Consider the following 230,686-nt stretch of genomic DNA (forward strand, 5'->3'; position numbering starts at 1 on the left):
GATCAGACCGAACGGGGCGGGCATGCGCTCGAAGATGTCGATGGACACGCCGGGATCGGCGGCCACCTCGGACTTGAGCAGGGCATCGGCGGCGTAGATTCCGGCCGGACCGGAGCCGACGATGGCTACCCGCAGCGGGCGGGGCATGATCAGGTTCCCTTCGAGCGGTGACGGAGCGACTCCACGGGAAGCTTAAGCTGAGGCAACCCTAAGTCGGCAGGGGGGTCCATCCTATGGACTCACAACAAGGTCGTATGCCGGGGCCCCGCGCGCGTGACCCCGAGGCGCGCCCTGCTCGGCCCGGGCGTCGTCCGGTGCCGTCGGGCCGGGCGGGCGCGGCTCACGGGATCGGCTGCTCGGCCCAGATGACCTTGCCCTCCGGGGTGTAGCGCGTGCCCCACCGCTCGGCGAGCTGCGCCACCAGGAACAGGCCGCGTCCGCCCTCGTCCGTCATGGCCGCGTAGCGCAGGTGTGGCGAGGTGTTGGTGCTGTCGAACACCTCGCAGATCAGACTCCGATCCCGCAGCACGCGCACGTTGATGGGCTCGGCGCCGTACCGGATCGCGTTGGTCACCAGTTCGCTCAGGATCAGCTCCGTGGTGAAGGCCAGTTCCTCCAGACCCCACTCCGCCAGGCGACGGGCCACCCGAGCACGGATCTCGCCGACGGCCACCGGATCGTTAGGAACCGGCCACTCGGCCAGATGGTCGGGGTCGAGGGCCCTGGTCCGGGCGACCAGCAGCGCCACGTCGTCACTCGGTCGCGTGGGCAGCCGGGCGTCCAGCACCGTACGACACGTCTCCTCGGGCGAAGGGCCGCTCGCCAGCAGCGCCCCGCGCAGGTCCTCCAGTCCGGTGTCGATGTCCAGATGGCGGTGTTCGACCAGACCGTCGGTGTAGAGCACGAGCCGGGTGCCCTCCGGCAGCTCCAGTACCGCCGTCTCGAAGGGCAGACCGCCGAGCCCGAGGGGTGGACCGGCCGGCACGTCGGGGAGGTCGACGGTTCCGTCGGGCAGCACGATCGCCGCCGGCGGATGACCGGCGCGGGACATCGCGCAAGTGCGGGAAACCGGGTCGTAGATCGCGTAGAGGCAGGTGGCGCCGGTGACGGGCGCCGTGCCGCCCGCCAGTGCCTCGTCCTGGTCGATGCGGCCGACCAGTTCGTCCAGCAACGTGAGGAGTTCGTCCGGGGGCAGGTCGAGCGAGGAGAAGTTGTGCACGGCGGTCCGCAGCCGGCCCATGGTCGCCGCCGCGTGCAGCCCGTGGCCGACGACGTCGCCGACCACCAGCCCGACCCGCGCGCCGGACAACGGCAGCACGTCGAACCAGTCCCCGCCCACCCCGGCCTGGGCCGGCAGGTAGCGGTAGGCGATGTCGAGGGCGTTCTGCTCCGGCAGCGACCGGGGCAACAGACTGCGCTGCAGGGTGACCGCCATGCTGTGTTCCCGGGTGTACCGGCGAGCGTTGTCGATGGATACCGCCGCTCGCGCCACCAGTTCCTCGGCGAGGGCCAGCTCGTCCGCGTCGAAGGCAGTGGGTTTGTCCGAGCGCCAGAAGCTCACCACACCCAGGACCAGGCTCCCCGCCCGCAGCGGCACCGTGATCAGCGAGTGGATTCCGTACTCCACGACCTGCGCCGTGCGCTCCATGTCCTGGGCCTGCCATCCGTGGGCCCGGGTCAGGTCGGGCTCCAGCACGGGCCGGCCGGTGCGCAGACTGTGCCCCTGCGGGGAACTGGCGACGAACCGCAGGTGATGGCCGACCGGATAGAGGGGAGCGTCCTGGCGCACCCCGCCGAGCGCGCAGCGGCGCAGTGTGCTGCCCGGTTCCGGCTGGGCCCCGGCGAGCACGGCGTCGTACAGGTCCACGCCGACGAAGTCGGCGAAGCGCGGCACGGCCAGTTCGGCCAGTTCCTCGGCGGTCCGGGAGACATCCAGGCTGGTGCCGATGCCCACTCCCGCGTCGTACAGCATGTCCAGGCGCTCCCGCGCGGTCTCCGCCCGGCCCGAGAGCGACCGCAGTTCGGTGGAGTCGCGCAGCGTCGCCACACTGCCGGCCGGGCCCCCGCGCAGATGGGTCGGGCGCTGGTTGATCACCAGCAGCCGGTCCCTGACCAGGTGCACCTCGTCCGTGGCGACCCGCCCGGAGACCAGCAGGGCGGCGGTGTCGGCGGTCAGCCCGAGGTCGTCGACGTGCCGACCCGTGCTGTCGGCGGGGAGGTCCAGGAGACGTTGTGCCTCGTCGTTGGCGAGCAGCAGACGGCCGTGGTCACCGACGATGAGGACCCCCTCCCGCACGGCGTGCAGGACGGCGTCGTGGTGTTCGTACATCCGGGTCATCTCGTGCGGGCCCAGGCCGTGGGTCTGGTGCAGCAGCCTCCGGCTGACCAGGGCGGTGCCGCCGGTGGCCAGCACGAGTCCGACCCCCGCCGCGATGAGCACGAGCGGCAGGTGGCGGTCGGCGGACACTCCCACGCTCTCGGCCGTGATACCGGCCGACACCAGTCCCACCACCTCCCCTGAGGACATCACGGGCACGACCGCCTGTACCAGCCTGCCGATGGTGCCGTCGATCTCCTCGGTGACGACGCCGCCCTCCAGGGCGGGCTCGATGGTCCCGATGAACATCCTGCCGATGCGGTCGGGCTCGGGGTGGGTGTAACGGATGCCGTCGGTGTTCATCACGACGATGAAGTCGACGTGAGCCGCCTCGCTCGCGGCCTCCGCGTGCGGTTGCAACACCGCCGTCGGGTCGGAGCTGCGCAGTGCCGCGACGATCCCGGGGGAGTTGGCGAACGTCTCGGCGACGGCGACGGACCGGTTGCGGGCCTCCATACCGCTGTCGTGCCGCGCCTGGAGCACCAGCGCGATCACCGCCGCGGCCACCAGCAGCAGCGTGACGACGACCTGGAGGACGAACACCTGCGCGGCGACGCTGCGCCCGGTCAGGGCCGACCGGACCCGCGAGGCCCACTCGCGGCTCGGGCGCGGCTCCGCCCGCTGTCGTCCCGCGGCGGGGCCGCCGGGACGACGGGCTGACCGCGCTCCCGATCGACCCACTATCCGGACCATGTTCTCTTGTCTACACCGCCGGCACGGGTGCGGCGAGGGACATCCGGAAGCCCCGAGGCCCCGATGCCTCGCCCGACCCCGGCACCGCACGGCCGCAGGGAGCCCGGCCCGGGGGGCGCGGCGAGCGGGATCGCCTCCGGGCCCGGGCCGTCCGCCGGTCGCACCCGATCGGGTGCGCCGAGACCGGACAGGGGCGGCGCCGACAGGTCCGTCCGGGTGGCGCGAGGCCCCGGGACGCGGTGGCGGCCGGGGCGCGCCGCCACGCCTTTCCGCGCGCCGCCGCGCTGTCGTACTCCGGCGTCGAGCCCCCGCCGAGACGGGAACGCCGGCGGGGCTCGCGCGGCGCGCGCGCGGGCACCGTGCCGAGTACGGTGCTGTCGTGGTCCACTCCTTCGAGGAACTCGTCCAAAAGCGCCGCGCGGCCGAGCAGGCGCGGAGCCGGGTGCGGGAACTCCGCGACCGGTACGGTCCGCCCGCCCGCGGCGGATGGACCTCCGTCCAGTCGGACACCTACGAGACCGCGGTGCGCGCCTGGCGGGATCTGGACCGTGACGCGAGCGGCGCGATGGCGGACTACGCGCGCGGGGGAGGCGGCTCGCTGCGCGAGGTCGAGGACAGCGTGCGCCGGGCAGCGGGGGACGCCGAATCCGACCTCTGACCCCGTTCCCGGGCGCGGGCCCCACCCACGTGGGGCCGCGCCCGGAGGACGCCGACGCGCGGCCTCACCGCTCCCGGTCGAGGCCCGCGGCGAGGACGGAGCGGGCGGCCTCCAGCGCGTCGGCCCGGTCGGCGGAGACCAGCCCGATCCTGCTGCGCCGATCGAGCAGGTCGTCCGTGTCCAGGGCGCCCTCGTGCAGGACACCCCAGAGCAGTTCGGCCCCGGTCACGGGATGCCCCGGGATCACCGGGTCCGCCAGCGCGGGGTCCCGCGAGGCCAGGTCCCGCACCGCCGGCGCCTCGGTTCCGTAGCGGCGCACCAGTCCGCGCGGGGCCCGCGTCGCCGCCAGTCGCCCCTGGTCGGCGGCGCCGACCAGGGGGAGGGAGCGGGTGGGCGAGGCGCCGGCCGGCAGGCCGCCGGCGGCCACGGCGGCGTCGACGGCGTCCTCCGCCATCCGCCGATAGGTGGTGATCTTCCCGCCCACCACCGTGACGACGCCCTCGGGCGAGGTGAGCACGGCGTGACGACGCGAGAGGTCGGCCGTACGCCGGGCGTCGGGCGGCCCCCCTCCCTCGGCGGTCTCCAGCAGCGGTCGCAGCCCGGCGAAGGCGCCCACGACGTCGGCGCGCCGCACGGGCGTGTCCAGGACCGACCCGAGGACGTCGAGGAGGAACCCGATGTCGCTCTCGGGCGCCTCGGGGACGTCTGGCACCCGACCGTCGACCGGTTCGTCGGTGAGGCCCACGTAGACCCGTCCGTCTCCCTGTGGCAGGACCAACGCGAAGCGGTCGGACTCGCCGGGGACCGGGATGTGCAGACCGGCGGGGAGTGGGCCGAGCCGGGCGGAACGCAGGACGAGGTGCGTGCCCCGGGAGGGCCGGAGACGGAGGCCCTCCACCAACTCGCCCGCCCACACTCCGGCGGCGTTGATCACCGTGCGGGCACGGATCTCCCCCTCCTCGCCGGTCCGTTCGTCGCGGATCAGCGCGGCGCGGTCGGACAATTCCAGGACTCGGGTCCGGGTGAGCACCCTGGCCCCGCGCGCGGCGGCGGTCCGCGCCAGGGCGACGACCAGGCGGGCGTCGTCGGTGAGCCGTCCGTCCCAGGAGAGCAGACCGCCGCGCAGCCCCGGGCGACGCAGCGCGGGCGCCAGCCGGAGGGTCCGGTCGGCGGACAGTCGGCGGGGGCTGGGCAGGGTGGTGCGTGCCGTTCCGGCGGTCAGCCGCAGGGCGTCCCCGGCCTTCAGGCCGGCTCGGGTGACCGCGGCCCGGCCTCGGGAGACGAGAGGGGTCAGCGGCAGGACGAACGGCTGTGCGCGGACCAGGTGCGGCGCGGTGCGTTCCATCAGGACGCCGCGTTCGACCGCGCTCTCGCGGGCCACGTCGAGCTGTCCGGAGGCGAGGTAGCGCAGGCCGCCGTGGATCAGCTTGGAACTCCAACGGGAGGTGCCGAACGCCAGATCGTGGGCGTCCACCGCCACCACGTCGAGTCCGCGTGCGGCGGCGTCGAGCGCCGCCCCGGCGCCTGTCGCCCCGAGCCCGACGACCAGGACGTCGACCGTCCGGCCGTCGGTCGCCTCGCGCAGCTCCCGGGTGCGCCGCGCCGCGGACAGCGAGGACCCGGTGAGAGGGGAGGGGGCCGGCGGGGTCACCGGGCCAGTGTCCTCTCCAGAAGGAGGCGCAGTTCGCCGAGGAGCGCCGGGGTGTTCAGCTCCGGATCGCCCTCGTCGGCCATGGTGCGCAGGGACAGCGCGAAGGACTGGACGACGAGCAGCAGAGCCCGTCCCTGGCGGAGGGGGTGGCCCGGGCGCACCGAGCCGTCGGCGTGGCCCTGGCGCAGCGACTCGGCGAGCAGCTCCAGGAGCGCCTCCTGGCTCGCTCCCCGCCGGTCCAGCACATAGGGCAGCAACAGCTCCGGGTCGACGTCGACGATCTTGCGGAAGAGCGGATGGGCGCGGAACGCCTGAACGCCCGCCACCAGCCCCTCGACCAGCCGGGCGCGCGCGTCGGTGCCGGGGCGGGGGGTGGGCATCGCGTCCGTCGCCACGGCGATCCATTCCCTTGTCATCAGGTCGCCGACCAGGGAACGCACGTCCGGTCGCCGTCGGTAGAGCGTCATCCGGGACACCCCGGCCCGGCGTGCCACGTCGGTCATGGTCGTGCGCCGGACACCCACGGCCAGGACGCAGTCGCGCACGGCGTCGAGGACCGCGTCGTCGTCGGTGGTGCGGGGCCCCGGATGGTTGTGACGAATAGGCGCCATGTGTCACAGTGTAACGTCCGAGTCCGGGGCGCGCGCCACGGCACACCCGTCGAACCGACCGATGAGGACGGCAGGCATGGACATGCTGTGGAACGGCTGGGGGGACCCGGCCCGAGCGACCTCGCTCCCGGACACCGTGGCCGACCTGCTGCGGCAAGGGCTCGGCGTCGAGTGCCCCGCCTCGACCCCCCTTTCCCAGGAGGAGACCCGGGTCGCCGAACCCCGCCTTCCCGAGGCCGCTCACAGCGCCCTCCTGGCCGCCGTCGGCGGCCGGACGGACGCGGTGCGCCTCGACCCCGAGTCACGGATCCGGCACACCCGCGGGAAGTCCACCACCGACCTGCTGCGGATGCGGGCCGGGGACACCTCCGAGGCGCCGGAGGCCGTGATCCTCCCGGACGACCACGCCGAGGTCCTCGCCGTGCTGCGCGCTCTCGTCGAACACGGCCTGCCGCTGGTCCCGTTCGGAGGGGGCACCTCCGTCGTCGGCGGACTCGCCCCCGGCGCGAGGGCCCCGTTCGTCTCCCTGGACCTGCGCCGACTCGACCGGCTGGTCGAACTCGATCCGCTCTCCCGCACCGCCACTCTCCAGGCGGGTCTGCGCGCCCCTCACGCGGAGGCGCTGCTGGCCGAGCACGGCTTCACCCTGGGCCACTTCCCCCAGTCCTTCGAGTGGGCGACCATCGGCGGATTCGCGGCGACACGGTCCAGCGGACAGGCCTCCGCCGGTCACGGTCGCTTCGACGACATGGTGCTCGGGCTCACCGTCGCCACGCCCGAGGGCACCCTCGAAACGGGCCGCGCGCCGCGCTCGGCCGCCGGGCCCGACCTGCGTCAACTCCTGCTCGGCTCCGAAGGCGCCTTCGGCGTGATCACCTCGGTGACCGTCCGCGTCCGCCCCCTCCCCCAGACCCGCCGCTACGAGGCCTGGCGCTTCGCCTCCTTCGCCGAGGGCACCACCGCGCTGCGCCGACTGGCCCAGGACGGACCGCTCCCCACCGTCCTCAGGCTCTCCGACGAGACCGAGACCCTCGTCGGACCCGCCCGTCCCGGGACCCTCGCCGCGCCGCCCGACGGCGGATGCCTGGCCGTCGTCGGATTCGAGGGCGCCGAGACCGACACCACCCGTCGCCGTGCCGAGGCCGCCGACGTCCTGGCCGCCCACGGAGGCACCTTCGCCGGGACCGAACCGGGAGAAGGCTGGGCCGCCGGCCGGTACGAAGCGCCCTACCTGCGCGACGCCCTCCTCGACGCCGGTGCCCTGGCCGAGACCCTGGAGACCGCCACGTTCTGGTCGCGCCTCCCGGGGCTGTACGCGGCCGTCCGCGACGCCCTCGTCCGGGCCCTCGACGAGGCCGGCACCCCACCACTGGTCATGTGCCACATCTCGCACGTCTACGAGAACGGTGCCTCGCTGTACTTCACGGTCGTCTGCGGTCGGGGAGAGGACCCGCCGGAGCACTGGCGGAGAGCCAAACACGCGGCCAACGACGCCATCCTGGCCGCCGGCGGGACCATCTCCCACCACCACGGCATCGGCACCGACCACCGCGACTGGTACGCCCGCGAGATCGGGCCGCTCGGCGTCGAGGCCCTGCGCGCCGTCAAACGACGCCTCGACCCGAACGGCGTGCTCGCCCCCGGGGTGCTGCTGCCCGAGGGCCCGCCCCAGCGCGCCTGGGCTCCACCGGTACCCGGCCACCGGCCCTCGCCCCCGCACGCCTAGGCTCCACCCGTACCCGGCCGCCGGCCGCCTGTCCCCCCGGGCGGGACAGCGCCCGTCCAGCCACCGGCACGGCACGACCGTCCGGTACGACCCAAGCCCGGAGGCACCGCGATGCGACAGTTCACGGCGCTCGTCAACCCGACCGCCGGCCGTTCCTCCGGAGCCGAAGTCCTCCTGCGCGTCGCCCGACCGCTGCGGGACGCGGGCGCCGGGCTGGAGACCGAGTACAGCCGAGACCTCGAACACGCCCGGGCGCTGGCCCGACGGGCCGGAGAACGCGGCCGAGTCGTCCTCGCCGTCGGGGGCGACGGCATGGCCGGAGCGGTCGGCGGCGCGCTCAGCGGCACCGCGACGCCGCTCGGCCTCGTCCCGGCGGGACGAGGAAACGACTTCGCCCGCGCTCTGGCCCTGCCCACCGACACCCACGACCTCGCACGCCTCCTGCTGGAGGGCGCTCCCCGCGCGGTGGACACCGTGGAGGTCGTCGCCGCCGGCAACGACCGCGCCGTGGTCCTCGGGAGCGTCTACGCCGGCGTCGACGCCCTGGCGAACCGCCACGCCAACCGTTCCCGTGTCCTGCGCGGCGCCACGGCCTACGCCGTCGGAGCCATGCGCGCCGTCGCCCGTCGGCGCCCGACCCGCTACCGGGTCACCGTCGACGGCCGGGAGCACACCTTCGCCGGGTACACCGTCGTCGCCGCCAACTCCGGCTACTACGGGGCGGGGCGACTCGTCGCCCCGGGCGCCGCCGTCGACGACGGCCTGCTGGACGTCGTGATGATCCACGACATGCCACGCCGGTCGTTCTTCGCCGTCCTGCGCGAACTGGAGACCGGTGCTCACACGCGCCGCCCCCAAGTGCGCGTGGTCCGCGGCACGGAGGTCCGGATCGAGTCCGACCGGCCGGTGCCCTACGGGGCGGACGGCGAGGTCGACTCCTCCCTCCCGGTCACCCTCCGGGTCCTCCCCTCCGCCTTGCGCGTCCTGTGCCCGAACAGGCGGCGTCCGTGAGCGTCGAGCCCGGTCCGACCGGCGCCGCGACGGTCGGACCGCGCCGCCGTCACACCGGCCTCCGCGCGCCTCGCCGACAGTGCAGGAACAGCTGAGGCTCCGGCTCGGCGAAGGGACCCGCCGGTGTGAACACCGTCTCCAGCCGCTCCAGGACCCGCAGCCCCACGTCCTCCGCGAGGGCGACGCACCCCCGGGCGGAGAAACCGCAGACGCGCACCGGATGCCCCATGAAGACGTGCTCGACGTCCTCGCCGTCGACCGGCACGGTGGCCCACACCAGGAGCCCCGACGGCGACAGGGAGCCCGCCAACCGCCCCATCAGGTCGATCTGTTCCCGTCGCCTCACCTGCGACAGGGAGAAGTACACGCAGACCGCGTCGTACGCCCCCTCGGCCGGCGACACGTCTCGGACGTCCGCGCACCGGAACACCGCGTCCGGCACCGCTCGTGTGGCCGGCTCCACCATCACCGGCGACACGTCGACCCCCACGACGAGGTGCCCCGCGTCGGCGAGAGCGCGTGCCGTCGGCCGCCCCGTCCCACATCCCACGTCGAGTACCCGGCTCCGCGGAGCGAGCCGGGCCGTCAGCCACTCCACGGACCGGCGGTGCGTCGGCGAACTCCCGTACGCCTCCTCGTACGCGACGCCCAGCGCGTCGAACACCTCCCTGGCCGCCCGCGGCCGTTGCCCGTCGGTCACACCTGCCTCCCCGCGTGGTCGTGGTGGCCGCATGTTCGCACCCGCCTCGCCCCGCACCAGGCGTCGGCGCGCCATCGCCGCTCGTCGTCCGTCCGCCCACCACCCCTCCCGTGTCCATCGCCGTCCAACGGAGCCTTCGGGACGCCGTGCGGGGCTCCGCGCCCGAGGCCGGTCGACGGGAAGGCGCGGCCACCGGGCCGGGACGCTGACCTTCGGTCAGCGGAGGGTCACCGAACCGGAAGCGGGCGAGGCCCGCCTCCTCCCGATGTGGACATCCGCGGCCCTCACCGTGCGGCGCGGACCCCCGCCGTCGCGCCGTCCCGGACAGGGAGGAAGTCGGGAGATCCCGGGGAGATCTCGTCGAATCGGCGCGAGTGTTGAACATCGGGGGGCCGTGCACCGTAGGAAACACGGGGCACCCCCCCACACCGCACCGCACGACGTAGGAGCACGCCTTGGGACAGAACAGGCGCAGACGCCCCACCGGCGCACGACGAGCGACCTCTGCGGCGGTCGCACTCATACTCGGCGGGGGCGGCCTGGTGGCCGTCAACGTGTACGCCTCCGCGACCGAACCCGATGCCGAGGGCGCCGTGCCATTGGGCGCTTCCGGGGTGGCCGCGACAGTCGACTGTCCGGACCTGGGAACCCGCCTCACCTCGGTTCCCGAGGAAGCGCGTCCGGAAGTCGACACCAGACTGGCCGAGTTGGACGAGCAGGTCGCCACGGCCTATCGGGAACTTCAACGCGCGGCGGCGGCTTCGGACGAGGGAGCCCTGGACGAGGAGGCCCTCCTCGGTCCCCTCCGAAAGGAACGCTCCGCGACCATCGAACGGATCACGGCGGCCATCGCGTCCTCGGGGGAGCGCCCCGAGGGCCTTGACGCCTTCGCCGAGTGCGATCTCCGGCGTACCGAGGTAGCCCCGCGAGAAGGGGCCGAGGAGACGGACGGTGAGGAGAGCGGGGCCGGCCAGGACCCATCGGAGGAGCCGACCGGCGTCGAGGAGGGCGCCGAGGGTCCGGGCAACGGAGGCCAGGCAGGCAACGGTCCCGTCGCCGCGGACTACGTCGACATCACCACGGTCGAACCCGACACGCGCGAGCCCCGGCAAGGCCCCGACGCCTCGCGCGGCACCTTCACCACCGACTGCGGTGTCAACGCGAACGGGCTGTTCAACTCGGACAACATCATCGTGGCTCCGGGGGTCGCCAACGGCGCGCACCACTTCCACGACTACATCGGCAACCAGGACAACGACGCGTTCTCCAGTGACGAGGACCTGGCCGCAGCCGAGACGAGTTGTGTCGACCCCGGTGACAAGTCGTCGTACTACTGGCCGGTGTTGCGCCTCCAGAACGGCACCCGTGAACAGGACGCGGACGCGCCGGGCGGGGGGCTGGAGGGGAACGTCGGCGAGATCGTCACCCCGAAGGAGGTGACGCTCACCTTCGTCGGCAACCCCACGGGAGAGGTCACGGCGATGCCGCGCCTGTTGCGCATCATCACTGGCGACGCCAAGGCGTTCCTCAACGGGACCGACAACGCCAACGCGTCGTGGAGCTGCACCGGCTTCGAGGAACGTCAGGTGACGGACCGGTACCCGCTCTGCCCCGAGGGCAGCGACGTCGTCCGCACCTTCGACTTCCAGAGTTGCTGGGACGGACGGAACATCGACAGCGCCAATCATCGCACGCACGTGGCCTTCACCCGGGAGGACGGATCCTGCCCGGAGGGCTTCCGGCCCATTCCGCAGCTGGTCCAGCGGGTCGTCTACGACGTTGACGCCCCGAGTCTCGAAGACGGCGGCCGAACCGCTCCGCTGTTCGCCGTTGACTCCTTCCCCGAGCAGTTGCACAAGCCGGTCACCGACCACGGGGACTTCGTCAACGTCTTCGAGACGGAGTTGATGGAGGAGATGGTCGACTGCATCAACAGTGGCCGGGACTGCGGTGTGGGCGGCGACGAGCCCGCCCGCGGCGACGACGGCGAGGGCGCCCCGAAGGACGACGCCGACATCCTGGATGCCGCCGACGACCCGAAGCAGGACCCGAAGCAGGAGCAGGGGCAGGAGCCGGGCCCAGACCCCGAGAGGGGCGGAGCCGAACCCGGCGCGGACGGCGGGGCCTCCGACGTCGACCCCGGAGCGGATCGCAACCCGCCGGCGGCACGTGACGGGGCCGATGCCGGCGCGGACTCGGAGAGCCCCGAATCCGGCGACGCGGTGGACACCGACGCCCCGGACCGACGTGACCTCCCCGAAGCCGAAGCCGAAGCCGAAGCCGAAGCCGAAGCCGAAGCCGAAGAGGCCGACGCCGGCTCCGCCCGGGACGAGTCGCCCGCCGGTGGGGAGCCCGCCGGGGCCGGGAACGAGGACGCCGCCGTGGAGGCGTCCGAAGCGGCCCCGGCACCGGCCGGTGGCGAGGAGCGGGACTCCGCGCTCGAACCACAGGGCGCCCGTGAGGCCGTCGACGAGCCCATCGGAGGGGGACTGGCCGAGACCGGCTCCGGACTCGGCCTGTGGCCCGGCGCCGTCGGCGGCGTGCTGGTGGCTGCCGGCGTCGTCCTCCTGCTGCGTACCCGGCGTAGCCACGCGTGATCGGCCGAGGTCCAAGGGTCGGCGGACGAGATGTCGTGTCTCGCCCGCCGACCCGGGCCGCGTCGCGACACCGAGGGTCGCGGACATCGATCTCGCCCGTGACGGGATGTACGGTCGGGCATCGGCCACGGCCGGGCCGGGAGCCCCGACCCCGGCCGCTGTCGGGTGGGGCGGCCGGGTTCCCGGCCGGTCCGTGGCGCGGACCTGTGCCCTCTGACCCTCAGTCCGTCAGACCGGCCGCCGAGGCCGCCCCCAGTTCCCAGCAGGCGTCAAGCTCCGCCTTGCCGGGTGTTCCGGTCACCGTCACCGCGGGCGTCCCCAGGCGCCAGTCCAGCCCGGTGGCGACCGTCTCGATCCCCCGCACGGCGCCCGTTGTGTCGCTGCCGCCGTGCACGTAGAACCCGAAGGGGCGACCGCGGGTCTCGTCCAGGCAGGGATAGTAGATCTGGTCGAAGAAGTGCTTGAGCGCGCCGGACATGTAGCCGAGGTTCGCGGGTGTGCCCAGCACGTAGCCGTCCGCCTCCAGCACGTCCGACGCGGTGGCGGCGAGCGCGGCCCGCCGGACCACCCGTACCCCCTCGATCTCGGGGGCGGTGGCTCCCGACACCACGGCTTCGAGCATGGCCTGGCAGTTGGGGGACGGCGTGTGGTGGACGATCAGGAGGGTTGCCACCCTCGCAAGCCTGCCGTCCCGCACCCGTGTACGCAACAACGGTCCGATACCGGGACCGGCTCCCGCCGACCCCGCACCGACCTGGAGGGCGCGCGGATCGGCTCCCTCGACCGGCGTCGCCTTCGGCAAGGTGCCTTTTCGTTCGACCTCCGCACCATGTGACCCCAACGGCCCTGTCGGCAGCCCACTCGCCCCCTACAAGGTGGTGGGATGCGGCAGTGGGAGCCGGCCCGCCGGCACCTTCCATCGGCCGTTGCCCCGACCAGAAAGGAACGCCGGATGCCCGTCGATCAGCCCCGGCAGCCGGCGGCGCTGCCGGACGAGGAACTCGGTGCCCTGGACGCCCACTGGCGCGCCGCGAACTACCTCGCCGTCGGCCAGATCTACCTGATGGCGAACCCGCTGCTGACGGAACCGCTGCGTCCGGAGCACGTCAAGCCCAGACTGCTCGGCCACTGGGGCACCACCCCCGGGCTGAATCTCGTCCACACCCACCTCAACAGGGTCGTCCGAGCCAGGGGACTGGACGCCCTCTGCGTCTGGGGACCGGGCCACGGCGGCCCCGCGGTCCTGGCCAACGCCTGGCTGGAGGGCTCCTACACGCGGACCTATCCCGACGTCACTCGGGACGCCAAGGGCATGGCCCGGCTGTTCCGACAGTTCTCCTTCCCGGGCGGCGTGCCGAGTCATGTGGCTCCCGAGACCCCCGGCTCCATCCACGAAGGAGGCGAGCTCGGCTACGCTCTCTCGCACGCCTACGGCGCCGCGTTCGACCACCCCGACCTGCTGGTCGCATGTGTCGTCGGGGACGGAGAGGCGGAGACCGGCCCGCTCGCCGCCTCCTGGCACTCCAACAAGTTCCTCGACCCGGTCCACGACGGCGCGGTGCTGCCGATCCTCCATCTGAACGGCTACAAGATCGCCAATCCGACGGTGCTCGCCCGTCTCTCCGAGTCCGAATTGGACGACTTCCTGCGCGGGCTGGGCCACGACCCGATCCAGGTGACCGGGGACCAGCCCGAGGACGTGCACCGGGCGCTCGCCTTGGCCATGGACACCGCGCTGGACCGGATCGCCGCGATCCGGCGGGCCGCCCGGGTCGACGGCGCCCGTGATCTCGCCCGCTGGCCCATGATCGTGCTGAGGACCCCCAAGGGTTGGACCGGACCCGCGGAGGTGGACGGTCTCCCGGTCGCCGGCACCTGGCGGGCCCACCAAGTGCCCCTCTCCGGCGTGCGGGAGAATCCGGAACACCTCCGACAGTTGGAGAGGTGGCTCCGCTCCTACCGACCCGAGGAACTGTTCGACGAGGACGGCGCGCCCCGCCCCGCCGTCCTGGCATGTGTGCCCGAGGGGTCCCGCAGACTCGGTGCCACCCCGTACGCCAACGGCGGTCTGCTGCTGCGGGAGCTGCCCCTGCCACCGTTGGAGAGGTACGCCGTGCCGGTGGAGAAGCCCGGCGCCGGGCCGCACGAACCGACCCGCGTCCTCGGAGAGCTGCTCCGGGACGTCATGGCGGCCACGGCCGAGCGGCGGGACTTCCGCCTCGTCGGCCCGGACGAGACCGCCTCCAACCGACTCCAGGCGGTCTACGACGCGAGTGGCAAGGCCTGGCAGGAGCGGACCCTGGCCGTGGACGAGAACCTCGACCGGCACGGTCGGGTCATGGAGATCCTGTCCGAGCACACCTGCCAGGGATGGCTGGAGGGCTACCTGCTGACCGGCCGACATGGCCTGTTCTCCTGCTACGAGGCGTTCGTGCACATCGTCGACTCGATGGTCAACCAGCACGTCAAGTGGTTGCGGGTGACCCGGCGACTGCCGTGGCGCGCTCCCATCGCCTCCCTCAACTACCTGCTCACCTCGCACGTCTGGCGGCAGGACCACAACGGCTTCTCCCACCAGGACCCCGGTTTCGTCGACCACATCCTCAACAAGAGCCCGGAGGCCGTCCGGGTCTACCTGCCGCCGGACGCCAACACCTTGCTCTCCGTCGCCGACCACGCCCTGCGCAGCAGGGACTACGTCAACGTGATCGTCGCCGGCAAACAGCCCTGCTTCGACTGGCTCTCGCTGGACCAGGCCCGCGCCCACTGCGCTCGCGGCGCCGGGATCTGGGAGTGGGCCGGGACGGAGCGGAGCGGCCGGGAACCCGACGTCGTCCTGGCCTGCGCCGGCGACGTCCCGACGCAGGAGGTGCTGGCCGCCGCCCAACTGCTCCGGCGACACCTGCCCGACCTGGCCGTGCGGGTGGTCAACGTGGTGGACATCGCCCGTCTGATGCCCGCCGCCGAGCACCCGCACGGGATGCCGGACTTCGAGTACGACGGCCTGTTCACGAGGGACAAGCCGGTGATCTTCGCCTACCACGGCTATCCGTGGCTGATCCACCGGCTCGCCTACCGGCGTGCGGGCCACCGGCACCTCCACGTGCGCGGCTACAAGGAGATCGGCACCACGACCACGCCGTTCGACATGGTGGTGGGCAACGACATGGACCGCTACCGGCTCGTCATGGACGTCGTCGACCGGGTTCCGGGCCTGACCGTGTCCGCCGCCGCCGTCCGCCAGCGGATGCAGGACACCCGCCAGCGCCACCAGACCCACATCAGGGAGCACGGCGTCGATCTCCCCGAGGTGGCCGACTGGTCGTGGGGAGGCTGACCGACCGCCTGCCCTCCCGCGTCCGGGGAGGGCGGCGGGCGCTCCGCCCGCCCGTGCGACTGGTGCCGCCGCTCGGTCCGGCGGCGCCGCGGCGACGGAGGGCGCCGTGCGACGTGGCGCGGCGTCCCGAAGCCCGCGGGAGAGGCCGCCCTCACCCGTCCGGGCGCGTGCGGGCGCCGCGTCTGGCCAGCACCACGACCCCACCGACGACCAGGGAGACCCCGATCACCTGGGGCAGCACCCACCATCCGCCGGTCCGCAGTTCCTCCCGATACAACAGAACACCGAGGGTCAGGCTGACCGCGGCGTCCCCCAGGGTCAGGGCGGGCTGGGAGGCGACGAGCGGACCTCCTTGCATCGCGTGCTCCAGCAGGAGCACGGCGGCCACCCCGGCCGCGGCGAAGGCGTAGGTCTGCCAGGCGGTCAGGAACCCGGTGATTCCCCCGGTGTCCAGGACGTACATCGCGTCCTTCATCAGCGCCGCGGTCAGGGCGTAGGAGACGGCCGTGGCCGCTCCCAGACAGCCGGCGCGCGCCATGCCCACCGGTCGTCGCAGTCCGGCCGCGGCCAAGGCCAGGACCGTTCCGACACAGGCGGCGAGGACGGGCATCCAGCGAGCGAGCGACACGTGGATGTCCTCGCCGCTCGGGGCCGCCGCGACGAGTGCCAGACCGAGCCCGCAGACCACCCCGGCCACCGCGGCCCAGACCGCCGGGGGCAGCCCGCGCCGGGCGATCAGGGAGGCCAGCAGGAGGGCGATCGGCAGTTCCAGGACGAACAGCGGCTGGACCAAGGCCAGGGGCCCGGTCGCGAGGGCCGCCGCTTGTCCGGCCCCGGCGACGACGACGGCCGCCATGCCGACCAGCCAGATCGGGCGCCGGAGCAGATCCCACACCAACGAGGGCCGGAACCCCCGTGACCGTGGCACCGTCAGGGCCGCCCTTCGCTGCAGCACGGTGGCGAGGGCGTTGCTGAACGCGGCGAGCAGCGCGAAGAGGACCGGCACCAGGGCAGCCATGCACCGATCGTCGCCCCGAACCCCATCGCCCGCGCGGCGGCACACCCCCGCCCCGACGGCGTGCCGAGGGCCCGTCGCCTCGGGGTCCGCCCCGTGATTCCCCTGGGAGCGCGACCTAGCGTCGGCATCCTCGGTCTCGGGTTCACCCGTTCGCCCGCACCGGCGCCTCCGGTGGCCTCGGCAACCGGATGCCGCGAGAGTCCGCTCTTCGTATATTCGCCAACATGCGAACCACTACACACAGTCGCCGAATGCGACCCAGGGTGATCCCTCGGGGTATGCTCCGCGCCGCCGCCGCGGTCTGCTGCTCCGGTCTCCTGACCGGAGCCCTGTACGGCGGACAGGCGTGGGCAGAAGCCCGCGTTCCCGTCCTCATCGGCAACCCCGTCGACGGGGGCAACGGCTTCGGGGTGGTGACCGAGGGAGACGCCACGCTCGGCAGCACCGAGTCGGAGGGCCCGGTGGCCGTGGGCGGAGACCTCACCATCGGGAACAACTACAACGTCGCCCTGATCACGCCGGGCGGATTCTTCGCCGGCGGCGACGCCCAACCCACCGCCCTCCTGGTCGGCGGCGCCTTCAATCACCCGGACAGCAGTCCCGACGGGGTCCTCCGTGTCCTGCAGAACGGATACGTCAAGATCGGCGACATGACCGGCAGTCAGGCGCTGATCCAGGACATGAACAACGCCAGCGTCAACACCAGAGTGGTGGCCGACGGGGCCCCTTACGAGTCCGCGCCACGCATCGAGCTGACAACCCAGCAGCAACCGGCCTCCGTGGCGCAGGGCGGCCTGATGGACTTCGCGGGCCTGTTCGCCGACTACCGCGACCGGGCCGACCTCATGGCCGGCTGCGCCAACACCGTGACCCTGCTCGACCCGAACGGGAACCCGATCCCCGACCCGGAGAACCTCCCGCCGGGATCCAACGTCGCCATCGAGCTCCAGGCAGGACAGACCAACGTCCTCCGCCTGACCGGTGACCAGCTGAACAACATCTCCATCCTCACGTTCCTGAACCCGCCGACCGGGGACACGCCTCTGCTCATCGCGGTGGACACCACCGGGGACGCCGGCCAGTTCGCCTGGACCACGCCCAACATGGCCGGGGTGTCGGGCGTCCAGGCCCCGTACATCCTGTGGAACTTCGCCGACGCCACCGACATCACCATCGAGAGCGGCGACACCCTTGAGGGCACCGTCTACGCCCCCCGCGCACTCCTGACCGACCTGGCGCCCTCCAACATCGAGGGTGACGTCGTCACCCGGGAGCTCGTGGCCGGCCCCATCGGCGAGGCGACCGCCGGCGAGATCCACTACCACCCCTTCGACGCCGAGCTGGAGTGCGACTCCGACACCCGGCCGACCACCGGTGAGGTGCGGGTGTTGAAGGTGGATGCGGATGGTGGGGGTCCGTTGGAGGGTGGGGAGTTCGAGTTGTGGCGGGAGACGAATGGTGTTCCGGGGTTGCAGACGGGTGGTGGGGATCCGGACTCGATGGTGGATGGGTGTGTGACGGGGGTGGATGGGGTGTGTGCCCGTGAGGTGGAGTTGGGTACGTACTACTGGTTGGAGACGGTGGCTCCGGTGGGGTATGTGTTGCCGGATCCGGCGGTGTTCGGTCCGTTGGTGTTGACGGAGGAGAACGTGGAGTCGGGGGTGTCGGTGACGGCTCGTAATGTCGCCGAGCAGGTGCTCACGGGCACGATCGAACTCCTCAAGACCGACGCGAAGACCGGCAACCCGCTCCCGAGCGCGGTGTTCGAGGCGTGGCGGGAGACGAACGGTGTCCCGGGGCTGCAGACGGACGGCGCGGACCCGGACCTCCTGGTCTCCGAGTGCGTCACCGACGGGCAGGGAGAGTGTGTGTTCGGCGACCTCGAGCCGGGCACGTACTACCTCCTGGAGACGGCCGTGCCCAAGGGGTACAGGCTGCCTTCCCAGCCGGTCACGGGCCCCTACGAGCTGGACGCCGTCAACCACCTCGTCGAGGTCGAGCTGGCCAACGAGAAGAAGGGGAAGCACGGCCACGACGGCGGCAAGGGTGATCACGGTGGCCGAGGCGACCACGGCGGCGGAAAGGGCGACCACGGAGGTCGAGGCGACCACGGTGGCGGCAAGCGCGAGCCCCGCTGGGCGCCGACCGAAGCGGCCTAGGTAGTCCCCGCCCGGCGGGCCGACCGCCGGGGGGGACGGGCGGAGCGCCCTTCGCGAGCGATGTCTCGCGGGGGCGTTCCGCCCTCGCTTGTCCCGGACCCGCCTGCGGCGCCGGTGGAGGAGAAGGAGAGGCCGCCGCACAGGCGTACCTCGGTCCCGTACCCCGTCTCGTGGGCCTTCCGTGTCCACCGGCCCGGTTGTGGGACACCTCCGGTCGTGTCTCCGTGATCCGCTCCGCCCGGGCGGCCATGATGGGCCCCGGTCAGCGAGGACGGAGGGCCCGACATGGACGCTTGGCGGCCGATCCTCGTGCTGCTCGGCGTCGTGGGCGCGGGAATCCTGCTCCTCCACGGGCTCGGTCGATGGCTCGCGGTCGACCGCGAGCCGCTGCGCACGACCCCCTTCGTGGGAGGACACGCTCCCGTCGATCACGCGTTCTGCCGCTACCACGTTCGCTGGTACCCCGTGGCCATGATGTTCCTGGCCTTCGACATGGAGATGCTCTTCATGTACCCGTGGGTGACAGTGGTCTCCGAGGTCGGCACCGCTGCCGTCGTCGAGATGTTCCTCTTCCTCGCGATCCTCTTCGCGGGAGTGACGTACGCCTGGCGGGAGGGCGCCCTCCGATGGGCGTGAGGAGCGCGCTGCTGCGGTACGCCGCACGTCGACCCACGGTCCTGGCGGTGGCGTTGCCGGGGGGCACAGCGTCCCGGCTCGCGGTCGAGGCCGAGCTGTGCCGTCGTGGCCTGCCCGCGGCCGACACCCCGGCCGACGCCGACCTGCTCGTCGTCTGCGGCGTCCCCACCCACCGGGACCTGCCCTGGCTGGACCGGTTGGGCGCGGCCGTGCCGAGTCCGGCCTCGCGGGTCGTCGTGCCCGCCGCGGGCCGCGCCGCCGACCTGCTGGACACGGCCACCAGCCTGCTCGGCACCGCTCCGCTCGCCTACCGGCCCGCCCCGTCGGACGACGGGGAGCCGGAAACGGCACGACGGGGCGACGACCGCGACGGTCTCCGCCTCGACCGCCTCCGGCTCACGCTGGGTCCGGCCCTCCCGGACTGGCCCGCGGGTCTGGTCCTGCGGCTCACCCTTCAGGGGGATCTCGTACAGACCGCCGAGACGGACACTCGGTGTGCCGTCGGCCGTGTCGTCCTCCCGGCCGGCCGGGCGCCCTTCTGGGACGAGCCGGCGCTGAACGCCGCGAGTGGCGGCTCGTTCGTCACGCGCGGGCAGGTGGCGCGCCGGTGCTGCGCGGCTCATCTGGACAGCGCGGCGCGACTGCTGGCCGTCACCGGATGCGACACCCTGGCCGCGCGGTGTCGAAGGTCGCGGGACACCGTGCTCGCCGGGGCGCCGAGCGCGCGGATCGTCGGCGAGCTGCGCGCCACCACCCGACGGGTGGCCCGTTCCCGGACGGTGCGTCGGGCCCTGGCGGGTGTCGGACCCCTGCCGCGGCGGCGGGCACGGGCCGCCGGAGTCACCGGTCCGGCGCTGGTGGCGGACGGGGACTCCCACGACCGCCTCCTCGTCTGGATGGCCGAGGTCGAGCGCTTCGGCGCCGACCTGGACGACCCGCGCGCTCCGGAAACCGGCGGCGGTGCCTCGGGCCCTCGCGGCGTGCTCGACCCCGCCCGGCCGCCGTCCGCGGCACTCCTCGGGGTGCTGCCCGGACTCCTCGCGGGCGTGGACTTCGCCGCCGCCCGGATCATCGTGGCAAGTCTCGACCCCGACCTGGACGAACTGACCTCCTCGCCGGATCGTCCCGAGACGCCCCATGGCTGAGGCCGCGCCGCTGTGGGCCGCGGTGGTCCTCCCCTTCGCGCTGGCGGCGGCGGCGTGCTGCGCGGCGTCCGTCGACGCGCTCCTGGCCGCTTCGGCGCGATGCGGTCCCGCTCGGGGGGCGCGGGACGCCGTGTCCCGGGCAGCCACCCCGCTGAGAGCGACGGTGCGCCTGTTCGCGCGGCGACCTCGACGGACGACGGCCGCGGACACCGCGCTGACCCGGCTGGGCGCCGCCGTGGTGCCCGTGGCCGCCGTGCTCGCCTGCGCGGTCCTGCCCTGGGGCTTCACCTCGGTGACCGATCCGACCGTCGGCGTCGTCTGGTTCAACGCCATGGAGGCGCTGGCCTGGGCGGGGGTCTGGCTGGTCGGCTGGGGGCCGAACTCGACGCTCTCCATGATCGGGGGGTACCGGTTCCTCGCCCAGGGACTCGCCTACGAGTTGCCGCACATGTTCGCTCTCACCACCGCAGCCCTGGGAGCGGAGTCCCTCCGGGTCGGGGACGTCGTCGCGGCCCAGTCCGGCCTGTGGTTCGTGGTGTGGATGCCCGTGGCCTTCGTCGTCTACCTGCTGAGCGCGCTCGGCATGTCCTTCTGGGGACCGTTCGGGCACCCGCTCGGTCGGGACATCGCGAGTGGTGTCGCCGTCGAACTCGGCGGGGTGGACCGACTGCTGTTGCTCGGCGGCCGGTGGATGCTGCTCGTGACGACGGCCGGGTTCAGCGTGCCGCTCTTCCTCGGTGGTGGGCACGGACCGCTGCTGCCCGCGTGGGCGTGGACCCTGTTGAAGACCGGGGCGGTGCTCGCCCTGCTGGTGACGGCGCGCCGAGTGCTGCCGACTGCGCGCATGGACCGCTACCTGGAGCCCGCCTGGATGGTCCTGATCCCCCTGACCCTGGCGCAGGCGCTGTTCGTCGCCGTCGCCGTGCTGGATCGTTGAGAGGGAGGCGTTCTCGGTGTCCGACGTTCCGGCCTTCTGGGTCGCGGCCACGCTCGCCGTCGTGGCCGCGGTCATGGTCTTCCGATTCGACTCCATGGCCCGAGCGACCTACGCGCTGTTGCTGGCGCTGCTGTGCGTGGGCGTCGACGTGCTGCTGCTCGGACTGGACTACCTGGGGGTGGTCGTCGTGCTGATGATGACCATCGAGATGGCCCTCATGGCGGCGTTCATGGTGATGTTCATGATGAACCCGGCCGGGCTCGCGCCGATGTCCATGACGCACAACCGGCGGGGTGCGGCGCTCTTGTCCGCAGTGGTCTTCGTCGCCCTCGCCGCCGGTGCGCTGCTCACCCCGTGGCCCTCCCGAAGGGGGGACGTCCCCCCGGACCCCACGAGACAACTCGGCCGTTCCCTGATGGGCGGCCAGATGCTGACCATGATGGTGCTCGGCCTCGCCCTCTTCGCCACTATCGTCGCCTCGGTGGTGTTGGCCACCCGGCGGGGCAGGTACGACCGGTTCGGCGACGACCTGAGGGGCCGTCCCGCCGAGCCCGCGGCACGCGGAGGCCTCCCCAGGTGACGCTCGAACTCGTCCTCCTGCCGGCCGCCGCGCTGTTCGCGGTGGGCCTCTACGGAGCCCTCACGCAACAGTCCGTGGTCATGCTGATGATGGGCCTGGAACTCATGCTGGGCGGGGTCGTCCTCGCCGCCGCCGCCGTCTGGCACCACGTCGCCCCCGTCGCCGAGGGCCAAGTACTGATCGTCTTCGCGGTGACCGCGATGGCCGTCGAGATGGCGGTCGGATTCGCCGTGGTCACGGCGCTCTTCCGGGCCCGCGAGATCGACACCACCGACGACGCCGCGAAGCTGCGCGGGTGAGCGCCCTGCTGTGGGCCCTGCTCGCCGTGCCCCTCGGCGGCGGGGCCGCGCTGGCTGTCGGGGGACGCCCGGCCGACCGGTACGCGCCCGCGTCCGCCCTCGCCGTCTCCGCCTGCGCCCTGGGCCTGGCCGTGGCCTGCGCGCTCACCGGCCCGGAGGTGCGGGCGCCGCTGCTGGGCGGGGTCCCCGCCGCGTTCGCCGTCGACGGCCTCTCGGGGCTGACGGCGATCACCGTCACCGCCGTCACCCTCGTCGTCCTGGTCTTCGGCACCGTCGACATCGGCCCCGGTGAGGCGCGCTCCCGGTTCTTCGGCCTCATGCTCCTGTTCAGCGGGGCCATGCTCGCGACCGTGACTGCGACGACCCTGCCCGCCCTGCTGATGGCCTGGGAGGTCATGGGCGCGACTTCCTGGGCCCTGATCGGCTACTGGTGGCGTGACACCGAGCGGGTCCGGGCGGCCACCACGGCCTTTCTGACCACCCGCGCGGCCGATCTCGGCCTGTACCTCGCGGCCGGCGCTGCCCTGGCCGGAGGTCACCACGGCGCCGGTTCGCTGCGTCTGGACGCGCTGCCCCAGGCCACGCAACCCTGGCTGACACTCGTCACCGCAGGTGTGATCACCGCGGCACTGGGCAAGTCGGCACAGCTTCCCTTCGGCTTCTGGCTCTCCGGCGCCATGCGCGGACCGAGTCCCGTCTCGGCCCTGCTGCACTCCGCGACCATGGTGGTCGCCGGCGCCTACCTGCTGCTGCGGCTGGAGCCCCTGCTGCGGGCGTCCGGCTGGGGCGGCCCGGTCGTCGCCTGGACGGGCGCGCTGTCCGCGGTCGCCTTCGGAGCGGTCGCGCTGGCGCAGCGGGACGTCAAGCAACTGCTCGCCGGCTCCAGCTGCGCCCAGATCGGCTTCATGGTCCTGGCCGCGGGGGTCGGAGCGCGTACCGGCGGCACGCTCCAACTCGTCGCCCACGCCGCCGCCAAGAGCCTGGCCTTCCTGGTGGCGGGCTTCTGGCTGACCACGCTCGGCACCAGATCGCTGCCCGCCCTTCGCGGTCGGACGCGCCGCCACCCCACGACCGTGGTCGCCTTCGCCGCGGCGGCCCTCACCCTGGCCGGTGTCCCCCCGCTCGCCCTCTGGGCGACCAAGGACGTCCTGCTCTCGGCCGCGTTGGCGGACTCCGCCGCGCTCTACGCGGTCGGCCTGGTCGGTGCCGTCCTCTCCGCCGCCTACAGCGCCAAGGCGCTCTGGTACGTCCTGGGCCCCGCGAACGAACCGTCCCGCCCCCTCCCGCCCGCGGTGCGCCTCCCGCTGGGGCTGTTGTCCCTGTCCTGCCTCGCGCTCACGGCCCTGGCCTTCCCGCCGGCGATCGACTCGTTCGCGCGGGTCGTGGACGGTTCCGCGAGCGAACCTCGGACCTGGGAGTTCGTGCTCTCCGGTGCGCTGGCCGCGGCGGTGGTCGCCGCCTTCCTGGATCGGGGGCCGCGGTCGGCGGCGATCTCGCCCGCCTGGGCCCGGCGATGGCTGGGCTTGGAAGCCGCGGCCAACCGTCTCCTGGTGCGGCCCACGACGCGCCTCGCCGACCTGCTCGGCGCGTTCGACGGTCGGGTCCTCGCCCGTGCCGCGCGGGCCGTCGCGAGCGGCGCCCTCGTGCTGGCCCGGTGGGTCGACCGGTCATGGGAGCGCCGTCTGGACAGGGCGGTGGCCCGCGTGGCGGGCACCGCCGGGCTGTTGGGGGGTTGGGCACGCCTGCCACAGACCGGTCTCCTCCACCAGTACCTGGCCCAGGCCGTCTCCGCGCTGCTCGTCGCCGCCGTCGTCCTCGTCCTGGTGAGGTGAGACCCGTTGCTCACGGCCCTCGTCGTCCTGCCCGTCGCCGTCGCCGCGCTGCTGATGTGTGTGCCGCGAACCGCGCCGCGCGCCGTCTTCCCGGCCGTGTGGATCGCCGCCGCCGCCGTCGAACTGCTGATCACCGTCATGGTGTGGGCGGGGTACCGCGCGGAGGGCGGCATGCAGTACGAGGCGCGGGCCCGGTGGATCCCCAGCGCCGGTATCGGCTACCACGTCGGGGTCGACGGGCTCTCGTTGCCGTTGGTCGCCCTCACCTGTGTGCTCTTCCTCGCCTGCGCGCTGTACGCCACGCGCCAACGGCGCCGCGTACGCGAGTTCGCGGCGCTCTTCCTCTTTCTGCAGACCACGTGCGTGGGGCTGTTCGTCGCCTTGGACCTGATCCTCTTCTTCCTGTTCTTCGACCTGTCCATCGTGGGGATGTACGCCGTCATCGCCGGCTGGGGGCAGCGAGGGGCCGCACGGTCCGCGCTCCAGTTCTTCCTGTACACCTTCGTCGGCTCCCTCGCCTTGCTCCTCGGCTTCCTCGGCCTCTATCTGGCCGCCGATCCGCACACCTTCGACGTGACGGAGCTGACCGCCGCGAACCCGCTGGCCGAAAGACCGGGGCAAGGAGCGCTCGTGCTGTCGGCGCTCGCCCTGGGGCTGGCCGTGAAGACCCCGACCGTTCCGTTCCACACCTGGTTGCCTCCCGCTCACACCGACGCTCCGGCGGCCGGGTCCGCGATCCTGGCCGGTGTGCTGCTGAAGATGGGCACCTACGGATTCCTGCGCATCGTGCTCCCCGTGCTGCCGGCCGCCTGGCGGGAGTACGCCGTCGTCTTCGTCGTCGTCGGCGTGGTCTCCGTCGTGTACGGCGCCCTCGTGGCGCTCGCCCAGAGCGACTTCAAGCGAATGATCGCCTATACCTCGGTCACCCACATGGGGTACATCGTGCTGGCGCTCGGCGCGGCGGGCGCGGTGTCGGTCGGGTCGGCCGACGCCGTGCGTCTCGCCGTCGACGGGGCGGTGTTCCAGATGGTCAGCCACGGGCTTCTCACCGGTGCGTTGTTCCTGCTCGCCGGGGTACTCCACGAGCGCGGACGGACCTACGACATGGACGCCTACTCCGGTCTCGCCGCCCGCGCGCCGGTGTTCGCCGCCCTGACCGGGGTCGCCGCGTTCGCCTCGCTCGGACTGCCGGGATTCTCCGGGTTCATCGCCGAGTTCCAGATCCTCGCCGGAAGTCTGGGGCCGCGCCCCGTCGCCACCGGGGTGGCGGTGCTCGGCCTCCTCCTGACCGCGGGGCTCTTCCTGCGGGCGCTCCAGAGCGTCCTCATGGGACCGCCTCGGCTGCCCGCCGGGGCGCCCGGCGCGACCCGCCCCTTCCGGGACATCGGGGGCCGGGAGGCGCTGGCGATCGTTCCCCTGCTCGTCCTCGGCGTCGTCCTGGGCCTGACCCCGCGGTTCGTCCTGGATGTCGTGGAACCGGCCTCGCGCGGGGTGCTGGAGCTGCTGGCACGATGACCGGCTCCCACCCCGACCCACTCGACCTGCTCCCCGAGGTGCTGCTCGCCGCCTCGGCCGTGCTCGGTCTGCTGCTCGGTGCGTGGCTGCCGCGCCACCGCCAGTGGTTGATCGGCGTGTTGGCCGCCGCCGCCTGCGCCGCCGGGATCGTGGCCGCCGCGGTGTCGGCCGCCGGGCCCGAAGGCACCGCGTTCCGCGGGGCCTTCGCACTGGACCCGGTCACCGCGACCGCCCGGATCGTCGTCCTCGGCGCGACCCTGCTGGTGCTGGTCCTGACACGGTCCGTCCTGCGCGGTCACGCCCGCGAGGCCGAGTGCTACGTGCTGCTCCAGCTCGCCGCCACCGGGGCGCTGGCCCTCGCCGGGGCCCAGGACCTGCTGCTGCTCGCGGCGGGATACCTGCTCGCCGGGGTGCCGGGCTACGCACTGGCCGGTTTTCTCAAGGACGGACCCGGTACCGAGGCGGCCCTGAAGTACTACGTCGTCGGTGCCTTCCTGGGTGTGCTGCTGCCGACCGGTGTGGTCCTGCTCCTTGCCGCCGGTGGCACCACCGCCTACGCGGAGCTCGGCACCGGACTGGCCGGCGCCCCTCCCGCCCTGGTCGCCGTCGGCGCCCTCGCCGTCCTCGCCGGGATCCTCTTCAAGGCAGGGGGAGTGCCAGGCCACTTCTGGGTGCCCGATGTCGTCCAGGGCAGCGCGGTCCCGGTGGCCGCCTTCCTCGCCACCGTTCCCAAGATCGGCGCTCTGGCCGCGGCCTACCGGCTCGCCGTCGTGGTGTCGGCGGGCACGGAGGTCCCCTGGACGGCGCTTATCGCCGTGTCGGCCGCCGCGTCGATGACCCTGGGGAACCTGGCCGCCTTCTTCCAGCGGGACGTCACGCGTCTCCTGGCGTACTCCACCGTCAGCCAGGTCGGCTATCTGCTGGTGCCGGTAGCCGCGGTCGGGGAGTCCGCCCTCGCCCGTCCGGCGCTGCTGTACTACCTCGCCGCCTACGCCGTCACCAACATCGGGGCCTTCGCCGTGGTCTGTGCCCTGCCCGGCTCGCGCGACCTGGAGGACTACCGGGGACTCGCCCGGCGCGTGCCCGTGCTCGCGGGCTCTCTGGCGGTGTGCCTCCTGGGTCTGGTGGGCACCCCGCCGACCGCCGTCTTCCTCGCCAAGCTGGAGATGCTCGGCGCCGCGCTCGACGGCGGCCTGCTCTGGGCGGCGGTGGTCGCAGCCGTCAACACCGTGCTCTCCCTCTTCTACTACCTGCGGTGGATCGTGCCCGCCTTCACCGGCCCGCCGGCCGAAGGGCCACGTCACGTGTCCGGGTCGTCGACGGCGGTCGCCGCCGGGGCGGCGGTGGCGTCGGTCCTCCTCGGCGTGCTGGGGGGACCGGTTCTGGCATGGACCTCGCCGGCCGGGTGACGCGGCGAATCCGCCCCCGCCTCACGCCCGGCGACGAGGCGGCTCGATCCGTTCCGGGGCCCGGCCCCCCGGCCCCGCCGCATGGGGGAGAGCCGGGAGACGGGCCCCACCCCGGACGACGGCCGCCCGGCCGTCGTCCGGGGTGGGGCCCGTGCGGACCCGGTGCTCCCGGCGACCTCAACCGAGGGCCAGGGCCCGCACTCTGTCGAGACCGCCGTTGAACCGGTTGTGGTCGCCGACGATGGGGCCGGACGACGTGTACTGCCACATGGTGTAGGTCGACCACCCCGACGGCAGCAGGCCGACGGTCGAGGCGTACCGGGCGGTCCACAGAGGTGTGTCGATGCCGAACCCCCGGTAGCCCCCGGTGCACTCCGTCCACCAGCTGGCCGAGGTGTAGATCACGGGCTGGCGCCCGGTGCGCGCCCGATAGGTGTCCAGGAAGTCCCTGATCCAGGCGACCATCTGACTCGGCGACTTGCCGTAGCAGGCGGCCCCGTACGGGTTCCACTCGATGTCCAGGGCCCCGGGCAGCGTCTTCCCGTCCCTGGACCAGCCTCCGCCCCGATCGACGAAGTAGTCGGCCTGGGTGGCCCCGTCGGTGGTGTCCGGGGTCGCGAAGTGATAGGCGCCCCGGATCATTCCCACGTTGTACGAACCGTTGTACTGCTGGGTGTGGTAGGGGTTCTTGTAGTAGGTCCCCTCGGTGGCCTTGACGTAGGCCCATTTCACTCCCGTCGCCCACAGCGCCGGCCAGTCCACGTTGCCCTGGTGACTGGAGACATCCACGCCCTCGGTGTGGAGTGCCCGGGTCCCGACGGGGGTGTCGAGTCGGCCCTCGTGGGCCAACACACCCTCGCCCATCTGGGCGGAACCGCGGGCGGGTCCGTCCTCGTCGGCCGGGGCCGCGGAGGCGCTGTGAAGCGGGAGAAGCACACTGGGAGCGGCGAGCAGCAGGCCCGCCACAAGCACGCGTGAGCGGCTGAACGCACCGACTATGACTGAGCACATGACCTCATCGGAGCCCTTGCGGGGCGGCGGCGCATCCCACGGGCGGCCAAACGGAGTGCCCCGGGAACCGGACGGGCGGGGACCGCTTCCACGAGTGTGGCGTGCCGCGGCCGAGCACGGCGCGCCCGGTCCCGCGCCTTGGAGACCCCGTCAGGGGCGGGCCGCGACGGCCGGACCCGTCGACCGCGGTCGGTCGGTGTGTGCCCGCCGGCAGCGAGCCCACACCGTCGCCGGCGGGCACCGCCCGCTCAGTCGCGGAGTCGCTGCGCCGGCAGCAGGACGTGGGCCGCCGATGCCAGGGTCCGTTCGTCGGAGGTGAAGTCGGCCAGGGTCGCCGCGTGTCCCGGGGCGGCCCCCTTCGGCCAAGGACGGGTGGCGAAGATGAGGTAGGCCGCGCCGCGCTTCGCCACCGCGGACAGCCAGGCGGCCGGAGGCACGAACTGGGCGTTGACGCGAGGCATCGTGAGCACCGCCGCCTCCGCCACGACGAGCAGGTCGACCGGCGGCCGGGGCCGCCGGCCGGTCGTGTCGACCAGGCCCTCGCCCGGCGGCAGACCCGCGTCCCGCAACAGCCGGGCCACTGCGGCCGACGAGCCCTCGGGGCCGTCCGCGCCGTCTCCCAGGGAGCAGGCCAGGAGGTAGGGGATGTCGCCGTCGGGGGTCTCGCGGCTCCAGGACATGATGACGAGCGTGCCGGGGTCGCCCGCGCGCACGGCGGGTGTGTCGGAAGTAGTGGAAGTCACCGCGGAACCTTAACCGTGCCTGGTGGCGGGTCCGGAGCGCGCTCACCCGGGCGGGTGACGCCCGCCCGGGTGTCCACACGAACGAGGGAAACCGGCGGACGCCCGACGCGCCACGGCCGCGGAGACCGGGGCCGGACGAGGTCCCGAGCGGGAGCGAGCCGCCGCCTACCCGGCGGACTGGATCGGGACTCGGGCCACGCCGCTCACGGGACGGCACCGGTGGGCAGGCGCGGGCACGATCGGGCCCGCCCCTCGTCCTCGGTCTCGCGTGCGGCACGGCGACACCCGGGAGACGGGCGCACAGTGGAATCGTGCATCCACGGTTCCCGGAGTGATCGATGTGGCGCAAGCGTTCGGCGGACGACGGCGACGCCCTGCTGGCCCGACTCGGCCGGCTGACCGCGCAGGCGCGTGACCTCGCCGTCCTGCGGCGGTCGCAGGTCGAGCTGGCCATCGCCCTGCAGCGGGACATGCTGCCCCGCCACATGCCCCGGGTGCCGGGCGTCAGGCTCGCGGTCCGCTACGCGCCCGCCGACTCCGGGCTGAACGTGGGGGGTGACTGGTACGACGCCTTCGAACTGCCCGGCGGGCGGATCGGACTCTCCGTCGGAGACGTGCAGGGGCACACCACCGAGGCCGCCGCGTTCATGGGGCAGGTGCGGGTCGCGCTGCGGGCGCTGGCCTCGGTCACCAGCGAGCCCGGCGAACTCCTTGCCCGCACCAACGACCTGCTGCTCAGCCTGGGCTCCGGCCTCTTCGCCACCTGCACCTTCATCCGGCTCGACCCCGCGGCCGGGAGCCTGGAGAGCGCCCGGGCCGGACACGTCCCGGCGGTGTGGGCCACGGCCGACGGTGGGTCGGGAATCTGCCTGGACGCCGGGGGACCGCCGCTCGGGGTCCAGGAACGGATGGAATATCCCGTCACCCGGTACCCGCTCCCGGCCGGAGGCGTCTTCGTGCTCCTCACCGACGGCGTCGTGGAGGGGCCGCGGCTCGATGTCGACCACGGACTCGCCCGGGTCGTGCACCTCGTCGAGGTCGGCGCCGTCGCCGGACTCGACGCCGACGCCCTCGCCGCCTCCGTGATCCGCGCCGCCGAGCACGTCGGACACGACGACGACGCGGCGGTGTTGGTCATCGCCCGCGAGCGCCCGGCGTCCCGACCGTAGGGCCGTCCGCGTGGCCCACCTCGCGGACGGGGGGCGCGCGGTGTCTCATGGCAGCCGTGGTGGGAACCCGTGCGTGGCCGCGGCCCGCCGTCCTCGCGCTGGAGACGGCGGTCGTCTCGGCGTGCTATTTCGCCGCGGGCCGGTTGGGCCTGCTGAGGCGGCTCTCCGTGGACGAGGCCGTGGTCAGCCCGCTGTGGCCGCCCTCCGGAGTCGCCCTCGCCTTCCTCTTCCTGCTCGGATGGCGAGCGGTGCCCGGCATCGCCCTGGGCGCGCTGTTCATCCTGATGAGCCTGACGACGCTCGGACCCACGGTGCTGGGGACGGTCTTCGGCAACGTGGCCGCCCCCCTCTGCGCCTACCTGCTGCTCCGCCGCGTGGGGTTCCGCACCGATCTCGGCCGACTGCGCGACGGAGTCGCCCTGGTCTTCCTGGGTGCCCTCACCAGCATGCTGATCAGCGCCTCCGTCGGCGTGGTCATGCTGGCGCTGACGACCGAGCTGCCCCGCGAGGACTTCTGGGCGGTGTGGCTCGCGTGGTGGGTGGGCGACGCGATGGGCGTCGTGATCGTGACGCCGCTGCTGTTCCTGGTGTTCCGGACTCGCCGGTTCCCCCTCCGGAACCGACAGAGGTGGGCGGAGGCGGCCGGCATGACCGCCCTCGCCGCCGTCGTCCTGCCCCTGGCCGCCTACAACGTCTTCAACCTGCTCTTCCTGGTCTATCCCGTGCTGATCTGGACCGCCCTGCGATTCCAGTTCGCCGGCAGCCTCCTCTGCGCGCTCGCCGCGTCCGTGGTGACCACGAGCGCGGCCATTCAGGGCGCCGGCTCCTTTCAGGACCTGACCGACGTCCAGATCATGGTCAAGCTCCAGGCCTTCAACGGTTCCGTGGGTTTGACGGCCCTGCTGCTGTCCGCGGTGATCAGCGCGCAGATCAACACCCGGCGCTCTGTGGAACGCGCCTGCCGGGAACTGGTCCAAGTGCTCGACAACCTGACGCTGGCCCAGCCGCGTCGGCCCCGTGGCCCCGCCGCCGACGAGGATCGCTGACCGGGGGCACGGAACCGCTCCCCCATCTCGCCCGTGCGCCTGGGGGGCGAAACAGGTCCGCCCCCCAGGGGTCAGCACGGTTGTCGCCACACCCCGAGCTCCAGCTTCTTCCTCATCGAAGACAGGCCGAGTTCGCGGGCCACCGGGCAGAACGCCCTCCGCGGCTCCGCGTACTCCACGTGGAACACGGCCTTGCCCGCGTCGATGAACGGGGTGAGCCGCTCGCACTCGTCGTATTGCGCGCACTCCTCGTTGACCGCGAAGTCGAAGTCCCCGACGAGTTGGGGGATCTGCCCCAGGTCGTTCTTGAGTCCGACCGCCATGCCGCGGTCGTGGGCGAGATCCGCGATCATCCGGTTGTAGCGGAGCTGGTCGCTCTCGTCGAGAGGGAAGCCGGTGTCGTGGGCGTAGCCGTCCATCAGGTCCGGCTCCACCGCGTCGAACCCCTTGCCCTGGCACATGTCGAGGCGACGTTCCATGATCGGCCGCAGCTCGGAGAGCCGGCGGATGTCCAGCCATCGCTCACCGGGCCAGCCGTTGACCCCTCCCAGCACACTCTCGGGGAAGTCGTCCGCGTCGGGCCGGAACTCCTCCCAGGCGCCCAGGTTGAGATAGCAGATGACCTTGCGGCCGTCGCGCTGCAGACCCGCCACGTCGGCCGCCGAGTTCTCGAAGCCGTCGATGTCGTAGACGGGCACGTCCACCGACGGGTCGACCCGGCCGTCCAACTGCCACTGCCAGGCCAGCCCCGGTTCGGGACGCCACCAGCCGTCCCCGGTCCGGTCCGGACCCGGCGACGGCGAGCCGTCGTCGGGGTCCGACCCGCCCCCGGAACAGCCGGCGACCAGGAGTGACAGCAGGACCAGCGGTACCGCGAACCGTCGCAGCAGCGTTCTCATCGCTCGGCTCCCGTCAGCGCGGGCGTCAGGTCGGACCAGGGATTGGGCGGTTCACCGCACACCGGACCGCAGACGGCCGCCCCGCGCTCTCCCGCGGTGCGCACGGCGAGGGGCACCAGCGCCTCCGGTACCCCGTACACCAGGTGGCAGAACCGCCCGGGAGGGTGGTGGCGGGTCCAATCCGGTCGGCTGAACGCCGCCACGTACGTCGACCACGGTCCCTCGAAGGTGACGAGCAGATCGGCGAATCGGGCATAGGCGCGGGCCGGGTGGACACCCGGGTTCAGGACCACCGGCGACACACCGGAGCGGCGCAGGGACCCGACGATGGCCCGGTACCGGCGCACGGCGTCCCTCGTGGCGCTCACCCGATCGAGGAAGCAGCCGTGTACCCCGTACCACTCCCGGTGCCGACGGACGTCCTCGGCGATCTCCGACGACGGACGGGAGCCGTAGGCGGTGTCGACGTAGCCCAGCAGCCGCGCCCCGGCGGTGCCGAGGGCCTCGCCTGCCGCCGTGAAGGCCGGGTCCGGCGCGGTTCCCGGGCCGTCGGCCGGGTTGACCACCACCCCGTAGGCGCGGTCGGCCGCCTCCGTGAGGCGCCGCCAGGCCTCCGGGTCCTCGGCGGGATGGACGTACAGCGGGACGAGGAAGCTCACGAGGGAAGCTCACCCGCGCCGTCGTGCGCGGGCGCCGCGGCGGCGTCCTCCCACAGCGCGGCCAGCGACTCGGCCAACGACCGGTCCGGTCGCCACCCCAGCGCCTCGCGGGCCGCCGAGACGTCGGAACACTGCCAGGAGACCTGCCCGGACCGGGCGGACCCGCCGTTCGCCCGCTCACGGACCTCGCCCCGGAACCCGGCCACCTCGACGAGGGTGCCGACCAGATGCCGGACCGGGACGGCGTGCCCTCCCGACACGTTCAGCACCCGCGGCAGGGGACCCGCCGCCGTGGCGGCGAGTTCCGCGGCGGCGGCCACGTCGCGCACGTCCACGAAGTCCCGGTAGGCGGAGAGGTCGCCGAGGCGGAGCACCGGGTCGGGGCCGGTGCCCGCCTGCCGGAGCATGCGGGCCACCCGGCCGGGCAGCCCCGAGGCGGGCGCGCCGGGGCCGACCGGGTTACCCACCCGCAGGACCACGGCGTCGAGACCCGAGGTCGTGACCCCGACCGTGCCGGCCAGCTTCGTCGCGCCGTAGGGGGCGGCCGGGCAGGTCGGCGCGGACTCCGTCACCCGGGAGCCGGTCTCGCCCGGTCCGTACTCGGCCGCCGACCCCAGGTGGACCAGCCGGGCGGCCGGGCGGGCCATCCGCAGCGCGGAGCAGAGCACGGCCGGCCCCCGGGCGTTGACCTCCGCGAGGGTTACGGGCGAGCCCCCGGTGGCCCCCGCGCAGTTGACCACGGCGTCCGGTGCCGCCGCGGCCAGGTCCTCGGCCAGCCGAGCCGGATCCGCGGTGGCCAGGTCGACGGTGAGGTCGGCGGCGGGGGACCGTCCGCCGCCGAGCACCACGGTGTCCGGACGGGCTCGCAGTCGGGTGGTGACGTGCGAGCCGATGTACCCGGCGTGGCCGAGAACGAGGATGCGCATGTGCGGTCAGGCTCCCTTGAGCAGAAGCGACTTGCGGCTGGTGAACTCGGCGTTGGCCCGGTCGTAGTCGTCGGGGCGCCCGATGTCGAGCCAGTAGCCGTCGAACTCGTATGCGTGGGGCGGGTTCCGGGAGGACAACAGGTCGAGCACCAGCTCGTCGAAGCCCAACGGCAGGCCCGCGGTGTAGGCGTCGAGGGTGGCGCGCGAGACGCCGTACACGCCCATGGACACGCGATAGTCCATGCTCGGCTTTTCCTTGAATCCGACGACGCGGCCGTCGTCCGTGGACAGGACGCCGAAGTCGATGTGCACCTTCCGGGCGTAGGTGGCCACCGTCAGCGGGGCCTCGGTCTCCCGGTGACGCCGCAGGACGTCGGCGTAGTCGAGGTCGGTGAGGACGTCGCCGTTCATCACCAGGAAGTGTTCCGGCAGTCGGTCGCGCATGGTCAACAGCGGGCCCATCGTGCCCAGCGGACTCTCCTCGGTGGAGTAGTCGACGCGCAACCCCCATTGGGAGCCGTCGCCGACGTACGCGCGGATGATCTCGCCGAGATGACCGATGGCGAGGGTGCAACTGGTGAAGCCCGCCCTGGCGAGCTGGCGCAGTACGATCTCCAGGATGGCGTGCTGGTCGCCGATCGGCACCAGCGGCTTGGGCAGCGCGGTCGTGTAGGGCCGCAGCCGGACGCCCTTGCCGCCGGCCAGGATCACTGCGTGCATGAACTGCTCCTCGTGTCCTCGGGTCCCGCTCGTCCCCGGGTGGACGTGCGGGTCGGGCTCAGATGTTGTAGATACCGGTCTTGTATCGGGCCAGATGGGCGGGGTCGCGGAAGAATTCGACAGTGCGTTCCAGGCCCCGCTCCAGGTCGTGGGCCGGGGACCATCCGGTCGCCTCGGACAGTCGTCGGGCGTCCGCGACCAACCGCATCACCTCGGACTTGGCCGGCCGGATCCGCTCCTGGTCCTCGCGAACGTCGAGGTCGGCGCCCATCACCTTGCCGATGAGGGTGACCAGGTCCCCGACGGAGATCTCCCCGCCGGTGCCCGCGTTGAAGGTCCGTCCGACCACCCGCTCGGCGGGCGCGGTGCCGGCCGCGAGAAACGCCCGCGCGGTGTCGGCGACGTAGGTGAAGTCCCGCGTGGGACGCAGATCGCCCAGGGTGATGGCGCGCTCGCCCGCGGCGACCTGCCCGATCACCGTGGGGATCACCGCTCGCATCGACTGACGGGGCCCGTAGGTGTTGAACGGGCGGAGCACCACCACCGGGGTGTCGAAGCTGGCGTGGTAGCTGTCGGCGAGCCGATCCCCCGCGGCCTTCGACGCGGCGTACGGCGACTGGGTGTTGATGGGGTGGTCCTCGGTGATCGGCACGGTCTGCGCCGTGCCGTAGGTCTCGCTGGTCGAGGTGTGCACCATCCGGGGGGTGCCCGCGGCGCGCACCGCCTCCAGCACGTTGAGCGTGCCGGTGACGTTGGTGTCCACGTAGCTGTGCGGGGCTCGGTAGGAGTACGGGATGGCGATGAGGGCGGCGAGGTGGTAGACGCAGTCGGCGGACTCGACCAGGTGCCGGACGGATCCCGGGTCCCGGACGTCCCCCAGGACGATCTCGACCTGGTCGAGGACGTCGGGGGAGAGCGTCTCCAGCCAGCCGTAGGAGGAGAAGGAGTTGTACTGTGCCATGGCCCTCACCCGGTGCCCGGAGGCGACGAGCGCCTCGGTGAGGTGCGATCCGATGAAGCCCTCGGCACCTGTCACGGCGGCGAGTGGTGCGGTGGTCACACGGGTTCCTTCCGGTAGATCGCGCGTCGATCGGCGCGGGGGTGGGTGGTGTGCGGACGGTGGTGGACTGAGTCCGCCGAGTGGTCCGCGAGAGGTGACGTCGGTGGCGTGTCGGTGCCCGAGGGGTCGGGGTGTCGAGCCCACGGCGACCGCATGTCAGGCGTGCGCGGCCGGGCGGCCGAGGAGTCGGACCGCGCAGACCACCAGGCAGACCCCAGCGACGGCGCAGGTCAGGGGGAGTACGGCGGGGTCGGCGGGCGCATCGGACAGGAGGAAGAGGCCGGCCGTTCCGGCCGCGGCGAGGCAGAGCAGCGCGGGAGGCCAGGCCACTCCGAACGCCTGGAGCAGCAAGGACGTCCACAACACGGCCGCCAGCGACAGGAGGGTCTTCGGCGCCGCGCCGGTCAGTACGGCCGCCGGCACCAGCGGTGCCAGGTACACGAGGAGACACCCGGTCAGCACGAGTGTCGATCGGAGTCGGAACCCGGCCGGTGTGCGGGTGGCCCGCAGCGCCGCGACGGACAACCCGCGGTAGCGGTACAGCAGCCACTCGGCCGGGCCCATGCTCAGGGTCAGGACGATCACCGACCAGAAGTGGCCGCGGCCGGCGAGCAGCACCAGACATCCGGCGGCCAGGCCGAACAACCCGTAGGGCAGGGAGGCCAGGTGGCGGGGACGGACGGCGTCGGCGCCGTCGTCGTCGCGCAGGGCACCGCGCAGAATCCGGCCCGCCGCGACCACGGCGCCGACGAGGGAGAGCGCGGGCAGGGCCACGCTCGGCAGAGGGCCGGGTTCCCACCAGGGCAGGGCCGCCGCCCCCGCGGCCACCGGCACCAACATGGCCAGGAGCAAACGCTCGTGCCCCAGCACGAGCAGCACCATGGCCGCCGCCAGATAGGCCGACTGTCCCGCCACGGCCCCCACCACCGGTCCCCAGCCGCTCACGACCGCCCCGGCGCCGGTGGCCAACGCCGCCCCCGACGGGGCGCCCACCAGCAGGGTGCGGGCCGCCGCCGACCGGCCGCCCGCCAGGGCCAGGTACGCCCGGTGGGCGAGGGCCTGACCCCATGCCCAGGACACGATTCCCGCCACCATCAGCGCGGGTACCCCGCCCGCCGGCAGCATCCGTCCGGCGAGCAGGTACGCCGCCCCCGGCAGCGCGAAGAGGGCACCTCGAAGAGCACAGCGCAGCACGTCGGGGCGCCACGGGTCGGGGACCGACGGCGGTTCGGGGTAGGCGCGGGGAACTCTCTCGTAGAGGGCGGTGGCCAGCGAGAACAGGTCGCGGTGCCCGTACTCCTCACGTACGGCGTCTCCGCTCAGACCCTCGGATTCCAGCAGTGCGGCCACTTCGTAGGGGTGGACGGCCGGCGCCACCCGGTCGGCGAGTTCGGCCGCCAGGCGGTCGACGGCCGCGAGCCGGTGGTCCACGGTCGAAGCAGGAGTGGGCCGCGGCCGGTCGGCGAGCCGCAGGGACAGCGTGTCCTCGCGGCCCGGCGGCTCCATCGACAGGGGACCGCTCACCCGGCCGTACCTCTCAACGGGACGGCGTCGGCATAGGCGACGTCCGCACGGTCCGTGCCGGTGACGTCGCAGACCCCGACGGCGAGTTCCAGGTAGATCGACCGGAAGGTGTCTATGGTCTGACGCAGGGTGAACTGTTCGATCACCCTCAGTCGTGCCGCCTCGCCCATCGCCCGCCTGCGCTCGGCGTCGCGGAGCAGGTCGACGGCGGCGTCGGCCATCGCCGCCGGGTCGCGCGGCGGAACGACCAGCCCCGTGTCGCCGACCGCCTCGCGGACGCCCCCCACGTCCGTGGAGACGGTGGCCCGGCCGCACGACATCGCCTCGATGAGCGTGAACGGGAAGCCCTCGCTGATGCTGGAGAGCATCACCACGTTCCCCGCGGCGTAGGCGTCCTTGATGTCGTCGACCCGTCCCTCGAAGGAGACGGCCTCGCCGTGGCCGAGTTCGGCGGCCAACGCCCGACACCGCTCACGGTAGGCCTCCCCGCCGCGTGGAGTACCGCCGAACAACCGCAGTCGAGCGGCGGGTATCCGTTCGCGGACCAGCGCGAAGGCCCTCACCAGGGTCTCCAGGTCCTTGATCGGGTCGATCCTCCCCGCCCAGCTGAGCACCGGGTCCGCCGGTTCCGGGCCGGCGGGCGGGAACGCGGCGGGGTCCACGCCGTTGTAGACGGTGCGGATGGCCTCCGGCCGGGCGCCGCCGCGCTCCTCCCAGAGCCGGTTGTAGCGGTTGCCCGGTGTGACCAGGGCGGCCTTCCGATAGGTCTCCTCCATCAGCAGCCGGAAGAACCCGAGGACGACCGCCTTCACGGGCCACCGGTACGGCGCGGTGCGGTAGCCGAGATAGCGTTCCCGCAGATACACGCCGTGCTCCGTCAGCAGCAGCGGCACCCCGTGCTGTTCGCGGCCGACCAGACCCGGCAGCACCGCGAGCCCGCCGCTCACCGCGTGCGCCACCCCGCGCTCCGGGCACGGCGCGGCCAGCGGACGCAACGAGTGCTCCAGCAGCGAGATCGCCGTCACCGCGTCGTGCACGGTCGGACGGGCCTCGCGGACGGCGAGACCGGGGCGGTTCCACACGGCGCTGAGGATCGAAACGGCCCGGTCGCCGCGCAGGAACACCCCGAGGGCGCCGTCGCCGGCGTACGCGGCCAGGCTGTACAGGGCGGGCCCGAAGCCGTCCTCGGCCTCGGGGTCCACCAGAGCGGTGAGGAACCGCTCGTAGGCGTCGGCCAGCCGCCGGCCGGCGCGCCCACCGGGCGTGGACCCGGTGGGCGGCGCCCCCCACATCGGTACGGACACGACGCGCGATACGTGGTCGGGCACGTCCCAGACGAACCGTTCGCGTCCGGTGCCCGTCACGGCGACGACCCCGAAGTCGAGGTCCGGCATGCCGGTGACCAACTGGTCGCACCAGACGCTGACGCCGCCGTGACTGTGGGGGTAGGTGCCTTCGGTGAGCAGGGTGACGTGCGCCGCGCCGGTTCGGCGCGCGCCGTACTCAAGGTGCATGGAGGTGCTCCACGGTGAGATGCGGGCGGTCCGATACGGCCTGACTCAGCGCTCTCGGCCGCTCGGGACCGCTCCGACCTCTGGGCCGACCGAGACCGGGTCGGCCGCCGGGCCGATCGGCTCCGGTTCGGCGACCGCTTCCGGGACGCGGGTGTCGGGCGAGGTTCCGGTGGCCTCCTCCGGCGCGTCCGGGTCGGCCGGAACGGTCTCCGGCTCGGCGGCGGACGGCAGGGTGAGCGTCAGGGCGTCGGAGCCGGCGTCGGTCCAGGCGGACCGCGCCCCGGCGTAGGCGTCCCCGTGCGGCGTCCCGTCCTGGAGGGTTCCCTCGGGGACGGTCGTGGTGATCGGGGTGCCCTCCGGTGCCCGCACCGTGACGGTGTCGCCGATGCGGTGGGCCTCCACGTCGCCGGCGGCGACGGCGGACTGCCACTGGTCCCGGCGCCGCAGCTCGACGCCGATGTCCTTCATCCGCAGGTTGACCACTGGGGTGTCGTCGGCGAACAACCCCGCGTAGTCCGCGAGGACGCCGTCGAGCACCGGGTAGGCGATGCGGTCCTCGGCGAGGTTGGACTGGTGGATGAAGTGCGGCCTGGGGTCGTTGCCCAGGACGTGGGAGAGCGCGATCCGCGTCTCCAACGGCACGATGTAGTCGTCGTAGCCGGTCGTGGTGTCCAGCGGGGCCGGAAGGCAGGTGGTGGTGTCCGGGTTGTCCTCGCAGATCCCGCTGCCGCCCTGGGCGCGGCTGGTGTAGATCCAGTTGTACTCGTCGACCTGCTCGACCTCGCGGCCCGCGTTGTAGAAGACGTTCATCGGATAGCGGGAGACCGTGGTGGCGGAGCCCACCTGCCGTTGCGCGGGGTCTCGCGAGTGGTCCGAGGCGAGCCACTCGATGCCGGTGTCGGCGAGCGCCGGGCCCAGGTTCGGGTTGTCCTCCGGCTGCTGGGGCAGGACCCACAGTCCGGAGTGCTCGCCGGTGACGAGTTCGTCGTTCTCCAGCGGAAGCTGGTTCGTCTCGCCCCACACGCGGTTGGTGGCGATCTCGTCGACGATGCCGTTGCGGGACATCCACTCGGTCTCGCCGTCGGCGTCGGTGGCGCACTTCCAGGGAACCACGGTGGTGTCCTGGACACAGCCGAGGAAGGCGTGTGTGTAGGTGTGGTTGATCCACCGGAACTCGTCCCGCGCGGCCACCAGGCTGTCGGTCAGCGGGTCCGCGCCGTCGTTCTCCTCGCGTGTGTCGACGCTACCGGCGGCGTTGTAGGCGAAGTCGAGGGTGAAATCGCGGTCCCGCTGCCAGGCCGTCGCGTGGTCGACGTCGTCCGGGACCATCCGGATCGGGTCGGGGGTGCCCTCGCCCTCGGGACAGTCGACGTCGCCCGGCGTGCACTTCAGCACGGTGTCCCAGCGGTCGTCGGCCGCGAGGACGTCGTCCACGTGTACCGCGAAGTAGTTGCGGGAGGCACCGAGGTGCACCCCGCCGGTCATCCACTCCACGATGCCCCGCGCGAGGAGCCGGAACTGCTGTTGGTACTGGTTGTAGACGAAGGTCACGACCAGCTCGCGGCGACCGTCGTGCTTGTACTCGCCGACGAGCGAGCCCTTGGTCGAGCCGCCGGGCGCGGTCGCCTCGACGTACGGGGTGAAGTCGGCGTCCGGCGCCGGCGTGGACAGGTACGCGTAGGACTCCCCGACGGTGGGGGAGTTGTCCTCGAACGGCACCGCCCCGTCCAGGTAGCCGAACGGTCCGGCCTTGCCGGCGGCCGTCACCTCGGCCTGGACACCGTCCACGCTGCCGGCGTAGCCGCTGCCCGCCGCGTAGTTCAGACCGACCTCGGGCCGGGCGTAGGTGTAGGCGTCGACCTGTGGGATCGCGTAGGTCCGCTCGTAGTCGACCAGCGCCGCCATCTCGTCGGACTCCGACGGGAACGGGTTGTCGTTGGGCAGGACGACGGCCTGGAACCGGGCACGCGGGCGACCGTCCACGGTGTCCGCCAGGAAGTCCGCGTCGATCGTCGGCCGATCGGCGGCCTGGAGGTCGACCTCGGTGTACGGCGTGCCTGCGGTCCGCAACTCGGCCGCGATGGCGTCGGTAGCGGGTCCGCCGTCGCTGACGACGAGTACCCGAAGGTCGATGCGGGCCTCCGTCGGGGCCGCGTGGGCGATGCCCGGCAGGCCGATCGAGGCGGTGAGCAGGCTCGCGGCGAGAGCCGTCGTGCCAATGGTGCGCTTCATGCGGTGAAATTCCCTCCCCAGGGCAGGGGTGGGCCGCTCCGTGCGCGGAAGTCCCCACCCCGTCGTACACACGCCGGCACCCCCCATGACGCCGGTCGCTGACGAATCCGTCGCGTCACATGGTGGTACCTGTGTGTAGAGATTGTGTGCCTGCTGCGAAACTTGACGGAAAAGTAGCACATATCCATAGGTCCGGACCCAATGCCCGTTTCCCCCACCCCCCGTCGGCGGCGGGTCGCCGGAGCGTCCGTACGCTGGCGCGCTCCGCCGTGTCGGGGTTCGGGGCGCGGGGTCCCGGCCCCCTTCCGGCGGGCCGGGGAGGCCCCCTCGATGTGGCCGGATCACGTCGTCGACTCGTGCCGAAGGGCGGCCGGCGCGGAGTCGCCGACCGCCCTCTGGGTCGCCTCGCGGAGGAAGGGGTCAGGAACAGAGAACCCGTGTCACGGGGGTGTGGACCGGGCCGCCGCCGGTGTTGGCGCCGTCGCTGAACTCGGCGTAGTAGTAGGAGTAGAAACCGAGGTCGCCGTTGCAGCCGGAATCGGCGGCGACCTGGAGCGTGAGGGTGACGGTGCGGCTCTCGCCGGGCGGGATCGTCGCCCCGTAGTTGCCTCCGAGGTCGGCGGGTCCCAGGCCGGCGCAGGGCGTGCTCCCCTCCGCCCCGGCCAGGCCGCACTCGGTGAAGGAGTACTTCAGGTCCGGACGCTGGGTGGTGAGCCAGGTCGGGTCGATCGTCTGGTAGACGAACAGGACGTCGAACGTCCGGTTGTTGGTGAGCGTCATCGACAGGTCCACCGTCCCGCCGGGCTGGACCGTTGCCGTGTCCGTCGAGAAGGTCAGGTCCGCCTCCGCGGCGGCAGCGGTCGGTGTCAGGCCGAACAGGGCCAGGACGAGGGCGAGGCCCGTGGCGAGACCGAGGCGTATCGTTCGTGTGCTTCGCATGGCCCGGCAGACTGGCACGCCCCGCTCGCACCGTCTGCACCGCCGGCACCGCGCGGAAGGTCGCACGGCCGGAAGTGCGCGCCGCGTGAAGATGCCGTGACGGAATCCCGCGCCCCCCGGCGCTCGCCGTTCCCGCACGCGGGACCGGCGGTGGGCCCTCCTGCCCCGCCCGGCGGAGCCCCGCCCCGTGCGAGACGCGCCCCGTGGGAAATGGCGCGTTCGACCCCGTGAGGCCGCCGCGTCGCGGTCGGACGATCTTGTGTTGGGCGAGGAATGCGGGTGGGGCGTGGACCGGGGCGGCCACGGTGAGGCCGCCGCACTCTGCGAGGTGCCCAATCCGGGCGTCGCGGCCCGCGAACACCGTCCCCGTGCGACGCGCTCGTGCCCTTGTGCGGGCCGGGACCGCCCGCCCGGCGGCGCGACGCCCACCCGCGACCCCGGAGCGGGCCCGGTCGCAGCGCGGCCGACCCGCGCCGGGCGGTGGTACTCGCGTGGCGGCTCGGCGTCCTGGGTCGGGCCCGCTCGTGGAGTCGCGGGCGCCGGGGGCGGCCACCGGGGTGGTGGAGGGGCGCGTTCGCTGCGGGACCTCCGGGAGGAGCCGCCGACTGGATCGGCTCGCCGGGAGGCGCGCCCCGGGGGTGGGCTGGCCTCCTCGTCCTCGGGCGGGCAGGATGATCCCATGGAGCGGGACGCCGGGACCGTGCGAACCGGGACGGCCGCCGGCCGGTGGGTGCTGCTGGCGACCGTTCTCGGGTCGACCATGGCGCTGCTCGACGCCACCGTCGTCAATGTGGCGTTGCCGCACATCGGCCGTGATCTCGACGCCGACCTCGCGGCGCTTCAGTGGACCGTCAACGGCTACATGCTGACCCTGGCCGCGCTGATCCTGCTCGGAGGGGCATTGGGCGACCGCTACGGACGCCGGAGGATCTTCGTCGTCGGCGTGGTCTGGTTCGCGCTCGCCTCCCTGCTCTGTGGTGTGGCGCCCGACGTGGAGGTGCTGATCGTCGCGCGTGCCCTGCAGGGCGTGGGTGGTGCGCTGCTCACTCCGGGCTCCCTGGCCCTGATCCAGGCCACCTTCCACCCCGACGACCGGGCCAGGGCGGTCGGCATCTGGTCGGGCCTGGGGGGCGTCGGCGCCGCGATCGGCCCGTTCGTGGGCGGTTGGCTGGTGGACGGGCCGGGGTGGCGCTGGGTGTTCCTGCTGAACGTCCCCTTGTCCGTGCTTTGCCTGACGGTCGCCCTGCGGCACGTCCCCGAGTCCCGGGACGTCCGGCGCGAGGGTCGGTTCGACGTCCCGGGGGCCCTCCTCGGCGCGCTCGTGCTCGCCCTGGTCACCTACGGCCTGATCGCCGTCTCGCCGTGGGCCGGGGCACTCGGCGTCGCGGCCGGGGTGGGGTTCGTGCTGTGGGAGCGACGGCGGGCCGAACCGATGCTGCCGCCCGCCATCTTCCGCTCGCGGTTGTTCACCGCGACCAACCTGGTGACGCTGTGCGTGTACGCCGCCTTCGGCGGCTTCTTCTTCCTGACCGCCGTCCAACTGCAGACCGTCGCCGGGTACTCGGCACTGGGCGCCGGCGCGGCGCTGCTCCCCACGACGCTGCTGATGCTCTCGCTCTCGGGCCGTTCGGGGGCGCTCGGGGAGCGCATCGGTCCGCGTATCCCGCTCACGGTCGGGCCCCTGCTGTGTGCCGCCGGGATGTCGCTGATGCTCCGAGTGGGTGAGGGCGCCTCCTACACGCGCGACGTGCTGCCCGCCATGGTGGTGCTGGGCCTGGGCATGGTCACGCTCGTCGCGCCGCTCACCGCGACCGTGTTGTCCTCCGTGGATGCCGGGCGGGCGGGCCTGGCCAGCGGTATCAACAACGCGGCGGCCCGTGCGGCGGGTCTCCTGGCGGTGGCGGCGCTGCCGCTGCTGACGGGCATGGGGCCGGAGGCGTACCGTTCGGCCGACCAGTTCCAGACCACCTACCGGCAGGCCATCCCGATGTGCGCGGGCGTCCTGCTCCTCGGCGCTCTGATCGCCTGGACCACGATGCGGACCACCGCCGCCGAGGAGCCGGTCGCCGAGCCCGAGTGTCGGATGCACTGTGGACTCTCGGCCCCGCCGCTGGAGCCCGTGCGGGAGTCGCCCCCCGTCACCGATCCCCCGTCCGACCCGGGCGCGGGGAGCGTCGGACGTGATTGACGGCCCGTCGGCGCTCGCGCGAGCGCCCCTCGGACCGTAGGGTGCCGGGATGATCGCGACGCCGGAGGAGTTCGCTCGGGGCACCGTCGACCGCGAGGGGGCGGCAGGAGCCGCCTGGCTTGAGGAACTGCCCGGGATCGTGGCGGAGTTGTCGGACCGCTGGCGGTGTGTGCCGGACGGCGAGGTGATGCACGGAGGTGTGGGCGTCGTCGTTCCCGTGCGAACGCGTGACGGGACGGGTGCCGTGCTGAAGGTGTCGTTCCCCCATCCCGGCAACGTCCACGAGCCGGACGCCTACGCCGCCTGGAGCGGGCGCGGCGCCGTCCGCATGCACGCGCGTGACGACGAGCGGTTCGCGATGTTGCTGGAACGGGTTCGGCCCTCGACCCTCGCGCGGGTGCGGGACCACGACGAGGTGGCGACGGTCGCCGGGAGACTCGCCCGCCGTTTGGCCGTCCCCGCGCCCCCCGGACTGCCCCCGCCGGACGAGCGGGCCGATGAATGGGAGCGGCGACTTCTTCGCGATACTTCGGAGTTGCCGCCGGCATTGCCACGTCGTGTCGTGGACGCCGCCGTGGCGACCGTACGGGAGCTCGGTCGGGCCCGGCCCGGCACCCTCGTCCATGGCGACCTCCACGCCGGAAACATCCTGCGCGCCGAGCGGGAGCCCTGGTTGGCCGTCGACCCCAAGGGCTGGGAGGGAGACCTCGCCTACGACGGCGGCACCCTGTTGAAGCCCCGCGCCCTGACACTCCTGGACGCCGACGACCCTCGCCGGGCCGTCCATCGCTTCCTGGACGCCTTCGGCGAGGCGGCGGAAGTGGACCGTGAGCGCGTACGTCGGTGGGCCCAGTTCCACGCCGTCCGGGCCGCGTTCTGGGGCCGTCGCCACGGCTTCCGGATCGCCCGCGGCGGGCCGCGACGGGATGGGATCATCGCCCTCGCGGATCAATTGGCGGGGATGCTCACCGAGTGCTCGTAAGGCCGAGCGTCCGGCGTTCGCGGTGGCCGGTGGTGTCCGCGGGCGGGGCGTCGCACGCCGTCACGGGGAGCCCGCCGCCCCGGCGAGCGGGCGTCCCGCCGGTTCGGTCTCGATCCGTCAGGCGTCGGGCACGGGCAGGCCCAGCTCGGACGCGAGCCGGCGGCGGTGCCGGTCGGGGGAGCCCAGGAGCCACCCGGAGCCGTGCGCGCGCTTGAAGTAGCGGTGGGCGTCGTGTTCCCAGGTGACACCGAGGGCGCCGTGCAACTGGATCGTCTCGCCCGCGACCGCCGCGAACGCCTCCGAGCAGACGGACTTGGCCGCGGCCACCCGCCGGCGCGATTCCGGCGAGCCCTCGTCGAGTGCCCACGCGGCGCCGAGCGCCGCCGAGCGGGCCGCCTCCACCAGGACATAAGCGTCGGCCAGTCGGTGCTTCACCGCCTGGAAGGCGGCGAGGGGGCGCCCGAACTGGACACGTCTGAGGGTGTGGTCCACCGTCATCTCCAGGCAGCGCTCGGCGGCGCCGACCTGCTCGGCGGCGAGCGCTGCGCACCCCCGGTCGAGGAGGTGTCGCAGCACGTCGTCGCCGGCCCCGTCCTCTCCGACCAGTCGGCCGGGTGCCCCGTCGAGCGAGATCCGGGCCTGTGCACGGGTGTCGTCCAGGGAGGGGGTCGCCTCCCTGCGGACCCCGGGACGTGTGGGCGTCACCCGGAACAACGACACTCCGGCCGATGTGCGCGCGGCGACCAACAGCACGTCCGCCTCGACGCCGTGCAGGACGTGTTCCTTGGTTCCGGTCAGTCGCCATTCCCCGCCCGGGCGGGGACGTGCGTCCGTCCTCACGGCGGCCGGGTCCCAGCTTCCGGCCTCGGCCCACGCCAGGGCGCCGACGGAGCGACCGGAGGCGAGGAGGGGCAGGAGCAGTGCGCGAGCGTGCCGGTCGCCGGAGGCCGTCAGTGCCTGCGTCGTCAGCACCGCCGAGCCGAGGTACGGGACGGGGCTGAGCACCCGGCCCAGTTCCTCCATCACGACGTGGACGTCGCGGGCTCCGCCCCCCACGCCTCCGTACTCCTCTGGGACGGCCAACCCGGCGGCGCCGACCTCCTCGGTCAGCGGTCGCCAGGCCGCTTCCCCCCGGTGGCGGGTCAGCAGCGCGCGGACGGCCTCGCCCAGCTCCCGCCGCTCCCGCGACGCCCTCACCGGGGCACCGCCTCGGCGACGACCCGGGCACGGCAGGCGGCCGGGGCGCCCCAGGCGTCCCGCAGGGGGCGGGCCTTGCGGATCCACAGGGACAGGTCCGGTTCGTCCGTGTAGCCGAGGGCACCGTGCAGTCGGAGCGCGGTCGACGCGGCGGCGTAGGCGGCCTCTCCCGCCGCGACCTTGGCGCCCGCCACCAGTCGTCCCGCGCCGGGTTCCGGCGCGGCCAGCGCCAACGCCCCGGCGTGTACGAGCGGGTCGGCGAACTCCAACCCCACAAGGGTGTCGGCGAGCCGGTGCTTCACCGCCTGGAAGGAGCCGACGGGCACCCCGAACTGCCGGCGCAGGCCGGTGTAGGCGACGGTCCGCTCCAGCAGGGCCCGGCCGAGCCCCAGAGCCTGCGCCGCGGTTGCCAGCGCGGCGACGTCGACGGCGTACGAGGTCGCCGCGAGCGCCCGCGTACCGTGTGCCCGCACCGTACCGCCGGACGGCCGGGCGAGTCGTCGGGCCGGGTCGGCCGACCGCTGCGGGGCTCCGTGGGAACGGGTGGAACGGACGGTCCCCGCGTCGGCGACGAACACCACGTCGGCGGCGTCGGCGTCCAGCGCGTAGGGGCCGCCCGCGGTCGGCACGCACAGCGAGACCAGGGCCCGCCCCGCGGCGATCTCCGGTAACCAGGCGGACGTCGCGGGGGAGTCGAGCCGGGCCAGGAGTGTCGCCGTCGCCATCGTCTCGACCCACGGACCCGGGACGGCGTACCGTCCGAGTTCGACGCAGGCGAGCACCAGCTCCGTGAGGTGCGTCCCCAGCCCGCCGCGGGTCTCGGGCACCGCCAGGGCGAACACCCCGGCGTCGGCGAGACGGGTCCACAGAGCACGTCCGGGGCCGTGGTCGCCGGCGGCCCAGGAGCGCACCACGCCGGGCGTGTCCGAGGCGTCGAGCAGGTCGCGCAGACCTCGGGCGAAGGCGGCCTGTTCGGTGTCGGGGAGGAACCTCATCGCCGACGCCCTCTCGGCAGGCCGAGCAGCCGCTCGGCGATGATGTCGCGCTGGATCTCGTTGGTGCCGGCGTAGATCGGCCCCGCCAGGGCGAAGGTGTGACCGTCGGCCCACCGTCCCCCGTCCGGAGCCTCCGGAGCGGAGTCGGCCAGTTCCCCGAGGGGCCCCAGCAGGTCCAGAGCGGTCTCGTGGAGGGCGAGGTCGAGTTCCGACCAGAAGACCTTGGACAGGCTCGCCTCGGCACCCGGCGACCCGCCCTCGGCGAGGCGGGAGACGGTGGCCCAGGTGTGCGTCCGGTAGGCCTCCGCTCCGATCAACGCGTCGGCGACCCGGTCGCGCAGCGCCGTGTCGGACGGATCGCCGCGTTCCCGCCACAGGCGGGCCAGTCGCGAGGCCGCCGCGCCGAACCGACCCGGGCTGCGCAGCGTGAGCCCCCGCTCGTCCCCGGCGGTGTCCATCGCCACCCGCCACCCGCGGCCGGGTTCCCCCACGACGTCGTGGTCGGGTACGAAGACGTCGTCGAGGAGCAGTTCGGCGAAGGCGGGCTTGCCGTCCAGTCGTCCGATCGGACGCACCGTCACCCCCTCGGCGTCCAGTGGGAACATGAGGTAGGTCAGCCCGTGGTGCGGTCTGTCCGGGTGCCGCTCGCTGCGGAACAGGCCGAAGGCGCGGTCGGCGAAGGCGGCCCGCGACGACCAGGACTTCCGACCGTCCAGCCGCCAACCGCCGGGCACCGGACGGGCGGTGGCGCGCAGCGAGGCGAGGTCGGAGCCGGCCTCCGGTTCGGACCAGGCCTGCGACCAGATCAGATCGCCCCGAGCCGTGGCCGGCAGCAGGCGGGCACACTGCTCGGGGGTTCCGTGCGCGAACAGTGCCGGGGCGAGCAGCGCGACGCCGTTCTGGGAGACGCGCCCGGGAGCGTCGGCAGCGTGGTACTCCTCCTCGAACAGCAGCCACTCGACCAGGGAGGCGGCGCGCCCGCCGTACTCCTCGGGCCAGGAGACCGCGGACCAGCGGTCGGCGGCCAGCGTGCGCTCCCAGCGACGATGCGCGGCGAACCCCTCGGCGGTCTCCAGGGAGGGCAGCGCGGGGCGGGGCACGTGAGCGGCCAGCCAGGCGCGTGCCTCCGCTCGGAAGCGACGCTCCGCCTCGCTGAGATCGAGGTCCATCAGCCCGACGCCTTACGCATCGCGCCGATGTTCATCCCGCCCAACGGATCTCCGCCGGTCTCGGCGTTGTGTGCGTGGGCCAGGTGGTGGAGTCCGAACACCGAGTCCAGGCCGGGGTGCAGTCCCTGGAGGTCCTCCGCCTGGTTGACGGCGCGTTTGGCCAGGGCCAGGCCCATGCGTGGCATGGTGGCGATCCGCTCCGCCAACGCGATGGTCTCCACCAGGAGTTCCGCCGTCGGCACCACCCGGTTGACCATGCCCAGTTCGTGGGCGCGCTCCGCTCCCATCCGCTCGCCCGTGTAGAGCATCTCCCGGGCGACGCGGGGTGGCAGGACCCAGGGGTGGGCGAAGTACTCGACGCCGGGGATCCCCATGCGCACCACCGGGTCGGCGAAGAAGGCGTTCTCGGCGGCGACGATGAGGTCGCAGATCCAGGCGAGCATCAGTCCGCCCGCGACGCAGGCTCCCTGCACGGCGGCGATCGCGGGTTTCGGCAGCTCCCGCCAGCGTCTGCACATGCCCAGGTAGACCTCGGACTCGCGGGCGTAGCGGCTCTCGGCGCCGGCCTTGCCCGTGTGGTCCCACCAGAGCCCGGCCCGCCGGTCGAAGGGGAGGTGCGAGTCCCGTCCGGGGCTGCCGATGTCGTGTCCCGCGCAGAAGTGGTCACCCGCTCCGGCAAGCACCACCACGGTGACGTCGTCGTCGTCCGCGGCACGGTAGAAGGCGCGGTCGAGGGCGTAGGTGAGGGCGGAGTTCTGCGCGTTGCGGTACTCGGGCCGGTTCAGTGTCACCAGGGCCACGGGGCCTTTTCGTTCGTAGCGCACGGGGTCCGGTCGGTCGTCGGCGGCACGGGGTGGCATCCGCGACCCTCCTTCCCTGACAGGTGTCCGTAGACTAACCTGACGGTTCGTCAGACGTCGAGGGTGTCGGGAGCCGCCGATGAACGCCGTCGAGGAGTTTCGCGCGGAGTTCCGCGACTGGCTCCGCTCCGCCCTCGACGGCGACTTCGCCGAACTGCGAGGGCGCGGAGGCCCGGGCCGTGAGCACGAGGCCTTCCCCGAACGACTCGCCTGGGAAAGGCACATGGCCCGAGCCGGCTGGACCTGCGTGGGATGGCCGGCGGAGCACGGGGGGCGCGACGCGACGCCGGCGCAACAGGTCGCCCTCCACGAGGAATACGCCTTGGCCGACGCCCCCGCCCGTGTCGGCCACCTCGGCGAGCAACTCCTCGGACCCACCCTGCTCGCCTTCGGCACCCCCGCGCAACGTGCCCGCTTCCTCAAGCCGATCGTGGCCGTCGAGGAACTGTGGTGCCAGGGATACAGCGAGCCGGAAGCCGGTTCGGATCTCGCCGGAGTCCGCACCCGCGCCGAGCCGGACGGCGACTCCTGGGTCGTCACCGGCCACAAGACCTGGACGTCGATGGCCCCTCAGGCCGACTGGTGCTTCCTGCTCGCGAGGACCGAGGCGACGGGGGCCCCGCGCGAGGACCTCTCCTGTCTGCTCGTCCCGCTCGACCAGCCAGGGGTGGACGTCCGCCCGATCAGGCAGCTGACCGGCACCTCGGAGTTCGCCGAGGTGTACTTCGACGGAGCCCGCTCCGACCACGTCGTAGGCGCTCCCGGCGACGGTTGGCGCGTCGCCATGACCACGCTCGGCTTGGAGCGAGGCGTGTCCACGCTGGGACGTCTGATCGGGTTCCGCCGCGAGCTGGAGAACCTGATCGACCTGGCCCGCCACAACGGCGCCGCCCGCGACCCCCTGATCCGGGATCGGCTCGCCCGCGCGTGGGCCGGCCTGGAGGCGATCCGGGGCACCGCCCTGCGGACCCTCGACGGCGTCACGGCCGGAGCGCCCGGTCCCGAGGCGTCCATCGGCAAGATCTACCAGGCGACCTGGCATCGCGACCTGGGCGAACTCGCCATGGACGTCTGCGGCGCCGCCGGCACGCTGACCGACGGCGCCCCCTACGACCTGACCGACTGGCAGCGGTTGTTCCTCTTCTCCAGGGCCGACACGCTGTACGCCGGCTCCAACGAGATCCAACGGAACGTCATCGCCGAGCGGGTGCTCGGCCTCCCCAGGGAGGGCCGGCCGTGACCGACCCCGGGCCGCCGCCCCGTCCGGCCGGCCATCGACTCCTGGCGGGCCGGACCGCCGTCGTCACCGCCGCGGCGGGCACCGGGATCGGCGGAGCGACCGCCCGGCGCCTGCTGGAGGAAGGGGCCCGTGTCCTGCTGTCGGACGCGCACGCTCGTCGGCTGCGCGACGTCGCGGGCCGCCTCGGCGAGGAGTTCGGCGCGGACAGGGTCGCCGCGCTGCCCTGCGACGTCACCGACGAGAGCCGGGTCGGTGCCCTCTTCGACGCCGCCGAACGACGCCACGGACGGCTCGACGTCGTCGTCAACAACGCCGGGCTCGGCGGCGAGGCCGAGCTGACCGACATGACCGACGCCCAATGGGCGACCGTCCTGGACGTCACCCTGACCGGCACCTTCCGGTGCACCCGCGCCGCGCTGCGGCGGATGCGCGCGGCGGGCGTCGGAGGCGTCGTCGTGAACAACGCCTCCGTCGTCGGCTGGCGAGCCCAGCGGGGGCAGGCCCACTACGCGGCCGCCAAGGCCGGGGTGATGGCCCTGACCCGCTGCGCGTCGGTGGAGGCCGCCGCCTACGGGGTACGGGTCAATGCCGTGGCCCCCAGCCTGGCCGACCATCCGCACCTGTCGAAGGTCACCCGCCCCGAGCTGCTGCGGGAGCTGACTTCCCGAGAGGCATTCGGACGCGCCGCCGAACCCTGGGAGGTGGCCAACGTGATCGTTTTCCTGGCCAGCGACTACTCGTCCTACATGACCGGAGAGGTCCTCTCGGTCAGCAGCCGACACCCATGAGGCGACAATGGTCCCGTGCCCACGAGCGACAGCGCCCACGACCCCCGAAAGCCCCCCGCCCACCCGGCCCGGCGGAGGGAGGAACTCCTGGCCGTCGCCGCCAGGGTGTTCGCCTCCCAGGGCTACGACGCCACCACCGTCCGCGGCATCGCCGACCGAGCGGGCATCCTGGCGGGCAGCCTCTACTACCACTTCGACTCCAAGGAGTCGATGCTGGACGAGATCCTCTCCACCTTCCTCGACGAGCTGTGGGACCGATACGACCGCGTCCTCGCGGCCGGACTCGACCCCCGAAGGACGTTGGAGGCACTGGTCACGGAGTCCTTCAGGGAGATCGACCGCCACCTGCACGCGGTCGCCCTCTACCAGCGGGAGGCCCGGCACCTGGCGGGACGACCCCGCTTCGGCTATCTGGCCGAGTCCCAGCGGAAGTTCGAACGGGCCTGGCTGGGCACGTTGGAGGCCGGCGTCGCCGCCGGCGTCTTCCGCGCCGACCTCGACGTGCGCCTCGCCTACCGCTTCGTGCGGGACACCGTCTGGGTCGCGGCCTCCTGGTACCGACCGGGTGGCCTGCACAGCCCCGAGGAGATCGCCCGGCAGTACCTGTCGATGGTGCTGGACGGTATCGCCCCGCGCTCCTGACCGCGAGCGCGCGTCCCTGCGGAAGGACACGCCATGGCCGAGGCCTATCTCGTCGAAGCGCTGCGCACGCCGATCGCGCGTCGTGGCGGCGGCCTGTCCCACGTCCACCCCGCCGACCTCGCCGCCCACGTGCTCCGCGCGCTGATGGACCGGTCGGGTGTCGACCCGGCCGCCGTCGACGACGTCGTCCTGGGCTGCGTCGACACCGTCGGCCCGCAGGCCGGGGACATCGCCCGGACCGCCTGGCTGGCGGCCGGGCTCCCGGAGGAGGTACCCGGCGTCACCGTCGATCGCCAGTGCGGCTCCTCGCAACAGGCGCTGCACTTCGCCGCCCAGGCGGTGCTGTCGGGGACCCAGGACCTCGTCGTCGCGGGCGGCGTGCAGAACATGTCGCAGATCCCCATCGCCTACGCCGCGCGTCGGGCCACCGAGCCCCTCGGTCTGGACCAGGGCCCCTACGCGGGGTCCCGGGGCTGGCGCGCGCGCTACGGCGACCGTCCGGTCAGCCAGTTCGACGGCGCCGAACTCATCGCACGCGAGTGGGACATCTCCCGAGAGGCGATGGAGGCGTTCGCGGCGCGCTCGCACCGACGCGCCGTCAGGGCGCTCGACGAGGGCCGCTTCGCCCGCGAGATCGTCTCGTTGGGCGACACCCGCCACGACGAAGGGCCCCGCCGCGACACCGGTCCCGAACGGATGGCGGCCCTGCCTCCCCTCCTGGAGGGCGGCCGGCTCACCGCGGCCGTCTCCGCCGGGATCTCCGACGGGGCCTCGGCGCTCCTCGTCGCCTCCGAGCGGGCGGTGCGCGAGCACGGCCTGACGCCGCGGGCCCGGGTCCACCACCTCTCCGCGCGGGGGGAGGACCCCATCCGCATGCTCACGGCTCCGATACCGGCGACCCGACACGCGCTGAGCAGGGCCGGGATGAGCCTGGGGGAGATCGACCTCTTCGAGGTCAACGAGGCGTTCGCCCCCGTCGTGCTTGCCTGGCTCCGCGACACCGGAGCCGACCCCGACAAGGTCAACGTCAACGGCGGGGCACTCGCGCTCGGTCACCCGCTCGGCGCCACCGGAACCCGGTTGACGACCACGCTCCTGCGTGAACTCGAACGCTCCGGCGGTCGCTACGGCCTGCAGACGATGTGCGAGGGAGGCGGCCAGGCCAACGTCACCATCGTCGAACGACTGTGAACGACCCACCCGACCTCGCTCAGGGGCCGGGACGCGCGGCCTCGGCGGCCCCCGGCCGCCCGGAGCCCGGCAGGCCGACCAGGGTCTCCCGGGCCTCGGCCACGATCCGCTCCATCAATTCGGCGCAGGAGGGCAGGTCGTCGATGACCCCCGCCACCTGGCCGGCCGCCATGACGCCGAGGTCCGTGCGCCCGTCCACCATCGCCGCCCTCAGCATCATCGGCGTGTTGGCGGCGGACAGTACCCGACCCCAGGTCATACCCGTGCGTCGCATCACCAGTCCGTCCCGGAACAGCTCTCGCCAGCCCGCGCCGGACTCTCGCCGGAACGCCAGGGCGTGCCGCGCCGCCCGGGCCGCCGAGCCGAACCGGCCCGAGCCTTCCCACGCGTCGACCAGGTCCGTCCGGAGCATCCGATGGGGAACACCGTCGACACGGCTGGTCACCGTCACGTCCGAGAGCCGCGCCGCCAGGTAGCGGGCCTTCACCCGCGGGGGGACCGGGCTGTCGGAGGTGAGCAGGAAGCGGGTCCCCATCGCGATCCCCGACGCCCCCCAGGCGAGCGCCGCGACCAGCCCCCGCCCGTCGCGGAAGCCTCCGGCCGCGATCACCGGAACGTCCACCGCGTCCACGACGTGCGGCAGCAGTACCGAGGTGGCGACCGACCCGGTGTGCCCGCCCCCCTCGGAGCCCTGCGCCACCACCGCGTCGGCACCCCACTCCGCCACCTTCTCGGCGTGTCGTCGCGCGCCCACCGTCGGTACGACGAGGACACCGGCGTCCTTGAGGCGGGCGATCAGCTCCCGCGAGGGTGCGCGACCGAAGGAGGCCACTCGCACTCCTTCCTCGACGAGGACCCGCACCCGCTCGCCCGCGTCGGAGGCGTCCGCCCGAAGATTGACCCCGAACGGCGCGTCCGTGCGCTCGGCGACCTCCCGGACCGCGTCGCGCAACGCCGCCACGCTCAGGGTGGCGCCCGCCAGGACGCCCAGCCCGCCCGCCTCGCCGGTGGCCGCGACCAGCCCGGGGCCGGACACCCATCCCATGCCGCTCTGGACGACGGGGTGGCGGACGCCGAACAGTTCCGTGAAGCGGGTGGAGATCTCCGGTCCCGTCATGAGGCCACCTCCCGGTCCCGAAACCCGGAGGGGTCGATCACCTCGCGAATCAGGCGCAGCTCCATCGCCGTGGGGGCACGCGTCCGCGGCACGGTGTCGGGCACCACGAGATCGAAGCCGGTGGCCTCGACGACGTGGTCCGCGGTGACCCCCGGGTGGACGGACCGAAGCCGCATTCGACCGTCCGGGGTGGCGAAGTCCAACACGCACAGATCGGTCACCACCTCCCCCAGACGGTGGTGTCGCGACGCCGAGGGGCCGGCGGCGCCCGCCCGGTCGTTCCCGACCCCGCAGACCATGTCGACCCGTTCGACGAACACCCGCCGCGCGTGTCGTGGAACCCAGTAGCAGGTCGGGTCGTTCACGGTGTTCCCCGGCGCCCCGCGCACCCCCAGCAACTGCCGCCGCGGACGGCCCCGGTCACCGACGAGGGAGATGTTCTGGTTTCCGTAGAGGTCCAGTTGGGCGGCGCCCATCATGACCCGCCGCCTCCCGGTCGCGACGAGGGCGAGATGGCGCCGATAGGGAAGCCAGCCCTCCACGCTCCGGGCCGGCGCGCCGAGCGCCGGCACCTCGTCCACCAGCAGCGCCTCGCCGTCCGTCAGCAGCAGTTCCGGAGCGAAGGTGAGCCGCGCCAGGCGGGCGCCGACCGTGGGCACGGTTCCCATCGCCGCGGCCAGGACCTCGCCGGCCCCGCGCCAGGTCTCGGCGCAGGCGACCACGCAGTACTCGGCCCGGGTGGCCGTCCGCGCGTCCGGTCCGCTCATCCCTCCGACCGCCTCGTGCCCAGGCCCGCCACGGCCGCCCGGTAGGCCGACTCGTCGCCGGCGAGGAATCGGTCGTGGAACGTCCGCCATTGCGCCCCGCCCCGCGCGGCCGTCACGTAGGCGCGCTGGAACTCCTCGTCGCGGCCGTAGTCGGGGGCGCAGGAGGTGAAGTGGGCACCCCCCGGGGCCTCCACGACGCCGGTGACGAACGATCGACTCACCAACAGAGTCTGCGGGCCCTGCTCTCGCAGCAACTCGGCAGTGGGGAGGATTCTTTCGCAGGAGACGAAGGCGGTGTCGGCGGCCTCGCAGAAAAGGTCGTCGAAGTAGGGGTCCGGCCCCAGGTACTGGGCGTTGCCGCGCGCGTCGGCGCGGTTGAGGTGGACCAGGGCCGCGTCCAGGCGCAGCGCCGGAGCCGCGACGAGTTCCTCGCCGTCCCCGTAGGGAGACCGGACGGTGCGCAGCTCCGGGTTGACGGTCATCACGTCCGAACCGAGGCCGGCCCTGACCGGCAGGAACGGCAGACGCTGCGCCCCCGCGGTGAGGCCCCAGAGGAACATCGACTCGTCGAGTTCCGTGAACGCGAACGCCCCCCGCTGCCTGGCCGCCGCGAAGTGCGGTTCCAGCGGAACGGAGTCGAGCGTGACGAACGGCGCGACCAACCTGCGTACGCGTCCGGCGGCGGCCAACAAGCCCACGTCCGGGCCGCCGCAGGAGACCACGGTCAGGTCGGTGACGGCGGTCCGTAGCAGGGCGCGGACCAAGGCCATCGGTTTGCGTCGGGAACCCCAGCCGCCGATGCCCACCGTCATCCCGCTCTCCAGGCGCCCCACCGCCGAGTCGAGCGTCGTCCGCTTGTCCTCGCTCAAGTCCTCCGCCCCCCTCGGTCGCTCGCCGCGGCCTCCACGCCCGCCCCTAGCGTCGAGTCGTCGACCGCCGACGAGGCGGTGCCCTCGGCCGGCGCCCGCGCGCCGAACCCACGGCGCAGCCGGTCGGCGACCCCGTCGAGAGCGGCCTCGAAGGTGAACCCCTGCTCGTAGCGGTAGCTGCGGCGCACGTCGACGGGATCGATGCCGTTCAGGGCGGCCTTGGCCAGTCGGATCATGGTCCCGTCCTTCGTGGCGATCTCCGCGGCCAACTCCAGCGCCGCCGCGCGCAGCGCCTCCCGGGGCACCACCCGCCAGACCGAGCCGTGCCGACGCAACTCCTTTGCGGTCACGGTCCGTGACGTGTAGAAGAGCGTCCGCGTCAGGTGCTGGGGCACGAGCCGCGCCAGGTGCGTCGCGGCGCCCAGGGCTCCCCGGTCCAGCTCCGGCAGGCCGAACACGGCGTCCTCGGAGGCGACCACCGCGTCCGCGCAGCCGACCAGGCCGACTCCACCGCCCAGGCAGAAGCCCTGCACGGCGGCCACCACCGGGACCTCGCAGTCGTAGATCGCGTCGAAGGCCTCGCGGCAGGCCCGATTGACCCCGATCAGCGCCCTGTTGTCGGCGGTCCGCCGCAGTTCGCCGATGTCCACGCCCGCGTTGAAGCCGCGCCCGTCGGCGGCGAGCACCACGCAGCGCGCCTCCGGGTCGGCCCCGGCCCCGCGCACGGCGGATGCCAGCTCGTACCAGCCCCGTATCGGAAGAGCGTTGACGGGTGGGAAGTCGATCGTGACCGAACGGACGCCCGCTGCCGGGGCGGAGGTGGAGACACCCATGAGCAGATCCGCTACCTTTCCACCTAACGTTTGTTTGGTCGAAAGGTAGCAGCGGTCGGAGTCGAGCGGGAGGTGCCCGGTGGCGGTCATCATCGATCTGTCCGGACGCGTGGCCCTGGTCACCGGCGGCACCCGCGGGATCGGCGCGGGCATCGCCCGCGCCTTCCTCCGAGCGGGCGCTCAGGTCGCGATCTGCGCCCGTCGACCCCCCGAGCGTCCGATCGAGGCGGTCGGACGCCGCGCCCGTTTCCACGCCGTCGACCTGCGCGCCCCGGACGCCGCCGAGGACCTCCTCACCCGGGTTCGCGTGGCTCACGGACGCGTCGACACTCTGGTCAACAACGCGGGTGGCACCCCGTACCGGCCGCTCACACGAGGCGGCGCGGCCCGTCACGAGAAGGTCGTGCGCCTCAACCTGCTGGCGCCACTGGCAGTCTCGCTCGCCGCCCACGAGGTGATGCGGGGTCAGGGAGGCGGCGGCTCGATTCTGATGATCGGCAGTGTCAGCGGCACGCGCCCCTCGCCCGGTTCCGCCGCCTACGGCGCCGCCAAGGCCGGCCTGGCGCACCTGGCCCGCTCCATGGCCGTGGAATGGGCTCCCTCGGTGCGGGTGAACACGTTGGTGGTCGGCATGGTCCGCACCGAGCGAGCCGCCGCGCACTACGGCGACGAGGCGGGGGTGGCCGCCGTCGGCCGCACCGTACCCCTCGGCCGGCTCGCCGAGCCGGCCGAGATCGGCGACGCCTGTGTCTTTCTCGCCTCCGATCGCGCCGCCTACATCTCCGGGGCGTCGCTCCACGTCCACGGCGGTGGGGAGCGCCCGGCCTACCTCGGCGCGCTGGGCGCCGACCCGTGAGCGGACGTCGCCGCGGCCCGCCGGCGGCCCCACCTCGGCGGACCCTCGCCGGGTGCCGGCGCCTCTCGACCGATCCCACCCAGGAAGGAAGGCCCCGATGACCGGACTGTGCTCCGGGCGCGTCGCCGTCGTCACCGGTGCGGGCCGCGGCCTCGGCCGGGCCCACGCACTGGCACTCGCCGCCGAGGGGGCCCGTGTGGTCGTCAACGACCTCGGTGTCGCCGCCGACGGTTCGGGCGGCGACACCGGACCCGCCCACGCCGTCGTCGCCCGCATCCGCGCCGCCGGTGGCGCGGCCGTCCCGCACACCGGGGACGTGGCCACGACCTCCGGCGCGGCATCGTTGGTGGAGACGGCACTGGATGCCTTCGGCCGCCTCGACACCCTGGTCAACAACGCGGGATTCCTGCGCGACCGGATGCTGGTCAACCTCGACGAGAACGACTGGGACGCGGTGGTCCGGGTCCATCTGCGCGGCCACTTCCTGCCCCTGCGGCACGCGGCGGCGCACTGGCGGTCGGAGGCCAAGGCCGGTCGCCCGCCCCGGGCCCGGGTCGTCAACACGGGCTCGGGCGCGGGGTTGGTGGGGAGTGTCGGGCAGGGCAACTACGCCGCCGCCAAGGCGGGCGTGGTCGGCCTCACTCTGGTCGCGGCGGCCGAGTTGGGCCGATACGGCGTGCGGGTCAACGCCGTGGCGCCGGCCGCCCGCACCCGGATGACGGAGCGGACCTTCGCCGAGGCCATGGCTCTCCCCGCTCCGGGCGGGTTCGACGCGATGGCCCCCGAGAACGTCTCGCCGCTGGTGGTCTGGCTGGGTTCCGCCGACAGTGACAGTGTCACGGGGCGGGTCTTCGGAGTCGAGGCCGGTCGGATCACCCTCTGGGAGGGATGGCGCCCCGGCCCGGCGGCGGACAACGGTGACCGCTGGACCGTCGCCGGCGCCGGAGAGGCGGTGCGCGGCCTGCTGGGTTCCGCCGCGCCCCCGTGGCCCGTCCACGGGGGCGCCCCCTGATCGGCCTCGCCGCCCCGGTCACGGGGAAGCGGCGGCTCTGGCCCGGTGCACCGCGAACGGACCCGGTAGGCCGATCGTCGCGGCGACCAGCAGGCGTATCCGGCGTGTCGAGACCTCTCGACGGGCCTGAGACGGTACAGGCACCGGCCTGTCCGGGGGCGCGCTCAACCGCAGCACCCCTGCCCCTCGGCGTGCGGGCAGTCCTGTTCCGCCCGGTCTCGCTCCACGGCCACCACGGCGGTCCGCAACGTGTCGAGCGCCCTCCCGAGGCGCTGGTCGGCCAACTCGTAGCGGGTGCGTCGACCATCGGGGACGGCGACGACGAGTCCGCAGTCGCGGAGGCACGCCAGGTGGTTGGAGAGCCGGCTACGGGAGACCGACAAGGTGTCCGCCAAGTCGGAGGGGTGCGCGGGTTCCTCGCGGAGGGCCAGGAGAATCCGGCATCTCAAGGGGTCGGCGAGCGCGCGCCCGAATCGGGCCAGCACCTCGATGTCGGAGGCGAGAGTGAGCACGACCAGATTGTACAACACATCCTGAATTCAGGACTGACTGAATCGTGGGATTTCGGGGGCGGAGTCGCTCACCACGACGTCTCGCGGACGCTCGCCTTGTCCTGGGGGGTCGAGCTCGCGGTCACCTCCGAGCGGTGCCCGCTGCCCGCGAAGGTCACGGTCAGTGCCTCGGGCGACTCCTGCTCGGTGTGCACGGTGAAGCCCTCGTTCGGCACCGCCGAGATCAGGCACACGTCCTCCGCGCCGAAGCGCACCGTCACCTTGCCGCCCTCGGACGGCACCGTGTGCACGCCGGATCCGCCCTGCCCGCAGACCGGTGTCCTCACGCTCGGCTCGGAGGTGGTGCGCGTGGTCTGCGGCGCGGGCGCGGGTGCGGTCGGCGACGGTGGCGGGTCGCTCGTCGGCGGGGGCGTGGCAGAGGGTTCCGGCGCGGCCGATGTGACGGCCTCCACCGGCGTCGGCGTCGGGGAGGTGACCGCGGGCGCCGGAGGGGTCGTCGGCGGGGGCGACGAGGGCTCCTCCGGTGCCGACTGGGCGACCGGTGCCGTCGGCCGGGTCGAACCCACCACGAAGTGGATGGTCGCGATGACGGCCGTGACGCTCGCCGCCGTGCAGGAGAGCCAGATGATCAGGTAGCGCAGTAGGCGGGGCACGACACCATACTGTCGGATCGTCTACCGTGCCTGCCCATGGCCTCCGTACTTGTCGTCGAGGACGACCCCGTGATCCGGTCCGCCCTGATCGACGTGCTGACCGGACACGGATACGCGGTCAGGTCCGCGCACCAGGGATTCGAGGGTCTGCGCGAGATCACGCAGAGCCCGCCGGACATCGTCGTTCTCGACCTGGGCCTACCCGACCTGGACGGCCTGGACGTCCTGCGGATGATCCGAGGGGTTTCGCGGGTCCCGGTGCTGGTGGCGACCGCGAGGGACGAGGAGCACGAGATCATCCGCCTGTTGAACGCCGGAGCCGACGACTACCTGGTCAAGCCCTTCTCCGGGGGGCAGCTCGCGGCCCGACTCGGCGCCGTGCTGCGCCGCGCGGCGCCCGCGACGGCGCCGGCGGCGCGACCTCGCGTGCTGCGCGTGGCCGATCTGAGCGTGGACCCCACGGCGCGGACGGCCCATCTGGCGGGCAGGGAACTTCCCCTCACCCGGAGGGAGTTCGATCTCCTCGCCTTTCTCGCCTCCAACGTCGACCGGGTCGTGTCCCGGCGGCGCATACTCGCCGAGGTGTGGCGCCAGCCCTACCTGGAGGACCAGACCGTCGACGTCCACCTCTCGGCGTTGCGCAGGAAGATGGGCGAGAAGGCCCGGGCCCCGCGCTACCTCCACACCGTCCGCGGCATCGGGATCAAGCTGGTCAGTGCCCCATGAGAAGCGCACTCGCCGGGATCGCCCTGGCGGTCACCTCCATGGTGGCCCTCTCGTTCCTGATACCCCTGGCGCTGCTGGTCCGCGAGCAGGCCCGCGACCAGGCCACCACCGTCGCCGAGCAACGTGCCGCCGCCCTCTCGCCCGTCCTCGCCCTTACCACCGAGGCCGCCGATGTGCAACAGGCGGTCGCCGAGTTGGGCTCGTTCGACCAACTCGCCGTCCGCCTCCCCGACGGCGCTTTGGTCGGCGCTCCACGTGCTCCCCGAGAGGCCCTGGAACGGGCCGTGCGGGAGCGCGAGACGCTCGCGCTGGACACGGCCGAAGGCTGGGTCTACCTCCAGCCCGTCGTCCTGCCCCGGGACAGAGTGGCCGTGGTCGAGGCGTACGTGCCCGGCGCCGACCTCACTCGCGGAGTGGCGGCTTCCTGGGGGGTGATGGCCCTGCTCGCCATCGGGCTGGTCGGCGGGTCCGTGCTGGTCGCCGACCGACTGGGGGCCCGGGTCGTCCGTTCCTCCCGAGGTCTTGAGCGGGCTTCCCTCGCGCTCGGCTCGGGCGACCTCGACGTGCGGGTGGAGCCCGACGGACCTCCCGAACTCCGAAGGGCCGGGGCGGCGTTCAACACCATGGCCGATCGGGTGGTGGAACTGCTGGCCGTCGAGAGGGAGATGGTGGCCGACCTCTCGCACCGACTCCGTACCCCGCTGACCGCCCTCTACCTGGAGGCCGACCGCATGGGGTCCACGCCGAGCGCCCGCAGAGTGACGGAGGCCGCCGGACAGCTGGAGAGCGAACTCGACTCGATCATCACCGCCGCCAGGACGCCACTGGCCGCCACCCGTTCGGCGACCGGTCCGGGCGCGGTCTCCCACAAGCCCTGCGACGTGGCGGAGGTCGTCGCCCTGCGGCTGGACTTCTGGTCGGTGCTGGCGGCCCAGCAGAACCGGCCCTGCCAGCGGTACCTCACCCCCCGCCCGACCCTCGTGCGATTCCCGGAGGACGAACTCGCCGCCGTCGTCGACGCGCTGCTCGGCAATGTCTTCCGGCACACGCCCCACGGGACGGCGCTGGCGGTCCGGGTGGAGCGACACGGCGGCCACGCCCTGCTCACCGTGGACGACGCCGGCCCAGGGGTGGCCGATCCGGAGGCGGCGCTGACCCGCGGTGTCAGCGACGGTGGATCCACCGGCCTGGGCCTCGACATCGTCGCCCGGGCGGCCCACGCGGCGGCCGGCGAACTGACCATCGCCCGAGCGCCGTTGGGGGGAGCGCGGGTCAGAGTCTCCTTCGCGCTGGCCGACCGGGCCGGATGAGTCGGCCGGCCGCTCCGCGAGTTCTCAGCGGCTGGTGCCGAAGTTCTGTGTCCACCAGGGGCCGCCGTCCCCGAAGTGCACGCCGACACCCAGCTCCTTGAAAGAGCAGTTGAGGATGTTGGCCCGATGCCCGGGGCTGTTCATCCAGGAGTCCATGACAGCGGCGGCGTCCGCCTGTCCCCGGGCTATGTTCTCGCCCACCGTGGACCACTGGTAGCCGGCCGCCTCGACCCGCTCGGCCATCGTGGAGCCGTCGGGGCCCGTGTGGGACATCACGCCGCTCGCGGCCATCACGTCGCTGTAGTCGTCGGCGGCCCGGGTCAGCTGGGCGTTGGCCGTGACGGGCGAGCAGCCCGCCGACGCCCGCTCCTGGTTCACCAGGGCGAGCACCTGCGCCTCGGGGCCACCGTCCGAGGTGTCCGTGGCCGGGGTGTCCACGCCGGACCCGCCGTCGTCCGCCGTCGTCGACCCGGAGCTCGAACTTCCGCCCGATCCACCGGTCGACGCTTGACCCGACCCCGAGCCGTTCCCCGCCTCGCTCCCCGATCCCGACCCCGCGCGTGACGATCCGGAGCCGTCCGGGGCGGCCTCCTTCTCGGGTGCGGGGTTCTTCGACGCCGGAACGGCCGAAGCCTCCGTCGCCTCCTCCTCCTCGGGGCTCGCCTCCGGCGACTCCTCGGGCTCGGTGGCGCTCTCCGAGGCGCTGGGGGCGGGCGAGGGCGTGTCCACCGGCGACGAGGCGTCCGTCCCGCCCCCGCCGAGGTCCGCCGATTCGTGGGCGGTGCTCGCCGCCACGTGGTCGGACGGTGTGTCCGCACCGCCGGAGGCGAGCACGAGGAAGCCGACACCCGCGGTCACGCCGACCGCCCCGAGCGCCAGCGCGGTGGTGCGTACCCGCGCTCCCCCCTTGCGGCGCGCGTGCGAGCGTGACAGGGGAGCGGCCCGGCGAGAACCCATGCGTACGACACCTCGGTTTGTCGATTGGCGGTCGACCCCCGGTGGACACGGAAGCGCCCACCGGGGGTTGTGGGGGGTGGCCGAGAGCCTAGGGGTCGGGAAACGGGCAAACCGCTCCGTCGAGGTCGTCTTCAAGAAGCCTTAAGGAAGTCGACAGGCTCCCGTGAGACGGCGCCGCTCCCGGCCCTGGTCCCGGTGGCGCCCGGCGGCCGGCACGGGCTCCGCCGCCACGCGGTTGCGGAGGGCGGTCCGACACGTGGATGATCCCTCGCAGACGGCGGACCACCGACGGCGTCCGCGGTCACACCGGTGAGAAGGGGAAACGCAATGCCCGAGCGGGACGAGCACTTCGACGTCGTGGTTCTGGGCGCCGGCCCGGGCGGCTACGTCGCCGCGATCCGCGCCGCGCAGCTCGGCCGACGGGTGGCCGTCGTCGAGGAGAAGTACTGGGGCGGAGTGTGCCTGAACGTGGGCTGCATCCCCAGCAAGGCCCTGCTGCGCAACGCCGAACTGGCCCACCTCGTCTCGCATCAGGCGGGTACCTTCGGCATCGAGATCGAGGGCAAGGTGTCCTTCGACTACGGGGCGGCGTTCCGGCGCAGCCGCAAGGTCGCCGACGGCCGCGTCAAGGGCGTCCACTACCTGATGAAGAAGAACAAGATCACGGAGATCGACGGGCGCGGCACCTTCCTCGACGCGCACACCATCGAGGTCGCCGGGTACGACGGCGAGACCCGCACCATCGGATTCGACCAGTGCGTGGTCGCCGCCGGCGCCACGCCGAAGCTCCTGCCCGGCACCCGCCGCACAGCACGGGTGGTCACCTACGAGGAGCAGATCCTCGCCGAGGACCTGCCACGCTCGATCGTGATCGCCGGGGCCGGAGCGATCGGTGTCGAGTTCGCCTACGTCCTGCGCAACTACGGCGTCGAGGTGACCATCGTCGAGTTCCTCGACCGGATGACCCCGTCCGAGGACGCCGACGTCTCGGCAGAGTTGGCCCGGCAGTACCGCAAGCTGGGCATCGACGTCCTCACCTCCACCCGGGTCGATTCGATCGACGAGTCCGGACCGCGGGTCCGGGTCACCGTCACCTCCGCCGACGGCTCGCGGCGCGTCCTGGAGGCCGACAAGGTGCTCCAGGCCCTCGGGTTCGCGCCCAACGTCGACGGCTACGGCCTGGAGCGGACCGGGGTGCGCCTCACCGAGGGCCGCGCCATCGAGGTCGACGGGCGATGCCGCACCTCCGTGCCGCACATCTACGCGATCGGGGACGTCACCGCCAAGCTGATGCTGGCGCACGCCGCGGAGGCCATGGGAGTGATCGCCGCCGAGACGCTGGCCGGCGCCGAGACGATGGAGCTGGACTACCGGATGATTCCGCGCGCCACGTACTGCCAGCCGCAGATCGCCAGCTTCGGCCACACCGAGGCGCAGGCGCGCGAACTGGGTCACGACGTCAACGTGGCGAAGTTCCCCTTCACGGCGAACGGCAAGTCCCACGGACTCGGTGACACCACCGGATTCGTGAAACTCGTCAGCGACAGCCGACACGGCGAGATCCTCGGCGCTCACCTGATCGGCCCGGACGTGACCGAGCTGCTTCCCGAGCTCACCCTGGCCCAGCAGTGGGACCTGACCGTCCACGAGGTCGCCCGCAACGTGCACGCCCACCCGACGCTGGGCGAGGCGGTGAAGGAGGCCGTCCACGGCCTCGCGGGTCACATGATCAACATGTGACCCGCGGCGGGCGCGCGCGGGCGACGGCGCGACACGACCTGACGCGGGCTCCACGCGCACCTTCGGCAGCGGTGCCGATCGCCCGGTCCGGTCCAACCCACCGGGCCCCCGCCGCCGGGTCACCCGGTCGGCGCAGCGCCGGGAGAGGGAGCCTGGCCGAAGGCGGCGCACGCCGCCCGGAGCGGTCCGACGCCGACGCCCCCGGGGGCACGACCGTCGCGCCCCCGGAGGGCGCGAGCGTCGCGTCGGAGGAAATCCCGGGCAGGGTCCCGGCCCGACGCGCCCCGGAGCCGCGAGGCTCTCCGAAGCGGCACCCTCGCGGAGCGCGAGGCGCCGTGTCCCGAGCTCTCCCCACCGTCCTCCCGGCCGTCGATTCTCGCGGGGCCACGCCCGCCGACCTCGCCTCGTACGACAGCCCGACACCGTCATCCGCCGGGCGGCGCCACAGGCCGCCCCGCACCCCGTTCGGGACGCCTGTCGTGGCGGAACCGGCGCCGAAAAGTGAGGCTGGTTCCGGACGCCCCTCGTGTGAGGTCGGCAACCCGCCGCAAGGGGCCCCAACGAACGGAGGAGGCAGGCCATGCCGGGACGCGTCGTGGTGGGAGTGGACGATTCCGAGGAGAGTGCCGCGGCGGCGGACTGGGCCGGCGACGAGGCCGCGTTCCTCGGCGGTGAGCTGCTGCTGGTCAACGCCTCGCTCTGGCACTCGCACATGCTGGTGGCCATGATCCCCACCCACGAGACCCGCGAGGACCGGGCCGTGGACTTCCTGGCGGCGGCACAGGCCCGGGTCACCGACCGGCACCCCGGGGTCCCGACATCGAGGCGGGAGGTCGAGGACGCGCCGAGCGGGGTTCTCCTCGACGCCTCTTCCGACGCGGACCTGCTGGTGCTCGGTTCGCGCCGGGTGGGCAGCGGCGACGGCTTCGCCCTGGGGTCGGTGGCTCAGGAGGTGCTCTCCGCCGCGAAGGTGCCGGTGGTGTCGGTGCGTCGACGCCAGACCGCCGGGCTCGCCGACGGCGGGCGGGTGGTCGTGGGCGTCGACGCGCGGCACCCCGCGAAGCGGGTGCTGGAGTTCGCCTTCGAGGCCGCCGCGCGACGCGAGGTGTCGTTGCACGCCCTGGCCACCTGGCACGCACCCGTCCCGCACCATGCCGAGCGGACGGCCCGCAACCACGAGGAGGCGCTGGAAGAGGCCGTTCGGCCGTTCCGGGAGCGCTTCCCCCAGGTGCGGGTCACCGCGGAGGCGGTGCCCGGCCGGGCGGTGGACCACCTGGTGTCGGCGGCCTCCGGCGCCGGCCTGTTGGTGGTCGGCAACCGCCGCGGGGCCGGTCTCGGCGAGCACATCGGGAGCGTCGGCCACGGCGTCCTGCACCACGCGCCCTGTCCTGTCGCCGTGGTGCCCCACGCCTGATCGGCGTCCTACCCGGTCGGCCGATCGGGCGCCACGCCGAGGTGGCGCGCTCCTCGAGTCCGTCGTCTAGTGGAACTGCCCGAACGCCGCGCCACCAGCCCCCGGGGGTGGTCATGCCCGCCTCGCACGGACCGCCCGCCCGCGCCGGTCGACCCGGAACAGGGACGCCGACCCGCCGCACCCGCCCGGACGCCTCACACCCCGGACCCGGCCCCTCGCCGGTGCGTCCCCTGGCCGGCGTCCCGTCCGTCGGCCAGGGAAGCGTGGCTCCTACACGCGCGGGGTCGCACGCCCCCGCGGCCCGCGACGCCGTACGGCTCGCCCCACAGGAAGGGACCGGTCATGGCCTCTGACACCCCCTCGCGACTCGGCATGGTCGGCCTGGGCCGGATGGGCGCCAACCTGGTGCGTCGGCTGATGCGCGACGGCCACCGATGCGTCGTCCACGACGTGAACCCACGTGCCGTCGAGGAACTGACCCGCGAGGGCGCCACCGGCGCGTCCTCGCTGGAGGAACTGGTCGCCGCGCTGGATCGCCCCCGCGCCGTCTGGCTCATGCTGCCCGCCGCCGTGGTCGGATCCACCCTGGAGCGACTCGCCCCCCTGCTCTCCGAGGAGGACGTCGTCGTCGACGGCGGCAACTCCTTCTACCGCGACGACATGACACGGGCCCGCCACCTGGCTCCGCTGGGCATCCACTACGTCGACTGCGGCACCTCCGGTGGGGTGTGGGGGCTCGAACGCGGCTACTGCCTGATGATCGGAGGCGAGAAGGAGGCCGTCGACCGACTGGACCCGTTCTTCCGCACCATCGCGCCCGGCTCTACCGGATCGGACCCCACACCGGGCCGGACCCGCACCGACACCACCGCCGCCGACGGGTATCTGCACTGCGGCCCCTCGGGCGCCGGTCACTTCGTGAAGATGGTCCACAACGGTGTCGAGTACGGGATGATGGCCGCCATCGCGGAGGGCCTGAGCATCATCCGGCACGCCGACGCCGGCCTGCGTCAGCGGTCGACCGACGCGGAGACCGCGCCGCTGCGCGACCCGGAGGCGTACGCCTACACCATCGACGTCGCGGAGGTCGCCGAGGTGTGGCGGCGAGGATCGGTCGTCGGCTCGTGGCTGGTGGACCTGATCGCCGACGCCCTCGCGAGATCCCCCGAACTGCGGGACTTCACGGGCCGGGTATCCGATTCCGGCGAGGGCCGCTGGACCGTCACCGCGGCCGTCGACGAGAGCGTGCCGGCCCCCGTCATCAGTGCCGCCCTCGCCGAACGCTACGCCTCGCGCGACCTCGGCGCGTTCGCCGGAAAGGTGCTGTCGGCCATGCGCGGAGAGTTCGGCGGACACGCGGAGAAGAAGACGGAGCGGCCATGACGGACACTCGTCGGGGCTCCGGGGCCACCGTCCCCCGCGACCACGTGATCGTCCTCTTCGGAGCCACGGGCGACCTGGCCCGACGCAAACTCCTGCCGGGCCTGTTCCACCTCGCCAAGGCGGGGCTCATGCCCGCCCGCTACCGTGTCGTCGGCTCGGCGCCGGCCCGTGAGGCCCTGACCGACGAGGCCTTCCGGGAACACGCCCGTCGAGCCGTCGCCGAGTTCGGCTCGGCGCCACCGAGGGGCGCGGCCTGGCACGAGTTCCGGGAGGCGCTGTCCTTCGGCGCCGCCGACCCGGCCGCCGCGGGCCCGCTCCTTGACGCCGTCCGTCGCGCCGAAGGCGAGGTCGGCGGACACCCCGAGCGCCTGTACCACCTGGCCGTGCCCCCGGCGGCCTTCACCTCCGTCGTCGGAACACTCGGCGCCACCCACCTCGCCGATCGAGGCAGAGTGATCGTGGAGAAGCCCTTCGGCACGGACCTGGCCTCGGCCCGAGTCCTGGACGCGGCGATCCATGCCGTGTTCGACGAGTCCCGTGTCTTCCGCATCGACCACTTCCTGGGCAAGGAGTCGGTCGACAACATCCTCGCCTTGCGTTTCGCCAACGGCCTGTTCGAACCGGTCTGGAACCGCGACCACATCAGCCACGTCCAGATCGACGTGCCCGAGGAGATCGGCATCGAGGGCCGCGCCCGATTCTTCGAGGGGACCGGCACCTTCCGGGACATGGTCGTCACCCATCTCTTCCAGCTTCTCGGATTCGTGGCCATGGAACCCCCGACCCGACTGGCCGCGAGGGAGCTCCGCGACGAGAAGGAGAAGGTCTTCCAGAGCCTGCTCCCCCTGGACCCCGCCCACGTGGTGCGCGGGCAGTACGAGGGGTACCGGTCGGAGCCGGGCGTCGCACCCGACTCCGACACCGAGACGTTCGTCGCCCTGCGCGTCGGCATCGACAACTGGCGCTGGGCCGGCGTCCCCTTCTACCTCCGCACCGGCAAATCCCTCGGCGCGGGAAGACACGTCGTCACCCTCGGCTTCAAGGAACCCGCGCTGCGCATGTTCCCCGACGTCGCCCGCCTTCGCCGCGGCGAACGGCACAACGAACTGGTCATCGACTTCGACGACCCGGGAAGCATCGCGGTCCGCTTCCTCGTCAAGCAGCCCGGGCCGGCGCTCCGCCTGGAGGCCACCGAGATGCTCTTCCGCTACGCCGACTCCTTCACCGTCCGGCACGCCCTGGAGGGCTACGAACGCCTGCTGCTGGACGCCATGCTCGGCGACCAGTCCCTGTTCACCCGGTCCGACGGGATCGAGCGCCTCTGGGAGGCCTCCCAACCGCTGTTGGACGACCCGCCCCCGGTCCGACCGTACGCGCCCGGCTCCTGGGGGCCCGGCGGCACCGATCGTCTGATCGCTCCGTACCGCTGGCACCTGCCCGATCGGGAGAAGACCGGGCGAGCCGAGGGGTCGCGTCACTGAGCCGAGCACCGCACCGTCGGGGTCAGCGCAGCTCGCCTCGCGTGTCGAGGCGGTAGAGCAGCACGAGCGCCGGCCCGACCAGGACCACCGACACCAGGGAGACGATCACCAGCCAGCGCATCGACTCCGCGGCACCCGCCCCCTCGACCACCGTCATCGAGGTGGGGAGGAGATAGGGCCGCTGGGCCACGCCCCAGGCGAGCACCACCGCCGCGACCGAGACGACCGCCGTCGCACGGGTGAGTTGTGCCGCGGCCTCGCGGTGGAGCAACCAGACGGCCGTGCCGGCGGCGAGCGCCCCGACACAGACGAGCGCGAGTCCCGGTCCGTGCGTCAACCCACGATGGACGTACGCCGCGTCGTCGCGGGTCAGCGGCACTCCCACCGCCGCCAGGACCGCCAGGGCGACGAGACTGAACAGCGCGCGCCGGCGAAAGTAGCCCACCAGATCCGGCCGGTCGAAGCGTCGAGCGTCGCCGGCGAGGAACACCGCCCCCAGGAAGGCCGCCGCCGCGACCGTCATAAGCCCGGTCAGCAGCGATGTCCGGTTGTACCAGACATCGGGCGAGGAGCCGTCGGCCGAGACCCGCCCCGAGGCCACACCTCCCACCGCCGCCCCCAGGAAGAACGGGGTCAGCAGGGACGCCACGGCGAACGCCGCCCCGTAGACCCTGCGTTCCGCCGTCCGCAGCGTCGGCTTGCGCAGCGCGAACCCGGCCCCGCGCAGGACCAGACCGGCCGCGGCGAGCAGGAGCGGGAGCCACAGCGCCGTGAACACCGCCTGGAACATGGCGGGAAAACCCGTCCACATCACCACCAGGACGAAGATCAACCAGACGTTGTTCACCTCCCAGACCGGTGTCACGGCCTCGTCGACGAGCGCGCGCGGGCGCCGCCCTCGCTCCGCCCCTCCCGCCAACAGGTCCCACAGACCCGCGCCGTAGTCGGCGCCGCCCCCGCACGCGTAGGCGGTCAGCGCCAGCACCAGCACCCAGGCGACGACGTACTCGGTCAACGTCGAACCTCCCGCGACCTCGTGGTCCGGGGCCCATAGGGGACGTGCGGCTCGGGCGGTTCCCCTCCGGGCGCGGCTGCGCCGCCGGCAACCGCCTCACGGGCGCCCGACCCGGCGTCCTCCGCGCGCCACCGGGTGCGCAGGCGCAGCAACACCACCACGAAGACGGTGAGGATCGCCGTGTACCCGACCACGGTGACCCCGAAGACCGCCCAGAGCGTGTCGGCCGGGATGTCGGTCACCGCCTCCGACACCCGCATCCTCTCGTACACGATCCAGGGTTGCCTGCCGACTTCGGTGGTGACCCAGCCCGCCTCGACGGCCACCAGGGCCGCCACGCCGGACACCGCCGCGGCGCGCAGGAACCAGCGCGAGCGCGGCCAGTCCCGGCGTCGCCACCAGGACCACGCGAACCACAGGGCCAGCAACAGGAGCCCACTGCCGAGCACCACCATGATGTCGAAGGCGGTGTGCACGATGGTGGCCTGCCCCGGGGTGGGCCGGTCGGCGGTGGGCACGGATGTCAGCCCCGTCACACGGGTGTTCGGACTGAACCCGGCCAGCACGGAGTCGAGCCAGGGGATCCGCAGCCCTCCCGAGACCGTCCCGTCGCCGTTCAGCCGCCCGAAGACGTACTCGGGAACGTGGGTATCGGTGCGCCACACCAGTTCCATCGCGGCGAACTTGACGGGCTGCTGGTGGTAGACGGAGCGGGCGATGAAGTCCCCGAGGAACATCTGCACCGGTGTCAGAACCGCCGCCGCCGTGAAGGGCACGAGAAACCCCAGGCGGTGGTACCGGTCGCGCCGGCCACGCAGCAGACCACACGCGTACACGCCGGCGACGACGAACGCCGCCGTCATGAACATCGCCACGACGAAGTGCCAGTACTGGGGCCCGAGCATGGGAGTGAACACGGCCCTGCGCACGTCGACGGAGGCGACGGCGCCGTCCTCGTCCAAGGTGAAGCCGCGCGGCGTGTTCATCCACGAGTTGGCGGTGAGGATGCCGAACGCCCCCAGCAGGGCCACCAGGGGAAGCGGCAACCCGATCAGGAAGTGGGTCCGGGGTCGCAACCGAGCCCACCCGTGCAGGTATACGGCGATCAGGATCGCCTCAAGGAAGAACGCCCACGCCTCCACCCCGAACCCGAGGCCGAAGACGTCGCCCCACCGCCCCATCAGGCCGGGCCACAGCAGGCCGAGTTCGAAGGAGAGGACGGTTCCCGTGACCACTCCGACGGCGAACTGCAGCGCCATCACGGCCGACCATCGGCGCGCCAGGAGTCCCGCCACCGGGTCGCCGTGCCGCAGGTGGCGGTAGTGCATCAGCAAGGTGATGAAGGGGAGGGCCACCCCCAGCGGCACCAGCATGATGTGCGTGCCCAGGCTGAACGCCATGAGTTGTCGCGCCGGCAGCAGTTGGGGCGGGGCGTCGGTCAGTGCCTGGAGGGTCGCGATCACCGCGTCCGCCGGTCCCCGAGACCCGCGGCCGGGCGGGATCCGGTCGACGTCCCGTGCCCCGCCTGCTCCCGCATCGTTCCCGCCCTCCTGGCACCACCGCACACTGGGGCGGCCCAGCCAACACGGCGCCCGTGCTCCGGCAGGACGAACCACTCCGGTGTTGCCCCGGATGCCCGCCCGACCGTCCCACGCCCGGAGTAGGCGGGGTGTCGGGGGGTGGCTCTAGAGTCCCTCCCCATGACGACGCTCGCGGATCTCGTGAACCGGTTGGAAACCGCCCCGGCGGGCAGCGCCGAAGCCGGGGCGCTTCCACCCGGCAGGCTCATCGATCACACGTATCAGGGGACTTGGCCGGAGCCCCTGGCATGGCTCGCCGACACGGTCGCGGACGGCCAGGAGGGGGCGGCCCGCGGGTGGACTGGGTCGATGGGCCTGCGGCCGGTCCTGATGGACACCGAGGGCCGCGGGGGAGGGCTGGAGGACTGGGATCTGATGTCGGGTGAGGTCTCCTACCCCGAGGACATGGACCCGGAGGAGTTCCTCGCCCACTCCTGGCGGAGAATCCGGGAGGAGGGTCCCGAGGGGTCGACCTCGGCGGTACGCCGCGCCGGGGCGGCGGGACGGGACGGACTCTTCGCCCCCTTCGGTCCGCGGTGGCCGGGCCTCGCACCGCCGGCCAGGGCGGTCGCCGATCCCGAGGCGCACGCCGCCCGGGTCGCCGGGGCCCTCGTGTGCGGGGACGCCGCACTGCGGGAACCCCGCCTCGCGCTGGTCCCCGCCGACCGCGCCGCCGACGTGCCCTTCGCCATCGGGTGGGCCGGGGCGTTGGACCACGAGGACGACGCCGGTGTCCTCTCGGCGGTCCTGCGCTCCTGGGAGGAGCGTTTCGCCGCCCGGCTGGTGGCCCTCTCCGCGAACCGGATGGTCCTCTCGGTCGCCGCTCCGCCCGACACCCGCGAGACGGCGGAGGCGGTCGCCGCCGAACACCTGGCGTTCTGCCCGGACGTGCTCACGAGGGCGGGGGACCTGCGCACCCACGCCGAGACCGGCGTGTCGGGCCGGCCGACCTGGGAGTTCCGCTGGGAATGACGCACGGGCGGGCCCTCCGTCCGCCCGACCGGCGCGGCGAAGCGCGCGCGGGGCGGCGAGGCTCCGCCAGGCGTGGTTCAGCCGCGCCGGTCGCCGGTCAGGAGCCGGAACAGCGTGAGCAGGACGAGCGAGCCGAGGATCGCCGCGATCCAGGTGGAGAGTCGGAAGAACCCGTCGATCGATTCGACGCCCAGGATCACCTTGCCGAGCCAACCGCCCAGGAGGCCGCCGCCGATGCCGATCAGCATGGTGACGAGGATGCCGCCGGGGTCCTTGCCCGGCATGATCGCCTTCGCGACGGCGCCCGCGATCAGGCCGATGATGATCCATGCGACGATTCCCATCGTGTGTCTCCGTCCCTTCGTCCGATGGTGTGACGCATGAACGTCTGCGCCGTCGGCGCCGGACCAAACCTCCGCCGCCGGGATTCGTCGAGGGGATCGGACATCCGAGCGAGTCGTGCGGGGGACGGGGCGGGTGGGAGCGGCGGTGGAAGCCGGGACCCCGGTCACCCCGCGCCGGCGTCGCTGTCGGGGACCCCCAGACGCGCGGCGTCCCGCTCCGGCCGCACGTACCGGGCCGCCAGCGCCCCGCAGGTCGCCAGCAGCGCCGCGGTGGCCAGCCAGCCCCACCGATAGCCGGCGGCGACGGTGACTCCGTTCTCGACGAACCACGCGAGCACCAACGGGGAGACGACGCCGCCGAGGGAGAAGACGGCGACCAGGACGCCGAGCGCCACGCCGCGTTGACCGGGCGGCGTGATCCGGGCGACGGCCGTCTGGGCCGCGGTGATCATCACGAGCCCCAGGGCCATCGGGCCGAAGAGCATGGGGATCCTCACCCACGTGATCTCCACCGTGGCGAACACCGTCGCCGCCCCCGCCCCCGCGATCATCGACAGTCCCGGGCCCGCGCCCGACGCCGGTGACGGCGGGCCGACCCGCAGGGCGGCCCGCCGCGCCAACAGGCCGTGCCCCAGCAGCACCATGCCGTTGGCGAGGGCCGCGAAACCGACGACGACGCTGGTGCCGCCCATGTCCCAGCCGAGCACCGTGCGCAGGTAGTCCGGCATCCAGATGAGCTTGGCGCTCATCCCCCAGTACGCGGCGAACGCCCCCGCGGACGCGGTCAGGAAGGTTCCCGAGAGGAGCACGCGACGCAGTGGCACCTCCTCGCCGCGGGGAAGGTCGCGAGGGCCGCTCGACCCGACCGGCGGGGCGAGCGGTCCCTCCCGTCCCTTGGCCGCCCACACCGCCGCCCAGAGCAGCCCCACGAACCCGGCGACCCCGAAGGCCCACCGCCAGCCGAACCGGTCGATCACGGCGCCCAACGCGGGGGCCGCCACGGCGACGCCCACGGCGGCGCCGACCATCAGGACGGCCGTGGGCAGCGCACGCTCGCGCTGCGGAAACCAGCCGTACACGTGGTGCACGGCGACGGGCGCGGCGGGGCCCTCGGCGAAGCCCAGCAGGACGCGGGTGGCGATCAGCAGGCCGAAGCCCGCCGCCCCCCAGAGCATCGGCAACTGGGCAGCCGACCACAGCAGGGCCATGACCGGCAACAGCACCGAGGTGCGCACCCTGCGGGTCAACAGGGAGACACCGACGGCGGAGAGGGAGAACAGGCTGAAGAAGGCGGCCTGCGCCCACCCGAGTTCCCGGCGGGTCAGGCCCAGGTCGCGCATGATCTCCGGCCCGGCGAGCCCGAGGACGGCCTTGTCCGCGAAGTTGACCACCATGAAGGCGAGCAGGAGCCACGTGGTCGCCCACGCCCCAGCCCGGGTGGATCGCCCGCCCGGCGGACGGGCGGCCGGTGCCGGACCGCGGGTGGCGCTCACGAGAGGTCCGACGGGCTCACCACCGACCGGGCCGGACCGTCGACGGGCTCCGGGACGACGCCGACGCTGATGGCCCCCTCCGCGCGGCGGCGCCCTTCCTCGCCCCGGGTCAGTTCGGTGGTGACGTCCGTGCCGTTCGCCACCGCGGCCGACTCCGCCGCCGCCCAGCCGAAGACGCCCCGGGCCATGGTCGAGGTCTCCCGGTCGGCTCGTCGCCCGTAGACCGTCGCGCGTGTCCGGGCCACCGCCGTGTCCCCGGGAGCGGCGAGCGCCGCCGTCTCGGCGAGGTGCGAGGCGAGGCGGAGTTCCCCGCGCTCCAGCAGTTCCCGCGCCCGGTCGGCCAGCCGCCGGGCGCCGCCGGCGGCCTCGGCCAACTCGGCGGCCAGGGCCGCCTCCGGGGCGGGCTTCAGGTGGGCGGGGTTCTGGTCGTACCAGCCACCCCACAACCGCCACAGGTTCCGCACCACGAACTCGGGTTCGTCGTAGGCGGGGTGCAGGTACGGTCGCTCCAGCAGCCGGGCGGGCGCCTTCACCGAGGCCAGTACCTCGTCCAGGCGGGCACCTCCGTTCATCAGGTCACGCGTCTGCTCGCACAGGGACTCCAGCAGCTCGGCGGTGTCGCCCAGAGCCCGCCGGACGCGCTCCGCTCCCAGGATCGGCACACCGTGGCCGGGCAGCAGCACCTCGGCGCCCAGCTCGCCCATGTCGCGCAGTGCCCGCGCCCACTCCTCGGGGTACCGCTGCGCCTTCTGCGGGTTGCCCGCGTTGGGGGTGTTCCAGATGAACAGGTCGCCCGTGCACAGGGTCCGAGTCTCGGGGATCCACACGTAGGTGTGGTCGTCCGTCTCCCCGCGCGCGTGAACGAGCTCGAAGGTCAACGGCGCCCTGCGGAGCGTCAGTCGTTCCCGGTAGGTGGTGTCCGGTTGGCGGTACTCGGTGGGCCACTCCAGCGACGGCATCCCGAACTGTCGCCGGTTGACCCAGGCGTTGTACCCGGCCGTCCGGCGGTAGCGATCGAACCGGTCGCGGACCGCCTCGTGCGCCACGACCTCCGGCCGCGCCGCGCCGCGCTCCTCCGCCTCGGCGTCGAAGGGCCCGACACCGAAGACGTGGTCCACGTGACCGTGGGTGAACACCACGGTGGACACGGGGGAGTCCGAGAAACGCCGTACGTAGGCGTGGAGCAGGGGCGCCGTCAGGAAGTCGCCGGAGTCCACCAGTACCAGGCCGTCCTCCGTGTCGAACACGGAGACGTTCGCGAAGCCCGGCAGGAACGCCGTTCGTTCCCCCACGGGGATCAGCCCGTCGGTGGCGTGCACGCCCTCGAAGTGGGCCGCCAGGGACTCCTCTCCGGTCCACACCCTGCTCGCGTAGTCGAGGTAGGCGTGGGAACGGTGATCGGGCATCGGCTCTCCTCATCCGCGACGACTGACGCGGCGGCGTCCGCGTGCCGGCCGGGGCCGGGCGGTCCCCACCGCACGAGGAGTCTGCTGGTCCGCGCGCCCCGGGAGAACCCGTCGTCGTCACAGGGACGGGCCGGTCGCGCTGTGGCGCGTCACACCATGGGAGGGTCCGGCGCGAAGACACCTCGAAGCGCGCCGGACCGCGGCCCTATCCTGTGGGTCGTCGAGCCCCGCTTCCCGCGGACGACCACCGGAGGTTCCGTGCCGGCCGAAGCCGAGTTCGAGCCGAGTCCCGCGTCGACGCCGCTGCCGGCGCCGACGCGGGGAGGGGGCGCCGACCGGCCCGTCGTCCTCTCCCCGGCGGCGCGCGCGCTGGCGGACCGCTGCCAGTCCCGAGTGAACGAACTGGCCCGCACGATGACCCGGGACACCTTCGAACGCCTCCCCGGCTACCCGGACCTTCCCGCCGAGGTCAAGGACGTCGAGATCGCCGCGACCGTCCGGGGCGGTCTGCGGACCTTCCTGCGCCGCGTCCACGACGCCTACGACGAGCCCGACGACTACCGCCTCTTCCGGGAGCGCGCCGCCCAGCGCGCGGAGGAGGGGCTGCCCCTGCACCTGCTGCTGCGCACCCACACCGTCGCCGCCCAGGCGCTGTGGCGCGTGCTTCGCGAGGAGACCGTCCCCGGCGAGGAGGGGGCGCTGCTGGAGATCGTCGACCTGCTGCTGTGGGGATTGGACTCGGTGGTGGCCACCGTGGCCGAGACCTACCTCGACGAGCTCGCCGCCCTCGCCGCGGAGAGCCACGAGCGGCGCCGCTCCCTCGTCCGCGGGCTGCTCGACGGCTCGGTCCCGCCGGGGCGCGCCTTCGACGAGCTGGGTCTCGCGGGTCGCAGCGTGGTCCTGCGTCTTCACATGCCCGCCGAGCCCACCGTGCGTGCCTCCCCCGTCGCGGTGCGCAGACGGGTCCGCAGGACGCAGATCGTCCTCGACCGCGCCCTCGGCCCGCACGCGGCCCTGCTGGCCTGCGAGACGGGCACCGTCGTCGCTTCGCGGCGCGCGGCCGACAGCGAAGCCGGGAGCGGGTGGGAGGACCTGCGCGGGCGGCTCGGGGAAGTGTGCGGTGAGGAAGTGCGCCTGGCCGTCGTGGCGGCCGATGCTCCGTCCGACGTTCCCGACGCCGCGCGCACCGCGGCCGACCTGGTGCGGCTGGCCCGTGCCGGTGGGCGGGTTCCGGGCGTGCACCGGTTGGAGGACTTCCTGTTGGAGATCCACCTCACCCGCAGGAGCGAGGCGAGCGAGCCGATCCGGGCCCTCCTGGATCCGATCGCCTCTCGCCCGGAGTTGTTGGAGACGCTCCGCGTCCACTTGGAGCACCGTTCGGACCGGCGTGCGGGCGCTCGTGTACTGGGGGTCCACCCCAACACCGTGGACAACAGGCTGGCCCGGATCGCCGAACTCACCGGCCTGGACCTCGCCACGCCCCGGGGAGGGTCCCTGGCGTTGGCCGCGCTGCTGCTCCGTGAGGGCGCGCCACGCCCGCCCAGGCAGGGCGGGGGCGGCGGACCGGCCGGGTGAAGCGGGAGCGCGGCCCCGTCGTGAGTCTGGTGTGCGCCGGCGCGCCGTCCGCGGGCGCCGGCCATTCCCGGGTCTTGGATGATACCGGCGGGTACCTCAAATTTACCTCAAGGAAGCCTTCTCGAAAGTGGCAGGCGAGGGTGTGCGAGTCGGCTTCGGGGAATGTTCCGGCAGGTGGATCGGCTTCCTGCGTCACCGCTGTCGGTTTGGGGGATTCTCCGAGGATGACGCTCCGGTGATGCATCCGAATTGCCCGTGACTTGGGTGAAGCTTGAACCTGCTATGGGGGCGGGAATGCCATGGGCGAGTGACGATGGAAAGTCACAATCAACTCGACGTGACGCATTCGATAGGTGTTGTGACGTGGAGTGACGTAATTGATGACTCGCTGTCGCCTGTCGACGTCCGGGTCGTCGGATTTGCGCTCTGGGTGACCGCTTCTCCGATCGACGAGGCAAAAGCTTCCCTACTTGAGAGTTTCCTGTGAGGATTGGGGGAGCTGCGTCCTGGCAGCGAGTTCGTTTTGCGAGGTGCTTGCGCCTTGGTGGAAAGAAAACCCGGAAACCGACTCCCGGGACTTGCGGCTGCATTATCTTGCTAAGCGGTGAGGGTGTCGGTGGGAGAGTCGGCATTCGGTGCTTCGGCCGGCGGCCGGTGCGTCGATGCGCGGCCGTTCTGCCGTGACGCGTGCGCAGGAGAGGCAAGCATGATCGGGCACAGCGATGGGATCAGGGTACGGCCGCGCCGGCCGATAGTGTCCGGCAGGCTGGGACCGCCTCTGCTCGGGCCTCTGCTGGACCGCCCGAGGCTATCGCGTCGACTCGACGCGGGGGTGCGGGGACGCTTCACCGTCGTCGTCGGTTCCCCGGGCGCGGGGAAGACGGCGCTGCTGGCCTCCTGGGCGCGCACGCGGACCCGCACCGCGTGGCTCACCCTCGACGCCGACGACCACGACGTGGCCCGGCTCCTGGCTCACCTTGAGGCCGCCCTTGAGAGGGTCGGCGTGCGGACGCCGGGGTTCGGCTCGTCGCACGGCCGCCTCCCCTCCCCGGACGTGGAGTGGGACGACCCCGCGCCCCCGGGAGAGGCGGACGTCACCCCGCCCCCCGCCGTCCTGGTGCTCGACGGCATCCACGAACTGGGCGCGGGCCCCGCGCTCAACGCGTTGCTGCAGTTCACCCGCTACGCACCCGCCCATCTGCACGTCGTGCTCGCGTCGCGCAGGGAGCCGGACCTGCCCCTGCACAAGTTGCGCGCGCTGGGGGAACTGACCGAGATCCGCGGCTCCGACCTGGCCTTCACCCGTGAGGAGGCGGCCGAGTTGTTCCGCGCCCACGGCGCGGAGGCGGGCGAGGAGCGGATGACCAAGGTCATCGAGTGCTCGGGAGGGTGGGCTCTCGCTGTGCGCTACGCGGCGGTGCACCCCGTGCGCCACACGAGCCACCAATCCTGCCTGGAGGGCTGGTCCCAGGCCGTGCGGTCCTGTTCCGACTTCCTGATAGCGGAACTCCTCGAACCGTTGCCCGCCGAACACCAGGACGTCCTGCTGCGTACCAGCGTGCTGACGGAGTTCAGCGCCTCTTTGGTGAGGGCGTTGACGGGGCGCGAGCACGCCCATCGGACGCTGCGCATCCTGGCCACCGAGTACGACCTGATGGACCGTGACGACGAGTGGACCTACCGGCTGCCCAACCCCCTGATCCGGGGCGTGCTCTCCCGTGAACTCGCCGAGCGCTGCGGCTGGGACGAGGTGATCCGGGTGTTGCGCACGGCCGCCCGGTGGCACGCGGAGGCGGGCCATCACGCCAAGGCCGAGGAGTACGGACGATCGGCGGACACCCACGCGACGCGGTCGGACTTCGAGCCCGGGATCGTGCTGCCCCCCGCCCTGGTCGAGGGGCTGCGGAGCGCGGGGGGCGCGCCGGCCGCGGATCCCGACCTCGGTGGGGCCGCCGTGTCACCCGTCGCCGTCGCCGCGGGTGTCGTTCCCTCGCCCCGGCCGCCCCTGCCGCCCAGGGGCCTGGAGCCCCTGACGCCCACTGAGCTGGAGGTCCTGCGGCTCCTGCCGGGCGACCTCACCCTGGAGGAGATCGCCGTGCGCCGTCACGTCTCGCTCAACACGGTGAAGACGCAGGTCAAAGCCGTCTACCGCAAGTTGCGCGTGGGCCGCCGCAGGGACGCCGTCCTCGCCGCCGTCGAGCGCGGGATGATCTGACCGTCGTCGCCTTCGAGGCCCGGTGTCGCGCGTCCGCGGTGCCGGGCCTCGCGCTGTGCGCGCCGCGCGCGAGCCGAGACCCCGTATCACCCGCGAGGGTGATACGGGGCTCTGGCGGGTGACGCGGATCGCCCGTCGGGTGATCGTCGGGGTCCCGCATTTCACCTTTCGGGAGTGATGCTCCGTCGGTCGGCGGCGAGTTGGCTGTACCCATCACCACAGTCGCAGCGAAGGAGACCGGCGGTGCGGGACGACGGCAGGGAAACGCGCGAACGCGAACTCGACGGACTCCGGCGGCTGGAAGCGGTCAGTGGGCCGGCCGTCCGGCCGGTACGCGGCTCCTCCCGGCTGCCCCCGCTTCCGGGGGAGCCCCCCTACCCGGTGTTCGTCTCCTCGATCGGGGACCCGACGGTTCTGTGGTCCGACACCCCCGCCCAGCCCCAGGGGCTGGACGGGGCGGGCGGCGGCGTCGACCCCGAGCGCGCCAGGCTCATCAGCATCGCCGAGGCCGTGGAACGCTACACCAACGCCTTCTACCAGCCGCACATGGTCCGCTGGGCATCGGCGGACGAGCTCGGCGACGACGCGGTCAGTCTCCAGGCGCTGCCGCGGTGCTCGCGGACCGAACTCGCCGACGAGGCCAACTGGCTCATCGACCCCGACCCAGCCCTGCCCCAACGCTGGGTGCGCGGATGGTCGTTGACCCGGGGCCGGCCGGTGTGGATACCCGCCACCCACGTCTGGCTCTTCACCGCGCACGAGGCGATCGGCGAGCGGATCGCCAACCCCATCTCCACGGGCTGCGCCGTCCACTCCGACATCCACCAGGCCCTGATCAACGGAATCTGCGAGGCGATCGAGCGGGACGCGATCTCGCTGGTGTGGCTCCAGCGGATGGAACTGCCCGAACTGGACCTCGCCGACGACCCCGCCTTCGCCGAGCAACGGGCCCTGGTACGCGACGGATTCGTCGAGTACCGCTTCTACGACGCGACCACCGACATCGGCGTCCCCACCGTCTACGCCGTCGTCCTCTCCGACCACCACGAGTCCCTGGGGCAACTGGTCATGTGCGCGTCCGGACCCGATCCGGTCGACGTCGTCCGCAAGATCTACCGCGAGGCCGCCTCCTCCAGGATCGCGCTCCAGGCACCGCACCGTGTCCCGGACGACCCCCAGGACTTCACCAGCGTGCTGCACGGAGCCATCCACATGGGGCGCCCGGAGCGCCGGGACGCCTTCGACTTCCTGCTACGGCGCCCCCGCCCCACCCGCGCCCTCGCCGAGCTGCCCCGGACGTCCGAGACGGCCCCCGCCGACCAGCTGGCCTGGCTGGTCGACCGGCTCGGCACCGTCGACGCCGAGGTGATCGCCGTGGAGCTGACCACTTCCGAGGCGCGGCATGCGGGTCTGCGGTCGGTCCGGGTCGTCGTGCCCCAGTTGATGCCGCTGTCCTTCGTCCACCGCAACCGGTACCTCGCCCACCCCCGGCTGTATCGCGCACCCGAGGCCACGGGATTCACCAGCCATCCCGAACAGGCGCTCAACCCCCACCCTCAGCCGTTCGCCTAGGAGAACGCCCGTGCCGCTCAACATCCAGCCCACTCACGTCCTGTGGACCGGCGCGTTCGGTCGTGGCGTGGCCGACCACCTGGCCGCCACGGCCGGCTGGTCCTCCTCCGAAGCCGACGTGCTCGGACGCCGCTCCGCGGAGTGGCCCCACGCTTCGCTGCGCGTCGTCGCCACCTGGCGCCACGAGACAGCTCTGCTGGCGCGGGTCGCCCGCCTCCACGCGGCCTGGGGAACGGCCTGGCTGCCCGTGGTCCACGAGTACCCGGTGATCCGGGTGGGACCGCTCGTGGTACCCGGTGAGGGGCCCTGCTACAGCTGCTACCTGCGCCGCAGGGGACAGCACGACCAGGGGCGCGACGTCTCGCGGGCGATCGAGGCGTCGTTCGAGTCGGCGCCGGACAACGGCGTCGCCGGACACACTGACGCCCAGACCATGATCGCCGCCGGCGTCACCGTGGACCTGGTCTCGCGTCACCGGGCCGGTCGCGGAGTCGAGCCCGGCCATGTCGTCTTCTACAACGTGCTCACCCGCTCCCTCTTCGGCGACACCCTGATCGGGGTCCACGGCTGCACCGACTGCGGCACGCCGCTCGCACCGGACGACGGATGGCGGGCACTCGCGGAGGACGTGGGCCGACCGCTCCTCGCGGGTCGTGGAGGTGCCCGATGAACGCGCTCGCCAACGACGCCTCCCGCCGAGGAACCCCCGCCGCCGTCCTGGCCGCCGCCGTCGACGGAGACCCCCAGTTCCGGGTGCCCGAACGCCCTCGCCTCTGCCGCGGACTGCACATCGTCGACACGGCGGACGGCGTCGTCATCGACGGCGCGGCCGAACGCCAACACCTGCGCGGGGACTCCGCGCCGGTGCTCCGCCGGACCCTGCTCCCGCTGCTCGACGGCACCCGCGACCACGCCGCGCTCGCCGAGTCCACCGGCTGGCCCCTGCGGACCGTCGGTCAGGCGATCGCCACGCTCTACTTCGGCGGTGTCCTGGAGGACGCCGCGCAGGAGGTCGCCGCACCCGAGGGCGCGGGCCCGTCGCCGACCGCGGCGATCTGGATGTCCCGGACCCTGGACTGCAGCCGCGTCCACGCCCACTCCAGCCTCATGGCCCGCGCGGCCACGGCGTCGCGGGTCCGACTCGCGGTCCGGGAGGCCTGGCGGGCCCCGCTCGCCTCGGCCCTCGCCGACCTCGGCGTCCACGACGTCGCCCCGGCCGCCCCGGACACCGAGGACACCCTGGTCGACGACACCCTGCTGGTGGTCGACCTCGCCGCCCACCCCGACACCGTCGACCGGCTCGTCGACGTCGCCGTCCGCCGCGGGCTGCGCCTGCTGCTGGCGGACGAGCGCGACGGTCGCGTCGCCGTCGGACCGTTGGTGGACCCCACCGCCACGGCATGCGCCCGCTGCGCGCGCGCCGCCGTCGGACCCGAGAGCGACTCCCGGCTGTGGGAGTCGGCGCCCACCGCCGGTTCGCTGCTCGCCGTCGGGCTGATCGCCGAGGAGATCCGAGCCCTGCTGCTCCGCAACGAGCCCGCCCAGTCCCTCGGCGGACAGGTCGTGGTGGATCTGGAGAGCGCCGGCACCGAACTGTCCAAGCTGACCCCCGAGGCCGACTGCCCGACCTGCTACCCCACCGTCACCGAGCGCACCCAGGCCCCGCCGGACGCGCCGCTGCACTACGAGCACGCCGTCGGCTTCCCCCCACGCCACCTCGTCAACCCCAAGGCGCACCAGCACCACTTCCGCCCGGAGAACGTCGGGTTGCAGTTCGAGCACCTGCGCTATCCGAGCAACCCGCGCCACCCGCTCCCGGAGGCGAACCTCCCCGAACTCACCGCCCTCGCGGACGGGACGACACCCGCGGCCTGGCCCGAGGCCCTCGCCGCGGCCCTCCGCTTCAGCGCGGGACTGCGCGCGCCCGCCGACGCGGGCGAGTACACCGATCCCGGCAGGGTCAACCGCTGGGCTCCCAGCGGCGGGAACCTCGGTTCGTGCCACGTCTACACGGTGCTCCGCGGGGTTCCCGGCTTCCCCGACGGGGTCCACTACTACGACGCCGCCGCCCACGCCCTGACGGCCATGCACCCGCACCCCGACCACGCCGACACGCTCCTGGAGGCCCTGGGTGCGCCGCCCTCCGGGTCCGCCGACGGGCCCGACGTCTACCTGATCTTCGCCTCCGACGTCGGTCGCGTCGCCCGCAAGTACGGACCGTTCTCCTACCGGGTCGGCAACCTGGACACCGGCTGCGCCCTGGCGCAACTCGCCCTGGTCTCCGCGGCCACCGGTACCGCGATCGGCCTCCTCGACCCCCACCCACTGCAGCCCCACCGCGAACTGGTGACGGGTGCCAGCGGCCCCATGCTGCTCACCGCCGCGGTCCGTCTCCACCAGGAAGGGAGCGGTACATGCCACTGATCGACATCGGCCGCCTCACCGAGGACCTCCTGAACGCGCCGCCCTCACCCGCGGGGGACACCACGTCCGCCCCTCGGGTCGCGGCCCCCCTGCCCGGCGGAGCGGTGCGGGCCCTGCGCAGGCGCGGCGCCGTGCGCGCTTGGTCGCGGGCGCCGCTGGACGGAGCGCTGCTGGCCCGCTCGCTGGAGTACGCCTGCGAGCAGGACGCCCGCCTGTGGGCCCCGTCCCACCCCGAGCTGCCCTCGCCCGTGGCCTCCGTCCTCGCCCGCGACGTCGCCGACCTGCCGCGCGGCATCCACCGCTACGACACCGGCGAGCGAGCGCTGAAGCCGGAACCTCACGAGCTTCCGCCGCTGGAGGACATGGTGCTCCAACTGGAGTTCGCGGCCGCGCCCGCCGTGATCGTGGTCCACGGCGACCTTTCCACGGCGGTGGAGCGCCACGGCGTCGGCGGTCACCGGCGACTTCTCGCCCGGGGCGCGGCCTTCGCGCACTCCGTGTGGCTGGCCGCGCTCGCGGGCGGGGCCGTCGGCTCCGTCTTCGCCGGTGTCCTCAGCGCGGCGGGGCGCACCCACCTCGGCCTGGACGGCGCCGGACGGGCCCAGTTGCTCGGCCTCGCCCTGGGCCACCCGCGGACCGCGGCGGCGAGCCAGGACGGCGACCCGCGATGAACAGCCGGACGACGGACCGGACACCCGCTCCGGGGACCTCCTGGCTGGACACCGAACGTCCCGCCGTGCGGCCCGACGTCGAGCTCACCGAGGGGCTCAACGGAGAACCCCTCGCCTTCGACCCCGTCAACGGCCACTACACCCGGCTCTCGCGCAGCGGGGCCGCCATCCTGCGGGCGCTGGACGGCAGCATGACCGGACGCGAGTTCGCCCGGCGGGCGGTCCGGCCCCGGGAAGGGGACCGCGCCGACGACTCCACCCGCGTGGTGCTCGACTTCCTGGGCGAGCTGCGCGCGGCGGGACTCCTCACGGTGCCGCCCGCCGGAGGCCGGCAGGAGGCCGGCGTCCGCTTCGCCCGCAGCAGCCACATGCCGCGTCGGGCTCTGGTCGGCTCCGGTGTGTCCGCCGCCCTCGACCCCGTCGCCGCCGTGCTGCGGCGCGCCCCACGCCTGTTCGGCGCGCTCTGGGCGCTCGCGGCCCTCGGCAGTCTCTTCCTCGCCGCCACGGTCGTCGTCTCGCCGGCGGCGGCCCAGGGGCCCAGCCTGTCCGGCCTGGGCTGGGGGTGGGCCGTCCTCGTCGGGGCCATGCTGGTCCAGACGCTGCTGCACGAGCTGAACCACGGGGTGGCGTGCCGGTTCTACGGGGTACGGGTCCGTGAGATCGGTATCGGGCTGCTCTTCTACGTCGTGCCCGCCGCCTACGTCGACCGCACCGACGCGTACCGGCTGACCACCCGCGGTCCGCGCGTCGTCATCGCCCTCGCCGGGGTGGCGCTGGACCTGTTGTGGCTGGGCGGGTGGTCCGTCGTCGCCCACAACGCCTCCGGAAGCCTCGGACACCTCGCCGTGCTGATGGTGTGGCTCCAACTCGGACTCCTGCTCGCCAACCTCAACCCGTTGCTGCCGACCGACGGCTACCACGCGTTGGAGGCCGCCTTCGGCGCCGTGAACCTGAGGTCCCGGGCCCTGACGGCGCTGCGCTGCCGGGTCCTGCGCCAGCCCGTGCCGAGCTGGCTGGCCGCCCGCAGCCGGTCCCAGCGCGCCCGGTACCAACTCTTCGGGGTCATCTGCGTCGTCTACGGGCTGGTCATCGCGGCGTTCTGCGCCCGGACACTCGTCCTGCTGGCGGGGTGGTTGACATGATCCGCGACACCCTCGTCGTCGACACCCCCACATCCGTGGAAACCCCGCACGCGGTCGGGCCCGCCCTCGCCCGCATCGCCGGGCTCCCCGCCCGCGCCGTCGCGCCCCTCGCGGCGAACGACATCGCCCACCTTCTCGACGGGGTCGCCGCCGCCCGGACGGAGCTGGCCTCGCTGGGCCCGACCGTCTCCGACCTGCTCTACGTCGCCGTGCCCCTGATGGGGACCCCGACCGAGCGCCGGTCCTGCCTGCGCTGGCGGCGCGCCGCGCACGCCGCCGACCCGGTGGCGGTCTCCGCCGAACTCTCCGCCGTCGTCGCGGAGGTCCTCCGCCGGGCCGGCGTTGACCCCGAGCCGCCGCGGCGCTGGACGCGGGTCGCGGACCGGCTGCTGTCCCTCAGGGCCGGCCTGGCCGACGCCGTGCCCACGACACGCGCCACGCAGGAACGGGCGCTGCGCACGCTCATGACGGAGCCGGTCGTCGCCCGAGGACTGTCGGTGGTCACGCCGATGTTCTTCGCCCGGACCACCAAAGACCGTCCGCTGGACCGTGGTGAACGCGTCACCGCCTACGGATACGCCGTACGCACCGCCCTGAAGACCAGCCCCCTGTCGTCGCTGACGGATGTGACGGTGCCCGGCGCGGACCACGGGCCGCGGGTACGCGTGGGTCTCCACCCGCTGACCGTCCGGACGCTGCTGCACGCGGCGGCCCCCCGGCCGGAGGTGCGCGACCGGCTGGTCTGGCGCCCCAACGACGCCCTCGGGGGCACGGGCGACACCGCGCGGCTCAGCGTGCCGCTGTGGACCGTCAACGAGGGATGGGCCTGGGCCCACGAGGAGACCGTGGAGGTCCGCGACCGCCCCGACCTGACGGCGTTGCCGGCCGGCCCCGAGACCGCCGCCCCCGGCGGGATGCCCGCCGAGCGCCTTGAACGCCACCTGGCGAGCGGGCTCCTCCTCGTCGACGACCCCTGCCCGCCCGAAGAGATCGTCCCCTGGCTGACCGCCCTGCTGGCGGACGCCCCGGACCCCGACGGCCGCGAGGCCGCCGCCCGACTCGACGAGGTGTCCCACCACCTGGCGCGTGTGGCCGACGGCACCCCACCCGAGCGCGCCGAGGCCCTGCGCGGCGTGCGAACCGCCCTGGCCGCCGCACTCGACGCGCTGGGAGCGCCCGACGCGTGGCCGCTGGAGGACGTCACCTTGGTCTACGAGGACCGGGCCGGAACCACCGACGCCGCCCCGCCGGACGGCCGGGCCCGCCGGGCCGTGCTCCGGCACGCCGAGGCCGCCTGCGCGTCACTGCGGGTGTCCGACGAGTACCAGGCGCTCACCGACGCCTTCGTCGCCCGCTTCGGCGACGGCGGGGTGTGCCGTGACGTGTTCGGCTTCTGCCGGGACATCGCCGAGTCCGCCGTTCCCGTGCCGATCTCCGAGGCGCGCCGACCCGCCCACGCGGGCCGGTCCGCTTGCCTTCCGTCCGTCTCCCTGCTGTTCCAACTCGCCGACGGCGGCCAGGACGGCCCCCTGGTCGTCGTCAACCAGATCTCCTCCGGCAGCGGCGCTCTCGCGGCGCGGTTCCACCGCCTGATCGACGGCGCCGAGCGCAACGGCTTCGCCGACCGCCTCCGGGACTGGGCGACCACGCTCCACCCGGGCGCGGAGTGCCTGGAGTTCCTGCCCGCGCGCGAGGTCAGCCCTCTCCAGGCGGACAGCGCCGGGCTGCTGCCGGCCCTGCGCTGGCCGGGCACCCCTCGCCCGCACGGACCCGGCACCGAGCCGACGGAACTCGAACTCGCGCACGACCCCGAGCGCCACGCGCTGGAGTTGCGACGCCCCGGAGGCGCCCCGGTCGCCCCGGTCTACCTGGGAACCGTCCCGCGCCACCTCGTCGGTGGCGGCGCCCGGGTGCTGCTGACCCTGGTGGACCCGTGGTGGCTTCCCCCCGGCAACGCCGACGGCGTGCGCACCGACGGGCCGGTGAGTCGAGGCCACGGACACTTCCCCCGGCGGACCCGCGGGCGCGCCGTGGTGCGTCGCGCCCACTGGCGCTGCGACGGCTCCGAGGTCCCCCGGCGCCGCGCCGACGAGGACTGGCCCGGGTTCCTGGAGCGCGTGGACGACTGGCGACGGTCCCTGGGCATGCCCGCCGAGGTCTACGTCCGCCGGGACACCGGCTTCCCCCGCCGCGACGCCCTCCGCAAACCCCTGTGGGTCGCCTTCGCCTCCCCCGTGGGACTGGAGGCCCTCCATCGGATGACCGAACGCCCGGGGGAGCCGGTGGTCTTCACCGAGTGCCTACCCGGCCGGGCCGACCCCACCGGTCGCGCCGGCGGCGGGGAACGTGTCGCGGAACACTGCCTGCACGTCGCCCTCACCGGCCCCACGAGCCCGGGAGCGGAGTGACATGAACACCTCTGAATGGTTGTACGCGCGGCTTCACCACACCGGCCACCGGGACGGCGAACTCCTGCTCACCACCATCGTCCCGCAATGGGTGGCCGCGGCGCGCCGACTCGGCGCCGCCCGGTGGTTCTTCATCCGCTACGCCGACGCGGGCGGCCCCCACCTCCGGCTGCGGTTCCAGGGCGACCCGGCGACCATGGACGCCTGCTGGGCGGCGGGCCGTGACCTGTGGCGGGGGCACGACCACCGACGCACCGCCTCGGGCGAGGTGCGACGACTGCACCCCTCGGCCGAGAACCTCCTCCCCCGGCACGGCCGTCGACACCTCTCCCTCGGCGTGTACGGCAGGGAGCACCACTACTACGGGTCGCCGGCCGCCACCGAGATCGCCGAGGGCGTCTTCGAGGAGAGCAGTCGCGTCGCGCTGGAGGCGGTGCGGACCACGGGAGACGATCGCTCGGCCCGGGCTCTGCTGGCCGTCTCCTTCCTCCAAGCCTGCACCGGCGCCCTCGGCCCCCAACAGAGGGACCGGGTGTGGCGCCTGCACTGGCAGCACTGGACGTCCGCGGAGGCCGGCGATCCCACGCTGCTGCGTCGCACGGAGGAGCAGGCGGGTCGCTGGACTCGGGCCCTGAGGTCCCGGACCCCCGATCCCGTCGCGACGGAGCCCCTCCGACGCCTGGCGGACCGGGTGGTCGACGGAGTCCACCGGGCCTTGGCGGCGGACCGCGAGGCGGTGGCGTCCCGGCTGCTGCTGATGCACATGCACATGACCCTCAACCGGCTGGGCTTCCTCCCCCTGGAGGAGGCGCTGCTCGGGCGCGCGGCGCGGGAGACCGCACCGGCACCGCCCTGACGAGGCCCCCTCCTCGGGAGCCCCCTCGTTCCCCTCCGGAGTCCGCCACCGCGGACCGGAGGCGGGGCCCCGAGACCACGAGCCCGGCGCACACCCGGTGCGCCGTCCCGGTCGCCTCGACCGGAACCCGACGATCACGAAGGGACCAAGCCCATGAACGACCTGGACCTCCGCCTGGAGCAGGAAGCACCCGAGATCGAGGTTCTGCCCGACACCCACTCGGCGGGCTCCTGCGCCGGATCCCTCAGCACCGCCGGTTCCTTCTCCTGCCCGGGAGGATCCGTCGGCAGCGTGGGCTCCGCGAGCAGCTCGGGCTGACCGTCGCGTGCTCGTCCGAGCGCGCCCCAAGGCCGGCCCGTACCGGGCCGCACCGGTCCCCTCTCGCGGGGGACGAACATCCGCAAGGTGAAGAAGAGGAGATACGCCGTGAACGAACTCGATCTGCGCCTGGAGCAGGAGCCGCTGGAACTGGAGGTGCTCCCCGAGGAGTACTCCGCTGGCAACGTGTCCTGCGCCGCCACCGTGGGGTCCGGCTCCTGCCCCGCGATGACCTGGGGCACCGCGAGCACCCTGAGCTCGAAGTAGTCGGTGCCGCCGGACGGTGGCCCCGATCCGGGTGAGGGGCCCCGTCCTCCCATCGTCCACAAGCCCGTCCCCACACCGCACAGCCGCAGTCAAGGAAAGGAGAGACCCGTGTCGGACATCCACGACCTCGAACTCGTTCTGGAGCAGGAGCGGCCGGAACTGGAGCCGCTGCCCGCCGCCCAGGCGCCCGGCAGCACCCTGGGCAGCGCCAGCAGCATCAGCTGCGCGTCCTGCCCGGCGGGATCGATCAGCAGCGCCGGTACGGCCGGCAGCCACTGAAGCCCGCGCGGCCGGTCCCCTGACCGGCCGCGACGCCCCCACCATCCGGTGGACGCCCGTCCACCGGCTCCGACCCAGGAGGATCACCATGTCCGAGATCACCTTCGACGGCACCACGCCGGAGCTCGACCTCAGCCTGGCCCAGGAACTGCCCGAGCTGGAGGTCCTGCCCTCCGCGCACGCCCCGGGCAGCACCGCGGGGACCGCCGGCACCGGTAGCTCCATCTCCACGCCGTCCGGCACCTTCAGCAGCGCCGGTACGGCCAGCAGCGCCTGATCACGACCGGGTCCGGGTCCGGCCGCCCTGCCTGTCGGGCGGTCCGACCCGGCCCGGTCGGGTCGGACGCGGGTGAACCGGGCCGTGCCGTCGTGCGCGGTCCCGGTCCGCCCGACGGTTCGGCCCGGGGCGCCGGGGGGCGACGGTCCGTACGGGACCGGTCCGTCGTCCCCGCCCCGGGCCGCGCCGACGCGCGCGCGGTGTCCACGCCCCCGTGATCGGGCGGGTCGTGGGCACCGCGCTCGTCGTGGGCCCGGGTCGCGGAGCGCGATGGTCACGGCGGGCCGCCCGGCACGACCGAAGCGGACTCACTCCGTCGTCCCGCCTGTCGCGGCCCGCGCGGCAGCACCTCCGGCGGGATTCGAGGAGGTACTTCAAGCCGAGACGCGACCCGCGCACCTTCGACGCCCCCGCCGCGACGTGTTCAGCGGGTCGCGGCCGGGCCCAGCAGGGTCAGCGCCGCGGTGGTCAGCGCCGTCGTGGCCGAGGGCAGGGCGGTGGGCAGGTGCGGCGCGAAGCGCGGCGAGTGGTTGGACGGGAGACGGGACAGCCGCTCGGCGGTGTCGGCGCCGGGGGTCGAGGCCCACTGACGCGGCCCCACCACACCGACCATCCAGTAGCCCAACGGCACCCCGGGGCAGCCGTGGAGGTCGCGCCCGGCGTCGCCGTACAGCGCGAAGTCCTCGGTGGCCATCGAGGGACCCCAGAGCGTCACGCGTTCGGCGCCGAGGACCCGTCGGTGCGCCTCGCGCACGGCGGTGGTCAGCCGGGCGTCCGGGAGCGTCGCGGGGGAGCGGGACACCTCGGTGATCTCCGGATCGCGCGGACAGCCCGAGGCCACCGCCTCGGCCCGCACCACGCGCCGTACGGCCGACACCGCCCGGTCCAGCGAGGCGGGGGAGAGGGCGCGCACGGTGACGCCCAACTCGGCCCGGTCCGGGACGACGGAGCTGTGCGAGCCGGCGTGGAACCGACCCACCGTGATCGTGGTCTGTTCGGCGGGCGCGCACTCGCGGGACACGATGCCCTGAAGACGCGTCACCACCGCCGAGGCGGCCAGGACCGGGTCCACCGTGAGGTGCGGAGCGCCGGCGTGTCCGCCCCGACCGTGCAGGGTGACGGCGAGTTCGACGCCACCGGCCAGCACCGGTTGCCCGTGGCCGTGCGCGACCATGCCGGCCAGCAGGGGAGCCGTGTGCTGGGCCAGGACCGCGTCCGGGCGCCCGAAGCGGCCGTAGAGGCCGGCCTCCAGCATCGCGCGGGCCCCCGTCAGCGTTTCCTCGGCGGGCTGCCCCACGACGACCACCGTGCCGCTCCAGTGGCCCCGGGAGCGGGCCAGCAGCGTCGCCGCGCCGACCAACGCCGCCAAGTGCAGGTCGTGTCCGCAGGCGTGAGTGTGCGGACCCTCGGCCGCGTAGGGCAGCCCGGTCCGCTCTTCGATCGGCAGGGCGTCCAACTCGGCCCGCAGGTAGATCCGGGGCCCCGACCCGTTCGCGAGCGTCCCCACGATCCCGTGGCCGCCCACGCCCGAGGTCGTGACGTATCCCTCCGCCTTCAGCGCCGCCGCGACACGGGCGGCCGTCCACTCCTCCTCTCCCGAGGGTTCGGGATGGCGATGCAGGTCCATCGCGAGGACGGTGAGAGGGCGCAGCACCGCCTCGAGATGGCCGAGGACGGTGGTGTGCCGGTCGAGGGGGACACGGGCCGTTTCGCTCACCCGGCCATGCTCGGGGGCGGCGACGGACGACCGCTGACCGTTCACTGTCACCCCGCCGGCATGGACTGGCAGTGACATGACAGTCGCAAGCGGTCCGCGGCGCCGGCGGCGGCCGGTGCAATGGAGCAACCGCCCCGGGACGAGCCCGGGTGGAGCACCCTGGAGTGATCATGGCTGACAAGTCGACCCTGGCCGCCCTCGCCGACGAGATCCTGGAGCTGGAGTCGGAGACCTTCGAGATCTCGGACTACTCGGACGCCAGCGAGGTCGTGCTCGCCGGTTCCACGAGCTGCTCGTCCACCTCGACCTGCTCCTCCACCACCAGCACCACCTCCTGCAGCGCCTGACCGGGCGTTCCCGGCGGCGTCGGCGCCCGGCTCCGGCCGGGCGCCGACGCACGTCGCCCACCTCCGGCGACGCGCCGCCTCAGGGGAAGGGGTGCGGGACCCGCCGGATCTCCCGGTCCTCCAGGTCCGTGTTTCGCAGCCCCCCGCGCCGGGCGGCACTGCGCAGACGGGGCATCTCCAACGCCCGCTGACGCGACCAGCCGAAGTCGATCGGCAGGAGACCGGGGGCCAGTACGCACACGGTGCTCAGCCCCATGCGCAGTTGCTCCGGCGTGGTCTGGTCGACGACGATCACGTCCATCCCGGCCCGCGCCACCTCCGCCACACAGAACGCCACGTCGTCCGCCAGATCCCCGGTGCGGGGGCGCGCGGTCCGCTCCCACCGCGCGTACAGCTCGGCCGGGGCACGGACCGCGAGCGGCCGACGGTAGGGCTCCACGTGCTGGGCCGTCTCGGGCAGTCCGTACAACTGGGCGTGGTCCTTCAGATGCCGCACCCGGCTGAAGTCGTCCGCCATCGCGCGGAGTTCCGCGCGCCGTTCCCGCACCTGACCGGGCAGGTGCGGGATGTACGTCAGCACCTCCGACAGAGCGTCCTCCAGCGCGGCCGACGGGTCCAGCGAGGCCCCGGCGCCGAAGGAGTGCAGGCCGTCCCCGCCGTCCCGGCGGACCGCCAGCCCGGTGACGACCGGTATCGCGAGGTCGATCCGGTTGTCGAAGGCGCGCACGTCGTAGCCCTGGAGCGCGGCCCGGTCGATCATGGCGCGGATCGTCGGATCCGGGACCGCCGACAGATCGATCTCCGGCAACCGGGTCCCTCCGTACCAGGCGAGCAGGAAGGCGTCCCGCTCGATCAACTCCAGCAACCCGCCGAGGACGGCCTCCTCCGGGCAGCCGCCGATCGCGCATCCGTTGGAGCACTCGAAGACGAAGTTGTCCGCGGCCAGACCCGCGCTGTAGTGCACCAGCCGGGCCGGCACCAGAAGCGGACGATCGTCCCGCAGCGAGTACCCCCACACCCAGGGGATCGGCCGGTCGGGATCGAACGGCTCGACCATCGGGTCCTCACGGTAGGTCCGCGCCGCGTAGAAGCCGCAGTCCGCGGGGTCGAGGGCATCCTCCCCGAGAGCGCGGTACGACGCGGTCAGCGGTCGCGTTCCCCGCCGCCTGTGCGTGCCGGCGTAGCGCTCCAGGCCCTCCAGGAAGGCCAGGTCGCGACTGGCCGCGAACCCGTTGGCCTGGCCGCTCCAGGTCACGTCGGTCAGCCCCGCGTACCCTCGCACGAAGACGCTGCCGGCGACGGGGGCGGTCGTCGGCGAGGTGACGTTCAGCCAGGTCCCGGCCCCGAGCAGGCCGGTGACCGGGTTGGCCAGGGCCCCCGGTGCCAAGGGGTACTCGCGGGCGGGTCGCAAGCGATAGGCGTCCACCGCCGGCTTGGGACGGCTGGTCGGCGACAGTCGCGCCTCCGCGCGGGAGTCCACTCCGTCCGGGCCGCAGTGAGGGCACAGCGGATCCGCGTAGAGGGGATGGGTACGCACGGCCAGAGTCGCCATGTCCACGCGGCTCACCTGTGACAAGGCGCGATCGGCGGGCGTGGGGCCGGGGGGCGTCGGCCCCGGTGCGTCGCCGGTGACCGCGAGGCAGAGCGCGTGCACGGCGTCGACCACGAAGTCGGGCAGCTCCGGCCACCCAGGCGCGGCGCTCCACGGCGCGCCGGTCTCCAACGCCTCGCGTTCGGTGCGCGAGCGCAACCGCTGCCAACGCAGGGCGAGGCAGGTACCGCAGGCGCGGGCGCCGGCGTCCCCGCCCCAGGGCCCCACCAACACCTCCCGCGCCGTCAGGTGCACCAGTGCCGAGGGACGCTCCGCGGCGTACGGATCGTCGCGGACGTCCCGTGCGCCGAGCGGGACCACCTCGGGCGCGCCCCCGGGCAGGCCGCGCGCGGCCAGCGCCGAGCGCAGTCGACGTCGCGCGTCCTCCAGCGGCTGGCCCCGACCGTCCGAGGTGCCGGTCATACGCGATCGCTCCATCGGAAGGTCCTCAGGCCGAGCGCCCCGAAGAGGAGAGTGAAGCCGACGAGGACACCGCAGGCCGGCGCGATGTCGCCGAGGTCGCCGCCACCCGTCAGCGCGGTGGCCACGGCGTCGTTGAAGTAGCGCAGCGGCAGCGCCAGCGAGACGGTCCTCAGCCAGGTCGGCATCATGTCCAGCGGCAGGAACGATCCCGACAGGAAGGCCATGGGAACCATCAGGAAGTTGGCGATCGCCGCGACCGCCTCCGGTGTGTCGGCATAGCTGCCGATGATCACGCCTATGGACAGGAACGCCGTGATGCCGAGCAGCAGGACCGGCAGCACCAGGGGCCACCCGGAGCCCAGGACGAGGCCGAACAACGGGAGCGTGGCCACCCCGATGAACACCGCGGCCTGGACGACCCCGACGCCGAGGGCGAGCACGTAGCGGGAGGCCAGGACTGTCGGCAGGCCGGTCGGCGTCATGCGGATCAGCCGCAGCAGGTCGTCGCGCCGCCACTGCATCAGGGTGAACGCGATGCCGAACACGGCCGCGTTGCCCACACCCCACGACATCACGCCGGGCGCGATGTACGAGATGTAGGGCCGCCCGGTTTCCTCCACCTCCTGCCCGGCGAAGATCAGCCCGAACACGACGAGGAAGATCAACGGGAAGGCGAAGGTGAAGAAGAGCGTCGTGGCGTCGCGAATCTGGGCCCTGAATCCCGCGGCGGTCAGTGCGCTGTAGGCGCTCACGTCGTGCCTCCCGTCTCTGTCGTGGTGTGTGCGGCCTCGGCGGTGAGCCGAAGGTAGACGTCCTCCAGGGTGGCCGTACGGGTCTGGACGCCCTCCAGGCCGCCCAGGGCGTCCAGAGCCGACAGGAGCCGGCCGGAGGCACGTGTCTCGATCACCAGTCCGCCGCCCCGCTCCTCCACGCGGTCCGCCCCGGGGATGGCTCCGGCCTCGGAGAGAGTCATCCGGCCGGGGGGGAGCAGCACGGACGTGGCGGCGCCCGCGGCGTCGACCAGGCCCCGGGGCGAGTCCAGCGCGACGACCCGACCCGCCACGAGGATCGCGACGCGATCGCAGAGCGCCTCCGCCTCGTCCAGGTGGTGCGTGGTGTACACGATGGTGCGCCCCGCCTGTCGCAGCCGGCGGAGCACGTCCCACAGGTCGCGACGGGCCTGGGGGTCGAGGGCGGCGGTGGGCTCGTCCAGGAAGAGCAGGTCGGGTTCGTGGACCAGTGCCGAGGCGACGGCCAGTCGCTGACGCTGACCACCGGAGAGGTTCTCCACCCGGGTGTCACGCTGGTCCGTCAGCGACACGCTCTCCAGGGCGCGGTCGGCCGCCGCGCGGCCCACGCGGTAGAGGGCGGCCACGGTCCTCAGATGTTCGGCCGCGGTCTGGCGCACGAAGAACGCCGAGGACTGCGTCTGCACGCCGAGACGCGGCAACAGTGCCGTGTCCCGTGGCCAGGGCGAGCGGTCCCACACGCGGACGCTTCCGGAATCGGGTCGGCGCAGCCCTTCCATGATCTCGACCAGGGTGGTCTTGCCGGCGCCGTTGGGGCCGAGCAGGCCGAGGAACTCGCCCCGCGCGACCTGGAGGGTGACGCGGTCCAGGGCCTGACGTCGGCCGTAGCGCTTGCTCACCTCCACCACGCGGACGGCGGCACCCGGGTCGGGTTCGCCGGGGGAGGCCGGCGCGGTCGGTGTGTCCTTCAAGGGAACTCCTGGGAACGGGCCCGTCAGGGGGCGAACAGGGCGTACGCGGCCGTCACGGGGGCGGCCACGAGCAGACAGACCAGGACGCAGGAACCGATGCCGTACGCCGTGTAGATCGTCCGAGCCCGGCGCGGGTAGCGCGCGGCGGCCGGGCGGTCCCGTGTCCGCAGTCTGAGGTACCGCCCGCTGTCCGCCGCGAGGTCGGCGGCGCGGAGCAGGTGGGCGAGCATGGTGTAGCCGTCGAGGGGGGGCAGGGGCACCAGGTTGACCAGGGCCTGTACGCCGCCCAGGAGCAACAGCCCCGACAGCGTCCGGCGTGTGGGGTCCGCCGGTTCGAGGACGGCCCACCAGAGCCCGAACGGGAGGAGGAAGAGCAGGTTGGCCAGTGCCCCGGCGGCGGCGATGGTCAACTGATGTCGGCGACGTGGGAGGAAGCGGTAGTCGCCGACCCGGCAGTACATGGTCGCGAACGGCAGCCTCCACCGCAGCCCGATCTCGCTCACCGCCGCCCCGTAACGCCGGGCGGCGATCCCGTGAGCCAGCTCGTGGGCCACGGTGCTCGTCCAGAGCAGGGAGAAGACCGCCATCAGGGGGACGGGGTGCCGCAGAAGCCACCAGGTGTCCCGGAGCACCGTCTCGATCCCGACGACCAGCGCCACTTGGAGGGCCAGCCCGAGCGCGAGCGACGGCAGCAGGACGACGGGGCGCAGCAGGGGGCTCAGGAGTCGTCGCAAGCGTTCGGCGGTGGCGTCCGCGTCCGCGACGAGGCGCAGGCTGCCCCGGTACAGGCCGCCCACGCGCGCGGGCGTGCTCGGCGCCGCGACGACCTCCCGCCGGGGCGAACCCACGAGCAGTCCTCGGCCGCCGAGGAGTCCCAGCAGCCGGTTCCAGTTGGCCTCGCCCAGTCGCTTGCCGAACTCCCGCGCGTACTCCCCGCCGATCTCTCCCAGACTTCTCTCCCCGTCCAGACGGGATATGAGGAAGTGTTCCTTCGGGCCGACCTCGAAGGCGGAGCCGACGACCGGGTCCCGGATCAGGTGCACGGTGGCCGGGCCGCGCAGGAGTGGCTCGCTGAGCAGGATCTCCGGGCGCAACCGGGGACGTCGCTCGAAGAGGGTGGTCGGCTCCGCGCTCACGGGCGGGCCTCCGGCACGGAATCGGTGTCGGCGCGCAGCACCCGGCCGAGGACGTGGGCGAGGTAGGCCTCGTCCCGGATGGTCACGTGCAGCCGATTGTTCGTCATGTGCATGTACGGCGAGAGCAGTAGCGGAAGGACGACGTCCGGGTCGGTGACCCGCTCGTCCCGGGTGCCGTCCCAGGACCGGAAGACCAGCTTCCCCGCACGCGCGAGGTCGACCACCCGCCCGCGCAGCAGCAGGCAGTGTTCGGCCCAGCCGTGCAGGAAGGGGGGGAGCCGATCGAGACGGTCCGCGGCGAGCGCACGGCGGATCTCGTCGAACCGCCGGCCCAGTCGCGGCGCCGTCTCCGCGTAGTGGCGGTCGTACTCCGTCGAGCCGATGAAGCCGGTGCCGGGGAAGGCGCGATGCCAGAACTCGTAGTACCGCTGGAGGTAGTCGGCGAGTTCGTCGTCGCCGGGCAGGAAGCAGCCGGCCATCACCATCATCAGCTGCGCCGAGGTCCCGAGCAGTACGGTGCGCAGGTGCAGGTTCATCCTGCCGAAGGCCTCGATCACGAGATCGCTGGAGTGGGCGAAGTGCCACTCCGCGAGTTCCACCCCGGCGGGTCCGCCGTACTTGCCGTACTCCGGCTCGTAGGGCTCGCGGGAGCGGGAGTTGTTCGGCCGCAGCCGCATCCGGCCGTCCGCGCCCAGGAAGTCGCCGCGGTCGCCCTCGGGGAACTCGATCTCGAAAAGGGTGTTGTAGAACTCGTTGAGGAAGCCGGAATCGACCTCGTAGAGGGCCGGCCGCCTGCGAAGGAAGGCGTCGACGGCCTCCTCGGCCCGTCGCCGCACCTCCTGGCCCGCCTCCTCGCTCGCCGGCCTCAACCGCAGGCGGACGTGCGGCCCTTCCAGCCAGTAGTTGATGAAGAAGTGACCGGCGAGCAGTCCGTCCTCGCGCAACTCCGCCACCAGCGGGCCGATACAGTCCACCAGCAGCGGCTGGGGGTTGGCGGCGTAGAAGACGTGCAGGGCCTGCCAGGCGCCGGGGGCGGGCTTCACATCGGACACGGTGCCGTCTCCTCGGTGTGTCGGGTGGTGGTGTACGTCTCGACGGAGAGCTCGGCGACGTGGCCGCCGCGGTCGCTCACGGCGTGCGGCGCGTCCTCGGTGGGCAGCGCCTCGCGCAGTTCGACCCGATCCTCGTCCGACTTGACCAGGGCGGCGAACGCCGCGAGCGACAGTGGGCTGTCGAAGTCGACGTACTGCGGCTTGGTGCCCGCCGCTCCGGGCGGACCGCCGGAGACGGTGGCGAAGACCCGGGCCGGGAGCCCGTGCAGACGCCGCCACCGCCGCCAGGCGAGGAACCTCGCCTCCTCCGACGCGTCGGCCGGGGACAGGGGAAGGAAGGCGCCGGTCGTGGACCACCCCCGTCGCGCCAGGACCAGGTCGCCGTGCCGGACACGGGGACGGCGGGCGACCCCCTGACGGGCCGGACCGGCGGGGACCCCGGCCCACACGTCGAGCGGGGCCATCGACGTCGGGGACAGCAGCAGCAGCGTGCGGGGCGTCTCCGGAAGCGCGAGGGGCACCAGATAGCCCAGGTACACCGGGATCACCTCGCGTCCCAGGCGCTTCGAGCGCAGCACCAGTCGGTCCTCGCGCGCGTCGTGCTCCAGGCGGAGGTCGTCCAGGTGGATGCGCCGCTCCTCGGGCACGGTGCTGGTCTCCCCCGGGCACACGATCTGATACTCGGTGAGCCGGCCGTGCAGATTGAGGTTGCTCGTCACGGGACCGCCGGTCAGCTCCGCGAGGACCGCGCCCGGGGGCGTGAGACCCGCGGCCTGCTCCCGCAGCGCGTCGCAGACACCCGGACCGCCGCCCTCGTCCCACACGTGGGTGAAGCGGCTGAAGGGGAACGACAGCCCACCGTAGGAGCGGTTGAGCACCAGCAGCGGCTCGCCCCCCTCCGACGCCACCTGAAGGTGGTGGCTCTGCGGGGTGAACGGAGCCCGCAGGCCCTCCAGTTCCGCGGCGACGGGCCTCAGGTACTCGTCGGTCAGGACGAGATCCCCGTCGCCGGCGTGCCGCGACCAGAGTTCCCGCATCCCGGCGACGAACGCCCGCCGCGCCCGGTCCAGGGCCTTGATCTCCCCCAGCCCCAGCCAGTTCTCCTCCGGAACGTACTCGCCCTCGGCGTCGAAGGGCACGCGTTTGGAGGTGAACGACAGGTACTGGTCGAAGAAGTCCTCGTGGAAGTCGTGCACCAGCCCCAGCAGGTCGTCGCAGCGCCCCCCGCGACCGTGGCGGGCGACGAAGAACCCCTTGAACGTGAGCCGCTGCGGCAGGGTGAGGTCGAAGGCGGGCAGAATCCGTTCCACCGAGCGCAGGGCTCCGCCGTCGCGCCCCGTCCACGCCCCCATCCCGCAGGACACGTTCGCCCCGGCGTCGACGTCCTCGTACAGCAGGGTCTGTGGCAGGGCCGCCGGGTCGTCGCCGAGCAGGCGTTGGGCCCGCTCCAGGCGGTCCCGCAGGTCCCGCAGGATCCGCTCCCGCCCGGCGGTGTCCGCGTCCGGGAAGTCGTCGACCAAGGAGGCGGCGGCGCCGAGTTCCTCGGCCAGCGCGTCGGCCCACGGACGCTCCAGCCCGCGCAGGGACTCCTGGAAGGAGCGCAGCGGATCCCCGGTGTGCACGTCGGTCTCCAGGCACGGGACCCGGATGAGGCCCAGCGTCAGCAACGCCGAGACGTACTGTTCGGCGGGCCCGGCCCCGGACCCGTACGTGGAGTCCAACCACTCCACCAGGTCGCCGTAGCGCGGCTCGCCCGTGCCGAGCAGCGTGATGATTCGGTCCAACGTGCCGCTGCGCCGGAGGTAGAAGAGCCGGTCCCTGACCGAGTCGAAGGTGACGGCCGCGTCGTCGTCGCCCGCGGTGACCCAGCGCCTGACGTACCGTACGCGACGCTCGTCTCCGCCCCACCCCGAGGCGAGCCGCACCGGCAGGTCGGCGCGGAGCGCGGGGGAGGCGAGGACTCGTTCGGCGACGCGGGCGAGCACCACGACGTTGATCCGCGCCCGACTCCGCCATGTGGGGTCGAGGCGGACGGAGGGGTCGTCGCCCTCGACGAAGGTTCCCAGGGCCACACCGGTGAAGGAGCTGAAGGGGCTGGTCTTGCAGACCGTCCGGTACAGGTAGGACAACAGCGAGCGTTCGACCTTCCGCGTCCGCTTGTCCGGGCGCCCGTCCGACGCGGATCGGGCGTAGGCGTCCAGACGTCGCTCCAGCGTGGGCGAGGCGAGTTGGAGACCGCGCCGCAGGCGTGGCTCGGCGACCAGGTCGCGCAGCGCCGCGCGGCACTCGGCCAGTTCCGCTCGCAGCGTCCGCCCCCCGGCCTCCCGCAAGCGGTCCAACTCCCCTCGGTTGGTCAGCCAGCTCCGCGTCCGCGCGGCCGCGACGGGGTCCAGCGCCTCCACCAGTGCCAGGGCCGAGGCGCCGGCCGCGGGCACTCGGTTGTTGAACACGTCGCGGCGCATGGCCAGCAGCGCGCGCCGGCCGGCGTCGTCGGCCTGGCTCTCGGCGGCGGGGACGAGCGCGTGCAGGACCTCGCTCAACTCCCGACCGGCGCCGGCCAGCTCCTCCTCGGCCGCCAGGACGTCCTCGGCCCACCGCACCCCGCCGGGGCAGCGCAGGCCGTGGAGCGTGTCGACCGGCAGGCCGGCCACTCTCAGCAAAAAGCGCCGGCCCGGGCGCCAGGTGGTGTCCGCGGCGGTGTTGTCCGTGGTCATGTGTCCCACCTCAGGCGATCTCGGAGCGGAAGTCCGCCGGTCGCGGTCGTTCGTTGCCCAGCGGCATGATCAGCAGGGGCGCCTCACCGTCCTTCTCCAGTCCGAGTCGCTCGATGTAGGAGACGTTGTCGAAGCCCAGGGCGACGCCCGCGCCCAGGCCCAGCGCCGAGGCCGCGGTGTAGAAGGTCTGGGCGACCGCCCCCACTGTGGCGTTGACCCACCGGTACCCCCGGTCGCCGACGCACTCCAACACGGACTGGGTCCGTATCGTCGGGACGACGACGGCCCCCGCCTGTTCGAGGTTGTAGTTGGACAGGAAGTAGTTGCTCTGCAGGAACGATCCCGGAGCGCCGGAGGCCACCAGCCGCAGCGCGTGTGCCTCGGGGTCGTAGGAGTAGGCTCCCGGTTCGACCCCCTCGACGTGGTTGACGAAGGCGTAGAGCCGCGCCAGGCGCGGTGTCCCGGCCGGCTCGGCGTCGCTGTCCAACCGCGTCTCCGCGCAGGCGGCGAGCGTGGTCGCCAATTGTCCGGCCGTCAACGGGACGGTGGCGTCGAAGCGTCCGAAGCTGCTGCGCCGGGCTCGCAGCGCCGTGCGGACGTCCACCTCCGGGAAGGCCGCCGGGGGCAACGGCACCGGCTCGCCCTCGCCGCGGTCCACCGGACCGCACCCGTCCAGCGCCCCCGGCGCGGGACGGTCGGCCGCGCGCCCCGTCGTGGCGCGGTGGACACGGCGCAGGGTCTCGAAGCCGAGCACCCGACGGGACCGCTCCAGGTCCCGCGACCGCACCGCGGCCCCCATCCCTCGCGGCGTCCGCGTCGGAGGCGGGGGCGCGTCCCAGCTCAGGGGGACCACGGCGAACAACCCTTCCTCGTCCTCGCCCAGACCCAGCAGCCGCGCCAGCCGCGCCTCGTCGAACCAGAGCGCCGGCGCCACGCTCAGCCCGCGGGCCCGACTCCAGAGGCGCCAGGTCTGCAACAGCGCCCCCACGTCCATGGAGACGGCATGGAACGCGAAGTTGTTGTATTTGAACGAGTTCTGCCAATACTTGACCCCCAGCACCAGATACTGGTCCGTGGCCGCGTCGAGGGCGCCGAGGGCGTCGTGGACCTCCCCGCTCACGTCACCCGCCAGGAGCCGCTGGATCGCGTGGCGGTGCGGGGCGTAGTAGTAGACCCCGGGCGTGAGAGGCCCCGAACGTCCGGTGACCCAGTAGACGCTCACCGGGTAGAGACCGCCCCCCGAGGCCGTGCCCCGGGACCAGTTGGCCCGCGCGTAGTGAGGAAGCGCCGCGAGGTCGGTGTTGGCCTGCACGCCGAGGCGTCGGCCCACCAGCCCGTAGGAGTCCCGCAGCATGCCGGACAGCAGGGGCAGGGAGAAGCTCCGCTCGGGCCCGGGGCGCCCTCCGGGCAGGCAACCGGCGGCGACCGTCGCCTCCGCCGGGTAGGGAGCCTCGGGCAGCGAGAAGGACCGGGCGCCCGGATAGAACTTCGCCTTCCGTGGCCGGTCCGCCCAGTCGGGCACGAAGTCGGTCGGCTCCATCGGCGTCCGACCCCGGTGCAGGATGGCCGTGGCGTATTCCCGGGCGAAGCCCATGGACGTCTCCTCTGCTGTGGCGTGGGGGCGTGCTGTGGTGCGGTCGGGTCGGTCGCGGTCAGGGGAAGGGGTGCGGCGCCGGGTTGAGATCGGCCGGCACCAGGTCCCGGTCGCGCAGCCCGGCCTCCCGCAGCGCCGTGCGCAGTCGGGGCATGCCCAGGGCACGCTGCCGTGACCAGCCGAAGTCGATGGGGAGCAGACCGGGGACGAGGACGCTGAAGGTGTGGAGACCCAGCCGCGCCTGCTCCGGGAGAGTCTGGTCGACCACCACCACGTCGAAACCGGCGTCGGCCACCGCCGTGACGCACCGTTCGACGGCGTCGCGCAGGTCGGAGGTGTCCGGCGCGCCCGACCAGGCGAGATCTCCGACCGCCGACTGCTTCCCGGCGACGCGAGGGCGCAGCAGGAAGTCGGCGTGCGCGGCCATCTCCGGCAGTCCGTACACCAAAGGGTGGTCGTGCAGCGCGGTCACCCGGGTGAAATCGGCCGCCATGGCGCGCAGCCGCGCCTCGTCGCGGCGTGTCCTGTCGGGGAGGTTGACCGCGTCGGTGGCGATCTCGCACAGCGCGGCGTCGAGCGCCGCCTCCGGATCGAGTCCGGCACCGGCCCCGAAGCACATCCGGCCGATCCCACCGTCCGACCGCTCGGCGACGGCCGTGATCACGGGGATCGGGAACGTGATCCGGGTGTCGAAGAAGCGAGCCCGGTATCCGTACATCGCCAGCCGGTCCACCAGTTGGCGGGTCGCGGGCCGGGAACTGGTGGCGGGGTCGATCTCGGGCAGTGGCTGCCTTCCGTACCAGGACAACAGGAACGCGTCCCGCTCGACGACTTCCATCAACCCGAAGTACACGGCTTCCTCGACACAGCCCCCGGAGGCACACCCGTTGGAACTCTCCTGGACGAAACGGTTCTCCAGGCCCGGTGCGTGATAGTAGGTCAGGATCTCCGGCACCAGCCGCTCGGCCCCGTCGCGCAGCGACCAACCCCACACCCAGGGGATCTCCCGATCCGGGGAGAAGGGAGCGACACGCGGGTCGGCCCGATGGAACTCGGGAGAGTAGAGCCCGACACGGCGCGGGTCGACGGCCTTCTCCCCGAACTTCCTCAGTGTCCCGATCACCCTCGTCCGCTTGGCGCGAGCCCGCATCCCCGCGTACCGCTCCAGCCCCTCCAACACGCCGACGCGGGCGCTGACGCCGAACGAGCCGGCGTGCCCGCCCCAGAACGTCTCGCGCAGATACCCGCCGGAACGCAGGGAGAAGCAGCCGATCGTCGCGGACGTCGAGGTGGAGGACACGTCGTACACCACGGAGGGCCCGAGCGCCCCGCAGATCGGGTTGGCGAAGGCCGCGACGTCGAGGTCGTGGCTCTCGATCCCCCGGCGCCGGAAGGTCCCCGGCGCGTGCATCGGGGCCGGGCCGAGCGCGACGGCCGCGTCCTCGGCCGTGTCCTCGACCGGCCGGGAACACCCGGGGCACTCCGGGTCGGGAACCAGAGGATAGCCACGCACCGACGACGACGACAGATCGAGCACGTACACGTCGGGGAAGGGCACGCGGCCCGAACGCGAACTCGCCCGCACCACGACGGAGGCCAGCGCGTCGGCGGCGAAGGGCAGGGCGTACGGCCAGGCCCCCGCGGCGTGCGTGGAGCCTCCTCGCTCCAGGGCGTCGCGCAGCGCCACCGAACGAACGGCCTGCCAGCGCCGCGCCAGACACAGGGGGCAGGGCGAGTCGGCCTCCCCGGGAACGGGACCGACGACGGCCTGCCGCCCGTAGAGGCGTACCGGCACCGCCTCGGGCGCGTCGAGGTCCCGCTCCTCCGCGAAGGCGTCGCGCAGCCCGAGCGCGCCGACCGACACCGCCAGGTCGCCCCGTCCCAGTCTGTTCAGGGCGGCGCGCAGCGGCCCGGCCATCCGGTCCTCGGGCCCGGCCGCTGGCGTCCCCGGCGCGGACCCCCCCGCGGAGCTATCGGACACGGTCGGCCCCCGAGGTCAGCAGGACGCGGACGACGCGCACGCCCCCGGCGTCCAGATCCGCCGAACCCGTGCGGACCAACAGGGCGTCGCGCCCCGCCTCGGAAAGCCGACCCGCCACCTCGGCCCACGTCGTGGCGGGTCCCTCCGCCTCCCGGGACCCGACGACCGCCAAGGCCCTCGGGTCCAGCTCCCCCAACGGCGGTCCCCCGAAGGCGGTCCCCTCCGGCAGGCCCTGCGACTCCGACTGGACCTCGCCCAGCAGATCGCGCAGGGCCGCCGAGGCCGCCGCCGTCGGCGACAGCTCCGCCGCCACGGTCCACCGCTCGGCGCAGCGGGCCAGGACCACCGACACCCCGGAGCGACCGCGCTCGCCGAGGTCGAGCAGCTCCGCGTCGACCCCCAGATTGACGGCGGACCGCGACAGGAAGACGAGCTCGGGGTCGGCGATCGCCGACAGATCCAGCCGGCGCGCGTCGGCGTCACGGAGCGTTCGGCGCACCGCGTCGTAGGCCAGGGCCGACAGCAGTCCCCGGGCGGCGGCCTCCGACGGGGTCGAGGCCGCCGCCATACCGGCGCGCGTCGGCTCGAAGAAGCCCTCCCGGTTGTCGGAGCCGAAGGGGCGGACCGCCCCGACCGGCACCAGCGCGCGCTTCTTGGTCAGCAGGGACGCCGCCGCGGTCCACTCCCGCACCTCGTCCCCCGTCCCGCCGACGCCCGACCAGGTCGCGAGGGTCGTCGGGTCCAGGCGGTCGGCGGGGTCGGCGTCGCCGTGGTGGGCACTCGGCACGACGTGCTCGGCGTAGACCTCGGCCGCGCGCCGCAGCGCGCGCAGCCGTGCCCCGGCCACGTGGTGGACGTCGGCCGCCGCGACCCGACGCGTGTGCCCGTGAGCCGTGCCGAACACCACGACACTGAGCTTGAGCGGCGTCTGGGTGATGTCCTCGTCGTCGTACCGGTGGAAGACGCCCGCGTGCGGGCGAAGAAGCACCGAGTGGCGGTTCAGCTCCTCCATGGTGGCGTCGGCGTCGCGGGCCGTGTCGACGGTGGGCAGCGCGAGCGCCCCCGGCTCGCCGTCGAGCCCGGCGACATCGGGCGCGTCAAGAACCGCGTCGCCGGTCTTCGCGCACCAGGGACACCGCGGATGGGGGAGCAGCGGTTCCGTCGTCACGTCGAGCGACTCCGCGTCCTGCAGGACCAGGGCCCCCGCCGTCTCGGCCGGCAGCGCGCCGGTGCGGGTCTTGAACACCTCGTGACCGAGGAGGTTGCCGAGCATGGCGGACAGCGGTCGGTCGGGCCGGCACGCCGTGGTCTCCTGCGCCGCCTCCGGGGCGAGCACCAGGGAACTCCAGACGTCGGCGGCGGACGAGGCGTCGCCCGCCCCCATCCGCAGGACCGCGCAGACCAGGCATCCGGCGGTGGGCGAGGACATCGCCGGGCCGACGATCGCGCGACCGCCGAACGACCAGGCGGGCAGCAGGGTGCGACCGGCCGGTATCCCCTCCCTCAGCAGACCGACGACGGTTCGCGGCGTTCGCCGACCGCCCGTCACCACGACGATGTCGTACCCCGCCAGTCCCTCCCAGGACGGTGGCGTGTCCGGCGCGCCGGCGGCGGGAAGCTCACGGACGTCGACGGGACACCCGTCGGCGGCGGCGACGGCCGCCTCCTCGTCGATCCCGTCCCGATCGATTCCCGGGAGGACACCGATGGCGGCGGTCCCGTTGCGCAGCAGACTCGTCACGCACCAACGAGCCACCTCGTCCGTGCCGAGGACGGCCACCCGGGTGTCGCGAAAACGTCGGAAGCGGCGGGCCGCGTCGTCCACGTAGTGGTCGGTGTAGGCGACCTGGGCGGCGTAGCGCCGGAGTACCTCGCCGTCGGGCTCCGGCCCGGGGAAGCCACCCTCCTCGTCCTCCCCGGGCACGCGCCGGGCGAAGCCCCGTTCGTACAGGGTGCCGACGAGTTCCCCCACCATGTGGCGCTGCCGATCGCCGAACCCCGCGCAGATCTCCGCGACGGTGTGTCGTCCGTCCAGGTGCGGCACGAGCAGGGTGGCGAAGCGATAGGCCGACTTGGCGGTCAGCCGGAAACCTCCGTCGGCGTTGTGGAACAGCACACCGTCCGGGGTCTCGGTGAAAAGGACGTCGTGTCGGATACGGGGACGCGACGCCGCGACGGCTTCGTACCGGTGGGAAGGCATGGTGGTGTCACCTCTCGTGGCGGATGTGGGGGAGGGGCGACCGGGGGCGGTCCCCGGGGAGTGGTCGGCGTCGTCGCACCCGTCAGGGAGGGATCGACCGCCGACGCGCGTGGGCCCTGAGCAGGTCGTGCACCCGGTACGGTCCGGGCGGTCCGTCCTCGACGAACCCGGCGTCCGCCAACCGCTCCAGCACCTCGTCCGACAGCCCGGGGGGCGGCGCGCCGCCTGCCGGCGCGCACGCCAGCGAACGGAACGCCTCGCGCAGATCCGGGTCGAGCCGCGCCAGGGCTGCGTCGAACACGGCGGGCACCGACATCCGGGGGTCGTCCGGCAACGAGAGCCGCGCGGGGTCGGCGGCCAGCCAGGCCGCGCAGTCGCCGAGCCCGAGACCCGGCCGGGTCAGCAGGCGGGCCGCCACGATCCGCAGGGCCAAGGGGAAGTGACCGCAGACCCGGGCGATCTCGCGCGCCGCGGCCGGCTCCGCCGCGATCCGCTCGGCGCCGACCGTGGCGACCAGCAGCCGACGCGACTCCTCCGGGGTGAGGGTGTCGAGCCGGTGCACGACGCCCCCGTGGGTCGCCACCAGCCCGGCCAGCCCGCGACGGCTCGTCACCAGCGTCACCGTGTCCGCGTCGACCCCGACCAACGGACGCACCTGTTCCGGACTGACCGCGTCGTCCAGGAGCAGCAGTCGGCGTCCCGGCCGACATCGCTCGGGGAGTCGACCCGACGACTCCCCGACATCCGTAGGACGTCCGTCGGGTCCCGTCATCGCGAGAGTGAGGCAGCCCGCCGGGAAGGCGTCGCGAGCCAGGTGGGCCGCCTGCGTCGCGAGGGCGGTCTTGCCGATCCCCGGCGCCCCGGACACCACCACCGGTCCCGGGGAAGAGGGAGCGCCCAGCTCTTCCGACAGCGCGTCCAGCTGCGCGGAGCGTCCGGCGAAGCACGGCACCGGGGTGATCGGAGACATCCCGCCCGCGGTCGGCGCCCGCCGGGAGCCCCCCGGCGACGCGGGCACCGCCTCGGACTTCGCCACCCGGTCGGCAGGCGCGTCGGCCCGCCCCGAGGACGCGCGCGGCGGCGGCAGGGCCTTCGGCGCGCGTGCCGTCCCGATCGCCGGCGGTCGCCCCACCGGCGCACCACCCAGCTCCTCGCCTCGGAGTATCACCAATTCCAGACGGCGCAGCGGCGCCCCCGGATCGATGCCCAAGTCGTCGTTCAGGCGCTCCTTGACACCCCTGATCTCGGCGAGGGCCTCGGTCTGCCGGCCGGTCCGGTACAGCGCCTCGATCAACTGCTCGGAGAACCTCTCGCGTTCCGGGTGGCTTCTCGCCGCGTCCCACACGATGTCCAGCACTTCGTGGCAACGTCCCTGTGCCAGTTCGATGTCGCCCAGGCGTTCCAAGGCGCGCAGTCGCTCCTCGACCAGACGTGGTACCGCGTCGCGATGGAGCATTCTCGACGAGACGTTCGCCAGCACCGGCCCCTTCCAGAGCGCCAACGCCTCGCGCAGAAGTGAGGTTTCGCCCCCCGCGTCCGCCGCCGAGACCGCCGCCCGGACCAGTCGCCGAAATCGGGCCAGGTCGGATGTCGTGTCGTCGGTGCGCATGCGGTATCCGCCCGGCACCGACTCTATGGTGTCGCTCGCGATGCCGTACTTGGCGAAGATCCTGCGCAGGCGCAGCACGCAGCTCTGCAACGCCGCCTTGGCCGTGACGGGCGGCTCGGAGTCCCACACCGCCCGGACCAGGTAGTCGGTGGACACGACGGTGCCGGAGTGGACGAGCAGGGCGGCCAACAGGTTCGTCGGCTTGGACGGTTGCAGGACGGCCGTGTCCTCGCCGTCGGCGATGCTGAGGAGACCCAGCAGCTGGAACCGCATTCGATGTGTCGCTCCGTTTTCCGCCGAGGTCCGCCGAGCCCGATTTCAGCGAGCGGCGGAACATGAATACGAATGCAAACGTCGAGGGGCAGGTGGCCGATTGACGACTGAACGCGTGAAGGCAATTGCCTGGTCGAGTAGGTCCGAAGGGGTCGCCCGCACACGTTAGGTGATGATTCCCGGCCACGTCGAGACCTGGTCCGAGGAAAAATCGGAGCGTCGGATATGAGTGGAATTCCGCGTTTCCTTCATTTGCTCGACCTGTCGTCCTGGTGGTGAACCAGCCCGTTCGAGAGAGCTGTTGGCGGGTCGACTTCGATGCTCGGACCGAGCATCGCGGGCGAAGATGAATTCCGCTCTGCTCTCGATGCCGCGGCGCGGACTTCAACGAAACGAGGGAGAATGCGGAAGAGATGGCGCCGCGCCCCGTACCCCGACGATCACCCGGGGCGTGTGACCCAGGGCCCCGGCGAGTGCCTGAATTGCCCCAGCTTGGGGTGTTGATCTCGGTGGTGGGCCCCGGAAGCAGGCGAACACGGCACCTGTGGATCATGGAGTTCTCTACGCTTCAAGATCCACGAAGGTGCCGTGTTCGTTCCTCCATCATCCCCTGTCGCTGCCCCCGCTTGCGCGGTGCCCCGCCTGGAAGCCCTTGGCGAGGGGGCCGCCAAGGACCAAGTCCGCCGCCTGGTGGCCGAGTTCGAGTCGGTCACCGACCCGAGAGGGACTTGCGGGGTGCGCTACCGGCTCTCCTCACTGCTGGCCCTGATGGTCTGCGCGATGACCCCGTCCGGCCACGACTCGATCACCGCGGCGGCGGAGTGGTGCCGACGTGCGACGCCGGAGGAACTGGCCGCCTTCGGCCTGCCCTACCACCCGCTCCTCGGCCGCTACCGGGTGCCGAGCGAGAAGACCCTCCGCAGCGTCCTGGGACGCCTGGATCACGGTGAGATCTGTGCGGCGGCTTACGACTACCTGCGGCCCTTGCTGTCCGCACAGCCCCGCCGGCCGGAGCCGGTCATGCCCGACGGTGGCACCGAGCGTGAACAGCGCCGGGCCCACCGGGCGCCCCCATGCCGGGCCGGTACGGATCCGGCGGCGGGCGATCGCGGTGGACGGCAAGTGCCTGCGGGGCGCCAGGCGCCCGGACGGCAGCCGGGTCTTCGTCCTGTCCGCCGTCCGCCACGGCGACGGTGTCACGCTCGCCTCCCGCGAGATCGGCGCGAAGACCAACGAAATCCCCGAGTTCCAGCCCTTGCTCGACAGAATCGACGACGCGGATCTCGCGGGGGTGGTCGTGACCGCCGATGCCCTCCACGCCCAGCGCGACCACGCCACCTACCTGCACGAACGCGGCGCTCACTACCTGCTGACCATCAAGAACAACCAGCGCGGCCAGGCCCGTCAACTCCACGCCCTGCCCTGGAAGGAGATCCCCGTCATCCACCGCGACGACGCCCGCGGCCACGGCCGTCACGAACAGCGTCTCGTCCAGGTCGTCACCGTCAACGGCCTGCTCTTCCCCCACGCGGCCCAGGTCCTGCGGATCCAGCGCCGTCGCCGTCTCTACGGGGCCAAGAAGTGGTCCAGCGAGACCGTCTACGCCATCACCGACCTGCCCGCCGAGGAAGCGAACGCAGCCGAGATCGCGTCCTGGGCTCGCGGGCACTGGACGGTGGAAAACACCGTCCACTGGTGCCGAGATGTCACCTTCAACGAGGACAAGTCCCAGGTCAGGACCCACAACACGCCCGCCGTACTCGCTGCCCTGCGCGACCTGATCCGCAGCGCGCTCAAGCTCGCCGGCTATGTCAACACCGCCGCCGGACGACGAGCCCACACCGAACGCCCCCGCGTCCTCGCCCTCTACGGCATCACATGATCAAACCGGACGATCCAGGCACTCGCCGGGGCCCTGGCGTGTGACCCGGCGCCACGTCCTTGGCACGGCTTCTCCGACACGCGCCCGGCGATCGGCTCAACCGACCGGCGGGGCCGACCCCCGTGGGATGATCGCCGGGTGTTCGGTCCGACGAGAGGGCAGGTCGATCCGCCCGCGCACGCCGCGTGGATCGTCCCCCCGCGCGCGACGTCGGTCCCCGGACCGGCCGCCGCGAAGCGTGCCGTCCACTCGTTCGTCGCGGCACGTTGTGGAACCGACGGGCACCGGGCGTCGAGTTCACGCGTCCCGCGAACGGCGCGGCTCCGCCACGAGGCCGACACCGCCGGTCTCTCCCCCGAGACGACGCGGAGTGGGCGGTGAACAGCGGCGCGGCGCTGGCGCTCTCCCTCGGTCTCCTGCTGGTCGTGCTGGGGTGCGCGGTCGCGCGCCCCCGGGGACTGCCCGAGGCCGCGACCGCCGTGCCCGCAGCCGGGGTGGTCGTCGCGGCCGGGGCCGTCCCGCTCGCGGACGTCGCCGAGGAGGCCGCCCGACTCGCCCCGGTCCTCGGATTCCTCGCGGCCGTCCTCGTCCTGGCGAAACTCTGCGACGACGAGGGGCTCTTCCGGGCCGGTGGCTCCTGGATGGCCCGCCGCGCCGCGGGTCGCCCCCGCAGGCTCCTGGCGCAGGTGTTCGCCCTGGCTTCCGTGGTCACGGCGGTGTTGAGTCTCGACGCCACGGTGGTCCTGCTCACCCCCGTGGTGTTCGCCACCGCCGCCCGCCTCGGCGCTCGTCCCAAACCCCACGTGTACGCCTGCACGCACCTGGCGAACTCGGCTTCCCTGCTGCTCCCCGTCTCCAACCTGACCAACCTGTTGGTTTTCACGGCGAGCGGACTGAGCTTCACCCGCTTCGCCGCCCTCATGGCGGGACCGTGGCTGCTGGCCATCGCGGTCGAATACGTGGTGCTGCGCCGCTTCTTCGCCGTGGACCTGGCCGCGGGCGCGCGGGCCCTCGCCGAGACCTCGTCTCCCGACCCGCCGGTGTTCGCCATGGTGACCGTCGCGGGCACGCTGCTGGGCTTCGTCCTCGCCTCGGCGCTGGGCACCGAGCCCGCGTGGGCCGCCCTGGCCGGCGCGACGGTCCTGGCCGTGCGGGGCCTGGTCCGCCGGCGGACCTCTCCCGCGGCGATCGTCCGAGCCGCCGACCCGCTGTTCCTCGCTTTCGTGCTGGCCCTGGGGATCGTGGTCCGAGCGGCGGTGGACAACGGACTCGACTCGTTGCTCACCCGGGTCGTCCCCCAGGGCACCGACCTGGTGGCCCTGCTGGGCGTCGCCCTGGTGGCCGCCGTGCTCGCCAACCTGATCAACAACCTGCCGGCGACGCTCGTCCTGCTCCCCATCGTCGCCCCCGCCGGCCCGGAAGCGCTGCTGGCGATGCTCCTCGGTGTGAACATCGGGCCGAACCTCGCCTACACCGGCTCCCTGGCCACCCTGCTGTGGCGACGGATCTTGCGAGCGCACGACACCGAGGTGGACCTGGGGGAGTTCACCCGACTGGGGTTGCTCGTGGTACCCCCCGCCTTGGGCCTCTCCGTGGTAGCCCTCTGGGGGGCACTCGGCGTCTTCGGAGGAGGATGAGGCGAGATGGCCGTGATCGTCTGGGTCGTCGAGGGGACCTGGCCCGCGTGCGTCGACGCGGTGCGCGCGCACACGCCGCGAGGCGCGGACGTCGCCCTGCTGCACGTCACCACCTCCGAGGTCCCCGGTGTCGCGCGCGGATCACTGACCGGCCTGCTGGGCCGAGGGCACCCGGCGCGCGAACCGGAGGCCCGGCTGAGAGCGTCGGCCGCCGAGGCCGCGCGGGAGACACTCGACGCTGCCGCGGCCCGGCTGGGCCGGCCCTGCTCCCGCCTGGATCGCTCGGGCGACGTCGAACGGGAGGTCCTGGCCGCGGCGAACGGCGCTGACCTGCTGGTACTGGCCCGCGACGGCGACCGGTCCCGACCCGGACCGCGCAGCCTCGGCCCCCAGAGCCGCTTCGTCGTCGATCACGCTCCCTGCCCCCTGCTCCTCGTCTGGCCCGAGTCGGCCCCCGACGAGACCGTCCTCCCCCCGCCTCCGCCGCGCCGACCGTGAGGCCCGTCCCCTCGCTCGCCCGCGCCCCGTCGCCCGAACGGGCCGGCGACGGCCGACAGCGGTAGAATCGGTAACCGGGCCCACGGGCGAGGCGGACCGACGTCGCTCGCCGCGGGTTCCCGCGTGAGGCGCCCGTGTCGTGCTTCGGAGTGCCGCACCCTTCCGTGGGGCCCGAGGGGTGGCCCGGCGCGCTCCTTAGGCGCCGAGGCGTCCGCACGTCCCGTGCCCCGCGACGGGCTCGGCAGCCACCCCCGAGCCGAACGCGAAGGGGCGATCCATGACACCCGACATCCAGTACGGACCGGCAGTGGCCTCGGTGTACGACGACTTGGTCGCCCCCTCGGTACCGCCCGCCACGGCCGTCGAACGACTGCGTCCGCACGTTACCGGCAAGCGTGTCCTGGAGGTGGGGGTGGGAACCGGTCGGGTCGCCCTGCCGCTCGCGGACATCGCCGCTGAGGTGGTGGGGATGGACAACTCGCCCGAGATGCTGCAGAAGCTCCGGGCCAAGGGCGTTCCCCCCAACATGACCGTGGTCGAGGGCGACTTTCGCGGACCCTTCCCCGTCAGCGGTCGCTTCGAGGCCGCGTACTCCCTGATGGGGTCCCTGGCCTGCGTCGAGACGGAGGAGGAACTCTCCCAGGCGCTCTCCCGGGTGCACGACGTACTCGAACCGGGCGCCACCTTCTCCATGGAGTACTACTTCGTGGACTCCTACCGACGGGCCGTGGAGATGCACGAGATGACGCTGCCGCAACCGGACGGCTCCTCCATCACCTTCACGGCGGACATCGACGACGGAAACGTGCTCACCTGGGACACTCGACTGGACCAGGGCGACGGCAAGGCCCTGGAGTTCAGCGAGCGGGTGCTCATGTTGGAACCCGACAGGATTCGGACCGTCCTCCACGACGCCGGCTTCCGGGTCGAGGAGGTGTACCCGGTACGGGAGCCCGAGCCCTACATCTGGTTCCTCACACGGTGCGTGGAGCGCGAGCAGAACACCGGGACCTGACCGGGGCGAGCCCCCGGGTTCTCCCCGCCTCACCCGATCTCGACGCCGGTCCCGAACTCGTGTCGCAGCGCCGAACGGGCGGCGAGCACACCCGCCATGCCGTGCACACCGGGCCCCGGTGGGGTGGCGGCCGAGCACAGGTACACCCCGCGCAGCGGCGTGCGGTGAGGGTTCCAACGAGGCACGGGACGGAAGAGGGTCTGCCGAAGGGTCGTCGCCCCGGCCGCGATGTCTCCCCCGACGTAGTTCGGGTTGTACGACTCCAGAGCCGCGGCGCTGGTGGAACGTCGGTCCACCACGGTGTCCGCGAACCCGGGGGCGTAGCGTTCGATACGCGCGGTGACCAGGTCGGCGGGGTCGGTCGGGTCCCCGTTCGGCACGTGGGCGTAGGCCCACACCGGTCGATGGCCGCGCTCGCCGGCCCGGCCCGGATCCACGCTCGCCGGGTCGACCACCAACACGAACGGCTCCCCGCCGGCCACGCCACGGGCGACGGCCGACTCCTGACGGAAGATGTCCTCCTGGCCGCCCCCCAGATGCACGGTGCCCGCCCGCCCCACTTCCGGGTGCGCCCAGGGCACCGGACCACTGGTCAGGAAGTCGACCTTGGCCGCCCCCGGTCCGTGGCGATAGGCGCGCAGCGCCGTCCGGTAGCCGCGCGGAAGCGAAGCACCGCCGATCCTGAGGAACTCCTTCGGGCCGATGTCGAGGAGCACGGCGCGCGCCGAGCGCGGTAGGTCCCTCAGGTCGTCGACCCTTCGCCCGGTCACGACCGTGCCGCCGAGCGCTCGCAGCTCCGCCACCAGCGCGGCGGCGACACGCCCGCTGCCGCCGCGAGGAAGGGGCCAGCCGCTTCCGTGGGCGAGGTGCCCCAGGACCAGGGCGACACCCGCCGAGGCGGGCGTCGGCATCCGGCCGACGACATGCGCGCCCACTCCGGCCAACAACGCCCCGGCCTCCTCGTCGCGGAAGGCGCTTCGAGCCAGCGGTGTCCCGTGGCGGAGCATGCCCCGGGCGAGGAGAAGCGGACCGCGCACGTCGGACGGCAGGCTCCGCTGTCCACCGAGCGCGAAGTCCACCACCGCCCGACTGTGCGCGAGGAGCGGCTCCATCAGTCGGCGCCAGGCCCGCCCGTCCCGTCCCAACCCCGCGCAGGTGGCGTCCAGGTCGTGGTGGGCGAGGGCGGCCCGACCGCCGTCCAGGGGATGGGCGTAGCTGATCTCGGGCCGGATCAGCTCGACACCCCGGGACGCCAGGTCGAAGGAGCGGAAGAATCCGGAGGCGGCGGCCATCGGATGCACCGCCGAGCAGATGTCGTGCACCACGTCGCCACGGAAGAGCGACTCCGTCCGCAGCCCGCCTCCCGGCTCCCCGGCCGCCTCGTACACGGTCACGGAGAGACCCGCGCGCGCCATGGTGACGGCGGCGGCCAGCCCGTTGGGGCCACTGCCGACGACGACGACGTCCGATGCCATACCCCTGCTCCCGTCCTCCGCCGCGGCCCGCGACGAGCCGGGACCCGTCCGCCCGAGACACCCCTCGTCGGGGTGGGTGTCGTGCCGGGACGGCCCGCTCCGGTCGTCCGGACTCGGACGCGCCGGCGGGCGACCCCTCGGCCGGTCCGGACAGGATCACCGGGTGTCGGCCCCGGCACCTTCGTGGCCGCCGACCCTACTCCGTCACGGCGCTCGTCGCAGCGCGGGAACCGCCCCGGGCCGAGGACGACGACCCGTGCCGCCCGGGCCGGCAGCTTGCTGCCGCCATCGCAGCAGCAAGCGGTCGCCACCAGGGCTTCCGGTCCCGGAGGCGCCTTGCCAAAGTGGTCCTCACCAGGGCACCCGAGGCGGCGCTCCCGCCGTCGTCGGCACCCTGGTCCGCGGACCCCACCTGCCGCCCCGCACGTCGGGAGCACGGCAAGCGAGGGCCTCGTCCGTCCCCCGGGGACCCGGGGGACGGGCCGCGAGCCGGTCGGGCCTCACGCCCCTCCGGGACCGTATCCGACGACGTACCGGGAGACACCCATGTCCACCGTCACACGATTCCTCAACGACAGCGCCGAGCTGTCCGCCGTCGACATCCACGCCGAGACCGGTCAGGTCATGCGGGGCACCCAGCCCGTGCTGGCCACCCCCGGCTTCGCGGTCACCCTGGCCGCGGCCGGACTCGGCGTGTCGTCCGCCGCGATCACCTTCATCGGCACCCGCAAGGAGGTCTGAGACCCCTCGGCACAACGGGCCGTCCCCGCGGCACCCTCGCGCGCTCCCGGGGACGGCCCCGCCACTGGCGACCGTCACACCGCACCTCGGAGAAACCCGCGTGAAACCGCTGCTGAAGAGAGCCTCCCGGGCACTGATCGGACCCATGCCCGTCTCCCGCGACCGGGCGATGGGCATGGCGGAACGGCTGTCCGCCATGACCGCGCTCACCGCGTCCGCCGAGCACCTCGCCCGCCGGCGGGCGACCCGCCCGGGCGGTCTCAACGACTGGGCCGTCAACCGCGACGCGTACGCGCGACGGCATCCGATCACCCGCCGGGTGCTGGACGCGCTCGCCGACGAGCGCGTCACGACGGCACTCCACGCCGGCCGGGTCGTCGCCGGAGCCGCCCTGCTGTTGCCGGGCTCGGGCCGGTGGCGGGGGGCCGCCGGGCTGTTCATGGGGGTCGGCGGCGCGGCGCTCTACCCACGCCATCGCTACGGTACCGATGGCTCGGACCAGGTCTCCACCCTGGTTCAGTCCGCGGTCGGTGTCGCGCGACTCTCCCGCCGGACCACCACCCAGGACGCTCTGCTGTGGTACGTGGCCGTCCAGTCCAACCTCTCGTATCTGGTCTCCGGCTGGATGAAACTCCTCGGGCGGGACTGGCGCACGGGTGCCGCCCTGCAGGGGGTGATGCGAACGCGCACCTACGGCCACCACGCGGTATGGCGACTCACCACGCGTCATCCCCGCGCGGCCCGAGCGGTCGTCCACGGAGTCCTGGCGCTCGAATGCCTCTTCCCGGTGCTGTACCTGCGCGGCGGCGCGCTCACCCGGCCCGTCGTCGCCTCGGCCGCCGCTTTCCACGTCGCCAACGCCTTCGCGATGGGACTCGGCCGATTCGCCACCGCCTTCGTCTCCATGCATCCGATCGTGGCCTACACCAGCGCCCCCGCGGCCCACCCGGCCGTCGTGGGGCGGGACGACCGGTTTCCCGCGTCCGTCGCCGTCGCCGTCGCCGGGGCCGCCGGCTACTGCGCGGTGACCGCGCTAGCCCGACGGCGACGGGCCACCGCCACCGACGGCACCACCGGCTCCGTCACCACCCGACACGGGAACGTGCTGCGTCACACCGCGCGACTGCGCGACGAGCGATCCACGCCCGTGGCGGTCTTCGTACCGGGACTGGTGGCCACTCCCCACCACTTCGGCTGGGTCACCCAGACGTTGATCGGCGACGGGGATCTCGACCTGGTGACCTACCAACGAGCCGGGTACGGACCGAGTACCCGAGGCGCCGACACGCCGTTCACCCTGCGGGAATCCGTCGACGACCTGGTGGACCTGGTGGACGAGGTCGTGCCGGCGGGGCGTCCCGTCCTGCTGGTGGGGCACTCGCTCGGCAGCGAACTCGCCCGGCGTGCCGCGCCCGCGCTCGGCGGACGCCTGCACGGAATCGTCTACCTCGACTCCTCCCATCCCGCCGAACTCCACCGCTCCGAACAGCAGGGCACCTCGGCGCACCTGCTCCGGCAGGACCTCACCCGCTTCCTGAACAGCCTCCGCGTCGGCCTCGGTTCCCTGCTCGTACGCCCCGCCTGGGTGGACGATCTTCCCGCGCCGGTACGCGAGGACGCCATGGCCCAGTACGCCGACACCAGGCTCTGGAACGCCGGACGGCGCGAGTGGCACGCGGTGGAGCGAGACTTCCGCGCCCACGACGGCACGCTGTCCCCCGTCGACGCGCACGCCCTGGTGCTCTCCGCGCAACGGACCGTGGACCAGGACCCCGAGCAGCTCCTCATGCACCGTGAACTGGCGGAGGCCCACCGCCTCCCGGGGCGGCTGGTCCGGGTGGAGGTGATCGAGGACTGCGATCACGAGTCACTGCTCACCCAGGCACGCTTCGGCACCGACGTCGGCCGCCGCATCGTCGCCTTTCTGGCGGACACGGCCACCACCACTCGCCCCCAGGAACCCGCCACAGGGGAGGCCCCCCGATGAGACGACACGCCCACACCGCCGCGCGCGCGATCCGCCACGCGACGACCGGCTCCGGAGCAGTCGGACGCCTGGCACTCGGTCTGCTGGCCGCCGGCACCCTCCTCTCCCAACACGAGAACACGGCCTTCGCCCGTCTCGCCCAGCGCGACGTCTTCCAGGGCATGTTCCCCAACTGGCGATTCTTCGCCCCCAATCCGGCTCAACACGACTTCCACCTGCACTACCGGACGCTCGGAGCGGCCGACGACACCTCCCCCTGGACAGAACTGGAGATCATCCAACCGCGCCGGCCCCGCCAGGTGGCCTGGTTCCCCGAACGACGCGCGGAGAAAGGGGTGTTCGACGTGAGCGCCGAACTGACGTCCGTCCTGCACCGAGGCTTCGCCCACGCCGCGCTCACCCCCGCCTACCGAACCCTCGCGGCGTTCCTCCGCGCGGAGGTGGGAGCGCGGTGCCCCGAGGGCACCAGGGGCCTTCAATTCACCCTGACTCGGGCGGGCGGCCACGATCCGTCGGTCCGTCCCGAGATCGTCTTCGTGTCCCCCCTCGTCCCTCTGTCCGGACCGACAGCAGACACCACACGGAAGGCCGCGACGCCGGCATGACGACCGCCCCATCGAGCCCCTCCCCGGACAACGGCTACGGACGTGAGTTCGCCGGCTTCTACGACCGGCTGTTCCCTTCCGACCACAACGCCGAGGCGACCGCCGAGACCCTCGCCTCCTGGCACCCCGGTGGCGACCTGCCCTCGCTCGAACTGGGCGTGGGCACCGGCCGCGTCGCCCTTCCCCTCGCCCGCCGGACCGGCACCGTCGTGGGAGTCGACTCCTCGCCGGAGATGCTGGAACGACTCCACGCCAAGCTCGACACGCCCGACGCCCCGCCCGTCGTCCCCGTCCTGGCGGACATCCGCGGTCACGCGGACGAACGCCGGTACGGACTGGTGTACTGCGTCTGCGCCACCCTGTCCATGCTGCTGAACCCCGCCGATCAACGCACCGCCCTCACCCGGGCGGCGGAGCGCCTCGTACCGGGAGGCACCCTCGTCGTGGAGACGCACAACCCCGGCCCCGTCCTCGACCTCCACGAGGGGCGCCGGCGCGCCTCCTTCTTCACTCCGTATCCCGATCCGCCCGGGTCGGGGCTCCTCACCTGCTCCGTCGTCGAACCGGAGAGCCGCCTCTGGCAAGCGTCGCAGATCTGGTTCGAGGGAGGCGGCTCCCTGGTGGGAACCGAACTCAGCCGCCTCACCACACCCGAGGAAGTCGACGACCACGCCGCCGCTGCGGGACTGCTCCCGGTCGGCCGCTTCTCCGACTGGCTCGGCACGCCCTACGCGCCCGACAGCCCGATGTTCGTCACCCGCTACCGGGTCTCGTGACCCGGTAGCGGGTGACGAGCCGGCCGCATGGAAGCCCCTCAGCCGCGAGGAGCGTCGACCGTCCGACAACGCGAGGAGCTTCGATGGTCATCTGTCGTGCCACCCGGCAGGAGCGAGGTCAGCCCCGCGGCCGATCGGAAGCGATCGTCGTGTCGGCGTGCGCCGGAACCCAACCCCGATCCCGCGCCGCCAACGCCGCCTGCACCCGGTTGTCGGCGCCCAGCAGCGCCACCACCTCGGCGACGTGGCGCCGGTAGGTGCGCAGGGAGACCCCCAGCCGCCGCGCCCCCACCTCGTCCTTGGGCACGGTGCACATCGTGTGCAGGACCAGCCGCTGTGACGCGGTCGGGACGGGAGCGCCCTCGCCGACGGGGAACCTGTCCGCCCCCTCCCACAGTCGCTCGAAGAGCTTGACGGCGTTGTCGACCACCGCTTGCTCCCTGGTCACGAGGACACCCCGTGAGAGATCCCTCGTGTCGGCCGGGAGAACCGCCGTCCGCCGATCGTAGACGAGGAGTAACTCGGTGAGCCGGCCGCTCATCCTCACCTCGGCGCCGAGGTGGGCGAGTTCGGACAGGTACGACGTGGCGTCGCGGTCCCCCAGCAACCCGGGGGCCACCACGCCACGCATCCGCACACCTCGCCGCAGACAGCGCAACTCGATCGGCCGTGCGTGCGTCACGTACTCGGGGCTGCGTCGGTCGTCCGGCTTGACCGACAGGACCTCCTCACGGCTGAAGAAGGCCAGTTCGTCGATCCGCTCTCGGATCCTTGACAGATCGCCCAGCCGCTCGATACCCGCCCGGTCCGAGTCGTCACCCCTCCCACGGCGAGAGCCCTCCGACTCCAACGACGAGACGATGCCACGCGTGTCGGCCAGACCGCGCATCCGACCCAGCAGCCTCTCCAACTCCGCGTCGGCCAGCCTCGGGACGACGGCGGAGGGCTCGACCGCGTGCACCTGGCCGGTGCTCCTCCTCAACAGGCCGAGTGAGAGCAGCCGTTCGAGTGCCCGGCGCCCCACGTCAGGGGCCATGCCCAACTCGGCCCCGGCACCTTCTTCGGTGTCGGCCGGGTTGCGCAGGAAGTGTCGGTACACCTCCTCCTCCACCCGGGACAGACCGAGTACCTGCATGACGTGCCCCACCCGCGTGCCCCTTCCACTCGATCGCGGGCAGGTTACCCGGGGCGGGTTCCGTCGGACGACGGAGGGGTGATCCGTCGCGACACCCCTCCGACGTCACCCGTGCCCGCGGTGCCCGTGGCACGGACGCGTCGAACCGGTGGCGGATCCCACAGGGTCGGTACGCCCCGCGGCGAGGAAGGAGCGTCCTGGACGACCTTGCCGCGGGGCGAAACGCGAAACCGTCATCCCGCCGTCTGGACGACGGTGGACACGACCCCGTACGTGGCGTAGGTGGCCGCCGCGCCCGCGCCGGCGAAGGTCACCGCGGCGAACGCGTTGGCGGCCAAGCCGGTGAAGGTGACGCCGACCGGTTCCACGGGTCCCGGATGGAGGGATCCCGCTTGCGTCTCGTCCAACTCGTCATTGCACACGACGGCGATCTTGTGGTTAACGCGGTCGTTTGCGGACATGGTCGATGCCTCCTTGGGGAAGACGAATAATTCGTATCGGTTCAGGCTGGCCGGGTGTTCGGAGTCGGGCGACCCCCGACCGTGCCGTCCGGTGGGGGGAGTCTCGTTCCGCCGCAAGACGGACAACACGTGGCGCGGACCGGCCGTGCCGAGGAAGGCTCGGCGCCTCGTGGGCGCGGATCGGTCACTCGGAGGAGGGCGAAGTCCCCTGTTCGGTGGTCCGGCTCTGGCCGCCGAGCACCGGCGACCGGCCGACGCGCGCGACCGGCCCTGTACGCCAACATCGAGATGACCTGGGCTTCGTTTCGGGGTGCTCTCACCCGCCCGCCCACGGTACGGACCATGACGGACGGCGAGGGCGGCCCCTCGGGGCGCCCGAAAGGATCGAGGACATGAGGCAGCCAGAGACGTTCGACACCCAGGCGACACTCCGTGCCGGAACGGAGCTGCGCGAAGGCGATCAGGGCATGTTCACCCCGAGGGCATCACCCGTCCTCACAGTCACACCCGCGGCCTTCGCGATCACAGCGACCGTCGTCTACTTGGCGGTGCACGCGCTCGACAACCGGTGATCTCGTGCCGTCACCGGCGGCGTCGGACTCTCGGTTAGGCTTGATCGTCGACAGGACGCGGCGCCGAACCGCGGCGTGTGGCGGATGCGACCAAGAGGGGGCCGGGGCGATGGGCGTCGCACGGCGGGAGGCGGAGATCTTCGACGTCGACGGGACGCTCGTCGACGTCTCCGGGATTCGCCACCTGATCGACGGACCCGGGGGGTTCGCGGCTTTCCATCTCGCCGGTGCCTCGTGCCCGCCACACCCACATGTGGTGGAGGCGGCCAGGGAAGCTCACGCCGAGGGTCGCGCCGTTCTCGTCGTGTCCGGTCGGGAGCGCCGGTGGGAGCGGCTGACGTCCATGTGGCTCGCCCTGCACGAGGTACCTTCCGACGGGCTGTGGATGCGCCGACTCGGCGACTACCGGCCGGATTACGTGGTCAAGCGGGAGATTCTGGCCTCCCTTCGTCGGCGGTACGACGTCGTGCGGGCCTGGGACGACAATCCGAATGTCATCCGCCTGTGGAAGGAAGAAGGCATCCCCGTCGAGGTCGTTCCGGGCTGGACGGACGAGGCGTAGCCGACCGGGCGCCGATCCGCGTCTCGTGCTGCCCTGTCGCTCGCTTCGCGGGCCGGGTCGGGTCGAGTGCGTTTCCGGCGGGCTCTTCTGCCGTTTCGGCGCGCGACCGCCCGTTCGAGGTCGTGCGCTGGAGGCGCTTCCTTCGCCGGGCCCGTCCGACCGCGCGAGACGGGTGGCCGTGCCGCACCGCTCGTGACGTGTCGCGGGGGCGCGGTTCCGTTGGCCCCTCGACGAGACGAGCGCGTCCGCGGTGGCGGAGTGCCGGCTCCGTGGACGCTGTCGGTCCCCTGCCGTGTGGGGTGGATGGGGTGTGTGTGGTGGGGTGTTGAGGGGTTTGTGCTGGTGGAGGCTGGTAGGGGGTGGTGTGGGGGCGGGGTGTGCGCTGGTGGGGTGCGCTCGCTGGATCGGGTGAGTTGGCTGGTGGTCTGTTGTGTATCTCTTCCTACTGACGTCATATTTCGGGGGTGTTCTTCGGGCGGCGGGAAGGAATCGGGATGGCGGGGACTGGTTCGGTGGTGAGTTTCGAGGACGTGCTGAATCAGGCAGTGCGAGGGGAGGGCGTGGAAGGGGATTGGAAGGCGGAGTCCGACGATGTGTGGTGCCGTGTCGGACACCGATCGGGGGTATGGCGGAAACAGGGATGGAAACTGCACGTCTCGGCGACGGCAGGGTCGGCCGCGCAGGTGCTGTCCAATTCCCTGAAAGTCCTCCTCCACGAGGAATCCGGTTTCAAGTTCGTGGCCCGCCCCGAGGAAGTCGCGGCCCTCAACACCCGGGCGACCCCACGCGGAAACGCGGCGAAGTTCATCACCGTCTACCCGGTCGACGACACCGCCGCCGTCAGGATCGCCCGCGACCTCCACGACGCCACGAAGGGACTGCCCGGCCCGAGAATCCTCTCGGACCGACCGTACGCACCCGACAGCCTCGTCCACTACCGCTACGGCGCCTTCGCCGCCCGCCGAAACCTGTCCGACAAAGGACTCCTGGTGTGGTGCTACGAAGACCCCGACGGAAACCTCGTCGAGGACAAACGCTCCGGCGAATACCACCAGCCCACCTGGGTCACATGCCCCTTCCCCTCACACGTCCCCGTCACCACACGCTCCAGGAAGGACACCGCAAAACCCGTCCTCCTCGACGACCGCTTCGCCGTACGCGAAGCCATCCGCCACACCAACAAAGGCGGCGTCTACCGCGCGACCGAAGTCGCCACCGGCACCCCCGTCGTCATCAAGGAAGCCCGCCCCCACGTCGAGAGCGACACCCACGGCAAAGACGTACGCGACTGGACACGCGCCGAGGCCACGACCCTGGAACGCCTACGACACACCGGCCTCACCCCACGCCCCCTGGGCCTGTTCGAAACAGCCGGCCACCTCTTCCTCGCACAAGAGGAAATCCCCGGAATCCCCCTGCGCAACTGGGTCGCCGACCGATTCCGCGACATCGGCCGACGCCGCTACCTCACCGAGGCCACCCACCTCATCGGCCCACTCCTCGACCTGGTCGCCACCGCCCACGCACAAGGCTGCGTCCTCAGAGACTTCACCCCGAGCAACGTCATGGTCCCCCCCGAGGGCCCACCACGACTGATCGACCTCGAACTCGCCGCCTGGCAGGACCAGGCACCACCCCCCACCCGCGTGGGCACACCGGGCTTCAGCGCCCCCGAACGCCTCCACGACGCCCCCCGTCTCACCCACCGCCGACTACTACAGCCTCGGCGCGACCATCTGCTTCCTCCTGCACGGCAAGGTCCCCAACCTCCTGCCCGAACAACCCACCCGAGACACCCCCCACCAACGTCTCGCACGCTGGCTGGAGGCCTGCACCCGCTCCCAGGGCACCACGGAACTCCCCGGGGCACCACGGAACTCATCCTGGGCCTCACCGAGGACGATCCCACCGACGCTGGGACACCACCCGAGCCCGACAAGCCCTCCACCACATGAACCTCACCACGCCCACCACACCCACCGCGTCGGCCATGCCCACCGCGTCGGCCATGTCGGCCACGCCCACCGCGTCGGCCACCACCATCACCGCCCACACCCGCACGGACGCACCCACCACCGACGGTGACACCGACCCGGGCACCCCCACCAACACCCTGGCCAGGACCGCCACCCACACCCCGACTTCCGCCAGGACCGCCACCGCCACCGCCGGGGGTTGGGTGGTGGACGAGGTGATCGCGGGAATCGTGGAGCATCTGCTGGGTTCGATGACGCCGCCGGAGTCGGCGTCGGGCGGTGAGCGCCTGTGGCCGGTGTCGACGGTGGCGGGGGAGACCGATCCTCGCTCCGTGCAGCAGGGCGCCGCGGGGGTCCTGGCGGTCTTGTGCGCCTGTTACGAGGCCACGGGCGATCCGCGTCTGCCCGATGTCCTGGCCCGTGCCGCCGGCTGGATCGTCGATCGCGGCGACACCGGGCGGATCCGCCCCGGTCTGCACTTCGGTGGCAGGGGGGGGCCTGGGCCCTGTACGAGGCCGGGCGCGTGCTGGACGATCCCGGGTTGCGCGCCCGTGCCCTGGACCTGGCCGCGGCCCCGCTGTCCTCCACTCTCAGCCACGACATCACCCACGGTGATGCCGGCAGTGGCATGGCGGCCGTCCACCTGTGGCACCGCAGCGGCGACACCCGCATGGCCGAGCTCCTCGCCCACGGCGCCGACCGTCTCCTGGCCGCCGCGCGTCGGCACCCGGGTGGGGTGAGCTGGCCCATCCCGGCCGAGGCCATGGCGGAGGAAGCCGGCAAACGCTACCTGGGCTTCGCCCACGGCAGCGCCGGCATCGGCTGCTTCCTGCTGGCCGCCTCGACGGTGACCGGCCGACCCGAACACCTCGAACTCGCCCTGGCCGCCGGGGAGGAACTGGCCACCCACGCGGTCACGGTCGATCAGGCCACGCACTGGCCGGCCCAGGCCGGCGACACCCCCACCGCGCCCTACTGGTGTCACGGCTCGGCCGGGATCGGCACCTTCCTGGTACGCCTGGCGGCGCGGTGCGAGGACGAGCGGTTCGCGGATCTGGCGCGGGGCGCGGCGCGGGCGGTGGTCGAGCGTGCCTCGCGGGCGCCGTTGGGGCAGTGTCACGGCCTGGCCGGCAACGGCGACTTCCTGATGGACATGGCCGAGGCCACCGGTGAGGGCGTCTATCGGGACGCCGCCGGGGACCTGGCCGATCTGATCGTCGGTGAACACGCCCGCCGGGGAGACCACGTGGTCTTTCCCAACGAGTACGGCGAGGTCTCCACCGGCTGGAGCGACGGATCCGCGGGAATCCTCGCTTTCCTCCTGCGTACCCGCCACCCGTACTCCCGGCACTGGATCACCCAGTAGCACGGGCCGAGCGGCAGAAAGCCTGCCGCCATTGGAAAGAGAAGGAGAACGCCATGGAGAACCAGGCCCTCGAAGTTCTGGCCGACCTGCACGCCCTTCCCGAGACCGACCCGGTCGGTGTGGACGGTGAGTCGTTCTCGGGCACCTGTGCCTGCGTCGGCCTGCTGACCCTCCTGAACACGATCTGCATCGGTATCAGCTGCGCCTGATCCCGACCCTGTCCGGTCGGCGGCGGCCCGGGGCAGCCGCCGACCGGAACACACCGCTCACGACCCCCACCGGGCCGTGACCCACAGGACCGATCACCCACCGGGAACCGGACGACCCCGTCCCACCCACCCGATGAGCGATCGGTCCTGACGGCTGCGCGCGCCCGACTCGGCGCCCGGCGACCTCACGCCGAGTGACCCCGCGGCCTTCAGAGCCGGGCCGGGGACGCCCAAGAGCGCCACAGTGCGGCGTAGGCCCCGTCGGCCGTCAGGAGTTCGTCGTGGCTACCCAATTCGACGACCTCACCCTTGTCGAGGACGGCGATGCGGTCGGCTTCGCGCACTCCGTCGAGACGGTGCACGATCGAGACGACCGTCCGTCCGTCCGTCAAGGCGGCCAGTGAACGTTCGACCTCGCGGGACGCCTTCGAGTCCAGCAGCGCTGTCGCCTCGTCGAGGACGAGTGTGTGGGGATTCGACAACAACAGGCGAGCCAGAGCGAGTTGCTGGGCGCGGGACGGGGACACCGCCGTGGTGCCCGGCCCGATCTCGCAGTCCAGGCCGCCGGGCAGGCGGCGGGCCCAGTCCCCGAGGAGCACGGCGTCCAAAGCCTCCCACAGCGCGACGTCCGCGTCCGAGGCGTCGCTCCTCGTGGTGTGACGTCCCGTGGGCCCTTCCACACCGGGGCCCCCGTCGCGGGGCACGTCACCGTCGCATGCCAGCAGCAGGTTGTCCCGGACCGTTCCGGTGAAGACGTGCTGTTCCTGGGTCACGAGGACGACCTCGCGACGCAACTGCCCCACGGGCAGGGTGGCGATGTCGGCGCCTCCGACGCTCACGGTCCCCCGGGTGGCGTGGTGGACGCCGGCGACGAGCTTGCCGAGTGTCGACTTGCCCGCGCCGGAGGCGCCGACGACGACCAGCCGCTCGCCCGGGGCTATGTCGAGGTCGATGCCGGTCAGGACCTCTCTGCCGGGACCGTACCCGAAGCCGACTCCTTCGAGGCGGATGGCGTGGCCCTCGATGGGCCCGGCCTGCCGGGGCTCCTCGCGCGGCAGCCGTTCGACGCCCAGGATGCGACGGAGCGCGGCGTTGCCGATCTGGAGTTCGTCGGTCCACGTCAGGAGGTCGTCGAGTGGTTCGCCCAGCGACTGGACGTAGATCACGACTGCGGTCAGCTCCGCCAGTCCCACGTCGCCTCGCTGGTAGGCGAGGCCGCCGATGAGGAGGGTGGCCGCCATCGGCACGATGGTGGCCAGGTCCAGGCTGGGGAACCAGACGGTCTGCAACCAGGTGGTCCGTTGCCGGGTGCGCACCACGCGGTCGACGGCCGCCGTGTGGCGTCCGGTCTGACGGGCCCCCAGCCCGAGTGCCTGAACGGTGGCGGCGCCTCGCGCGGTCTCGTGGGTCACCGCGAGGACGTCCGCTTCCCGGGCGAGAAGGAGTTCGTAGGCCTTGGTGGCGCGTGGCCGGTACCACCAGGTCGACAGGACGGCGAAAGGGACGCCGGCGAGGAGTCCGAGGGCGAGCAACGGGGAGGTGAGGGTGATCGCCGCGAAAGTGAACACCAGCGTGAGGGCGGCCAAGGCGATGCGCGGCACCGCCTGCCGGATGCTCTCGTTCAGTCGGTCGGCATCGGTCGTGGCCCGGCTGAGCAGGTCTCCCGCGCTGACGGCCTCCACCTCGGACAGCGGAAGCCGCAGTACCCGGCGGACGAAGTTCTCACGAGTGCGGGCCAGGACGCGTTCGCCGAGCAGGGCCGCCTGGGCGCGAGCGGCGCGGGCCAGAAGCGCGTGGCACACCAGGACGCCCAGGAAGGCGAGGGCGAGTACGTCGACGCGGCCGGCGGTGCCGTCCGCGACCGACTCCACCAGGTCGCCCAGCAGTTGGGGGCCGATGAGGCTCGCCACCAGAGCGGCGGAGAACAGGCCGAAGGCGAGGGCCAGCCGGGGGCCCTCGGCCTTGAGGAAGGCGGCGATCCAGACTCGGACATCGGCCCGGTCGGCCAAGGGGAGCCGGCGGGTCGCGCCGTGCGGTTCGATGGGTTCCGTGCCCCGGACGGGGGATGTGGTCATGCCGGCACCTCCTCGGTGGCCGGTTCCGCGTCGAGACGCACGACCCGGTGGGCGGCGCCCCGCCAGAGCGGACTGTCACTGAAGACGATCGTGGTGCGTCCGGCCCGCAGGTGGGCGACGCGGTCGACGACGCGGGCCTCGGTGTGCGCGTCGACGGATGCGGTGGGGTCTTCGAGGATCAGCAGGTCGGGAGAGGCGAGCAGGGCGCGGGCGAGGACCAGGCGCTGGTGTTGGCCGCCGGACAGGGCCCGGCCCCCCTCGTCCAGCCGGGCGTCCAGACCGCCCGGCAGACCTTCCACGACGTCTGTGGCGTCGGCGGCCTGCAGGGCCCGCGCGATGGCCTTATCCGACCGGGGGGACCCGGCGGCCAGTTCCGCGCGCACGGTGCCGCTGAAGAGGACGTCGGCGGGGCCCGAGCGGAGGACCCGGGCGGCCAACTCGTCTGGGTCGATCCGATCGAGGCGTACGCCACCCAGTCGGACGGTCGACGGGTCGCCGGAGGCCCCGGGTCGGCTGAGCCGGTCGGCGAGAACACCGGTCCGGTCGGCGGGTGCGCGGACCACGGTCAGGTGCCCGGCCTCGGCCACGATGCCGGAGTCCGCGTCGCTGGACGAGAGGGCTCCGGAGGGGAGTGGTTCCGGCCGGGCGGGGCGGGTGCGCTCGGGAGTCAGACGCAGCAGGGAGCAGACACGACCCGCGCCGACTCGGGCGAGGCTGAGGGTCTCCGCGGCCTCGGTGGCCGTGCTGACGGGCAGGGTGAGGAACGCCGAGGCGCCGTAGAACGCCACGAGTTCGCCGGGGGTGATGGTGCCGTTCGAGGCGAGGCGCGCGCCCAGCCACACGATGCCCGCCGTGACCAGCCCCGGCAGGAAGACGCCGGCCGCCTCCAGCCACGCTTCCATGCGCCCGGCGGACTCACCGGCCCGGCGGACCTCCTGACTGGTACGACGGAAGCGCTCCGCGAAGCCGGACTCGCCCCCGATGCCCCGGAGGACCCGCAGGCCGGCGACGATGTCTCCGGCCTGCGAGGTGGCGAGGCCCATCCGCTCGCGCTGTGCCTCGTCGCGTTCCTGGAGGGGGCGGAGCAGGGGGCCGATGCCGAGCACGGCGGCGGGCACGCCGACGAGGACGGCCAGTCCCAACACGGGGGAGGTGAGGGTGAGGGCGACCGTGACGAGCCCGGCGGCGACGACCGCCCCGAGGGTCCGGCCGAGTACCTCGAAGGCGTTGCCGACGCTCTCCACGTCGGCCGCCGCGGAGGCCGCCACGTCTCCCGGCCGGGCCTTGCCGCCCAGGGTGGCTCCCAACCGCACGACCTGCCGCATGAGCACCCGGTGCGTCACCGACAGGGCGTGCGCCTCCGCGGCGATGGCGGCCTGGATGAGGCCCGCCCCGGCCAGGGCCTGGAGCAGGCCGAGGCCGAGGACGAGCAGCGACCACGACAGGAGACCGGCCTGTCCGCCACCGCGGCCGGCCTCGTCGATGGCCCGTCCCACGACCAGGGGGATCAGGGCCAGAGGGACCATCCACAGGACGCCGAGGAGCGTGGCGAGCACCAGCGGCCACGGGCGGATGCGAGCCAACCACCACAGGTAGGCCATGGGGGTGCGGGCGTCGGCCTCGGGTACCACGGCGGGGTCGACCGAGGCGTCGAACAGGCGGTTCGTCACAGGTACCGGTCCCTGGTGCGCGCGCGGTCGATCTTGCCGGTCCGGGTGTGCACCAGCTCGGGTACGGCCACGACCCGTGCCGGCACGAGCGGCTCGGGCAGCGTGGCCCGAAGCCTCTCGCGCAGGGCGTGCGTCGCGCCCTCGGAACCCGGGACCCCCGAGGTGTCCTCGGGCGCGAAGCCCTCGGACGAGAGGACCACGAAGGCGACCAGGACGGTGTGTTCGCCCTTGGTGTGGGCGGCGGCGGCCACGGCGGTCACGCCCGGCAGTCGGCCCACGGCCGATTCGACATCCACCAAGTCCACGTTGTGGCCGCGGATTTGCACCTGGTGGTCGACGCGACCCCTGAAGAGGAGAGTCCCTTCGGCGTCCTCGGAGACGAGATCACCGGTGTGGTACCACCGGGCGGCGCCGTCACCGGCGTCGGATTCGACGAAGCGAGCGGAGGTCCGCTCCGGATCGCCGACGTACCCGATCGCCAACTGTGCACCCGAAACCAGGAGTTCGCCGCACCCGTCCGGCGCGTCGGGCCTGGGCGCCACGGCCTGCCGGACGGACGGCAGCGGGCGACCGATCGGGACCCCGTCCGGGAAGCCCTCGGGCGCTCCGGGGCCGGCCAGGACGGCGGTGTGGGTGATCAGAGCCGTCTCGGTGCAGCCGTAGGTGTTGAGCAGGACGGCCCGACCACTGTCGACGCGCGCCCACCGACTCAGCATGTCGGGCCGTACGGCCTCTCCTCCGACCACGACGGTTCGGACGGACTTCGGCACGGTGCGACCGGTGTCCAGCAGGTGGCCGGTGTAGAGATGCCAGTGATCGACCGGCAGGTTGACGAGACTGACCTCGTAGTCGGTCAGGACACGGTCGAGGTCGGCCTCGCTGTCGTCGTCGAGGACGACGAGTCCGCCCGCCAGAAGTGTCGGCAGGAGCTCTTCCAGGCTCGTGTCGCCGTCCGCCCGGTGGTAGTTGAGCGCGACGGTGTCGGAGTCGATCCCGAACTCCCGGATCAGATGGGGGAGGACCGCGTGCAGGGCGCCGTGCGGAACCGCGGCGGCCTTGGGGGCGCCGGTGGAGCCGGAGGTGAACATGACGTAGGCGGGGGCCCGCGCCGGTACGGCTTCCCCCGTCTCGCGCAGAGGCGCCGAGGAGTGACTCCAGTTGGGGCGCAGCACGCGGTCGACGTTCGGCAGCCCGTCGATGTCGGCGGTGGCGACCAGCTCGCGGCATCCGAGGACCCGCAGGGCCCGGTCGATGTGATCGGGCTGTCCGTCGGTGGCGATCGGCACGAAGCACCGTCCGGCGGCGAGGGTGCCCAGGATCGCCGCGATGTCGCGGACGCTGTGGTGTGTGTGGACGGCGACCGGCGGCGCGCTCGCCGGGTCGCGGGTGGCCACGAGGTCGGCGACCGCGCCCGCCCAGCGGGCGAGTCGGCCGTACCCGACGGTCACCCCGTCGTCGACCACCGCGGGCCGGTGCGGGTCGGAGTTGGCGATGGCGAAGAAGGGGTCCAGCACGTTGGGCAGGATCATGGCAGTCGTCTTCCTTCGGTCCAGCAGGCGTTCAGCGGGCCGTGCCCTCGGGGGCGCCGGGTCCGTCGGCGCCGGTCGGTGAGTGGAGGAGGTCCGTCAGGGCCTCCCGGTGCCGACGGGCGAGGTCCCGGACGGTGGCTTCCTCGTGCAGGGCGGTGGAGTACCACCATTCGACGTTCAAGGCCCCTTCGTCGGTGGTTGCGATCACTTCGAGGAGGTGCGGGCGCGTCCAGTGCGGGGCGGTGATGGCACCGACCGGCTCGGGGGCCACGTCCGTGAGGAGGGTGCCCAGGGGCAGCACGTCCCCTTCGTCGCCCTCGAAGTCGAACGAGACGTCACTGGCCGGGGCGGCGCGCAGTGCGGCGGCGATCCGCGGCCTGCCGTGCCTGGTGAGAGCGCCCTCTCCCACACCGCCGCCGGGGAGAGCCGCCAGATGGCCCACGGTCCGGCCGAGGCGCTCGGCGGGTGTCCCCGGCGCCATGTCCAACCGGACCGGGACGGTCGTGGTGAACCAGCCGGTCGTGCGCGCCAGGTGCGAATCCCCGACGCCCTCCTCGCGGCCGTGGCGGAGGACGTCCACGCGGACGGCCGGCTCCCCGAGCCGTTCGGCCAGGACCTCCCCGAGAGCGTGGAGGACGAGGTCGCCCAGGTGCGCCCCGTGGTCGCGGGCGGCGGTCCGCAGCCGGGAGGCGAGTTCCGGGGGCAGTTCCTCGCAGTGGGTGGCCGCGGTGGCCGCGGTGTTCGCGGCCCGGGGGTCGGCCACGGGGTGGTCGGTCGGCAGCGCGGCGGGGGTGCGGCCCACCTCGGTCCACCACGCCACCTCCTCCTCCGCCTCGGGGGAGCGGGCGTGCGTGGCGAGCGCCCGGGCCCACTCGGGGTAGGAGGTGCCCTCGCTCGGCCACACCTCGTCCCGGCCTTCCTCCAAGGCCAGGTAGGTCTCCTCCAGGTCCGCGACCAGCACGGACCACGAGAACATGTCGATCGCGAGTTGGTGGACGACGATCAGCAGTCTGCCGGGTCGTGAGGGGCCGGCGTCGAAGCGGACGAAGCGGGCCACCCGGCCGGCCACGGGGTCGAGGGAACCCTGCTCGACCGAGGCTCGCAGGGTCACCGCCGCGGACAGGTCCCCAGCGGCGAGTTCCGAGACGTCGACGGTGTCGAGAATCGAGCCGAGTGCCGCGCTCGGAGAGCCGTCGGTGGCCATGGCGCCCACCGTCTGGCGGGGCCGGCGTGCCGGGCGCTCCTCGATGGCCAGCCGGAGGGAGGCGTGTCCGACGACCAGTCGCCGGACCGCTTCGGCGAAGATCTCCGGATCGATCCCCGGTCGGGTGGTGAAGAGAACGGACTGATTCCACCGACCCCGGTCGCCGGTCTGCTGCTCCCACGCCTGTTCCTGTGGCGGGGCGAGGACGACCGGGCCGTGGCCCGCGCCGCGCGAATCGGCCTCCGCCCCGTGACACAGGGCGGCACGCTCGGCGACGAGCCCGGCGAGCCGGGCCATGGTCAGCTCCTGGGTGAGCAGTTCCCGCAACTGCACCCGTACGCCGAAGGCCGTCTCCACGCGGCGGGCGGTGCGGAGCAGGTCGAGGGAGTCCACGCCGAGTTCCCGCAGCGGGGCGCCGAGGTCCGCCTCCGGGGAGAGGACCGCCTCGGCGAGCCAGTCGACGAGGCGGGCATGGACCTCGTCGGCGGACGGGACGGGGGGCGAGGTGCTGGACGCGGCGGCCGTGCCCGGGTCCTGCCGGGTGATCGTGTCGGTCATCGGTCGTCCCCCCGGAGGGAGCCGGTCGGGCGGCGGATCAGGAAGGGACCGAGCGCCAGCGCGTCCAACGGCAGTCGGTGGAAGGTGGCGAGGGCGTCCCGGGGGCCGCACACGACGGGTTCGTCCCGCCCGTTGAAGGAGGTGTTCATGACGACGGGGGTGCCGGTGTGGCGACCGACCTCGCCGATCAGACGGTGGTAGAGCGGGTCGACGCCGGCGGAGACCGTCTGCGGCCGCGTGGTGCGGTCGCTGTGCACGACGGCGGGCATGGCCTCGACACCGGCCTCGGTGACGGGGGTGGTGACGATCATGTACGGCAGTGGCGTGTCGGTGCCGATGAGGCCTCGGGCGCTCTCCTCCTGCATGCTGGGCGCGAAGGGGCGCCAGGCCTCTCGGTCCTTGACCCGGACGTTGACCCGGTCGCGGGTGGACTCCTCGGCGGGCACGGCGACCAGGCTGCGGTGGCCCAGCGCCCGGGGTCCTCCCTCGGCGCGTCCCTGGAACCAGCCGGAGACGCCACCGGCGGCCAGTACCTCCGCGGTGGCCGCCGCGATGTCGGCCGGTTCGGTGTAGGCGACGCCGGAGGCCTCCAGTACCTGGCGGATGTCGTCGGGGGACCATTCCGGACCCCAGGAGACCGATCCGTTCATGGGACGGATCCGGTCGCCCTCCCGGGCCGCGACCCAGACGGCCGCCCCGAGCGAGACCCCCTGGTCGCCGGCGAGGGGTTGGACGAACAGGTCCCCGACCTCCGGCATTCGCATGATCTTGCCGTTGAGCGTGGCGTTGAAGCCGACCCCACCGGCGATCATGAGCGTGGTCTCGCCGGTCTCCCGGAGCAGCCCGCGCACCAACGCCATGGTGGCCCTTTCCAGCGCGGCTTGCGCGGTGGCCGCGATGTCGCGGTAGGCGAAGGGATCCCGGTCGGTGACCCTCGTGTAACGGCCGGCCCGCCGGTCGAAGCGGCGCGCGCTCCGGTTCGGTCCGGCCGGGAGGGACTTCTCCAGGTGTGCCAACCAGTGTCGGATGGTGGCGGTCTCCTCGTCCGTGCTCCCGGTGGAGCGCAGACCGGGGGGGACGACGGAGACGGCGAAGTCGTCGTCGGTGAAGTCCAGGGCACCGCCGAAGGTGAGGTCGCCGGGGGTGCCGTAGGAGGCCAGCCCCATCATCTTGCCCGCGTTGTCGGCGCCGAGGCCGGCGTACTCGCAGACGGCGGCGTAGAAGTAGCCGAGCGACCAGCCGGGTGTGTGCGCCCTGAGCGTCCTGATCTCGCCGTCGACGCCGACGGCGAGGGTGGTGCTCTCGTTCTCGCCCTGTCCGTCGAGGACCAGGATGGCGCCTCGGTCGCGGCCGGAGAGGTGGTAGGCGCTGGCCGCGTGCGCGAGGTGGTGGCCGACGAATGTCAGTCGCGGGTCGCGGGCACGCGGGAACAGTGCCTTGGGCAGCAGATGTTCCAGCGCGTCGGCCGGACTGTCGAACCAGTCCAGGCCGCGGTCGGCGAAGAGATTCGGCAGGTCCCAGCCGTGGGCGACCACGTCGATGTCGTCCAGGGTGAGTCCGCCCTCCGCGAGGCAGTAGGCGGCGGCGTGGAGGGGTGCTTCCCCGTAGGCGTGCTTGTGACGGGTGAAACGTTCCTCCTCGGCCATCGCGATCACCTCGCCGTCCACGACGAGGCAGGCCGCGCCGTCGTGACTGGCGCCGGGCCATCCATTGACTCCGAGCACACGCATGTAAGTCCCCAAGGGTCGGTCGGCGTCACCGGTTCCGCCGTGAGCCCACGAGGCGCTCGGCGGCCGGTCATGCCGACGGATCTTGTCGCCCGCCCGGGTTGTACACCAGTTGCCCGTTTGTGCGGAGATCCGCCGCGAAGATCGCCGAGGCGGCCTTCAGTACCGCGTTGGCGTGCCGGAGTCTCGCGACCTCACTGCGCAGCCGCCTCAGTTCGTCCTGTTCGTCGGCGGTCAACGCCTCGGAGGTCGGGCCGCGCCCGTCCGTCGCGGGCGGAGTGGTCGCTCGGCCCGCTCTGGCTCGACGAGGGGAGCCGGGAGGCGGTTGGGGCGTGGAGGGTGCCGGTGTCGGCGTGCCGTGAGAGGAGCCGGGGGCGGCGCGGGTCACCGACCTCCTGCCGGGGGGCGCCGGGGCGGAGCCGCCCGTGCCGGTCGGTGAGGGAGGCTCACGCCCTTCCAAGTCGCTGTCGAGTTGATGCCAGCGTCGTTTCCACGCCTCCGGGGCGCCCCCGCAGGCGACCACGTAGGCGAGCGTCACCTTCAAGGAGGGCTTGTGCAGTCCGCGGGCCGCCTCCGACAGCGTGGCCACGGAGTAGTGGGCGCGTTTCGCCATGATCCGGTACGAGGGGTTCCCGGCCTGTCTGCGGAGTTCCCGCAGGGCGTGTGCGAATTCCTCCAGCGGTCCGGCTGTGGGGTCCAACGACCTCTCTGGCCTGGGCATGCTTCTCCGATGAGGCTGGGTGGTGTCGAGCGAAGCGCATGCTCGGTCGCCCCGCACGACCTGGTCGGACGAACGCCCCCGCGGCGACCGGCAGGAGGTCGGGCGGCGGCAGGAACATGCCGCACCGGACCTCTCGGACATTTGTACATGCCGTACGCATATCCATCAAACGACAGCCATCCATCGGACTTTCCGAACACCTGTTTGCCCGATCGTGGGTGCCGTGCCGTGCCGTGCCGTGCTGTGCCGAGTCGCGGTCGTCGCGCCAAGGCCCATCGGACCCCGGGAGGTCGCGCCCCGTGTCGTCTCGTCGACCTGTCGCACCGTCACCACCACGACGGCACACGGACAAACGGTTGTACGGCACGTGTCTCCCGGTCGAGCTTCCGCCGTACAAGCCGTCCTCGCGTACAACGTCCCCGCTCTGCAAGATCGGTTGCCGTCAGCGAAAACGGCCTGAACCGACGGAAATGGGCAGCGGGTTGGTGAACACGACGACACACGGTCGAACGGAAGCGACGTCGATCGAGGGGAGCTACGAATACCGGAGCAGTCCGCTCGTCGAGCCGGACTGGCGCCGGTTCCCGGGGTGGCGCACGGTCACCGAAGACGAGTGGGCCGATCCGCAATGGCAGCGAGCCCACTGCGTGAAGGACGCGAAGGGCCTGCGCCGGGTCGTCGGGGACCTGCTCGACGAGTCCTTCTACGAGGACTGGGAAAGGGACCGGCTGCACCGCGCCACGATGTCGGTTCTGATGACGCCGCAGATGCTCAACACCATCGCCCCGGACGCGGTCGGGGAGAGCCCGGGCGACCTGACCAAGGCCTTCCACGACGATCCCGTACGCCGCTACATGCTGCCCGTGTTCTCCGACCGTCACCCCGACTGGCCCTCGCACCCCATGGCCAGCCGCGACTCCCTGCACGAGCAGGACATGTGGGTGGTGGAGGGTCTCACCCACCGCTACCCCACCAAGGTGTTGGCGGAACTGCTGTCCACCTGCCCGCAGTACTGCGGCCACTGCACCCGCATGGACCTGGTCGGCACCTCCACACCGCAGGTCACGAAGAACAGACTCCGACTCAAGCCGGTCGACCGGGCCGAGCGGATCCTGGAGCACCTGAGGACCTCACCCGGGATCCGCGACGTCGTGGTCTCCGGCGGCGACCTGGCCAACCTGCCCTGGCCGCGCCTCGAACGCTTCCTGGACGGTCTGCTGGACATCGACTCCATCCGTGACATCCGGCTCGCGAGCAAGGGGTTGATCGGACTGCCGCAGCACTGGAACTCCGCTCCCGTGCTCCAGGGCGTCGAACGCGTCGCCCGCAAGGCCCGTGTCCGCGGGGTCAGGGTGGCACTGCACACGCACGCCAACGTGGCGCGGCAGGTGACCCCTGGAGTCGCCCGGGCGTCCTGGGCCCTGCTGGAAGCGGGCCTGCACGACGTCCGCAACCAGGGCGTGTTGATGCGCGGCGTCAACGACAGCGCCCACGAGTTGCTCGACCTGTGCTTCGCGCTCGCCGACCACGCGGGCGTCACCCCGTACTACTTCTACATGTGCGACATGATCCCCAACGCCGAGCACTGGCGGGTTCCCCTGCACCGGGCCCGCACTCTCCAACACCAGATCATGGGCTACCTCCCGGGGTTCGCCACCCCGCGGATCGTGTGCGACGTGCCCATGGCCGGCAAACGGTGGGTGGACCAGGTCGAGGCCTACGACCGGGAACTCGGGGTGTCGCACTGGAGCAAGAACTACCTCACCCCGCTGGAGGAGGCGGACCCGGAGACGCACAGCGGCTCCTACCACTACTACGACCCCATCGACACCCTCCCGCCCTCGGGGCGGCGCTGGTGGCGGGAAACCCGTCAGGGGTAGGGAAGGGAAAGGTCAGTTGCACAGCATCAGCACTCTCCGACGCGAGGAACCGCCGGTACTGGAGGAGTGGTACCGCCGACACCTCGCCCCGGGCGTCCACGACATCAGCTCCAGCGGCGTCCACCCGTACACTTTCGCCGAGACACGGGAACTGTGCGGCATCCCGGTCGCCGACCTCGACGCGATCGTCATGGACGACAGCGTCTCCCAAGGAGGGGTGGGCATCCGGCGGGCGATCGCCGACCGCTACGCCGGAGGCGATGCCGACCGTGTGATGGTCACCCACGGCTCCAGCGAAGCCATCGCGCTGACCCTGAGCACTCTGCTGCGCCCGGGCGACCGGGTGGTCGTCCAGGAGGGCGTCTACCACTCGCTCGGGCACTACCCGAGGGCGGCCGGTTGCCGGATCGCCGAACTGCCCGCGGCTGCCGTGCGCGACGGCGAGATCGACCCCGGCGCACTGGACGAGATCATCACCCCCGGCACCGCCGCCGTCGTCGTCAACTTCCCGCACAACCCCACCGGGGTCACGCTGTCCCCCAGCGGACTGGCGGCGCTGACCGAGCGCACGGCCTCCACCGGAGCGACGCTCGTCTGGGACGGCGCCACCGCCGAGATCGCCCACCGCTGGGAGGCGCTCCCCGATCCCGCCGCCGACAGTGGCGGCGCGGTGTCGTACGGCACCTTCTCCAAGACCTTCGGCCTGCCCGGCCTTCGGGTCGGCTGGGTCGTCGCGCCCCGAGAACTGATCACCGCCACCTTCCCGATGAGGGATCGGACCACGCTCTTCCTCTCGCCACTCGTCGAACTCGTCGCCGAACGGGCCATGCGCCACGCCGACGATCTGATCGCTCCCCGGGCGGCCGAGGCCCGGCGCAACCTCGCACATCTGGCCTCGTGGATGGCCGAACACGAGGACCTGGTCCGCTGGACCCCGCCACAGGGAGGGGTGTGCGCGCTGCCCGTCTTCCGTGAGCTGGAGCGGGAGCGGGCGGCGCCCGAGGCCGTGGAACGACTCTGCCTGGAACTCCTCGACCGCCACCGCACCCTGCTGGTGCCGGGGACCGCCTTCGGCGCGCCCCACGGGGCCCGAATCGGATTCGGCGGGCCGGAGGAGAGTTTCCTGGCCGGCCTCGCCGGGCTGTCGCGGTTCCTGCGGGAACGGGAGGCGACCCGGTGACCGCCGCGCCCCAGACCGACATCCTCGACCTGTGGGACCTCTCCGTCGGCGACCACCCCGACAGGCCCGCCCTCGTCAGCGCCCGCCGGGCGATGTCCTACCGGGAGACGGACCGGGTCACCGACTCCTGGGCCGCCGCGCTGGCCAAGCGCGGGGCGGGGCCGGGCAGGCTGGTGGGACTGGCCTTCGGCGACCCCGTCCGCACAGTCCTGGGCATGCTCGCGACCTTGAAGGCGGGAGCGGGTTTCACCATCCTGGACGATCGACTTCCGCCCGCCGCCCGGGCGGCACTGGTGCGGCGCACCGAGGCCGCGGTGTGGTTGGGCGACGGTCGCCACGCCCCCGACGGAGCGCACGTGCCCCCGGTCCATCCCACCGGGAGCGACACGGCGTGGTCCCGTCCGCCGGCCCGCGCCTCGGACGTGGCCTACGTGCTGTTCACCTCCGGCTCCACCGGTCGACCCAAGGGCACGGTCGTCGAGCGCGACGCGCTGCGCCGATTCGCCCGCGCCGTGGCCGAGCGCCTCGAACTGAAGCCGGAAGACCGCTGGCTCCAGGTGGCCTCACTCGGGTTCGACGTCCTGATCGAGGAGGTGTTCCCCGCCCTCGTCGCCGGGGCGGCCGTGGTGTGCCGGGACGACACCCGGGCCCTGGACGCCGAGGAACTGCACCACATGGCGGCCCTCACCCGGACCACCGTGGTCGAACTCTCCACCCAGTACTGGATGGAGTACGCCCGCTGGCTGGACACCGCCGGTGCCACCACCCCGGGGGACCTGCGCACCGTGGTGGTGGGTGGCGAACGGATGGACCCACGCCCCTACCGCGAGTGGCAGGCACGGCAACCCGCGGCACTGGCCCACGTCTACGGGCTCACCGAATGCACCGTCAGTTCCACGTTCTACACCGGACGGTTGCCGGACGACGCCGACGAGGTCCCGCTCGGCACACCCCTCCGGGACGCGCGGATCGAGATCCGACGGGACGGCCGGGCCGTGCCGTGCGGTGAGCGGGGGGAGATCCACATCGGTGGCCCGCTCCTGGCCAGGGGGTTCCTCGACGACGAGGAGGCCACCGCGCGCCGTTTTCTGCCCGACCCGCACACCGCTCCGGACGCCCGCCTGTACGCCACCGGCGACCTGGGGCGGATGGACTCCGAAGGACAGGTGGTCTTCCTCGGCCGCGTCGACGACCAGATCAAGATCCGCGGACATCGGCTGGAGCCCGCCCGGGTGGAGCGTGCCCTCTGCGACCGGCCCGGGGTCGACCAGGCCGTGGTGTTCCCCGATCCCGAGACCGGAACCGCGCTCTGGGCCTTCACCGTGCCCGCCGATCCCGCGACGGCGCCGCCGCCCGGCGAGGCCCGGCGACTGACCGGTACCGAACGGGAGGCGTTGGTGGCGCCGTTGGAGGAGTACCTTCCGGACTGGGCCGTGCCCCGTGTGCTGCACCGGGTGTCCGTCCTGCCGAAGAACGCGCACGGCAAGGTCGACAAGCGGAGCCTCGCCTCCTGGGCCACTCCGGATCGATCGGCGCGGCCGGCCGAGGTGTCCGGGGCCCCCGCGCCGAAGCCCGGGTCGGCGGATGCCGCGCCCGCCCGCGGAGTGGCGGCAGCCGCCTCGGAGCCGTTGGACCGTGTGGTCGCGCTCTTTCGCGAGGTGCTGACCGCGCCGACCCTCGGCCCCGACGACGACTTCTTCGCCCAGGGAGGCCATTCCCTGCTGGCCATGCGTCTGTTGGCACGGATGCGCGAATCGCACCCCGGCGCGGTGGGTCTGCGGGCGAGCGACCTCTTCGCCTCCCCGACCCCGCGACGCCTCGCCGGGACACTCGCGGCGAGATCCGACACCGGCCCCTGATCTCCCCCGGCATCCCCGGCACGGCCACCACCGACCCCCGAGCCCGCCCCGACGCCGCGTCCACGACCACGCACCCGAGGGCCCGCGTCCGCGACACCCGAACGCGAGCAGCCACCATCCCGACCACTCAGCGAGAGTTGGCATGTCGAACCTCACCGACCCGTCCACGCCCGGCTACACCCTGACCGCCGACGAGGCGTCCGCCATCGCGGACCTCGGCCTCGAACTGGCGTCTGTCTACTCGTCCTTCGGCGACCCCGCCCTCCTCCACGACCTGCCCCGACTCGCGGCCCGACTCCCCGGCGGGGTACAGGACTTCCTACGCCGGTTCGCGCTCGCCGACCGACACGGCCACGCCGTGATCCGCGGGCACGAGTTCGACCAGGAGCGCATCGGCCCGACCCCGGCCCACTGGCGCGGGCGGGCCCGGCCCGGCCCGGAGTTCCCCGAGGAACTGCTGCTGATGCTGTACGCGGCTCTCCTCGGGGAGCCCTTCGGCTGGGCCACCCAGCAGGACGGGCATCTGGTGCACGACATCTTCCCGATCCGCCGTCACGAGAACGACCAACTGGGGATGGGCAGCAAGGAGCCTCTGACCTGGCACACCGAGGACGCCTTCCATCCCCACCGAAGCGACTACCTGATCCTCGGGGCGTTGCGCAACCCCGACCACGTGCCCACCACGCTCGGCGAACTGGACACGTCCTCGCTCTCCGAGGAGGACGTCGACATCCTCTTCGAACCACGCTTCCACATCGCCCCCGACGAGTCCCACCTCCCGAAGAACAACTCGATCACCTCCGAGGAGGCGGCGGCCCGGTTCGCCACCATCCGGCGGATGGTCGAGGAGCGACCGCTGGGTCCGCTGCTCTACGGATCCCGCCAGGACCCCTACATGCGACTCGACCCCTACTTCACCTCGGTACCCGAGGAGGACGTCGCGGCACGGCATGCCTACGAGGCGGTGTTCAAGGTCGTGGACACCGGAATGCGCGAGGTCGTCGCGGACCAGGGCGACGTGCTGTTCATCGACAACCATCGCGCCGTCCACGGACGTCCGCCCTTCCGGGCCAGGTACGACGGCACCGACCGCTGGCTGAAGCGGGTGTGCGTGACATCCGACCTCCGGCGCTCACGCGAGATGAGGGCGACCGCCGACTGCCGACTGCTCGGGTGACGGCCCGATGTCCCTCGCCTTGACCGACCTGTCCCGAGACCCCTGGCTGACGCCCCACGTGGACGCCCTGATCGGTGCCAACATGCCGGCCTTCATGACCTGGGAATCCCCCGGCAACTGGCGCTGGCACGGCATGTACGAACGGTATCCCGCCCACCAGCTCTGCCTGGTCGACGAGCACGGTCGCCTGGTGGCCGCCGCCAACGGACTGCCGGTCCGCTGGGACGGCGACGCGTCGTCGCTTCCCTCGGGCAGCGACGACGTCCTGGTGGAGGCCGTCGACCACGGTCCGCCGGAGCGGCCCGCCGCGGTGTGCATGCTCTCGGTTTCGGTGGACGCCCGACACCGGGCCGTCGGTCACGCGGAGCGGCTCCTCGCCGAGGTCCGCCGGCGAGCCGCCGCGGAGGCCCCCCGAGGAGTGATCATCCCGGTGCGACCCACCCGCAAGTCCCGCTATCCGCTGATCCCGACGAGCGACTACGTCGCATGGCGGCGCCCGGACGGGCGTTGCTTCGACCCCTGGCTCCGCACCCACCGGGAACTCGGCGCCGCCTTCCTGGGCGTCGCCGAGCGCTCCGTGGTCATCCGCCAGCCGGTGGATCGTTGGGAGGAGTTCCTCGGCCACCCGTTGCCGGGCCCCGGTCGCTATCCGCTCCCCGGTGGACTGGTGCCCCTGAGCGTCGGCGAGGACGGCCACGGCACCTACGCCGAGCCGAACGTGTGGGTCCACCACCCCGCGGGCGCTGTCACGCCGTGACCTCGACCGGGCCGGGCGCCGAGTCCCCGGCCCACACCTCCGCGCAACCCTCTACGACTGGAGAGACCATGCCCCCCCTACGTCTGGCGATCGTCGGCTGCGGTGCAGCCGCCCGCGGCTGCCACCTGCCCGCCCTGCCCCCGCTCGACGGGGACGTGCTGCTGACCGCACTCGTCGACCGCGACCCCCGTCAGGCCGAGGCGGCCCTCGCCCTCTACCGGGAACTCGGCGGCAGGGACCCCGACCGCGTGCTGCTCGCGACGGACGCGTCCGAGGCCGAGGACGCCTTCGACGCCGCCGTGGTCGTCGCCCCGCACACCCTGCACGCGCCGATCGTGCGGAAGTTGCTGGCCGCCGGCAAGCACGTCCTGTTGGAGAAGCCGATGGCCACCTCGGTCCGGGACGCCCGGGAGCTGACGGCAGCCGCCGCGGCCGACGGTGCCCCCGTCCTGGCCATGGCCCACCCGCGGCGGCTCTTCCCGGCCTACGCCTGGGTCAAGCGGCTCATCGAAGCCGGGGACCTCGGGGAGGTGACCCGAGTCGACTGGTCGGAGGGTCACCCCTACGCCCACGAGCCGGTCTCCTGGTCGATGTTCGACCGACGCCTGGCCGGCGGCGGGGTGCTCACCGACACCGCTTCCCACGTCTTCGACACCCTCATGTGGTGGCTCGGACCCGATGTGGACGTGGTCCGCTGCGAGGACGACTCCCTCGGCGGTGTGGAGACCGATGCCTTCGCCCACCTGCGATTCGGCCCCACCGACGCGTACTGCCGATTCAGCCGGCTCCGCGACCTCGGCACCCGGTGCGCCGTCACCGGCACCAAGGCCACCGTCACCATCGGCACCGACTTCCCGGCGGGGGAGTGCACCCTGGTCACCGCGGACGGCGTGGAGATCCACCGCGGCGACGTCCCGGCCGTGGCACCGGCCCGGGACGAGTGGGAGGCGCTGTTCGCAGAGCAACTCGCCAACTTCGCCTCCGCCGTGCGTGGCGTGTCCCCCGTCCACTCCACCGCCGAGGACGGCGAACGCGTGGTCGAGCTGATTCAGCGGTGCTACACCGGCCCCGCCCGCGAGCCGTCGGCCCGACCGTGGACCACGCGCGACAGCCACGACACCGCGAGTCCCGGCCCGGCACTGGCCGGTCGGACCGTCGCCGTCACCGGCGCGAGCGGCTTCATCGGGGGCAGGCTCGTCGAGCGCCTCGTCCTCGGTACCGACGCCGAGGCCCGGGCCGTGGTCCGGGGCTTCGGCAGAGTGGCGCGGCTGTCGGTCCTGCCGCAGGAGCGACTGGAGTTCCGCCAGGCCGACCTGCTGGACCCGGCCACGCTCCGGTCGGCCTTCGAGGGCTGCGACACGGTCGTCCACTGCGCCTTCGGCAGCTCCGGTCGGGAAGCCGACCGTTGGGCCGCCTCGGTCCAGGGTACGGCCAACGTGCTGGCCGCCGCCCGCGCCGCGGGCGTCCGAAGGGTGGTGCACCTGAGCACCGTCGACGTCTACGACCCGAAGATCACCGGCCGCCTGACCGAGGACGCCCCCGCCCGCCCCGTCGATGTCGCCGATCGTGAGTACGAGCAGCAGAAGTTGGTCGCGGAGCGCCTCGTCACACAGGCGCACGGCGACCGACTGGACACCGTGGTGCTTCAGCCGGGGGTGGTCTACGGCCCGTGGGGCGGGCAGTGGACCACCGCCCAACTCCGGCGGCCGGCCGGCGACCTGGCCCAGCTGCCGGCGGGCACGGCCGGCGGCGTATGCGACGCCGTGTACGTCGACGATCTGGTCGAGGCCGTGTTCCTGGCGGTGGACAGCGCCGACGCGGCCGGCGAACGGTTCCTCGTCGGCCACCCGGAGGAACTCCGTTGGGGGACCTTCTTCGACGCCGTGCGCGAGTCGCGCCACTCGGTGGGCGGCGCGACGTCGCCCACCGACCAGCCCGTGGCGGAGTGGGAGCTGGAGCTGTACCACTCCACCGCGCGCGCGGACTACGCCAAGGCACGCCGCGTGCTGGGCTTCACGGCCCGCACCCCCTTCGCCGAAGGCGCGGCGCTGACCGCTGAGTGGGCTCGTTGGGCCGGGGAAGTCCCGGAGGCCGGCGCGTGACGGGCGTGGAGGACGTCCTGGTGGTGGCCCCCCACCCCGATGACGACGTCATCGGCTGTGGTGGCTCCATCGCCAAACACGTACGGAACGGGGCCCGGGTGACGGTGGTCATCGTCATCGGCCGGGAGCGCAGCTCCCTCGACGACGAGGTCACCGACGCCGACTTCGCCGCCGAGACGGAGACGGCCGCCCGGACGCTGGGGGTGCACCGCTGTATCCGGCTCGACGAGCCTTCACGGGACTTCGTCCTCTCCCGCCGCGTCCACCTGGACCTCGTACGGATCTTGCGCGAGGTACGACCGCGAGTGGTGTATCTGCCGCACGCGGACGACGACGACGTCGAGCATCGCATGGTGCACCGACTCACCGTCGAGGCGTTGTGGATGGCGCAGTCGGAGTTCTTCCGGGAGGCGGGCGACCGACCCATGCCCGCCCCCGCTCTGGTGCTGGGCTACGAGGTGTGGGCGCCTCTGGCGCGCTTCCAGTACGCCGAGGACATCGACGCCGAGATCGAGACCAAGGTCGAGGCGATGCGCGCGTACGTCTCCCAACTGCGTCACGCCGCCTGGGACGAGGGCGTCCGGGGCCTGGCGCGCTACCGCGGCGCGATATCGGCCGGATCCGGGCACGCGGAGGTCTTCCAGGTGCTCGGCCTGGGGGCACCGCCGGCCGCGGGACGGACGGGAGACGACCGTGACTGACCGTCTTCTGGTGTGCGGAGTCGGCGCCGGTATGGACCGTTCGCTCCGTGACCTGAGCGCCCCCGACCGAGTACTGATCGTGGCGACGGGCCGGCCGACCCGGCGGGCGCGGGCCGCCGCCGACGTACTGCTGGTGTGCGATCCCCACGACGCCTTCGCGGTGCGGGCCGAGCTGTCGGCCGCCGGCGTGGACGAGATCGACGGGGTGTTCTCGCTCGGCGCGGACAACCCTCCCACCGTCAGCGCGCTTGCCGCGCACTTCGGCTGCCCGGGGCTGCCCCTGGAGACCGCCCTGGACTGCACGCTCAAGGACCGGCGGTTGTCCGTCCTGCGTCGGGCCGGGCTGGACGTCCCGCGATTCGCCGTCGCCGAGAGCGTGGCCGAGGCGGTTCGGGCCGTCGACGACATCGGCTTCCCGGCCGTCGTCAAGCCCGGCGACCGGACCGGATCACTGGGCGTGCTGAAGGTGGAGTCGACCGGGCGGGTGCGCGAGCTGGCGGCGGAGGCGCTGCGGCTCAGTCCCGGCCGGCGGATCGTGGTCGAGGAGTTCCTGGAGGGCACCGAACACACCATGGCCGCCTTCATGGTCGACGACGAACTGCTTCCCTTCGGGTTCGCCGACCGTGAGTACGGGCGCAAGGAGCAGTTCGCCCCGCACTTCTTCGAGGGCGGCGACACCATCCCGAGTCGGCTGACCGCCGAGCAGATCGACGAGGTCGCGGACACGGTGCGGCGCGGGGCGCGCGCCCTGAGGCTGGACCCGGCCGTGATCAACACCGACATTCTCCGCACCCGCGACGGCCGGGTGATCCTGTTGGAGATCACCTGTCGGCTCACCGGCGCCCGCATCGCCACCGAGGTGATGCGGTTGGCGACGGGCGTGGACCCGCTGCCGAACGTGGTGCGACTCGCCCTCGGGCGCCCGCTGGAACCGGCGGAACTCGCGCCCCGACACGCTCGCGCGGTGGTACAGCGGTTCCTGCCCGCCGACGGTGGCGTCGTCGAGTGGGCCGGAGACCCCATGGACACGGCCCGACGACCGGGCGTGCACGACGTGTTCTGGGGGTCGGACCTGACCCCGGGGACCGTGCTGCCGCCCTACCGCGGCGGCGCGGACGTCCTGGCCGGGGTGATCGCGCACTCCGCCCTGCCGGCCGAGGCCGAGGCCATCGCCGAACGCGCGCTGCGCGCGCTCCCGCTGCGGATCAGGGCCACGACACCGTGACCGGCCCGCGCCGCGGGCCCACCGCACACAACCGAACCGACGAGGAGGACCGGATGGCCACCGAAATGGTGGACGAGGCGGCCGTGGACCGGGGAATCGCCCGGACCAGCGTGATCATCGCCCTGCGCGACGACCTGCGCATCGCCGACTGCATCGCGTCGATCGACGAGGAGGTGGAGATCGTACTGGCGCTCAACGGGCCCAGCGAGGCGGTGCTGAAGCTCATCGCCGAGCATCCGCGCCCGCTGACCGTCACCGAGATCGAGGACGTAGGCAACCTGGGAGCCGCCTACAACGCGGGCGCCGCCGCCACCGATCGGCAGTACCTGCTCCTGATGGACTCCGACTGCGTCTTCGCGCCGGGGGCGGTCCGCGCCATGGTGCGGGCAGTGCTGACGGAGCCGGTGGTCAAGGGGCAGGTCGTCTACGGGGAGTCGGACGGCCTCCTCAGCCGACTCACGGCGCGCGTCAGGGAGTTCGACGAGGGGGACTACGTCAGCGCCCTGTCCCCGCCGCTCGTCTACAACCGCGACATCGTCTCCCACATCGGCGGCTACCACTTCGACGAGCTGATCCACTGGTGCGAGGACCGGGAGTTCGACTTCAGGCTCCAGCTCGCCGGCATTCCCGTGGTGTATCTGCCACAGGCGCGTATCCATCACGACGCCCAGCACGGCTTCGCCAACATGCGGAGCTACTTCCGCTACGGCGTGGGCGAGGGCATCGCCCAGGAGACCGGAGTCTTCACCACCCCGGCGATACCGGTGGTGTGGCGGTTCTTCGAGGCGTCCCGGACACTGCTCCACTGCGCTCGCGACAAGGGTGCCGGCGCCGCGGCCTACTACGCCCTGCTGAAGGCCGCCTTCCACATCGGAACCGCCCACCACCTGATCAACGACCCCTACCGGGTCCGCGACCGCTATCCCGCGGCGGCCAAGCGGGCTCGGATGGTCCGATCGGTCCCGCAGCACAGCACGAAGCTGACCGGTGCCCAACTCCGCAGGCTGCGAAGGTCGCACTGGGAGGCGGGGCGACGGATCGAGAGGCTGGACGACCTCTCGGTCTTCCATCCGGCCCCGGGCCCGACCACGCCGTCAGTCGCCGGGCAGGCGCTTCAGCAGCAGGCGTGAGGGATGAGCGGCGCCATGGTGGAGGATGTGGCGGGCGGGCACCGTCGGATGGACGTCGAAGCGCGGCGCGTTGCTCGCCGCGACCTCGAGGCGGACGCGGTGGCCTGGGCCAAAGACATGGGCGAGCGCACCGAGCGAGACGGTGACCTCGACCGGCCCCGCCTGCCCGGATCCCGCCGCTCCCGCCTCCAGCCGCCGCACCCCGTCGCACAGCAGCTCCGCCCGGCCGTCGGGGTGGACGTCGACGAGCTTGCCGTTGACGTCCGCCCCGGCGGCGTCCGGGGTGACGTACGCCGTCAAGGCGGCGTCGCCGACGACGGTCAGCGCCGCGGTCAGCCGCTCGCCGGTGAAGCACAGCACGTCGGGGCGCCGCTCCACCTCCCGTTGGTCGAGCGGACCGCAGTCGCCGCCGGTGAACTGGCCGGGCAGGGCGGTGGCCCCGCCGGTCGTGGGCACGGGATCGGCCGGGTCGTGCCGAATCCGGTCGACGCCCGGCGTCGCCGGGGCCGGACCGGACGTCAGACCGTGGCCGCCCAGGTGCAGGACGAGGTCCTCCGTGCCGGGGACCGGCCAGTCGGGGAAGGTCCGCCAGGCGTCGTCGCCCGTGACGAAGAGCCGCACGGGGTCGGGCTCCGGACCGTCCAGGCGCCGCCGAAGATGCCGGTCGAAATGCTCCAGATGAAGGCCGGTGACGTCGACGCTGTTCTCGTCCGCTGCCAGTCCGAATCGACGCTGCGGAAACACCCCGCCCGTGACGCAATGCGACCACGGCCCCACCACGAGCCGCGACGCGCGCCCGCATTCCCGAATTCCCCGGTAATTCTCCAGGGCGCCGTCGAGGAAGATGTCGTACCACCCCGTGAGGTGCAGCGTCGGGACCTCGATCGTCGGATAGGACTCGCGGGGCGCCGCGCGCCGCCAGTAGGCGTGGCCGCCGGGATGCTCGCGCCACTCCCGGTAGTACGGGGCCAGCCGATCGAGCAGCTCCGCCGCCCCGTCGGGGTCGCGGTAGAGCTGATCGACGCGATCGACGGCGTCGGCCACCTCGGCCCGGTCGGCGGGGCCGAGACCGGCTCCGTCCAAGAGCAGGTCGTACAGCACCCAGTACATCAGGAAGCCCGACTGGAAGGCGCCGCCCCGACGGGTCCAGCCCTCGTCGAAGCCCGACCCGGCCACATGCGGGACGATCGCGCCCAGACCGGGCGGGCGTTCGCCCGCCGCGAGCAGCGCCGCCATCGCCTCGTAGGAGCGCCCGAACATCCCGACGGAGCCGTCGCACCAGCCCTGTGCCGCCGCCCAGGCGACCGTGTCCGCGCCGTCCGCGGCCTCATGCCAGTACGGCTCGAAGGCCCCGTCGGAGCCGAACCGGCCGCGCACCTCCTGCACCAGGAGGGCGTACCCGGAACGCACCAGGCGCAGGCCGTCGACGGACGCGCCCCCCGGTGCGCCGGACTTGCCGTAGGGAGTCCGGCGCACCAGTACCGGTACCGGGTCCGAGGTGTCGGGGCGGTAGAGGTCCGCGTTCAATAGCGTGCCGTCGCGCATCGGCATTTTCAGGTCGGTATCCACAAGAATTCGCACTCGGTCATATTCCATCAGGACGAGGAGAATCACAATGCAGCCCAGCGGAAACCATTATCTGGAACCGTTCTTCGAGACGGCGCGTACCGACGCGACCCGCCCGGCAGTCGTCGACAACGGACTCGTCGTCGACTACGGCACCCTCGCGGCCTGGGCGCTGGACGTCGCAAGGGCCGTCGCCCCGCGCACGGACCGCCCCCAGCCGCCGGTCGGGGTCGTCGTGCACCATTCGGCACGCGACGTCGCGGCCCTGTTGGGGGTCCTGGCCGCCGGGCGCGCCTACGTGCCCTTGGAGGCGGGTCATCCGGAAGCCCGTCTGGAGTCGCTCCTGGGTCGGCTGGGGGTCCGCGAGGCCGTGGCGACGGCGGAGAGCGGCTGGCAACCGCCGGTGAGGGACGTCATCCGGCGCCGGTGGGCGCCCGGCACGACCCCGGCGGCGACCGTGGCGCTTCCCGAATCGGGGGTGCGGCCCGGTGACCCGGCCTACGTGCTGTTCACCTCCGGCTCGACCGGCGAGCCCAAGGCGGTCGCGATGCCCCATCGGGCCCTGGCTGCCGTGGTGCCGCCACTGCGCACCCTCTACGGTGTCGACCCCCGGGCCACCGTCCTGCACTTCCACGGAGCCGGGGGCGACACCAGCCTGGAGGAGATCCTGCCGACCCTGACCGGCGGAGCCACGCTCGTCGTCGACGACCACGCTCGGGAGGGGTTCGCCCGCGTGGTCGAGGACCAGGACGTCACGGTCGCCGTGTTGCCGACCGGCTTCTGGCACAGTCTGGCCGGGGACCTGCTGCACCAGGGCGTCCGCCTTCCCCCCTCCCTGCGCACGGTGGTGATCGGCGGCGAAGCGGTGCGCGCGGACATGCTGGAGCGCTGGCGGCGGCTCGGCGCCGATGACGTGCGCCTGCTCAACACCTACGGCTCCACCGAGACGGCGCTGGTCACGCACGCGATGCAGCTCTCCGGACCGGCCGCCCCGGAGACCGGGGACCGCGGTGGCGACCTGCCCATCGGAATGCCCCTGCCGCACGTGGGACAACGTGTGGACGACACGGGCGAGCTGTACGTGTCCGGACCCGGACTTGCCCTCGGCTACCAGGGCGCCCCGGAGGCGACGGCGGCCCGGTTCGTCGAGCACGGCGGCACCCGCTGGTACCGCACCGGGGACCTGGTCTCCACGACGCCCGAGGGCGCCCTGGTGTTCCGAGGCCGATCCGACCATCAGGTCAAGATCCGAGGCCATCGGGTGGACCTGGTCGAGGTGGAGGCGTTGGTCGGTGGGTGCGCCGGAGTGCGGGAAGTGGCCGCGGCCCGAGTGGACCGGGCCGAACACACCACGCTGGCGGCCTTCTTCGTGGCCCTGCCCGACCACGACCCCCGGCGGGTGGCGTCGCTGGTGCGGGATCGCCTCGCCGAGCTGGCGGCCCCGCACCTGGTGCCCAGCCTGTTGGTCCCGGTAGCGGAATTGGAACGCACCCACACCGGCAAGGTGGACCGCGACGCCACCAGGGACCGAAACCTGACCACCGCCGGATCGCGCCGATGAGCGCCACTACGGGCACGCGGGTCGGAGCGGCGCCGGTGGAGGCGGTCGTGACCCCGTCCGACCTCGCCGCCCACGCCTCCCGGCACCTCGGGGTGGCCCTCGACCCGACCACGGCACGAATCGACGAGAGCGGGTGGGACTTCCTCGTCACGCACCTGCGGGCGACCGACGGCACCTGGTGGATCCTGCGGCAGCCGCGTCGCGCGGAGGCCGGGGCCCGACTGGCGGTCGAGGGGGCCGTCCTGACGGCGGTGCGCGACCGCGTACCGGTCCCCGTGCCCGACTGGCGCCTGCACACGCCCCGGTTGGTCGCCTACCCTCGACTGGCCGGCGAACCGGCGGGCGTGGAGGACCCCCACGCCCTCGTCCACGACTGGTCGATCGACCCCCTGGCCCACCCGCGGAACTACCTGGAGCCGCTCGCCCGAACTCTGTTCGCCGTGCACACCACTCCGTCGGGGGACTGCCCCGCTCCGGAGGGTCGGGAACGGACGGACGTCGGCGCCCTGCGGGCGCGCATCGCCGACCGGCTCGCCCGGGCTCGCGTCGAACTCCCTCTCCCGGAAGCGGGAGTGCGGCGTTGGGCCCGGTGGTTGGACGAGGACCGGCTGTGGCCCGAGCGGTTGACGCTCGTACACGGCGACGTCCACCCCGGACACACCCTCGTCACGCGCTCCCCGGATCGCCCGCCCACCCTCGCCGGCCTACTGGACTGGGCCAACGCCGGGGTCGGCGATCCCGCCGTCGACTTCGTCGACATGCTGTACGCCGGAGGCCCCGACGTCCTCGACCCGCTTCTGGCCGCCTACCGCGCGGCGGGCGGCGAGGTACGGAACGGTATGCGGACGCACATCCTGGCCCGCGCCTCCTTCCTCTGGGTCCACGTCGCCCTGCGTGGCCTGGACACCGGCCGCGCCGGGTGGGTGGAGACGGCGTTGGAAAGGATGGGCTCGTGAGCGCCCCCCGGTCGCGGACCGCGGGCGCGGGCCGCGTGCGCACGTCGGGCCACACGCCGGCGGGCACACCGTACGTGCTGCACGGCCGCGGCGACTCCCCGGTGGTTCTGGTCGCGGGCGCCGGAGGAGCGGGCCGGATCTGGGAGAACCACCAGGTGCCCGCGCTGCTGGCCGCCGGACACCGCGTGGTCACCTTCGACCACGCGCCCGCCCGAGGAAGGTGCCCGACGGAGCTCGCCGCCTCCGTGGCCGAGTTGGTCAAGAGCCTCGGTCTGCCGCCCTGTCCCTTGGTCGGGCACTCCCTTGGAGCCATGGCGGTCCAGGAACTGCTCGTGAACGAACCCCATCGGGCGAGCGCCGCCGTGCTCGTCGCCACACGTCACCGAATCGACGCGGCGGGGGAGGGGCTGCGGCGTGCGGAGGCCGCCGTGGCCGAGGCGGGCATCCGCCTCCCGCCGGCGTACGAGGCCTTCGTCCGTCTGGTGCAGAACCTCTCGCCGAGAACACTGGCCGACGAACGCGCGACGGCCGAATGGCTGGACCTGTTCGAGTTCGCGGCGTCGACCGGCCAGGCGATTTCGCTACGGCAGAGCCCTCCGGTCCGGCACACGATCACCGACTACGGCGGGGTCCGGGTCCCCGTGCTCGTGGTGGGCTTCGCCGACGACGTGCTCGCGCCCGCCCCACTGGGCCGAGAGGTCGCCAGGGCCATCCCCCGGGCCCGCTACACCGAACTCGCCGACGCCGGCCACCTCGGCTTCCTGGAACGGCCGGAGACCTTCAACGCCGTACTGCTGGACTTCCTCGCGACCCTTCACCCCGGAGCGACCCGTGTGCCCTGAGAACCTCCCCCCCACCCGGCCGCGGGTCGACGTCGTGCACGTCGGCCGGGAGGCGCCGGAGTCCTGGACGGCGGCCGTCTACCTCTGCGGCCCGACCCCGACCGACCCCGCGACGTCGTCGTGGCGCCCGGACGCGGTCGCGGCCCTGCGGTCCTCGTGGACCGGTGCCGGTCGACTGGTGGTGTTCCTCCCCGAGCCGCCGGCGGACGGGGCCTATCCCGCCTACTCGGAGCAGGTCGCCTGGGAGGAGGACGCCATGCGACGAGCGGACGTCGTCCTCTTCTGGATACCGCGACACCTTCCCCGACTCCCGGGACTGGTGTCCAACGTCAAGTGGGGCTCGTGGTGCGACTCGGGGCGCGCCGTCCTGGGGACACCGCCCGAGGCCCACCGCATGGAGTACCTGCTCCACTTCGCCGAGGCCCTCGGCGTACCGGTGGCGTCGACGATCGAGGAAGCCGCCGGGGCCGCCCTTCGCTCGGTCGGCTCCGGCGGCGCGCGCTCCGGCGGGGAACGCGCGATCCCTCTGACGGTGTGGCGGACCGATTCCTTCCGCACGTGGTACCACCGACGTGTCGAGGCCGGCGACCGGATCCTCGATGCCCGGGTGGACTGGTACAGCCCTCCGTCGGCGCGGGACGGGGCGTCCTGGTTGCTGACGGCGACGATCCTGCCGGGCGCCGGCGGCGGCCCCACCGAGATCCGGGTGCTGGAGGCCCAGGGGCGGGGCGTGCTGATCTGATCTCCCGGGAGGAGGCGCCGGCCGGGAGCGGGACGAACGCCCTCCGGCTCGCGCGGGCGGACACGCCCGAGGCGGACCCACGCCGACCGTGACGGGCCGGCGTGGGAGCCCCTCCGTCAGGAAAGGGAGCGAGCCATGTACAGGGCCTGTTCACCCTGGGACTCGGTTCCCTGGTAGAGGGAGGTGTCCAGGCCGCAGAAGGAGAAGCCCCATCGCCGGTAGGCGCGGATCGCGGGGGCGTTGACATTGGTCACTTCCAACCAGAGGTGTCCGGCCTCGCGCTCACGGGCGAAGTCCACCGCCCGGCCCATCAGCCCACGGCCGATCCCCAGCCCCCGAGACTCCGGGGCGACCTCGATGTCCTCGATCGTCAGACGCCGATTCCACGCGCTGTACGAGACCATCACGAACCCCACGAGGCCGCCGGCGGGGTCGACGGCCACGAACGTCCGGTCGTCGGAGTCCTCCACCTCCGCACCCGACTCGTCGGCGTCGTCCTCGTCGTCCTCGGGGAAGACCTTGACCAGGGGAGGGTCCACGCTCGTCTCCCGAAAGGCGAAGCCGTCCTCGCTCACGTCGACGACGAGGACGGTGTCGGTGGTGAAGGAGCCGTCGAGGGCCTCGATGGCTCCTCGGTCCTCGGGTCGCTCCGGGCGTATTTCATACTCTATGCCACATTCGCTCATGATGATCCAAGACTACGACGTCATGGTTCGTCCCGGTTCCCGCGGTAGCTCGTCCCCTCGCCTCGGTGCGCGTCGAAGCGGACCGTCGGCGGGTGGTCGTTCCAGGCGGAGGCGGGCAGCTCGCGAGCGTCGCGGGTGAATCGTCACGCCCGCGGACGGCGAGCGCGCGAGGGTGTGCGCCGGTCCTCCGGGCGTCCGGCGATCGCGCGCCACGCGGATACCCGCCGACACGGCCCCGCGGCACGGGCCCCCGGGATCCGGACTCCGATGGCGTGAGGCGCGTGTGCTCGTCACGGTCGGGCCATGGCGTACCGTGCCGTCCATGGCACGAGTGCTCGTGGTCGAGGACGACCAGTTCGTACGGTCCGCGCTCATTCGGCATCTCGCCGACGCCTCCCATATCGTGCGGAGCGTCGGAACCGCCCTGGAGGCGCTGCGCGAGGTGACCCACCACTCCTTCGACCTGGTCGTCCTGGACCTGGGGCTCCCCGACCTGGACGGTGCCGAGGCGCTGAAAATGCTCCGCGGCGTCACCGACGTGCCGGTGATCATCGCCACGGCCCGCGTCGACGAGGCGGAGATCGTCCGGCTGCTCAACGACGGGGCCGACGACTATCTGACCAAGCCCTTCTCCGGTGAGCACCTCGCCGCCCGGATGTCGGCGGTGTTGCGTCGCACGGGTACCCGTGGAGGAACCCGGCCCGCCGGCGCGATCCTGTGCGTCGGCGCTCTCCGGGTCGACCCCCTGCGTCGCCGGGTCGAACTCGACGGCCGCCCCCTCGACCTGACCCGCCGGGAATTCGACCTGCTGGCCTACTTGGCGAGTCGCCCCGGCGTGGTCGTCCCGCGTCGGGAACTGCTCGCGGAAGTGTGGCAGCAGAGCTACGGGGACGACCAGACCATCGACGTGCACCTCAGCTGGCTACGTCGCAAACTGGGCGAGACCGCCGCGCGGCCACGCTACCTGCACACCCTGCGGGGTGTCGGGGTGAAGTTGGAACCCCCCGGTCGGGAGTCCCTCGGGGGCGCGGAGACCGCCGGCGACGCCCGGGACGCCGATCCCCCCGAGAGCGCCGAGGACGCCGGGGCGAGTGAGGACCACGAGGGTCGGGGCGGCGGGCCACGATGAGGGCGGGCCCTGGTCGCGGTGGCCGCGGCGACCGCGCGCCGTCCACGACCGACGGTGTTAATCGGCCCCGATGGCATCCTTAAGGGCGCCTTAACGGTTGCGGAGATCGTCCCTTTCACGCCTTTCGCCCGTTGTCGCGTGGCTAGCGTGCGGAGCGTCCGAATCCGACACTCACAGGCAGGATCCCGATGGGCAACACCACTCACCGCCGCACGGTGAGCACCCGGAACAAGGCGCTCGGCGCCGTCATGGCGACCGTGGTGATCGGCGGTGCCACCCTCGTTCTGACGGGCACCGCGCAGGCCTCCGCGGTCGGCGCCACGTACACGCGGACCAGCGCGTGGGAGGGCGGCTACGCCGGTCGGTACGTGGTCACCAACGAGACGGGCACGGCCCGGTCGGACTGGACTCTGGAGTTCGACCTGCCGGAGGGCACGCGAATCGGCTCGCTGTGGAACGGCGAGCACACGGTCGACGGTTCCCATGTCACCGTTCGACCGGCGAGCTGGAACACGACGCTGGAGCCCGGCACCTCCGTCACGGTGGGGTTCGTCACCACCGTCGACGGCACCGCCGGCGACCCACTGTCCTGTCGCGTCGACGGCGCGGCCTGCTCCGCCGACGGCGGTTCCGAGCCTGAGCCCACCGACACCCCCACTCCGACGGACAGCGCCTCGCCTTCCCCGTCGGAGTCCGTGCCCGCCGAGCCGGCGGATCCCACCCCGACCGACCCCACGAGCACCTCGCCCGCCCCTGGGGACACGGCTCGGTACGCCCCGTACGTCGACACCTCCCTCTACCCCGCCTACGACCTCCTCGACACCGCCGAGCGAACGGGTGTGAAGGACTTCAATCTGGCCTTCGTCACGGCAGGCGCGGGCTGCGCCCCGCTGTGGGGCGGGGTGACCGCCCTCGAAGACGATCATGTCGCCGCCCAGATCGACGCCCTGCGGGCGAAGGGCGGAGACGTGCGCGTCTCCTTCGGTGGAGCGGCCGGCCGGGAGCTGGCCCTCGGATGCGCGAGCGTCGACGACTTGGCGGCGGCCTACGCTCGCGTCGTGGACGCCTACGGTCTGACCAAGGTCGACTTCGACGTGGAAGGGGCCGCGTTGCCGGACACCGCCGCCAACTCCCGTCGTGCGCGGGCCGTCGCCCGCCTTCAGCAGGACCATCCCGGCCTGGACGTCTCCTTCACCCTGCCGGCCATGCCGGAGGGTCTGACCCCTCACGGCGTCGAACTCCTGGCGGACGCGAAGCGACAGGGCGTCCGCGTGGACGCGGTCAACATCATGGCCATGGACTACGGCCCCGCCTACGACGGCGACATGGGCGAGTACGCGATCCAGGCCGCCACGGCCACCCAGGCCCAGATCAAGGAAACGCTCGGGTTGTCGGACGCCAACGCCTGGAACACGGTCGCCGTGACGCCGATGATCGGTGTGAACGACGTGGCCGGCGAGGTCTTCACGGTCCAGGACGCCACGGAACTGGTGGAGTTCGCCCGCTCCCGCGACCTGGCGTGGCTCTCGATGTGGTCCGCCACGCGCGACAAGCAGTGCCCCGGTGGAGCCAAGCCCTACGCCGACGCCACGTGCAGCTCGATCGTCCAGGAGCCGCTGGCCTTCACCGAGGCCTTCGCCGCCTACCGCTGAGGCGCCCGCGCCGAGAGCGGGCCCGCGGCCCGTGTCGCGCGTCCCGGCCGGGACCTCACCCGGCCGGGACACCCCACCCGCGCCCGCTCCGCGATCAGGCCGGGGACGCCTCCAGCCGTCGCCTCACGCCCGGCCACTCGGCGCGCAGGACGCTGTAGAAGACCGCGTCCCGACGCCGACCTCCGGGCATGGGGTTGTAGGCGCGCAGGGTTCCCTCCTCGGTGGCGCCGATCTTGAGGAGCCCTTTGCGGGCCCGCTCGTTGAGCACGTCCGTCTTGAACTCCACGCGCTCCGCGTCGAGTTCCTCGAAGGCGTGCCGCAGCAGCAGATACTTGGCCCAGTGGTTGACCCCCGTGCCGCGAAAGTCGCGGCCCAGCCAGGACCAGCCGATCTCCAGCCGGGCGTCGGCCTCCGCCATGTTCCCGTAGCTCATGCTGCCGGCGATCCGGCCGCGGGCCTTGTCGACGACGACGAACACCGCCCGCCGGCCCTCGGCGGCATCGGACAGGCAGGTGTCGAAGAACGACGCGAAGTCGTCTTCGTCGGTCACCGCCGTGACGAAGTATCGCCAGATGTCGGGGTCCATCGCGACGGCTCGGACGCCCTCGCGGTCCTCCTCGGTGATCGGACGCACCTCGACGTGCTCGTTCTCCAGTGTGGTCCGTGCCTTCTCCGCCCAGGTCATGGCGTCAGTGTCCCACCGCGTCCGCGTCCGCGTGTCGGGCGAGGGCGTCGACGACGTCCCGCAGCGTGCGCATCCCGGCCAGGTCGTCCTCGGTGAAGTGGCCCAGATCGACCTTGGCCCGTTCACACAACTCCGTGAGGAACAAAACCTTGTTGAGGGAGGTCAGCGCGTACCGCCCGACCATGTCGGCGTCGAGGTCGAGCGCGGTGGGCTCCACCGGGTACGTCAGTACGGCGGAGAACTGCTCACGGGCGGTGGTCTCCAGCTCAGGGGGCATGGATTCCCTCCTCGGGGTCGTGGACGGCGGTGTGGTGGGCGGCGAGGATGTCCCGCCGCTTCGGCTTGTACTGAGAGGTGAGCAGTCCGTTGGCGATGCCGAACGGCTCGTCGGCGAGGACCACCCGGCTGATCCGCTCGTCGGGCGAGAGGGCGGCGTTGGCGAGGGCGAGCCGCGCCGCGACCGCCTCCCGGTCGGCGGGAAGCCGCGCCGGCGAGACCACGGCGACCAGTTCGGTCTGGCCGGGGCAGAACAGTACGCATTCGGCGATCGCGGGATCGGCCTTCAGCCGCTCCTCGATGGGTCGGACGACGATCTTCTTGCCGTTGTCGAGCACGATCACGTCGTCGGCCCGGCCCCGGATGAACAGATAGCCGTCCTCGTCGAGGTGGCCGAGGTCACCGGTGCGAACCGTGCCGTCCGAGGCGAAGACCTTCTCGGAGGCGCCTGGCGGTGAGAAGGCGTAGGCGACGTTGACGGGATGCTCGCTGCGGACGTGGACGACGCCTTCGTCGTCGATCAGCACCTCCTTGCCGCGCAGCACCCGGCCCACACTGCCCTCGCGGTGGGCCTTCGGGTGGTTCTTGGCCACGATGCAGGTCTCGTTGAGTCCGTAGCCCTCGAAGATCGGGAGACCGGCGTCCTCGAAGAACCTCAGTGTCGAGGGGGCGGCGGGAGCCGAACCGGTCCACAGGTAGCGGATCCGGTCGCCGAACACTCCTCGCGCGGCCTCCTCCAGGGTCGGTGCGGCCCGCCGGCCGGCCTCGATCCTGCGCCGGGCGGTCTCGTAGAAGGCGGGTACCCCCATCACCACGGTCGGTCGGGTCCTGCGCAACGCCGCGAAGGCCGCCTCGTAGGTGCTCACCGTGACGTCGTGGCCGTGCAGCAGCGCCGAGTAGATCCAGTAGCGCTGCTGGAGCAGGGAGAGGGGGAGGAAGACGAACAGGTCGTCACCCGGCCCGTGCTCGAAGATCTCCTGAACCGCCTTGAGCGAGCTGTCGATGCTGCCCGCGGTGGCACCCAGTCCCTTGGGCTCGCCGGTGCTGCCCGAGGTGAACTTGATCGTCGTCACGTCCAGTGGACCCCATTCCACCGGCGGCGGCTCCGGCACGTCGTCCAGATCGCTCCGCCCGGCCGCTTCCGCCACGTCGGTCAGCGGCACCACGCCAGGGGCGTCCGAGGGGCGGTCGGTGAACAGCAGGGTCAGCCCGTACCGGGCCAGCAGCGCGGAGTTGGGCAGGAACTTGCCCGGTTCCAGGCCGGCGGTCTCCGCCTTCAGACGTAGTGCCGCGAGGTCCAACAGCACCCACTCGGGGCCGTTGGCGGCGAGGATGCCGATCCGGTCGCCGGCCCGCACGCCCAGACTCCACAGCCAGCGCGCCACCCGCCCCGATTGCCGGTGGAGCTCGGCCAGTTCGAGGGTCCTGGTGCCCTGGAGGCCCGCGAAGGAGGCGCGTCCCGCGGTCGGGGCGGTGGAGACGATCCGGCCGAGGGTCTCCCGTGTCATCGCGTCACCCCCGCCACCGGGTCCGAACCGGATCGCCCGGTCGGGGTCGCTTGGGTTCGCTCCTTCCCCTCGGCCCCGTGCTTCCCGGCGGCGTCCGGACGCCGGGTGTCCCGGGGCGCGGGGACGGGAGTGAAGAACACCGCGTCGGCCAGGGTGATCGCGCTGCCGGGTGGGACGAGCTCCACCGTGCGCGGCCACGCGGTCGGTTCCGGTACGTCCAGGGTGGCCGCCAGGCGGCCGGCGAACCGGGGCATCAGTGGCGTCGCGACGTCGGCGAGCAGCCGTGCCGCGGCCAGTTCCAGCGCCACCGCCGTGCGCGCCTCGTCCCTTCGGTCGGGGTTCGTCGTGGTGGGTGACTCCCGCCGGGAGAAGCGCACCGCGTCCTCGACCAGCCGCTCCAACGCGGCGGCGGCGTCGCGCAGACTGAAGCCGTCCGCTCGCAGCGCGCCGGTCACCGTCTCCAGATCTGTGCCGAGTCGGGCCAGGAAGGCCCAGTGCTCCGGTTTCCAGATCCCCGCGTCCGGCGCCACTCCGCCGTGGTGATCGGCGATCCGTGTGCCGAGGTCGTTCAGCCACCGTTGCCATGTGCCGATGAGCGTGTCCTCCAGCGCCGCGGTGAACTCCGCACGACGGAAGTCGGTGCGCTCACCCTCCGGGCGTGTGCGGCCGAGGAAGTAGCGCACGGCGTCGACGGTGTCCTCGCCGAGGATCTCCTTGCCCCAGATGGCGTGCCGCCGGCTGGTGGAGAACTTCTCGCCCTCCAACAGGTAGAACTCGTTGACGTGATAGTCGATGTCGGGTGTCCAGTCCGGGTGGGCCAGGCCGTACAGGACCGGGTAGAGCACCGAGTGGTAAAAGCTGTTGTCGTAGCCGAAGAAGTGGACGATCTTCCACTCCCCGTCCGGGGCGGCGGCCTTCCACCCCCGGTGCAGCCGGGTGCCCAGGACCTCGATCCCGTGCAGGAAGCCGTACGACATCTCGGGCCAGACCCAGATCACCTGCCCGTCCAGATCGGTCTCCGCCGGGGGCACGCCCCATTCCGCGGGGTGCGTCAGGGGGATGTCCAGCGAGGCGCGGGAGAACAGCCGGTCGCTCAGCTCCCGCAGTCGGGCGGGGACCCGGCCGAGGTCGTGGTGGGCTGCCACCTCCTCGCGGAATCGGTGCAGGGGCAGTTCCCTGCGGGCCAGCGGCGCGCGGCGCGGCAGGGCTTCGGAGCGGGCGGAGCGGGGGTCGACGAGGTCCACCACCGTGTTGGGCTCGCCGCATTCCTCGCAGATGTTGCCGCTCGTCCCCGAGCCGCAGCCCGGGCAGCCGCCGCGGACGTCCACTTCGTGGAGGTATCCGCCGTCGACGCCGTCGAAGAGGGCCTCGCGTTCGGTGACCGGTGCCAGCCCGGAGGCGACCACCCGGGAGAAGAAGTCCCGCAGCCCCCGCCGGTAGCCCTCTTCCGCGCCGGTGACCGTGTACTGGTCCGGGACGATGTCCATCAGGGCCAGCGTGTCGCGGATCTCCTCGCTGTGCCGCGCGGCGGTCTCGGCCGGTTCGCGACCCTCCCGGCGGGCCGCGCCCACGACGTAGCTCTGGTAGTCGTCGCTGCCTGTCAGATGCCAGGCCTCGGTGCCGTTCAGCCGCTGGAAGCGGACGAAGGCGTCGGCTCCCAGATAGGGGCCGGACAGGTGGCCCAGGTGCAGGTCGCCGTTGGGTGTGGGAGGGGTGGAGAAGACGAAGACCGGGCGTTCGCCGAACCCCGTCCGCTCCGGTTCGCCGGCGGACCTCATGGCCCGCTCCGGATCGCGCCAGTACTGCGTAAGGAAGACCAGGTCGGTGTCGCCGGTGTTCTTCAGCACATGCGACTCGAACGGTTCGAACAGGGCCAGTGTGCCGGGCCGGGCCGGGTGGCGTCGGCCGTCCACGACGAATTCGCCCCGCCCGGCGACGACGACGAAGAACTCGGTCTCGTCGTGTTGGTGCGAGGTCGACGCGCCGCCCGGTAGGACTCGCCCCCAGCCGGCGCCTGTGCCGAGCCCCTCCACCTCGCTCATGTGGATGCCGAAGGCGGGCTCCAGGATCCGCGGATCGTATGTACTGATGATCATTTCTCGTCCTTCCGATTCGTGCCCGACGAGCGGTGCGCGTGGAGCAGGCGGACGGCCCGCCGCGCCACCGCCGGGCCGAGCCGGTACCCCGAGCCGCTCGCCGCGCCCGCGAACACGACTCGTCCGTCGTCGGTGACGGCCCGCACCATCGGGGCGCCCTCGGGCGCGTAGGCGTCGCAGAAGACCCGGCCCGACGCACAGCGATCGGCCCGGCCGGGCGCGTACCGTCGCAGCAGCGCGCGGGCCTGCGCCAGGTGCGTCGGGGTGAGCCCGGGGTCGACGGTGTCGGGGTCCACGTCCCACTCCGGGCAGGTGTAGCTGAACAACCAGTGCCCTCGCTCCCGATACGGGAGCAGGAAGGCGTCCTCCTCCTGGAAGACCACGACTGCGTCCTCCGTGGTGGGCGGGTCCTCGATGTGCAGGGCCACCACCTTCTTCACCCGTGCCCCCAGCGGCTCCACCAGATGCCGCCACGCCTCGGCGGCGATCCAGGGGCCCGGCGCCAGGACCACTCGCTCCGCGGCGAGCACCGCGCCCGTGCCCAGCGCCAATCGGACCCCGTCCGAACCGGACTCGATCTTCGTCACCGCGACGCCCTCCAGGAACTCCGCACGCGGTCGGAGCCGGGCGGCGAGCGCCCGGGTCAGGGCGGGGACGTCTGCGTAGTGGCAACCGTCGCCGGTCCACGCGGACGCGCCCGGTGGCAGGGTGATGCCGTCCGGGAGCGAACGGGCGGGCCGTAGACGGGCCTCCGGGAGGTACTCCCGTCGGAGCCTCTCCTCTCGGGCACCGGGTGCCACGACCGTCATGCCGAGCGGGTGGATCGGCAGACCGGGTCGCGTCGCGGCCAGCCGCGCCCAGTACCGTTGGCTCTCCGCGGCCAACTCCCGCACCTCGGCGGTCGCTCCACGCGGGAAGTGCAACCCGGCCGACCGACGACTCGCGCCCCCGGACACCAGGTCCCGGTCGACGATCGTCACCCGGGCTCCGGGGTCCAGGGCCAGCGACTCCCGCGCGATCAGACAGCCCAGGATGCCGGCCCCCACCACCACCGTCCCCCGCGACTCGGCGGGCGTCACGAGGTCCTCCCCGCGCGCGGTTTGCTCGACCACTCCACGAACGACGGCAGCGGCTCGTCGCTCGCCACCCTACCAAGCCGGTCCGCGATCCGTCGGCTGCGCCAGGCATTCAGGCTCAGGTTGGGATCGGCGAGGCCCCGCTGTCCCCGGCTGGCGTTCTGAACGAACACCCGCCGGTCCTCCGGACCGTCCCAGTGCACCGCGTAGTCCTCGTCGATGCGCAACTCCTCCCCCTCACGCTCCAGTCTGTGGGCGATCGGAGACAGGAAGTCCATCCGGGTCGGCCGGAAACCCGTCGCCCAGATCACCGCGTCCGCCTCGAACACCTCGGTGGACTCGGGCCGGTCGTTGTGACGGGACGCCACCTGCCAGCCCCCGTACACCCCGCCCGCGACCTCGGTCACCTCGCGGTTGGGGTAGAGCCCCACCAGGTCGACGTTCCGGTCGACGAACCGGTGCAGGTAGACCCGCTGGTAGATGTCCCTGAGCGTGCTCTCCGAGATGCCGTCGCTGGACAGGAGGTTCCGCTGGTTGAAGCCGTGCCGCGCCTCCCGGGCGAGACCGAAGAAGTAGTCCGAGTACGACGGCATGTAGTAGTCGTTGGTGAACGGCGAGTCGTCGATCGGGAAGTAGTTACCGCGCCGCGACACCCACGACACCCGCCGCGGCAGGGCATCGCCCTGGCGGGATATCAGGTCCAGGAAGACCTCCGCCCCGGACTGCCCGCCGCCGATCACCACGACCCGTCGGCCGCCCAGGTCGCGACCCGTCTCCCGATGGTCGCTCACATGGAACTGCGTCGGACCGATATCGGCGTAGTCCGGCACCCACGGGCGGCTGCCGACGCCCACCACCACGTTGTCCGCGGTCACCGTTCGCCGGTCGGTGCGGACCGTGAACACCTCGTCGAAGGAAACCTCGTGGACGGTCTCGCCGAACACGACGTTCCGGTTGGAACGACACGCCCACGCGAGATAGTTGCGGAACTCCGCCCGGGGGACGGCGTCGAACCGCGCGTTGAGGAAGTGGTACAGCCGGCCCTCGTCGTGGAGGTAGGACAGGAACGAGAAGGGGTTGCGCGGATCGGCCAGGGTCACCAGGTCCTTGAACAGCGAGACCTGGAGGGTGTTCCCGGGCAGTTGCTGCCCGTCGTGCCAGCTGAAGGACTCCTTGCGATCCAGGAACAGGCTCGTGACGTCGGGACGGTCGTGCAGCAACGACGCCAGGCTCAGGTTCGCCGGTCCCACACCGACTCCCAGGCAGCGGTAGTGCCCCGCTCCGGAACGTGTTGGCTCTTGCACCATGTCGGACTTCTCCTTAGGGGCGGCTCGCCGCGCTCGACGAGAGGGTCAAGCCGGTCGATTCGGTTCGGGGGACGTGACGCGGAGGCCGTGCCCGTCGAGGAAGTCCAGCCAGCGGGCGGCCTCGACGGCGTCCGGTGCGGCGCGGTGCAGCCCGGACGGCAGCGCGCCGTCCAGGACGCGCCGCACCCCGTACGCCAGCGGCAGCGACACACAGCGGGCCATCGCGCTCTCCGACGCGTCTCCCGTGACGTCCAAGAGCCCCGAACCCTCGCTCACCACCGCCCCACCCACGTCCCGCAGGGTCAACGCGACCGTCAGCACCACCCGGTCACGGTCGCCCTCGGTGGTCGGATGGCGGCCGGCGAGCTCGGCCGCCAGCGCTCTGATCCGCTCCTCGTCGCCGGTGCGCACCGTCGCGAAGACCTCCCGCCAGGCGGCCCTCCAGCCCTCGTTGCGCAGCGTGCCGCGGACGAAGGAGGAAACCCGCCAGCCCGCGGGAAACCCGTACTGCGCGACGAACGGGAGACTGTCCCGGTTGGGATAGACCTCGAAGCGTTCCCCGTCGAGCACCAGCGGACGCACCGCCTCCCAAGGACGCGCGGCCGTGCGGGACACGCCGTCCTCGATGTAGCGGGCCGGCGTGCCGAGCGCGGCGAGGACTCCGTAGGGCGCCCAGCTGAAGCGGTAGCGGAAGTCGTTCGGGACCGCCGGCAGCCCCCCGCAGTACGACGTGAACGTCGCGGTGAGCCCGGGCCCGTCCCCGACGGCGGCGCGCGCCTCCTCCACCAGCCGGTGGGCCATCAGGTGGTCGACTCCGGGATCCAGTCCGGCCTCCGTGAGGACCACGAGTCCCTCTTCCTTCGCGCGCGCGGCCTCCTCGACCAGCTCCGCCGAGGCGTAGCTCGTGCAGGCGAAGTGCGCGCGGCGGGCGAGCGCCAGTCGCAGCAGCGCGGGATGTTCGGTGGCCGGCAGCATGGAAACGACCACGTCCCCGGGGGCCACCGCGGACTCCGGCACCCCCTCGTCCAGCGCGCGGACCTCGGCCCGGTCCTCCAGCCCGAGGGCCGCCAGCCGCCGGCGTCCGCGTGCCACGGCGCGGTCCCACACGACCACCCGCGCGGCGCGGTCGCAGACGGCCCGGAGCCCGGTCCCGCCCGTGGAGAGGCCGGTGCCCACCCAGTGCACGGTACCGCCGGCGCTCCTCGGTTCAGCACGCATGGGTGTCCTTCCGCGGGGTCCGTCGGGGTGTCGTGGTCGATCGGGCCGCCCGGACGAAGGCCCGCAGGCAGCGGACCCAGGCGCCGTCGCCCCCACCCAGCCGCGACAGCGGCGGGGCCAGGTCCGCCGAGAACGCCCGGGATGCCTCGTCGGGCACCAGCGAGGGCAGGTTGTCCACGGCGATCAGGTCCAGGGGGCGCTCGCCCTCGCGCAGTCGGCGCACCGGTCGCGCCCAGTCGGTGACGGTGTCGTAGACGGGGAGCACGTTGCACTCCGAGCCGACGTCGCACGTCACGTCCGAGACCAGGGAGAGCCGACGGTCCGGCGCGTCCAGGTCGGCGGGGCGCAGGAGCGGGTCGACGGGTCGGGTGACGAGCACGGTGTTGACGAGGACGTCGTGGCCGAGCAGCGCGGCGCGGTCCAGGTCGCGGGTCTCCTCGACGTCCCAGCGCGTCGGGGTGATCCCCGCTGTCTCCAGCGCGTCGCAGGCCCCGCGTCCGCTGCGGCCCAGGGCCCCGACGACGAGGGCGCGTTCGCCTTCCGGCTCGGTGGCCGCGAGAGCCGCGTCCCACCGGGCGCGGTCCAGCGGCACGAGCGGGACGTCCAGTGCCCCGCGCCGGCGCAGCACGGCGAGAGCGGCGCCCAGGTATCCGGCCCAGTAGCCGAAGGCGGCGAGTCGACGACCCGACGGGTCCGTCAGGTACTCCAGATCCAGCAGGGCGCCGCCGCCCGCGACGAACCTGCCGAGCAGTGCGGCGGCACCCTCCTGCCCCTTGTAGGCGTGGCCGAAGAAGATGTGGCGGTGTCGCAGCGCGTGCGGCGACTCGGGCAGTTCCTTCAGGCCCAGGACGTAGGTGTCGGCGGGGGAGCGGGCCCAGGCGCCCGCCGGCGCGGTGGCGCAGCCGACGCGTTCGTAGGCGTCGAGGGGGAAGGCCCGTCGCGGGGATTCCTCGACGGTGACCGCCACTCCGTCGCGGACCAGGCGGGCGGCGTCCTCGGGTACCAGCGGTGCCCGACGCTCGGTGGCCCTGGTCTCGTGACGCATCCAGAGGTGGGGGCGCTCGGTCACCGGTGCACCTCCCCGGCGAGCCGTCCGGCGGCGAGTTCGGCGCGACGGAAGTCGAGGGAGTCCGCGACGGCGAGCCGGAGCACGTCGGTGGAGCCCTCGTAGACGCGCAGCGAGCGGATCTGCCGGTAGAGCCGCTCGGGGAGGTTGTCGCGCACCACACCGGCCGCCCCGAACAATTGGACGGCTGCGTCGACGGTCTCCTGGGCCGCCTCCGTGGCGTGCACTTTGGCGATGTCGGAGTACCGGGGGTAGCCGCGGTTGCCTCGGTCGCATTCCCAGGCCGCCCTGGCCGTCAGCAGTGCCGAGGCGTCGATGCGCACCGCCATGTCGGCCAGCGACGCCTTCACCAACTGGAGGTCGAAGAGGGTTCCGCCGTAGGCACGGCGGTTCCTGGTGTGCGCGAGAGCGGTGTCGGCGGCGCGCCGGGCGAAACCGAGCGCGGCGGCGGCGACCGTCATCCTGAAGCGTGCGAGCAGGTCCATGGCGACGACGTAACCCCGGCCGGGGCCTCCGAGCACCGACGCGCGTGGCAGTCGACAGCTCTCCAGCACCAGATGGCCGAACGAACGCGGGGCGATGGCCTCCAGTGGCTCCACCCGCAGGCCCGGGGTGTCGGCGGGCACCAGGAACGCCGTCAGGCCGAGGGGCCCCGGCCCCTCGCCGGTCCGGGCGACGACGACGAAGAGGTCGGCGACGGTGGCGTGGGCGATCCACGCCTTGGCGCCGTCCAGGACGTAGTCGCCGCCGTCCGGGCGAGCGCTCAGCGCGACCGCGGCCATCTCCGAACCGGCCCCCCGTTCCGATACCGCGAACGCCCCGATCAGCAAGCCCTTGGCCATGGCAGGCAGGTAGCGCCGTCGTTGCTCCGCGTCGCCGAAGCGGATCAGTGGTGTCGCCGAGAGGGACTGGATGGAGTACGCGAAGTCCGCCAGGTCCTCGGTGTAGGCGAGCGCCTCCCGGCCCAGGCAGAGGGCGCGCAGGTCGGTGGGGACGTCCGGGGCGCCGGCGTCGGGGTCGAGCCCGGCGAGCCAGCCGTCCGTGCCGAGCAGTTCCACCAGCCGCCTTCCGGCGTCGTGCGGGGGAGTGCGACGCGTGGTCTCCCAGAGGTGCCGGTACTCCTCGCACCAGGTGCCGAACCGATGGGCGAAACGTCGGTGTTCGTCGTCGTAGAGAGGAAGGGACAGCAGGTCGGGGTCGAACATCGTGGTCGTGTCCACTGCGGTGACTCCGTGCGGATTCCGGTCGGACGGGACGGGGTGGACTCCATTGCGGACGGGGCGTCAAGGTTCCATCGCCGCACGGGCGATGGCGTCGGCGTCCTCCAGGATCACCGAGCCGACGCCGGGCCGGATGCCCGCGGCGGTGGCCCAGTGCACGTACTCGGTGGGCACCCCGTAGGCGAACCGTCGCGGGTGCCCGACGCCCGCGGCGTCCACCACGCGGTAGGGACGCGCGGTGACGTCCAGGCCGCCGCTCTCATAGCCGCGTCCGCCGTCGGCGTCGGGGATCCGGTACGGCCGACACTGTCCGGTGGCGAGCAGGTGACGGAGCAGCGGGTTCGTGCTGCGGCGCAGGTCCGGCTCGGCTATGCGGGCGTCGACGAGGGTCGTCGCCGTGACGGGGGGCCCGGCGACCTCGGTGGAGTCGACGAGGAACCCGCCGCCGCCCGGAACCGGCGCGACCCGGGCGCCCGGGCCGACCACCCGCAGGATCCCGCTCTCCACGAGGGCGATCATCTCCTCCACGCGGGACAGGGGCGGGCCGATGGACAGGTAGGCGTTGAGCGGGGTGAACCAGCCCACCACCTCGTCGCGGTAGGACGTGCCGGTGATCCCGGCGTGGTCGATGGCGAGCCGGACCTCGTTGCGCAGGTCACGAAGGACGTCCAAGGCCGCCTTGACCGGATCGTCCACGTTTCCGGCGCGGGCGTGCCGCACATCCGCGCGCAGGTGGGCCAGGAGCCATCGGTGGAAGTCCTCCCGGCCGGAGAAGACTCGCTCGCCCCAGGGGCGTTCCACCGCGCTCCAGTCCCACTCGTCCGCCCGCGACAGGCCGTGCCGGCGCGCGACCTCGCGGCGTTCGGGAGCGGGTGCGGCCCGGTACTCGACCAGGAATCGGTCGGCCGAGGCGCGCCCGGCCCGCAGGGCGAGCAGGGCGTGGTGGTGGACCGCGCGCACCTCCGCGTCCAGCAGTGGCCACACGTCCCGCCGGAAGGTGGCACCCGGCGTGGCCCTGACGCGGCGGATCGCCTCCGGTGTCAGGAACAGCGGCTCGTGCCGGCCCGACGGTCCCTTCTGGTTCTCCCCTCGGGCATGGTAGGGGACGCCGCGCCGGGAACCGGCGTACATCACCGGCTCCTGGCCGGAGGGAAGGTACCGCAGGCCCTCGGGGGAGGGGACGAACTTCCCCCCTCGTCCCTCGGTGAGGAGGGAGAGGACGTCGAAGAAGGCGAGCCCCAGGCCGCGGACCGCCACGACCTCGCCGGGCCGCACCGCGTCCAGGTCCGCGTCCGCGGGGTTGCCCGGCGGCAGATAGCGCACCCCGCTCGCTCTCGCGCAGGCGGCCAACGACGTCTCCTCGTCGGTCGGTTCGTTGGCTCCGTGCCCGAGGGCCAGGACCACGGTGTCCAGTCCTTCGATGCGGGAGCCGTCGTCCAGGGTGAGGCGTTGGCGGCCGTCCGGCCCGTCGTCCAGCGCGACCGCGGTTCGCCGGTGGACGACGTGGCCCAGCCCGGCGGGGGCGTCGTCGATCAGGCGTCGGAAGACCCACTCCAGGTAGTGGCCGTACTGGGCCCGGGTGGGGTAGTCGTCCGGGCCGAGCCGCTCCGCGGCGCTCCACGGGCCGTCCGGACGACGGTGCAGCCACTCGTGCAGGCTCGGGCCCGGCCGGATCGGGCCGGAGCAGCGGACACTGTCGTCGGTGAACTGGCTGACCTGCGAGGTCACCGTGTTCATGAGCAGGTGGGGCGGCTGCTCCGTACGCCATGTGCGGCCGGGCCCCGGCGGATACGGGTCGACCACGTGGACCAGCAGCGGGCGCCCGTCCGTGTGACGGGCGCTCAACCGCTCGATGACGGCGAGCCCTCGCGGCCCCGCCCCCACCACGCACACCGCCCTGGTCGGCTGCGGCAAGGTCACGTCTCCTCCATACGGCGCGCCCGCGCGGGGGTGGGCGTCGGCCACGGTCGAGGTGGTCTGTCACTTGGCCGCGGCGCGGCGTTCGGCCTCCTTCGTGAATTCTCCGAGTGTCATGCCCGTGAGTTTTTCCATCTCCTCGTCGGAGAATTCGACGCCGAAGGTGTCCAGCTGCATGACCAGCTCGGCCAGGGAAAGGGACTCCAATTCGAGACCCCCCTCGCCGAGCGGGGTGTCTTCGCTTGCCGAATCCACCTCGAAGTTCATGTCGCGAAGGGCGCCGACGACGACATCACGCAGTTCAGCAGGCATGTCTGTACCTCCAGTCGAGTGGTTGGCAGTCAGGTGTCGCCTCCCCGGGAAATGTCGATTGTGGGGAGGTGCAAAGAGAGGAAAGGAGGGGGCGGCCGGAATTCGCCCGATGCGAGTGGCGGCCCCAAGAGTGCGCCGCTTTCATTGCATCGTACGGGGGGGGTGGATGGCAAGAGGGAAGGGTGATTTTCTTGATTTCGGTGCGGAGGGTTCTAGAATCCCCTGCCGGGCCTGAAATCCACCTCGATGTCGGTGAGAGGGTAGGCCACACAGGAGTGGGCGTGGCCGGATTCGCGGTCCGCCATGCGCACGCGTGCCTCCTCCGCGTGGAAGACCTCGCCGGAGCAGACCTTGACCCGGCAGTCCCCGCACTCGCCGGACCGGCAGGAGGCCTCCGGGGGCATACCGTTCTCCTCCAGCGCGTAGAGCAACTCCCGGCCGCGGGGCATGCGGAAGGACCCCCTCCCCCGTACGTCGACGGTGACCTCCTGCTCGGGGTCCAATCCGGCCGGCCAGCCGGGCGCCTTCGGCGGCGGAAGGGCCACGTAGTTGGCCTCCTTGCGAACGCGTCGACCGGGTAGCCCCAGGGAGCGCAACTGGGCTGTCAGATAGGGGTACTTGTAGGCGGGCCCGCACAGATAGACCATCCGCCCGTCGAGCGGACCGACCAGTTCCCCGATCAGCGCGGCGTCCAGCGGCTTGACCGCCCCCGCCCAACCCGGCTCGTTCTCGGCGAGCACGTGGTGCACCACGATGCTGGGGTGGTCACGCTCGATGGCGTCCAGTTCGTCCTTGAAGATGATGTCGTCCGACCGCCGGGACCCGTAGAGCAAGGTCATGCGCCGCGGCAGGCGCGACTCCACGATCTCCCGGATCATGCTCATCGCGGGCGCCACCCCGGAGCCGCCCGCCAGGAACAGCACGTCGTCCCCGTGGAACAGCGGGTCGTGGGTGAAGGTGCCCATCGGACCACCACTGGTGAAGCGGTCGCCGACGGCCACCCGGTCGAGGAGATGGCCGCTGACCAGCCCGCCCGGCAGTCGGCGCACCGTGAGGTCGTAGTGGTCGAGCCGGTTCGGACTGGAGGAGATGGAGAACGCCCGGTTCGTCTCCACCCCGTCGACGGCGACGTCCAGGCTGATGTACTGACCGGCCCGGAACGGAGGCAGGCTCCCGCCGTCGGACGCCCGCAGGCGCAGAGTTCTCGTCGTCGGGGTCTCCTCGACGATCTCGGACAGGGTGAGGTCGAGGCCGCGGGGGTGCAGCGGCTCCACCTCGGCACGCGCCTCCGCGGGGTGCTCCGGTTGTCGCTCCGCCTGCTCTCGGAGGCGTCTGACGACGTCGTCCACACCGTCGAGCAGACGGGCCAGGGGATTGACCGCCGGGGTGTAGGGCGGTTCTCCCATGTCCTGCTCCGCGTCGTCGAAGGTCACTGCCCCGCCTCCAGTAGTCGCCGGCACCGCCGGGCGGCGGTCACGAGGTTCGAGTTGTATCCGCCCGCCGTCGTCCAGTTGCTGGTCAGCAGCAGCCCCGGTACGTTCTGCCGCAGGTCTTCGTCGTGGAAGAGCCAGCTGTCGGTGATGTCCTGGTCGAATCCGTAGATCGCCCCGCCCGGCTGGTCGGTGTACCGCTTGAAGGTCAGCGGGGTGGCGCACTCCGCCTCCTCGATCACGTCCCGGATGCCTGGTACCAACGACTCGACCAGGTCGAGCTGCGACCGTGCGTAGGCGTCCTTGGCTCTCGCGTACTCCTCCGGTGCCAGCGACTCCCACGGCTCGGAGTACTGGATCGACGACAGCACCACCTGCGAACCGCCACGTGGCGAGAACCCGGTGGGTCGGACGTCGTAGCAGGTGACGATCATGAAGGGACAGGGCTCCTCCAACGAGTGGGCTCCCCGCAGGATCGCCCGCTCGTCCAGGCCCGCCGAGAGGAACGTGGTGGAGGCGGTGAAGCCCAGCTCTCCCGGCGAGGCGTCCAACCCGAGGAACAGGCAGGTCGCGGACGAGCCCAGCCGTCGCGACCGCAGGTCCCGCAATGTCCGCGCGGGCACCACGTCCGGGTCGTCCAGCAGCCGCGTGTAGGTCGTCGGCGAAGGCGCGTTGGAGACCACCAGCCCCGCGCCGACCGTTTCGCCGTCGCCCAGCCGCACCCCCACCGCGGCGCCGTCGCGCGTGACGATCCGGTCGACGACCGTGTTGAGCCACAGCTCCCCGCCGGCCTCCTCGAACGACTCCACCAGCGCCGAGGAGAGAGCCTGACTTCCCCCGACCACCTGGTACGGCTTGGTCTCCACATACAGCGCGAGCAGCCGGGCCATGTCCACGAAGGCGATCCGGTGCGGAAGTTGACCGTTGTAGCTCCAGTACGAGGACAGCACGATCTTCAGCCGCTCGTCGGTGAAGAACTCGTCGAGCACCTCCCGAAACGTGCGCAGGGCGTGGCGCCGCACATCCGGCAGCGTGCGCAGCCACTGCAGCTGTTCCTCCATCCGGTCCAGGCTCACCCGGGCCGTCAGCTGCCACAGCCCCGTCTCCCTGACGATCCGGAGGAACCGCTCGATCGCCCGCCGGTTGCCGGGAGCGATCCCGTCCAGGACGTCCGCCATCGCCTTCCAGTCGTGCGGCAGGACGACGTCCACCTCGCCCGGCACGACAGTCCGGCACAGGTCGCCGTCCTCCAGCCACTCCAGCCGACGGGTCACGTCAAGATCGTCCAGCACGGCCTTGAGCGGTTCGTGTCCGCCCATGCCGCCCAACTGGTGCAGCGACACCTCGAACTCGAAGCGGCCCCGAACGAACGAGGTGGCCGCCCCGCCGGGCACGCTGTGTCGCTCAACCAACAAGGTTCGCTTGCCGCCGCGTTGCAGAGTCGTGGCGGCGGCCAGCCCGCCCAACCCGCTGCCGACGACGATCACGTCGTAGTCCACGTCCAAGTCCTCCTCTCCGATGACCGGGCGGGAGACGCCGCCCCCCGCCCGGTCGGTCGGGACGTCGTCTACTCGGCCGCGGCCAACGCCCGAGCCCGCTCGCGCAGCACGCGCTTGAGCACCTTGCCGGTGATACCCACCGGAATCTCGTCCTCGCCGACGACCACCGCCCCCCGCACCGGCGGCAAGCCGTGCCGGGTCAGCGCCGCGTTCACCCACTCCGTCCGGTCCTCCGGTGCCGCGGCCCCCTCCATGAGGTTCAGCAACATGTACGTCTCCGCGACACCCTCGTTCTCCCAGCCGAACCGCACGCCCTCCTCGGCCACCCCGACCACCGTGCAGTCCCGGATCCGGGGATGCTCGCCGAGCAACAACTCCTCGGTGTAGGCGCTGTACACCATGCCCTCGGCGGTGCGGATGGCGTCGGTGGTGCGATCCAGGTGGTAGAAGTTGTTGCCGCCGTCCCGGTACACCAGGTCGCCCGTGAGGAAGTAGCCACCCAGCCACTGCCGGTGCCAACGCACGTTGTCGTTCCAGAAACCCGGCGTCAACGACCGGGAGCGCACCCCGAGCCGCCCCACCCTGCCCGGCGGCAACACCGACCCGTCCTCCGCCAGGACCGCCGCCTCCGCGAACCGCATCGGACGCCCGATACAGCGACCCATGCTCGGCGCACCCGGCCGGTGGACGTAGTCGAACAGGACGTAGCCCATCTCGGTCGAACCGAAGATGTCCAGGAAGATCGCCCCCGGCTCCGTCCTCGGCTTCAGGTCGCGGCCCGTCACAGGATGCCGCCCCTTCTCCAACAGGCGCTTGATGTGCACCACGTGGGCGGCGTCGCCTGAGGCGTAGAATCCCTCGACACAGGACAGGTCCCGGTCGTCCAGATCCTCCCCCGCCATCTCCATGAAGGTGTGTGTGAAGCCGAACACGATGGTCGGACGGAACCTCTCGATCCCGTCCAGCACGGCCTTCCCGCTGGGATCGGTGTAATGGATCACCGGTGCCCCGAGCACCAGCCCCAACAACGTGTTCGACATCGCCGACACGTGATGGCCGGGCAACGCCAACAGCCGAGCCCGGGTGCTGCAGTCGAGTCCGTCCGACAACCGGCTCAACGCCCCATGGAACAAGGTCTCGTGGGTGTGGAAGGCCGACTTCGGGATGCCCGTCGTCCCCGAGGAGTGCGAGATCAGAACGGGATCGTTCGGCGCGTGCCGGAAGGGGTACCCCTCCGGCAGGTACTCCCGGTCCCCGGGCACGATCTCGTCCTGGACCGCCACGAAGGCCGGTGGCTCGTCGTCCTCCAGGTGGGCCCGAAGGTCCTGATACCACGGCTCGCGGGTCACGATGCCCACCACCCGCTGCCGGCGGATGTACTCGCGTCGCGTCTCCTCCGGCATGTTCGCGTTCACCAACGAGGCGATGGCACCGATGCCGGTCAGCGCCATCAGATGCAACGCGAAGTCGGTGATGGAGGTGGTCACGACGGCGACAGCGTCCTTGGCCCGTACCCCCCGGCGCCGATAGTGGCCCGCGTACGTGGCCACCACCTCCCGCAACTCCCCGAGGGTGAGCACCTCGGGATGGTCGCCGGAGGGCGCCCGCCAGGTACCGTCCAACCACAGCACCCGCTCGTCGTCGGCCCGCCCGTACAGCGGCAGACGGTGCAGCACGTTGCCCGCGCCCAGGGCCCGGTCGTCGAGGATCCTCCGGCGCAGCTCCTCACTGATCATCATGTGTGGTCTCCAGTCCTTCCGAGGGGTCGAGAGGGGAGGTCGCCGAGCCCGCACGAGCTGTGGCACGGTCGACCAGGCGTCCGGCGGCGCCCAGATAGCGCTCCGGATCGAGAAGTTCGTCGAGCGAGTCGAGGCACGCGGACCGTCCGTCGACGAGTCCCGCCTCCTTGAGGGCATCCCGCAGCGCCTCCGCCGCGGGCACCCCCTTCTCCGTGGCCCGCACCGCGCGGGCCACGGCATCCTTGGCCCGCTGCCGGCCCAACTCGGGCATCAGCGCGACGGAAAGACGCTCCGACACCGGGCCGCTCCCGGTCAGCGCCAGATTGGCGCGGGCCCGCGCGGCCGACACGGTCAGGCCCTCGGCCAGCTCCGCCGCGGTGTGCCCGGCGCCGCCCGCCAACCGCAGACACTCCCGCAAGGGCTGCCACTCGGCATGCCAGGCACCCGAGGACCGCTCGTCCTCGGCCACCATCGACTGGCCCAACACCAAGGCGTACACCGGAAGCTGCCGAGCGGCCGTCACCACCAGGGTGCTCAGCACCGGGTTGCGCTTCTGCGGCATCGCCGACGACTGGCCACGACCCACCGCCGCCGGCTCGGCCACCTCGCCGATCTCGGTCCGGGCCAGCACCAGCACGTCCGCCGCGAACTTGCCGAGCGCGCCGCCCACGAAACCCAGCACGGCGGCGAGATCCACCACGGGGGTACGCACCGCGTGCCAGGGCCCCATCGGACGCGCCAGTCCCAGCTCGTCCGCGACCAGGTCCGCGAGTCGCAGCTCGGGGTGGTCACCCGGCACGCCGGCGGCGACCAGATGGTCGTGGTAGCCGGCCAGGGTCCCGGCCGCGCCGCCCATCGAGACCGGGAGCCCGGCCCTCACCAGGGCGTCCACCCGGTCGTGGGCGTCGCAGACCAGGGTCAGCCAACCGGCCGCCCGGGCGCCGAAGGTGGTCGGCACGGCATGCTGCGTCAGCGTGCGGGCGACCGCGAGGGTGGAGCGGTGCTCACCCGCCAGCCGGGCGAGGGCGAGGCGGATGCGCGCGAGGTCGTCGCGGAGCAGGACCAGCGTCCGCGTCGCGATCAGCATCGCGGCCGAGTCCAGCACGTCCTGGCTGGTGGACCCGGCGTGCACGTGGCGAGCCGCCTCCGCGTCCCGCTCGGCCACCCTCTCGGTGAGCCGCCTGACGAAGTGGACGACCGGGTTGGCGGCCTCCCTGCCGACACGGGCCAGCTCGACCGGGTCCAGGCCCGGGTCCGCCCACACCGCGCGGAGCGCCTCCGCCGTCGACCCCGGTACCGCCCCCATCCGGGCCTGGGCCGCGGCCAGGGCTGCCTCGAACTCGGTCATCGCCGCCAGCCATGCCTCATCCGAGGTGATCGCCTCCACCGGGGTCCCGGCCCATACCGGCGACAACAGACCCGAGTCGGTCCCGGCGCCGGTGCCCGACCCGCGTCGCGCGGAGGGGGGCCGGGACCGTGGCTTCGGGGCGCGTGACATCGCTGCTCCTTTCGCGGGCGGGGCGCCGGGGCCGCCGGCAGTCGAAGTGCGGGACTCTCCTGGTGGGGCGTTCACCGGTCCGTTCCTCGAACGGCGACCGGGGGCGGTGACGTCGCTCGCGGGCCCGACGCGCGTGGGCGGCACAGGTCGGGCGGTCGCTGCCAGAGCCTCAGTCGCAGAGGGGAGCGGCCCGTCGCACGGTCCGCGCCTGCGTGATCCCCGGCCGGCCGGCCCCCGCTCGGCGCGTCGCCGTCGCCGACTCGGCGGCCGGGAGAGCGAGCGAGAGCGCCCGCGTCACTACGACCCGTCACCACGGCGGCCATCACCTCGACCCCCTCCCTCGGCGCCGACACCCGGTCGGTGCCGCCGGACCAGGCGAACGCGCCGGTGTCCCGGACGCCCGCCAGGACGCAGCGCGTCGAGCCCGGCGGCCGGCCCAGCCGAACATGCCGGGCGCCGCGCGCCAGCCCCAGCCCCGTCGCCTTCACCGACGCCTCCAACAGCGTCCAGGCGGAGAAGAACGCCTCCGGATCCCCCAGGTCGCCCAGCGCGTCCACGCTCGGGTAGCAGGTGCCCAGCACCCTCGCCGGCGACCCGACCCGCCTGATCACCTCCACGTCCACCCCGATCCGCGGGACGGGCCCCACCGCCACCAGCAACACGTCGGCCGTTCGGGACCAGCTCGCCGAGTGGTCCGGATGGTCCGGCAGCGTCGGCCCACCGCCCGGGTCGACGGCGATCCGCACGTCCCGGGGCCGCCGGCCGAGCGCACTCCCCAGCACCCGACGCACCGCGGAGCGGCCCCGCACGTAGGAGACGGACGCGGGAGCGCGCGCGAAACGCGCTGCCCGCCGAGTCTCCTCGGGTGACAGGTCGGCGCGACAACGGGCGTCGTCCCAGCGGTACCCCGCCGTGTCGTCCAGTGAGATCAGCCAGCCCTCCACGTCGGCGGTCACCCTCGCACCGCCCCGCCGGTCCTCGCCGAACCGGACCGGGCGTTCCCCGTGAAGGAGAACACCCGGGCCTCCTGGTCCGGACGGGACCCGAGCAGCCGGAGTTCACCCTCGCGCGGACGCATCGCCACCACGGCGACGGTCCGCTCGCGTCGGATGTCCCCGTCGTCCGGCACGAAGACGGGGGGCGTCGTCAACACCGCCAAGTGGTCGTCGACCGGGGCGTCGTCGGGTAGTGCCCTCAGCCTGACCGAGCAGGCGTCCCACCTTCGCAGGGAGCCGTTCTTGGCGAACACGTTCAACTCGTCGTAGGGAACGAAGTCCGGGTGTAGGAAATGATTGGCGTGGACGAGAGCGGGGCCGCGCACGACCCGCTTGTCGCCGTCCATCGCCTCCACCCAGGCGGCGTGTCGCTCGTCGCACAGGGTCAGCGACCGGGAGCTCGCCAGGCGAAGTCCGTGGAGAAGCTCCAGCGCCTCCTCCACCGACGCGGCGTTGTCCAGCACATGACGTACCGCCAGATAGGGTGGCACCCCGGGCTCCCAGGCTCCTCCCAACACCAGGTTGATACCGACGGCCAGTCCGTCGCTGTTCATGCCGAGGTAGCCGAGGAGCCCGCCGAAGCTGAGTGTCATCACCCGGCGCGGCGACCCCGTGCGACGGATGGACAGTACCGCCGTCTGATCGTCGAGGTCGCCGTTGAGATCGACGGTCTGGGCCAGCGTGGCCCGGCCGCCGGGGGAGACCCGGGCGTAGGTGGTGCAGTCGCCCGACGGACGTCGGGTGCCCCGGTAGCCCAGCAGCTCGCGGCGGAGCTGGAGCAGGAGAGCCTCGTCCGCGTCGAGACCGGCGCCGTCGGCGAGCCCCCGGATCTCCTCGGCGAGTTCGGGCACCCCGGCTTCGATCTCCACGCGGAAGGCCGCCAGGGTCTCCCTCAGGGCCTTCCCGGACACCGGGGCGTCCAGGAGTCGGTCCAGTCGGGCCGTTCCGTCGTCCAGGAAGGCGCGGAGTCCCTCGGCCCGCGCGGCACCGTGTTGACGTCCCAACTCATAGGCATCACCGTGCAGTTCGATGAAGGGAGCGGGTGTGTCGGAGTTCATCGGGGCACCTCCCTCGTCGGCGGACGCGGTCGTCGCGCTCTTGCTCGCCCCCGTCGTCGCGCCTGTCACGACGCCCTCCGGAGCAGTACCCCGTGGCGTGCCCCGGGGACGCTGGACGCGAGCAGGTAGAGCCCCCCCGCCACAGCCTCCCCCGAGGCCGACAGATCGGCGAGGTTGATCACCGGATCGGCGGCGAAGCAGTGTCCTAGCCGCTCCACGTCGCCGAGCCGCACCTGATGGGCCGCGAAACCGGCCTGGCGTTCCTTCATCAGCACCAGGGGGCGGACCAGATTCGCCGGAAGAACCGCGGTGATCTTTTCTCGGGGGATCCCGGCGACCACCTCCAACTCCTCGTTGACCGCCACGGCGAGACGCGCGTCGATCCGGTCTCCGGACCGGATCGCGGCGTGGTCCTGGGCCGCCGCCGAGGCCAGCAACGCGAAGGCGTCGGCCCCGCGCTCCTCCGCCCCGACCAGGCAGCTCGCCGCCCCATCGCTGAACAGGGCGAACTTCTCCAGCCGCAAAGACTCGTCGGCGATCCGGTCCGCCGTCACCACCAGCACCCACCGGTGACCACCGCCGGCGACCAGGGAGCGCGCCAAGTGCAGAGCGGCCAGCAGGTTGTTGCACCGGTTCAACGTCATCCCGCAGGCGAACGACGTCCGGGTCAGACCCAGGCCGTCGAGGACCGCGCCCAGATAGCCGGCGTGATCGTCGACGAAGTCCGGGAAGGCGCTGGTGCAGACGATCAACGCGTCCACCTCGTCGCGGGACACCCCCGCGGCGTCGAGCGTCTCGTTGCCGCTGGCCACCGCCAACTCCGCCGGGGCCCGTCCGGTGCGGTGGAAGCTGCCCCAACCCCAGGTCGCCGGGGCCACCGGGATCGCGAAGCGCGCGGCGCGTGCCTCCAGGTCCCGTACCGCCGTGTACGGTTCCTCGGTCTCGCCCAGGACGTAGCGGGGCGCGTGGAGGAAGACCGGTGCAGTGCCCATCCTTCCCTCTCTTCCGTCTCGTCCGTCGTTCCGTGCCGGACACGTCGGTCCGTGGCCGACTGTCGGGGGGCGCACCGCCGTTCAGGCGCGGGCGCCCGCGGGCCGCGGAGGCCGGACGATCGCGCGTGCCTCGCCGAGAACCCGGGTTCCGGCGACCGTGACGGTGAGGTCGACGCGGACCAGACCGTCGTCGAGTACGGCGCCGACCGTGCCCCGCACCTCCACGGGGACGCCCGCGGGAGTGTCCGGCACGACCACCGGCCGGGTGAACCGGGTGCGGTAATCGACGACCGCGCCCGGATCGCCCGCCCAGTCGGTGAGGGTGCGCGCGGCGATGGCCATGGTGAGCATCCCGTGGGCGATCACGCCCGGGAGACCGGCCTCGCCGGCCACTCGGGGGCTCCAGTGCACGGGGTTGAAGTCCTCGGAGGCACCGGCGTACCGGACGAGATCGCCCCGGGTCACGTCGACGGTCCTCGACGGGAGTTCGGTGCCGACCGACACCCGCTCAACGTCGTGCGCCATTCAGGCCACCTCCTTCCGCGGCGGGGAGGGATACGAAGGTCATGTGCAGGGTGACGACGTGCTCGCCACCGTCGTCGGCGTCGCCGGCGGCGTCCCCGACATCCGTGACATCGGCGCGGAGCGTGAGCACGTCCTTGCCCCGCAGGTGCTTCGCGCCGGTGATGCTCAGCCGGGTGGTCAGCCTGTCGCCGGCGCGCACGGGGCGCGCGTACACGAATCGCTGGTCGCCGTGGATGAGATAGGTCGGGTCGAAGCCGATCTCCTCGTACGCGAAGACCTCGCCCATCGCCCGAGCCACCACGGCGAACGCCAGGGTCGGCGGGGCGGGCACCGAGGGGTGCCCCAGGTCACGGGCCGCGGTCGGGTCGGTGTAGACGGTGGCGGGGTCGCCCACCGCCTCGGCGAAACGTCGGATCAGGCCCGCTTCCACGGGGTAGGGCCGGGAGGGCGGGTACGACCTGCCCACGCAGCCGGGGTTCAACGCCATGTCGCTGTCGCTCCATCGGGTGACGGGGATCGGGGATTCGGGTGGCGGAAGGGCCGGCGACGCTCAGTCGTCCCAGTGCTCCAGCACCCTGCGGCGCACGTCCTCGGGGTAGGCCTGGTCGAAGGAGCTGTGCCGCAACCGGCCCTCCCCCCAGGCGGGCAGCAGGCCGTCGTGGACGACGCTGGGGCCGCGCATCGCTTGGCGTTCCTGATCGGAGAAGCAGGCCATGAACGGCAGGACCACGCCGTCCCAGGACTGCCGACGATCCCGCGGGTGAAGCCGGGTGGCCAGCGCCCACAACAGGTCCGCCTCGTCGGACGGGTCCACGTCGTCGTCCAGTACGAAGGTCACCGGCATCATGGCGCTGGGCCCGCCGCCGGCGTGGATGACCTCGCCGATCCTGCGGGTGAACTCCTCGGAGTCCACCCCGGGAAGAGCCGAGCGCCAGTCGTCGGGGACGGTGACCACCGTCCAGTGCATCGCGGCCGGGAACGGCATCCACACCGTGGTCACCGGCAGGCCGGCCCGCCGCAGCCCGTGCAGGACCTGCGCCGCCCGACCGGTGCCGGTGACCGTGTGGTACTCGTCGGCCGGCCGGCCCTCCGGGACTATCGGCCAGATCGGGTCGGAACGGTAGGTGATCGCCTCGACCGTGTAGACCGGCTGCAGGGAGGAGTGAGTGGAGGCGTATCCCGCGTACTCCCCGAAGGGGCCCTCCACACTGTCCCGGCCCATCGACAGGTGGCCCTCGACGACCACCTCGGCGTGCGCCGGCACCTCCAGATCGACGGTCTCGCAGGGGACCACGTCCACCGGCGCCCCCTGGAGCGCGCCGATGTACCCGGCCTCGTCCACACCGCGCGGCAGCGGGATGCCGCCCACGAAGGGAATGGTCGGGGCACCTCCCTGCACCAGCGCGTACGGCATCGGCTCGCCACGCTCGGCCCACGCCTGCCAGACCAGCCCGAGATGCTGGGGCGGCACGACGAGCCCCGTCATCCGCCTGCCGTCGAGCATCATGATCCGCGAGATCGACCAGTTGACCCACTCCCCGTCCGGCGTACGGGCGACGATCACCCCCCATGTGTTCAGGTAGCGTCCGCCGTCCTTCTCGTGGATCCGCGGAATCGCGAAACGGTCCAGTGTCGCCTTCTCTCCGAGCAACACGTTCTCCTTGCAGGGCGCCGACTCCCTGGGAACCCTCCGGGGCGGTACCGGGGCGGCGTTCCGGGTGCGGACCAGGTGGTCGACGATCTCGGCCGCCCCGGTCTCCGGCGGCAGGCCCACCGAGAGCGCCAGCCGCGCCAGTCGCATGTCGGGCCGGGAGCCGACACCGACAGGTGCGCCGAACATCCGCATCCCGATCTCGTCCTCGGCGATCCTGGTGAAGAACGGGGCGGCGGAGCGGATCTCGTACGAACGGCGGGTGATCGCGGCGGCCTCCAGGTCGGCGCTCACGGGCCTGGTGACCCTCCGCAGGTCACCGAGCGCCTCCAGCGCGTCGATGTAGTCACGCAGGTCGGTGAAGCGCCTCACGCGCGTCGCCCTCCTCGGTCACGGTCGTGGAACGTGTGTCGTGCCGGCCGGGGGCCGGAATCGGGGCGCGACCCGGACGCCGCCCGGGTCGCGCCCCTGGGCGAATCCGTCGCGGACGCGCGCCCCGCGGAACGCGCGTACCGCCTCTCGCCCCTTGGTCAGGACTTCAGGCACGCGCGGAAGCGACAGACGTCGTCCCCCTCGCGCATGCACCCCACCACCTCGTCGGACGCCCGGACGCCGATGCCCTCGAACCAGCCCGCGCGGAGGTCCGCACAGGGGCACCGGTATCCGTCCAGCGAGCGACTGGCCTTGAGCATCCGCAGCGCGAAGTGCTCGCTGACGACGGTCTCCCAGCCGTCGTCGTCGAAGGCGGTGGAGTCCAACCGGACCATCTCCCGGGTGAACATCAGCCGTGCCAGCGCCTCCAGAGCCCCGGCGACCTCGCGCGGGCCGGGGTCGTCGCCCACCGGGTGCCGCCGGGTGTGAACGGCCGCGATCCGCCGGGCCACGAACCGCATCACCTCGGCGTTCAGCTCGTTGGCCGCCTCCTGCCCGAAGCGGTTCTTCACCGCCTGATACCAGCGCGCGTCGTGCAGCCACCAGCCTTGACGCAGGAGGGCGATCTCCTCGTCCGCCGGGACCTCCCCCCGTTCGCGTCCGGTCACGACGGGGCTCCGGTGAGAAGCAGAGCCTCGGCCCGGTCCACCAGGTCCTCACGGGTGGCGAGCTCCACGAGGACGAGCAGGACGTCCCGGGCGTCGCCATCCTCGATCAACAGACCGGCCAGGTCCCGTCCGTCCTCCAGGGAGTCGCCGGCCGGACTGACGCAGACGACCGCTCCTCCAAGGTTCCAGCGGGCCGACACCACCCCGAGCACGGCGCTGGGGACCGACTGGTAGAAGAGCAGTGGCGATGCCTTGGTGCCCCGGTCGACGGAGTCCACCACGGCCGCCTCGGTCGCCATGTCGCCAAGTCGGGAGACCATCACCACGGCGGTCCCCTCGGCCCTGTCGTCAGGGACCGGTGGCCGCTCGTGCCATGCGGCCAGGCACCGGTCCGCGACATGCGCGATGATCGGAGCGAACGGGGACGCGGTGAAGCCCGGCAGGCTCGGCGGCCGGTCGTCGTCGGCCGCGGACCACGTGGCCCGTGCCAGTACCGTCAGCGGTTCGGACCGGTCAGGCGTCGGGTCGGCTGTCGTCCTCACGCGGCGCTCACCACCAGAGCGGTGTTCGCGCCCCCGAAGGCGGCGTTGAGACTGAGCACGTGGCGCGCCTCCACCGGTCGCGGGGTGTCGAGGACGAGGTCGAGGCGGCAGTCCGGGTCGGGGCCCAGCCAACCGGAGTTGACGGGCAGCGAACCGAGTTCCAGGGCCAGCAGACAGATCACGAACTCCACCATTCCGGCCGCCTGGAGAGCGTGCCCGTGCATCGACTTGGTGGAACTGACCGGAACGCTCTCGGCGTGCTCCCCGAGCGCGCGGTGCAGCGCGGCGGTCTCGGCGGAGTCGTTGGACGGCGTGCCGGTCCCGTGCGCGTTGACGTAGTCCAGCGCCCGCGGGGGCAGACCGGCCCGGTCCAGGGCCCGGGCGATGGCACGCGCCATTCCGATGCCCCGCGGGTGCGGCCGGCACACGTGGTGGGCGTCGCCCGCCATGCCCCAGCCCGTCAGCAGGCCCAACGGACGTCTCCCCGGTCGGAGCGCGGCGGCCTCCAACACGACCACTCCCGCGCCGTCGCCCAGCAACAGGCCTCGCCGGCCCGAGCTGAACGGCCGCAGTCGGCCGTCGTCCGCCATCGCCTTGCCCGCGTCGAAGGTGGTGAAGGACTCCGCGTCGACCAGGTGCCCGGCCGCCACCACGACCCGGTCGTGTCGGCCCGAGGCGATCGAGGACGCCGCTTCGGCGAGGGCGTTGCCGGCCGCAACGCAGGCGTTGATGTAGGTGCGTCCGGCCCCGCCAAGTCCCAGCTCGCGCGAGAGCGCCGTGGCGGTGCCGCTGATCGGTCGCGACTCCTGTTCCGCGCGTGGCAGTCGGGAGATCGCCGGATCGGCGTGCCGGGCCATGACCAGCGGCGCCTCCGCGCGTTCCGCCGCGGAGAGACCGGCCTGGGTCAGGGCCTCCTCGGCGAGCGCGAGCAGTTCGTCGTCGAGGTTCGTGGCGGGGTCGCACTGGGCGGCGACGCCGACCCGGTACCTGCCGGTGTCGAAGCGGGTGACGGGCACGAAGGCGGGTTCGCCCGACCAGACGCCTTCGCGCAGTGCCTCGACACCCCGGCCGTAGCCGGTCGTCACCGCGGCTCCTGCGACGGCGACCGCCCTGCCGGTCCGGTCCGGTTTCCACTCGTGGTTCACCTGAGGCCTCCGCTTGGCTGCGTCGAGGTCGGCCGAGGGGACGGGAAAGCCGTCCAAGACCGTGGTCGCCCGTGAATCGGCGGGTGACGATCGGGTTCTCTTTCCGCGCGATGCGCGCACTCCGCGGCCCGGGTCGCACCGGGTCGGCGAGACCGGGCGGTTCTCGTCGCCGCGGCGTAGGTTCCCGCCTTCTTCCGTTCGTCGAGAGTGCCGGGCACTCAGTGCCCCATTCCCATGCCGCCGTCGACGGGCAGGACGGCTCCGGTGACGTACGAGGCCTCCTCGGACGCCAGGAACCTGACCGCCGCGGCCACTTCCTCGGGTGTCGCCATCCGCCCCAGAGGGATCCGGTCGACGATTCCCTCGCGCCGCGCGTCGTCGAGCGCGGTGCTCATCGCGGTGTCCGTCAATCCCGGCGCGACGACGTTCACCGTCACCCCGCGCGGCGCGAACTCCCGGGCGAGCGAGCGCGCCATGCCGATGAGCCCGGCTTTGGAGGAGCCGTAGTTGACCTGCCCCGCCACCCCGCTGAGCGCGGCGGTCGAGGAGACGATCACCACTCGCCCGGACCGAGCCCTCATCAGGTGTCTCGCGGCCCGTCTCACCACCCGGTAGGTGCCGGTGAGATTGGTGTCGACGACCGAGGTGAAGTCCTGCTCGGACATCCGGATCAGCAGTTTGTCCCTGGTGATGCCCGCGTTGGCCACGAGTACCTCCACCGGCCCTTGCTCCGCCTCCACCTTGGCGAACGCCTCGTCCACTGAGGTCGCGTCCAGGACATCGCACGGCACGGCGGTCATGCCGCTCGGCGGCTCGCCCGAGCGGTAGGTGACGGCCACTCGGTCGCCGTCGGCGCCGAGACGCCGGGCGACGGCGAGACCGATTCCGCGATTCCCGCCGGTTACCAGGACAGAACGGCTCATGCGTAATCTCCAGCCTGATGTTCGTGAGAAGTTCAGGGCGCTTCTCCCGCCCGGAGTCCGGCGGGACACGTCTCTCCACCCCGGTGGCCTGATCCGATCGCACCGGGCGTCAACGGGATGCCCGCCCCGTGCACGATGAAGTATCGTCACCAGTCGCGCCGGAATTCCATGGGGCACCGCGTGCCTCGGGTGTGCCTGGGGGTAGGGCACACCCGGAGCACATCCGCGAGGCGGGTCCGGTCGGTCGGGGGGTCCGTGCGGCCGGGCGCTGCGGAGACCCGGTCGCCCGTCGTCGGATGGCGAGGCCGCCGGATGTCGGACGACCGGACGGATGGCCGTCGGCCGGTCGATGGGGGCCGACGACCCGGACGGGTCGGACGATGTCAGTCGGCCGCTGCGAGCAGGGCCTCCACCTCGGGAAGGTGCGCGTACGTCCGTAGCGCGAGGCGGACCTGGGTCGAGGCCGCCGGGCGGACGCCGCCGAGGAGTGCCGTGGCCTCGGCGACGGACGCGGCGCTGCCGGCCGCGTCACCGAGTGCCACCTGGGCCTCGGCCGCCCGGAGCAAGTACAGCGACCGCGCCGACGGCGGCAGTGTCAGCGGGGGCTCGTGATCGGAGAGCACGGGGTCGAAGCACTTGATCGCCTGATCCGGCCGCCCCGACTCCAGGAGGGACACGCCGTCCAGGAGTTGAAGCCAGCGGTCCCCGCGGAGAGGGAGGATCGTCGACGGTTCCTGGGCGGGAGCGCTGACGAAGGCGTTGCGCGCGGCGCGGATCGCGCGTCGTCGCCCGACGTCGTCACCGCGCTGGGCGTACACCCTGGCGATCTGAGCGTGTATCAGGGACGGCAGCGCGGGATCCCCGACCCGGACCCCGGAGCGACGCAGGACCGTGCGCGCGGACTGGAGCAGCTCGGTCGCCTCCCCGTGCAGCCTCAGGTCCAGGTACTGGGCGGCGTGCAAGGTCATGATCGCCGCCGCGATCTCCGCGTCGCCCGCGGCTGTCGCGCAGCGCAGTCCCGCCACGTAGTACCGCTGAGCACCGACGTGTTCGCCTTGAAGTCTGGCGATGAAGCCGCACAGCGAGAGGCTCTCGGCCGCCAGTGTGAGCAGACCTTGGCCCGCCCCCGAGGGGACACGGGCGAGGGAGGGCGGTCCGGAGGCGAAGTGGTCTGCCAGATAGCGCAGTTCGTGCTCGCTCGCCGGGACGAGCCACCCGGCGGTGAACTGTCCGGCGAAGGAGTTGAGCGTGCGCAACCGGGTGCACGCCTGGAGCACCGAACCCGGTTCGGCGTCGATGCTCCCCGGCTCTCGGTCGCTCGTGGCGTGGCGTGGCGCCGCGCCCCCGGAGGCCCAGTCCAGGGCCTCGGTCATGGCGTCCACCCAGTTCTCCGCGAGCGACATCGCGGCCCAGCCGGTCGCCATCAGGTACCCCTGCCGAGTCTGCCTTCGGGCGGCGACCGCGTCGAGAATCGCCTCCGGCACGGCGGCCGGGGTCCAGGGGAACTCCAGTTGACGGGCGTCCCCGTGGGCCAGGTGGAGCCACTCCGGCCAGGCCAGTCTGTCGACGTCCTCCTCGGGGACGCCGTGGACGTGGGCGATGGCGAGCTGGGCCGTCCGTTCCGGGACGGCTCGTCCGGACTCCCAGCGGGAGACCTTCTCGCGGCGTGCGGCCATGTGGCCGAAACCCAGTCGGTCGTGTGTCGTGGCGATCAGGCGGGCGTACTCCCCATGGGTGTAGCCGGCCTTCGCCCGGAGAGCCGCGAGTGGGTGGCGGTGGCGTGTCGTGGTTGCCGTGCTTCGAGCTTCCTGGTGCATCGGGATGCTGTGCTCCTCAGTGACACGTTCGCTTGGGGCGGTTGCGCGTGTCCGGGGGCGGAGGGGGATCCGCACCGCCGGAGGGTCGAAGAAGCGGTGTCGAAGTGGCGCATGTGCGTCAGGAGCGGACCGGTCCGCCACTCCGAACCGAGAGGGGTGGTGGGACTCGGGGAGGCGGGAGTCGGGACGGCTCGACCGCCGTCATCCGGTGCTCAACGGGGTGTGGCAAGGGGGCCGAGGCGATGTCCGGGGCCGTAGGAGCGGGAGTGTCGGGGACAGTCGGCTGACACCGCGGTTGCGCGCATGCCCTCCATCACAGACGAGCCCACGTCCTCGATCAACCACGGAAATCGCCAAGTTGTTCACCGATGGCGACATGGGAACGGTAGTGGGTGGGCATCCCTGTACCTGGACCCTACCAGCTGGTAGCCTCCGGCCCGTCAGAACCCGGCCCCGGTTGTGCCGCGTGCCTCCGCGGCAGCGCTCACAAGGAGGAGCCGTCTTGCGCGAGTTCAGCGTCCCGGCCATGTACTCCGTCCCCCCGGACGGCAACTTGGCGGACATCGTCGTCCGCAACGCGGAGAAGCACCCCGATCGGCCGGTGCTCGCACGCAAGATGTCCGGCCAGTGGCGGGACGTCACCGCCGCGGCCTTTCTGGCCGAGGTCAGGGCGGTGGCCAAGGGACTGGTCGCCTCCGGCGTTCGCCCCGGGGACCGGGTCGCCCTGATGTCCCGCACCCGCTACGAGTGGACCCTGGTGGACTTCGCGATCTGGTACGCGGGGGCGGTCTCCGTCCCGGTGTACGAGACCTCGTCGGCCGAGCAGGTCGAGTGGAACATCGGTGACTCCGGCGCCGTCGCCTGCGTCGTCGAGACCGCCGCACACCAGGTCGTCCTGGATGAGGTCGGATCCCGTCTTCCCGCGCTTCGGAACGTCTGGCAGTTCGAGGCGGGCGGCATCGACGAACTGATCGCCGCCGGGGCCGAGGTGAGGGACGACCGGCTGGAGGAGGCTCGCGCCTCGGCCGGCCCCGACTCCCTCGCCACCATCAACTACACCTCCGGCACCACCGGAAGACCCAAGGGCTGTGTGCTGACCCACCGCAACTTCCTCGCGGAGTGCGGCAACACCATCGCGCGCAACACCCCGCTGTTCCGCGAGGACTCCTCCGTCCTGCTGTTCCTTCCACTCGCGCACGTACTCGCGCGCGTGGTCGAGGTCGGTGCCATGATGGCTCCGGTCAAGCTGGGGCACGCCGGCGACCTCAAGAACCTCACCGAGGAACTCGCCCAGTTCCGACCGACTTTCCTGCTGGGCGTTCCCCGGGTCTTCGAGAAGGTGTACAACTCGGCGCGTGCCCAGGCCAGGGCAGGCGGCAAGGAGCGGATCTTCGAGATGGCGGCCGACACCGCCATCGCCTACAGCCGGGCCCTCGAAACGCCGTCCGGGCCCGGCCTCGGGCTGAAGCTTCGGCACGCGGTGGCCGACCGCCTTGTCTTCGGCAGGCTGCGCGCGGCCCTCGGTGGCCGCAGCACCCACGCCATCTCCGGTGGTGCCGCCCTCGGCGAACGTCTCGGCCACTTCTACCGAGGCCTCGGTCTCACCGTGCTTGAGGGCTACGGCCTGGCCGAGTCCTGCGCCGCCACCACCCTCAACCCCTGGGACCGGCAGAAGATCGGCACGGTCGGGTTGCCGCTGCCGTGCAGCTCGGTGAAGATCGCCGAGGACGGGGAGATCCTCCTCCGGGGCGACAACGTCTTCCAGGGGTACTGGAACAACGAGGAGGCGACCCGGACCGCCCTGGTCGACGGATGGTTCCACACCGGGGACATCGGCGCCCTCGACCAGGAGGGATATCTGCGCATCACGGGGCGCAAGAAGGAGATCCTGGTCACCGCGGGAGGCAAGAACGTGGCCCCGGCGGTGATCGAGGACCGCATCCGGGCACACGCCCTCGTCGGCGAGTGCATGGTCGTGGGCGAGGGCAGACCCTTCGTCGGTGCCCTGGTCACCCTGGACGAGGAGTTCCTGCCACGCTGGGCCGAGCAGCACGGCAAGCCGAAGGACACCCCCGTCTCGGTCCTGCGGAAGGACCCCGACCTGCTCTCCGAGATCCAACGCGCCGTCGACGACGGCAACGCGGCGGTCTCCAAGGCCGAGGCGGTCCGTGAGTTCCGCATCCTGGACAACCAGTTCACCGAGGCCTCCGGCCACTTGACGCCGTCCCTCAAACTGAAGCGAAGCGTCGTCATGCGGGACTACTCGGACGAGATCGAGGCCATCTACCGCTGATCCCCCCAGGATCGGCCCCGCCCCCACCTCGCCCGAGGAGGCGCCGGACCGCTCGGGTGTCCCGATGATGGACCTCGCGCCCGGGTCGGCGAGCCGTCCCACCGGACGGGGCCGGTGCGGGGCCGCACTCGTGTGAGGCGTCGGTGGGACGCCCGCCGCGGTCCGCCGCGGATCCGCACTTCTCGCGGAGGCTACGGCACGGTTCGAGTCGACGCCCGGGGCGAGGTAAGCCCGCCTGACCCTGGCCCGGATGGTGCCTCGCGGAGGGCGCCATTCCGGCCGGAGTTCACGGACGCTCCCGTCGGACGAGTGGAGTACCGGCGACCGAGGGCACGCCCCGGAGCGGTGGCTCGCCCTGCCGGGGCGGGACCGGGCGCCGACAGCATCGGCGGGAGGCGGAGGTGCCCGCCCGCCGCCCGGAGCGGGCGACGGGCGGGCACTTGCCCCGCCGGAATTGACATCGTTGTCAAGACGCTCTGGTCACTCCCGCCCTTCTCCGGCCGGCCGGCCGGGCTCGGCGGAAGTCCTCCCGCCGGGGCTCGCGGGCGCCCTACGGGGTGTAGACGGCCTCACTGCCGTACAGCTCTCGCGTGAAGGCCGATACGTCTGCGCTGCGATCGGTGCCGTCGAGGTTGTACGTCAGGAAGACGCCGTAGTCCTCGTCGACGGTGCGCTCGGCGAGGCGGGCGACCGTGCTCTGAGGCGTTCGACCGATCTCGACCGCCGCGGGCGACAGTCGTGACTTCGGCAGCGCGACGTTCGGGACCAGCCAGGTGCCGTAGTACGGGTTGAAGGAGTAGTCGAAGGAGGAGGAGATGTCGACGCCGCCGTAGGAGAGGCGCGACGCCGAGGGGCCGAAGTGGTAGAGGGTGATGATCTTGTCCGGCATGTTCGCCCTGAGCGCCGTCACCAGGTGCACGAACGAACTGGCGTTGGGCAGGCCGGTGCCGTTCGCACCGTACTCGGCGTACTCGTCATCGAAGTCGATGCCGTCGAGGCCGTACTCGGCGACCGTGTCCGACATTTCCTTGGCGAACGCGGAAGCCGCCTGCTGCGAGGGGAAGTTGGCGAACCCCGCCCCCTGGTGGTTGCCGAGCACGGAGAGCACGACCTTGATTCCCTGCCGTTGCAGCGGGCGTATCTCCGTCTCGGCGTTGTCCAGGACGCGCTGAACGTTCTCGTTGAAGTGCAGGTACGCCGACTGCGTCTCCGTGTCGTAGTTGATGTTCGCCGCGAAGATGATGGCGACGTCGAAGGCGTTCTCCCCGCTGTCGGCGAGCTTGTACTTGCCGACGTTGAGGATGCTGTTGTCGTTGACCTCGACGTAGGCCACCGAGATCGGCCCCTGCTTCGTGGAGGCGTCCATGGGCGCGGTCGCGGCGGACGCCCCGGTCGTGCCGAAGGCGAAGGCCGTGACAACGGCCGAGAGGGCGAGAGCCGCTGCCCTCGCCCTGTTCCGTACCAGATTGAACATCGTTGTTCGGTCTCCCGTCGTCTGGTCGGCGCCGACTTGTCGCGTGGCGCCGAGTGGGCTCTCCGAGTTTCTGCCTCTCCTGACGAGTGTCGAGATCGAGGTCGGAATCTTCACGACTTCCGCACAACGCCGACCCCCCTCGAATCGCCGGGGATTCCCCCCTCCAGCTGCGGGGAGTCGGCCAACGGCCGCGTTGCGGAGCTGATTTCGGCGTGCGGGGGCCGCCCCCACGCGCGCGCTCGGAGCCTCTGGCGTGCCAGAGGCTCCGAGCGGGGTCGACCTCCCCGGTGGGCGGGCTCAGACGGTGCCGGCGATCCAGCCGACCGTCTCCGTGGTGTGGGCCCCGTCCGAGGTGACCTCGCCGTGGGCGTGGAGCTCGTTGATGCGAATCTTGAAGCCGACGGGGGTGACGTCGGCGATGCGCAGGCCCGGGGTGTCGGGTCCGTTGAAGGTCTGGACGAACGGGATCACCACCACGGTGGACCCGTCCGGAAAGGCCGCGGGGAAGGTGACCTGGGTGAAGGAGGACGTGTCCCCACCCGCTACGGCCACGGGGCTGGAGGAGTTCAGTCGGAGTCGGCCGGTCTGGAACATGCTCACGGGCAACCACCTCTCGCCGTCCGGTGTCTGACGCGGTCTCGTTGAAGGCGCCTCACCGGTGCTTCGATCCCCTTTGTCGAAGGGGCCGTGTGGGATATGCCCGTGAAGAGAACGGTTTAGTGTCATGTTCAACTCTTCGGGTGGCCTTGCCGTGTATGGCCCGTGAGGGCGCGAACAGTCGTCGGACGCCTTCCGCTTCCGCCCTTCCACCGTCCGGCCCGAGAGGGCGCCCGGCGGCCTCTCGGGCGCCGGGCGTGGTCGGATCGTCCACAGACCCGACCGCCAGTCGATCCGAGTTCGGACAGGGGCGGTCCGACCGGGCGGCGACCGGCGTGTTCCGGGCTCTCACGTCCGCGGACGTGCCTCCGGAGGCTCCACGCCGGGTCCCCGACCGGCTGTCGCCGCGCGGCCCGGACCGGGGCCGTCCGCGTCCGCGTGTCAGCACGTCTTCCCCGGCTCGACCGCTTTGAGATCGAGGAGGTAGTCGTCCACGGCGTCGTCCACGCAGCCGCTGCCACGCCCGTACGCGGTGTGCCCGAGGGCGTCAAAGGTCAACAGCATGGCCTGGGGGAGTTGTCGGACCAGGCTCTCCGCCTCGTGGTAGGGCGTGGCCGGGTCGCCGGTGGTACCCACCACGAGGACCGGGGGCAGACCTTCCGCGACCACGCGATGCGGGCCGGGTCCACGCTGCGGCCAACCCCTGCACCCCAGTGCGGCGAGTACGCTCTCGGATCCGAAGTCGCCCTCGGCGAGGCGCGCTTCCTCCAAGGCCTTCCAATACTCCCGCGGGTCTTCGGGGTGGGGGATGTCGACGCAGTCGACCGCGGTGATGGCCACATCCGAATTGTCGGGCCGGCCTTCCTCCGTGACGTCCTGTCGACCGGCGTCCCGGCGTCGCGAGGTACCGCGGTCCGCGAACCCGTGCGCGGCCTCTGCCGAATCCTCCTCCCCGAGCGCGATCTCCAGGAGACCGGTCCCGTCGCCGGTGGCCGCCTCGCCCAAGGCGAGGGAGAGCGGCTCCCACTGGTCCTCGGGGGTGTACATCGACGTGACGAGGGCGTTGTGGAGTGTCTGCGGGTCGACTTCCCCGTACTCGCCGTCGGCCGGGAGCGGCTCTCGCGCGGTGCTCTCGTAGAGGCCTTGAACCAGTGCGCGGATGCCATCGGGTGTCTCGGCGGGACACGAGTCCCCTACCACTTCCGCGCAGTAGTCGGCGTAGTCGTCGACCGCTTGGCGGAACCCTGTGGCCTGGCTCGCCGCCCGCTCGGCCCAGCCGAGCGCCGGGTCGACGGCCCCGTCCAGCACCATGGCACGGACCTTCTCGGGGAACTGCTCGCCGAAGCTCGTGCCCAAGGCCGTCCCGTAGGACCATCCCAGATAGGTGAGTTCTTCGTCGCCCAGCGCCGCGCGGAGCACGTCCATGTCGCGGGCCGCGTCGAGAGTTCCGACGTGCGGAAGGATCGAGCCGCTGTGCTTCTCGCAGGCCCGCACCGTGCTCTCGGCCTCGGCAAGGGCGGCTTGGCGTTGTTCCTCCGTCGCGGGGTGGAGCGGACGTGGCGCGTCATCGGCCACCGTCCCGACCTCGTCCTCCGCGCCGCAGTCGACGGCGGGTTCGCTGCCCGCGACTCCCCGTGGGTCGAAACCGACGATGTCGAAGCGGGCACGTATTCGCTCGCCGAACAACTGGGCGCCACCGTCCTGGAGGAGGGCCACTCCGGACTCACCGGGGCCGCCGGGGTTGACGACCAGGGAGCCGACGCGGTCGGACCTGTCGGTCGCGGTGGTGCGGATGAGCGGGAGCGTGAAGGTGTCGCCGTCGCCCGGTGTCGAGTAGTCCATCGGGACTCGCAGTGTGGAGCACTCCTCGTCGCCGCAGGGCTCCCAGCTCAGCCTCTGGGTGTAGAAGTCGCGAAGTCCGGCGGAGGCGACCGGGTCGTCGGCCTCCGGGGCGTCGGAGGAATCTCCGGGCGTGCCGCACCCGTTGAGTGACGTGGCCGCGAGCGCTACCGCCAGGGCCAGGAGGACGGCGCCGCGAGGCCGACCGGGAGGAGTGGTCAAGGGATGCTCCGGAATCCGTGTGCGTCGCCGCGTCGTCCGGCGACCAGGACATGGTACGAAGCGCAACGCCGTCCACGGCAAGGAGAGGAGGGGTGCGCTGTGTCTGCGTACGGGGAGGACGAGTGGCGCCGGTGCGTGCCTTGGGCTCGGTAGGGTCGCGGTCCACTCCCGGGACCGCGACCGTCCGTCGGAGCCGGTGTCCTGGCGCTCCGGGCGCGATCAACGAGGAGCGGCGTGTGTTCGCTCCGGAATGCTCGGGGCGGGGCGCGTGCCACGCCTCTTCAGGACGGTCCAGCCGACGGCCAGGGCGATGCCCCAGACCGCGCCCACCACCAGGGAGATCCTGGAGTCCCGATCCCAGGCGATCATGCAGGTGACGCCGATCAGGAAGACCAAGGCCACCCAGCTGAACGTGGCTCCCCCGGGCGCGGGGAAGGCCGATGCCGGCAGGCGGCCCGCTTCGACGGCGCGGCGGTAGCGGATGTGGCTGACGAGGATCATCATCCAGGTCCAGATGCCCGCGGCGGTGGCCACGGAGACGACGTAGCCGAACGCCTTCTCCGGGACGACGTAGTTCAGGGCGACACCGACGCCCATGAGCGTGACCGAGACGGCGATGCCCACCGAGGGGGCCTTGCGCGCGTTCAGTCGTCCGAAGGACCGAGGTGCCTCGCCGTTGGAGGCCAGATCGCGGAGCATGCGCCCGGTGGAGTACATGCCCGAGTTGCAGGACGACAACGCGGCCGTCAGGACGACGAAGTTCACGACCCCCGCGGCGAAGGGTATCCCGATCTTCTCGAACGCGTGGACGAACGGGCTTTCCCCGGCCGAGAACTCGGTCCACTTCACGACCGAGAGGATCACCACGAGGGCGCCGACGTAGAAGATGATGATGCGCCAGGGCAGTGTGTTGATGGCCTTGGGGAGGGTCTTCTCGGGGTTCTCGGACTCGCCGGCGGTGACGCCCACCAGCTCGACGGCGAGGTAGGCGAACATGACCCCCTGGAGGGTCATCAGACTGGAGCCGATGCCGTTCGGGAAGATCCCGCCGTGCGACCAGAGGTTGGAGACCGTCGCCGTCTCTCCGGCTTCGGAGAATCCGAGAGTGAGCACGCCGAGACCGATCACGATCATGCCGATGATCGCGGTGATCTTGACCATGGAGAACCAGAACTCGACCTCGCCGAAGATCTTCACCGAGATCAGGTTGACGCCGAAGAGCACCACCAGGAACACCAGCGCGCTGACCCACTGGGGAATCCCGGGGAACCAGAAGTGCACGTAGATGGCGGCCGCGGTGAGTTCCGCCATGCCGGTGACGACCCACATGAGCCAGTACGTCCAGCCGGTCGCGAATCCGAAGAAGGGCCCGAGGAACTCGCGGGCGTATTCCGCGAAAGAGCCCGAGACGGGTCGGTAGAGCAGAAGTTCCCCGAGGGCGCGCATGATGAAGAAGATCACGACACCCGCGAGGGCGTACATGAGGATGATGCCGGGCCCCGCCTTGGCGATGTTCGCCCCGGCCCCCATGAAGAGGCCGACGCCGATGGCGCCGCCGATGGCGATCATCTGGACCTGACGGCTGCCGAGACCGCGCTCGTAGCCCTCCCGCGAGGTGTCGCCGGTCTCGCCGGCGTGCTTCTCGACCCGCAACGAGGTCATGGTGGACGCGCCTTTCTCCATGCCGGTCCGCACCGTGGTGACAGGGCCGTGGACCAGTCTCGATCCCCTGGATGCCAATGGAGTGCCACCGGCGCTCTGCCGGTCCGAGGGTCCCCTGGGGACATGGGTGACGCTCACGGCAGATCGTGAAGATGTATCACGGCGGGAATTCCGTTCGATACGCCTCAAGGTGACGCGCGCCACAAGATAAGGCCCGCAATATGCGCATAGGAGTATAAATCGGACACAGAGGCGATATGATCTTTGTTTGCATTTGACCGTTCACTGAATGAACCCCGACCTCGGAGGGGGCGTGTCCCATCGGGCAAGCCCACCTCCTGCATCGCCGGTTGGGGGTTCGGCGCCGGTCCGGCGCGTGTGTCCGGGCCTGGCACCGCACCCGTGCGAGGTCGCGCCCGCTGCCACGCGGGGCGTTCGGGGGCCTCGGGTGCCTTTCCGTTTCGCCGCGCGGTGCGGGCACGGGTGCCCGCCCATCCCCGCTCCGCGGGTCGTTGCCACGGGTTCGGCGGCCTTGGCGATGTCGACCGCCGCGTCGATGTGCCGGTCGGCAACAGTCCCGATGCCCCGCGGGTCCACTCGCGGACATGCGGATCGGGTCGTCCTCGACGCGCGGCGAGCACGCCTGACTGGTCGGCTCGCAATGGCCGATCCTCACGAAGGTGCGCACGTATCGGGCGGCCTCGGGCTCCGACATGGGGCATCCCGAGTCCCCGTCCGCCGCCCGAGGGGGCTGAGGTCGACAGCGCGGATTCGTGCACACGACCGAGGTCGGAACGGTTCCCAGATTCGCTTCACCACCGGGCCGAGTCCGGTTCGCCGCGAATGGAACCGGGCTGGCCAAGCCCCTGGTGCGCCGTCCGGGTTCTGGGGCGTCACCCGGATGGCCCCGATGGTCCGTTACGCCACGGGGCCCGCTCACCGGTGTCGATCGTTGCTCCTCACGGAGAGGAGTCGGGTGTCCGGAGCGTCGGTGCCCCCTCCCCAAGGGGGTGGTTGTGTGTCGCATATGTCGTGAACACAGGGAAGCACACGGTTCGCGGTCGAGTGCGCTGATGTGGATCCTGTGTCCGTGTTGTGTAACACATAAGGTTTCTGCGTCATGTGGCCCCGATCCGCCTCCACCATGGTGATCGCCCGGCCGGACGGCGGGGCAGCGCCAACCGGCAGGTGAATCCCCGCTCAGTGACGGACGGTTCGCCTGTCATGGAAGAGGAAGCTGGGGGATCGTCATGTCCCGTACCCACCGTGTCGCGTCGCTGATGACCACGGCCCTGCTCACGGGTGCCATGGTGTCGGCCGCCGCCGTACCGGCCTCCGCCGGCGAGTATCGCGGCCGCCGGGACCGCCACAGCGCGGTCGCGATCAGTGAGATCCAGTACAACGCTCCCGGTCGGGATCGTTGGAACAACCGATCGGTGAACCGAGAGTACTTCACCGTCAAGAACACCTCCCGTCGCAGCGTTCAAATGCGCAACTACACGGTGACCGACCGTCGGGGGCACACCTACCGCTTCCGCGGGCTGCGCCTGCGCGGCGGACAGGAGGTGGTCGTCCACTCCGGCTTCGGCCGTGACAACCGCCGTCACGTCTACCAGGACAGTCGCCGTCACCTCTACGACAACCGTCGTGGCGCACTCGTCCTGCGGGACAAGCGCGGCCACAGGGTCGACCGGTGCTCGTGGAACCGCTGGGACCGAGGTCACACCTACTGCTGACCTCGGCCACCGAGCCGAGCGCGTGAGCCGCTCGCCGGGTTCCTGCGGGGCCCGGCGAGCGGCTCACGCCGACGAGAGAGGCGTCGCCGACCATTCCCGACCGGTCTGATCCATGAAGAATCGGACGTCGCCATGATCACGACCCATGTCGCCGCCATGGCCCCGTCGGGGATGCCCGGCTCCGTCCCGACGACATCGTCCTGGTCACCTCGGCAGGCCCCCGTCGGGCATGCGCTCGTGCGATTCTCCGTCCGTGTCCGCGTCGCGCGGTCGGCGAACGCACGCCATCGACACAGTCCTGTTGTCGGCGACACGACCGAGGACGGGCGCGGAGTCGCCGCCGTCACGGGCTTCGCCGGTCCCGCCGACGACGCACCGGACGGTGGTGGTCAAGAGTCGGGTCGGGTGATGTGCGACCTGACTTCCGCGACGCGATCGACCAAGTCGCCGGCGGTGATGTCGATGAGCGTGAACCCGAACGCGCGGTAGCTCTGTTCGTGAATCCTCTCGAATGCCAACGCCTCTCGGAAGCCGATCCGTCGGGCGCTGGTGGGCTCGCAGAATCCAAGATTGCGGACGAAGAGCACCCGGGGCTCGTACACCTCGTCGCGAGTGATCCGTTCGATCTCGGTCGACAGCGCGCGCGACACCGGCCTTCCCCAGTAGGTCGCGAGCGCGTGTGTGCAGATCGGTGATCTGTCGAACACCTGCACGGGGCCTGTGGTGTGAGCTTCCAACTGCCTTTGCCTCTGCAGCTCGACGACCTCGTCGATGAAGGATGTTCGTGTCCACGGCTCGTCCTCGCCACGGGCCTGCGCCCGTTCGATGATCGTGGTCGCGGCTTCCTCGACGACGGGGTAGCCGTGCTCCGCCAGGCGCCTCAGGATGGACGTCTTGCCCGCGCCCGGTGTTCCGGTGAGTATGTGGCGTCGCATGCTCGGATGCCTCTCGTGTGTGGTGGTGGGGCCGGTCGGAGGTCGCCACCGGCGCTCGCCGCGGGTTCACCCGCTGGGGGCCCTTGTCTCCTGGGCCCGTCGGCGGCTCGGCTCCGTCCGTCGTGCTCGATACGATCATGGCCATGACTGCTTCGGAACCGACGATCCTGGCGACCTCCGGCGGACATCGGGTCGGCGGGCGAACCAGGGTGATGTTCGACGCCCTGGTGCACCACGCGGTCGACCTCTCCGGCGCGCACGGTCGGCGCCCACGTGTGATGTACGTCGGCACCGCCATCGGGGACGCCGAGCACTTCACGGCCCGCATGGCCGAGGCCGCGCGCACGGCGGGGTTCGACCTGACGCCCCTGCACCTGTTCCCCATGCCCAACCTGGAGGACATCGAGGGCTCGCTCCTCGATCACGACGTGGTCTGGGTCATGGGAGGCTCGGTGGTCAACCTTCTCGCGGTGTGGAGAGCTCACGGTCTGGACCGCGCAATGCGCCGGGCCTGGCGGGCCGGTGTCGTGCTCAGCGGAGTCAGCGCGGGCTCTCTCTGCTGGTTCAGGGGAGGCGCGACCGACTCGTTCGGGCCGGAGCTGTGTCCCGTGACGGACGCACTCGGCTTCCTGCCCTACGGCAACGGCGTCCATTACGACTCGGACCCCGGAAGGCGCCCGTTGATCCACCGGCTCGTGGCGGACGCGACCTTGCCTGCCGCGCACTGCACGGACGACGGAGTCGGCCTGGTGTACCGGGGGACGGAACTGGTGGAAGCGGTGACCGAGATTCCCGGCAAGGGGGCGTACATCGTCCAGAGTGACGGATCGGCGGTGGTGGAGGAGCGCGTCGAGCCCCGCAGGCTGGTGTAGGGGGATCTTGCCGTACGTCTTCGGGCGAAGCCGTCCCCCGCGCTCCGAGAACCCGCGAGTCGGCGGTCGTTGGGCGCCGCCCGTCCCGATTCCGCCGACGCCTCGGAGCGCGCGAGGGGCGCGGCGAGTCGGCAAGGGTGGCGGCCCGCTCGGTCACGTCCGTCGTCGGGGCGCCGACGGAGGGCGCGTGGACGGGGTGTCGTCGGCGTGCGCGTTCGCGAAGAAGTGGTGACTGTGTGTGGCGATGGCTGATCTCGCCGGTCTCGGGCGTGGATGTCCGTGATCGAGGAGGCACGGAGGCGGAGGTCGTCGCGCTGTCGTGTGACCTTGGCCAGTCCGGGGTGGCCCCAGGGCGACGACAGGGAGTAAAATACGTGCCTGCGGGTTTGTTTCAGTCTCCCCGGTCGGAACAGCACGGCCCGCCGAAACCGTTCGGCGGCAAGCAAGGAGGGAGTTCGCATGGCGCAGCAGGAGCGGGCGGTCAGGACGAGGCAGGCGATCCTGGAAGCGGCGGGCACGGTCTTCGCCGAGCGGGGCTACGGCTCGACGAGGATCTCGGACGTCTACCAGCGAGCGGGGATGACGAAGGGGGCCTTCTACTTTCACTTCGGCTCCAAGGAGCAGCTCGCCCAAGAGGTTCTGGACACCCAGATGGTCAGTCAGACCGGCTATCTCACCGGCTATACCCGCGAGGTGAAGCTGCAGGAGGTGGTGGACTCCGCGCTGCTCGTCGCCCACCGCCTTCACTTCGACAGTCTGCTGCAAGGCAGCATCAGGCTCTCCATCGACCAGGGCAGCGACCTGGATCGCAAGCCCCCCTACCGGGCATGGGTGGAGTTCCAGGCTCGCGCGCTGGGCGAGGCCGCGGAGCGCGGCGAGCTGCTGCCGGACATCGACACGCGCGCGTATGCAGAGCTTCTCGTCGGGGTCTTCTCCGGCATCCAGATCATGTCCGGAGTCATGACCGGCTGGGCCGATCTGGAGGAGCGGATCGCGCACCTGTACTCGGTCCTGATGCCCTTGATCGCCACGCCCGAGACCCTCGCGCGACTGGACATCAGCCCCGACCTCGGCAAGCGTCTCATGGCGGAGCACGGAGCGTGATTCGCGTCGCGGCGAGTTCTTCCATCGTCGCGACCGGTCGTGGGACGTCGATCCCAGTCCCCCGGAAGCGCCCTGACGGCCGTTCGCCTGGGGGCGCCCCGCACGGCGGTGGTCTCCGGGCGGGGCGCTCGCCGGTCGCTCCGGCCACGCCTGGCACGGACGTCTCGGGCTTGGGGTGTGCCCGCGGCGGTGCGGGGTGCGGCATCGGCCGTCGGGGCAGAGCCCTCACGAGCCGGCGCCCCCGACGACGGGCCGTCCCGGCGGCAGGCCGGCGGATGCTCGGTACCAGGGCACGCTCGTGGCGAAGTCGGCGGTGAAGTCGAGGGTCGGGCGGGCGTCCAGGAGGTTCCACAGTCGCGAGCTGTCGTACCAGTGGTCGACGGTCAGCAGGGAAAGCTTGCGTGGCCACGTCCCGTCCCCGGTGGCCCTCAGTCTTCCCGCGGCCTCTTCTCGCGTCACCTGTCCCCGAGGCGAAGGAAGGTCGAGGGCGCGCGAGGTGGCCCGAATCAGATCACGCGCCCGCACCGGTTCGGGGCGTCCGGCGTGCAACACCGCTCCTGCCGGCAGCTCGACCCGGGAGGCCAGGCTCGCGATGGCCCGGGCCAGATCCGAGACGCCGATCACCGAGACGCGTGCCAGCCCCCCGGCCACCCAGTGCGGCATCGCCCGGACGAACCTCGCGATCGCGGGAACCATCCAGACGTCGCCGCGGCCGTAGACGAGATGAGGTCGCAGGACCACTCCTCCCCAGGCCAGGACGCGTTCCTCCCCGGCCAGTCTGGTAACGCTCGTGGTGGACACGGGCCCGACCGGCAGATCGCCCTCACGTGCGCGCAGGTGCCGGCCATCCTGGTAGACGGCGGTGGTTCCCAGCTGGATCACTCTGCGGACGCCGGCCCGCTCGGCCTCGGCGAGCAGCGCTCCCGTCCCGATGTCGTTCACCTCTTCGCACCGGCGCTTGTCGCCCCCGATCCGCGAGGCCAGATGGAGCACCGTCTCCACTCCGTCGCAGACCCCACGAAGAGTGTCGGGGCTGTCGAGGCTTCCGCGGCGGACCTCGACCCCGGGGCCGCGCCCGAGGTGGGGCCGCCGGTGGGCCAGGAGGCGGATCGGTCGCGTGGCCCTTCCGGCGTTGCCCGCCGTCAGGAGGGCGACGACGTGGGATCCGACGAATCCTGTCGCGCCGGTGACGAGGATGCGCCCGCCATTCACCTTGCCGCTCCTTCGCGAAGACAGCTCCGGGTGAATTCGGGAAGTATTCCGAAAATTCTTGTGACGTGTTGTGTCGCGTCTGGTTCTGATAGCGTGCCGGCATGGAGAGAAAAGGTATTCTGGAGGGTCGGAACGCACTCATCACAGGAGCCAGCAGCGGAATAGGAGCAGCCGCCGCCAAGGTGTTTTGCCGGGAAGGCGCCACGGTCACGCTGGTCGCCCGCCGCGGAGATCGACTCGCCGCTCTCGCCGCGGAACTCCGCGGGCAGGGTTACCAGGCCGACCACGTCGTCGCCGATGTGGCGTGTGACGCGGAGGTGGCCGCGGCCGTTCGGCACGTGTCGCGGCGCTTCGGCGGACTGGATGTGGCCTTCAACAACGCGGGTGTCGGTGCGGCGAGAATTCCGATCCACAGAATGCCGGAAGAGATCTACGAAAGGATCATGGAGACGAATGTGAGAGGTGTCTGGAACTGTATGCGCCATGAGATCTCCGCAATGCTCGAAAAGGGAGGTGCCATCGTGAACACCAGCAGTACCGCCGGACTGGTCGCCACCCCGGTCGCGGCGCCGTACGTGGCCGCGAAACATGCCGTGCTGGGGTTGACGAAGGCCGCCGCCGCCGAGTACGCCACGCACGGCATTCGGGTCAACGCCATCACGCCGGGGGCGACACACAGCGAGATGATCGACGAGTGGATCGCGAGCGATCCCGATGCCGAGGACGCGTTGCTGGGGTCCGCGCTGCTGCCTCGGATCGCCGAGCCCGAGGAGATCGCGGAGGTCGCCGCGTGGCTGGGAAGCGATCGCTCGTCGTTCGTGGTGGGCGCCACGGTGCCGGTCGACGGCGGATGGACGGTCCGTTGACGGGTGGCTCGTGCGCCCGGCGGGGGTGGGAGAGCGGGGTCCCGTACGTCCCGACCGCGGCGGGGTCGCCGGCGGCGGTCGGGGGTTTCGGCGGACGGGGGTGCGCGCCGGTCTTGGGATCCGGTCGGGTGCCTGCCCGTGGCCGACGGCGCGTCAGGCGTGGTGGGCCCGCGGGGTGAGGACCCCGGTCGTGAGGTTCGGTGGGTTCTCGTTCCCTCGCCGTGCGAGAGGGCGGGCCTCGATCAGAGCGGGGTCGCGAGTCCGAACCGGATGACGAAGGCGGACTGTCGGTCCTGTTCTCCCGTCACCTCCAGCGACGGTGTCCCGTCCGGCCCCGTGGCCAGATGGGCGCGGATCCGGCAGGGGGCGCCGAACTCGACGTACTTCGCGCAGCTCACCTCGCAGGACGACGCCGACCACGGCCGACCGTCGAGGAGGGCGTGTCCGGCCTGTGCCGCCGCCTCCAACAGCACCATGGCCGGGACGTGATCGTTGCCGTGATCGAAGAAGAGTTCGTTGGTGGTGTCGGCCCGAAGCCACCACCTGTCCGGACTCCCGCCGGGGGAGAGCGCGGTGTCGCGGACATGGGCGCGGCGGACCGAGGCGGGGTCGACCGGCTCCGGCAGGGTGAGATGGGTCGGTGGCCAAGCCATGTCGCGCTTGTCGCCACGAAGGCGCCCGTACGCCGCGGGTGACACGACGCCGTATCGGGTCGAGCCCGCTCCGACGGTCCGCCCGTCGATCCGGATCTCCATTCCCAGGCGCACCTCCGCGGGGATTCGGCCTCGCAGCCGTATCTCGTCCACGCGCACGTCGAGTTCGAGGGCGGCGGGTGCGTGGGCCTTCTGCAGGAACCACGGATCGATGTGCTGGCCGATCTCCCAGACCACGAACTGGTGCCCGAGCGGCACGCCCAACTCCGCGTGGGAGACGAGCAGCCCCGCCTGGCGCACCGACTCGATGACGAGGGACGGAGTGTAGTGCGCGTCGCGCAGGAACAGCGGGTGCTGTGCGGGCCAGCGCAGGGACACGGTGAAGTGGTCCTCGGAGTTCCGCCTGATGCCGGTCGGGAGGACGTCGAGTGGCCGGGACCGATGCACGAGTTCCTTGGCCACGGGGTTCGTCGGCGGCGTCGTCGGCGGGGTTCCGCCGACCGGGACACGTCCCGCGCGTCCGCCCCGGTGGATGCCCTTCGGCCTTGCGACAGCGGTGTTCGGAGTCATCGCTCTTCCTTCTCTAAGCGAGTGAAGGTGCGTGGCGGGCCGGCTGATCCTGTCCCCCAGGCACGTAAGATACGTGCATGCGGGTTTGTTTTTCAATGGCTGAGAGCGGTTCTGTTGGCGCGGGGTACGCCTTCGCCGTCGGTGCGCGAGAAGGTCCTGGTGGTGGGGGTGTCGTCGCCGTTTCGCGAGGTGGCTTCGGGGTGCTGGACCGCCGACTTGCGCGGAGTGGTCGGCCTCGCGCTCCGGCGGCGTGCGCGGCCCCCCGTCCTCGGTGGTGGTTGGCCCGATGTCCTTCGTTCCGTCCTCGGGGGCCGGCTTCGGGGGTGTGGGTGGCGCGCTGTCGTGGTGGCGGGAATCGTTGTTTCCGATGCCGGTTGCATACCAGCAAGCGGGTTTGTTTTCCTGCTGGTGCGGGGCGGCCTCCTCGTCCCGGTGCCGAGGTCGGATGGGCGTCGATGGTCGCCTTGTGTGGCCGGAGGGCGCTCGATCGATAGGAAAATACAGCCATGCTGGTATGTTATGGGCCCGGGAGCGCGAGTCCGCAGAAGGGAAGCGTGACATGCAGATCCAACAGTTGCGTGCGTTCCGTGAGGTGGCCAGGGAGCTGAGCTTCACACGGGCCGCCAGAAACCTCCACTACGCCCAGTCGAGCGTGACGGCCCAGATCAAAAGCTTGGAAGAGGCCGTGGGAGCGCAGCTGTTCGACCGTACTAGACGTCAACTCTCCCTCACGGCAGCGGGTGTGAGTCTCCTGCCGCACGCCGATCGCATCATGGAGATCACCGAGGCCGCGCGCCGCGACGTGGCCCGCGCCAGACCTGGCGGACGCCCGACGACGGAGTCCGTGCCTCGGGGCCGTCCGCACGCCTTGGAGAGGCGGCGAGCCACGCGGCGGTTGCCGCTCTGAGCGCGGGGGACCGCCGAGGCGGTCCCCCGACACCGGGCGATCCTGGTGATCCGGGCGAGCCGTGGCGGGCCACGGCGCCCGGCTCAGGTGGGGAACGGCCCGAAGCCCGGAGCGGCTCGGTGGACCGGGGGCGACGCCAGGTCTCCTCTCGCTCTGTCCCCACCGGCGATCGCCCTTGCCGCCCGGCGGGGCCCCATTGCCCCGCCGACTTCGCGAGTCCCTCGGAGGCACAGGATGAGGCGAGTTGGCGGTCCGGGTCCCGCCGGCTGGAAGTCCAGACGGTGGCCGTGCTCGGGGACACGGGCGAGGGCGAATCGGAGGCCGGACGTGTGGCGGGCCACTTGGCGTGGCTCCGCCGGCTCGTGCCGCGGTGGCAACCCGCCCCCACGACCACTCCGACACTGCCGGATGCGCTGACGGGCGCTCCCGCCCCGGTGCGGGACGACGCCCCCGGCGGACCGGCGTGCGACGCGCGCGGCGGTGCCGACCGCCCGCCATCCGATCGATTCGCCGTGCCGGCGCGACGCGGACGTCCATCCGACGGGGGTGGAGGAACGCGTCGGCGGCCCCTCGGGGCGGAGGACCGCACATCGGCCCCGCCCCGGCACCGCCGGGCCGCGGCTCAGGGCGACGAGAGCAGGACAGGACGAGGAGAGAAGACATCATGAACGAGGCCACGCCGACCGGCGGTTCCTCGGCCGATGCCGAACCCACCCCGCTGAGAGTGGGAGCGTTGGGCCGACTCGAGGTCCGCGCGGGGGGAGAGGACCGCACTCCGACGGCGCCGATGGCTCGCCGCGCGCTGGCGGTGCTGCTCTTGCACGCCAACCGCTCGGTGTCGATGTCGACGTTGGTCGACGAGTTGTGGGAGGCCGATCCACCGCGGCTGGCACGCAAGACCGTCCAGACGTACGTGTACCAGATTCGCAGGGCTCTGGAGCCCGCCGGTGTCGCCGTCGGCCTCGCCCGACGGCTGCGCACCGAGCCCGGAGGCTACCGTCTCGTCCTGCGCCCGGGGGAGTTGGACCTGTGGGAGTTCGAGCATCGTGTCGCCCAGGCTCGCGTCGCCCTGAGCGAGGGGAACCCCGCCAGGGGGGTCGGGCTGCTGAACGCCGGACTCCGCCTCTGGCGTGGCGAGCCGTTCTCGGGCGTGGCGGCGGGCCCGTCGGTCACGGGTCGGATCGCCCAACTGGCCGACACGCGGCTCGCGGCACTGGAACTGCGCATCGAGGCGGAACTGCGCCTGGGGCGCCATCACACACTGATCGGCGAGTTGCGGGCGCTGACGGCCGATCACCCCCTCAACGAGCGTTTCGCCGCACAGTTGATGACGGCGGCCCACTGGTCCGGCCGGCGTGGTGCGGCCCTCGACGCCTTCGCTCGACTGCGTCGCGGTCTGGCCGCCGAACTGGGTGTCGAGCCCTCCCAGGAGCTTCAGGATCTGCAGCGCCAGGTGCTCACGGCCCGGGCGCCCAGGGGATCGACGTCGGTCGACCGGTGGACGGTGCCCGAGGTGGACGAGGCCGGCCCGGCCGTCTTGCCCGGGTCGACGGCGCCGCCGTGGTTCCCGCCGTCCGACCTGGTGGGCCGCTCCGCGGAGATCGACACGATCCTCGGATACCTGGATGGAGCGGGACCGCGCGTCGTCACCCTGCTAGGCCCCGTGGGCGTCGGCAAGAGCGCCTTGGCCGAGCATGTGGCCCACCTGCTGCGCGACCGGTTCCCCGACGGTCTGTTGTACGCGCGGCTGCACGATGGTGTCGAGCCCCGGGAACCGATGGGGGTGCTCCGTGCCCTGCTCCACTCGGCCGGCGTGTCGGAGGGCCTCGATGCCCGAAGCCGCTCGGAGGAGCTCCTCGGGGTTTTCCACGAGTGGGCGTCGAGGCGTTCGGTGCTGCTGCTCCTGGACGACGCCGCGGGAACAGACCAGGTGCTGCCGCTGTTGCCGGGGGGCGCGCGCAGCCTGGCCCTGGTGACGTCGCGCATCCGCCTGCCCGGCATCGAGGGCGCGCTCACGCTCTCGCTGGAGCCGCTGGAGAACGCCGAGGCTGCCGCCCTCTTCGCCCGGGTCTCCGGGGTGCGGGCGATCGGCGGGGAGTCGGCCGCCCTGCGGGAGGTGGCGGAACTCGTGGGAAACCTGCCGCTGGCGCTCCGCGCGCTGGCGGAGAGGTTCGCCGCCCGTCCGATGTGGACGCTGCCCGATCTCGTGGCCGGACTGCGCGACGAGGGGCGACTGGCGGCGGAGCTTCTCGACGACTCCCGCAACGCCTTGGCCGCGGCGATCGGCGCCATCGCCCGGCTCTCCCCGCCATTGCGCCGTGCCCTGCGCCTCCTCGCCTCCGCGCCCGGCCCCTTCGACACCGCCGAGGCCTGTGAGCTGCTCGACCGCGACACCTGGTCCGCCCAGTCCGTCGTCGGTCGGCTGCTCGATCGTCACCTGGTGGCGGCCCTGGCCCCCGCGACGGACGCCGCCGGCCCCGTGACCTTCCGGGTCCACCAGTTGATCCGGATGGCGATCGCCCAGGAGCCGTCGGGCGCGCGGGTGGTGCCGCTGGGCGGGCCCGTCGCCGCCGGTCGGGTCGCGGTCGCGCGATGACCCGCGCGGAACCCGGATCCCGGACGTCGTCACTCCTGGCGCGGGTTCGACGGAGCGAGCGAGCGACCGACGGCAGCCGGAGCGCGCCGGCCGGAACCTCATCCTTCGACATGACCGAACGGGGCGCCGTCCAAGACCGCCCACCTGGGGCTTTGCCAGGCCTTGGCCGCTTCTTGGACCCACGCGCCGAACCTATCGGAACAGCGAACGCAGGCCGACAACCGGAACGAGCGGCGAGGTGTATTGCGATGCGAACGACGACGAGACCGCCCGACTGGACGCCCCGGGACCCGTGGCGGGACAGTGGCCCCTCCGGGAACCCCGCGGTCGTCCTCGCGGACCTTCTCCCCGCGCTCTTCGCCTCCCTGCCCCGCAGGGACCAGCGTCGGCGTGGAGCGGACTATGTGCGAGGCCTGTTGGGGGCGCGGGGACGCAAATCCATCCGCAACATCTCCTCCTTGTTCGGGGGCGAGTCGGCCGAACAGAGCCTGCACCACTTCATCAGCGGCTCCACCTGGGACTGGGTCCCGGTGCGCCGCGCCCTCGCCCGACACGTCGAGGAGGCCCTGCCCGCTCGCGCCCACGTCCTGAGGCCGCTGGTGATCCCGAAGGCCGGCGCCAGCTCCGTGGGTGTGGACCGGCGCTTCTGCCCCCTGCGCGGCCAGGTCGTGAACGCGCAGAACGCGGTCGGTGTCTGGGCCGTATCGGACGACGGTGCCACGCCGGTCAACTGGCGACTCCACCTGCCCGATGCCTGGCTGGACGACGCCTCGCGACGCCGACAGGCGTCGATCCCCGACTCCGCCGTCGCGGAGACACCGGATCAGTGCGCCGTCGAGGCCTACGCCGACCTCGCCAGAGGGTGGGGACTTCCCCCCCGACCGGTTGTCGTGGACGCCCGCGGCGCCGATCTGAGGCACACCGCACGGCGGCTCTCGGCGACGGGCGCGCCGATGCTGCTGCGCATCGGCGCGGGCGAGCGCCTCACCGTCACCGATCCCGGGCTTCCCCGCCTGCCCCCACACCTGACGGCACAGCAGATCATGACCGTGGCACGACCGTTACGCCACCCCGTGATCGAGCGGAGGTCGGGCGGCATCGGCGCGGCCGGTGCCGTCTTGACGGCGCGGGTGCGAGTGGCGGTGCCCGCCGGACCCGGGTCGGCCCGTCGGGCCGATCGCGAGATGGTCCTCCTCGGGGTCGGGGAGACCGGCGGTCACTGGCCCGGGGAGCTCTGGCTCACCGACGTGCCCGGGGCGCACCCGGCCCGACTGCTGCGGCTCACCCGGCTGGCCCTCCGTGTCGAGGGAACCTACTCCCACGTCGCGGAGGGCGTCGGCCTCAGCGACTTCTCGGGCCGGTCCTTCAGCGGTTGGCACCGTCACGTCACGCTCGTCTCCGCGGCACACGCGATCAAGGTGCTGTCGGGGACGGCCGACATCGGATGGGCCGCCGAGGAGGCGCGAGCCACGGCCTGAGCCGCGGTGAGGGCACTCTAGGGCGGGCGAGCGGACGGATCGTTCGGATCGCGGTCGTTGCGTCAGGTCCGGGGCGGGGAGGAATCCGGACCTGACGGACCGACGGTGTCATCTGACGGATTTCCGGCCGTCCGATGGCAGCTCCGGGGCTTCGGACACACGATCGGCGGAAACCTCACCGCCCCGAGTGTCCAGGAGTTCCCATGGCCGGAACGGCACCGAACGTCACCGGTCCGCGGGCCGCCGTCGAGGCGTCCGCGGCCCGGCCGCCGACATCGAACGCCGCTCGTCCGGTGGTCGGCACCCGCGCCGGCCTCGTCGCGGGTGAACGAGTCGACGGCGTCGCGGTGTTCCGCGGGATTCCCTACACCAGGCCACCGGTGGGCCCCCTGCGGTTCGCCTCGCCCCGGCCCCCGCGGCCCTGGCGGGGAGTGCGCGAGGCGGTGCGCCCCGCGCCGGCCTGCTGGCAGTCGCCGTTGCCGAATCGGCCTTCGCCGCGCAGTGGCGAGGGCGCGCTCCACGCCAACGTCTGGACCCCCGACACCCGTGGATCGCGTCCCGTCCTGGTGTACGTCCACGGCGGTGGATGGGCCACCGGATCGGGCAGCCTGCCCACCTACGACGCCACACGCCTCGCCTGCCGCGGCGATCTGGTGGTCGTCACCTTCGACTACCGACTGGGCGTCTTCGGGTTCGGGCTCCACGAGTCGCTCGCCGATCACGAGACCGGCGAGTTCGCCAACTGGGGGCTGCAGGACCAAAGGGCACTGCTGTCCTGGGTCCACGAGAACGCGGCGGCCTTCGGCGGGGATCCCGGCAACGTCACGCTGTGCGGGACCTCCGCCGGCGCCGCCTCCGTGTGGCAGCTGGCCTGCCTGCCGCAGACCCGTGGGCTGATTCGGCGGATCGTGCCCATCAGCCCCAGCCACGCCCTGGCACCCGCCACCTCGTTGACCCGCGAGGACGCCCGCACGGTGCACGAGACGCTGGCCAGGAGCCTCGGCACCACCGTGCCCGGCTTGCGCGACGTCCCCGCGAATTCCCTCGGCGATGCCTGGCACCGCCTCTTCGCGGGCCCCCCGGACAGCCGGATCGTCGGGAGCGGCCGATGGTACAGGGGCCCGGTCGTCGACGGTCGCACGATGCCGGCCCACGCCCACGACCTGCCCACCGTGGACCTGCCCGTGATGTCCGTCCACACCCGCACCGAGGGGTCCTTCTACACCGGCCCCGCCTCTCCCCAGCCCGCGCCCGCCCCGAACGGGCCCCACTCGCTGAGGCGGGCCGTCCTGGACGTCCTGCGGCTCGTGTCGCCGGCAGCCGACACCGATCTCGCCGACACCTGCGTCGGCGCCTACCGGGAGGTCGCGTCGCGCGCCGGACTCCGTGAGGACCCCCGGTCGCTGTGGACCGAGATCTGGGGCGATCTGATGTTCCGACACCACACCGTGCGCTTCGCCGAGCGCCACGCCCGCCTCGGCACCACGCCGTGGTACGCCATGGAGTTCGCCCACCCGGCGCGGCCACCGCATTTCGGCACACCGCACGAGGCCACGTCACCGTTCCTCTTCGGCACCCACCGACGGCCCCCGTTCGCCTCGGTGTTCGGCGACGGCCCGGTCGAACGGCTGCTCTCGGACCTCCTCGTCGACGCGGTGGCCGCCTTCGCCCGCACCTCGTGCCCCAGGACCCCCGCCCTCGCCCACTGGCCCCCTTTCACCCCTCACGGCCCCAGCCTCCTCGTCCTCGGCGGCACCTCGACCGCGGACGTCGTCGTCCCCGACTACCCGCAGCTGCGGATATGGGACCTCGTCGGTCGGGTGCCCCGCTCCTGACCGATCCCGCCGGCCCGCCCCACCGGTCGGCGGCACACCGGGCCGTTCGGGGGGTCGGCCACTCGAAAGACCCTCGCGTCTCGCCCGAGACGCGACGAAGCGCGCGTCACCCACCTCGATGGAGGCAGACCCATGGAACAGACCCCGACCAGTGTGCGGGCCAGACCCGCACCGCAACAGCCCCGATGGGACGACGTCGAGCAGGTACGCCGGGTGCGAGCCGAGCTGGCGAGTCGACCCGCCCTGGTGCGGGCCTCCGACGTCCGCGACCTCCGCTCCCACCTGGCCCGCGTGGCCGCGGGCGAGGCCCTCGTGGTGCAGGCGGGGGACTGCGCGGAGGACCCGGACGACAGCGGTCCGCAGACCGTGGCCCGCAAGGCCGCGGTCCTCGACCTCCTCGCCGGCACCCTGCGCCTGGCCACCGGAAAGCCCGTGATACGCGTGGGCAGGATCGCGGGCCAGTTCGGCAAGCCACGCTCCAACGACACCGAACTCGTCGACGGGGTCACCCTGCCCGTCTACCGAGGCCACATGGTGAACGACCCCGAGCCCTCCGTGGAAGGACGCAGGCCCGATCCCCTCAGGCTGCTCACCGGCTACATGGCCGCGGACGACATCATGCGCCACCTCGGATGGCGTCGCCCCGACCCACGCGCCGCGATCGACGCCACGGTCTGGACCAGCCACGAGGCCCTTCTCCTCGACTACGAGACCCCTCTGGTGCGGCAGGAGAGCGACGGTCCGCTGCTTTCCTCCACGCACTGGCCCTGGATAGGCGAACGCACCCGACGGGTCGACGGCGCGCACGTGGCGCTCCTCGCCGAGACCGTCAACCCGGTCGGCTGCAAGGTCGGGCCGAAGACCACCCCGGCGCAACTGCTCGCGCTGTGCGCCCGACTCGATCCCCGTCGCGAGCCGGGGCGACTCACCCTCATCGCCCGAATGGGAGCCGACACCGTCGCCGCCGCCCTGCCCGCCCTGGTCCGGGCCGTGAGGGACGCGGGCCACCCCGTGGTCTGGCTCACGGACCCCATGCACGGCAACACCGTCACCACCCGACAGGGCCTCAAGACCCGTTTCGTGGAGACCATCGAACGCGAGGTGATCGCCTTCCGCGCGGCGGTCGCCGACAACGGCGGCATCCCGGGCGGACTCCACCTGGAGACCACCCCCGACGTCGTCACGGAATGCGCGCCCAGCGAGGCCGCCGCCGACTCCGTGGGCGACGTCTACGCGACGCTCTGCGACCCGCGACTCAACCCGGCACAAGCCCTCTCCGTGGTGTCCGCCTGGAGCGCGTGACCGCCACCGCACACCCCCTTCCCGCACGAGAGGAGACACATCCATGCGGAACCGAACTGCCCTCGTCACCGGAGCGGCGGGCGGCATCGGAGCGGCCGTCGCCCGAGAACTGGCCGAGCGCGGCGTCACCGTCGCCGCGGTCGACCGGGACGCCGAACGGCTGCGCGAGACAGTGGAAAAGGCCGTCGCCGACGGGCTGCCGACGGTCGCCTTCCCGGCCGACGTGACCGACAGCACGGACGTCGAGACGGTGGTCGCGGCCGTCGAGGAACGCCTGGGAGCGATCGACTTCCTGGTCAACGCGGCAGGAGTCCTGCGCCTGGGCGAGGTCGGCGCACTGTCCGACGACGACTGGAACAGCACCTTCGCCGTCAACGCGACGGGCGTGTTCCACCTGTCCCGCGCCGTCGTCAACCGGATGGTCCCGCGATCTCGCGGAGCGGTCGTCACGGTCGCCTCCAACGCCGCCGCCACCCCGCGCACGGAGATGGCCGCCTACGCGGCCTCGAAGGCCGCCGCCGAGATGTTCACCAAGAGCCTCGGCCTGGAGGTCGCCCGCCACGGAATCCGCTGCAACATCGTGGCCCCCGGCTCCACCGACACCCCCATGCTCTCCTCGATGTGGCGGGACGCGTCCGGACCCCGGGGCACGATCGACGGCCGCCCCGACGCCTTCCGGGTCGGCATACCCCTGCGCAAGGTCGCCAGCCCCGAGGACATCGCCCACGCCGTGGCCTTCCTCCTGTCCGACGACGCCTCCCACATCACCCTCCACACCCTCACCGTCGACGGCGGCGCCGGACTGGGCGCCTGAACGCGACCGCCGAACCCTCCGCCACGAACCCCGTCACGAGAGGAGAGGACACCCCATGGCCGGCCTACCGACCATCGAGACCTACCCGTTGCCGTCACCGGGAGACCTTCCCGCCAACAGCGCCCGCTGGACCGTCGACCCCGCTCGCGCGGTCCTGCTCGTCCACGACATGCAGCGCTACTTCCTGAAGCCGTTCGCGGAGCCGTTGCGCACCCGGCTGGTCCACAACGCGACGACACTGCGCCGCGAGGCCCTCGCACGAGGGATGCCCGTCGCCTACACCGCCCAGCCCGGCGGTATGACCGACGACCAGCGAGGTCTTCTCAAGGACTTCTGGGGCCCCGGCATGCGACCCGCCCCCGGGGACAGGCAGATCGTCGAACCACTCGCACCGACAGCCGGCGACTGGCTTCTCACCAAATGGCGCTACAGCGCCTTCTTCCGCACCGGCCTCCTCGATCTCATGCGCTCCCACGACAGGGACCAACTGATCATCTGCGGAGTCTACGCACACGTCGGCGTGATCACCACGGCCATCGAATCCTTCAGTCACGACATCCAGACGTTCCTCGTCGCCGATGCCATCGCCGACTTCGACGAACGACACCACCACGCCACCGTGGAATACGCCGCCCGCCGCTGCGCGGTGGTCACCACCACCAAGGAGACCCTCGCATGACCGCCACAGAGGACGGCTCCGGGACCGACGACCTGCTCGCGCTGATCCTGAGCCCCGAACCTCCCCCCTTCGCCCTGCTGCACCGACCGGAGTCGAACGGACCGGACGTCGTGGAGGTGATGGTCGGCGACGTCTCCACCCCCGGCACCCTCGCGGACATCCCCCGCCCCGCCCCCGAAACCCCGAACGGCACCCCCCGACACGAGGTCCTCGCCCTCGTGCCCTTCCGACAGATCGCCGAGCGGGGCTACGCCTGCGCCGCCGACGACGCCGACCTGGTCGCCCTGACCGTGACCGGACAGGCCACCCTCGACGCCGGAACCGTCATGGCGGCGATCCCCGACGGCCCCCTCCACACCACCGGCGGTCACTTCGACACCTCCGACGAGGCCTACGCCGAGACGGTGCGCCGCGTCGTCGCCGACGAGATCGGCACCGGCGCGGGCGCCAACTTCGTCATCAAACGTACCTTCGTCCTGGACATCACCGACTACACCCCGCACAGCGCCGCGATCCTCTTCAAGCGGCTCCTCCGAAGGGAGACAGGGGCCTACTGGACCTTCCTGGTCCACACCGGCGGGCGCACCCTGGTAGGAGCCACACCCGAGCGCCACATCAGCGTGCGAGGCGGCACCGCGGTGATGAACCCGATCAGCGGAACCTACCGATACCCCCCCTCGGGCCCGGCGCTCCCCGGGGTGATGGACTTCCTCGCCGACCGCAAGGAGGCCGACGAGCTGTACATGGTGGTGGACGAAGAGCTCAAGATGATGGGACGCGTCTGCGAACAGGGCGGTCGAGTGCTGGGACCGTACCTGAAGGAGATGGCCCGCCTCGCACACACCGAGTACATCATCGAGGGCCGTACCGACGCGGACCCCCGTGAGATCCTGCGCGAGACCCTGTTCGCCCCGACCGTCACCGGGTCCCCGCTGGAGAGCGCGTGCCAGGTCATCCGGCGGTACGAGGAGCGGGGGCGTGGCTACTACAGCGGAGTGCTGGCAGTGATCGGACGGGACGGCGAGGGCGGGCCGACCCTCGACTCCTCCATCCTGATCCGTACCGCCGACATCGACGCCGAGGGCCGGGTCCGGATCGGTGTCGGCGCGACCCTGGTACGACACTCCGACCCCTTGTCGGAGGTGGCGGAGACCCGCGCCAAGGCGGCCGGTCTGATCGCGGCGCTGGAGGAGGTCGGGCCGACGGGATTCGCCACGCACCCCGACGTGCTCGGCGCCCTGGGACGGCGCAACGAGACGATCTCGGGGTTCTGGCTGGGCCAGGACACGACCCGACCCGCGGAACGCCACCACCTCGACGGCCTGAAGGTCCTGGTGGTGGACGCCGAGGACACCTTCACCTCCATGATCGCTCACCAACTTCGCTCTCTGGGCATGCGCGTGACGGTCAGTCGGTACGACACCGCCTACCGGCTCACCGGCCACGATCTCGTCGTGATGGGACCCGGCCCCGGTGACCCGCGCGACGGCGCCCATCCCAAGATCGCCCACCTGGGCAACGCCGTGCGGCGGCTCCTCGCGGACCGGACGCCCTTCCTCGCGATCTGTCTCAGCCACCAGGTGCTCAGCCGCGAACTCGGTCTCGTCCTGGCCCGCAGGATCGTCCCGAACCAGGGCGTGCAACGCGACATCGACCTGTTCGGCAGGCGTGAACGCGTCGGCTTCTACAACGCGTTCGCCGCCCGCAGCCCCGAGGCGCGCATCCGGGTCGCGGGCGTCGGCCCCGTCGAGATCGCCCGCGACCCCGAGAACGAGGAGGTGCACGCCCTTCGCGGCGGGCACTTCGCCTCGCTGCAGTTCCACCCGGAGTCGGTGCTCACCCAGAACGGCGTGCCCATCCTCGCCGACATGGTCTCGAACCTGCTCCGCCCGACCTCTGGCAGGGCGCCGGAACACGAATCGAGAACCCCGCACCTGACGTACTCCCCGACCACCTGACGGGTTCCGCCGAGAGGCTTTGCCCCGCGCCCGAGACCCGGGAAGCATCTGCCGCGGGGAGACCCGAACTCCCGAGGAGGGAGCACACTATGATCAGCACGGGCGCGGCGAGGACGGGAAGGCCGCCCGCCGGAACGGCGATCCTGGGGACAGGATCGTGCCTTCCGTCGTACGTCGTGGACAATGCCGAGGTCGGAGCCCCGGCAGGGGTCGACGACGCCTGGATCCGCGCCAAGACGGGAATCCGCCGGCGCCGCAAGGCCAAGCCGGACCAGGCCACCTCGGACCTGGCGGTGGGCGCGGCGCGGGCGGCCCTCGAATCCGCGGGCGTCGGCCCCCGGGAGCTGTCGCTCGTCGTCGTCGCGACCTCGACCCCGGACTCCCCGCAGCCCCCGACCGCCAGTGTCGTCGCGGACGGACTCGGCGTCGCCCCGGGCACGGCCGCCTTCGACCTCAACGCCGTCTGCAGCGGGTTCCCGTTCGCCCTGAGCACCGCCGAGCGAATCCTGCGAGCCTCCGACTCCCGGTACGCCCTCGTGGTCGGCGCCGACGTCTACTCGCGCATCCTCGACCCCACCGACCGGCGCACCGCCGTCCTCTTCGGGGACGGAGCCGGGGCGGTGGTCCTCGGCCCCGCGCGCCCGGGACGGGGCCTCCTGGCGGGTCGACTGGCGGGTTTCCCCGCCGACCGCGATCTGATCGAGGTACCCGGCGGCGGCAGCCGCCACCCGGTGACCGCCCGGAACCTCGCCGCCGGGCGCCAGTACTTCACCATGAACGGCCGGGGTGTACGGGACTTCGTCGCATCCCATGTCGTGCCGGCCATCGCCGACTTCGTCGGGGACTGCGGGTACCGGCCGCAGGACGTGTCGCACTTCGTGCCGCATCAGGCCAACGGCCGGATGCTCGACGAGATGTCGGCCGCCCTCGGCCTGCCCGAGGGGCGCACCCGTACCAGCTACCGGGATCTCGGGAACACCGGAGCGGCCTCGGTTCCCGTGACCCTGGACCTCGCCGCCGGCGCCGGCGAGTTGGCCGATGGCGACCTCGTCCTGCTCGCCGCCTTCGGCGGCGGCATGGCGATGGGACTCTCCCTGCTCGCCTGGCAGGACCCGCGCACGACGCGGACTTCGTGAACTTCCCCTTCCCCGCACCCCCGAACCGTCACCCCACTAGGAGGAACCGATGCGCGACGACCTCGTCGAGGAGTACCTGCGCCGGATAGGCGCCGAACGGCCCGCCGACACCGACCTCGCCGGCTTGCGCTACCTGATGGAACGTCATGTCCTGACGGTGCCCTTCGAGAACCTGGACTACCACCTGGACCGGGAGATCTTCATGGACGAGAGGGTCCTGGAGAAGATCGTCCGGGGAAGGCGAGGAGGCGGCTGCTACGAACTCAACCCGGCCTTCTCGTACCTGTTGACGGCACTCGGCTACCGTGTCGAGATCCTGCCCGGCCGGGTACACCGACCCGACGGCCTCGGCCCGTTCCTCGGCCACTTGGCGCTCCGCGTGTGGGTGGACGCGGAGCCCTGGCTGGTGGACGTCGGATTCGGCAGGAACAGCAGGCACCCCCTGAGCCTCGCTTCTCGCGCCCCGCAGGAGGACCCCCACGGGGTCTACCGATTCGGCGACGCGGCCGACGGCACCGTCGATCTCCACCTGAACGGCAAGCCCCTCTACCAGGTGGACGAGCGGCCCGTGCGCGTCGCGGACTTCGCTCCCACCCTGTGGTGGTATCGCACCTCCCCCGAGTCCTCCTTCCTCCAGGGCCTCTTCTGCTCCGTGCGCACTCCGGACGGCCTGGTGACCCTGAAGGGAAACACGCAGATGAGCCTGGTCGCCGGCGAGGAGCGGAGCAAGCGGACACTGGCCGACGACGCCGAGTCCCTCGCGGCGTACGAGGAGCACTTCGGCATCCGCCTCGACCGGCTTCCCCGGGATCCCGGACTCGGCGTGACCGCCGGCGTGCGGACGGAGTGAGCGACGTGGCAGCCCTCGAAAACGCGGAGCGGGCCGACTTCGACGTCCTCGTCGTCGGCGCCGGCCCCTCCGGGCTGCTGACGGCCGTCGAGCTCATGCGCCGCGGAGTCCGGGTGAGGATCATCGACCGCGACGCCGAGCCCTCCACGACCCCGAAGGCGCTCTCGGTCTGGCCCCGCGCCCTCGACATTCTCCAGGACGCGGGGCTGGGCGACAGCGTGCACCGGGAGTCGGTGCGGATCGGCAGACTCAGCTACTTCTCCGAGCGCCGGCCCCTCGCGTCGTTCGCCTTGACGCGGGACACCGCCTGCCGGGTGCTGCCTCAACACGAGACCGAACGACTTCTCACCCGCCGACTGCACGAGCTGGGCGGCAAGATCGAGCGGTCCACCCGGCTGCTCGCGCTGGAGGGAGTGGACTTCTCCGACGCCCTCGCGGACGGCGGCGTGGTCACCGCCGTCGTGGAGGGCGCCGACGGTGTCGTACGGCGGATCGACGCCCCCTTCGTCGTCGGCGCGGACGGCGCGGGCAGCGCCGTCCGCGGCCAGTTGGGCATCGGCTTCGAGGGCAGCACCTACGGCATGGCGTTCGCCCTCGTCGACGCCCGTGTCGAAGGAGACCTCCCCACGGACGAATGCCTTTTCTACCAGTCCTCCGGCGGTGCCCTCGTGGTCGTCCCCATGCCCGACGGCGTCCACCGCTTCCTCTCCGTCATGCCCAGAGGCAAGGAGGAGGTCACGCTCGACCTGATGAGGGACATCGTCGACGAACGCGGGCCCCGAGGCGTACACCTGACGGAGGCGGTCTGGCAGGCGGTGTTCCGCGTGCACGCCCGGCACGCCACCAGGTTCCGCACGGGCAGGGTCTTCCTGGTGGGCGATGCCGGGCACGTGCACAGCCCGGCCGGTGGCCAGGGGATGAACAACGGCCTCCAGGACGCCCAGAACCTCGGGTGGAAGCTGGCCGCAGTGATTCGAGGCGAGTCCCCGCCCTCCCTGCTGGAGAGCTACGGAAGGGAACGCTCCGAGGCCACCCGACAGATCGTCCGCGACACCGACCTCCAGACGAGGGCCTGGGTGGCCGACAGCCCGATCAAGGTTCGGGCCAGGGATGCCGCCTTCCGGCTGTTCGAACGTACCGGAGTGGTCACACGGTTCTACACCCCCGTGATGGCCGGACGAAGACTCGCCTACCCGCCGACGCGGGAGAGTCAACGCCCCTCCGGGATCAGCCGCTGCGGACTGCGCGACCGAATCCCCGGTGGCCTCAAGCCGGGCGCGGTCTTTCCTCGAAGGACGGCGCTCGCCCACGCGGTCTCCGGCCCGAAAGCCGACCCCCACGCCTGGACCCTGGTCGTGGTCCCACCCGACGCGGCCTGGTCGAGGGAGATCGGGCACATCGCCCGGCGCTACGGAACGCTTCTTCGCACCGTCGTCCTCCCGCGGCGCGAGCTGCGCTCCGAAGGCGCCTGCTCCCGGCCCGGCTACCACCTGGTACGCCCGGACGGGCATCTCGCGGCCCACGGACACCAGGGCGATCTGGTGCGCTTGGAGCAGGAGTTGGAAGGAAGCCTGTGCCGGCGTCCGACCCACCGGGACGCGCGTGCCACCACGACGGCGACCATGCCGGGAACCGACCTGACACTAAACGCCGACGTCCCTCCCGACGAGTCACCACCACCCGTAGTCTCGGCGAGGTGAGAGCGGGGAGGCGCCGCACGGGCGGACGTGCCCGCGAGTCGCACTCCTCCGCCTCCCACCCCACCAGGCGAGCACGCCGGCCCCGCGGGCCGTCGGCGCGAGGGCACCACCGGCCCTCGCGACGGTCGACCCCGCGTCCCGGGGGCGGCGGGCATCGCCTCGCCCCGTCCCGCGGGCCGCCCCTCGGGTGACCGAGTGGCGCGCCCGCCCTGGCGGCCCGACCACGTGCGTAGCTGGTTCGACCGGAAGCGACCGCGGCCGGACGACCGATCCCGTTCGGGATCGACTCCGTTTCCCAACCCCCCACGGAAAGGCACAGACATGCCGTCTTCGGCCACAGGCGCCGTCACCCCGGCGCCGCGCCACCGGCCGGGTCTCCTCCTGGCGCTGCTGGCGTTCGCCCAGCTGATCATCTCCATCGACTACAACATCGTGTACGTCGCCCTGCCCGAGATCGGCTCCGATCTCGGATTCTCCGCGCAGAACCTCCAGTGGGTGATCAGCGCCTACGCGGTCGCCTTCGGCGGGTTCCTTCTGCTCGGCGGACGCGCCTGCGACCTGTGGGGTCCGCGTCGGATGTTCATCCTCGGCTTGTCGCTGTACGGGGTCTCCTCCCTCGTCGGAGGGCTCGCCACGACACCCGAACTGCTCGTGGCCGCCCGCGCCGTCCAGGGCATCGGCGGCGCCTTCCTCTTCCCGGCCACCCTCACCCTGGTCTCCACCAAGTTCGCCGAGGGCCGCGAGCGCAACAGGGCCTTCGCCGTGTGGGGCACCGCCGGCGGGTCCGGGATGATCGTGGGCTCGCTGCTCGGCGGGGTGCTGACCGAGGCGCTGGGCTGGGAGTCGGTCTTCTTCGTCAACGTTCCCCTCGCGCTGCTCGCCATCGCGTGCGCCGTCCCGCTGATCGCCCCGGACGTCCTCGGCGACGTCCGACGCCGCTTCGACCTGGCCGGTGCCCTCACCGCCACGATCGGAACCACCGCCGTCGTCTTCGCTCTCGTCCAGGGGCCCGAGTCGGGCTGGAGCTCCTCGACCGTCCTGGGATCCCTCCTCGTCGGCGCGGTGTTGTTGGTGTCCTTCGTCGTCGTCGAGCAGCGCAGCAGTGACCCCCTGATGCCGCTCCGCCTGCTCCGCAACCGCAACCTGAGCACCGGCAGCGCCGTCACCTTCCTCTACATGGCCACCTTCGGCACCCTGTTGTACTTCCTCACCGTCTACTTCCAGGTGGTGCGAGGCTACAGCGCCCTGGAGACCGGACTCGCGTTCCTGGTTCCGATGGTCGCCATCGCCGCCGGTGCGCAGACCGCGGGGAGGCTGGCCACCAGGTACGGCATCCGCGCCGTCATGATCGCCAGCCTGGTCGTGGGACTGGTCGGCACGGTGATCATGGGCCTGACCCTCGCCACGGACACCTCCTACCTGGCACTCGTCCCGGGCATGCTCGTGATGGGCGTAGGCCAGGGCGCCGGCTACACGCTGATGTTCGGGGCCGCCACCGTCGGGGTCGACCCGATGGAGCAGGGCATCGCCTCCGGCACCGCCTCCACCACCCAGCAGATCGGCGGGGCGGTCGGTCTCGCCGTCCTGGTGGCCGTGGCCAACTCCGGTCTGGAGGGCCTGGGCGGCGAGGCGCTCGTGGCGGCCACCACGGACGGACTGCGAACCGCGGTCTTCCTCGCCGCCGTCGGGATCGGACTGACCGTTCTGGTCTCCCTCGGTCTGTCCAAGCCCGAGAAGAAGATCGTGGACAGCTCCCCCCGGACCGCCCCGATCGCCGAAGACCGGGAGACGGTCGGAGCCTGAGGTCTCCACCGAGCGTCCTCCAGCCCCGGGCACCGTCCGAGGTGGGGACTTGACGGATGACCCGCCGTCCGGTTGTCGAGCCCGTCACCCGGTCGGAGGATCACGTCATGTCGAACTCAAGGGTCCTGGAGGCTCCGGGGAGGACCGCCCCGCTGGCCGCGACCGTGGTCACCGTGTCCCTCATGGGCGTGCTCGTGGTCGGGCAGATGTACGTGACCATCCCCCTGATGCCGCGGATCGCCGACGCCTGGAACGTGGACACCGCCTCGGCGGCGGTGTCCACCACCGCCTTCGCCCTGGCGCACGCCGTCGGCTCGCTCCTCAGCGGACCGCTGTCCGACCGCTGGGGGCGACGCACCGTCATGGTCGGCAACGTCGTGGCCATGGCCGGCGTCACGGCCCTGGTGCCGCTCGCCTCCGACCTGGGCACCGGCGTCGTCCTGCGCTCCTTCCAAGGGCTGTTCGCCGGTTCCTTCATCCCGATGGCCTACGCCTACCTCCACGCCCGTGTCGCCGAGCGGAGCGTTCCCCTGGCCCTCACCGTGGTGTCCGCCTGTATGGGCGCCACCGTGGTCGTCGGACAGGTCCAGGCACAGTTGCTGGAGGCGACGCTCGGCTGGACCTCGGTTTTCTGGGGTACGGCGCCCCTGCTGTTGGCGGGTGCCGCGGTGACCTGGCGGGTGCTGCTGCCGGACCCGCCGCCCCCGCCCTCCGCGAACCGGACCGCCGTCCGACTCGACGGCGTGCGCGGCGCGTTCACCGCCCGAGTGGTGCCGCTCTACCTGGCCATCCTGGTCGGTGCCGGGGCGCTCACCGCGCTCTACACCGGGGTCCAGCTCTACGGACCGCCCGAGGTGGGGCGGGACGGCTCGGCCATGCTCGCCCTGCGTTCCGCGGCCCTGCCCGCCCTGCTCGTGGCCGTGCTGCTCGCCCCCGTCCTCGGGCGGTTCAGGGCCACGCGTCGCGCATACGGCGCCTTCGCCGTCACCCTCGTGGCGATGATCCCCGCCGCCGCCGGGGGAGACCGGGCGGTGCTCTTGGGAGCCGCCCTGTTCGTGTTCATGTTGGGGTTCTCCACCCTCGGCCCCGCCCTGATCCAGACCGTCGGCGGCCAAGCCGGCGCCGCCCAGACCACCGCCATAGCCGTCTATGGCTTCACCCTGAACGTGGGAGCCGGAACCGGCGCCCAACTGGCTCCACTCTTCAGCGACTTCGGCTCCCTGGCCGGTGCCCTGGCCGCGGCACTCGCCGGTGCCGCCTGCTGCGTCCTCCTCTCGGCGCGCCACGGCAGGAGAGACCTGACGAACTAGGCGGGCACCCCGTTGTCGCGGGGTCGCCGCCCCCGCACGATGCGTCCGGACCCCATACCCGCGACCTCCGTCTCTCAGGGAGCCCCACCATGACCAACGTCGCCGTCATCTACTACTCCTCCACGGGATCGACCCACCGCCTGGCCGTTGCAGCCGCGGAGGCGGCCCACGAGCAGGGCGCCGAGGTCCGACTCCGCAAGGTCGCCGAGTTCGCCGCCACCGGGAGGGCGGGAGCGAGCGAGCACGCCGCCGCGACCGCGGACATCCCCGAGGCGACCCTGGAAGACCTGGAGTGGGCGGACGCCGTCCTGCTGGGCTCGCCGGTGCACTTCGGCCTGGCCGCCCCCCAACTCATGCGGTTCATCAACACCACGTCGACGCTGTCCATCCCCGGCAGGCTCCTGGCCAAGGCGGTCTCCGCCTTCGCCTCGGGATCAGCGGAGCACGGGGGCCAGGTGACCACCATCCTCGCCCTGCACAACGCGATCTGCCACTGGGGTTCCGTCATCGTCGCGACCGGGTCCACCGACCCCGTCCTCTACGAGAAGGACAACGGCAACCCCTACGGCGCCGGAACCGTCGCCGGCGACCGACCCGGGTTCGTCCACGAGGCGAACACTCGTGCCATCGCCTACCAGACCCGACGCACGATCGAGGTCGCCGCCGCCCTGACCACCTCCGCGACCGTGCCCGTGCCGGCCACAGTGGCCCATTGACCAGAGCCGGCGACCGTCTCCCCACTCCCACCTCACACTCAGGAGCCAGCATGGCCGTCAGCGATCCCGCGCAGCTTCCGAAGGCCTTCGTCGAGGCGTTCAACGACCGGGACCTGGGCTCGATCGACCGGCTCTTCGAGCCCGACGCTGTCCGGGTCCTCACCCCCGGAGTGGTCGTCACGGGCGACAGACGCCGGCAGGCCACCAGCGACTTCCTCGCCCTGGGCCTCCCCATCGACATATCGGTCCGGCACGTCTACGTCCACGACGACATCGCCTTGATCGTCGGAGACTTCCTGATCGACGGCGTCGGGCCCGACGGCGAGCCGGTGCACGTCGAGGGCACCGCCACCGACGTCGCCCGCCGCGGAGCCGACGGCCTCTGGCGCTACGCGATCGACAACCCGCCGGGCGTCGAGCGCGGTTGACCTGACGGATTCCCCGAGTCCGGCCGGCGGAGCGAAGATTCCGCGACCAGGGTGTGTCGGAAAGCCCCCGCTCGCCCGCGGCCGGACCGGGCCGGTCCGCCGCGCACGCCCCCACAGAGGAGCACGAGGTTCATGACCAAGGTCGCCATTGTCTACTACTCGGCAACCGGAAACATTCACAAGATGGCGGTCGCCGCGGCGGAGGCGGCCGAGAAGGCCGGTGCCGAGGTCCGTCTCCGCCGGGTCGCCGAGATCACCGACGAGCCCCTCGCACCCAACTACACCGAGTGGTCCGACGCCAACGCCGAGCACGTCCGCGCCAGTAGGGACGTCGAAGTGGCCTCGATCGACGATCTGGACTGGGCCGACGCCGTGGTCTGGGGCACGCCCGGCCGGTACGGCCTGCCGGCGGGGCCGCTCAAGCACTTCATCGACCAGACCTTCGAGCTGCACGCCCGCCGCGGCCTCGTGAACAAGGCCATGTCCGCCTTCACGTCGACGGGCACGCAGCACGGAGGACAGGAGTCCACCGTGCTGGCCCTCAGCAACGTCTTCTACCACTGGGGAGCCGTCATCGTGCCCCCGGGCGTCACCGACGACATCCTGTTGGCACCGAGCAACGGAAATCCCTACGGCGTGAGCGCCACCTCGGGACTCCAGGCCATCCCGGGCCACCTCGCGCAGAACGTCACCGACGACAACCTCGCCGCCGTCGGTTACCAGACCCTGCGGACCCTCGAAGTGGCCGCCGCCCTGCGCAAGGGGCTCCCCGGGGCATAGGTCGATCGATCGTCCCGCGAGGGCCGGATCGCCACCCGGGCGGCCCGGCCCTCCGTCGCGTCCGCCGGACACGAGCCGAGCTGACGCAAAAGCCGACCACCACTTTCTCCCCCCAACCGACCGTGACAATTTCGTCCGAGGTGATAGCCCAGATCCCGGTCCCGTTCCCTGATGGGGGGAGAGCAGACGATGTTCACAGTGCCACCGAGCAAGAAGTTCCTCTACCTGGGGGTGATGTCCCAGCGTGCCGCGGTGCGGCACGCCGACACCCCGATCACCCTCGACCACGACATGCACGCCTTTCCGCGAACCGGTCGAAAACTGACGGTGAGGGAGTTCGCGGACCACGTCTCCGAGACCGCGAACCGACTGTGGGCGGCCGGCGTACGCCCCACCGAGCACGTCGCCATCCACAAGACGTCCAACTTCGACATCACCGTCCTGGCCTGCGCCGCGGCGCGCGTGGGAGCGGTCCCGGCGATGCTCTCGCCGCACCTGGACGGACCCACCGTCGACGAGCTGCTGCGACGGCTGCAAGGCCCCACACTCCTCACCGACGAGGCCAAGCTGACCGGCGACCTGGCCGACGTGGATCTCGGGAGTTCGACGAGCCGCGTCCTGACGGTCGCCGGATCCGGTCCGGGCGCCATCCCGCTCTCCCGGTTCGCGGGCGCGCCTGAACGCCGCCCGGTGATGCTGGCACCGGACGAACCGGCCCTCATGACACACACCTCCGGCACGACCGGGATTCCCAAACTGGTCGTCCACTCCGCTCGCTCGCTCGGTGCCCGGGGGAACTGGCAGAACAAGGTCGCCGGATTCATCCGCAAGCGCGAAACCGTGGCCATGCACGTCTCCTATGTGCATTCGCGCATGTATCTCGGACTCGCCGTCCTCCAGTTCCGCGGAATGCCCATGGTATTCATGGACGACGCCTCCCCGAAACACGTCGCCGACGTCCTGGTCCGGCACCGCCCCGGTGTCCTGGAGACCCACCCCAACTCGTTCCTCGAATGGGAGGCGATGCTCGACGACCCGCGCCGCCCGATATCCAACGTCAAGTACTTCAACAGCACCTTCGACGCCATCCACCCCAGCACCATGCACAAGTTCCTGCACGCCACCGACCGCGACCATCCCGTCTTCCTTCAGGTCTACGGACAGAGCGAGTGCGGACCGCTGGCCGCGCGCACCTACCGCCGACGCAACGCCCTCAAGGCCGACGGACGGTGCCAGGGCTACCCCACGCCGGGGATGACCAAGTACCGGCTGGTGAGCAGAGACGGCAAGCCGCCGACAAAGGAGTCCCCCGGCTACATCGACGTGTCGACCGCGGGCCGCGCCCTGACCTACCACGGGGAGGCGGAACGGTTCGACAAGCAGGTGATCGGCGAATGGTGGCGAGGAGGCGATGTCGGCTATCGGACCAAGTGGGGGTGCCTGCATCTGCTGGACCGGGAAGTCGACGTCATCCCCGGCATCGACTCCACCCTGGAGGTGGAGGACGCGGTCCTGAACAGACTCGAGGAACTCACCGAACTCGTCGTCGTCCCGGGCCCCGACGGCCGCGCAGTCCCTGTGGTGTGCACGCGCGACGACAAACCCCTCGACCCGACGCGATGGGCCGTCGCCGTCGCCGACCAACCACCACTGGCCGAGCCGCTCCACCGGACCCTCGCCGAACTCCCGCGCACCGCGACGGCGAAGATCAAACGACTGGAACTCGCCGGTCTGCTCGCCGTGTCCGCCCCCACCGGGGGCGAGCACGAAGGCCCCTCCGAGGCCCCCGACGACCCGCCCTCCCTCTGAGGAAGGCACCGGGGGCCGGCCCCGCGCGCCGCCCCGATGCGCAGCCACGCACACGCCCCGGGCCGAGCGACCGCCGCTTCGCCTCCGGCCCGGGTGACGGTGCGCCGCGGAACGGCGAGACACCCCGGTGAAACGTCCCCCAGCACCGTCGAGGTCCGGTGCGCCCACCCCGCACGAGGGGGGCGCACCGGACCTTCGCCGTGCCGCCGACATCCCGAGAACAGGGCCGACTCATCGAAATACTCGATGGCGCTTGGCCGTTCGCCCCCGACTTTGCTGCACTGTCCGTCGAGAAGGCGACCCGCCGTGAAGTGACGAATGGGGACTCACATGTCGAACGAACGCATCCGAGTGGCCGTGATCCTGGCGAGTGTCCGGAAGGGACGCTTCGGCCCGACGATCGCCGACTGGTTCGTCGGCACCGCCGAGCAGCGGGAGGACATCGAGACGGACACGATCGACCTCGCCGACTTTCCCCTGCCGACGGCCCTCACCGACGAGCCGACGCCCGAGGTCGCCGAGATCCATCGCGCGCTCTCCGCCCGCCTCGACGCCGCCGACGGCTTCGTCGTCGTGACGCCGGAGTACAACCACAGCTTCCCGGCGTCGCTGAAGGTGGTGGCGGACTGGACCCAGATGGAATGGCACGCCAAGCCCGTCGGTTTCGTCGGCTACGGCGGCCTGGCCGGAGGTCTGCGGGCGGTTCAGCAACTGAAGCACATCTTCACCGAGTTGCACGCGGTTCCGGTGCGCGACGCCGTCAGTTTTCACGGTCCCTGGGGCCAGTTCGACGAGACCGGTGCGCTGATCGACCCGACCGACGCCGAAGCGGCGGCGAAGGTGCTGTGGGACAAGCTCGGGTGGTGGGCGATGGCGACCAAGGAGGCCAAGGCCCGACGCCCCTACGACAACTGAGGACTCGCGACACTCGCGCCCGCACATCCCGGACCGCGGCGCCCGCCCCGTGCGTGGTCCCCGCCGGGCACGCCCGGCGCCGGCCGACCCACGGTCGCTCTCGTGCCGGCCGCGGGTCCGGTGCTCGCGACGTGACGCCGCGCCGGCCGGGGAGGCCCGGCCGACACGTGTGGAGCCCTCGCAGACGCGACGATCGGGTGCGAGGGTCGGTGCGTCCGACCGGGGTCAGCCACGCAGCGAGCGCTCCACGAGAGCGGAGGCGGCCCCCGTGTACCCCGTCGGATCGCACAGGGCGACGAGTTCGTCCACCGTGCCCTCCGGTAGATCCGCCACATCCGGCAGCGACCGGATCACCTCGCCCAGGCCCCGGCCTTCGCGGTGGACCCTCGCGGAGGCCTCGGCCAGCAGAGACCTGGCCCGCTCCCGGCCGACCAGCGGGGAGAGCGCGGCGGCGACCCGCTCCGACACCACCTGGCTCGCTGTCAGACGGAGGTTCTCGCGCATCCGCCCGGGACGGACCTCCAGACCGGACAGGAGCTCGACCGCCGTGTGGGCGGCACCGCCCGTCAGTCGCAGGCACTCGCGCAACAGATTCCACTCGGCGTGCCACACACCCGCCGAGCGTTCGTCCTCGGAGACCAGACACTGCGTCAGGGCCGCTGTCAGGGCGGGTACCTGAAGGGCCGAGCTGCGCACCAGGGTCGCCAGGACGGGGTTGCGTTTGTGAGGCATCGCCGAGGATCCACCGCGCCCCGCGCCTCCGGGCTCGGCCACCTCGCCGACCTCGGTTCTGGCGAGGGACTGCACATCGACCGCCGTCTTCCCGAGGGCTCCGGCGGTGAACCCGAGGACGGCGCCCAGGTCGGCCATCGGTGTGCGCAGGGCGTGCCACGGCAGCGGCGCGGCGGTCAGGCCCGTCTCCGCGGCGAAGGCGGCGATCAGGCGATCCACGTATTCGCCCGTTCGGGGTCTGTGCCCCCCCGCGCCGATCGTCGCGTACTCCAGATAGCCGGCGAGTGTGCCAGCCGCCCCGCCCAGGGACACGGGCAGGCCGGACGACAGCACCCGCGACAGGCGTCGCTCCGCGTCCAACAGCAGTCGGCGCCAACCCGCCGCCCGCAGACCGAAGGTCGTGGGCACGGCGTGCAGCCCCAGCGTGCGGGCGACCGCCGGGGTGTCCCGATGGGTGGCGGCCAGCGTGCCCGCCGCGTCGGCGGCGGCCCTCACGTCGGCGCGGATGATCTCCAGCGCCCGGGCGGCGATCAGCATGGCACCCGTGTCGAGGATGTCCTGGCTCGTCGAGCCGCGGTGGACGTACTCGGCAGCCGCCGGGTCCTCGGCCGCCACCACGGCGGTCAATGCCCGCACCAGTCCCACCACCGGGTTGGCCGTCTCCCGAGCGGCGACCGCCAGGGCGCGAAGGTCGAACCGTTCCGCACGGGCCGAGGCCGTGATGACCTCCGCCGCGTGGCGGGGCAGCGTGCCCAGCGTCGCCTGCGCGCGTGCCAGTCCCGCCTCGGCGTCCAGCATGGCCCGCAGCCACGCCGCGTCGCACACCGCCGCCTCCACCGGCGTTCCGGCCCGTACCGGGGAGAGCAGTCCCGCGTCGGTCAGGCTCGACACCGCGCCGGAGTGCTCCACGGTGGCCGATTCGAGGACGCCGGACCGCTCCGGTCCGACACCTCGGGCCTCATCGGCCGTCGGAGGGCTGGTCGTCACACGATCACCCCCAGGGGATCAGTGTCGGCGGCGACCGGGCGTGCCTCGCTCGGGACACGAGCGGCCCGGGGGAGACTCAGCACGCTCCGCGCGATGGCGTCCGAGTCGCCTACGGTCACGGAGTCGACGCCGGGTCGGATCCCGGCCGCGGTGACCCAGTGCACCGATTCCGTCGGCACGCCGTAGGCGAAACGGCGAGGGTGGGCGTGGCCCTTGCCGTCGAGCAGCCGGTACGGCCGTTCGGTGACGGCCAGGCCACCGGTCTCGTACTCCGTGCCCGCCTCGCCCCTGATCCGATACGGAGTGGCCTGGTCGGTGTCGAGCAGATGCCTGAGCAGCGGGTCCTCGGTCCGACGCAGGTCCGGTTCCGGCAGTCGCGCCTCGATCAGGGTCATGGCGCGCACCGCGTCGCCGGGCACGAGCGTGGAGTGCGCCACGTACATCTGGGCCGTGGTGTCGATGCGGACCTGCGTCCCGGGCCCCATGACCGTGAGCACACCGGCCTCGACAAGCGCGATCATCTCCTCGATACGGGACGCGGGGGGACCGATCGACAGGAAGGCGTTGAGCGGCGTGTACCAGCCCTCGAGATCGTCCCGGTGCGAGTTGCCCTCCAGACCGCCGTGGTCGACGGCGAGGCGAATCTCGTTGCGCAGGTCGCGCAGTACGTCGAGGGCGGACTTCACCGGTCCCGTGACGTTGCCCGCCCTGGCGCGCTCCACATCGCGCCGCAGATAGCCGAGCAACCAGCCGGTGAAGTCAGCGCGATCCGCGAAGCGCCGCTCCCCGTACGGAAGCGACAGCTGCTTCCAGTCCCACCTGTCGCCCTCCAGCCCGTACTCGGCCAGCAGGGCACCGGCGTCGGCCTCCGCGGGCAGGGAAAGGAACCGCTCCGCGAAACCCTCGCGACGCTCGGGCTCCCCACGCCCGCTCAGCAGCGCCTCGTAGTAGACGGTCTGCACCTCGCGAGAGATCAGCGGCCACAGGTCCACGGTGAAGTTGACCGGGACGCCGTCCGCCGCACGCTCTCGAAGTTCCGCGATGTACTCGGGGGTCAGCAGCCGGGGAAAGTAGCGGCCCGTGGCGCCCTTCTGGTTCTCCCCCCGAGCGTGGTACGGGATGCCCCGCCGAGAGAAGGCGAACAGGCGGGGTTCCCTGCCCGAGGCCCGATACACGAGTCCACCGTCCACCCGCTCGAAGGCCCCGCCGCGCCCCAGGGTGAAGAGGGCCATGTGGTCGAAGAAGTTGAGGCCCAGACCACGCAACAGCACGTTCTCGCCCGGTCCGATGCCGTCCAACGGCAGGTCCGCCGGGTTGGCGGGGGTCACATAGGTCAGGTGGTGGATCCTGGCCAAGCTGGCGGTGCGTGCCTCGCGGGCCGAGAGGCGCGCCGGGACGTGCCCCTGGGCCATCACGATGGCGTCCAGCTCGTTCAGCCGGGTGCCGTCCTCCAGACGCACGCCCTGCGGACCGCCCGGCACGCCGTGGGTGTCGGCCATGGCGACAGCCCTGGAACGATGGACGGTCACCTGGGTGTGCGCCGGAGCGTTCGAGACCACCCGCCTGAAGCAGTCGTGCAGGTAGTGGCCGTAGAAGGCGCGGGTGGGGTAGTCGTCGGGACCGAGGGCCCTGGCCTCGGCGAGCACTCCGGCCTCGTGGTCGGCCGGGTCACCGAGCAGGGCGAGGCTCTCGGCCCACTCGTGGAGGCTCGGCCCGCTCTCGATGGGGCCCTCGATGGTGGCGCTGTCGTCGGTGAAGACGGTGATCTGGGAGGCGACCGTGTTCATGAGCAGATGCCGGCTCTGTTCCGGACGCCAGACGTTGCCTGCGCCGGGGGCCGAGGGATCGACTACGTGCACGGTCACGGACTCGTGGGACGGACTGTGTCGCTCGTTGGCCAGCAGGCGTTCGAGGACGGACAGACCACGTGGCCCGGCGCCGATGATGCACACTTCCATGCGAGTTGCGTTCATGCGGGACTCCGTTTCGGGGGCACTGGTGGGGAACGCCGCGCGGGGCCGGTGCGCGGGCCATCGGTGGAGGGGGTCCTGGTGCGAGGAGCCAGCGCGTGTTCTCGAAGCCCCGCCTGTCAGGCGGCGTCGGGCACGCACGCTCGCCGCGCTGTCCGGATCGCCTCGACACATCGGGCACCGGGGCGACCCCTCCGCCTCGCGATCACGCGCACCGGACACCGCCGGGCCCGCCCTTCGGGCGGACGACGCGACTATCGGAACACGCCCTTCTAGGCGGCCTCGGGCGTCAACAGGCGTGCCAGTTCCAAGCGCTTGATCTTGGTCGTGGCCGTCTGGGGCAGGTCTTCCAAACGCCACTGTGCCGGAGAGGCCAGCACGGGCAGGTCGGCCACGGCGCGGCTCCAGGCGACAGGGTCGAGAGGCCGGTCGTCCCGGGTGCAGACCACCGGAACCGGTCGTCCGTCGGCCCCGGGCACGATGATGACCTCCACGAGTTCGGGCAGTCGCGTGAACAGTCTGTCCTCGATCTCCAGCGTGGATTGCACCCCCGGGATCTCGTCGACCTCGCGGTCGAGGAGGTGCAGGCATCCCCGCCTGGTTCGGTATCCGACGTCGCCCATACGCCACCAGCCGTCGTGCACCTGCTTCTGCCAGCGCTCGTGTTCTCCCAGGTAGGTGACGATGCGACCGTCGCTCCTGACCTCGATGAATCCGGGGTTGTCCCGGCTCGGCGGATTGCCGTCGCGGCTGACCACGCGTACCCCGGTCATGCCCGGGAACGGCACGCCCACGCAGCGACCGTCGAAGTCGGCGCCGTCCTCGAGGGTGTAGGTCCTGGCCGCGATGGGGCCGACCTCGCTCTGCCCGTATGCCTGGGCGAAGCGACATCCCTTCCGCCGGGACGCCTGTAGGAGGCGGTTCACGGTGCGCGGGTGGATGGCGTCGAAGGTGCTGGAGAAGTACTTGACCTCAGACAGAGGGGCGCGGGGGTCGTCCGCCAGCACCTCCCACCGCAGGAACGTGTTGGGATGGGCCTCGATGAAACCGGGCGGGACGCGGGTGAAGAGGTCGCCGACGGCCGCCGGGTCGTCGTCCCGCAGGATGATCAGTGGATGCCCTTGGAGAATGGAGATGGGCATCGCGGTGAACATCCTCGAGTGCACGAAGGAGACGTGAACGGCTATCGGCTCCCGCCGTGCCAGGATCGTGGCCAGTACCGTGGCCTGGGGGCGGTAGCGGGCCTGGAAGCTCATGCCCGTGTGGACGGCCAACTTCGGTGTCCCGGTCGTCCCCGACGTGTGGGTGATCAGGGTCGGGTGGTCGACGGGCATGGCCACGGGATCGATCCGCCTCGCCCCGGCCAGAGAGGCGAGAGTGGTGGAGCCCCGGTGGTCACCGCTGGTCAGGAGCACGGCGTGGGAGAGACCGAAGACCTCCGCAGGCAGGTCGTGCTCCAGTTTGGCCTGGTCGGTCACCAGGAACGGCCGCCCCACCCGACGGAGCAGTTCGGCCACGGTGGCGCCGTCGAGCTTGGGCGAGAGCAGCACCGGTATGGCCCCGGTGCGCGCCACGGCGCACGCGAGGAGCGAGATGTCGAAGTTGTCGCTCTTGTGGATCACCACGTGATCGCCGGGTCGCACGCGGGCGGCCCACAGGCGGGAGGAGAAGTCCGCCACCAAGTCGGCGAGTTCCGTGAGGCTGGAGCGACGAGCCAGCTCCGGGGCGATGTCCAGGTCGTGGTCGAGGACCACGAAGTTCGCCGGGTGCCGAGCGGCGGCTCGATCGAAGAGCGTGCCGAGGCGGATTCCCTTGTTTCCTATTCGCTGGAGAAACATGTACCCGATCTCTCGTCCATGACTGTGGGTGCGTCAATTGGTGGGGATGGGCGGGAGGATTGACAGGCGCAACCCTGAACCGCCACGACGAGCGTGGATGTGTGGAGGCTTCTCAGCTACTCTCGACGACGGTCTTGACACGACGGAGGGTGTCGTCGAGATCCTGTTCCAGTTTCGCTGTCCAGTCGCTCACGAACCGTTTGCGGGACTCTTCGTCGAGATCTTCGACGATCTTGTGTATTCCCGCGGTCGCCTTCCCCATGCGGAAGTGGTGGATCAGCCACGAGGTGTCGGATTCCGATTCCTCGATGTCGAATCCCCAGACGGACTCCTGCGCGTCGCGGGCATGGGTGAGCATCATCCAGCGGAAGGTCCTGCCTGGGTCCGCGGCGACCACGCGGGCCTCCGTGTGCCAGGTGCCGCGGACCAGTGGCGCCCAGCCGACGACCTCCTCACCTCGAAGGTTCTCGCCCCGGAAGACCGCGCCCACGGTCGAAGGAGAGCCGCTGACCCACTCGCCCCCGCGGCATTCCGGACTCCACTCACCGCTCCGCGTCAGATCACTGACGACCGCGTAGACTTCCCTCGGAGTGGCCCGGACCCGAATACGGGAGCGGAGATCGAAGAGGGGGGAACTGTCGATGATCGATGCTTCGTTGTCCATGGCGACATTCTGCTGGGAGTCCTGCCGGAGGGGCAATCGAGAAATCCTGGTTCCGTCAAGTCGAATTCAGGACGTGTCGCTTTCTCGTATCATCCGTCGAGAGTGGAACAACCTTTCCCGCCCCGACCGATCGGCGAGTTTCCGGGCGAGGAGTGACGGTTCAGTGACGCACGTCGAGAACGAGCTTTCCTCGCACCTCTCCGCCTTCGATTCGGCGATGGGCCTCGGCCGCCGCGCGCAACGGCAACACCTCCGTGGCGCGGGGGCGCAGGCCCCCGGAGGCGAGCAATCCCGTGACGCCCCGCGCGGCCTCGGCCAGTTGCGTGGTGTCCGCCTGCGAGATGGCGAAGCCGTGGACGGAACGATCCATCAGGTAGAGCGGTCCCACCGGCAGGACGGGACGCGTCAGGAGCCCCGCCAACAGAATCAGCCGGCCGCGACCGGCCAAGAGGTCGACGGCGGTCTCCAGATCGTTGCGTCCTGAGGTGTCCACGTGGAGATCCACCCCGCCCGGTGCACGGGACCGAATCCGGGCAGCCACGTCGTCGCGGTAGTTCACGAACTCGTGGGCCCCGAGGGAGCGGACGTACTCCTCGTCCCGAGAGGCCGCGACCGCGATCACTCGTGCCCCCGCCGCGACGGCCATCGTCGTGATCGCCCCTCCGACGTTCCCGGCGGCGCCGAGGACGGCCACCGTCTCGCCCGCCTTCAACCGGCCGTGGGCGAAGAGAGCCAAGTGTGCGGTGACCGCCGGGTGCGCCGATGCCACGGCGTCCACCGGGTCCGCCCCCTCCGGCAGTCGGTAGAGCCGGTCGACGCCCACCACCACTTGCTCCCCGGCGGCGCCTTGACGGCCGGCGTGGCCCAGACTGTTGCACCACACCCGGTCGCCCGGACGAAAGCCGGGAGCACCGGGCCCCGCTGCCGCGACACTGCCGACCAGATCGCGGCCGATGACGAAGGGGAAGGGGAGCGGGGTCCGCCACGCCCCGGAGCG

188 protein-coding genes and 2 pseudogenes (2 of these 190 running past the window's edge) are annotated in these 230,686 nt (G+C 72.4%); 96 read left to right on the forward strand and 94 right to left on the reverse strand.

The annotated features are described in order from the left end of the window. Together JEK78_RS21605 and JEK78_RS21610 are read right to left on the reverse strand one after the other, a co-directional pair. On the reverse strand, window positions 1-147 hold the start of the coding sequence (locus JEK78_RS21605; RefSeq protein ID WP_200261838.1) for an FAD-dependent oxidoreductase. 1,218 nt of this gene lie to the left of the window's left edge; the window shows 147 of its 1,365 coding nt (coding positions 1-147); it begins with the start codon at window positions 145-147; the stop codon falls past the left edge of the window. Window positions 148-340: 193 nt separating this feature from the next. Beyond that, window positions 341-3,070 carry a SpoIIE family protein phosphatase/ATP-binding protein gene (locus JEK78_RS21610; protein ID WP_200261839.1) on the reverse strand — a complete coding sequence of 910 codons (2,730 nt, stop codon included), beginning with the start codon at window positions 3,068-3,070 and terminating at the stop codon, window positions 341-343. Between the two features lie 379 nt (window positions 3,071-3,449). Here JEK78_RS21610 and JEK78_RS21615 point away from each other — a divergent pair, with 379 nt between their 5' ends. Continuing rightward, window positions 3,450-3,728 (forward strand): hypothetical protein, encoded by a 279-nt coding sequence (locus JEK78_RS21615; RefSeq protein ID WP_200261840.1) that lies wholly within the window; start codon window positions 3,450-3,452, stop codon window positions 3,726-3,728. Window positions 3,729-3,792: 64 nt separating this feature from the next. Here the strand turns inward: JEK78_RS21615 and JEK78_RS21620 are convergent, their stop codons facing one another. Both JEK78_RS21620 and JEK78_RS21625 read right to left on the reverse strand, forming a co-directional pair. Continuing rightward, a complete protein-coding gene (locus JEK78_RS21620) occupies window positions 3,793-5,379 on the reverse strand; it encodes a glycerol-3-phosphate dehydrogenase/oxidase (protein ID WP_200261841.1) in 1,587 nt (528 codons plus the stop codon). Next, on the reverse strand, window positions 5,376-5,990 hold the full coding sequence (locus JEK78_RS21625; RefSeq protein ID WP_200261842.1) for a TetR/AcrR family transcriptional regulator: 615 nt from the start codon (window positions 5,988-5,990) through the stop codon (window positions 5,376-5,378). The genes JEK78_RS21620 and JEK78_RS21625 overlap by 4 nt, the downstream gene beginning before the upstream one ends. Window positions 5,991-6,066: 76 nt before the next feature. Between JEK78_RS21625 and JEK78_RS21630 the strand changes: the two genes are divergently transcribed. Both JEK78_RS21630 and JEK78_RS21635 read left to right on the forward strand, forming a co-directional pair. After that, the gene (locus JEK78_RS21630) at window positions 6,067-7,716 is read left to right on the forward strand and encodes an FAD-binding oxidoreductase (RefSeq protein WP_200261843.1); all 1,650 of its coding nucleotides are present in this window, start codon (window positions 6,067-6,069) and stop codon (window positions 7,714-7,716) included. Window positions 7,717-7,827: 111 nt separating this feature from the next. Then, entirely contained in the window at window positions 7,828-8,727 is a 900-nt protein-coding gene (locus JEK78_RS21635) for a YegS/Rv2252/BmrU family lipid kinase (RefSeq protein WP_200261844.1), read from the forward strand. 49 nt (window positions 8,728-8,776) lie between these two features. Here the strand turns inward: JEK78_RS21635 and JEK78_RS21640 are convergent, their stop codons facing one another. Beyond that, complete coding sequence (locus JEK78_RS21640) at window positions 8,777-9,427, reverse strand: class I SAM-dependent methyltransferase (protein WP_242483166.1); 651 nt, start codon at window positions 9,425-9,427, stop codon at window positions 8,777-8,779. Window positions 9,428-9,882: 455 nt separating this feature from the next. Between JEK78_RS21640 and JEK78_RS21645 the strand changes: the two genes are divergently transcribed. Beyond that, a complete protein-coding gene (locus tag JEK78_RS21645; RefSeq protein WP_200261846.1) occupies window positions 9,883-12,024 on the forward strand; it encodes a DUF1996 domain-containing protein in 2,142 nt (713 codons plus the stop codon). Between the two features lie 220 nt (window positions 12,025-12,244). Here JEK78_RS21645 and JEK78_RS21650 read toward each other — a convergent pair whose 3' ends face one another. Continuing rightward, on the reverse strand, window positions 12,245-12,697 hold the full coding sequence (locus JEK78_RS21650) for an NAD(P)H-dependent oxidoreductase (RefSeq protein WP_200261847.1): 453 nt from the start codon (window positions 12,695-12,697) through the stop codon (window positions 12,245-12,247). 279 nt (window positions 12,698-12,976) lie between these two features. On the opposite strand from JEK78_RS21650, the gene JEK78_RS21655 reads away from it, so the two are divergent. Beyond that, window positions 12,977-15,361: a phosphoketolase family protein gene (locus JEK78_RS21655; protein ID WP_200261848.1), complete on the forward strand. Its 2,385-nt coding sequence runs from the start codon at window positions 12,977-12,979 to the stop codon at window positions 15,359-15,361. Window positions 15,362-15,512: 151 nt separating this feature from the next. On the opposite strand, the gene JEK78_RS21660 is transcribed toward JEK78_RS21655, so the two are convergent. Further along, on the reverse strand, window positions 15,513-16,379 hold the full coding sequence (locus JEK78_RS21660; protein ID WP_200261849.1) for a DMT family transporter: 867 nt from the start codon (window positions 16,377-16,379) through the stop codon (window positions 15,513-15,515). Between the two features lie 251 nt (window positions 16,380-16,630). On the opposite strand from JEK78_RS21660, the gene JEK78_RS21665 reads away from it, so the two are divergent. The 9 genes from JEK78_RS21665 to JEK78_RS21705 all read left to right on the forward strand — a co-directional run bounded on the left by JEK78_RS21665 (window position 16,631) and on the right by JEK78_RS21705 (window position 26,891). Beyond that, window positions 16,631-18,538 carry a choice-of-anchor A family protein gene (locus tag JEK78_RS21665; RefSeq protein WP_207187881.1) on the forward strand — a complete coding sequence of 636 codons (1,908 nt, stop codon included), beginning with the start codon at window positions 16,631-16,633 and terminating at the stop codon, window positions 18,536-18,538. 285 nt (window positions 18,539-18,823) lie between these two features. Further along, on the forward strand, window positions 18,824-19,174 hold the full coding sequence (locus tag JEK78_RS21670; protein ID WP_200261851.1) for an NADH-quinone oxidoreductase subunit A: 351 nt from the start codon (window positions 18,824-18,826) through the stop codon (window positions 19,172-19,174). Then, window positions 19,165-20,319 (forward strand): hypothetical protein, encoded by a 1,155-nt coding sequence (locus JEK78_RS21675; RefSeq protein WP_200261852.1) that lies wholly within the window; start codon window positions 19,165-19,167, stop codon window positions 20,317-20,319. The genes JEK78_RS21670 and JEK78_RS21675 overlap by 10 nt, the downstream gene beginning before the upstream one ends. Next, window positions 20,312-21,256 (forward strand): complex I subunit 1 family protein, encoded by a 945-nt coding sequence (locus tag JEK78_RS21680; RefSeq protein ID WP_200261853.1) that lies wholly within the window; start codon window positions 20,312-20,314, stop codon window positions 21,254-21,256. Before JEK78_RS21675 ends, JEK78_RS21680 begins: the two co-directional genes overlap by 8 nt. A gap of 73 nt (window positions 21,257-21,329) precedes the next feature. Further along, window positions 21,330-21,836, forward strand: a complete 507-nt coding sequence (locus JEK78_RS21685) for an NADH-quinone oxidoreductase subunit J (RefSeq protein WP_200264294.1) — start codon at window positions 21,330-21,332, stop codon at window positions 21,834-21,836. Then, complete coding sequence (gene nuoK / locus JEK78_RS21690; protein ID WP_200261854.1) at window positions 21,833-22,135, forward strand: NADH-quinone oxidoreductase subunit NuoK; 303 nt, start codon at window positions 21,833-21,835, stop codon at window positions 22,133-22,135. Before JEK78_RS21685 ends, nuoK begins: the two co-directional genes overlap by 4 nt. Next, a complete protein-coding gene (locus JEK78_RS21695) occupies window positions 22,132-23,967 on the forward strand; it encodes a proton-conducting transporter membrane subunit (RefSeq protein ID WP_200261855.1) in 1,836 nt (611 codons plus the stop codon). Before nuoK ends, JEK78_RS21695 begins: the two co-directional genes overlap by 4 nt. 6 nt (window positions 23,968-23,973) lie before the next feature. Next, on the forward strand, window positions 23,974-25,482 hold the full coding sequence (locus JEK78_RS21700) for an NADH-quinone oxidoreductase subunit M (RefSeq protein WP_200261856.1): 1,509 nt from the start codon (window positions 23,974-23,976) through the stop codon (window positions 25,480-25,482). Next, window positions 25,479-26,891 carry an NADH-quinone oxidoreductase subunit N gene (locus tag JEK78_RS21705; RefSeq protein WP_200261857.1) on the forward strand — a complete coding sequence of 471 codons (1,413 nt, stop codon included), beginning with the start codon at window positions 25,479-25,481 and terminating at the stop codon, window positions 26,889-26,891. The genes JEK78_RS21700 and JEK78_RS21705 overlap by 4 nt, the downstream gene beginning before the upstream one ends. 177 nt (window positions 26,892-27,068) lie before the next feature. On the opposite strand, the gene JEK78_RS21710 is transcribed toward JEK78_RS21705, so the two are convergent. Both JEK78_RS21710 and JEK78_RS21715 read right to left on the reverse strand, forming a co-directional pair. Next, window positions 27,069-27,902, reverse strand: a complete 834-nt coding sequence (locus JEK78_RS21710) for a lysozyme (protein ID WP_200261858.1) — start codon at window positions 27,900-27,902, stop codon at window positions 27,069-27,071. A gap of 248 nt (window positions 27,903-28,150) precedes the next feature. Then, entirely contained in the window at window positions 28,151-28,645 is a 495-nt protein-coding gene (locus JEK78_RS21715; protein WP_200261859.1) for a DUF5949 family protein, read from the reverse strand. 338 nt (window positions 28,646-28,983) lie between these two features. On the opposite strand from JEK78_RS21715, the gene JEK78_RS21720 reads away from it, so the two are divergent. Beyond that, window positions 28,984-29,814, forward strand: coding sequence for a PP2C family protein-serine/threonine phosphatase (locus tag JEK78_RS21720; protein ID WP_200261860.1), 831 nt, complete (start codon window positions 28,984-28,986; stop codon window positions 29,812-29,814). Window positions 29,815-29,861: 47 nt separating this feature from the next. Next, window positions 29,862-30,860: an MASE1 domain-containing protein gene (locus tag JEK78_RS21725; RefSeq protein ID WP_200261861.1), complete on the forward strand. Its 999-nt coding sequence runs from the start codon at window positions 29,862-29,864 to the stop codon at window positions 30,858-30,860. Between the two features lie 71 nt (window positions 30,861-30,931). Here JEK78_RS21725 and JEK78_RS21730 read toward each other — a convergent pair whose 3' ends face one another. From JEK78_RS21730 to JEK78_RS21770, 9 genes are all read right to left on the reverse strand, one after another. Further along, complete coding sequence (locus JEK78_RS21730) at window positions 30,932-31,759, reverse strand: endo alpha-1,4 polygalactosaminidase (protein WP_200261862.1); 828 nt, start codon at window positions 31,757-31,759, stop codon at window positions 30,932-30,934. Further along, the gene (locus JEK78_RS21735) at window positions 31,756-32,418 is read right to left on the reverse strand and encodes a spherulation-specific family 4 protein (protein ID WP_200261863.1); all 663 of its coding nucleotides are present in this window, start codon (window positions 32,416-32,418) and stop codon (window positions 31,756-31,758) included. Before JEK78_RS21735 ends, JEK78_RS21730 begins: the two co-directional genes overlap by 4 nt. After that, on the reverse strand, window positions 32,415-33,344 hold the full coding sequence (locus JEK78_RS21740; RefSeq protein WP_200261864.1) for an NAD-dependent epimerase/dehydratase family protein: 930 nt from the start codon (window positions 33,342-33,344) through the stop codon (window positions 32,415-32,417). Before JEK78_RS21740 ends, JEK78_RS21735 begins: the two co-directional genes overlap by 4 nt. Window positions 33,345-33,350: 6 nt before the next feature. Continuing rightward, window positions 33,351-34,064 (reverse strand): nucleotidyltransferase family protein, encoded by a 714-nt coding sequence (locus tag JEK78_RS21745; RefSeq protein WP_200261865.1) that lies wholly within the window; start codon window positions 34,062-34,064, stop codon window positions 33,351-33,353. Window positions 34,065-34,122: 58 nt separating this feature from the next. Further along, window positions 34,123-35,124, reverse strand: a complete 1,002-nt coding sequence (locus JEK78_RS21750; protein ID WP_200261866.1) for an SDR family NAD(P)-dependent oxidoreductase — start codon at window positions 35,122-35,124, stop codon at window positions 34,123-34,125. Window positions 35,125-35,280: 156 nt separating this feature from the next. Then, entirely contained in the window at window positions 35,281-36,648 is a 1,368-nt protein-coding gene (locus tag JEK78_RS21755; protein WP_200261867.1) for a hypothetical protein, read from the reverse strand. Further along, on the reverse strand, window positions 36,645-38,162 hold the full coding sequence (pelF, locus tag JEK78_RS21760; protein WP_200261868.1) for a GT4 family glycosyltransferase PelF: 1,518 nt from the start codon (window positions 38,160-38,162) through the stop codon (window positions 36,645-36,647). The genes JEK78_RS21755 and pelF overlap by 4 nt, the downstream gene beginning before the upstream one ends. A gap of 45 nt (window positions 38,163-38,207) precedes the next feature. Then, on the reverse strand, window positions 38,208-40,394 hold the full coding sequence (locus JEK78_RS21765) for a hypothetical protein (protein WP_242483167.1): 2,187 nt from the start codon (window positions 40,392-40,394) through the stop codon (window positions 38,208-38,210). 420 nt (window positions 40,395-40,814) lie between these two features. Next, a complete protein-coding gene (locus JEK78_RS21770; RefSeq protein WP_200261869.1) occupies window positions 40,815-41,333 on the reverse strand; it encodes a hypothetical protein in 519 nt (172 codons plus the stop codon). Between the two features lie 679 nt (window positions 41,334-42,012). Here JEK78_RS21770 and JEK78_RS21775 point away from each other — a divergent pair. Both JEK78_RS21775 and JEK78_RS21780 read left to right on the forward strand, forming a co-directional pair. Then, complete coding sequence (locus JEK78_RS21775; protein ID WP_200261870.1) at window positions 42,013-43,521, forward strand: MFS transporter; 1,509 nt, start codon at window positions 42,013-42,015, stop codon at window positions 43,519-43,521. A 49-nt stretch (window positions 43,522-43,570) separates the two neighbouring features. After that, a complete protein-coding gene (locus JEK78_RS21780) occupies window positions 43,571-44,503 on the forward strand; it encodes an aminoglycoside phosphotransferase family protein (protein WP_200261871.1) in 933 nt (310 codons plus the stop codon). A 117-nt stretch (window positions 44,504-44,620) separates the two neighbouring features. Here the strand turns inward: JEK78_RS21780 and JEK78_RS21785 are convergent, their stop codons facing one another. The 4 genes from JEK78_RS21785 to JEK78_RS21800 are packed head-to-tail and all read right to left on the reverse strand — an operon-like array spanning window position 44,621 to window position 48,724. Then, window positions 44,621-45,700, reverse strand: a complete 1,080-nt coding sequence (locus JEK78_RS21785; protein WP_200261872.1) for an acyl-CoA dehydrogenase family protein — start codon at window positions 45,698-45,700, stop codon at window positions 44,621-44,623. Further along, a complete protein-coding gene (locus JEK78_RS21790; protein WP_200261873.1) occupies window positions 45,697-46,695 on the reverse strand; it encodes an acyl-CoA dehydrogenase family protein in 999 nt (332 codons plus the stop codon). Before JEK78_RS21790 ends, JEK78_RS21785 begins: the two co-directional genes overlap by 4 nt. After that, window positions 46,692-47,864 (reverse strand): acyl-CoA dehydrogenase family protein, encoded by a 1,173-nt coding sequence (locus JEK78_RS21795; protein WP_200261874.1) that lies wholly within the window; start codon window positions 47,862-47,864, stop codon window positions 46,692-46,694. Before JEK78_RS21795 ends, JEK78_RS21790 begins: the two co-directional genes overlap by 4 nt. After that, entirely contained in the window at window positions 47,864-48,724 is an 861-nt protein-coding gene (locus JEK78_RS21800; RefSeq protein WP_200261875.1) for an enoyl-CoA hydratase, read from the reverse strand. The genes JEK78_RS21795 and JEK78_RS21800 overlap by 1 nt, the downstream gene beginning before the upstream one ends. 79 nt (window positions 48,725-48,803) lie before the next feature. On the opposite strand from JEK78_RS21800, the gene JEK78_RS21805 reads away from it, so the two are divergent. From JEK78_RS21805 to JEK78_RS21820, 4 genes are read left to right on the forward strand one after another with little or no spacing between them, the layout of a single operon-like run. Beyond that, window positions 48,804-49,964, forward strand: coding sequence for an acyl-CoA dehydrogenase family protein (locus JEK78_RS21805; protein ID WP_200261876.1), 1,161 nt, complete (start codon window positions 48,804-48,806; stop codon window positions 49,962-49,964). After that, window positions 49,961-50,752 carry an SDR family oxidoreductase gene (locus JEK78_RS21810; RefSeq protein ID WP_200261877.1) on the forward strand — a complete coding sequence of 264 codons (792 nt, stop codon included), beginning with the start codon at window positions 49,961-49,963 and terminating at the stop codon, window positions 50,750-50,752. Before JEK78_RS21805 ends, JEK78_RS21810 begins: the two co-directional genes overlap by 4 nt. Window positions 50,753-50,767: 15 nt before the next feature. Continuing rightward, window positions 50,768-51,394: a TetR/AcrR family transcriptional regulator gene (locus JEK78_RS21815; RefSeq protein WP_200261878.1), complete on the forward strand. Its 627-nt coding sequence runs from the start codon at window positions 50,768-50,770 to the stop codon at window positions 51,392-51,394. A 33-nt stretch (window positions 51,395-51,427) separates the two neighbouring features. Continuing rightward, window positions 51,428-52,585, forward strand: a complete 1,158-nt coding sequence (locus JEK78_RS21820) for an acetyl-CoA C-acetyltransferase (RefSeq protein WP_200261879.1) — start codon at window positions 51,428-51,430, stop codon at window positions 52,583-52,585. Between the two features lie 19 nt (window positions 52,586-52,604). On the opposite strand, the gene JEK78_RS21825 is transcribed toward JEK78_RS21820, so the two are convergent. Genes JEK78_RS21825 through JEK78_RS21840 form a run of 4 tightly spaced genes read right to left on the reverse strand, consistent with a single transcriptional unit; the run spans window position 52,605 to window position 56,171 of the window. Continuing rightward, window positions 52,605-53,702, reverse strand: coding sequence for a nitronate monooxygenase (locus JEK78_RS21825; RefSeq protein ID WP_200261880.1), 1,098 nt, complete (start codon window positions 53,700-53,702; stop codon window positions 52,605-52,607). Continuing rightward, window positions 53,699-54,469: a CoA-transferase gene (locus JEK78_RS21830; protein ID WP_200261881.1), complete on the reverse strand. Its 771-nt coding sequence runs from the start codon at window positions 54,467-54,469 to the stop codon at window positions 53,699-53,701. The genes JEK78_RS21825 and JEK78_RS21830 overlap by 4 nt, the downstream gene beginning before the upstream one ends. Next, on the reverse strand, window positions 54,466-55,281 hold the full coding sequence (locus JEK78_RS21835) for a CoA-transferase (RefSeq protein ID WP_242483440.1): 816 nt from the start codon (window positions 55,279-55,281) through the stop codon (window positions 54,466-54,468). Before JEK78_RS21835 ends, JEK78_RS21830 begins: the two co-directional genes overlap by 4 nt. Before the next feature lie 53 nt (window positions 55,282-55,334). Next, a complete protein-coding gene (locus JEK78_RS21840) occupies window positions 55,335-56,171 on the reverse strand; it encodes an enoyl-CoA hydratase family protein (RefSeq protein WP_200261883.1) in 837 nt (278 codons plus the stop codon). Between the two features lie 79 nt (window positions 56,172-56,250). Between JEK78_RS21840 and JEK78_RS21845 the strand changes: the two genes are divergently transcribed. Beyond that, window positions 56,251-57,027, forward strand: a complete 777-nt coding sequence (locus tag JEK78_RS21845) for an SDR family oxidoreductase (protein WP_200261884.1) — start codon at window positions 56,251-56,253, stop codon at window positions 57,025-57,027. A 97-nt stretch (window positions 57,028-57,124) separates the two neighbouring features. Continuing rightward, window positions 57,125-58,039, forward strand: coding sequence for an SDR family oxidoreductase (locus tag JEK78_RS21850; protein ID WP_200261885.1), 915 nt, complete (start codon window positions 57,125-57,127; stop codon window positions 58,037-58,039). A gap of 164 nt (window positions 58,040-58,203) precedes the next feature. Here JEK78_RS21850 and JEK78_RS21855 read toward each other — a convergent pair whose 3' ends face one another. Next, a complete protein-coding gene (locus JEK78_RS21855) occupies window positions 58,204-58,551 on the reverse strand; it encodes a metalloregulator ArsR/SmtB family transcription factor (RefSeq protein ID WP_200261886.1) in 348 nt (115 codons plus the stop codon). A gap of 68 nt (window positions 58,552-58,619) precedes the next feature. Next, a complete protein-coding gene (locus JEK78_RS21860; protein WP_200261887.1) occupies window positions 58,620-58,841 on the reverse strand; it encodes a hypothetical protein in 222 nt (73 codons plus the stop codon). Between JEK78_RS21860 and JEK78_RS21865 the strand changes: the two genes are divergently transcribed. From JEK78_RS21865 to JEK78_RS21875, 3 genes are read left to right on the forward strand one after another with little or no spacing between them, the layout of a single operon-like run. Then, window positions 58,834-59,187, forward strand: a complete 354-nt coding sequence (locus JEK78_RS21865; protein ID WP_242483168.1) for a hypothetical protein — start codon at window positions 58,834-58,836, stop codon at window positions 59,185-59,187. The two genes, JEK78_RS21860 and JEK78_RS21865, sit on opposite strands and share 8 nt — an antisense overlap. A 53-nt stretch (window positions 59,188-59,240) precedes the next feature. Then, entirely contained in the window at window positions 59,241-59,930 is a 690-nt protein-coding gene (locus JEK78_RS21870) for a response regulator transcription factor (protein WP_200261889.1), read from the forward strand. After that, window positions 59,927-61,240 carry a HAMP domain-containing sensor histidine kinase gene (locus tag JEK78_RS21875; protein WP_200261890.1) on the forward strand — a complete coding sequence of 438 codons (1,314 nt, stop codon included), beginning with the start codon at window positions 59,927-59,929 and terminating at the stop codon, window positions 61,238-61,240. Before JEK78_RS21870 ends, JEK78_RS21875 begins: the two co-directional genes overlap by 4 nt. Window positions 61,241-61,264: 24 nt before the next feature. Here the strand turns inward: JEK78_RS21875 and JEK78_RS21880 are convergent, their stop codons facing one another. Further along, window positions 61,265-62,197, reverse strand: coding sequence for a CAP domain-containing protein (locus JEK78_RS21880; protein ID WP_200261891.1), 933 nt, complete (start codon window positions 62,195-62,197; stop codon window positions 61,265-61,267). Between the two features lie 327 nt (window positions 62,198-62,524). On the opposite strand from JEK78_RS21880, the gene lpdA reads away from it, so the two are divergent. The 4 genes from lpdA (at window position 62,525) to zwf (ending at window position 68,215) form a co-directional block, all read left to right on the forward strand. Then, window positions 62,525-63,937: a dihydrolipoyl dehydrogenase gene (gene lpdA / locus JEK78_RS21885; RefSeq protein ID WP_200261892.1), complete on the forward strand. Its 1,413-nt coding sequence runs from the start codon at window positions 62,525-62,527 to the stop codon at window positions 63,935-63,937. 580 nt (window positions 63,938-64,517) lie between these two features. Then, the gene (locus tag JEK78_RS21890) at window positions 64,518-65,351 is read left to right on the forward strand and encodes a universal stress protein (RefSeq protein ID WP_200261893.1); all 834 of its coding nucleotides are present in this window, start codon (window positions 64,518-64,520) and stop codon (window positions 65,349-65,351) included. 342 nt (window positions 65,352-65,693) lie between these two features. Continuing rightward, the gene (gene gnd, locus JEK78_RS21895) at window positions 65,694-66,734 is read left to right on the forward strand and encodes a phosphogluconate dehydrogenase (NAD(+)-dependent, decarboxylating) (protein ID WP_200261894.1); all 1,041 of its coding nucleotides are present in this window, start codon (window positions 65,694-65,696) and stop codon (window positions 66,732-66,734) included. Further along, on the forward strand, window positions 66,731-68,215 hold the full coding sequence (gene zwf, locus JEK78_RS21900) for a glucose-6-phosphate dehydrogenase (protein WP_200261895.1): 1,485 nt from the start codon (window positions 66,731-66,733) through the stop codon (window positions 68,213-68,215). Before gnd ends, zwf begins: the two co-directional genes overlap by 4 nt. A 22-nt stretch (window positions 68,216-68,237) precedes the next feature. Here zwf and JEK78_RS21905 read toward each other — a convergent pair whose 3' ends face one another. Both JEK78_RS21905 and JEK78_RS21910 read right to left on the reverse strand, forming a co-directional pair. Continuing rightward, window positions 68,238-69,230: a cytochrome d ubiquinol oxidase subunit II gene (locus tag JEK78_RS21905; RefSeq protein WP_200261896.1), complete on the reverse strand. Its 993-nt coding sequence runs from the start codon at window positions 69,228-69,230 to the stop codon at window positions 68,238-68,240. Continuing rightward, window positions 69,227-70,630 carry a cytochrome ubiquinol oxidase subunit I gene (locus JEK78_RS21910; RefSeq protein ID WP_200264295.1) on the reverse strand — a complete coding sequence of 468 codons (1,404 nt, stop codon included), beginning with the start codon at window positions 70,628-70,630 and terminating at the stop codon, window positions 69,227-69,229. The genes JEK78_RS21905 and JEK78_RS21910 overlap by 4 nt, the downstream gene beginning before the upstream one ends. A gap of 300 nt (window positions 70,631-70,930) precedes the next feature. On the opposite strand from JEK78_RS21910, the gene JEK78_RS21915 reads away from it, so the two are divergent. Continuing rightward, window positions 70,931-71,782, forward strand: a complete 852-nt coding sequence (locus tag JEK78_RS21915) for a DUF4253 domain-containing protein (RefSeq protein WP_200261897.1) — start codon at window positions 70,931-70,933, stop codon at window positions 71,780-71,782. 77 nt (window positions 71,783-71,859) lie between these two features. Here JEK78_RS21915 and JEK78_RS21920 read toward each other — a convergent pair whose 3' ends face one another. The 3 genes from JEK78_RS21920 to JEK78_RS21930 form a co-directional block, all read right to left on the reverse strand. After that, the gene (locus JEK78_RS21920) at window positions 71,860-72,126 is read right to left on the reverse strand and encodes a GlsB/YeaQ/YmgE family stress response membrane protein (RefSeq protein ID WP_200261898.1); all 267 of its coding nucleotides are present in this window, start codon (window positions 72,124-72,126) and stop codon (window positions 71,860-71,862) included. Between the two features lie 164 nt (window positions 72,127-72,290). Beyond that, window positions 72,291-73,619 (reverse strand): MFS transporter, encoded by a 1,329-nt coding sequence (locus JEK78_RS21925; RefSeq protein WP_200261899.1) that lies wholly within the window; start codon window positions 73,617-73,619, stop codon window positions 72,291-72,293. Continuing rightward, complete coding sequence (locus tag JEK78_RS21930; RefSeq protein WP_200261900.1) at window positions 73,616-75,025, reverse strand: alkyl sulfatase dimerization domain-containing protein; 1,410 nt, start codon at window positions 75,023-75,025, stop codon at window positions 73,616-73,618. The genes JEK78_RS21925 and JEK78_RS21930 overlap by 4 nt, the downstream gene beginning before the upstream one ends. A gap of 258 nt (window positions 75,026-75,283) precedes the next feature. On the opposite strand from JEK78_RS21930, the gene JEK78_RS21935 reads away from it, so the two are divergent. The 13 genes from JEK78_RS21935 (at window position 75,284) to JEK78_RS21995 (ending at window position 89,029) form a co-directional block, all read left to right on the forward strand. Beyond that, window positions 75,284-76,600: a helix-turn-helix domain-containing protein gene (locus tag JEK78_RS21935; protein ID WP_242483169.1), complete on the forward strand. Its 1,317-nt coding sequence runs from the start codon at window positions 75,284-75,286 to the stop codon at window positions 76,598-76,600. A gap of 754 nt (window positions 76,601-77,354) precedes the next feature. Beyond that, complete coding sequence (locus JEK78_RS21940; RefSeq protein ID WP_242483170.1) at window positions 77,355-78,815, forward strand: LuxR family transcriptional regulator; 1,461 nt, start codon at window positions 77,355-77,357, stop codon at window positions 78,813-78,815. Window positions 78,816-79,058: 243 nt separating this feature from the next. Then, window positions 79,059-80,387 (forward strand): YcaO-like family protein, encoded by a 1,329-nt coding sequence (locus JEK78_RS21945; protein WP_242483171.1) that lies wholly within the window; start codon window positions 79,059-79,061, stop codon window positions 80,385-80,387. Window positions 80,388-80,397: 10 nt separating this feature from the next. Continuing rightward, window positions 80,398-81,057 carry a TOMM precursor leader peptide-binding protein gene (locus tag JEK78_RS21950; protein WP_200261901.1) on the forward strand — a complete coding sequence of 220 codons (660 nt, stop codon included), beginning with the start codon at window positions 80,398-80,400 and terminating at the stop codon, window positions 81,055-81,057. Then, window positions 81,054-82,811, forward strand: coding sequence for a hypothetical protein (locus tag JEK78_RS21955; RefSeq protein ID WP_200261902.1), 1,758 nt, complete (start codon window positions 81,054-81,056; stop codon window positions 82,809-82,811). The genes JEK78_RS21950 and JEK78_RS21955 overlap by 4 nt, the downstream gene beginning before the upstream one ends. Next, entirely contained in the window at window positions 82,802-83,482 is a 681-nt protein-coding gene (locus tag JEK78_RS21960; protein ID WP_200261903.1) for a nitroreductase family protein, read from the forward strand. Before JEK78_RS21955 ends, JEK78_RS21960 begins: the two co-directional genes overlap by 10 nt. Next, the gene (locus JEK78_RS21965) at window positions 83,479-84,624 is read left to right on the forward strand and encodes a PqqD family protein (protein WP_200261904.1); all 1,146 of its coding nucleotides are present in this window, start codon (window positions 83,479-83,481) and stop codon (window positions 84,622-84,624) included. The genes JEK78_RS21960 and JEK78_RS21965 overlap by 4 nt, the downstream gene beginning before the upstream one ends. Continuing rightward, the gene (locus JEK78_RS21970) at window positions 84,621-87,032 is read left to right on the forward strand and encodes a hypothetical protein (protein WP_200261905.1); all 2,412 of its coding nucleotides are present in this window, start codon (window positions 84,621-84,623) and stop codon (window positions 87,030-87,032) included. The genes JEK78_RS21965 and JEK78_RS21970 overlap by 4 nt, the downstream gene beginning before the upstream one ends. Before the next feature lies 1 nt (window position 87,033). Beyond that, complete coding sequence (locus JEK78_RS21975) at window positions 87,034-87,888, forward strand: thiopeptide-type bacteriocin biosynthesis protein (RefSeq protein WP_200261906.1); 855 nt, start codon at window positions 87,034-87,036, stop codon at window positions 87,886-87,888. Between the two features lie 153 nt (window positions 87,889-88,041). Beyond that, on the forward strand, window positions 88,042-88,206 hold the full coding sequence (locus JEK78_RS21980; protein WP_200261907.1) for a thiocillin family RiPP: 165 nt from the start codon (window positions 88,042-88,044) through the stop codon (window positions 88,204-88,206). 87 nt (window positions 88,207-88,293) lie between these two features. Next, on the forward strand, window positions 88,294-88,473 hold the full coding sequence (locus JEK78_RS21985) for a thiocillin family RiPP (protein ID WP_242483172.1): 180 nt from the start codon (window positions 88,294-88,296) through the stop codon (window positions 88,471-88,473). Window positions 88,474-88,581: 108 nt separating this feature from the next. After that, entirely contained in the window at window positions 88,582-88,752 is a 171-nt protein-coding gene (locus tag JEK78_RS21990) for a thiocillin family RiPP (protein ID WP_242483173.1), read from the forward strand. Window positions 88,753-88,840: 88 nt separating this feature from the next. Further along, window positions 88,841-89,029, forward strand: coding sequence for a thiocillin family RiPP (locus JEK78_RS21995; protein ID WP_200261908.1), 189 nt, complete (start codon window positions 88,841-88,843; stop codon window positions 89,027-89,029). A 424-nt stretch (window positions 89,030-89,453) separates the two neighbouring features. Here JEK78_RS21995 and JEK78_RS22000 read toward each other — a convergent pair whose 3' ends face one another. Next, window positions 89,454-90,746: an amidohydrolase gene (locus tag JEK78_RS22000; protein ID WP_242483174.1), complete on the reverse strand. Its 1,293-nt coding sequence runs from the start codon at window positions 90,744-90,746 to the stop codon at window positions 89,454-89,456. A gap of 170 nt (window positions 90,747-90,916) precedes the next feature. Here JEK78_RS22000 and JEK78_RS22005 point away from each other — a divergent pair, with 170 nt between their 5' ends. Next, on the forward strand, window positions 90,917-91,093 hold the full coding sequence (locus tag JEK78_RS22005; RefSeq protein WP_053760578.1) for a thiazolylpeptide-type bacteriocin: 177 nt from the start codon (window positions 90,917-90,919) through the stop codon (window positions 91,091-91,093). Window positions 91,094-91,172: 79 nt separating this feature from the next. Here JEK78_RS22005 and JEK78_RS22010 read toward each other — a convergent pair whose 3' ends face one another. The 10 genes from JEK78_RS22010 to JEK78_RS22055 form a co-directional block, all read right to left on the reverse strand. Further along, window positions 91,173-93,107 carry a TOMM precursor leader peptide-binding protein gene (locus JEK78_RS22010; protein ID WP_200261910.1) on the reverse strand — a complete coding sequence of 645 codons (1,935 nt, stop codon included), beginning with the start codon at window positions 93,105-93,107 and terminating at the stop codon, window positions 91,173-91,175. Beyond that, window positions 93,104-93,859, reverse strand: coding sequence for an ABC transporter permease (locus JEK78_RS22015; RefSeq protein WP_200261911.1), 756 nt, complete (start codon window positions 93,857-93,859; stop codon window positions 93,104-93,106). The genes JEK78_RS22010 and JEK78_RS22015 overlap by 4 nt, the downstream gene beginning before the upstream one ends. Beyond that, window positions 93,856-94,827, reverse strand: coding sequence for an ABC transporter ATP-binding protein (locus JEK78_RS22020; protein WP_200261912.1), 972 nt, complete (start codon window positions 94,825-94,827; stop codon window positions 93,856-93,858). Before JEK78_RS22020 ends, JEK78_RS22015 begins: the two co-directional genes overlap by 4 nt. A gap of 23 nt (window positions 94,828-94,850) precedes the next feature. Beyond that, entirely contained in the window at window positions 94,851-95,963 is a 1,113-nt protein-coding gene (locus tag JEK78_RS22025) for a peptidase M50 (protein WP_200261913.1), read from the reverse strand. Beyond that, entirely contained in the window at window positions 95,960-97,015 is a 1,056-nt protein-coding gene (locus JEK78_RS22030) for a lantibiotic dehydratase C-terminal domain-containing protein (protein WP_200261914.1), read from the reverse strand. Before JEK78_RS22030 ends, JEK78_RS22025 begins: the two co-directional genes overlap by 4 nt. After that, a complete protein-coding gene (locus JEK78_RS22035) occupies window positions 97,003-99,729 on the reverse strand; it encodes a lantibiotic dehydratase (protein WP_200261915.1) in 2,727 nt (908 codons plus the stop codon). Before JEK78_RS22035 ends, JEK78_RS22030 begins: the two co-directional genes overlap by 13 nt. 10 nt (window positions 99,730-99,739) lie before the next feature. Further along, complete coding sequence (locus JEK78_RS22040; protein WP_200261916.1) at window positions 99,740-101,323, reverse strand: SagB family peptide dehydrogenase; 1,584 nt, start codon at window positions 101,321-101,323, stop codon at window positions 99,740-99,742. A 58-nt stretch (window positions 101,324-101,381) separates the two neighbouring features. Further along, a complete protein-coding gene (locus JEK78_RS22045) occupies window positions 101,382-103,241 on the reverse strand; it encodes a TOMM precursor leader peptide-binding protein (RefSeq protein ID WP_200261917.1) in 1,860 nt (619 codons plus the stop codon). A 52-nt stretch (window positions 103,242-103,293) separates the two neighbouring features. Beyond that, window positions 103,294-105,504 carry a TOMM precursor leader peptide-binding protein gene (locus JEK78_RS22050; protein WP_200261918.1) on the reverse strand — a complete coding sequence of 737 codons (2,211 nt, stop codon included), beginning with the start codon at window positions 105,502-105,504 and terminating at the stop codon, window positions 103,294-103,296. Between the two features lie 82 nt (window positions 105,505-105,586). Then, window positions 105,587-107,386: a BTAD domain-containing putative transcriptional regulator gene (locus JEK78_RS22055; RefSeq protein ID WP_200261919.1), complete on the reverse strand. Its 1,800-nt coding sequence runs from the start codon at window positions 107,384-107,386 to the stop codon at window positions 105,587-105,589. A 588-nt stretch (window positions 107,387-107,974) separates the two neighbouring features. On the opposite strand from JEK78_RS22055, the pseudogene JEK78_RS22060 reads away from it, so the two are divergent. From JEK78_RS22060 to JEK78_RS22075, 4 genes and pseudogenes are all read left to right on the forward strand, one after another. Continuing rightward, a pseudogene (locus tag JEK78_RS22060) lies at window positions 107,975-109,268 on the forward strand (ISAs1 family transposase). A 377-nt stretch (window positions 109,269-109,645) separates the two neighbouring features. After that, on the forward strand, window positions 109,646-110,905 hold the full coding sequence (locus tag JEK78_RS22065) for an SLC13 family permease (RefSeq protein WP_200261920.1): 1,260 nt from the start codon (window positions 109,646-109,648) through the stop codon (window positions 110,903-110,905). A gap of 6 nt (window positions 110,906-110,911) precedes the next feature. Further along, window positions 110,912-111,403 (forward strand): universal stress protein, encoded by a 492-nt coding sequence (locus tag JEK78_RS22070; protein ID WP_200261921.1) that lies wholly within the window; start codon window positions 110,912-110,914, stop codon window positions 111,401-111,403. Window positions 111,404-111,680: 277 nt separating this feature from the next. Then, the gene (locus tag JEK78_RS22075) at window positions 111,681-112,418 is read left to right on the forward strand and encodes a class I SAM-dependent methyltransferase (protein WP_200261922.1); all 738 of its coding nucleotides are present in this window, start codon (window positions 111,681-111,683) and stop codon (window positions 112,416-112,418) included. A 29-nt stretch (window positions 112,419-112,447) separates the two neighbouring features. Here the strand turns inward: JEK78_RS22075 and JEK78_RS22080 are convergent, their stop codons facing one another. Then, window positions 112,448-113,893: an NAD(P)/FAD-dependent oxidoreductase gene (locus JEK78_RS22080; protein ID WP_200261923.1), complete on the reverse strand. Its 1,446-nt coding sequence runs from the start codon at window positions 113,891-113,893 to the stop codon at window positions 112,448-112,450. 546 nt (window positions 113,894-114,439) lie between these two features. Here JEK78_RS22080 and JEK78_RS22085 point away from each other — a divergent pair. The 4 genes from JEK78_RS22085 (at window position 114,440) to JEK78_RS22100 (ending at window position 118,002) form a co-directional block, all read left to right on the forward strand. Beyond that, on the forward strand, window positions 114,440-114,634 hold the full coding sequence (locus tag JEK78_RS22085; RefSeq protein WP_200261924.1) for a hypothetical protein: 195 nt from the start codon (window positions 114,440-114,442) through the stop codon (window positions 114,632-114,634). A 100-nt stretch (window positions 114,635-114,734) separates the two neighbouring features. Continuing rightward, window positions 114,735-116,621, forward strand: a complete 1,887-nt coding sequence (locus tag JEK78_RS22090) for an alpha/beta fold hydrolase (RefSeq protein ID WP_242483175.1) — start codon at window positions 114,735-114,737, stop codon at window positions 116,619-116,621. Continuing rightward, window positions 116,618-117,226, forward strand: coding sequence for a hypothetical protein (locus JEK78_RS22095; RefSeq protein ID WP_200261925.1), 609 nt, complete (start codon window positions 116,618-116,620; stop codon window positions 117,224-117,226). Before JEK78_RS22090 ends, JEK78_RS22095 begins: the two co-directional genes overlap by 4 nt. Further along, window positions 117,223-118,002: a class I SAM-dependent methyltransferase gene (locus tag JEK78_RS22100; RefSeq protein ID WP_200261926.1), complete on the forward strand. Its 780-nt coding sequence runs from the start codon at window positions 117,223-117,225 to the stop codon at window positions 118,000-118,002. The genes JEK78_RS22095 and JEK78_RS22100 overlap by 4 nt, the downstream gene beginning before the upstream one ends. 118 nt (window positions 118,003-118,120) lie before the next feature. On the opposite strand, the gene JEK78_RS22105 is transcribed toward JEK78_RS22100, so the two are convergent. Further along, a complete protein-coding gene (locus JEK78_RS22105) occupies window positions 118,121-119,149 on the reverse strand; it encodes a helix-turn-helix transcriptional regulator (protein WP_242483176.1) in 1,029 nt (342 codons plus the stop codon). A 221-nt stretch (window positions 119,150-119,370) separates the two neighbouring features. Next, the gene (locus tag JEK78_RS22110) at window positions 119,371-119,544 is read right to left on the reverse strand and encodes a hypothetical protein (RefSeq protein ID WP_200261927.1); all 174 of its coding nucleotides are present in this window, start codon (window positions 119,542-119,544) and stop codon (window positions 119,371-119,373) included. A 446-nt stretch (window positions 119,545-119,990) separates the two neighbouring features. On the opposite strand from JEK78_RS22110, the gene JEK78_RS22115 reads away from it, so the two are divergent. The 4 genes and pseudogenes from JEK78_RS22115 to JEK78_RS22130 all read left to right on the forward strand — a co-directional run bounded on the left by JEK78_RS22115 (window position 119,991) and on the right by JEK78_RS22130 (window position 124,283). Continuing rightward, on the forward strand, window positions 119,991-120,170 hold the full coding sequence (locus JEK78_RS22115) for a hypothetical protein (RefSeq protein WP_200261928.1): 180 nt from the start codon (window positions 119,991-119,993) through the stop codon (window positions 120,168-120,170). A 109-nt stretch (window positions 120,171-120,279) separates the two neighbouring features. Then, window positions 120,280-120,732 carry a hypothetical protein gene (locus JEK78_RS22120; RefSeq protein WP_200261929.1) on the forward strand — a complete coding sequence of 151 codons (453 nt, stop codon included), beginning with the start codon at window positions 120,280-120,282 and terminating at the stop codon, window positions 120,730-120,732. 494 nt (window positions 120,733-121,226) lie between these two features. Further along, a pseudogene (gene lanL, locus JEK78_RS22125) lies at window positions 121,227-124,074 on the forward strand (class IV lanthionine synthetase LanL). Window positions 124,075-124,127: 53 nt separating this feature from the next. Beyond that, window positions 124,128-124,283, forward strand: a complete 156-nt coding sequence (locus tag JEK78_RS22130) for a VenA family class IV lanthipeptide (protein ID WP_200261930.1) — start codon at window positions 124,128-124,130, stop codon at window positions 124,281-124,283. Between the two features lie 209 nt (window positions 124,284-124,492). Here the strand turns inward: JEK78_RS22130 and JEK78_RS22135 are convergent, their stop codons facing one another. The 6 genes from JEK78_RS22135 to JEK78_RS22160 all read right to left on the reverse strand — a co-directional run bounded on the left by JEK78_RS22135 (window position 124,493) and on the right by JEK78_RS22160 (window position 133,767). Beyond that, entirely contained in the window at window positions 124,493-126,358 is a 1,866-nt protein-coding gene (locus tag JEK78_RS22135) for an ABC transporter ATP-binding protein (protein ID WP_200261931.1), read from the reverse strand. After that, window positions 126,355-128,028, reverse strand: coding sequence for an ABC transporter ATP-binding protein (locus tag JEK78_RS22140; RefSeq protein WP_200261932.1), 1,674 nt, complete (start codon window positions 128,026-128,028; stop codon window positions 126,355-126,357). The genes JEK78_RS22135 and JEK78_RS22140 overlap by 4 nt, the downstream gene beginning before the upstream one ends. Further along, window positions 128,025-129,557, reverse strand: a complete 1,533-nt coding sequence (locus JEK78_RS22145) for an AMP-binding protein (RefSeq protein ID WP_200261933.1) — start codon at window positions 129,555-129,557, stop codon at window positions 128,025-128,027. Before JEK78_RS22145 ends, JEK78_RS22140 begins: the two co-directional genes overlap by 4 nt. Window positions 129,558-129,588: 31 nt before the next feature. Beyond that, complete coding sequence (locus tag JEK78_RS22150) at window positions 129,589-131,319, reverse strand: condensation domain-containing protein (protein ID WP_200261934.1); 1,731 nt, start codon at window positions 131,317-131,319, stop codon at window positions 129,589-129,591. Beyond that, on the reverse strand, window positions 131,316-133,049 hold the full coding sequence (locus JEK78_RS22155; protein ID WP_200261935.1) for a carbamoyltransferase C-terminal domain-containing protein: 1,734 nt from the start codon (window positions 133,047-133,049) through the stop codon (window positions 131,316-131,318). Before JEK78_RS22155 ends, JEK78_RS22150 begins: the two co-directional genes overlap by 4 nt. Before the next feature lie 67 nt (window positions 133,050-133,116). Next, a complete protein-coding gene (locus tag JEK78_RS22160) occupies window positions 133,117-133,767 on the reverse strand; it encodes a helix-turn-helix domain-containing protein (RefSeq protein WP_242483177.1) in 651 nt (216 codons plus the stop codon). A 485-nt stretch (window positions 133,768-134,252) separates the two neighbouring features. On the opposite strand from JEK78_RS22160, the gene JEK78_RS22165 reads away from it, so the two are divergent. The 9 genes from JEK78_RS22165 (at window position 134,253) to JEK78_RS22205 (ending at window position 145,778) form a co-directional block, all read left to right on the forward strand. Next, window positions 134,253-135,647, forward strand: coding sequence for a lysine 2,3-aminomutase (locus tag JEK78_RS22165; RefSeq protein WP_242483178.1), 1,395 nt, complete (start codon window positions 134,253-134,255; stop codon window positions 135,645-135,647). Between the two features lie 16 nt (window positions 135,648-135,663). Then, complete coding sequence (vioD, locus tag JEK78_RS22170; protein ID WP_242483179.1) at window positions 135,664-136,827, forward strand: capreomycidine synthase; 1,164 nt, start codon at window positions 135,664-135,666, stop codon at window positions 136,825-136,827. Beyond that, entirely contained in the window at window positions 136,824-138,686 is a 1,863-nt protein-coding gene (locus tag JEK78_RS22175) for a non-ribosomal peptide synthetase (RefSeq protein WP_200261937.1), read from the forward strand. The genes vioD and JEK78_RS22175 overlap by 4 nt, the downstream gene beginning before the upstream one ends. A 142-nt stretch (window positions 138,687-138,828) precedes the next feature. Beyond that, window positions 138,829-139,863 (forward strand): arginine beta-hydroxylase, Fe(II)/alpha-ketoglutarate-dependent, encoded by a 1,035-nt coding sequence (vioC, locus tag JEK78_RS22180; protein WP_200261938.1) that lies wholly within the window; start codon window positions 138,829-138,831, stop codon window positions 139,861-139,863. A gap of 7 nt (window positions 139,864-139,870) precedes the next feature. Continuing rightward, window positions 139,871-140,620 (forward strand): hypothetical protein, encoded by a 750-nt coding sequence (locus JEK78_RS22185; protein WP_200261939.1) that lies wholly within the window; start codon window positions 139,871-139,873, stop codon window positions 140,618-140,620. A 68-nt stretch (window positions 140,621-140,688) separates the two neighbouring features. Next, window positions 140,689-142,722, forward strand: a complete 2,034-nt coding sequence (locus tag JEK78_RS22190; protein ID WP_200261940.1) for an NAD-dependent epimerase/dehydratase family protein — start codon at window positions 140,689-140,691, stop codon at window positions 142,720-142,722. Beyond that, window positions 142,719-143,423 carry a PIG-L deacetylase family protein gene (locus JEK78_RS22195; RefSeq protein WP_200261941.1) on the forward strand — a complete coding sequence of 235 codons (705 nt, stop codon included), beginning with the start codon at window positions 142,719-142,721 and terminating at the stop codon, window positions 143,421-143,423. Before JEK78_RS22190 ends, JEK78_RS22195 begins: the two co-directional genes overlap by 4 nt. Then, window positions 143,416-144,648 (forward strand): ATP-grasp domain-containing protein, encoded by a 1,233-nt coding sequence (locus JEK78_RS22200; RefSeq protein ID WP_200261942.1) that lies wholly within the window; start codon window positions 143,416-143,418, stop codon window positions 144,646-144,648. Before JEK78_RS22195 ends, JEK78_RS22200 begins: the two co-directional genes overlap by 8 nt. Window positions 144,649-144,701: 53 nt before the next feature. Beyond that, the gene (locus tag JEK78_RS22205) at window positions 144,702-145,778 is read left to right on the forward strand and encodes a glycosyltransferase (protein ID WP_200261943.1); all 1,077 of its coding nucleotides are present in this window, start codon (window positions 144,702-144,704) and stop codon (window positions 145,776-145,778) included. On the opposite strand, the gene JEK78_RS22210 is transcribed toward JEK78_RS22205, so the two are convergent. Further along, window positions 145,743-147,374: a CocE/NonD family hydrolase gene (locus JEK78_RS22210; RefSeq protein WP_242483180.1), complete on the reverse strand. Its 1,632-nt coding sequence runs from the start codon at window positions 147,372-147,374 to the stop codon at window positions 145,743-145,745. The two genes, JEK78_RS22205 and JEK78_RS22210, sit on opposite strands and share 36 nt — an antisense overlap. A 19-nt stretch (window positions 147,375-147,393) precedes the next feature. Between JEK78_RS22210 and JEK78_RS22215 the strand changes: the two genes are divergently transcribed. From JEK78_RS22215 to JEK78_RS22230, 4 genes are read left to right on the forward strand one after another with little or no spacing between them, the layout of a single operon-like run. Beyond that, on the forward strand, window positions 147,394-148,905 hold the full coding sequence (locus JEK78_RS22215) for an amino acid adenylation domain-containing protein (RefSeq protein WP_200261945.1): 1,512 nt from the start codon (window positions 147,394-147,396) through the stop codon (window positions 148,903-148,905). Continuing rightward, on the forward strand, window positions 148,902-149,861 hold the full coding sequence (locus JEK78_RS22220) for a macrolide 2'-phosphotransferase (protein ID WP_200261946.1): 960 nt from the start codon (window positions 148,902-148,904) through the stop codon (window positions 149,859-149,861). Before JEK78_RS22215 ends, JEK78_RS22220 begins: the two co-directional genes overlap by 4 nt. Continuing rightward, window positions 149,858-150,703 (forward strand): alpha/beta hydrolase, encoded by an 846-nt coding sequence (locus JEK78_RS22225; RefSeq protein ID WP_242483181.1) that lies wholly within the window; start codon window positions 149,858-149,860, stop codon window positions 150,701-150,703. Before JEK78_RS22220 ends, JEK78_RS22225 begins: the two co-directional genes overlap by 4 nt. Next, window positions 150,693-151,445 carry a nucleoside 2-deoxyribosyltransferase domain-containing protein gene (locus JEK78_RS22230; RefSeq protein WP_200261947.1) on the forward strand — a complete coding sequence of 251 codons (753 nt, stop codon included), beginning with the start codon at window positions 150,693-150,695 and terminating at the stop codon, window positions 151,443-151,445. Before JEK78_RS22225 ends, JEK78_RS22230 begins: the two co-directional genes overlap by 11 nt. A 116-nt stretch (window positions 151,446-151,561) precedes the next feature. Here the strand turns inward: JEK78_RS22230 and JEK78_RS22235 are convergent, their stop codons facing one another. Then, a complete protein-coding gene (locus JEK78_RS22235; RefSeq protein ID WP_200261948.1) occupies window positions 151,562-152,131 on the reverse strand; it encodes a GNAT family N-acetyltransferase in 570 nt (189 codons plus the stop codon). 322 nt (window positions 152,132-152,453) lie between these two features. Here JEK78_RS22235 and JEK78_RS22240 point away from each other — a divergent pair, with 322 nt between their 5' ends. After that, a complete protein-coding gene (locus JEK78_RS22240; RefSeq protein ID WP_200261949.1) occupies window positions 152,454-153,260 on the forward strand; it encodes a response regulator transcription factor in 807 nt (268 codons plus the stop codon). 188 nt (window positions 153,261-153,448) lie between these two features. Beyond that, window positions 153,449-154,912 (forward strand): cellulose binding domain-containing protein, encoded by a 1,464-nt coding sequence (locus JEK78_RS22245; RefSeq protein ID WP_200261950.1) that lies wholly within the window; start codon window positions 153,449-153,451, stop codon window positions 154,910-154,912. 94 nt (window positions 154,913-155,006) lie between these two features. Here the strand turns inward: JEK78_RS22245 and JEK78_RS22250 are convergent, their stop codons facing one another. From JEK78_RS22250 to JEK78_RS22375, 26 genes are all read right to left on the reverse strand, one after another. Beyond that, on the reverse strand, window positions 155,007-155,597 hold the full coding sequence (locus JEK78_RS22250; protein ID WP_200261951.1) for a GNAT family N-acetyltransferase: 591 nt from the start codon (window positions 155,595-155,597) through the stop codon (window positions 155,007-155,009). Between the two features lie 4 nt (window positions 155,598-155,601). Further along, on the reverse strand, window positions 155,602-155,874 hold the full coding sequence (locus JEK78_RS22255; protein WP_200261952.1) for an acyl carrier protein: 273 nt from the start codon (window positions 155,872-155,874) through the stop codon (window positions 155,602-155,604). Beyond that, window positions 155,864-157,381: an AMP-binding protein gene (locus JEK78_RS22260; RefSeq protein WP_200261953.1), complete on the reverse strand. Its 1,518-nt coding sequence runs from the start codon at window positions 157,379-157,381 to the stop codon at window positions 155,864-155,866. Before JEK78_RS22260 ends, JEK78_RS22255 begins: the two co-directional genes overlap by 11 nt. Further along, complete coding sequence (locus JEK78_RS22265; RefSeq protein ID WP_200261954.1) at window positions 157,378-159,477, reverse strand: class I tRNA ligase family protein; 2,100 nt, start codon at window positions 159,475-159,477, stop codon at window positions 157,378-157,380. Before JEK78_RS22265 ends, JEK78_RS22260 begins: the two co-directional genes overlap by 4 nt. After that, window positions 159,474-160,556, reverse strand: a complete 1,083-nt coding sequence (locus JEK78_RS22270; RefSeq protein ID WP_200261955.1) for an FAD-dependent oxidoreductase — start codon at window positions 160,554-160,556, stop codon at window positions 159,474-159,476. Before JEK78_RS22270 ends, JEK78_RS22265 begins: the two co-directional genes overlap by 4 nt. Then, window positions 160,553-161,860: a SidA/IucD/PvdA family monooxygenase gene (locus JEK78_RS22275; RefSeq protein WP_200261956.1), complete on the reverse strand. Its 1,308-nt coding sequence runs from the start codon at window positions 161,858-161,860 to the stop codon at window positions 160,553-160,555. Before JEK78_RS22275 ends, JEK78_RS22270 begins: the two co-directional genes overlap by 4 nt. Window positions 161,861-161,905: 45 nt before the next feature. Beyond that, window positions 161,906-163,078 (reverse strand): saccharopine dehydrogenase C-terminal domain-containing protein, encoded by a 1,173-nt coding sequence (locus JEK78_RS22280; protein ID WP_200261957.1) that lies wholly within the window; start codon window positions 163,076-163,078, stop codon window positions 161,906-161,908. Beyond that, the gene (locus JEK78_RS22285) at window positions 163,068-164,147 is read right to left on the reverse strand and encodes a saccharopine dehydrogenase (protein ID WP_200261958.1); all 1,080 of its coding nucleotides are present in this window, start codon (window positions 164,145-164,147) and stop codon (window positions 163,068-163,070) included. The genes JEK78_RS22280 and JEK78_RS22285 overlap by 11 nt, the downstream gene beginning before the upstream one ends. Next, the gene (locus tag JEK78_RS22290) at window positions 164,144-165,364 is read right to left on the reverse strand and encodes an acyl-CoA dehydrogenase family protein (RefSeq protein ID WP_242483182.1); all 1,221 of its coding nucleotides are present in this window, start codon (window positions 165,362-165,364) and stop codon (window positions 164,144-164,146) included. Before JEK78_RS22290 ends, JEK78_RS22285 begins: the two co-directional genes overlap by 4 nt. Before the next feature lie 63 nt (window positions 165,365-165,427). Then, the gene (locus JEK78_RS22295) at window positions 165,428-167,284 is read right to left on the reverse strand and encodes an FAD/NAD(P)-binding protein (protein WP_242483183.1); all 1,857 of its coding nucleotides are present in this window, start codon (window positions 167,282-167,284) and stop codon (window positions 165,428-165,430) included. A 60-nt stretch (window positions 167,285-167,344) separates the two neighbouring features. Continuing rightward, entirely contained in the window at window positions 167,345-167,593 is a 249-nt protein-coding gene (locus JEK78_RS22300; protein ID WP_200261959.1) for an acyl carrier protein, read from the reverse strand. A 212-nt stretch (window positions 167,594-167,805) separates the two neighbouring features. Continuing rightward, window positions 167,806-169,026 carry an FAD-binding oxidoreductase gene (locus JEK78_RS22305; protein ID WP_242483184.1) on the reverse strand — a complete coding sequence of 407 codons (1,221 nt, stop codon included), beginning with the start codon at window positions 169,024-169,026 and terminating at the stop codon, window positions 167,806-167,808. Then, window positions 169,023-170,522 carry an NAD(P)/FAD-dependent oxidoreductase gene (locus JEK78_RS22310; RefSeq protein WP_242483185.1) on the reverse strand — a complete coding sequence of 500 codons (1,500 nt, stop codon included), beginning with the start codon at window positions 170,520-170,522 and terminating at the stop codon, window positions 169,023-169,025. The genes JEK78_RS22305 and JEK78_RS22310 overlap by 4 nt, the downstream gene beginning before the upstream one ends. Before the next feature lie 68 nt (window positions 170,523-170,590). Then, entirely contained in the window at window positions 170,591-172,261 is a 1,671-nt protein-coding gene (locus JEK78_RS22315) for an AMP-binding protein (protein ID WP_200261961.1), read from the reverse strand. Beyond that, window positions 172,248-173,759 (reverse strand): lyase family protein, encoded by a 1,512-nt coding sequence (locus JEK78_RS22320; protein WP_200261962.1) that lies wholly within the window; start codon window positions 173,757-173,759, stop codon window positions 172,248-172,250. Before JEK78_RS22320 ends, JEK78_RS22315 begins: the two co-directional genes overlap by 14 nt. A 71-nt stretch (window positions 173,760-173,830) precedes the next feature. Further along, window positions 173,831-174,715, reverse strand: coding sequence for a 4'-phosphopantetheinyl transferase superfamily protein (locus tag JEK78_RS22325; protein ID WP_200261963.1), 885 nt, complete (start codon window positions 174,713-174,715; stop codon window positions 173,831-173,833). Next, window positions 174,712-175,812, reverse strand: coding sequence for a C45 family peptidase (locus tag JEK78_RS22330; protein WP_200261964.1), 1,101 nt, complete (start codon window positions 175,810-175,812; stop codon window positions 174,712-174,714). Before JEK78_RS22330 ends, JEK78_RS22325 begins: the two co-directional genes overlap by 4 nt. A gap of 65 nt (window positions 175,813-175,877) precedes the next feature. Beyond that, window positions 175,878-176,804: a 3-oxoacyl-ACP synthase gene (locus JEK78_RS22335; RefSeq protein ID WP_200261965.1), complete on the reverse strand. Its 927-nt coding sequence runs from the start codon at window positions 176,802-176,804 to the stop codon at window positions 175,878-175,880. An 81-nt stretch (window positions 176,805-176,885) separates the two neighbouring features. Further along, complete coding sequence (locus JEK78_RS22340) at window positions 176,886-177,329, reverse strand: MaoC family dehydratase (RefSeq protein WP_200261966.1); 444 nt, start codon at window positions 177,327-177,329, stop codon at window positions 176,886-176,888. After that, a complete protein-coding gene (locus tag JEK78_RS22345; protein ID WP_200261967.1) occupies window positions 177,313-177,816 on the reverse strand; it encodes a MaoC family dehydratase N-terminal domain-containing protein in 504 nt (167 codons plus the stop codon). The genes JEK78_RS22340 and JEK78_RS22345 overlap by 17 nt, the downstream gene beginning before the upstream one ends. A gap of 63 nt (window positions 177,817-177,879) precedes the next feature. Continuing rightward, window positions 177,880-179,352 carry a UbiD family decarboxylase gene (locus JEK78_RS22350; protein WP_200261968.1) on the reverse strand — a complete coding sequence of 491 codons (1,473 nt, stop codon included), beginning with the start codon at window positions 179,350-179,352 and terminating at the stop codon, window positions 177,880-177,882. Window positions 179,353-179,510: 158 nt separating this feature from the next. Further along, a complete protein-coding gene (locus JEK78_RS22355) occupies window positions 179,511-180,020 on the reverse strand; it encodes a hypothetical protein (protein ID WP_200261969.1) in 510 nt (169 codons plus the stop codon). Further along, a complete protein-coding gene (locus JEK78_RS22360; RefSeq protein ID WP_200261970.1) occupies window positions 180,017-180,562 on the reverse strand; it encodes a beta-ketoacyl synthase chain length factor in 546 nt (181 codons plus the stop codon). The genes JEK78_RS22355 and JEK78_RS22360 overlap by 4 nt, the downstream gene beginning before the upstream one ends. Next, window positions 180,559-181,707 carry a beta-ketoacyl synthase N-terminal-like domain-containing protein gene (locus JEK78_RS22365; RefSeq protein WP_200261971.1) on the reverse strand — a complete coding sequence of 383 codons (1,149 nt, stop codon included), beginning with the start codon at window positions 181,705-181,707 and terminating at the stop codon, window positions 180,559-180,561. The genes JEK78_RS22360 and JEK78_RS22365 overlap by 4 nt, the downstream gene beginning before the upstream one ends. Window positions 181,708-181,925: 218 nt before the next feature. After that, window positions 181,926-182,630: a 3-oxoacyl-ACP reductase FabG gene (fabG, locus tag JEK78_RS22370; protein WP_200261972.1), complete on the reverse strand. Its 705-nt coding sequence runs from the start codon at window positions 182,628-182,630 to the stop codon at window positions 181,926-181,928. A 383-nt stretch (window positions 182,631-183,013) separates the two neighbouring features. After that, window positions 183,014-184,447 carry a helix-turn-helix domain-containing protein gene (locus JEK78_RS22375; protein WP_200261973.1) on the reverse strand — a complete coding sequence of 478 codons (1,434 nt, stop codon included), beginning with the start codon at window positions 184,445-184,447 and terminating at the stop codon, window positions 183,014-183,016. Between the two features lie 502 nt (window positions 184,448-184,949). On the opposite strand from JEK78_RS22375, the gene JEK78_RS22380 reads away from it, so the two are divergent. Continuing rightward, on the forward strand, window positions 184,950-186,740 hold the full coding sequence (locus tag JEK78_RS22380; protein WP_200261974.1) for a long-chain fatty acid--CoA ligase: 1,791 nt from the start codon (window positions 184,950-184,952) through the stop codon (window positions 186,738-186,740). Window positions 186,741-187,290: 550 nt separating this feature from the next. Here JEK78_RS22380 and JEK78_RS22385 read toward each other — a convergent pair. From JEK78_RS22385 to JEK78_RS22400, 4 genes are all read right to left on the reverse strand, one after another. After that, window positions 187,291-188,214, reverse strand: a complete 924-nt coding sequence (locus tag JEK78_RS22385) for an endo-beta-N-acetylglucosaminidase H (protein ID WP_200261975.1) — start codon at window positions 188,212-188,214, stop codon at window positions 187,291-187,293. A 297-nt stretch (window positions 188,215-188,511) separates the two neighbouring features. Further along, window positions 188,512-188,808, reverse strand: a complete 297-nt coding sequence (locus JEK78_RS22390) for a hypothetical protein (RefSeq protein WP_242483441.1) — start codon at window positions 188,806-188,808, stop codon at window positions 188,512-188,514. A gap of 444 nt (window positions 188,809-189,252) precedes the next feature. After that, window positions 189,253-190,872 (reverse strand): alpha/beta hydrolase, encoded by a 1,620-nt coding sequence (locus tag JEK78_RS22395; RefSeq protein ID WP_200261977.1) that lies wholly within the window; start codon window positions 190,870-190,872, stop codon window positions 189,253-189,255. A 219-nt stretch (window positions 190,873-191,091) separates the two neighbouring features. Further along, complete coding sequence (locus JEK78_RS22400; protein ID WP_200264310.1) at window positions 191,092-192,534, reverse strand: amino acid permease; 1,443 nt, start codon at window positions 192,532-192,534, stop codon at window positions 191,092-191,094. 1,250 nt (window positions 192,535-193,784) lie between these two features. On the opposite strand from JEK78_RS22400, the gene JEK78_RS22405 reads away from it, so the two are divergent. Then, complete coding sequence (locus JEK78_RS22405; protein WP_242483186.1) at window positions 193,785-194,270, forward strand: lamin tail domain-containing protein; 486 nt, start codon at window positions 193,785-193,787, stop codon at window positions 194,268-194,270. A gap of 389 nt (window positions 194,271-194,659) precedes the next feature. Here the strand turns inward: JEK78_RS22405 and JEK78_RS22410 are convergent, their stop codons facing one another. Next, entirely contained in the window at window positions 194,660-195,205 is a 546-nt protein-coding gene (locus JEK78_RS22410; RefSeq protein ID WP_200261978.1) for an AAA family ATPase, read from the reverse strand. A gap of 143 nt (window positions 195,206-195,348) precedes the next feature. On the opposite strand from JEK78_RS22410, the gene JEK78_RS22415 reads away from it, so the two are divergent. Together JEK78_RS22415 and JEK78_RS22420 are read left to right on the forward strand one after the other, a co-directional pair. Then, window positions 195,349-196,077, forward strand: coding sequence for a peptidase E (locus tag JEK78_RS22415; RefSeq protein ID WP_200261979.1), 729 nt, complete (start codon window positions 195,349-195,351; stop codon window positions 196,075-196,077). Window positions 196,078-196,536: 459 nt separating this feature from the next. Next, window positions 196,537-197,181 (forward strand): ScbR family autoregulator-binding transcription factor, encoded by a 645-nt coding sequence (locus JEK78_RS22420; RefSeq protein ID WP_200261980.1) that lies wholly within the window; start codon window positions 196,537-196,539, stop codon window positions 197,179-197,181. A gap of 225 nt (window positions 197,182-197,406) precedes the next feature. Here JEK78_RS22420 and JEK78_RS22425 read toward each other — a convergent pair whose 3' ends face one another. Further along, window positions 197,407-198,393, reverse strand: coding sequence for an NAD(P)-dependent oxidoreductase (locus tag JEK78_RS22425; RefSeq protein WP_200261981.1), 987 nt, complete (start codon window positions 198,391-198,393; stop codon window positions 197,407-197,409). Window positions 198,394-198,494: 101 nt separating this feature from the next. Here JEK78_RS22425 and JEK78_RS22430 point away from each other — a divergent pair, with 101 nt between their 5' ends. Then, complete coding sequence (locus tag JEK78_RS22430; protein ID WP_200261982.1) at window positions 198,495-199,259, forward strand: SDR family oxidoreductase; 765 nt, start codon at window positions 198,495-198,497, stop codon at window positions 199,257-199,259. Window positions 199,260-199,501: 242 nt separating this feature from the next. Here JEK78_RS22430 and JEK78_RS22435 read toward each other — a convergent pair whose 3' ends face one another. After that, on the reverse strand, window positions 199,502-200,482 hold the full coding sequence (locus tag JEK78_RS22435) for a ScbA/BarX family gamma-butyrolactone biosynthesis protein (RefSeq protein WP_200261983.1): 981 nt from the start codon (window positions 200,480-200,482) through the stop codon (window positions 199,502-199,504). A gap of 559 nt (window positions 200,483-201,041) precedes the next feature. Here JEK78_RS22435 and JEK78_RS22440 point away from each other — a divergent pair. The 18 genes from JEK78_RS22440 to JEK78_RS22525 all read left to right on the forward strand — a co-directional run bounded on the left by JEK78_RS22440 (window position 201,042) and on the right by JEK78_RS22525 (window position 223,498). Beyond that, complete coding sequence (locus JEK78_RS22440; protein ID WP_200261984.1) at window positions 201,042-201,389, forward strand: LysR family transcriptional regulator; 348 nt, start codon at window positions 201,042-201,044, stop codon at window positions 201,387-201,389. Window positions 201,390-202,053: 664 nt separating this feature from the next. Next, entirely contained in the window at window positions 202,054-203,985 is a 1,932-nt protein-coding gene (locus JEK78_RS22445) for an AfsR/SARP family transcriptional regulator (RefSeq protein WP_200261985.1), read from the forward strand. 248 nt (window positions 203,986-204,233) lie between these two features. Continuing rightward, window positions 204,234-205,463, forward strand: coding sequence for a transposase (locus JEK78_RS22450; RefSeq protein WP_242483187.1), 1,230 nt, complete (start codon window positions 204,234-204,236; stop codon window positions 205,461-205,463). Between the two features lie 203 nt (window positions 205,464-205,666). Then, the gene (locus tag JEK78_RS22455) at window positions 205,667-207,298 is read left to right on the forward strand and encodes a carboxylesterase family protein (protein ID WP_200261986.1); all 1,632 of its coding nucleotides are present in this window, start codon (window positions 205,667-205,669) and stop codon (window positions 207,296-207,298) included. A 132-nt stretch (window positions 207,299-207,430) separates the two neighbouring features. Then, on the forward strand, window positions 207,431-208,600 hold the full coding sequence (locus JEK78_RS22460) for a 3-deoxy-7-phosphoheptulonate synthase (protein WP_200261987.1): 1,170 nt from the start codon (window positions 207,431-207,433) through the stop codon (window positions 208,598-208,600). A 43-nt stretch (window positions 208,601-208,643) separates the two neighbouring features. Next, window positions 208,644-209,414 (forward strand): 2,3-dihydro-2,3-dihydroxybenzoate dehydrogenase, encoded by a 771-nt coding sequence (locus JEK78_RS22465; protein ID WP_200261988.1) that lies wholly within the window; start codon window positions 208,644-208,646, stop codon window positions 209,412-209,414. 55 nt (window positions 209,415-209,469) lie between these two features. Continuing rightward, window positions 209,470-210,093: an isochorismatase family protein gene (locus JEK78_RS22470; protein ID WP_200261989.1), complete on the forward strand. Its 624-nt coding sequence runs from the start codon at window positions 209,470-209,472 to the stop codon at window positions 210,091-210,093. Further along, complete coding sequence (locus tag JEK78_RS22475; protein ID WP_200261990.1) at window positions 210,090-212,051, forward strand: anthranilate synthase family protein; 1,962 nt, start codon at window positions 210,090-210,092, stop codon at window positions 212,049-212,051. The genes JEK78_RS22470 and JEK78_RS22475 overlap by 4 nt, the downstream gene beginning before the upstream one ends. Window positions 212,052-212,140: 89 nt before the next feature. Further along, on the forward strand, window positions 212,141-213,187 hold the full coding sequence (locus JEK78_RS22480) for a ketoacyl-ACP synthase III (protein WP_200261991.1): 1,047 nt from the start codon (window positions 212,141-212,143) through the stop codon (window positions 213,185-213,187). A gap of 49 nt (window positions 213,188-213,236) precedes the next feature. Further along, complete coding sequence (locus JEK78_RS22485; protein ID WP_200261992.1) at window positions 213,237-214,037, forward strand: arylamine N-acetyltransferase; 801 nt, start codon at window positions 213,237-213,239, stop codon at window positions 214,035-214,037. Window positions 214,038-214,042: 5 nt separating this feature from the next. Beyond that, the gene (locus tag JEK78_RS22490; protein ID WP_200261993.1) at window positions 214,043-215,737 is read left to right on the forward strand and encodes an FAD-dependent monooxygenase; all 1,695 of its coding nucleotides are present in this window, start codon (window positions 214,043-214,045) and stop codon (window positions 215,735-215,737) included. A gap of 321 nt (window positions 215,738-216,058) precedes the next feature. Then, a complete protein-coding gene (locus JEK78_RS22495) occupies window positions 216,059-217,540 on the forward strand; it encodes an MFS transporter (RefSeq protein WP_200261994.1) in 1,482 nt (493 codons plus the stop codon). Between the two features lie 107 nt (window positions 217,541-217,647). Beyond that, window positions 217,648-218,850, forward strand: a complete 1,203-nt coding sequence (locus JEK78_RS22500; RefSeq protein WP_200261995.1) for an MFS transporter — start codon at window positions 217,648-217,650, stop codon at window positions 218,848-218,850. A gap of 89 nt (window positions 218,851-218,939) precedes the next feature. Continuing rightward, window positions 218,940-219,566, forward strand: coding sequence for an NAD(P)H-dependent oxidoreductase (locus tag JEK78_RS22505; protein ID WP_200261996.1), 627 nt, complete (start codon window positions 218,940-218,942; stop codon window positions 219,564-219,566). Between the two features lie 50 nt (window positions 219,567-219,616). Next, window positions 219,617-219,994, forward strand: coding sequence for a DUF4440 domain-containing protein (locus tag JEK78_RS22510; protein WP_200261997.1), 378 nt, complete (start codon window positions 219,617-219,619; stop codon window positions 219,992-219,994). A gap of 132 nt (window positions 219,995-220,126) precedes the next feature. Continuing rightward, window positions 220,127-220,774, forward strand: coding sequence for an NAD(P)H-dependent oxidoreductase (locus JEK78_RS22515; RefSeq protein WP_200261998.1), 648 nt, complete (start codon window positions 220,127-220,129; stop codon window positions 220,772-220,774). A gap of 189 nt (window positions 220,775-220,963) precedes the next feature. Next, complete coding sequence (locus JEK78_RS22520) at window positions 220,964-222,583, forward strand: AMP-binding protein (protein WP_200261999.1); 1,620 nt, start codon at window positions 220,964-220,966, stop codon at window positions 222,581-222,583. A 330-nt stretch (window positions 222,584-222,913) separates the two neighbouring features. Continuing rightward, the gene (locus JEK78_RS22525) at window positions 222,914-223,498 is read left to right on the forward strand and encodes an NAD(P)H-dependent oxidoreductase (protein ID WP_200262000.1); all 585 of its coding nucleotides are present in this window, start codon (window positions 222,914-222,916) and stop codon (window positions 223,496-223,498) included. A gap of 225 nt (window positions 223,499-223,723) precedes the next feature. On the opposite strand, the gene JEK78_RS22530 is transcribed toward JEK78_RS22525, so the two are convergent. The 5 genes from JEK78_RS22530 to JEK78_RS22550 form a co-directional block, all read right to left on the reverse strand. Beyond that, entirely contained in the window at window positions 223,724-225,139 is a 1,416-nt protein-coding gene (locus tag JEK78_RS22530) for a lyase family protein (RefSeq protein ID WP_242483442.1), read from the reverse strand. 74 nt (window positions 225,140-225,213) lie between these two features. Further along, window positions 225,214-227,190, reverse strand: coding sequence for an FAD/NAD(P)-binding protein (locus JEK78_RS22535; protein ID WP_200262001.1), 1,977 nt, complete (start codon window positions 227,188-227,190; stop codon window positions 225,214-225,216). Between the two features lie 269 nt (window positions 227,191-227,459). Beyond that, a complete protein-coding gene (locus tag JEK78_RS22540) occupies window positions 227,460-229,025 on the reverse strand; it encodes an AMP-binding protein (protein WP_200262002.1) in 1,566 nt (521 codons plus the stop codon). 112 nt (window positions 229,026-229,137) lie between these two features. Continuing rightward, a complete protein-coding gene (locus JEK78_RS22545) occupies window positions 229,138-229,689 on the reverse strand; it encodes an SRPBCC family protein (RefSeq protein WP_200262003.1) in 552 nt (183 codons plus the stop codon). A gap of 160 nt (window positions 229,690-229,849) precedes the next feature. Next, window positions 229,850-230,686: the 3' portion of an NADPH:quinone reductase gene (locus tag JEK78_RS22550; protein ID WP_200262004.1), read on the reverse strand. Its footprint extends 138 nt past the window's final position; 837 of the gene's 975 nt are visible here — the last part of the coding sequence; its start codon lies off the right edge, out of view; its stop codon occupies window positions 229,850-229,852.

The organism is Streptomyces sp. HSG2 (assembly GCF_016598575.1).
Classification (GTDB): domain Bacteria; phylum Actinomycetota; class Actinomycetes; order Streptomycetales; family Streptomycetaceae; genus Streptomyces.

What these genes read in the sequence shown, in the direction of transcription:
- JEK78_RS21610 (WP_200261839.1), bottom strand. Translation starts at nt 3,070, where the DNA reads ATGGTCCGGATAGTGGGTCGATCGGGAGCGCGGTCAGCCCGTCGTCCC.
- JEK78_RS21625 (WP_200261842.1), bottom strand. Translation starts at nt 5,990, where the DNA reads ATGGCGCCTATTCGTCACAACCATCCGGGGCCCCGCACCACCGACGAC.
- JEK78_RS21630 (WP_200261843.1), top strand. Translation starts at nt 6,067, where the DNA reads ATGGACATGCTGTGGAACGGCTGGGGGGACCCGGCCCGAGCGACCTCG.
- JEK78_RS21635 (WP_200261844.1), top strand. Translation starts at nt 7,828, where the DNA reads ATGCGACAGTTCACGGCGCTCGTCAACCCGACCGCCGGCCGTTCCTCC.
- JEK78_RS21655 (WP_200261848.1), top strand. Translation starts at nt 12,977, where the DNA reads ATGCCCGTCGATCAGCCCCGGCAGCCGGCGGCGCTGCCGGACGAGGAA.
- JEK78_RS21660 (WP_200261849.1), bottom strand. Translation starts at nt 16,379, where the DNA reads ATGGCTGCCCTGGTGCCGGTCCTCTTCGCGCTGCTCGCCGCGTTCAGC.
- JEK78_RS21665 (WP_207187881.1), top strand. Translation starts at nt 16,631, where the DNA reads ATGCGACCCAGGGTGATCCCTCGGGGTATGCTCCGCGCCGCCGCCGCG.
- JEK78_RS21670 (WP_200261851.1), top strand. Translation starts at nt 18,824, where the DNA reads ATGGACGCTTGGCGGCCGATCCTCGTGCTGCTCGGCGTCGTGGGCGCG.
- JEK78_RS21675 (WP_200261852.1), top strand. Translation starts at nt 19,165, where the DNA reads ATGGGCGTGAGGAGCGCGCTGCTGCGGTACGCCGCACGTCGACCCACG.
- JEK78_RS21680 (WP_200261853.1), top strand. Translation starts at nt 20,312, where the DNA reads ATGGCTGAGGCCGCGCCGCTGTGGGCCGCGGTGGTCCTCCCCTTCGCG.
- JEK78_RS21685 (WP_200264294.1), top strand. Translation starts at nt 21,330, where the DNA reads ATGGTCTTCCGATTCGACTCCATGGCCCGAGCGACCTACGCGCTGTTG.
- JEK78_RS21705 (WP_200261857.1), top strand. Translation starts at nt 25,479, where the DNA reads ATGACCGGCTCCCACCCCGACCCACTCGACCTGCTCCCCGAGGTGCTG.
- JEK78_RS21710 (WP_200261858.1), bottom strand. Translation starts at nt 27,902, where the DNA reads ATGTGCTCAGTCATAGTCGGTGCGTTCAGCCGCTCACGCGTGCTTGTG.
- JEK78_RS21720 (WP_200261860.1), top strand. Translation starts at nt 28,984, where the DNA reads ATGTGGCGCAAGCGTTCGGCGGACGACGGCGACGCCCTGCTGGCCCGA.
- JEK78_RS21725 (WP_200261861.1), top strand. Translation starts at nt 29,862, where the DNA reads ATGGCAGCCGTGGTGGGAACCCGTGCGTGGCCGCGGCCCGCCGTCCTC.
- JEK78_RS21730 (WP_200261862.1), bottom strand. Translation starts at nt 31,759, where the DNA reads ATGAGAACGCTGCTGCGACGGTTCGCGGTACCGCTGGTCCTGCTGTCA.
- JEK78_RS21740 (WP_200261864.1), bottom strand. Translation starts at nt 33,344, where the DNA reads ATGCGCATCCTCGTTCTCGGCCACGCCGGGTACATCGGCTCGCACGTC.
- JEK78_RS21745 (WP_200261865.1), bottom strand. Translation starts at nt 34,064, where the DNA reads ATGCACGCAGTGATCCTGGCCGGCGGCAAGGGCGTCCGGCTGCGGCCC.
- pelF (WP_200261868.1), bottom strand. Translation starts at nt 38,162, where the DNA reads ATGCACCTTGAGTACGGCGCGCGCCGAACCGGCGCGGCGCACGTCACC.
- JEK78_RS21765 (WP_242483167.1), bottom strand. Translation starts at nt 40,394, where the DNA reads ATGAAGCGCACCATTGGCACGACGGCTCTCGCCGCGAGCCTGCTCACC.
- JEK78_RS21770 (WP_200261869.1), bottom strand. Translation starts at nt 41,333, where the DNA reads ATGCGAAGCACACGAACGATACGCCTCGGTCTCGCCACGGGCCTCGCC.
- JEK78_RS21775 (WP_200261870.1), top strand. Translation starts at nt 42,013, where the DNA reads ATGGAGCGGGACGCCGGGACCGTGCGAACCGGGACGGCCGCCGGCCGG.
- JEK78_RS21780 (WP_200261871.1), top strand. Translation starts at nt 43,571, where the DNA reads ATGATCGCGACGCCGGAGGAGTTCGCTCGGGGCACCGTCGACCGCGAG.
- JEK78_RS21790 (WP_200261873.1), bottom strand. Translation starts at nt 46,695, where the DNA reads ATGAGGTTCCTCCCCGACACCGAACAGGCCGCCTTCGCCCGAGGTCTG.
- JEK78_RS21795 (WP_200261874.1), bottom strand. Translation starts at nt 47,864, where the DNA reads ATGGACCTCGATCTCAGCGAGGCGGAGCGTCGCTTCCGAGCGGAGGCA.
- JEK78_RS21800 (WP_200261875.1), bottom strand. Translation starts at nt 48,724, where the DNA reads ATGCCACCCCGTGCCGCCGACGACCGACCGGACCCCGTGCGCTACGAA.
- JEK78_RS21805 (WP_200261876.1), top strand. Translation starts at nt 48,804, where the DNA reads ATGAACGCCGTCGAGGAGTTTCGCGCGGAGTTCCGCGACTGGCTCCGC.
- JEK78_RS21820 (WP_200261879.1), top strand. Translation starts at nt 51,428, where the DNA reads ATGGCCGAGGCCTATCTCGTCGAAGCGCTGCGCACGCCGATCGCGCGT.
- JEK78_RS21825 (WP_200261880.1), bottom strand. Translation starts at nt 53,702, where the DNA reads ATGACGGGACCGGAGATCTCCACCCGCTTCACGGAACTGTTCGGCGTC.
- JEK78_RS21830 (WP_200261881.1), bottom strand. Translation starts at nt 54,469, where the DNA reads ATGAGCGGACCGGACGCGCGGACGGCCACCCGGGCCGAGTACTGCGTG.
- JEK78_RS21835 (WP_242483440.1), bottom strand. Translation starts at nt 55,281, where the DNA reads ATGACGGTGGGCATCGGCGGCTGGGGTTCCCGACGCAAACCGATGGCC.
- JEK78_RS21840 (WP_200261883.1), bottom strand. Translation starts at nt 56,171, where the DNA reads ATGGGTGTCTCCACCTCCGCCCCGGCAGCGGGCGTCCGTTCGGTCACG.
- JEK78_RS21850 (WP_200261885.1), top strand. Translation starts at nt 57,125, where the DNA reads ATGACCGGACTGTGCTCCGGGCGCGTCGCCGTCGTCACCGGTGCGGGC.
- JEK78_RS21870 (WP_200261889.1), top strand. Translation starts at nt 59,241, where the DNA reads ATGGCCTCCGTACTTGTCGTCGAGGACGACCCCGTGATCCGGTCCGCC.
- JEK78_RS21875 (WP_200261890.1), top strand. Translation starts at nt 59,927, where the DNA reads ATGAGAAGCGCACTCGCCGGGATCGCCCTGGCGGTCACCTCCATGGTG.
- JEK78_RS21880 (WP_200261891.1), bottom strand. Translation starts at nt 62,197, where the DNA reads ATGGGTTCTCGCCGGGCCGCTCCCCTGTCACGCTCGCACGCGCGCCGC.
- lpdA (WP_200261892.1), top strand. Translation starts at nt 62,525, where the DNA reads ATGCCCGAGCGGGACGAGCACTTCGACGTCGTGGTTCTGGGCGCCGGC.
- JEK78_RS21890 (WP_200261893.1), top strand. Translation starts at nt 64,518, where the DNA reads ATGCCGGGACGCGTCGTGGTGGGAGTGGACGATTCCGAGGAGAGTGCC.
- gnd (WP_200261894.1), top strand. Translation starts at nt 65,694, where the DNA reads ATGGCCTCTGACACCCCCTCGCGACTCGGCATGGTCGGCCTGGGCCGG.
- zwf (WP_200261895.1), top strand. Translation starts at nt 66,731, where the DNA reads ATGACGGACACTCGTCGGGGCTCCGGGGCCACCGTCCCCCGCGACCAC.
- JEK78_RS21910 (WP_200264295.1), bottom strand. Translation starts at nt 70,630, where the DNA reads ATGGCGTTCAGCCTGGGCACGCACATCATGCTGGTGCCGCTGGGGGTG.
- JEK78_RS21915 (WP_200261897.1), top strand. Translation starts at nt 70,931, where the DNA reads ATGACGACGCTCGCGGATCTCGTGAACCGGTTGGAAACCGCCCCGGCG.
- JEK78_RS21920 (WP_200261898.1), bottom strand. Translation starts at nt 72,126, where the DNA reads ATGGGAATCGTCGCATGGATCATCATCGGCCTGATCGCGGGCGCCGTC.
- JEK78_RS21930 (WP_200261900.1), bottom strand. Translation starts at nt 75,025, where the DNA reads ATGCCCGATCACCGTTCCCACGCCTACCTCGACTACGCGAGCAGGGTG.
- JEK78_RS21955 (WP_200261902.1), top strand. Translation starts at nt 81,054, where the DNA reads ATGAACGCGCTCGCCAACGACGCCTCCCGCCGAGGAACCCCCGCCGCC.
- JEK78_RS21960 (WP_200261903.1), top strand. Translation starts at nt 82,802, where the DNA reads ATGCCACTGATCGACATCGGCCGCCTCACCGAGGACCTCCTGAACGCG.
- JEK78_RS21965 (WP_200261904.1), top strand. Translation starts at nt 83,479, where the DNA reads ATGAACAGCCGGACGACGGACCGGACACCCGCTCCGGGGACCTCCTGG.
- JEK78_RS21970 (WP_200261905.1), top strand. Translation starts at nt 84,621, where the DNA reads ATGATCCGCGACACCCTCGTCGTCGACACCCCCACATCCGTGGAAACC.
- JEK78_RS21975 (WP_200261906.1), top strand. Translation starts at nt 87,034, where the DNA reads ATGAACACCTCTGAATGGTTGTACGCGCGGCTTCACCACACCGGCCAC.
- JEK78_RS21980 (WP_200261907.1), top strand. Translation starts at nt 88,042, where the DNA reads ATGAACGACCTGGACCTCCGCCTGGAGCAGGAAGCACCCGAGATCGAG.
- JEK78_RS21995 (WP_200261908.1), top strand. Translation starts at nt 88,841, where the DNA reads ATGTCCGAGATCACCTTCGACGGCACCACGCCGGAGCTCGACCTCAGC.
- JEK78_RS22005 (WP_053760578.1), top strand. Translation starts at nt 90,917, where the DNA reads ATGGCTGACAAGTCGACCCTGGCCGCCCTCGCCGACGAGATCCTGGAG.
- JEK78_RS22010 (WP_200261910.1), bottom strand. Translation starts at nt 93,107, where the DNA reads ATGACCGGCACCTCGGACGGTCGGGGCCAGCCGCTGGAGGACGCGCGA.
- JEK78_RS22035 (WP_200261915.1), bottom strand. Translation starts at nt 99,729, where the DNA reads ATGACCACGGACAACACCGCCGCGGACACCACCTGGCGCCCGGGCCGG.
- JEK78_RS22040 (WP_200261916.1), bottom strand. Translation starts at nt 101,323, where the DNA reads ATGGGCTTCGCCCGGGAATACGCCACGGCCATCCTGCACCGGGGTCGG.
- JEK78_RS22045 (WP_200261917.1), bottom strand. Translation starts at nt 103,241, where the DNA reads ATGGCCGGGCCGCTGCGCGCCGCCCTGAACAGACTGGGACGGGGCGAC.
- JEK78_RS22050 (WP_200261918.1), bottom strand. Translation starts at nt 105,504, where the DNA reads ATGCCTTCCCACCGGTACGAAGCCGTCGCGGCGTCGCGTCCCCGTATC.
- JEK78_RS22055 (WP_200261919.1), bottom strand. Translation starts at nt 107,386, where the DNA reads ATGCGGTTCCAGCTGCTGGGTCTCCTCAGCATCGCCGACGGCGAGGAC.
- JEK78_RS22070 (WP_200261921.1), top strand. Translation starts at nt 110,912, where the DNA reads ATGGCCGTGATCGTCTGGGTCGTCGAGGGGACCTGGCCCGCGTGCGTC.
- JEK78_RS22075 (WP_200261922.1), top strand. Translation starts at nt 111,681, where the DNA reads ATGACACCCGACATCCAGTACGGACCGGCAGTGGCCTCGGTGTACGAC.
- JEK78_RS22080 (WP_200261923.1), bottom strand. Translation starts at nt 113,893, where the DNA reads ATGGCATCGGACGTCGTCGTCGTCGGCAGTGGCCCCAACGGGCTGGCC.
- JEK78_RS22085 (WP_200261924.1), top strand. Translation starts at nt 114,440, where the DNA reads ATGTCCACCGTCACACGATTCCTCAACGACAGCGCCGAGCTGTCCGCC.
- JEK78_RS22095 (WP_200261925.1), top strand. Translation starts at nt 116,618, where the DNA reads ATGAGACGACACGCCCACACCGCCGCGCGCGCGATCCGCCACGCGACG.
- JEK78_RS22100 (WP_200261926.1), top strand. Translation starts at nt 117,223, where the DNA reads ATGACGACCGCCCCATCGAGCCCCTCCCCGGACAACGGCTACGGACGT.
- JEK78_RS22115 (WP_200261928.1), top strand. Translation starts at nt 119,991, where the DNA reads ATGAGGCAGCCAGAGACGTTCGACACCCAGGCGACACTCCGTGCCGGA.
- JEK78_RS22120 (WP_200261929.1), top strand. Translation starts at nt 120,280, where the DNA reads ATGGGCGTCGCACGGCGGGAGGCGGAGATCTTCGACGTCGACGGGACG.
- JEK78_RS22130 (WP_200261930.1), top strand. Translation starts at nt 124,128, where the DNA reads ATGGAGAACCAGGCCCTCGAAGTTCTGGCCGACCTGCACGCCCTTCCC.
- JEK78_RS22135 (WP_200261931.1), bottom strand. Translation starts at nt 126,358, where the DNA reads ATGACCACATCCCCCGTCCGGGGCACGGAACCCATCGAACCGCACGGC.
- JEK78_RS22145 (WP_200261933.1), bottom strand. Translation starts at nt 129,557, where the DNA reads ATGATCCTGCCCAACGTGCTGGACCCCTTCTTCGCCATCGCCAACTCC.
- JEK78_RS22150 (WP_200261934.1), bottom strand. Translation starts at nt 131,319, where the DNA reads ATGACCGACACGATCACCCGGCAGGACCCGGGCACGGCCGCCGCGTCC.
- JEK78_RS22155 (WP_200261935.1), bottom strand. Translation starts at nt 133,049, where the DNA reads ATGCGTGTGCTCGGAGTCAATGGATGGCCCGGCGCCAGTCACGACGGC.
- JEK78_RS22160 (WP_242483177.1), bottom strand. Translation starts at nt 133,767, where the DNA reads ATGCCCAGGCCAGAGAGGTCGTTGGACCCCACAGCCGGACCGCTGGAG.
- vioC (WP_200261938.1), top strand. Translation starts at nt 138,829, where the DNA reads ATGTCGAACCTCACCGACCCGTCCACGCCCGGCTACACCCTGACCGCC.
- JEK78_RS22185 (WP_200261939.1), top strand. Translation starts at nt 139,871, where the DNA reads ATGTCCCTCGCCTTGACCGACCTGTCCCGAGACCCCTGGCTGACGCCC.
- JEK78_RS22190 (WP_200261940.1), top strand. Translation starts at nt 140,689, where the DNA reads ATGCCCCCCCTACGTCTGGCGATCGTCGGCTGCGGTGCAGCCGCCCGC.
- JEK78_RS22205 (WP_200261943.1), top strand. Translation starts at nt 144,702, where the DNA reads ATGGCCACCGAAATGGTGGACGAGGCGGCCGTGGACCGGGGAATCGCC.
- JEK78_RS22210 (WP_242483180.1), bottom strand. Translation starts at nt 147,374, where the DNA reads ATGGAATATGACCGAGTGCGAATTCTTGTGGATACCGACCTGAAAATG.
- JEK78_RS22215 (WP_200261945.1), top strand. Translation starts at nt 147,394, where the DNA reads ATGCAGCCCAGCGGAAACCATTATCTGGAACCGTTCTTCGAGACGGCG.
- JEK78_RS22220 (WP_200261946.1), top strand. Translation starts at nt 148,902, where the DNA reads ATGAGCGCCACTACGGGCACGCGGGTCGGAGCGGCGCCGGTGGAGGCG.
- JEK78_RS22235 (WP_200261948.1), bottom strand. Translation starts at nt 152,131, where the DNA reads ATGAGCGAATGTGGCATAGAGTATGAAATACGCCCGGAGCGACCCGAG.
- JEK78_RS22240 (WP_200261949.1), top strand. Translation starts at nt 152,454, where the DNA reads ATGGCACGAGTGCTCGTGGTCGAGGACGACCAGTTCGTACGGTCCGCG.
- JEK78_RS22245 (WP_200261950.1), top strand. Translation starts at nt 153,449, where the DNA reads ATGGGCAACACCACTCACCGCCGCACGGTGAGCACCCGGAACAAGGCG.
- JEK78_RS22250 (WP_200261951.1), bottom strand. Translation starts at nt 155,597, where the DNA reads ATGACCTGGGCGGAGAAGGCACGGACCACACTGGAGAACGAGCACGTC.
- JEK78_RS22255 (WP_200261952.1), bottom strand. Translation starts at nt 155,874, where the DNA reads ATGCCCCCTGAGCTGGAGACCACCGCCCGTGAGCAGTTCTCCGCCGTA.
- JEK78_RS22260 (WP_200261953.1), bottom strand. Translation starts at nt 157,381, where the DNA reads ATGACACGGGAGACCCTCGGCCGGATCGTCTCCACCGCCCCGACCGCG.
- JEK78_RS22265 (WP_200261954.1), bottom strand. Translation starts at nt 159,477, where the DNA reads ATGATCATCAGTACATACGATCCGCGGATCCTGGAGCCCGCCTTCGGC.
- JEK78_RS22275 (WP_200261956.1), bottom strand. Translation starts at nt 161,860, where the DNA reads ATGGTGCAAGAGCCAACACGTTCCGGAGCGGGGCACTACCGCTGCCTG.
- JEK78_RS22280 (WP_200261957.1), bottom strand. Translation starts at nt 163,078, where the DNA reads ATGCGTGCTGAACCGAGGAGCGCCGGCGGTACCGTGCACTGGGTGGGC.
- JEK78_RS22300 (WP_200261959.1), bottom strand. Translation starts at nt 167,593, where the DNA reads ATGCCTGCTGAACTGCGTGATGTCGTCGTCGGCGCCCTTCGCGACATG.
- JEK78_RS22315 (WP_200261961.1), bottom strand. Translation starts at nt 172,261, where the DNA reads ATGATGATCAGTGAGGAGCTGCGCCGGAGGATCCTCGACGACCGGGCC.
- JEK78_RS22320 (WP_200261962.1), bottom strand. Translation starts at nt 173,759, where the DNA reads ATGTCACGCGCCCCGAAGCCACGGTCCCGGCCCCCCTCCGCGCGACGC.
- JEK78_RS22330 (WP_200261964.1), bottom strand. Translation starts at nt 175,812, where the DNA reads ATGAACTCCGACACACCCGCTCCCTTCATCGAACTGCACGGTGATGCC.
- JEK78_RS22335 (WP_200261965.1), bottom strand. Translation starts at nt 176,804, where the DNA reads ATGGGCACTGCACCGGTCTTCCTCCACGCGCCCCGCTACGTCCTGGGC.
- JEK78_RS22340 (WP_200261966.1), bottom strand. Translation starts at nt 177,329, where the DNA reads ATGGCGCACGACGTTGAGCGGGTGTCGGTCGGCACCGAACTCCCGTCG.
- JEK78_RS22345 (WP_200261967.1), bottom strand. Translation starts at nt 177,816, where the DNA reads ATGGCGTTGAACCCCGGCTGCGTGGGCAGGTCGTACCCGCCCTCCCGG.
- fabG (WP_200261972.1), bottom strand. Translation starts at nt 182,630, where the DNA reads ATGAGCCGTTCTGTCCTGGTAACCGGCGGGAATCGCGGAATCGGTCTC.
- JEK78_RS22375 (WP_200261973.1), bottom strand. Translation starts at nt 184,447, where the DNA reads ATGCACCAGGAAGCTCGAAGCACGGCAACCACGACACGCCACCGCCAC.
- JEK78_RS22385 (WP_200261975.1), bottom strand. Translation starts at nt 188,214, where the DNA reads ATGTTCAATCTGGTACGGAACAGGGCGAGGGCAGCGGCTCTCGCCCTC.
- JEK78_RS22390 (WP_242483441.1), bottom strand. Translation starts at nt 188,808, where the DNA reads ATGTTCCAGACCGGCCGACTCCGACTGAACTCCTCCAGCCCCGTGGCC.
- JEK78_RS22400 (WP_200264310.1), bottom strand. Translation starts at nt 192,534, where the DNA reads ATGACCTCGTTGCGGGTCGAGAAGCACGCCGGCGAGACCGGCGACACC.
- JEK78_RS22405 (WP_242483186.1), top strand. Translation starts at nt 193,785, where the DNA reads ATGTCCCGTACCCACCGTGTCGCGTCGCTGATGACCACGGCCCTGCTC.
- JEK78_RS22410 (WP_200261978.1), bottom strand. Translation starts at nt 195,205, where the DNA reads ATGCGACGCCACATACTCACCGGAACACCGGGCGCGGGCAAGACGTCC.
- JEK78_RS22415 (WP_200261979.1), top strand. Translation starts at nt 195,349, where the DNA reads ATGACTGCTTCGGAACCGACGATCCTGGCGACCTCCGGCGGACATCGG.
- JEK78_RS22420 (WP_200261980.1), top strand. Translation starts at nt 196,537, where the DNA reads ATGGCGCAGCAGGAGCGGGCGGTCAGGACGAGGCAGGCGATCCTGGAA.
- JEK78_RS22430 (WP_200261982.1), top strand. Translation starts at nt 198,495, where the DNA reads ATGGAGAGAAAAGGTATTCTGGAGGGTCGGAACGCACTCATCACAGGA.
- JEK78_RS22435 (WP_200261983.1), bottom strand. Translation starts at nt 200,482, where the DNA reads ATGACTCCGAACACCGCTGTCGCAAGGCCGAAGGGCATCCACCGGGGC.
- JEK78_RS22440 (WP_200261984.1), top strand. Translation starts at nt 201,042, where the DNA reads ATGCAGATCCAACAGTTGCGTGCGTTCCGTGAGGTGGCCAGGGAGCTG.
- JEK78_RS22445 (WP_200261985.1), top strand. Translation starts at nt 202,054, where the DNA reads ATGAACGAGGCCACGCCGACCGGCGGTTCCTCGGCCGATGCCGAACCC.
- JEK78_RS22450 (WP_242483187.1), top strand. Translation starts at nt 204,234, where the DNA reads ATGCGAACGACGACGAGACCGCCCGACTGGACGCCCCGGGACCCGTGG.
- JEK78_RS22455 (WP_200261986.1), top strand. Translation starts at nt 205,667, where the DNA reads ATGGCCGGAACGGCACCGAACGTCACCGGTCCGCGGGCCGCCGTCGAG.
- JEK78_RS22460 (WP_200261987.1), top strand. Translation starts at nt 207,431, where the DNA reads ATGGAACAGACCCCGACCAGTGTGCGGGCCAGACCCGCACCGCAACAG.
- JEK78_RS22465 (WP_200261988.1), top strand. Translation starts at nt 208,644, where the DNA reads ATGCGGAACCGAACTGCCCTCGTCACCGGAGCGGCGGGCGGCATCGGA.
- JEK78_RS22470 (WP_200261989.1), top strand. Translation starts at nt 209,470, where the DNA reads ATGGCCGGCCTACCGACCATCGAGACCTACCCGTTGCCGTCACCGGGA.
- JEK78_RS22475 (WP_200261990.1), top strand. Translation starts at nt 210,090, where the DNA reads ATGACCGCCACAGAGGACGGCTCCGGGACCGACGACCTGCTCGCGCTG.
- JEK78_RS22480 (WP_200261991.1), top strand. Translation starts at nt 212,141, where the DNA reads ATGATCAGCACGGGCGCGGCGAGGACGGGAAGGCCGCCCGCCGGAACG.
- JEK78_RS22485 (WP_200261992.1), top strand. Translation starts at nt 213,237, where the DNA reads ATGCGCGACGACCTCGTCGAGGAGTACCTGCGCCGGATAGGCGCCGAA.
- JEK78_RS22495 (WP_200261994.1), top strand. Translation starts at nt 216,059, where the DNA reads ATGCCGTCTTCGGCCACAGGCGCCGTCACCCCGGCGCCGCGCCACCGG.
- JEK78_RS22500 (WP_200261995.1), top strand. Translation starts at nt 217,648, where the DNA reads ATGTCGAACTCAAGGGTCCTGGAGGCTCCGGGGAGGACCGCCCCGCTG.
- JEK78_RS22505 (WP_200261996.1), top strand. Translation starts at nt 218,940, where the DNA reads ATGACCAACGTCGCCGTCATCTACTACTCCTCCACGGGATCGACCCAC.
- JEK78_RS22510 (WP_200261997.1), top strand. Translation starts at nt 219,617, where the DNA reads ATGGCCGTCAGCGATCCCGCGCAGCTTCCGAAGGCCTTCGTCGAGGCG.
- JEK78_RS22515 (WP_200261998.1), top strand. Translation starts at nt 220,127, where the DNA reads ATGACCAAGGTCGCCATTGTCTACTACTCGGCAACCGGAAACATTCAC.
- JEK78_RS22520 (WP_200261999.1), top strand. Translation starts at nt 220,964, where the DNA reads ATGTTCACAGTGCCACCGAGCAAGAAGTTCCTCTACCTGGGGGTGATG.
- JEK78_RS22525 (WP_200262000.1), top strand. Translation starts at nt 222,914, where the DNA reads ATGTCGAACGAACGCATCCGAGTGGCCGTGATCCTGGCGAGTGTCCGG.
- JEK78_RS22535 (WP_200262001.1), bottom strand. Translation starts at nt 227,190, where the DNA reads ATGAACGCAACTCGCATGGAAGTGTGCATCATCGGCGCCGGGCCACGT.
- JEK78_RS22540 (WP_200262002.1), bottom strand. Translation starts at nt 229,025, where the DNA reads ATGTTTCTCCAGCGAATAGGAAACAAGGGAATCCGCCTCGGCACGCTC.
- JEK78_RS22545 (WP_200262003.1), bottom strand. Translation starts at nt 229,689, where the DNA reads ATGGACAACGAAGCATCGATCATCGACAGTTCCCCCCTCTTCGATCTC.